We start from the raw sequence: 230,686 nt of genomic DNA on the forward strand, positions 1-230,686 counted from the left end.
GGCATACCAAACGATATCAATAGTAGGAAACATATCCGTTACCTCTTGTACACTTAATAATTCTCTAAAAGATACAAATGCTTCTACAACAGATTCTTGCGGAAGACCCTTTAATACCTGCGCTTCTTCGCTACTATTATAGGACGCATTATAATTATTAGGATGAGACAATACTTCGTTATCTATATACGGGATTTCTGGAATTTTCTCATCTGTTGTATATTCATGGCTTACTTTCGTTGCTCTACTAAATACATAATCTGTTTTCTCTTCTCCTATTCGAATATCTTTCTTTCCTACTCTTTTATACAAATCAAAATGCAATTGCAAACTAAGCGGTAACAACGTTTGCTCCATGTCCCTATCTTTCAAAAATACATTTGGTTCTGTTACACTTAACGTTTGATTTACTACATTCCGTATCTCCATCGCGTTTGTAGGTGCCAATGTATAATATAAGAGTGTAGATATATATAAAGTAGGTTGAATGAGTAATAAAAAAGTAAATACAATCAAAATATTCGTAATACGTGCTCTTTTTTTACCTATTTTCAACACTTGCTCCTGTTTTCCATCTGGAAGTGAATCCGGTCTTTCATGAAGAGCTTCTTGTAACAATTCTTTATAATCATCTTGTTCAGGATGCGGTTTATCATTTGTCATTTTGACTCTTTTCCTCCTTTAACAATTCTTTTAATCTCTTTCTCCCGCGAAATATGTGACTTTTATACGTATTTACCTTTAACTCTAGTACAGAAGCACCCTCTTCGTACGTTAATTGATGTACGTCACATAATAAAATAGCTTGTGCCTCTATCACTGGTAAAGTATGAATACTCTGAATTAACTTTTCATAACTATTTTTTGCGACTACATACTCTTCTGTAGATTCACCTGCTTGTATTGTCTCTAATTCCTCCGTTCCTACAAAGGTTACTTTTTTCTCTTTCCTAACGAAATCAATAAACGTATGATATGCCACTTTAAATAGCCATGATTTTACCTTTTGGTTTTCATAGTCTTCTAAATAAAGATACGCCCGATAAAAAGTCTCCTGCATCAAGTCCTCCGCTACGTGATGGCTACGAGAAAGGGAAAATAAATACCGGTACACATCGTTTATATAAACCTTATATATTTCTTCAATCTCCATCCCCCTCCTCCTTTCATATATAACACGAATAAGCAAATTAAAAAGTTGCATTATTTTTCCTTTATTTCTTTTTTTTAATAAAAAACATTTATACATTTCAATAACTATTTACAATTATAAACAAATATGTGATGTTCTAGCTGTAAATATCTTTCAAAAACAGTCAAAAAACGATTCAGATGTTCTCCTACTCTTGTAACTTGATAGTCTTAGGACAATCTGCCTGTACAAAATAACCACAGATAGGACTTCGTTTTTACATCTCGACCAGGTTCGCGTAAATAAATACTTATGTATCCTTTCATACGGAGCCACTAACCATCATTTGTCATGATAAAATAATTCTCATTCTTTCTTTAATCGGTATCTTCGCATCAAAAAAACTCCACTTGTAGTATGTAAGGAGATTATCTCATCGGTTATTTACAAATTGTAGGTAAGGACTATTTGACGCTTATATATACACAATTTCATCCCCCTCAGTTGTTTCCCCTATTTGCCGGAAATAAGACTCACACCTCAAAATTCGGCACATGCGAGAAAGTTAGGTGGGAGCCGCGTTGATCGTAACTGCCCGATTGGCGAGGGCTAATAATCAGTTGGATATCCCTCTACTAATCTCTATAAGTTATATACAGTTCCATATGGAATAGTAAGAAAAGAACTTCCATACGGTGTGATTTGATGTACTGGGTAAAAATACTCCATAGATGAATAATACGGCTGGATACCTTGTTGCTGCATTTGCATTTGTTGTTGCATTTGTAACGCTTGTTGAACAGCTTGAACTGTACTTTGTGCTCCGCTAAACGTTATTGATGTACCATACGCTGGTCGCATACCTGCTTGGGTAGTAAAATATGAATAAAACATTATTTTCATCTCACTTCCGTATAAGTAATTACAATTTATGTTATGATTTTTTATTTCAGTGGGTGTGGAGAATTAATCTATTAGCTTTGATTAAGTTTAAAGAATTTTTATTATCTGTTACACTTGCATATTTCATTTACAAGGTTCAGCTACTAATACTAATTTAATTTTTGGTGTGGCATTTCATTACCAAGTTTCTGATAACTATTTTTTAAATTCGACCACTTTCAAAATTTTAGAAATGAATGTTTAAGATTACTAAAAACAGATTACTTATCTATACAACCTTCACAAAATAAAAACACCCTAAACGAATGCTTTATTTTTCACTACTATAATTTCTTAGCAATAATTCAATTGTCCACGAATTTCACCATTAGAATATTGTACTGTATGAACATTAATATAAATGTTTCCAGATATGATTTCATTTACAAGAGTACCTAATGTTTGACCCGCTAACGGCCCAACCAAATCTTCTTGAGTAATCATTCCCGTAAGCGTTGCACACTCTATTGAAACCGGATTTGTTATTGGTCCAAATAAAAAAGCTATTACAGGACCGTTCGTTCCTTTTGCTCCAAGATGCAGATGGGCAGCTGTTACATCCTCTATATTGAATAGATCCAACTTGAATTTTAGGCTAAGTTCATCCCGACTTAATTTAAAGAAAGCCTCTCCTCGAGCGTCTGTTTCTACTGGTGGAACTTCATTTCTACCACGTAACTTTGCAAAAAACATATCTATCACTCCTATGCTTTTATATACATATCCTTTTTATAAGTTGACAAAAAGGCAGCTGTTAGACTATTGAAATTAAATTTATAAATTAATCTATAACGTTTTTTAATTTCATTCATATACTGTAGTAGATTACTAGAAAGGAGGTGTAAGCATGGAAAGTTGTGTTTTGTTCATTAATGGACAACCTCTTTTAGTGGTATCAGTTGCTGGAATCGAAATTGCGAGATTAGAACTTTCACTTCAAGTAGCATTGACTTTAATAGCATTAGGGATTCCAATCTGTGCATAAAAGTTAGGCATTTATTAAAAAGAGGGCTTAAGCTCTCTTTTTTATTTTTATCTTTCCTTCACAACAAAAAAAGACGCCACTAAAATCACGGCATCACGTACAATAACTGCTATTTGTTTAATCATTACTTCACTAGCAACCCTAATTCATGTAGAATTTCTGAGAACGAATAGCCATATGCAAAACCTACAATACGAATCCCTGGAATCCATCTATGTTCTAAATTTTCATTGTATGTTTTCTTATAATACTTTAATTTAGAATCTATACTATATTTGTCGTCAATAATTACTTCATCGCTATGAAATCCATCCATTTCAATCTGAACAGCTACGTACTCTGCCCCCTCAATAAAGGCTTTATTATAACACTTTTCTAATTCTTCTAATGTCATCCCCATTATTAACCTCCTATCCAAATGGGTGTTTTGTTCAATAAAAAAGAGCATCTAGATCAGTAGATGCGAAGATATATAAAAGGTAAGCTCTTTGAGTATTTAATAGATTATAAGCTGGTTGCTTGTCCTACAATATATTATATGATTTTCATATAATAATGGTTCATCAAAAAACAAGGTAAAAATTACTCATTGTCATTTTGGAGAATAGTTACATTTTAATTTTTTAAGCTAGTCTATTGATCGCTCCCTTCCAACTCCTCACTTTCTTCACGTGTTTGTCCAATTAATGAAATTACAGAACCTACGTTTTGTATCCAACTTCCTGCTATTTCTATCAGCTGTCTTCCTTTATTTTTTCATTCGGTTCGCTATTTACTTGAGTGTTTAAATTTTTTCCATTTATATTACTTTTCCTATAAAACAAAGTAGTTTTTGCAAATAGATGATTTCTTCACTAGAACACTTAATAAATTACTCTTTTATGTTTTAAGTTAATAAAAATATATTTCCATTTTGTTTTCTAGCCTTACTTACACTTCCTGTTAATAACCAAGTATTGATTATACGTCCCATAAGAACGTCTCGATTTTCTAAACATATACTTAGAAAAAAATATTCCTGAACATCACACAAATACTTACAAATCCTTTAAATGCAGAAGAAAATACAAACTCTTAAAGCATACTTAACGATGATAAAATTTTAAAAAGGAGGTAATTATGAAAAATAATCAAAACTCAAACGATCCGTGCAAAAAATTCCAATTTCCCTGTTTTATTTCTATATCCTCTTGTGATCAAAGTAATTGTTGTACACCTGTTTTTTTCTCATTTTCTCAGCAACAAGAATTATTGTCCCTCATTAACCAATTAAATCAAGCTATCCTTTCTTTCTTTACCACGCCAAATCCGACAACTATACAAATACTCCAATCATCATTACAAGCGTTAAATGATTTAATCATTGCCGTACAACCAAATACTCCAAATAAAAATTTAGTTATACGAACTATCACTCAATTAATCAATTCTTTGCCTACTGCATCTCTTACTCAAATCTCTGCGTTATTCCAATTTCTATTCCAAAATTTATCTTCACTCATTAGTTGTTCCAATATATCGGACCCATTGTTACAACAAACATTCAACTTAATTTTGCAAGGAATATTGAATAGTTCTCTATTAAATATTATCGGAATACCCGGTCCTACTGGAGCGACAGGACCTAGAGGATTTCCAGGACCTAAAGGAACAACTGGTCCTCAAGGTGTGCAAGGTATTCAAGGGCCAGAAGGACCAGAAGGAGCTACTGGACCTCAAGGTGTGCAAGGTATTCAAGGACCGGAAGGACTTGCAGGAGCTACTGGACCTCAAGGCGTAGAAGGTATTCAAGGCGTGGAAGGACCAGAAGGACCTACGGGACTTCAAGGGGTGCAAGGCATTCAAGGACCGCCTGGACCACCAGGACCCACTGGTTCTGGGACTGGAATGGGAGTTCCTGGACCACCAGGACCTACGGGACCTCAGGGAGTACAAGGCATTCAAGGGCCGGAAGGACCAGAAGGATCTACTGGACCTCAAGGTGTGCAAGGCATTCAAGGGCCGGAAGGACTCGAAGGGCCGACTGGACCTCAAGGTGTGCAAGGTATGCAAGGACCGGAAGGACCACCAGGGCCGACTGGACCTCAAGGTGTGCAAGGTATGCAAGGACCGGAAGGACCACCAGGGCCGACTGGAGATTGTGAGTGTCCAACAGGACCTACGGGACCGACTGGGCCAACCGGCCCCACTGGACCTGCATGTAATTTCCTTGTTTATGTTACAAACGCAGGAGCCATAGACGATCCCACAGATGATACAGTATCTGTAATCAACACCGGAACAAATACAGTTGTTGCTACAATTACTGTAGATAATGCACCACTCGAAGTAACAGTCTCACCAAATGGAACTCGCGCTTATGTTACTAATATTTTTTCTAATACCGTTTCTGTTATTAATACTGCCACTAATATAGTTGTCGCTACCATCCCTGTTGGATCTAATCCAATCGGTGTAGCTGTTACTCCAAATAACACAACTGTTTATGTTGGAAATCACGGTAATAATACGGTTTCTGTTATAAATGCTGCTACTAACACAGTTGTTGCTACCATTCCCGTTGGCAACGCTCCGCAAGGAATCACTGTTTCTCCAAATGGAACCTTTGCATATGTTGCAAACGAATTAAGCAACAATATTTCTGTTATTAATACTGTTACTAATACAGTTAGTGCTACCATTTCTGTTGGCATTCGTCCTAGAATAATCGTCTTTACACTAGATGGTACTCGTGCGTATGTCACAAATCAAAACAGCAATACTGTTTCTGTTATTGACACCGCTACTAATTCCGTAATTAATACAATTAACGTAGGTACTGAACCGGTTGGTATAGATATTACACCAGATGGCACACGTATTTACGTTGTAAATAAAGTTAGTAATAATGTATCCGTAATAAGCGTGGCGACAAATACTGTAATTAATACAATTCCTGTTGCCTTATCCCCGGATCAAGTAACCATCATACCAGATGGCACTCTCGCCTACGTTACAAACCAAGGTAGCAATACTGTTTCTGTTATCAATACTGCTACAAATACGGTAATAGATACGGTTCCAGTAGGTGTTGCTCCAACTGGTATAGCAACTGGAACTATTTGTGAATAAAAAAAACAGAGAGCCAAAAATATATGTCTCTCTGTTTTTTTGCGTTCCTTAAAAACTTCATATTCATAGCCCCCCTTGTATGAAATGAAGTAACTGATTAACTTTACAAACTTGAAAAACAGTCACAAATTATCGATATCACTCTCTAATCATATTTTCTAATCTTCTAAAATTCTTTTACAAAATAAAAAAGCAGCTGTTAAGCTACTTTACATTCGTTTTATCCCCAAGTGAAATGATATATATATTCTCCTGTTACCCTTTGATTAATCCCATTAATTCTAGCAAACCTCATTAAGTCCGCCCCTTGAAGAAAATACATCGCAAGCATTACTGGCACTTGTGACCACATAAACTGATAAAGCTCCTCGAATCTCAAGTTTGTCGAAACAATTAAATCATTTACAGGTCCTTGATTCCATACAGAAGTTCTAACTGAAATAAACGGAAGATCCTTCCCATTAACCACTATTCTTGCCATGCTTTGAGTTATGTCCACATCAATTCCCTCCATCATTACAAAAATCGGACCTGTGTATTTACTCCTATGGTTATAAATATTCTTGACTTTCATAAATGACTAAGGCAAACCTCTATTTTTCGCTTCTATTCAAATGAATTTATTTATTACAGTAAAAAACAAATGAAATTTTAGTATTACTCTCCCTCAACTTCCGTATTATTTAAATATTCCATACCCTTGTTCGCTTTAAAAATCTGGTATGCAAAATTACATATCTTATTATCTCAATATCACTTTATTAACTACAGTTTGATAGAAATTCATTTGAATCACCTGACAAATCAACATTTGTAATTTAATTCCTTATTTAAAATTCCACCTTATTATTCTTAAACACTATATTCAAATAATTATATTGGAATTTCTTGTTGTATACACATCTATCTTTTTCATGTATTATATACGAGAAGAGTAAGGTAAGAGTTACTCTTTGCCATTTTAGGAAAGGTCCTGTTGGAAACAACAGGACCTTTTTTCGTATAATTGCATTTTCGTTTATTTCCGACTTATAACCATTTTATTATTTATCAAAAACACTATGCTCACGTAACACACATCTGTAAATCAATAAATATGCAGGCGCTTTATAAAGAAAATAAAAAAGTACGTTATTCGTCATTTTAACGATAGCGCGCTTCACTCATCTTCTTTATTTGCTTTCTTTAATTTTTCATTCTCTTCTTTCTGGGCTTTCTGCACTGTTTTTAAAAACCCTTCCAATGCTTCTTTCGTATTATTATCATTTAGTCGGTGTAGATCCATTCCAGTTTCCTCCTCTTAGAAAGTATTCCATGCATACCAAGCTCAATAAGAAATACAAAAGCCACAGCACTCACGCACCGTGGCTGAATATATAAAATGAATTGGTATTTTCGTCTTTTTTGCGAATCAGCTTTACAATTGCCATTGTGTATGAACATCGGTTTTTCTAACATCTAGTTCACCGCCTTAAAAATGCAGGATTTCCCTTTCCAATATCGAATTAGTAATGTTTGGAAAGGGGGTGTAACATGGCGGAAATTAAAGTGGGACTTACACAATTTTTAGACTTCACACTGAAAAGTAGTGCAGCAAAAACAAATTTTGTAAAGAATCTAAAATCTCAACCTGAATATCACCCGATTTTTGATTACTGGAAACAATTACGAGAAACTGTTATTAAATTTCATAAAAACGAACTACCTTTTGAATGTTTTGAAACATTAGTACAAACTGTTGACCAGAAGAAAAAGCAAAACTACATTGATGTTATAAAGCAGTACAAAAAATTTATTAAAAACAAAGATGTCTCTTGGTTCGATCCAGGTAAATCACATTGGTTATCAGATAATTTAATCGTCCGCTCATCGCCTGAACTCGGTTTGCTCATTAATGATGAGCCGCATCTTCTTAAACTATTTTTCAAAGGAAAAAAAGAGCGAATTGATAAATATAATATCAACTCAACACTGACATTATTAAACAAATCAACATTTTCAAATGAATATAACGATGTAAATTATACGGTCCTTAACATCCAAAAGAACAGAATGTATACGAATAACTCTATTAATAATGATCATTTAATAGCTCTTGAATCAGAAGCCCACCAGCTTTCTTATTTATGGAATAAGATGTAAAGAGTATAGGTATCCCTTTCAATACCTTGTTCATGCGTAATTTGGGCACAATTTTCACAAACTAAATCCATTTCGTTTCCTTGAAGCTCACCTTCTTGTTTCTCACAAACAATGCAGGGTGGGCGTTTTTGTTTCTTCACCCATTTCAACACCCTAATTCCCCCTGACTTCTTAACTGCTAAATAATCCCTAAGATGTTCTTATGATCCCTTTCACGTTCCACATCATGTTTTTTCTTTCACTCTATACATCCCCTCTTGTTAGTCACGCTTCTTTCACCTACATTTTTTTATTTGGTTGTGATTATTGTTGGAACTCAGCTAACGCCGCCCTAATCTCTTCTTTCACAACTTCACGAATAAGTACTTTTAACGATTCCTCTAAACTTATACATGCATCCCCTACATCATTTTTTAAAATTTCCTGCTTGTTGTTCAATTCAATCATAAAATTTATGAGTAATGATCACCTACCGTTTACCTTCTCTAAGTACCGGAAAGAGATTGCTTGTTTTATCCGACATTACATTACTGGCGCTTCATAAACATCACATACAAATATCTGAGGAAAAAAACGTTATAGCAATGGCTACCATGAATACAATTTGAATTACCCTACTTATAATAGTAACCTTACAATTCAGAAGTTTGACACAACCCTAGAAAAAGCTTATAAAGAAAAGTGAGGTTCCTAATATTCGTTTCTAGTTTCTAAGGTATACATCCGAAGATCATTAGCGAACGTTTAGGACTTAACAGAGTAGGTATCACATTGGACAATTGCTTCCATGTTGTACCAGGACTTCAAGAAACTGCGGTGGATCAATTTGCAAACGAATTATTCAGAAAGAAAACTCTCGTTAGAATTTCGTTAGAAGTTTTCATTTCACAGCAAATACACCAACTAAATAACCCAAAATATTGATAGTGAAAAAGGAGAAAAAACATGAAAGAAATCAAATCTGAACAGGAATTCAAAGACATCATCGCAAGCGAGGAGCCAGTAGTTGTTAAGTTCTTTACTACATGGTGCCCAGATTGTGTGCGTATGGACAACTTTATCGGAGATGTAATGGAAGAGTTCAATAAGTTTGAATGGTATTCTATTAATAAAGATGAGTTCCCTAGTATCGCTGAAGAGTATCAAGTAATGGGTATTCCAAGTTTACTTGTATATCAAAATGGTGAGAAGCTAGGCCACTTACATAGTGCTAACGCAAAAACTGAAGAGCAAGTTACTGAGTTTTTAGAAGCATACTAAGATGAAGACCCTCTGAAAAATAATTTTTAGAGGGTTTTAATCTTTTTTCACAATTATCTTTCGAAGTTGTTTCGTCATTTCTTCAGAAGTGTAATAAACAGTGTCTTCATGGCCAATGTACATAATTACACTCCTTTCCCCTTCATCTCCGAGGTATAAATGTATACCTTTCGTATCACTATTTTCATATGTAATTAGTAAATCGTATTGTGGTATTTCACCTCTTCTCTTTTGTTTTTTCATGCCATTAACCATATTATTAATTCCATTGATTATTTGTTTGTCTTCTATGTTTAGAAAATAATTTTCATTTAATCCACCGTAGCCATTAAAAGTAGATATGGATACTTTAGAAATATTATATTCCTTCATATTTTCGATATTTGATGAATTACACCCAGTCATTATAAGAACAATACATAGTAAGAAAAATATTAGTTTTTTCATCCTCTTACCCTCCCACCTTTTAATTGTAAATAAATTCTAATTGATTTCACACCCTAACTTTGCACTTTACAACATATTTTTCCTTCACGAAACTTTGTTATCCCCTTCTTAAAAACCTAAAAAACGTCAACAATGTTTGTATAGACCCACACGAGTTTCGTTTGGTACTCTATTTATAGAAAGAAATTCCTTGTAGAAAGGTGAGTGATTAAAATGGATACTCTTTCTCATAAAGAAGCTGATAAAGGTGCTATTGTCAGCATTATGGCCTACATATTCTTATCCTCTATGAAAATCATCATCAGTTATATTACCCTCTCTAGCGCATTACGTGCTGACGGTTTAAATAACTTAACGGATATCGGTGCTTCTTTAGCGATATTAATTGGTCTAAAAATCTCTCGTAAACCTCGTGACCCAGATCATCCTTATGGGCATTCGCGCGCAGAACAAATCGCATCACTCGTTGCTTCTTTTATTATGGCAACGGTCGGATTAGAGGTTGTTATTAGTGCCATTCAATCTTTTTTCAATCCGAAACAAGCAGCGCCTAATGTACTTGCTGCGTGGGTAGCCTTATTTTCTGCTGTCGTTATGTACTTTGTGTATTTGTATACGAAAAAGATTGCTGCGCGCACAAAAAGTAAATCATTAGAAGCCGCTGCGAAGGATAATTTATCAGATGCTCTCGTAAGTATCGGTACAGTAGTAGGTATTGTCGGTTCGCAGTTCCAAATGCCTATTTTAGATCCTATTGCCGCTTTAATTGTCGGTCTTATTATTTGTAAAACTGCATGGGAGATTTTCGTAGAAGCTTCTCATATGTTAACGGATGGAATCGATCCAGATAAGATGGAAGAGTACGCTGGTGCTATTGAACATATTGGCGGCGTGGAGAACATCGTAGACATTCGCGCGCGTATGTACGGGAATCAAACGTACGTTGATATTACAATTGAGGTTGATGCTCATATGGATGTTGGTGAAAGTCATTGTATTACTGACAACATCGAGGCTATGCTTCGGAAAAAGTTTGGCATTTACCATGCACACATTCATGTTGAACCAATGAAAAAAGAACCTATTATGACATAGGTTCTTTTTTCATGAACGTTTTATGAAATATAACACATAAAACGAGCCAGCTCCCCCCAGCCGCCCATCCTGCTAATATGTCAGATGGATAGTGCACGCCAAGATAAATTCGGCTAACTGAAATAGATAATACAACAAAGCTCGCTATAAAAATAATCAACAATTTTTTATGCAATGTAATTCCTTCTTCAGTAATGGTGACGTAGGCAATAAATCCTAAAAAAGCAGTAGCATTCATCGTATGACCGCTCGGAAAACTATATCCAGTTGCCGTAACAAGCTGCGTTACATCAGGTCTTGCTCGTTCGTACCATAGTTTAAGCATACTGTTTAAATAACGAGATCCATAATAATTAATTGTTAGAAGTAATGCACTAAGCAATTTTTTTCTAACGAGAAAATACATTACAAGAATAATGAGCAACGGAAAATATATTCTTTTGGAACCGATAAAAGACACCCACGTAAAATAGGCTGTCAAATAATCGTTTCGAAAACTTTGAATAAAATGCGCGACTATATTGTCAAATTTCTCAATACAAGCGGTATGATACGAAAGTGATAATACGACAAAACAAATGAGTAGCGTAAAACTTAACAAGTATAAATGTCGATATCGTTTCACATACATAACCTCACTATGCAAAAAAATGGAGCGGTTGTTTTAGTTTTCCTCTCCATTTCTTTTTTATGCATAGTTTATTAAAAAATATAATTGTTAATTTTTTCTTGCATTGTTGGAATATCTTCGTTTGTTACTGTAAAGCGAACCACTTTCTCGTCAAGATCAAGTGCTTCCGCAAATAAACCTGCTAATCCGCGAGATTTTCTGTCTACTTCCATAATAATTTCTAAGCGATCGTAAGCGCTTGGTAAGATTAATAATTCTAGTTCATCTAATTTCCCATAATACTCTCCAGAAACAGGAACAAACTCAAATTCTTGTGCAAACGGAACTTGCTTACGTAATCGATACGGTAATTCTTCACATTCTATATGACGCGCTTTAAAACCTAATTGATTTACACTCTCTAACACACTATTTAATAGTGCATTAGGCAACACTTGAATGTAATCACGATCACTTGGATCTATACTGCGTTTAATATCAAGACCTGTATGTACCCAAACGGTTTTCATTCCAAGTGTAAGCGGCGTTTCAACTGGCATTATAAATGAAAATGGAATTTCTTTTTTTTCATTCGGCTCAACAGAAAAAGGTTCTGTTAAACGAACTCGCTCTAAATCATATGTTGCTGTTACTTTTTTATCATCCACTTCTCGTACATACGACGTCGATAACGTTAAGTAAATGCTTTCAATTTGTTGGCTAACTGAACCACCAGTTATATGAACCTTCCCTAGTATTTCTTCTCCAACAATATACTCATCTTTTTCAAGAACTGTATCTACTTTTGCATTACCAATACCAACACTTGCTAAAAACTTTTGAAACACGGAACCTCCATCCTTTCTAAAGCAAAAGCTATATCTTTTTTTAAATCTTGTACATTCTCATAGTACGGCGTTTTTATTTGTAACATTCGCATAAGCATCTCACGGTTATAATTTTCCAAAGTTAATTCGTCATACCATGGTTTTTCATGTTTTTCATTAGATTCATACCCTGCATATAATAAAAATAACGAGAAATGACCAAGCGCATAAAAATCGCTACGAAACTGAACTTCTCGCATCAAAGCTTGTTCACCTTCATAAGTTGTAGCTCGTTCATCACCCTCACCCTTCAATTTAGCTAATCCAAAATCAATAATACTAATTTGGTTTTCTTTCATTAATATGTTTGGAATGCGTAAATCTCGGTGAATTATACCTTTATTATGAAACACCGATACAATTTCTAATATTTCATATAAAATTTTTAAAACTTCACGTTCTGTATATGCATGCCCATCTAAGAAAATATAATCTTCGAAATTTTTACCAGGCATATATTCCATCACGAAAAAGCTTTTTTTCTCCCATACGAAATGATCATATAAACTAGGAATTGCATGATGATTTAATGTTTGTAAAATCATTTTCTCTTGTTCAAATGATTTTCTACCAGACTCATACCTTTGTTTACTCTGTCTTAATTGTTTTAAGACTTTATATCTATTTATTTGTAAGTCATTAACGACATATGTAACCCCATAACTGCCCATTCCAATTACTGATTCAATTTTATAACGTTCTGCAACGATTGTATTTTTTCGCAGTGGTCTATCAAATAAAGCTAGTATACGACGCCATTTCATCAACTACTTGAAAAGAAGCTATGACTTTTACGTTTTCTTTTATAATGCTGATGCCCATAACCAGATGAACGTCGTTTATAATCGCTACTTGAATAAGAGCGACCTCTATGGCGATAATCACTACTAGAATACGAACGATTTTTTTTCCTACCTAATAAAGAATCAATAATTTTTTTGAACATCCCTTCACCTCTTGAGTAAAATTTTCTTTTAATTATACCAATAATTTTCGACTATATTTGTGACAAGTTTGTAAAGAGTAAAAAACGACGAGTTAAGCCCGCCGTTACTTTCACTCATCCTCTTCATCAAAAACTTCATCAATCATACATTTCTCTAATAAATACTCAAATGTAATATCTGCGAGATCTTCAATTTCTTCTCGTTTTGGGACGTACCCTCTTTCAATTAGTTGCTCATAAAAAAACTCCGCAATCTCTTCCGTATCAATTACGACCTCAATTTCCTTCATGAGCATCACTCCTTTATTTCTGTTTTATGAAAAAATCTCAAAATTATGTATATGAGATTAGAAAAATAGTTTTTCTTTTTTTATAGGTCATATCCTTTGGACGAGATGCATACGATGGTAGTACAAGCTATCAAAAAGGGGGATTTAATTATGGAATACCAATATGAGGTAGAACAAGAAGTAGGGCAAACAAAAGAAGAGTTCATGCATGAAGATCAATGGGCAGACTCTCTTATTAAATGGCTTTTTATTTTTTTAATAATTGTAGGCATACCTTATACTGCATATGTTGTTGTTCAATTCATTCTCTCTTTCTAGTTAACTATTTTTTCTCTGTCAATTTAACTAAATAATTATGAACAACATCCATAACAATTTTGTATTCTTCATCTTTAAATGTATCGAATAACAATTGATAATCGTTATAAATATCAAGTAATCCATCAATGATCTCTTGACGATTTGTCTTAACACTCACTTTTTTTGAGTTGTTAATTGACTTTAATTTTCCTAAATCTAATTTATTCATACCAGCTTTATCTTGTTTCATTTTCTTCAAAATTGCATTTGCGGTTTGAGCATTAGCAAGTAACGTTAAATCTGATTCATCCGCTTCTAACCATTCACCATCCGTAATTCGTGACAATTCGTATATAGTATCTTCCCATGCGTCATTTTTATATCTCCATACTTCTGTACGAAAACCAACAATTCGAAACACATCTTTATCGTATCCTGTTACTTGCACGAGATCACCAAATGTGAAATTATAATTTAATTCAATCCACTCAGTTTCACCTTTTTTCATATCTTGCTCTGAAACGTGCTGCAACGTTTGCTCTACGTAAAACCCATCGTGATTATTGACTTCGTAAACGTAAACTCCATCTAAAACCTTCATATTTGTGATTTTACCAACGGTTCCATATAGCGTAATCACGACTATGTCCCCTACGTTATATTTAGGTTGCTTTTTTCTCGCCATCTATATCTCTCCTTTTTTTGACGTCGTGATTTTGATAACAGTATATGCAACCTACATAAAAACGCTTATCACAGAAGCGTATATTCATAAATTTTTTCAATAAAAAATATCACCGTATAAAAAAATTATTTACAACGTAAAAAAAGCTAGCAAATAGACTAGCTTCACGTCAAAAATTTCATATAGTTCTTATCTCTCTTGTATGTATAAATCCCAAGCTTCATCAAATATAGACATACTTTCTAGCAATCCACTTAACTCTAAGTATGAACTAATTTCATCATAATCTTCAGATTGCTTTGGAAAGCTTAAATCATCATACATTGCTTCTGCTAAATTCGATACTTCATTACTAAATAAAGCTGCACGATACTTCATCATATAGTGGTAAAATGGCTTTTTCAAAAATATTCCCTACCTTTCTAACTTGGATACATTATACAAGGCAAAAAAGAAAAAAACCAGCATAAAAGCTGGTTAAAAGTCGAAATAATTTCTTTTTAATAGACGTGGTCTTCCCATTAATTCTTCATATGTTAGTTGTTTTGGTAAATCTTTCGTATAAATTAGAAACAATTGATCTTCTATTTCTTTCACTGTTTGATCTGCTTGATAGTCCATACCACATGAGGAACAAGAAATGCATGGTGTCTCTTGGATTTCAATGGCTTTCGTACCATCTGGTAATTCCCAATATACAGTATTCAAGCTTTCTTTCGCTTCTGTACTGTCACACCACATACAATTCATACTGCATCACCCTCATTTTTTTTGTCGTTTTCTTCTAATTTAGCCATTTGAGATTGATACTTTTTATCTTTAAGTTGATCACGCTTATCACGTTTATCTTTTAGTGATGCATGAGTGTCATTACCTTCATAGTCTTTACGACGGCTCATACGCTGTAAGTCGTCTGGAACAAGGTTAAATTTCTTATCACTCATAAGACCTGCGATACCAACATCTGAACGTTTTTCTTCGTAGTTTGGATAGATTTCTTTAAAGTACCCTTCTGCTCTTCCTGGGATATAGCTCTCTGGCTCTGGATACGTTGTAATAACACCTTCAAAGTTACGAAGCACAACTTTATCTGCACTTTGCGAAATTAAATAGTTTGGTTGAAGCGCAATTTTTCCGCCACCTCCTGGTGCATCTACAACGAATGTTGGAACCGCATAACCAGATGTATGACCGCGTAAACCTTCAATAATTTCAAGACCTTTAGATACTGGTGCACGGAAATGACCAATACCTTCAGATAAGTCACATTGATAAATGTAGTATGGGCGTACACGAATTTTTACTAAGTCATGCATAAGTTTTTTCATAATTGGAACGCTGTCGTTAATACCAGCTAAAATTACTGCTTGGTTTCCGATTGGAACACCAGCATTCGCTAGCATTTCACATGCTTTTTTCGATTCCTCTGTAATTTCAATAGAAGTATTGAAATGTGTATTTAACCATACTGGATGGTATTTTTTAATAATGTTACATAAGTTTTCTGTAATACGCTGCGGGAATACTACCGGCGCTCTCGTTCCGATACGAATAATCTCGACATGCGGAATCTCTCGTAAATTTTTTAATACATATTCTAAAATTTTATCGTTAATAAGAAGTCCGTCACCACCAGAAATTAATACATCTCGTACTTGTGGTGTATCACGAATGTAACCAATTGCATCATCTAATTGTTTCTTCGGCACACCCATTCCAATTTGTCCACTAAAACGACGGCGTGTACAGTAACGACAATACATAGAACATTGATTCGTCACTAAGAACAATACGCGGTCTGGATAACGATGTGTTAGCCCTGGAACTGGTGAATCTTCATCTTCATGAAGCGGATCTTCTAAATCATATTTTGTTTTATATAACTCTTCCGAGATCGGTACAGATTGCATCCGAATCGGACAGCGTGGGTCATCAGGATTCATTAGCCAAGCATAGTACGGTGTAATATTTAACGGGATCGTTTTTGTTGAAATTTTAACGCCTTCTTCTTCTTCAGGTATTAAATTAATCACTTTCTTTAAGTCATCCAAAGTTTTGATCGTATTCGTTAATTGCCAAACCCAGTCATTCCATTGCTCTTCAGTAACATCCTTCCACAACTCGATATCCTTCCAGTGACGATTTGGTTTGTATACATCATGTAACATTGCTATTCCCCCTTTTTATACGCTCATCCTTTATATAAGCAATAGTTATGCCAACTTTACATTATTGATAAGTAAATGTATGGAGAACGCTATTACATAAACAAAAAAATATTTGTAAGCACTGTATGAAATCCATACATACTATCATATTCATTACTTTTTATATATGTAAACACGCTTTTATTGGTGCAAACACACAAAAACCGCCAATTATTCGGCGGTTTTGTCGTACTTACTCAATTTATATTGAAGCGTTTGGCGAGGGATACCTAACATTTTTGCAGCTTGTAATATATTCCCTTCCGTTTCAATTAACGCTTGATCTATTAATTCCTTTTCCGTTTGATGAAGTGCTTCTCTAAGTGGCAATATGCTCTTCTTCTTTGGCAGATTCTCTTTCCGAAATGTACGCGGTAAACAATTGGCTGTTAGTGTATCCCCTTCTGCAATAATGACAGCATGTTCAATCGTATGTTTTAGCTCACGAACATTGCCAGGCCATTGATAAGCTTGTAGTCTTTCTTTCGCTTCCTTATCCATTTGAAGTACACCTTTTTTATAACTTTTATTATATTCGTTCAAAAAATACGACGCTAATAATAATACATCCTCAGTTCTTTCACGTAGCGGCGGAATATATAATGAAAAGACATTTAATCGATAATATAAATCAGTACGAATTTTATTCTCTCTTAAACATACTTCTGGTGGCTGATTCATTGCGGTAATAACGCGAACATCTACTTTTCTCGTCTTATTATCACCAATTCGACGAATTACACCATCTTCTAATACACGTAGCATTTTCGCTTGTAAATCGAGAGGCATTGAATTCAGTTCGTCTAAAAACAATGTCCCACCATCTACAAGTTCAAATAACCCCGCTCGTTCAATTGCCCCAGTATAGCTACCTTTCGTCGTTCCGAACAATAAACTTTCTAATAACGACTCTGGCAAAGCTGCGCAGTTTTGTGCAATAAATGGCTTGTTCTTCCGTTTAGAAGCTTCATGAATCGCTTGTACAAATAACTCTTTCCCTGTTCCTGTTTCCCCATATATTAAAACATTTGCATCAGTTGGCGCTACTTTTTGTGCTAATTCTTTCGTCTGTTTAAATCGAGCATCATCCGTCACGATCGTCTCAAATGCAACATGCTTTTTAATTGCTTTTTTTCTAGATGACCGCTTTATTTTTGACTGCAAATCTACAATTGTATCCGTCAGTTTTTGAACTGTAGAATAGTCCTTTGCAATTTCAACAGCTCCAGCAATATTTCCATCTATAAAAATAGGTAACGTCGTATTTACTGTACAAATGTCTTCCCCATTTAAATTTTGATAATGCTGAACTTGATGAACGATTGGTTTTTTTGTATCTAACACTTTCATTAACGTACTTGTTTCCCTAGATAAAGAGGGAAACGCTTCTAACAAATGTTTACCTAACACTTTTTCAATTTTTGATCCATCGTGTTTTGCAGCTACAGTATTATAGAAAATTGTAATACCATTTTCATCTACTGCGTGTATAGCCTCATCAATACTGCCCAAAATCGCTTCAATGACTTCTTGTGTCGAAACTGCTAGCAATGTCATCCCCCCTTTTGCCGAAAATCCAGCAATAACATGCCGAATTTCCGGCATACCTATATGCGATTATAAGCATGACGATTCCGTTCTATTTTTTATACCGTACTATTTAGACAAATCTTTCACCCATATATTCATATCTTCCAGCTTATCGAAAATGTAGCAATTGTTCGCCAGTCTTCCTGTATACGTATAACCTAACTGATGAAAGGCCGCATTCATTCCGAAAGAAAGCGATCGAGCAATTGTATAGGAGCAGAAAATCGATTTCTCTTGCAGTTCTTCTTCTAACTTAATTAGTAAACTTTTCATAAACCCATGTTTACGATATTCGGGTAAAGTAGCACAATTCGTTAATTCTGCATTTCCTTCTTTTATATTCATTTCTGCAGATGCTGTACTAATTATTTTCCCCTCGAATTCATACACATAGTATATTGTATCGTCTTCTTTCATCGTTTGTTTTACATAACTCGCTTCGTTTAAAGGCGTCGGATAAACTTCAAATACTTCTCCAAAGACAGCTGCTAATTCTTCCGCATCCTCTTCTGTCGCTTTTCTTAATAAAAATTTCTCTGGGACTATTTTTTCCTTTACTTCTTTTGCTTTAACACCCCTTAAAATGGTATCTTCCTCAGCCCAATGAATACTATTTCGCCTTTCATCATTAATAAATTTCACGAAGAAGTATGCATCGTGACCTTGAAAATAATGCGGTATTGTTGCTTCCAATAAAAAACCGAAAGAGAGCCATGTAGAAACATGCTCTCCCTTTCCTTTAATAATACATTTAGTGAAAGAATGCTTCTCTGCTAATTCGTCAATTGTTTGGATAATCCTCTCAATATTTCCTGTGTAGTGGTCTACTCGAATACGTTTATTAAAATAGTCTAAAACGCCTTCTACTGTATAGCCATTCGTCTGTTCTCTAAAAGATTCATAGTATTTCATTTTTTCACCTCACACCAATCTAGTAATGTACATGCAATAATTTTTGCGGCAGCTATCATTTTATCAACTTCTATATATTCGTTTGGATAATGTGCTACTTTCGTCTCTCCTGGACCAAATACTATCGTTGGTACGTTAGCGATTTGTGTAAATAAACCTCCATCAGTCCCCCATGGAGATGCTTCAATAACCGGTTCATTCCCTTCGATTTCAACAAAATTATGCTCGAGTGTCGTAATTAACTCATGATTTTCTTCTAGTTCGCCAGGAACCCATCTTGCTCCAAACCATTCTACTTCTACAGGATTTTCAACAAACCAATTGTCCACATTATTTAATTCAGCAATCCAATTCTCGAACTCTTCTTTTGCTGCCTCTATAGTCTCATTCGGCGCAATACCACATCTTCCTTCTAAATTTAATGAATCAGGAACAGAACTTGGCCAGCTCCCACCTTCAATTTTCCCAATATTAATTGGAATTGGAATCGGGATTCCTTTAAATAACGGGTCTGTAATTCGGTCATTTCTCTTCACTTCCAATTTTCTCAAATGATCTACAACAAACATACTTTTTTCAATTGCACTTACTCCTTCATAACGCGTTCCACCGTGCGCTGCTTTGCCTTTCACATGTAGACGAAACCACATGGACCCTTGTTGTTTCGGGAAAAACTTCATATTTGTTGGTTCTGGAATAATGACACCATCTGCTTTATATCCTCGTAATATAGTCGCTAATGTTCCTGCCCCGCCGCTTTCTTCTTCAATTACACTTTGAAAATAAATATCTCCTTTTAAGTCAATACCAGATTCAATAATGGCTTCCATCGCAAGCATCAGTGCGACATTACCGCCTTTCATATCCGTTGTTCCACGACCATATATACGATTCCCTATTTGCTCACCACTATAAGGGTGATGGTCCCACTGATTCACATCTCCTTCTGGTACGACATCAATATGTCCATTTAATATCATAGATTTCCCGTCGCCACTTCCTTTTAAAGTTGCCACTATGTTCGGGCTATCTGAAAAACTTGTACGCGGTGATACAAAATAAGGATGATCTTTCATTTTAGAAAATGAAGGTTCCCAAATATCAAGATCTAAACCTAGCTCACGTAATTTTTCAATCACAATTGCTTGCGCACCACTTTCATCACCAGATACGCTTTTTTCTTGAATTAATCGTTTTAAAAATTTTACGCTTTCCTCTTCATGACTCTCGATATAATCACAAATTTTCTTTTTTAATTGCTCCATATATTACATCTCCCCTCATTCGATTACTAGTAAGTTAGAGCCAATTTTAAAATCAGCTTCTGTATGTTGTTTTATATCTTCCACTGTGTATGGGCTCATTAATTCTTGTAAAACGAGTCCACCCTGTGTCACTTCCATAACTGCCATATCCGTAATAATTAAATCTACACATTTCTTTGAAGTTAATGGTAATGTACACTCCGAAACAATTTTTGCATTTCCGTATTTATCAACATGATTCATCACAACAACGACCCGCTTCGCTTTTTGTGCCAAATCCATCGCTCCCCCAATACCTGGAACGCGTTTTCCTGGTACAATCCAGTTCGCTAAATCACCATTCTCACTTACTTGTAATGAACCAAGAATTGTTATGTCTAGTAAACCTTTTCGAATCATCCCAAAAGCTGTACAACTATCAAAATAACTTGCTCCTGTAATAAGAGAAGTCGGTAAACCTGCTGCATTACATAAATTTTCGTCTTCATTCCCTTTGCTTGGCGTAGGTCCCATACCTACAATTCCATTTTCCGCATGAAACATAACGTTTATATCGTCAGGAAGATGATTCGGTACAAGCGATGGTATACCAATACCTAAATTTACAATCATACCATTTTGTATTTCTTTCGCCGCGCGTCTAGCAATCTTATCTCTCACTTCTACGCCCATACCCATTTCCAATTCACTCCTTCCGACGGTACGATATAATTTACAAATGCTCCTGGGACAACAATTTCTTCTGGATCTAAACTTCCAAGTGGAACGATTTCTTCTGCTTCTACAATCGTTATATCACCTGCCATAGCTACGTGAGGATTCATATTACGCGCGCTTTTATCAAACACAAGATTACCAAACGGATCCGCTTTTTTCGCATATACAATTGCAACCTCAGCAGTTAATGCTGTTTCAACTAAATATGTCTTGCCATTCATTTCAACTGTACGTTTTCCCTCTTCTACAATCGTATCAACACCTACATCAACTAATACGCCTCCAAGTCCTACACCACCAGCGCGAATACGCTCTGCTAATGTTCCTTGAGGAGAAAACTCGATTTGTAACCGCCCTTCATTTAGCTGTCTTCCTGCATTTGGATTTGAACCAATATGTGAAGTAATTAATGATTTCACTCTTTCATTCGTAACAAGACGACCAATTCCTACATCAGGAAATCCCGTGTCATTTCCTATTAAATTTAAATTTGTAACTCCTTTTTCTAAAATCGCCTGTATTAAAGATGGAGGGGATCCAATCCCCCCAAACCCCCCAAACATTAATGTCATATCATCGTGGAACAAAGAAAGTACTTCCTCTATCTCTTTTAATTTATCGAATGTATTCGTAATAGTTGTCATGCGATACTATGCCCTCCTTTTTGCATCATTTCTTCTACACTTTTTGCAAAAATTGAAAGTAATTCATCTAACTCGGAATATGTAGTTGTCATCGGCGGTGCTACAAGCAGTGCACTATCTTCTTTTCCTGCTTGCCCTGAAACAGCTTGGTATAAAAGAAGACCATTTTTAGCTGCAACCGAAATAAGTTCCGACGCTTTTGTAAACGGTTGCAATTCTACTCCGATCAGCAACCCTTTTCCGCGCACATCAGCAATGATTGTCGATTGTTGCTGAACTTTCTGTAGTCCTTTTATTAAATACTCTCCCTTTTCTGCTGTTTTTTCAGGTAGATTATGTTTCTCCATATATTCAATAACAGCTAGAGCTGTTGCTGCAGATAATGGATTTGCACTTAACGTATGCCCACTCATTACAGAACGCGACCCACGTAAAATTGGCTCCATAACACGGTCACTTACAATCGTCGCTGCCATCGGTGTATATCCAGCTCCTAAACCTTTACCAAGAGTCATAATATCCGGTTCTACACCCCAATGCTCCATCGCAAACCATGCGCCAGTACGACCAAGCCCTGTCATTACTTCATCAGCAATAAATAAAATATCGTAATGATTACAAATATCTTTAATGACTTTATAATATTCTTTCGGCGGAACGACTGCGCCTCCAGCTGCTCCGATAATCGGTTCAGCGATAAAAGCTGCGATATGTTCTGCACCAATTCTTTCAATGGATCTTTCTAGTTCAGTCGCACAAGCAAGCTGACAAGTTGGATATACCTTTTGCACCGGACATCTAAAACAATATGGAGCTGGAATAGTTGGATAATCTTCTAAAATTGACACGAAACGTTGTCTGCGCAGTGGATGCCCAGACATTGATAAGGCTCCCATCGTAATACCGTGATAACTCATCCATCGTGACAAAATTTTATGCTTCCCTTGAATACCTCGCTCTTGAAAATGCTGGATTGCAATTTTCATAGCTGTTTCATTTGCTTCCGTACCACTATTCACAAAAAAGCTCCAGTTCAAATCTCCTACACTTAAATCGCTTAATTTCTTCGCTAATTTTTCAGCTGGTTCACTCGTAAACTGTGATCTATAAACGAAAGCAATCTCCTCTGCTTGCTTTTTTATAACATCTGCAATCTCCTTTACGCCATGCCCAATACCTGCCGTAATTGCCCCTGACGAGCCATCAAAATATTTATTTCCGTTTTGATCATACAAATACACACCTTTTCCATGTGAAATCATTGGATACGGCTGACCAACAAGTGGTTTAATTAAGTAATCGCGCATAGCGCTCCCCCATTTCTCCAATTTGTATATATATATGAAGAAAATTGACGTTTCTTTCATAAAAAAGAATCCTCTGCGAAAGCAGTGATTTTATCAAAAAACTATTATAAAATATACAAATGAGTGCTAAATATTAATTTCAAAAACAGAAAATTCAGAACTTAAAATGAAGACCAACCCTTATCTATACGCGCGAATAACCCTCCTTTATATAAAATAAACGCTTCACTACATACTTTCTCAACATAATATCAGCTTCCCTCAATTGCCGACATTGTGTAAACTTCGACGAAACTCCCTTTAAACTCCTTCCTATTCTCCTACTTTATATTGCATATTTTCAAACAAATATCGACAATTAATCCCACTAAATGCATAGCAATTATTTTTATATAAACCAATGTTTCACATACATTATCCTCCGTTTTATACAATAAAAAAAGAACCGATTAACCACATTAATCAGTTCGGCACGACGCTCTTTTATCGGTTAATACTGCCACTTGCTAACGTAAATAGAAAAAATAATGTTACAAATTCAAAATTCATCCTACATCCTAAAGTACAAAATCGTCCATAACTCCACTCACAATTCCTTTTGGGATATCCCCATCCCAATATTTCATTCCTTTCCTTATATTTAAACTACCTTTCCTTTATAATTTATGTAGGACAATTATCACTTTGTATGTGTATTTGCCCATTATTAAAAAAATCCCTAGTTTCCTAAGGATTTTTGGACATGTTTTCGATATGTTACTTCATACGCTCTTAAGGTTTTTTATTTCGAAATATACATTGTAATTGGTACATCATCATCCAACATAGATGATATATTGCTGTATACTCTAGAAAATTATAAGGCTCTTTCGCCTAAAAAACACTTATCCATAAGCAATACTCTTTATTAATTTTCAACTTTTCTCCTTCAAAAAACAATTTTTTCGCATAACCTCTTTCTTGTTAAGCATATAGTTTTAATGATGACAAAGGAGGAATATTCATGTCTCAATCTGAAATCGAAAAATATGGACAAGAAGCTGCACGTTACGAACAGCTCGCTCGTTACTATCAATTTAAAAATCCGAAAAAATATGTAGAACTATATATGGAATATTACGATGCGATTACGAAACTTGTACAGGCGTATGAAAAAAGAGATTCACAAGAAGCTGCTTTACCGTCACACATACGTTTTTTTCACTCTGCTTCAAATACACCTGCGGTTGACATTTTAGTAAACGGGCAAAAGGTTATTAAAAATATTTCATTTAAACAATTTAGTCCCTATTTAACATTAGTGCAAGGTAAATACCGTATAGATATCGTCCCTGTTGGAAATGAAAATCCCATCTTTTCAGCTTTAGTACCAATAATGGGGAATCACACTTATACTTTTGCCGCAATAAATAGTGACAATCATCTACAATTACAACCTATGCTTGATAATACACATTTACCAGCTGGTCAAGCAAAAATACGCTTTGCACATTTTTCTCCAGATACCCCTGTTGTAAATGTAGATTTAAAAGGTGGAGATCATTTATTTGAAAATGTACTCTTTAAACAAATAACAGATTTTTTGGAAGTTAGTCCTGGTACAGCAGATATTGAAGTTTCACTCGCCGATAATCCCAGCGTCTTACTAACTATACCGAATTTCAAAGTCGAACCGAACATCGTATATACAATTTCACTTTTAGGTTATTCAACTAAAGATCCTAAATTAGAAGCCGTTATACTTACGAATTAAAACAGTCTACACCATTCATTTGGTGTAGACTGTTTATTTTTGAAATATAATTTGAAATTCTGTCCATTCGTTATCTGAACGGCACATGATGGACCCATTATGTTTTTCTACAATTTGTTTACATACAAATAATCCAATACCAGTTCCTAACTTTTTAGTAGTTACAAATGGTTCGAAAATCGTTTCTACACTTTCATCTGGAATCATTGGCCCATTATTTTTTATCACAATTCGAATCGATTGATCTTCTTCAAATACATCAATGATAATTTTCCGCTCTTCTTTCATTGATTCTAGAGCGTCAATTGAGTTCATTAATATATTTAAAAATACTTGTCTCACTTCACTCCGATAGCCAACAAGTGGAATTGGATACGGTAAATTCTTTTCAATCGAAACATTTGCATTGACCAAACTCGGATATAAGAACTGTATAATATCTTGAAACAAATCATTAAGCCAAAATTGTTCTGATTCATTCCACATTTCTTTTTTCGATACGAGTAAAAATTGCGAAATACGAAAATTTAATTGGTCTAATTCATGCGAAATAATATCTAAATAAGATAAACTTGGATGATCTGCCTTTAATAATTTAACAAATCCCATAATTGAAGTGAGTGGGTTACGGAATTCATGTACAAAACTTGCTGACATTTGCCCTAAAATCGTCAGCCTTTCTTTATGTGTTTCGTTAATATATTGCTGTTTTTCCTCTAAATTTTTTGATATAATTTCCGAATATTTTAAAACAGTATAATAAATTAATTTATCAAAACAAGTATGTATTTGGGCCATAATCGGTTTCAATTCACGTGCGCTAACATCTAATTCACACATCGCTTCGAAAAGTTCATTTCTTCCCACATTTGCATTATAAACAAAGTCTCCAATATTCGCATCTGCCCCTGCACGTTCAATAGCAATTTTCTCACATAATGGCTGAAGATAATCTATATCTTTTTCTTCCATAGTAAGTTCGATAATTAACTCTAATAAATCCTCTCCATTTTGAACTACTTCTAGTTTAAATGGATCTTTATCGGAAATTATCATTTTGTTTTTCCAGTTCTCAACGAATTGGTGCCTGTTGTTTTTCAAGTGCGAACAAAATACTTCTTTAATATCCTTATCGATTGGAAAAACCCCCATTCCCTCCATTTCCATGCGACGAATACCCTTTATATTTTGAATATTAACACAAAAAATGCGATTCGTTAATAGATTATTGTCACATTTTGTTAATATGTGTTGATAAAATTTTTAATGTCTTTATTAATTGTTTGGATTGATACATTCCATTTTCCTTCCTTTCATTCAAAGTTTTTTACATTCAATGCGACTTTTTTTTGCATCCTGCTTCATTCTTTCGTACAATAGAAAATGAAAGGTGTGAAAAATATGGTAAATAAAAATGTGGAAGATTATCTCCAAGAAGGCATTTACGGCCAAAAGCAGAACAAACCAGAAGAACGTAATATGTATTTAACTACATTACGTGAGCGTGTAGAAATCGCTTTAACTATCGGTCAAGTAATGCAAAGTAATGTATATTCTGAAGTAGCTAGTAGCATGCGCTCTTCTCAATCATTACAAATATTCCTAAATGGTGGCATTGCTTACCCACATTTATCAAAATACATTAAATTAGCAAATGAAAAAAATGTTCCTTTTACAATTGTTCAAAATAAAGGCATAGAAACACCAATCGGTTTAGTATTATCTCATAGCACTGCTATTGACAAAGAACAAATTTATGTAGAAGATGCTATTTTCAAACAAGAAATGAAGTAAAAGGTACACTTGGTTAAATTAAATCGTTCCGAGGAACGTAAAACAAACAATAAAAAAACGAGTATGGAATCGTAAACATTTCCTGCTCGTTTTTTATTAGGATGCTTAAGCTCGATCTACTTTATTTTTTAATACACACTAATTTCATTTCTGTCATTTCTTCTATTGCATATTTAATTCCTTCACGCCCCGTACCACTTTCCTTAACACCACCGTAAGGCATATGATCTACCCTAAACGTTGGAATATCATTAATCATGACACCACCAACCTCTAGCTCATCAATTGCACGCATTGCTTTAAACAAATTATTTGTAAACACACCTGCTTGTAGACCGTAACGTGAATGATTTACTTGCTCAATTGCCTCATCAAATTCTTTAAATGTATTTACTGTCATAAGTGGACCAAATACTTCTTGGCACTGAACAGATACATACTCTGGAACATTTGTTAATACAGTTGGTTCAAAAATCCTTGCATCACGTTTCTTACCACCGTATAAAACAGTAGCACCTTCTTTAATAGCTTCTTGCACCCATATTTCAATTCGCTCTACATCTTTTTTCGAAATTAAAGCCGATACGTCCGTGTCTTCCAGCAATGGATCCCCAACAACAACTGTTTCCATCGCTTTCTTTAGCTTTGAAAGAAATTCATCCATTCTCTTTTCATGTACAAAAACACGTTGTACCGAAATACAAACTTGTCCATTGTTGACAAATGCTCCCCATTTTACACGTTCAATTAATTCATCTGTTAATTCTACATCTTCATCAATAATAACAGCAGCATTTGATCCCAGTTCCAACGTAACTCGCTTTAATCCAGCCTTTGCCTTAATTCCAATTCCAACTTTCGGACTTCCCGTAAAAGTAATGGAAGCAACATCATCATTTGTAACTATCGCCTCACCTACAGTTGAACCGGGACCAGAAATAATATTTAAAGCTCCTTTTGGCAATCCTGCCTCTTCAAATAATTCAACTAATGCGTAAGACGATAATGGCGTTTGATCAGCTGGTTTTAACACAACTGTATTTCCGGCAGCAATTGCAGGGCCGACTTTATGTGCCACTAAATTTAATGGGAAATTAAATGGTGTAATAGCTCCTATAACCCCTATCGGTTTTCGTATTGTGTATGCAATACGCCCATCTGCACCAGGTGCTGCATCAAGTGGCAGTGTCTCGCCGTATATACGCTTCGCTTCTTCCGCTGCAAATTTGTATGTCTGAACGGTACGATCTACTTCTCTCCTCGCAGCACGAATTGGTTTTGCAGCCTCTTTTGCAATAATCTCTGCAAATTCTTCTCTTCTTTCATCCATTTTTTGTGCAACCTTCTCTAAAATAGTCGCACGATCATATGCAGATAATGTATTCATTTTTTTCATTGCATTTTTTGCAGCAGTAACAGCCTCTTGTACATCTTCTTCCGTTCCTTGTGCAATTTCCGCTAACGTTTCTTCAGAATATGGTGCGTATAATGGTTTGTACGTGTTTACAGACTTCCAATCTCCATTTATATATAAATGCTTTTTCATAATTCTTCCCCTTCCAAATATATGTATACAACAATATTTCACCTAGTGAAAGGTCTGACTTATGCCATTGTATCATAGCCCTTATTCTGCCAAAAACATTATGCTCAAAAAAACCCTGCCATATAGCAGAGTCTACGAACTAATTTGTTCTTGAAATGGAATTTGTTTTTCATCTTCTAAAATAACAATTGATTCTACAGTTTTTGTAACTTCTAGTCTCTTTATATAGTGCCCATCTAATTCTTTCACGCAAAACTTATAATTTTCAATTTCAATGAAATCCTCTTCAGCAATTTCTATATTCTTCGTTAAAATCCAACCACCGATTGTATCAACATCATTATCGTCAATCGTTAAACCTAATAACGTATTTACTTCACTAACAAGCACTTTTCCCTCTAGTATTGTTTTCGTTTCACTAACTTGTTGAATTTCTGGCTGTTCATCCGTATCAAACTCATCTTGAATATCTCCCACTATTTCTTCTAAAATGTCTTCAACTGTAACAAGTCCAGACGTACCACCATATTCATCTATCAATATAGCAATATGCGTTCTTTCTTTTTGCATTTTTAAAAATAAGTCGTGTATTGGGATAGAGTCGATAACTAAAATGATTGGCCTCATATATTGCTCTACTTTCTTATTACTTACTGCATTATGCTGCACAAAATCTGTGAAAATATCTTTAAAGTTTACAAAGCCTATTACGTGATCTTTGTCCCCATCTACAACTGGATATCTCGTATATTTTTCCCGAGACATTTTTTGCAAAGCTTCTTCAGCAGGCATTTCTTTACTTATAATATGCATCTCAGTTCGAGGTACCATTATTTCTTTCGCTATACGATCATCAAATTCAAAAATTTTATTTACATATTTATATTCAGACTGATTAATCTCTCCATTTTTGTAACTTTCTGAAACTAACAACCGTAATTCTTCTTCTGAATGAACCTCATCGTGCCCTTTCGGTGGTTTCAGCCCTAAAAACTTCGTAATAATTCGGGCTGATCCATTTAGGATCCAAATAAATGGGAACGCCATACGGTAAAAGAAAATTAACGGTTTAGCAACAAACAAACTCACTTGTTCAGCTTTTTGAATCGCGAATGTTTTTGGGGCCAATTCCCCTATTACAACATGTAAAAATGTAATAAACAAAAACACTAAAATTACAGCAAACATGTCTGCTAGTTGAGTAGAAATGTTCAAATTTACAAAAAGCGTGTCAAACATTTGCTTTAACGCCGGTTTACCAAACCACCCAATCCCCAGAGCTGTAACTGTTATTCCTAACTGACAAGCAGATAAATATTCGTCTAAGTTTGTAATGACTGTTTTGACAGATATTGCGCGATTATTTCCTTCTGCAATTAAATAGTCAATTCGTGAACTTCGCACTTTAACAATTGCAAATTCTGCTGCAACGAAAAATGCCGTTAAGGCAATTAAAACAATCACTATACTTATACTATATATGTCCAAATACTTTTCCTTACTTACGTTGTAAGCAAGGAAGCCACCTCCTACTTAATTTTATTCAAGTGAAGTAAGCATTCTAATACTCTAACAAAATTCTACATTAGCAACCACCTTTTTATATATTATATGCATACATAAAAAAGATATTTATCATTATGATAATCTAATTCATTTCCATCAGTCAAATAGTTCTAAATCTTAAGATAAAACGTTTTTATATACACGATATATTCTTCACAGCTTCATTTCGTGAAAAAACACTTTCTTTGCCGATTCCACACTTCTTTTGTCACACTAGAAGGGAACTTACTTCATAGATCGAAATCATTCAACAGGATATATATAGGAGGGATTATTTTGGAATATAAAACACCATTTATCGCAAAGAAATTAGGTGTTAGCCCAAAGGCTGTTGCCCGGATTGCACAACAATTAAATCTTACGATAGAAAAAAATAAAAATGGTCACTTTATTTTTACACAAGAGGATTTAGATCAAATGTTAGAATTCCATCTTTCACAAATAGAGCAATCTCAAAACTCTCAACCTACTCAAAAAACATCATCAAATGATGTTGAAGAATTAAAAACTCAAGTAAATACAATTGTTCAAGACAAATCATCACATGAATTTGAGCAATTAGCCGCTCAATTAAATACCATTACAAGAAGGCTAGATCGAATGGAAGAACAAATGCAAGATAAAGCAAATGATGTTGTTACGTACCAACTTTTACAACATCGCCGTGAAATGGAGGAAATGTTAGAGCGAATCCAAAAGCTAGAAGCTTCCCTCAAGAAAGAAGAACCAATATATATTACTCCCGATTTAAAACCAACATATGAACTGGAAAAGAAGCCGAAGCGCCGCAAAATGATTTTTAGTATATTTGGATTATAATTTTTAGACCCTTATTAAAATAATAAGGGTCTTTTTTCATGAAGAATGACTTCATATTAAAATAGCATTCTCTTTATTATATATATTCATTTCGCTTTATTTTGTTAACATAATATTCTTACTGTATTCTGCGATTAATGCCTGTGCATGAGCATTCCCTTGAATCACATCGCGAAATTCTTTTAAAGAATACAAATGCGTAGCCCCTTTTCGGGCATGAATTCGCACTGGTACACCTTGTAAAGTATCATGAAACTGAAATGGCTTATCTACCGGTTCAATTGGGAAACCGAGTGTTAATAAATACATATACATTCTTTTTGTCACTGCTGCAATATACCATTCTGCTTTCGTTTCTAATGCATGCATAAATAAAATAGCTGTTAGTCTTTTGAAGTGTCCTCTCCCACGAGACGTTTTCGCAATACTTAACTTGCCTATTTCATACACATTTTTCAAATCTTTCACTAAATCATTTTTAGAAAACGGATAGAAAAACTCAGAATTCGATTGCTCTGGTTCCGTATACTTAATACATTCTACTGTACCAATATGATGTTCATCTTCTATTAATAAAAATCGTGATGGATTTAAATTACGTTCTACGAACATTAAGTTTCTTTCTTCACAAAAATCTCCCCATAGTTGCTCGAACCAAAAATGTTCTTCCTTTGTTTGAACACGCTGGAACATATTTACCCGCCTTTCCCATCGCTGCTCTGTTTTTTGATAACGCTTTCACTATCTATCATATAAGAACAAATCTTCGTATGCAACTAAAAATATTTATGACTTATTATATTCTGCAAAACGAATTAAATTCCATCTTAATCGTCTTTTATCCCTCATGTACCGTTCTTCTAACAACATATTTATATTACTTTCAAATTCAAATCGTATAAAGCGGTCTTCCATACAGCATATATTTCTTCTTAATTTAAAAAAATCCTTTATAAAAAAGGATTTTTTATTTCTTCATGCTTTTTAACCACCTCTCAAAAATTTTTACCATTCCGTGTTTTCCGGCTAATTTCTCTTCCCCTTGTTTCGTTTTATATGGATATAATTGCAAGAACACACCACATCCAGACTCAATTTTTTTACTATGCATATGACTTCCTGGATATACACAAATAACTTCATAAATGGCCCTTCGATAATAGACTCTCTTTCCATCCTGTTCTTCTACATATTTTATGGACCAGTACTTATACATTTGCTCAGTTGCTTTCGTATTTCCAACGTGCTGAAAAATGTTGTACATGGGGCTATACTTCACTTCAATAATAATAGAAGATTGATATACGTATTTCCCTTCTTCCTTTACATAACAGTCTAAGCGAATGTCTGGCTTCTTCGTATCTTCTCCATTATAAAAATTACTCCCTTTACTTAATGCAATAAGAGGATGAGTTTCAATTAAATCATTAAATGCAACATGTACTCTAATATCATCTTGGTGTAAAACTACTGTCGTTCCATCCTGTAATCCATCTACATAAAAATGTTCTTGAATTTGTTCACGAATGGAATTTCTGGCCTCAAAACCAATTTGCTCTAACATGGAAATAACGATAAAAAAAGCGTAATATTCATACACTAAAAATGTTGGCTTATAAACAAATAATAATGATGGAGATTGATCTGTATATTGTGGAAGTACATCTAAATGCTGTAGTAGTTGTTGATGTGGTATCGGTAAATTATGTGAGTACATGTTACCTGTTTCGGAAACTTCTCTCCAAAATGGAGAATGCATTAAAGTTTGAAAGTATTGTACACTTTCATGTACAAAGTGCGCTAATATTTTATATTCTTGTATCTTCATAGAGCTTTTTCGCAAATCCGCCTCTTTTAGTAAATGTATATTTTTATATTTTTGTTTCTCTCTATCCGTCACTGATCCATTACGCTCAATTGTTTGTATAATCGTTTTTACAGCTTGAAACTCTTCTGATTTCTTCTTTTTTGCTCTTTCTAATATTTCAATTGTTTGACGTAAAAAACTTTCAGCTTCAAGTAAATAGAAATAAAATTGCATCGCTTTAAATTTAAGAAATGCATTTTCCTTACTATTTTTTTGTTCTATAAACTTACGATTATAATATTTTGCATACGGTTTTCTTTCCGCCACTATGGCTCCTTTTCTCGTTGCTTTCCGCTCTTTTTCTTCCCATTTATATTCATGTATAAATTTTGAACTCGATTCTATTTTCTTAAAAATTTGCTTTATCTTTTTCATTTTTTGCGGCAGCTTTCTAAGTAACACTAAATAAGAAGAATCTTCAATATCACTAAGTGCAGAGAAAGTCTTTTTATAATAACCTCTATCTAATATCAACTCATTCAAAATTGACTTTACATAGTTTTGAATCATTTCAAATTGATCATCAAAAAAATTTTTGGGAACGATTTGAAATGCGCCATAATACGTTCTATCTTCTATATTCACTTCAAAATGATATAATCCACAACGCCATGGATAAAAGAATTCCGTTTTTCCATGTTCATATATTAATACCTTTTGTTTTTTTTCATTTATTTCATATTTTGACTCTTTTATATTTTTCTGTCCCTCATATACTTTATTCCATATAAAAGTAATATTCATTGGACTTTCATAATGGTAATGCAATCTAATTGGTTTTAATTCTTGTACTTTATAAATACATTGAACTAATGCTGTAGTAGATGTACAAAGACGATTTAATAAAATATATTCCCCTTTTGCCTCAGTTCCAATAATTAACTTTAATACAAAAGGGAGTGTTTCTTTCGTATCAACAATTTCTGTTTCATATCGCCCTTCATTTTGCATAGCCATACAGCTCCAGTTCTCTACGCTTTTCTCTTATATATGCTAAAGAGTGTTCAAATGTAGATACTCTGTTTGCAAGTGGCGATTGCAAAAGAGGTAGTAATGTCGCCCCCCTTTTTACGTCTTCAGAAAGTAAAGACCCAACCATCATTTCAGTCCCTCTTATTTTCGTCAATACACGTTGCTTGATTTGTAAATCAAATCCCTCTTCTCTACTGATCATATAGGAATGATTATTTTGGAACGGTATATTTTGCAAGTAAGTAGCGATTGCGTTTGCACATCGAAATGAAATTCCCTTTGACATATCATGTGAGGACAATACAACATGTAACTTATCTAATAGTTCTAACTCTTCTTCAGAAAACACCTCAATCATCGCTTTATTCCTGACCCAGCTTATACGAAATTCTCCTGCAGTTACTTTCAGAGGTGGTTGTAATACAATTTTCTCTTGTTCCATACACATCTCACAAAACGGAATCTTTTGTAACGTTATTAAATTCGTCCGATCTAATAATCGATCTGAGAGTTCTTTCGTTGTTTCATCAAAATTTACTGTACCTACAAATATAATATTTTCACCAATTTCAATTGTTGATGGAATTGGATTTTCTTTTTCTTGTACACCTTCATACAAATTTAGAATACGGTTTTGCTTTTCAAGTTGAAGAACAGATAGAAATGGAGTAAACCAATGCTCAATATGTGACATATTCATTTCATCAAAAACGATTATATATAGTTGATTTTGATTTTCTTTTGCCTTCATTAACGCCCTAACTAATTTTGTTTCACTTTCAATAAAAGTACCATTTGGGTGAAGATAACCAAGTAAATCATGTGGTTCTTGATACGATGGTGAAATCGGAATCCAAACCAATTCTTCCCCATACTGTAATCCAAGTGCTTCTGCATAAGCTTGCACAAATCGGGATTTCCCAGCGCCTGGTATACCACCTAGAATCGTCAACATATTTGTTTTCGCACTTATATGGAAATTATAAATGTCCGTTTCATCCAAATATAGCCCTTTATTACGTACAAAACTTTTTACATACTGTAAAAAGACGGATTCACGCTCATCCCATTCCCATTCATCCTTGTGCACTTTTATTTCCTCTACCTCTACATGCTTACCTTCTTCAGTCATTCGTTTTTTTAATTGCTCATACATATGATTGCTTACAAAATACAATTGATCTTCTACCGCTATTTCCACATACTTCATCCAGTCATTTAAGTCTATAAACTTACATTCCCGCTGCTGTTCAAAATATGCGATTGAACTAATTGATGATGACTTTAAAGATATATTTCCATATAACCTTCCATCGTGCCACAATAATTCGGGAGGCTCAAAGTCTTTCGGATATTTTGGCATTAGAAATGACAAATAGCCATTTCCAAGTTTTCTTTCTAAAGACTCTCCTTTTTTGTATTCGGAAACTTTAGGTACTGGAATCATTTTATAGCCATTGGCCATTTCTCGTGGTTCTTCTGCACAAATTAACTCCACGTATATATGTCCTCTTTCATAATAGAGACGAAACATAACCAGTTGCTTTTCTAATTTTCTTTTCTTTAATTCCGAAAAGACTTTTTCATTCTTTTTATTGCTACATAAACCTTCAAATACGTATGGTTCATTTTTTAATTGCTCTTGTAACGTGAATGGTATTGGCGATAGGCATTGTACAAAGAAGTTCTCTCCATTCTTCTCTCTCTCTGCTTTTGTAAACTTTCCGATAAACCTCATATAGTACATTCTTTTTATAAAACTTGGCTGAAGAGCTTTATGTAATCTCACCTTCGTCACCTTCTTTTTTTCATACTATTCTTATTGTATGAAAGAAACGAAAAACTAGAAACAAAAAACCTGACGTTATCCGCCAGGTTCAAAATGAAAACGTATATTAATGAGATGGAAATGCTTTTTTCTCTTGTAAAATGGCATTATGAGCAATTTTCATTTTAGCAAGTACATAACGTAATCGATCTTCAGCGTTTTCATCTGTATTTTTCTGTAATTCCGCCAAATTCTCTACAGCACTCGCTAAATTTTCAATCACTCCTCGTAGTTCAGGATGATGATTAAAAAAGGATTCTTGCACTAATACTTTCCTTACTTCACTCGCTAAATCAACAATTCTGTTCAACTGTTCTTTTTCTTCCATTTTCATCCCTCCTGAATATCTTATGTAGTAAATATTCTCTAGACAAAGAAAAAAGCCCTTTATTTAAAAGGACTTTTACATTTTTATATTTCCAGTTAATAACATACAAAGTGATGTGATAGCTGCGATAACAATTGCCCACATTACATATCTCTCAATACCTTTAAAACAACGATTTCCTTTTTCTTTTCTTGCATACATGTAAACAATAATCCCGATTCCATACACGATTGAAACAAGCAATAAATTTTTCAAACCTGCTGCATATAGAAGCCATATAGAATAAATAGAAGCAATTAAAGCTAACGAGCCGTTTTTTACTTTTGCATCTTTTAGTTCGTTTGTGATAACTAATTTAAATTGGAATAACGCTGATAATAAATATGGTACTAAAATTGATGTTGAAGCTATGAAATACATAATTTGATATGTTGATTCTGAAAATAGAACGATTATAAATATAATTTGGGCAACGCAATTTGAAATCCATAATGCCATATGTGGCGTTTGTTTTTTATTTGTTTTCGTAAAGACTTTCGGAAACACGCCATCTTTTCCTGCTACGTGGGAAATTTCAGAAACAAGTAAAAACCAGCCTATTAATGTACCTACAAGTGATGCAACTAACCCAATGTTAATCGCAACTGCGCCCCATGTCCCAACAACATGTTCTAATACATGTCCCATTGATGGGGTTTCTAACACGGAAAGCTCGCCTCTTGTCATCGCTCCCATAGACAAGACAGAAATTAAAATATAAATAGACATTACTAAAATAAGTCCAAGTACTGTCGCTTTACCAACATCTCGGCTATTTTTCGCTCTACCAGATAATACAACCGCTCCTTCAACCCCAATGAAAACCCAAAGAGTTACAAGCATTGTATTTTTCACTTGACCAAGTATAGAGGAAACTGATATAGTTCCTTCTCCCCAAAAATCATGTGTAAACGTATCCCAGCGAAACGCTGTTACCATTACAACAATAAATAATACGATTGGAACTAATTTCCCTATCGTTGCGATAACATTCATAATAGATGCTTCACGAATTCCAAATAAAATTAGAAAATGAAGTGTCCATAATAAAAGTGATGCTCCAACAATAGACGCAACATTATTTCCACCTTTAAAAATGGGGAAGAAATAACCTAATGTACTAAACAGTAACATGATTGTTGCAACGTTTCCTAAAATTCCTGCTAGCCAATATCCCCAAGCACTGTTAAATCCGATATATTCTCCGAAACCAGCACGTGCATAACTATAAATTCCGCCCTCAAGCTCCGGTTTTTGTCTTGCTAACGTTTGATATACGAGCGCGAGTGGAATCATTCCCATCGCTGTAATACACCAACCAATTATTATAGAGCCGCTATTTGCTCCTACTGCTAAATCATGCGGTAAACTAAAAACACCGCCACCAACCATCGTTCCGACTACTAATGCAATTAATGGAAAAAACCCTAACTTCTTTTCTATTTGTACCACCCCATCTGTCATTCTAGGTGTTATGTTCGTTCAACTATTAAAGTCACCTTTTTCTCTAATAGACGTTTCTCTTATATTTTTTCAGGAAAACATTACTTATTCTAAAAGAAAATGAAGAAAAATGGAATACTTTTTTGAAAAAATGTATAAGTATGCACAAAAAAACCGTTCATTTTGTAATGAACGGTCATTTCATACAAATAAATTTGTATATTTCTTGTAAAATTAACGAAGTAAATTCTCTTTTTGTAAAAATTGTTTCGCAACTTCTTCACTACTTTTTCCATTTACATTTACTTCATAATTCATTTTTCGCATTTCTTCATCTGTAATCTTCCCAGATAATGTATTTAATACTTTTTCAAGTTCAGGATATTTCTGTAACGTTTCTTTTCTTAATAATGGTGCACCTTGGTACGGTGGGAATAACCCTTTATCATCTTGTAGCACTTTAAGTCCATACTGCTCAAGTTCACTATCAGTTGAATATGCATCGATTACGTTAACATCCCCTGATTGAATTGCACTATAACGTAGTTTCGGTTCCATCGTTTTCACATTTAAAAACTTATAGTTATATAATTTTTGCATTCCTTTATAACCGTCTTCACGATCAGCAAATTCTAATGTGAATCCTACTTTAGCCTCCTGTGCAATTTTTCCTAAATCAGAAATTTTATTTATATTATTTTGATCTGCTATTTTTTTAGGCATAGCTAGTGCATATGTATTGTTATACTCCATCGGCTTCAACATAACCATATTATATTTCTTTTCCATTCCAATGCGAGCCTGCTCATATACTTCATCCCGATTTGTACTTTTTGGTTCTTCTTTCACGAAAGTAGATAAAGCTGTTCCTGAAAATTCAGGGTATATATCTACTTCTCCTGATTTCAATGCTTCAAATACAAATGCTGTTTTTCCAAGACCTGGTTTTAATTCTACGTGTAAATCGGTATCTTGTTCAATAAGTTGCTTATACATTTGAATTAAAATTTCAGGTTCTGATCCAAGTTTGCCAGCAATAACAATATCTTTCTTTTGTGTGTTCCAAAGAAAGGGAGAAGCAATCATTATACAAGTAATACATATCGTCAATATAACACGCTTAGAAGAGCGTTTCGGACTCTCAAGCACCCGAAGTACTACATCAAAGAATAAAGCTAGTAACGCGGCTGGTACGGCCCCTAAAATGATAAGCGCATGATCATTTCGATCGATACCAAGTAATATGAGTTTTCCGAGCCCACCAGCACCTATAAGAGCTGCTAATGTAGCCGTTCCAACAATTAATACCATCGCCGTACGAATACCGGCCATAATAATTGGTAATGCAAGAGGAAGCTCTACCTTCCACAGTCTTCTCCAGCTATTCATCCCCATAGCTCTCGCTGCTTCGATTAAAGATTCATCTAACTCCCTTATTCCTGTATATGTGTTTCGTAAAATAGGTAATAGTGCATACACAACTAATGCAATAATAGCCGGAAGTTTTCCAATTCCTACTAACGGAATTAAAAGTCCGAGTAATGCAAGTGATGGCACTGTCTGCATAACCGCAGAAGTTCCTATTATAAATTCAGCCATTCGTTGTTTTCTCGTTAATAAAATGCCAAGTGGCACCGCAATAATTACTGCAAAAAATAGTGAAATAAGCGATATTTGTAAATGCTCACTTAATGCAGCTAGTAATTCTATTTTTCGCTCTTGGAACGTTTGTATAAAATCAGTCACTGTTTAGCCTCTTTCCTTCATTTGTTCAACAATGTAATTAACAATATGACGACTTGTTAAAGCTCCAACATATTGACCATTTTCTTCAACTGGAACGACTTCGTCAGCTCGTACACGAACTAAAGCTTCTTGTAAAGAAGAATGCAATGATAGTGTATCCCCTTCTATCCGCATACTTTTATCAAGTGGTAATACATCTTCTATACTTTTCCCCTCATACCAAGGTCGCCCACGATTTCCAATGAACTCCTCTACAAACTCATTTTTCGGATTATGTATAATACCTTCTGGTGTATCTAATTGAACAACTTTTCCTTCTTTCATAATACAAATACGATCTCCAAGCGATAACGCTTCTTGCATATCATGCGTTACGAACACAATTGTTTTTTGAATCTTTTTTTGCAATTGTACGATATCCTTCTGAAGCTGTTCCCTACTTAATGGATCTAACGCACTAAACGGTTCATCCATAAGAACGATTTTCGGGTTTGCGGCTAATGCCCTTACGACACCAACGCGCTGCTTTTGCCCTCCTGACAATTCATCAGGCATACGATCGCGATATACGTCTGGATCTAGCCCGACCATCTGTAGCAACTCATCGACACGAGCTTTTATTTTTTCTTTGCTCCATTTTCTCATTTCAGGAACAACTGCAATATTTTCTGCAATTGTCATATGCGGAAACAAAGCGATTTGCTGCAATACGTATCCTATATTCCAACGCAATTCATTAATATTATATTGTTGAATATCTTTTCCATCGATTAAAATAGATCCTTCAGTCGTTTCAATTAAACGGTTAATCATTTTCATTGTCGTTGTTTTCCCGCAACCACTCGGACCAATGAGAACAAAAAATTCTCCCTTTTTAATTTCTAAATGCAATGAATCCACTGCTTTCGTGCCATCTTCATACGCTTTTGACACATGATTAAATTGAATCACAAATACAACTCCTTTAATGTTGTTTCCTTTATTTTGATGGAATACGGCATTCATTTCAAATGATACGCTTTATAATTAAAAAAGAGCTCAAATTTGAGCTCTAACGGTCGAACAATATTGTTTTCATTATTGCAGCATATTCACGTACATACATTTTTTTCTTAGAGCGCATTGGTGTTTCAGCAGCTAGTGCCTCCATCTTCATGCCTAAACGCTTTGCGATTATTTTCGTTCTATATAAATGATACGTATTACTTACAACTACCGCATGTTTCACATCATATAAATCCATACTAAACTTTACATTCTCATACGTATTTGTAGATTGATCTTCTATTAAAATACGATTCTCATCTATACCATGTACCATTAAATAGTTTCTCATACTGTGAGCTTCTGGTATATCTTCATCTTCTCCTTGACCACCTGAAACAATTACTTTCGCTTCAGGATGGGAAAATAAATATTCCAACGCTACATCCAAACGGTTTTTCAGAGATAATGACGGTCTATCTCCAAATAACTTTGCACCTAATATAAGAACGTACGGAGAGTGATTACTCAATTTTTCACGAGCAACTTTCTTCATTCGAAACGTCATATAAAGAATGTATAGTGACGGTAGTAATAAGATTATAAGTAATATCCATTTGTTCATAAATAAGTTAACACTCCCTTTCTTTTTATTATATAGAAAAAGAAAGGGAGGCAGAAGTATTTTTTAAACGAGTGATTTATTCGGAACATCCGCTCCGAGTTTACGTTGTGATATCACATAATAAAGAGCGATTCCTAATGATAGGATCAATATACAGCTTAATAGGTAAAATGGGAGCATTACCCCAACTTTAGAAACACCAGCTGTAAACAGCATTAATAATACAATTCGTATTCCTGTACCAATTAATCGAAATAAGCTGTCTACACGTCCCATTACTTCATTTGGAATTTCCTCCATCATCAATACATTTCTTGCTACTCTTGTACCCGCATTTCCAATTGCATGAAAAATTGCAAGTCCATATAACAACATTACGGAAGGTTCAATAATCATTACGGTAATTGAAATTACATATATGAGCATCGTCATGACGATTGAAACTTCTGTCTTTACATATTTCATCATAATTGGAATACTTATTCCCGCAAGAACCGCTCCGACACCGTACATCATACCTTCTATTGCGTATACAGAGGCACTGGCTTTTAATAGATCTGAAATATATACCGGGATTAAATAATTTGCCATCATGACACCGATAAACGGCATATAAGTCGCCAGTAAAAACCAAAAGAACTTCGGACGCTTTTGCATAAAGTGAATCCCTTCGAACAATTGCTTCTTAAATGTTACTTTCCTTTTTACTTCCTTTTTCTTTACGTACGGTATACATAAGAAAAGGAAAAATGCTCCTGCAAAAGTTAACATATCTACTAACAAAATCCATTTTAAAGAAATGATTTCAATAAGGAAGCTAGCAGCCGCTCCTGAAATAACTTGAGTTAACTGTCCTTGTATTTCCATTGTTCCACTTAAATTTTTATAATGTTCTGCTTGAAATATCTCTTGGTTAAACGCAAATATTGTAGGATAAAATAATAAATAGTAAAATGACCCTGCTATATATATAAGAATATAGTGAATAGAATGATAAGGTTGCCCAGTAAATCCCCATATAGCCATCATCCCTATAATGACTATCCCAATACCTTCATTACATAATAATAAAGATTTTCTTGAAAAACGATCAATACTCTGCCCGATAAACGGTGTTAATAAAAACATAATAAGAGTTGCGATGATGGAGACATAACCAAACGTTGTCTCTCCTCCATTCTCTTTAATTAACAACCACGGAATCGTTATCATAACAATACCGGAACCAATAGCTGATAGACTATTGGCCCCTAGAATGAAATACAAGCGTGAATCTTTATACAGAGATGACATATCACTCAACTCCTAGTTGTTTTTTCACCTCTTTATATACGCTCATATATGCTTTTAATTCTTTAACTAAATCATGAATTAATGGTTTTGCATCTTCTCCCAGTTCACCGTCTTGTACATGAAGTCCATCAAGCACAACTTGTTTTGGGATTGCATTTGCGTACACCCCTCTAGCAACAATACGCATATTGTTTAATGCGTTAATGCCACCTTTACCGCCTCCAGCAACTGCAAGTAATGCGACAGGTTTATGAACAAATTCACTACTGCTTAAGTAATCTAACGAATTTTTCAACGCCCCACTCATTGCATTATGATATTCAGGTGTACATAGTACTACACCGTCTGCAGTTTTCACTAATGCCTTTAATTTTTTTACCGCTTCTAATTCACGTTGTGATTCTTCCCCGTTATATAAAGGCAGTTCCTCTACTGATAAATCGTATAACTCCCCTTCAAATTGATCAGCAATATATTTTGCCACCACACGAGTTCTACCGAATTTTCTTGGCGTACCGTTAATAACGACTAGTTTCATAATTATTTCTCTCCTTTGTTTTTCAGTTATACTTATATATTATCAGAAATTTCTATACAAAACACAATATAAAGAGGGAACTAGCTTGATAAAATAGTATGATAGACGAAAAAAAGAACTCATACGAAAGTATGAGTTCTTCACAATTACTTTTCCTCCTCTTTATGACACAGTATGCCTATGTTTCCTTTTGCTTCAAAATGGTTATACGCTTTTTCTGCTAATTTAATACGCTCTTCTGGTAAGGCTACATATTTCATAATATTTTCTATTATTTTTTCGTACGGAGTAAACACAATTCCTGGCCACTCTATCTCGTCCTCTCGATTACTATTTTCCGAAATAATAAATTTCTTATTTGCCACTGCATAAGAAACTCGAGGTGTTTCAAGAATTCCTGATAAGTAAAAATGAATATTTAATATAATTTTAGACCTAGCGATTAACTCATTTCTAACAATTCCCCACGCATTATTTTTAAAAACAATATTTAAATTCGGGGCAACTGCTTTTAATTGATCCAAAATAGCTTGCCGCCTCGGATTAAGAGCACCTATAAACAGTATATCGATGTCTTCAGTAATCTCATCTTCAAATGCATCTTTTTTTATTTGCAAAGTTGGGGCATAGTTCATTCCTATATGCCTTATTTCTTTTCCTACACCTTTTTGTTTTAACCATGCTATATTTTGTTTACTATAATCCCAAATTTCCTTATCTTTTAATAACATTAAATAAAGGGGGTGCGCATAAGGGCTTCCTTCATATAGCTGTTCTAGATTATAAATAATTGCATTTTTCGGAAGTAGATTCGGGTTATGCGCATATGTATGCGCTCCAAAAACAATTGTATTTTTCACATTTTCTAGTATTGTTTCTGAAATAATTGCTGTATTTCCCTCCTGCTCTAATCGCCATTTCAAAGCTCGTGCGACATCTATGAAACTACCATACGTCTTTGGGCATATAAAAAGACAATAATCATATTCTTTATTTAAATAAGCTTCCATTAGCCTTAAATTATTTTTATACAAATCCACATCCGGATATTTAAGTAAAAGCTCATTTGCATGTTTTTTTGCTACTTTATATAATCCAGCATAATAAGCAGCAATGCACCTTCTTAATTCAATTCTTTGCCGATGCTCATCTGCTACGTCCATGTCTAAAAGAAGATTTGCGATACAATACGCTTTTAAATGATCACGATCATAATAATAATCTAGTAGTGGCATCAATTCTTCATACGTATTTCCATGCACAGATTCCCCTAGTTCTAGCGCCCATCGTATTAATTCCATTATTACTCCACTACTCCTTTAACCGAAATTGTATTTAATAAAATTTCGCATTACTTTCTACCATATTTGCTATATGCAACGGTAACTCTTCTTTTTTCGATTCCAAAAATTTTTGTGACACTGCACCTAAATGTTTTTTATGCGGTATATAAAAAGCACTTATAGAAATCTCATAGTCAAATAAGTAATCATACACATGATAATCTACAAATAGAAGATCATTATTCGGAAAAGGAACTTCCTTACCTTGCAACGCATACATCAAAGCAATATTATTTTGAGATTTTAATCGATACATTCTTGCAAGTTGGTATAATGGTTCAGCCCTAGTTGGTCGATATTCCCACGCTTTTTGAAAATAAAGAATTGCTAATGCTGTATATTGTTCTTCTTGCTTCTTCATAGTTTCTTTTTCATCCGCTTCTGTTACTTCATGTTGCTGATTTGCCGAACGGTTTGCTAATTGTTCATAACAAAATCCTATTCGCAATAACGAATAGAACACCTCTTCAACCCATCCCCCTGCTTCCACTCTTTTTTTGTACCATTTAATCGAATCTTCAAATTGACTTAAATGAAAATAAGTTTGGGCTAAATAAAATAAATATCTTATATGCAAATCTGGCGTTGTTTCTGGATCACTAATCCCTTCTAACAACAACCTCTCATCTCTCTCGAATTTATCAGCTTTACTCCCACCATCCCCAGGGTCGTTAACGACAAGCGTCTCTAACCTTGCTACTCTCGTATTGTAATTCGCACCAACTTTGGAACGATCTATATCCCAATACTCATGAGTAACACCGACAGATTTCCATGGTAAAGAAGCTTTCAAAAGGCGTGTAAGCCAATACTTAATATGAATATCATATTGCAATGTAAGATAATGGTCTTCCGTTAAACTAGTCTTATCAAACTCAGGATCAACTTCTAATATCATATCTGCATCTAATATTAATAAATAATCTGCTTCTGGATATGTTTTTTGTGCCAATGAAACAGCTAAACTTCTGTTATAACCAAAGTTTTTAAATGGTTCATGATGAACTGTTCCTGGGATTTCATTTTCTTTACACCAATTTTCAATAATTTCAGGTGTATGATCAGTTGATCCCGTATCACAAATAGAAACAAAGTCTACAATTGATTTTGTAGCATTTAAACATCTTTCCATAATTCTAGACTCGTTCTTAACAATCATACAAAGACATAACTTTTTTTCTTCCCCTGCATTCTTCACTTGCTCATTTCCCATTTAACCACCTCATATTTTATTAACACGCTCTTTTCATATGTAACACCACTTCATAGCTACACTGATGACATAATCATCCTTTTACTATTTATGAAAATTTCATTTTATTTATTCTTATTTTTATGTTGGGACATCTTTCATGCTTCCCTTTATATTTGATACAATTAGTACAAATACACAATGATTGAATGGTATTTTTAAATTAGAAATTTCTTACACTATAAAAAAAGAAACTTGTGCCTATGCACAAGTTTCTTTTCAAAATCATTTCCTATTTTTTCACAACTTCATGTCCACCGAACTGATTACGAAGAGCTGAAACTACTTTTCCGTGGAATGTATCATCTTCTTGAGAACGGTAGCGCATAAATAATGACATCGCGATTACCGGTGCTGCCGCTTGAAGTTCAAGTGCCGTTTCCACAGTCCATTTCCCTTCTCCTGAAGAATTCATCACACCTTTAATGCCATCTAGTTTTGGATCATCTGCAAATGCCTTTTCAGTTAAGTCCATTAACCAACCGCGGATAACCGATCCGTTTGCCCATACTTTTGCAACATCTTCATAATTGAAATCAAAATCACTTTTATCTAATACTTCAAATCCTTCAGCAATTGCTTGCATCATACCGTATTCAATACCGTTATGAACCATTTTTAAGAAATGACCACTTCCGACGCGGCCTGCATAAGAATACCCATTTTCTACTGCTAAATCTTTAAATAAAGGTTCTAATTGATCGTAAATTTCTTTTTCTCCACCAACCATTAAGCAAGCACCGTATCTAGCTCCTTCTACACCGCCTGATGTTCCAATATCTACGTAATGTAAACCAAATCTTTTCGCTTCTTCCGCACGGCGTAACGTATCTTTATAGAATGAATTTCCGCCTTCAATAACGATATCGCCTTCCTCTAATAATGGATATACATCTTTTAATACTGACTCTACAACTTCTCCCGCAGGTACCATTACCCAAATTGTACGAGGAGCTTCTAGTTCAGCAATCATTTCTTTTAATGTATAACGAGCAGTAATCCCTAAAGCCCCTGCTTTTTCAACAAGTTCCTTATTAACGTCATATACAACTATTTCATGCTTGTCTTCATATAAATGTTCTGCTAATGGGAATCCCATTTTTCCTAATCCAATTAAACCTAGTTTCATATTCATCAATCTCCCATTCTATACAAATATATTTAATAACGAAATTAGTCCAAGTGCTACAACAGATAATATCGTCTCCATTGCAGTCCATGTTAATAATGTTTCTTTCACAGTCATTCCAAAATACTCTTTAATCATCCAAAATCCAGAATCATTTACATGTGATAAAATTAATGACCCTGCACCTGTTGCAAGTGCTAGTAGTTCAACATTTACACCTGGTGTACTTGCTGCAATCGGTGCTACAATTCCAGCTGCTGTCATCATAGAAACGGTAGCAGATCCAGTCGCAATTCGGATAAGTGCCGCAATTCCCCAACCTAATAATATCGGTGAAATATGAGATTCTTTCGCCATTTCTGCGATTGTCGTTCCAATTCCAGAATCTAATAATACTTTATTAAACGCACCGCCTGCACCGATAACTAACAGTATGTTCGCAATTGGTCCTAAACAATCATTTGTAAATTGTAATACTTTATCTTTTGAGAAACCTTTTGCATAACCAAGACTAAAGAAAGAATATATCGTTGCAATTAATAACGCGACTATTGGATCTCCAATGAAGTGCAATACTTGTGCAAGTTGACTTGTTTTGCTTAGCCCTACTTCCGCAATCGATGCACCTAGCATAAGAAATACTGGAAGTAAAATAGTAAACAATGTATTTCCGAAACTAGGAAGTTCCTTCTTCTTATCTCTTTCAATAAATTGCTCCGCTATATCTAATGGTACTTCTTTATGTATACGAGCACCGATCCATTTCCCGTAAAGCGGACCTGAAATGATTGCAGTTGGAAGTCCGACAATTAATGCATATAAAATTGTTTTCCCTACATCTGCTTTAAAAATACCTACCGCTGCCATCGCTGCTGGATGCGGTGGAACGAGTCCGTGTACAACAGATAGTCCTGCTACTAGCGGAATACCGATTGTAATAAGTGATACCCCTGTTTCTAACGCAATTGTAAATACTAATGGAATTAATAGTACAAATCCAACTTGGAAAAACACAGGAATTCCTACTAAAAATGCAACGAACATCATCGCCCAGTGAACACGTTTCTTCCCAAAACGATCTATTAATGTGGTAGCAATTCGTTCAGCACCGCCAGATTCGGCCATCATTTTTCCAAGCATCGTTCCTAATGCTAAAACTATCGCTAAAAACCCTAACGTATTACCAAGCCCTAGTTTAATAGAATCGATAATCCCTGGATCTTTTGGTGAAGTTCCAATCAATGGCATTCCCATTGCTAGCCCTACACCAATTGCTGTTAATATTAACGCGACAAACGGATGCCATTTTACTACCGTAATAAGTAAAAGTAGTATGACAACTGCCGCTAGTACGATTCCAACTACCATTTCTCCCAATCCCCCTATTGTTTACGTTGGAAAGCAGCTATACAATCAAATTCTTCTTTCAAGCGATTGTAAAGTCGTTCATACATATAAAACATTTCTAAATATATAGCCGTATTTTCTTTGTTCGGTACATGATGATGAACAATATCAATCCAATCCTTTACCTCTTCAAGAGAATCAATTTTTCCTACAGCATATAAAGCAACTGCCGCTGCCCCAAGCGCAGATGCTTCATGACTTTCAGGAACAAGCAATTCTTTTCCCATCATATCGGATAACATTTGTCTCCAAAATGCAGATTTCGCAAAACCTCCTGAAACACGTATTTCAGTAAGTGGCCCTGTACAATCCCTGATTGCGAGTGCAACAGAATATACGCTCATACAGACACCTTCCATGACTGCACGTATAAAATGTTCTCGTTTATGCTGAAGGTTTATTCCAAAGAATGTACCACGAGCATTTGCATTCCAGTAAGGTGCACGTTCTCCAGATAGAAACGGTAAAAATAGCAATCCACCCGCTCCAGCTGGTACACTTTCCGCATATTTAATTAATAAATCATACGGATCAATGCCAAGCTTCCTTGCAACTTCTTGTTCTGGGCTACCAAATTCATCACGTAACCATCTCAGTAATATTCCGCCGTTATTCGTTGGTCCGCCGATCACCCAGTGCTCGTCTGTTAATGCATAACAAAACGTTCTTCCTTTTTCATCTGTATGAACACTTGATGAAATTGTTCGAACCGCACCACTTGTACCAATTGTAATTGCAGCTGAGCCAGGCGATATTGCCCCAACGCCTACATTCGCAAGAACACCATCACTTGCACCAATAACAATTGGCGTATCTTCACGAATGCCCATCTTTTGTGCTAATTCAGGTTTCATACCCGATAAAATATATGTAGTTGGCACAGGTTTTGATAATTGTTCTGGTGACATATGTAACATCGTTAAAACTTCTTTATCCCAGTTTAATGTTTCTAAATTAAATAACCCAGTAGCAGATGCTATTGAATAATCCACTAAGTAACGTGAAAACAATTGATAAATAACATACTCTTTAATGGAAATAAATTTATAAGCGCTCGCATATAATTCTGGCTCTTCCTCTTTCATCCACAATAATTTAGAAAGCGGCGACATCGGATGAATTGGTGTGCCTGTTCGTCTATAAATGTCATGCCCATTCATATGTTGTAATAATTTTTCCGATTGTTTCGTACTTCTATTATCTGCCCAAATGATAGAACGCGTTAATGGTGCACCTTTTTCATCTACTGCAATTAATGCGTGCATTGCTGTACTAATACCGATTGAAGAAATATCCTCTGGTAACACCTTACCCTTTTCGATGGCAACGCTTACAGTTTTATATACAGCAGCACATATTACATCAGGATCTTGCTCAGCCCATCCGACGTTCGGTTGAATAATTGGATAATCAACTGCATGTGACGCAACGACTTTTCCTTTTTCTGTAAACACAACCGTTTTTGTACTTGTGGTACCGATATCAATCCCGATTACTCTCCCCCTTGTTTCCATGCGAATCTTCCCTTCATTTCTAGCAAAATACGATCTAGTAAACCGTTTACATGAATTAGTATATAAAATATTTTTTCATTAATCAAGTTTTAAAAAGAAAATTTTTTTCATAACAAAAAATAAATCCCCCTCATTCCATTTCACTTACATACTAAATTTAGATTTTCCGTGCGGTAAAGTTGCATTATATTCGTTTCGCAACACATTCTTTTTCTTTCATTAACAACACATATATAGTCCTTCCGTACGTTCTACTCATTTGCCTGAAAAAGGAGTTGTACAGCAACTACCTACGCAATGGAAATTTTGTGCACTTTGCTCGTTTTTATTGTATTAAGTTCACTCGTCCTTTTATCTTAATAGTCTTAGAGTGCGGATCCTACTATCACTTTATTAACTTGTAAATATATGTTACATACTATAAAATCTAATAGCATTTATATTTTTCAGAAAAATAAAACAATATTTCAGACTTTATTGTATAATGTTGTAAAAAGATGTCGGAGGGATTTAATGTTACATAAAATATCTCAATTCACAATTAAGCTTTCATCCATTCTTTTATCACTGTTACTATTATTAAATTTACCTTATTTATTTATCACTCAACAAGGATTCACCTTTCAACCAATTTATTTTTTTAACCAGATCGTTACTATGTTAAAACAGGTTTTCTCACCTGAATCATTGTTGGTTATAGGATCAGACCCAAAGTTTGGTCATTTAAAAACAACACCATTATTTCCAACTGTTTTAGAACCTTATCTATATTCGTTTATTGTATTATTTGTGGCCTTTTTGCTTGCGCTCTTTATCTCATCTAGCATGGCATTTTTTTATTTTTTAGCAAAAGATTATATAAAAAAATGGATAAACCGAATTGTGTTCATATTAGAAGCTGTCCCTGATATGATGATGATGATTTGTTTGCAAATATTTTTCATTTGGGTACTTAAGAAATTTGGGGAAGCTCCTTTCACCATTATTTCTTTTAATGAAAATCGCGCTTATTTACTTCCTATTTTATCTTTAGCGGTCTTACCTACATTACAAATGTTTCGGATGATGGTTTTATACATAAAAGAAGAACATGGAAAACATTACGTAGAGGTTGCATATGGAAAAGGTCTTTCATCAAGTTATATACTATGCATTCATTTATTCAAAAATACATCTATCCACTTCTTCTACCATTTAAAAACGATTTTTGTTTTCTTACTTTCTAACTTATTCATTTTAGAATTTGTTTTTAATATGCAAGGTATTATTCAATTTTTATTTAAGAAGGCGTTTATTTCACCTCCCGCTGCATTTATTATACTTGTCATGATTATTTTACCGTTTTATGCCATTTTTCAAATAATTTCTCTCATGATGAATAGATGGCAAAAACAATTGAAAGGAGCAGCTTTATGAAATCTATTTGGAAATCAAAACGCTTTTTAATCGGCTTTACTTATTTATTCATACTTGTTTCAGCTAGTTTTATTTATAGTTGGTTCTTTAAAGATAACATCCCAAAACCTCCTCAGTTACTTTACAATGACAATAACGAATTGCTTGGAAAGGCTCCCTTTCCACCATCATTAATACCGCCTTTTGGATCGGATCGTTTTGGAGAGCCTGTTTTCTTACAAATTATAGAAGGAGCAAAATTCACTATCTTATTAGCTGTGGCAATTAGCTTCTTTCGAATTTTATTCGGAACATGTATAGGAATCCTCTTAAGTTTATATGCTCCAAAATTCAAGAGATTTTTCCAGGCATGCTCAGAAGTTTTTTACTATATTCCTACTTTATTTATCGCATTTATACTCATCACGCCCGTTAATATTGTAATAGTATCAAATGCTGATAGATTAGATCCAAATATTTCATTTGCGTTTTATCAAGTACTCGTACTTATTTTCGTCGCTCTGCCTACACTTTCTTTATATATATCCTCAGAGGTTGATGAATTTATGAAACAAGATTACATTTTAAGTTCACAATTACTGGGTGCTAGCCGTTTTCATATTTTCAAAAAACACTTACGAGTCTTATTACTTGACCGCTTATTTGTGTTATTTATGGAACATATCGTTCAAGCTCTCATACTCGTTATCCATTTAGCGTTGCTTGATATTGTAATTGGTGGGATACAAATGCGTGAACTCTATGACGGAGTACTCAAACCTGTTTCTCTATCGAATGATTGGGCAGGCCTTATTGGATTAAATCGTTATGAAATGAATATTTCATGGTGGATTATTTTGTATACTCTCGTTTCATTCTTTATTACGATTCTATTTATAAAGCTTATGACAATCGGGATTCAAGATGCACTGAAAGCAAGGGATTCGCAAGTTGTAGCAATTCAAACCGTTCCAAATCATAAAAAATTTGTTAAAAGTAAAGATTCTTTTTCGTTTGTAGATAAAGTGAACCTTTAATCCTTTCTCGTTAGTCGACATTGATAGTAGTGGAATGCAAAGAAGATGATTCCTGTTGAATGCAGGGATCATCTTCTTTCTGCCGTCTAACTTTTTTACATGTCTTTAGCTAGACTCATGCTTTTTATATTTAAAATGAATTATTTGCAATCACAATTATGCTGTTTAAAATCGATTACCATACGTCCTTGAATTCTACCTTGTTCCATTTCTTCGAATACATTTTGTACTTTATCTAGAGAACATGTTTGAACAACCGGCACTACCTTGCCTTCTGCACCGAACATAAATGCCTCCTCTAAGTCTTTACGAGTACCGACTAGAGAACCAACTACTTCAATTCCATCTAGTACAAGTCGCGGAATGTTTAAATCCATAGTTTCTACTGGTAAACCTACTGCAACGACTTTACCACAAGCACGTACTGCATCAACTGCTGAGTTGAATGCTACTTTAGAAACGGCTGTTACTACAGCAGCATAAGCACCACCAAACTCATCTTGAACTATCTTATCAGCAGGACCTTGAGAAATTGGATTGATAGTCATATGAGCGCCAACCTCTTTTGCTAACGCTAATTTATCGTCATTAATATCTACTGCAATTACCTTTGCACCAAATACGTTTTTAGCATATTGGATAGCTAGGTTACCTAATCCACCACAACCATAGATGACGATAGGTTGACCAGGTTTAATGTCTGATACTTTTATTGCTTTATATGTAGTTACGCCCGCACATGTGATAGATGATGCTTGAGCAGGATCTAATCCTTCTGGTACTTTCACCGCATAGTCAGCTGTAACAATACATTGTTCTGCCATACCACCATCTACTGAATAACCAGCATTTTTAACTTCACGGCAAAATGTTTCTCTACCAGTTACGCAATATTCACAACGTCCACAAGATTGGAACATCCATGCAATACTTACACGATCACCTATCTTTAGTGAAGTAACATCATCAGCAATTTTCGTCACAATACCTACACCCTCATGACCAAGAATACGGCCATCTGTGTTTCCAAAATCATGATTTGCAACGTGTAAATCAGTATGACAAACCCCACAATACTCTACATCTACTAACGCTTCACCTGAGTGTAACGGACGTAATTCCTTTTCAATAACTTCAATGTTTGCTTTACTATTTTTATTAACTACTACTGCTTTCATATGTGATCTCCCCTTTAGTGTTTTAGAATTTTAATGAGTACATCTCAAAACTTCTGTCTTCACTGATTTGGCTAATCATTATGCCAACTTTAAATGTTCAATCATCATTACACGTTCATCATAACATGTAATTTTAAAAGCTTATTGTTAAATATTGAACAATATTTGAATTATTAACCAAATGTTTTCTTACTATATTTGAAGGGAAAACTGAGATTTCATCTATGTATCGTTTATTAGAATTCAAGATGTGGAGTAATAAATAAAGATTTTTTAATATAGGAAAGTATTATCATCATATTTCCAAAAAAATTATACCGAGTAAACCTAGATTATATATCATCAAACTATTGACCAATATAAAAAGCCCTTCAATTGAAGGACTTTTTATATTCGTTTCATTGAAATTGTTTCACGTATACTTTGTAAATTTTGCAACGTCTCTTCTTGGCGTTGTAACGATAACCCAACGTATAAAGTATCTAACAAACTTAACTGTGCTAATCTTGATGAACTTGCTTCTGTACGGAATTCCGTCTCACGTGTTGAAGTATACAAAGTAATATCAGCAAGTTGACTTAATGCTGATTTCTGATAGCTCGTAATTGCAATAATGTGAGCTCCCCTTGCTTTTGCTACTTCTAACGCTTCCAGTAACCCTTTATTGCTACCAGAATGTGAAATTGCAATTACCACCGCTTCTTTAGTAAGTAAACCCGCACCCATAATTTGAAAATGTGAATCTGTATGAGCAATACAAGAAATACCCGTTCTCATAAATTTATGATATGCATCCATCGCAATAATACCAGAACCACCATTTCCATAAAACTCAATACGACTTGCATCTTGCAATACCTTTACGGCTTGCTCTAGCGCTGTATCATTTAACAAATGCAATGTATCTTGCAGTCCTGTAATATGCGAATGAAAAACTTTTTTAGCAACAGTTACCATACTATCGTCTGCCGATACTTCTTCATGAATATTTTGCATAGGAGTATGTACAATTTCACGAGCTAGTGTAATCTTTAAATCTTGAAACCCTTGAAAACCGAGGTGCTTACATAAGCGGAATATCGTAGCTTCAGAACTATTCGTAACTTCAGCTAATTCTGTAATAGATTTATGTACAACATCTTGTGGATGTTTCAATATATGTTCGGCAATACTTCGCAATTTTGGTGATAAACCGTTTAACGAAGCTTGAATTTTTCCAATCCCACTTCTTGTACCTGGCATAGCATATCTTCCCCTTCCATCGTAGTTTTATTGTACCTAATTATAGAAAGAAGAAAAACCTTTATTTAGCACTACTATAAATTAAAACTTTAATCAGTGAGAGTATTGTACATCTACCACTAATTATAGCCTGCAAATAGCGGGATAAATTTTAAATACTCCTATGTATTCTGTCGTAACATGATACATAATTATTCATACTTATTATTTCCCCCGTGTTTCACCGCATATAACGCAGCTTGCGTGCGATCATCTACTTCCAATTTAGCTAAAACATTTGAAACATGTGTTTTTACAGTTTGTTCCGTAATATGAAGCTCTGCTGCAATTTCCTTATTACTTCGCCCTTTCGCAATTTCACGAAGTACTTCTTGCTCTCTTTTCGTTAACATGGAAAAAGGGTTCTCTTTTTCTTTCTTGACTGCTGACCGTCCGAATAGTGCTGGTGTTACTTTCGGATGAAAATTTGCATTTCCTTCATGTACTGCAATGATAGAAGCAACAAGTTGCTCAGGTTGTACTTCTTTTAATTGATAACCATCTGCTCCAGCTTCCAGTGCTGGTAAAACATAATCTTGCTCTGAAAAACTGCTTAATATAAGTATCTTTATTGTTTCATCATATTGTTTTATCCGTTTTGTTGCTTCTATACCATCCATCTTCGGCATTGATAGATCCATTAATACTACATCTGGTCTTTCCGTTTGAATGAATGTTAATGCCTCTTCACCATTTTCTGCTTCCCCAACTATTTCAAATTCTTCTCTCGTTTTTAAAAAGAATACAAGTCCTCTTCGAACGATATGATGATCCTCAACTAGTAGTAATTTAATCTTCAATCTTCTTCTCCCCTTTAAACCGGCAATTGAATTTCAATTTTTGTTCCCTTTTTCAGCTCAGTTTTTATTTGAAATGATCCCCTCATTAACTGAATACGTTCCTTCATACTTTTTAAACCGAGCGCTGACTCTCTTACGTGATCTTGTATAAATCCTATTCCGTTATCCTCTATGTAAAAATACAACTGGTTATTTTCTATTTTTAAAAGAACATTTACCTTTTCACATGAAGCATGTTTTTTACAATTATGTATTGCTTCTTGACTAATACGCCATAAAACTTCTTCTATTTCATCTCCAATTGAAACCATACCATCAATTCGAACTTCCACGTGGACCCCTAACAACTTTCCGTAATTTTTAATTGCTTCTGCTAAACCTTTCTCTAATCCTTCCGGTCTTAATTGCCAAATTAAAAGTGTCATTTCTTGTAATGCTTCCTGTGATAATTCTCCAATATAGCTCAACATCTCTTGCAAGTCTCTATCTTGCGTCATATTTAAAGTACCTTTTGCTGTTAGCATAATAGAAAATAACAATTGTTTTACTGAATCATGTAAATCACGTGCAAGTCGATTTCTTTCAGCTACCACTACATATTTACGTTCTTTCTCTACTAACTGAATACGTTGTATTGTCGTTCCTATTTGAAATGCAATTGATTCTAGTAATGCTAATTCTTCCTCTGAAAAATGTGTTTTTTGAGGTGAGGCCACATTTAATAGACCAAACTTCTCCGATCCAGACCTAAGGGGAATTGTCGCATGATGCGTAACATCTTCGGTCTCTCCCCAATTACATTCAATCGCACCCTCTATCCGCTTACATTCAATAATATTTGTCGCTTTTTCTAATCTCCCATTCACAAAACGCTCTACACACCAGCAGTCTCCTTCACACATCGGCTTCTTCTCTTGCCACGTAAGAGCCGGTGGTAAGTTTTCATCTACAAGCATACGGTGCTTTCCACTTTCATCGATAAAAAATATCCACCCTGTTTGTAAATTCATAACTTGTAACAATGTATGTAACACTTTTTCTAACATGTCCTGTAAGTCTGTTGCTTCATTTAATAATTCAGCAATTGCTTTTAATGCTTCTAAACGATGCATCTCTTTTTCTTCAAAGTTCATTCTCATCACCAACTACCATTATAACATTAAGAAATTTCTAAATTCTACAAATAAAGAAAGAACCGAATTCCTTCAGTTCTTTCTTTAAATTAATCATTTTAATATTGTTTTTCTATCCAATATTAAAAACAGAATTTTGTTAACAAACTGTTCTTGTTCTTCTTTAGCTGTCCGATAAAGATTGTCCAGCACGGTCATGCTGTAAACTTTCAGCAGTAACGACCATATTTGCTGCTGGCATTTGTACTTGATTCTTATGGAACATAGACATTAGTTCAAACCTTACTTGTCTAGAAGTTTCAAAATAATCTTCTGGCTTTATTAAACCTGTAATACAAAATTCATATCCAACATATTTAAGATTCGGGTTTAAATCTGTGACACCAACATATTTAAACGGCTCAACAGCTTCATCCTCTACTTTATAAAGACTCGGAGCCAATTTTTCATTACAATTTACACAAACTTCTTCTAACAATTCCTTAACTCTTGTAGGATCTTCCTGATAACTTACCGTAATCCGTTCAATTACGCGCATCCATCCTTTATTAAAATTTTGTATCGTTCTAATCTCTCCATGTGGTATAGTTAGAAGTTTTCCTGACCATTCACGAATTTGCATAAAACGAATACTAATTTCCTCAATCGTTCCTGAATTTGTTCCGTTAAAAGTAACAAAATCGCCAACACGAAACTCTTTGTCCGCTAATCTCGCAAAGCCTAATATAACATCTTTTAACATCTGTTGTGCAGCAAAACCGATAACAACACCCGCTATCCCTGCACCTGCAATGATACTTTTTATATCTACAAATTGGCTAATTAAATAAATGATTAGACTGATGATGATGATATATCTAAAAATTGATCGAATCACACTTTGAATTGTTTGCTCTACCTCTTCATCAAAAAAGCTTGATTTCCTAAAAAACCAATCAATAATGCGGTTAATTACAAAAGAGATAATGATTAGAACTAAAGCAAATAGTAAAAATCTTAAAAGTAAAAACTCTCTTACATAATTAAAAAATTCTTCAGTATACGTTAATAAACTCATCCATCCACACCCTTAACTAATGAAAATTTCATGAAAAACTAATTTATTGTCATACCTTTTGATTTCCTTAAAAACTTGTTACACTATCTTCTATAAATATACCCTTTTTTATTATCTAAAGGGAGATAACAATAGAATTTTTTATAAATGACTTTATGTTAAGACCTCAATACTTACCTAAACAAAAATGGGAATATTAACACAACGCCGAATAGTTCATTTGAAAATATTTTGGACTCGCTGAGGTTACTTACAATGGGCTATAACGTAAAAAGAGACCTTTTTAAAGGCCTCTTTTTTTCACTTCACTTCTGCATGTAAGCATGACTTAAAATGTCCAAGTGCAAATTCATGTCCTTGCGCATTAAAAGATGCAACTGCCTTTTCATAAACTACAATTTTAAATCCTTTATTATAAGCATCTACCGCTGTGTGAAGAACACAAATATCCGTACAAACACCTACAAGATGAACTTCTTCTATTCCTCTTTCTCTTAACTTCATCTCTAAGTTTGTTCCTGTAAATGCACTATATCGTGTTTTATCCATATAATATACATTCTCTGCATTTTTATATATTTCGTACACATCTTGTAATTCACCAAACAAATCTCTTCCATTTGTACCAGCTATATTATGAGGCGGGAATAACTTTGATTCTGGATGATATACATCGTTTTCTTCGTGTTTATCGATCGCAAAGACAACATAATCTCCATTTTCAATATATTGCTTCGTTATATGGACAATTTCCTTCTCAATTTCTTGTCCTGGTTTCCCGCATGTTAAAGCTCCTTTTTCAGCTACAAAATCATATGTATAATCAATATTAATAAGCGCTCGTTTCATAACTACTATCTCCCCTTCTTCTGTTTCACAGTAAACAATAGAAAATTTGTTATTACGACATCGTATGTACTATTCGACATTTCAAATGAAATACCTACATTTTTCATGTGAAACTTACCTTAATCTGAGTTTATCATATGATAGATAAACAATGGTAAAACAAATAGCTCCTATTAACAAATCATGAATTTGTTAATTGAGCGTAATTTGAATTACTTCTTGTATCGTAAACCAAATTAATGACTTCGTTATACGAATAAAGACGATACGAATACACCGATTCACATCTTCAGCCTCTTTCTCTGTCATAGTAGAAACAAGTGATTTACTATGACATCCTCTAGTATAAACAAAAAAGTACACTACTTTTTGAGTAATGTACTTTTTATTCTTCTTATGACGCTGGTTTTGTTTCAAATGTTGCTTGATTAAAACTAATAACCTTTCCTTTCGGGTCATTGTTTTCATACTGAACTGCAGTAACCGTATGATTACCTGTCTCAAGCGTCTTTTCTTTTAATTGTACTGTTGTCTGTGTTGTACTAGTGACTTGATGTTTATCTGCATATACTTGATCTACAAATATAAATGTTTCTTTATCGTTTTGAAAATTAGAAAGCTCTAATTCAACTTGCTGAATTAAAGTATCCTTTTTGATGAACACAGCCGGTATATTGCCATTTTCAGAGGTGCCATCTGGAGTAATAACTTTCACTTTGCCTTCTCCAACTGGCACCGCTCCTTCAGGAAATACAACTATATTCTCATTACTTGCGTTTACAACTTTTTCTTCCTGCTTTGATTGCGCATCCTCTTTTTCTTGTGGAGCACCGCAACCGGCTAGTAACAATACAGACAATCCAGTGATTATGAATTTTTTCAAAATTCATCCCCCCTGTCATTTCATTATAATTTATTATACAAAAATAACTTTTAAATTTTAAAACTACTTTCAACACTTTCATGAACAAATAGAATATTGCTCACGATTAATGTATCATATTTTCCTTAATAGAACATTAATTTTTTTTATGAAATAAATAGTAATTCCCTCTTATCTATCATTTTAGCCCAACAAATTAATTACATACCTGTCCAAAATAAAAAGACATTGTTCATTCAATGTCTTTTTATTTTGGACTTTAAAAAACAAATGTTGTAATCTCATCTACTTCTTTTCTTGGAAGTTTCTTCGGCTTATCTTTCGGAAAACCGAGTGAAATAACCATATTTATTTGTTTTTCAGGCTCAACTTGTAAATATTGTCGTAGTTCATCTTGAGCTAACAATACCGGTCCTGTCATCGGGCAAGTACCAAGCCCCTTCGCATGTGCAGCCAGCATTAAATTTTGTGCCGCTAAACAGCTACTCTTAATTCCTTCTTCTTCCCAAACTGAATCTGGAACAAAAGCAATTGGATCAAATATCTTTTCACGAAACTTTGATTCATATGGTGTTGCCAAACATACGATTAATACTGGCGCCTCCGAGAAAGCTGTTGCATATGGTCCGAAAGAACGTGTAAGTAATTTCCCTGCTTTCTCTTCTCCGTCTTCTGCCGCTTTTGCCGCAAGTTTATGTAATGCATCCCATGTCATTTGTTCAATTTCTTTAATTTTCTCTCGGTTCATAATGACCAAGAACTCCCAAGTTTGTGAGTTTGTATCACTCGGTGCATAACGAGCACAATCAATAATTTCTTTTATATCACTAGTGGATACTTCTTGTTCTGTGAACTTCCTAACACTTCGTCTACCGTGAATTACTTCTTTAAAATCTTCATAATTCATACATTAAATCCCCTTTTTACAGCGTTTTCAAATCTTGTCCTATGCTTGAATTATATCATGAAAAAAAGCTGGAGGAATACCAGCTTTTTTCTTCAATATTAGTTCGTAACTTTAAATAAACGAATACTTTCTTCATATGCAACTTGGAGTTTCTTTGTAATTGGTCCTCTTTCGCCGGTTCCAAACTGTTCATCACCTATTTGAACGACTGGGAATATTTCAAGTGGTGTTGCTGTAAAGAAGCACTCATCAGCCTCATATACTTCTTGTAGTGAAAATTCTCGTTCTTCTACTTCAATATATAACTCTTTCGCTAATGTAATAACGAAGTGACGTGTAATGCCGTGTAGAATGAAATTGTCAGCCCGATGTGTAATCAATTTATTATTCTTTACCATAAAGAAATTTGAATGGCACCCTTCAGTTACAATTCCATCTCGTACTAATATCGCTTCTTGATAGCCTTGTTCGTTAATTTTATTTTTAATCATAATATTAGGTAGCAGATTTAAAGATTTTATATGACAGAACTTCCACCGTATATCCTCTTCTACCGTAACTTTTATTCCTCGTTCCATAGCAGCAATTGGTCTTGGAAACGAAACAATATTTGCAAAATATGTTGGTTGCATATTTGACTCATATACATGATTACGTGCTTGAGCACCTCTTGATATTTGCAAATATACATTCCCATCCTCTTGAAATTGATTTTTTTCAATCATTTGATGCAACTCTTCCACTAACTCCTCCTTAGTAAAAGGTGGAATTAGTTTTATTTCTTCCATAGAATTAAAGAATCGTTCCAAATGTAAATCTAATAAATGTGGCTTCCCATCATATAATCTGAATACCTCGTATATACCATCACCAAATTGAAAGCCTCTCTCCTCTAATGGAATCATCGGCTGTTCTTCCTTCGTATTTACAATTCTTCCGTTAAACAAAATCCAATCTTTATGAGTAGCTTTCATTCATTCCCACTCCTTTATTCCATGATTGGTTTAATTGTACAACTTATCCACACTTAAAAGAAGGAATTTTCTGTATTTTATAAACAAAAAAGCACATCACCCATTTACAGTGATGTACTCGACCATTCATTTACTTTAAAAAATATTTTTCGATATCATCTAACATAAGGTTTGCAGCTACAATACCACCTGCTGTATTCCAAATCACTTCATCTACTTCGAATACTTTATTATCTTTAGAAGCCTGTAACTGCTTAAAGAGCGGATCTTCTGTCCATTCTTTCGCTAACGTGTTTCCTTCATTATTCTTATCCGCATCTTTATCAGATGTGAAATAGAATAAGTAGTCCCCGTCCATATTTGGAATTTGTTCTTTTGTAATTCCTTTTATCGCAAATTCATCTTTATCTTGTAGTGGTGGTCGTTTAAATCCAATATCATTTAATACAACGCCTGAGAATGAATTTTTTTGATAAATACGAACATCACCTGGGACGAAGCGAATAATTGAAACTTTAGAGTTAATTTTATCACCTAATTGTTCTTTTATTCCTGCAATACGCTTTTTATAATCATTAAGAGCATTTTGCCCTTCTTTTTCTTTATTTACAGCTTTTGTATAAAGCGTAAAGTTTTCTTTCCAATCACCGCGCAATGTTTCAGCATATACTGTTGGCGCAATTTCTTTTAACTGCTCGTATATTTTTTCGTGACGCATTTTATTTCCAATAATTAAATCCGGCTGAAGCTTCATTACTGCCTCTAAATTAATGTCACGCTCAGTTCCTACTACTTTCGTATCTTTTAACTCTTTCGCTAAATGAGGATACCATTCATCCCCAGCTCGTGGTTTTGTCATTCCAACTGGCGTTACTCCGACAGTTAAAAGTGCCTCAGCACCCTCATTCGTTAAAACAACAACTCTTTTTGGTGTACCATTTACTGTCGTTTCGCCCATTGCATGCTTTATACTATATGAATCTTTTGCCTTTACTGATGTATCTTTATCTTTCTTCTCTTCTTCTTTACCGCACCCTGCGATTATGACCATTAATAACATAATGCAAAGTATAAGAATATTTTTAGTGCGTGTCATAAATCCTCCTAGTTGAAAACGATTTTCATTTACAGATTAATGTATATCTCATACATTGTCAATAGATATATCAGAAAACTTTTTCAATATATATAATTTATATCTTATTTTTATTCGAAATATTTTTGTACTTATTTGCTATTCACTTTTTAACCGTAGCATGTGAAACATAAACGGACATAAGAAAGTAATTGTAATTCCAGTCAATGCATAACGTACATAATACATATCAGGTATTACTTTTTTTAGTATGAGCTGCATCATTAACATGAAACTAAGACCTAAAACTGTTTTTACTGCTTGTATTTTAAAATTATTATTTTCATTCATTTTAATAAAATGATTCTCTAACATGATACCAATCGTTGAACCTGTCAAAACTCCAAGTAATTTTAAATTATCTATTTGGTCAGTCATAACATACATAATGAGTGAAACTGCCAATACAATTCGTTGTAACAATATAAATTTCCTATCACTTAATTCCCCTGTTACTTTCGTATATAAATAAACAACTATGACACTAATTAAAAAGGCACCTATTATATCACTGAGCCAATGTACACGTAAATATAGACGAGAAGTAGCAACCAATATTATAAAAATAATTCCAATAATCCAAATGATTCTCTTTTTACATAACATCATAAAAGAGCCCCAAAATGTTGTCGCTAACTGGACGTGTGTACTTGGAAAAGAATAACCAGCGGCTGACTTTTCATATAAAGCCTGAATTCCGTCATATGTATACGGTCGTGGAATTTTCATGAATTCTTTTATCACTATCCCTATGTAACCCGAGAGACAAAGCATAACAATCATATGAAATGCTTTTCTTTTAGAAACACACCAATATAAAATCGAAATAATAATTAAATACAACGTTTCATTTGCAATACTGGATATAAGTTTAAAAAGTATTGTAAGCACACCTCGCTCCAGACTGGTCATCCATTCAAGAAATAAAATATCAAAATTAAACATACAAAAACGATACCTCCAAAAAAATTTCTTTCTGCTATTTGTCAGTACTTAAGATAAACTAGTTGATTTACATGTCAAATTAATACACCTACTTACGTTATAGATTAAGAATATATAGTACCACATACTAATAATAGATAATATGTTAAATCATCTAATCATTTTTATGAATTTTAATGAAATTTTGGGCTTTATATACAAAAACATCTGTATCTTGTTATCCACTTATTTATATTTCATGTCAAATTGCACCTCATTGTTTTTTGATCTATGGAACTACTATTAAATAAAGTAGTATACATATAACTTTCAAAGCCATTACAATTACAAATAAAGAAACCGCCTTATGTAAGGCGGTTTCTATCATTTTGCTTTAACCAATTTAAAATAAATATATACGATTGATAGTGAATATAACGTATGCAAAATAAAAGAAATAGAAGGGCTATTCCAGTGCTACTATACAGCAAACCGAACTTTAAAAAAATATTTAAAAGCGGTGGAAAGTTCGTTATGTTTTGTAATGTAATAAGCATACAAAATAAAAGGAAAAACACAGGGGCATATTGCAATTCATACGGCTTTCTCTTCTTATTCATTCTTTTTCGAATGAACATATGGCTTAGCTCTGCTACTATAAAACACCCTCCAATTAATACAAGACCAGAAGTCATCGTCATACATCCACCTGCCTTATATTTATCCCGCACGACTACTCATCGTTATATTTTCTTCACATATATTCCATCTTCCTCATTAAAACCAAAGCTCTCTATGAACGATTTTGCTTGTTCTGTTAATTCCGTTTGTAATATCTTTATCTCTTTCACATTTCTTTCTTTCATCATCGCTTCAAATGTAAAATACGTATTTGTCCCATAACCGTAACTTTGATAATCAAAATGAATAATTAACTGAGATAAAACCGCACTCTCCTCTTGAACACGATAATCTATCACACCAATATATGTATCATCAACTTTCACACAATACTGTACCTGATTCTCACTTAAACTATGTGAGCGAAACATTTCTTTAACAACGTTTTCATTTTCTACATTTACTTTTTCAAACGTAATCATATGTTGTCCATCCTTTTACTATTATTGTATCAATAATTCGTTCCATTTATGAAAAAAACCTTAAGATCATATGCGATCTTAAGGTTTTTCTAATTAAACTAAGCTATACGCACGTTTCGTTTCTTCGTGGAACTTATTCGTATCGTATTTATGCTCAACATAAATTTGATGCCATACCATAAACGCAAGTACAGTCCAAATTTTACGGCTATAATCGCCTTTATCTGCACAATGTGCTTCCAGTAAGTTTAATACATACTGTTTGTCGATTAAATGCTCTGTTTTACTCTCGTTTATAATATTGATAGCCCAATCATGCATTTCGTCTTTTAACCAGTGACGAATTGGTACTGGGAATCCAAGTTTTTTACGATCTAATACGTGATCTGGAACGATTCCGCGTGCCGCTTCACGTAAAATAGCTTTCGTAGTTCCGTTAGCAATCTTAAATTCAGTTGGAATTTTAGATGCAACATCGAATACTTCTTTATCTAAGAATGGTACACGAAGTTCTAATGAGTTTGCCATTGTCATTTTATCAGCTTTTAATAAAATGTCACCGCGTAACCATGTGAACATGTCAATGTACTGCATTTTGCTTACATCATCATAATCTTTAATTTCGTTATACAATGGTTTCGTGATATCCATATAGTTAACACTTTCATCGTAATACTTCATTAATTCAGCTTTCTCTTCTTCACGGAAGATTTTCGCGTTTCCATAGTAACGCTCTTCAATTGGTGTACATCCGCGCTCTAGGAAGCTCTTTCCTTTAAAGCCTTCTTTAAGAGCACCACTTAATGCTTTTAGAACGCTCTTACCTGGGCTAGGAATGTAAGAGAACATTTTTAGTGAGTTTGGCTCACGATAAATGTTATAACCACCAAATAGCTCGTCTGCACCTTCACCTGAAAGAACAACTGTTACATGCTTACGTGCTTCTTTTGCAACGAAGTACAATGGTACTGCTGCTGGATCTGCTAAAGGATCATCCATATGCCAAATGATTTTTGGGAACTCATCCATAAACTCTTTCGCTGAAATGAATACGTTATGGTTTTTAACGCCTAATTTCTCAGCAGTTTCTTTGGCAACATCAACTTCACTGAAACCACGTTGTTCAAAACCAATAGAGAATGTTAAAAGATTTGGATTCATTTCTCTTGCGATAGAAGCGATAATAGATGAATCGATACCACCAGATAAGAATGAACCTACTGGTACATCACTGCGCATATGCACTTTTACTGAATCATATAACACATCACGAATTGCTTGGATATGCTCCTCTTTCGTTGCGCTTGAAGCATTGAAATAAGGTTTCCAATAGCGATGGATTTCCATCTCTTTACCGATTTCTTTTACGAAATAATGACCAGGCTCGATTTTATTAACATCAATTGTTAATGTTTCTGGCTCTGGACCATATTGGTACGTAAAGTAATGTTGTAGTGACGTTGGATTAACGCCTTTATCTTCCATCACATGCATAATACTTTTCTTCTCAGATGCGAAGAATGTAGTATCACCTTGTTGTGCGACGTATAAAGGTTTAATACCGAAGTGGTCACGTGCACCGAAAAGTTTCTTCTCTTCACGATCCCAAATCATAAATGCGAACATACCACGAAGATAGTCTACACATTTTTCTTTCATATGTGCATACAATGCAATGATAACTTCTGTATCAGATTGTGTTGCAAATGTTGCACCTTTTTCAAGTAACATTTCACGTAATTCTACATAGTTGTAAATTTCACCATTAAAAATAATTACATATCGATCATTTTCATAAGTTAGCGGCTGATGTCCTGCCTCTAAGTCAATGATGCTTAAACGGCGGAAGCCAAATTGTACATGTTCATCACGAAAATATCCTTCGTCATCTGGACCGCGGTGGAAAATCATCGTGTTCATATTTTCAAATTGATGTTTTTCTGTTTCTGAAAACTCTCTAGGGTTTTCACATAAACATCCTACAAAACCACACATACTTCTTACCCTCTTTCAGTTTTCATTCTGTCTATATACTACTATATCAACCCTATTTATACTAGCATAATCAATTGAATATGGCGACCAAAAACTATAAAAAAATCACTCCATTTCACATTTTTAACAATTTTTTATGAAAACATGAAAACTAGGCAATCACCTTTCTCCGCTTTTGTCATATGATATTGCAAATTGATTTCTAGGAGGGAATACCATGAGTGAAGAAAAAAAAGACTCTTCTCGCCCACCGGTTCGCAATTATTTAAAACAAATTGATGATTTCTTCGAGCAAACACCTCTTCGCAATGTAATCGCTGATTTAAATCATTTTTTCCAAAAAGGAAATCGTTTATTAACATTCCCCGTAGATTTATATGAAGTTGGTGAAGAACTCGTTGTTACAGCTGAACTACCAGGTATACAAAAAGAACAAATTCAAATTGAAATACAAAGTGAATACTTAAAAGTCTCTGTAAAAGAAGAGATACTTGAAGAGGTCGAGGAAGAAACATCTCATAACTATTATCGCCGAGAACGTTCCATTTCAGAAGCATCAAGATTGATTAAATTACCGTACTCAATTAATAAAAAAGCAGCGAAAGCTTCGTATCAAAACGGCGTGTTAGAAATTCGGGCACCAAAACTTCCACAACAGCATGACATTTTATCCATAGACTAATGTAAAAAAAGAAGGGTGCTGTGCACCCTTCTTTTTAATCCACTAATCTCTTCATATCACGTATAATGTCTTCGTACGGTGTATTACTAATACCACTATACTTTTTCATTACTTTTCCGTTTTGATCAATTAAATAAAATGATGTACCATGTATAACTTGACCATCCTCAGGTTTATCTACAAGTGATTGGAAATTATCTTTTGAAAACTTTGTAATATCCTCTAATGAATAACCCGTTAATAAATTCCAGTTACTAGTATCCTCTGTAAACTTTTGAATGAAAACCTTCAAATTTTCCGGCTTATCAAGGTCTGGATCTACACTAAACGAAACAAACTGAACGTCTAATTTCTCTTCTTTTGCCATCTTTTGCAGTTTTGCCATATTAGCAGTCATTGGCGGACAAACTGTTTGGCAATTTGTGAACATAAAATCAGCAACCCAAACTTTCCCTTTTAAATCTTTTGTACCAAATGACTTTCCATCTTGATTTGTAAATTGGAAAGTTTCTAAATCCCAATTCAATGGTTTACGAAGCTTTGAACCCGATCCACTACATCCAGCAAGTACAAAGAGACAAAATACAACCATAAGACCAATTATTTTTTGATAACGCTTCATTTATAAACCTCTTTTCTCTATCCTAAATTTAAATAGGTTATGTTTATCATAACAAAAGTTAACACTACGAGAAAATTGTTTACTACATTTGTTCACGAAATCGTACGAATTTACGTATGTTACTTCTTTATTTCAAGCCAATTACTAGACAAAATTTATTTTTTTACTATTATTTCTCTAAATAGAAGTTGCAAAACTAATTTTATTGTTACTTTTGTAAACGCATCCCCCTATTTTTTAACAATTCCTTAAACATTCATCCATGTTATACACTGTATTCCTTAACAACATTTCGGTACAATACAATTACAACGATTTTAAATGAGGTGATGTTCATGACAAAACGTTATGAAAACATGGATAATGTGAGTACAAAAAAATCAATTCGTTCCTTTATACGTTGGCGAAAAGAACGAAAACAAAATAAAAAGGATTTTTCTTTTTTAGTAGAACAATCACCTGTTAAACAAAGTAAATTCCTACAAAACAACTTTGAAAAGACGTCTGTAACTTGGATTGGTCATTCCACATTCCTTATCCAAACGAATGGGCTGAATATATTAACAGATCCAGTATGGGCTACTAAATTAAAATTAGTTCCAAGACTTACTGAACCTGGTCTTTCTATACAAGAACTACCTAAAATTGATATTGTCCTCATTTCACACGGTCATTATGATCATTTAGATTTTTCAACGCTTCGCCAGCTAAATGATGATGTTTTATACCTTGTACCTATTGGACTGAAAAAACTATTTACTCGCAAAAAATTTACTCGTGTAGAAGAGTATAATTGGTGGGAAAATACGATCATTAATGATGTTTCCTTTCACTTCGTACCGGCCCAGCACTGGACGAGAAGATCCTTATTTGATATGAATACATCTCACTGGGGGGGATGGATTATAAATAATGAAACAACGAAAGAAACCATTTATTTTTGTGGTGACAGTGGATATTTCCAGGGTTTCAAAGAAATTGGCAATCGCTTTTCAATTGATATTGCCCTTATGCCAATTGGCGCTTATGAACCAGAATGGTTTATGAAAGTATCTCATGTTTCACCTGAAGAGGCAGTGCAAGCTTATTTAGATTTAAACGCTACACACTTTATACCGATGCATTACGGAGCTTTTGCCCTCGCCGATGAAACACCCCGCGAGGCAGTAACAAGGCTTCGAAATAATTGGAATTTACGTATGTTACCGTGGGAACAACTGCATGTACTCTTTTTAGGCCAAACTTTTACTTATAATAGCGCAACAAACGATAAGCAAGTAAATGAAAAAATTAAAACATTACACGTATAACGTAACTACTTATTTTCTATATCCAACATATACTATAGAAAATCATAAAGTAAAACTTTAATCAGTGGGTGTTTTCTATGAATAAATATTTACAGACTCGCTATATCATTAGCGGGAGTGCCTGTATAACCCTTCTTATTTCTTACTTTCTATTCACATAAAAAAGCTACTTGAAAATTCATTTCAAGTAGCTTTTTTATTACTCTGCTAAATACATAAATCCGATTGCACCCGGACCTGTATGAGTACTAATAATAGGCGTTGTAAAGAAAATTTCTGATTGAGCAAATCCACTCACTTTTTCAACAGCCGCTTTTACATTTTCAGCTAAAGGAATTGCTTTCGCATGCGGAATTGCAACAGCTTTTACAACTTTTCCAGCTGTATCTTCCTCAAATAACTTAGCTAACGTTTTTACAATTTGACCTTGGCTACGCACTTTCGTAACAGGGTTATAAACACCATCTTCAAGGCTAGCAATTGGCTTTATATTAAGTAGCGAACCGATAAACGCTTTTCCTTTACCGATACGCCCACCCTTCACTAAATTTTCTAATGTATCTACTACTACATATAAACGAGTATTTTTTCTCACTTCATCTACACGTTTTAAAATTTCTTCTAGTGAGCGTCCTTCATTTGCCATTTTTGCAGCTTCTATTACTTGATATGCTAAAGCATGTGTAATAAATTGAGAATCAACAACTGTTACTTTTGTGTCGGTCATTGATGCAGCACTATTGGCAGTTGCCACAGTACCACTCATTCCACTTGTCATATGAATGGAAAGTACTTCACTTCCATCTTCACCTAACTTGTCATACATTTCTACAAATGTACCCATTGCCGGTTGTGATGTTTTTGGTAATTCCTCTGATTTGATCATTTCTTCAATAAATTCATCAGGTTGTAAATCAACGCGATCTAAATATGTTTGTCCATTTACAGAGATTGATAATGGTAGCACATGAATGCCATACTTTTCGATTACATCCTGCGCTAAATCTGCAGTTGAATCTGTTACAATTTTAATTTTTTGCATATTATATTCTTCCCTTTCCAATACGCTCTCCTTGTTATTATACTAGCATTCCCTGTGCTTTCAACAATTTCGAACAAATTTCACCAAATTAATTATATTTTTATACCTAAAATGAAAAAGACAGAGTTTACTAACCCTGTCCATACTCTGTATCATGCATTTTTTTCAAGGGTATTTGTTTTATATACATTTAAATAATCATTCCACTTCAAACAATTTTGCAAATATTCACGGAAAGAATACGAAAATCTTGGGTGCTTTTGTTTTTGAATTTTTGCAATAAATAATTGAAGACGAGACTGAATTAGAAACGATAATGGATGCTGTGCCTGTAGGACAGGGATTTCGAATATTTTAATACAATCCCCTGTTGAATGAGTGAAATAAAAACTTTTCGTAATCACAATATCAATCCTCTTTTTCATTGGATTTTTGAACTTCCTCTACTTTACGCTGTAACACGTTGTTTAAAGTGGAGACTTCTATGAATACAAAAGTATCCTTAGTCAATCCCTGTAGTCCTTTTGGTTAGAAGATTTATACTCTATTCATCCTCCGTCCTAAATATCCGATAAGACAGGAATCCCGTTATCCGTATATTGCTTAATAATTTTAGTATAAACTTAGCAAAGCGCAAAGTTTGTCTAAATTTTGGAGATTCTATAATTTTTTTCTTCTATATATTGTATACGTTTATGTCTAAAGTATAACAAATAAATAAAAAAAGTGCCTTTATAACGAGGCACTTTTCGACTGTATTTCTTCTTCTCTTTTCTTTTTTCGCTTATTAACAATCTTTGATAAAGCGATACTAATTTCATAAATACAAATAAGCGGTACTGCTACTAAACTATGAGATAAAAAATCAGGCGGTGATATACACGATGCAATGATAATCAATGCTACGTAAGCATACCTTCTTATTTTTATTAGAAATTCCGCCGTTAACAGTCCAATACTCGTTAAAAACATGACAACTACAGGTAATTCAAAAATTACAGCAAATGGAACTGTTAAATTAAGAACAAAATGAAAATACTTTTCTGTCGTAAACATCGTATTAAACATTTCATTACCTATCGTAGTTAAAAAATGAAATAAAAACGGCATTACAACGAAATATCCAAAACATAAACCAGCAATAAATAATATAGACAATACCGGTATATACATTACTGTCATTTTTTGTTCATTTGGATGTAAACCCGGTTTTACAAATAACCAAATTTGTATAGCAGCAAAAGGAATTGTACAAACGATAGCAAATACTGTAGCAATCGAGAAAAAAATCCATAATACATCACTTGGACCGAGAACAGTTAATTTCATTGGTAAATCTTTTACAAGCCAAAAATAAATATCCTTCGTAAAAGTAAATCCGATAATTAAAAATAGGACAAAGGATAGCACTGTATATATTACTCGTTTGCGAAGCTCAACAATATGTTCTACTACGCTCATTTCCCGATCTTCCATCTCGTTCACCACACTTTATTTATCCATTTCGAGGAAAATTCATTACATTTTTTCTTTCTTTTCCTTCTCTTGAAATGCATCATCAGTCAATTCTTTCGTTGATTTTTTGAATTCTTTTAACGTTTCCCCTAAAGCCTTTCCGATTTCCGGCAATTTTTTCGGCCCAAACAAAATGAGTACAGCTACTAAAATTAAAATTAATCCTGGAAAGCCAATATTTGAAAACATTTCTCCATCCCCTTTATTAGTAGATTCCTTGTCCTACTATTGCATAATTTTATTTTGTCAAAAAAGTTTGAAAACGTCAACAAATCCATTGCCTTTTGTCAAAAAAATTCAAAAATATAATCAATTATACAAATTTCATTTTCTATTGCCCTTGTGTATGATATGGTAAGGGAAACGACATATTATTTTATGATAGTAGAAAGGATTTGCATTATGACTGAAAAAATGACAAGAATGACACATTTTGTGAAAGAAGAAATTGCAAATGCAATTACACATGGTATCGGTGCCATTTTAAGCATCCCTGCCTTAATTATATTAATTATTCATGCCTCTAAGCATGGTACCGCATCTGCTGTATTTGCATTTACGGTTTATGGTGTAAGCATGTTTTTACTGTACTTGTTTTCGACCTTGTTACATAGCATTCATCATCCAAAAGTAGAAAAATTATTTACTATACTAGATCACTCAGCCATTTATTTATTAATCGCTGGCACATATACTCCTTTTTTACTTATTACGCTTCGTGGACCATTAGGCTGGACGTTACTCGCTATTATATGGACACTAGCACTCGGAGGTATCATCTTTAAAATTTTCTTTGTACGTCGCTTTATTAAGGCATCAACATTATGCTATATCATAATGGGATGGCTCATAATCGTTGCTATTAAACCACTTTATGAAAATCTAACTGGACATGGTTTTTCACTACTTTTAGCAGGCGGAATTTTATATTCTGTAGGGGCTATATTCTTCCTTTGGGAAAAGTTACCTTTCAATCATGCCATTTGGCATCTTTTCGTTTTAGGTGGTAGTGCGATGATGTTCTTCTGCGTACTCTTTTATGTCTTACCTACAGCATAAAAAAAGGTTTCAGCTTATATTAAGCTGAAACCTTTTTTATTACTTATGTAATTGTTTTGCGATAACATCCTGTGTATGCTTCGTTAATTCTTTAATATCCATATTCGCATACTCTTCAGGTGTAATCGGCTTAGAAATTGTTACTGTTGCATGAGCCGGTTTCATACGGTTTCCATTCGCTTCAAACATTTTATATGTCCCATCTAATGTTACAGGTAAGATTGCTACACCAGATTTTACTGCAAGGTGAAAACTCCCAGCCTTAAACTCTCCAATTTCGCCACCCTTACTTCTCGTCCCTTCTGGGAAGATTACGATAGAATGCCCGTTCTTTAACAGCTCAATTCCATCTTTAATCGCTTGAAGAGATTGACGACGATCGTTACGAACCATAAATACACAATTCATAAGTTCCATCCAAGTTGGTACAACTGGAAACTTCTTAATCTCTGCTTTTGAAACAAATCCAATTGGTTTATTTAAGTAACCTAGTAAAACAGGAATATCCATATTACTCTGATGATTACTTACAACTAGTACCGGCTTATCTTTTGGAACATTTTCCAGTCCCTTTACTTCAACTGTCCCACCAGCTACACGTACCATTTTCTTACCAAACCAATTTGTCGTTTTATACACAACATTATCTTTTTCTTTTGGCGACATCGTATTTACTTGTCTTTTCAGACGCCACATTCTCGGTGTAATCGCAATTACGATTAAAATTAAATAAAAGATTTTAAAAAACGTTTGAATCATACAGAACCCCCACCTATTATCATTCCGACCTTCATTATACTAGACAAACGAAGGAAAAAGAAGAAAAAATGTCCAAACAGCAAGTGCTTGGACATTTTTAAGTATTCTATATTAGAAACGTTTTGCTAATTCACGAGCATTAGCAATCGCTGCTTCTTTAATTTCTGGTGCTTTTTCAGGGTTTGCATTCATACCTTCAACTGCAATGTATTCAGTTTCATTTACACCAATGAATCCTAATACTGTTTTTAAGTGATTGCGGCCGAAGTCTACAGCTGCGTATGCTCCTTCAGAATAAACGCCACCTGTTGCTTGAATGTGAAGTGCTTTTTTGCCTTCTAATAAGCCAACTGGACCATTTTCAGTATACTTGAATGTTTTACCTGCGATTGCTAAGTTATCTAAGTATGCTTTTACTACTGGTGGATAGCTAAAGTTCCACATTGGAGTTACGAATACATAACGATCCGCATGCATAAATGTTTCTAAGTTTGTGTTCATTGCTGCAACTTTTTGTTGTTGAACTTCAGTTAAAGTTTCAAAGCCTTCACCTGCTGCAAATTTACCCCAAGCAGCGAATACATCTGCATCGATTGCTGGTACTGTAGTGTTGAATAAATCAATTGTTACAACTTCGTCTTGTGGATGTTCGTTTTTATAAGCCTCGATGAACGCTTCCCCTACTGCAACTCCGAAAGAACCTTCTGCTGAATTTGGATTTGCTGTAATAAATAGTACTTTTGTCATTGTATTCTCTCCCTTTTACACATTTTATCTTTAATTTGAGATTTATATTTCGAAAGTAAATAACTTACCTTATGTAAGCATAATACAAAAAGTTATGTTCAATGTCAATAAAAAATAGCTACTTTTTTTTCGTAAGTTAATAAACACTATCTTTTCAATACGTTTTGGTGAAACAAAAAACTACCTCCACATTCCGTGGAGATAGTCTTCATCATTTTCTATTTTTGAAACACATGTTTCACTTTTTCAGCCGGAATATTACTTCCGCCTCTACCTTTTACATCTTCAATCATCATTGTAATGACCATATCTGGTGAATTTAAATCAAATGCAGCGAACCAGCCTAGTTCTTTTCCTTCGGCCTCTTTTGATACTTTCAATTCCGCTGTACCTGTTTTTCCAGCAAGCGTCTTACCATCAATTTTAGCAATTTTCCCAGTACCATCTGGATCATTAATTACTCTCGTCATAGCAGTCTTTAATATATCCTGATTGCCTTTTGAAATGACATTCTCTTTCCAAACTTTTGGTTGCTTATCTGTTTTAATAATATATGGAGAAGGTATGTTTCCATCATTAACAATTGGTGCGTACGTTAATGCTAGATGGAGTGGCGTCATTAATACTTGCCCTTGTCCATAACCTGTGTCTGCCATTTGAATATCATTTTTAATCCCATCATTTGCGATTTTAGAAGCTGGGAATGCATATTCAATTGGTAATTTCTCATCGAATCCGAATTTTTTCGCTTCACTCATAAATTTATCTTTTCCGATTTTCAAAGCTTCTTGTGCGAAATAAATATTATCCGAGTATTTCATCGCCTTATCAAAATCAATCGGATTTGCATCTTTTACACGCGTTACATAATAATTACCCCAAGAAGAATCTTTTGTCCATTTCAATCCTTCAATTTTCAACTCTTCTTTTGGATCGATTGTTTTCGTTTCAAGACCGATTGCAGCTGTAATAGGCTTAAATACAGAACCTGGTACCGATAATTGTGTAAATCGATTCGTCATTGGTTTTTTCGGATCATTATTTACCGCATCGCGTTGCGCTTTTGACGCCCCTCTTGTAAGGGTATTTGGGTTATAAGCTGGCGTGCTCACAAGTGCAATTGTTTCTCCAGTCTTTGGATTAATTGCTGCACTTGACCCTGCCTCATTTTTCATTTCATTATAAATTTCGAATTGAACAGCACTATCAATCGTTAAAGTTACATTTTCTCCATCAACAGCTTCTGTTTTTGCTAAATTTTTAATTTCTTTCCCTTGTGCATCTTCTACAAAGACACGGCCGCCTTTTTTCCCGCGCAGCTGTTCTTCCAATACTTGCTCTAAACCAGCTTTACCTACTGGATCATCAGCTTGATAGCCTTTCTTTTGTAACGTTTTTAAATCTTCAGCATTTACCTTTCCGATATAACCAGTAAGATGTGCTGCTGCTTCTCCTAATGGATATGAACGAACATTTACTGGCTTTGTTGCAACACCCGGTAAATCTATGTACGTATTTTGTGTTGCTCCTTCAGGCAATATTCCCATTGGTACAAGGTAATTTGGTTTTACCCATTTAGCTGCTAGTTTTTGATCAATTTCTTCTACAGACATATTTAGCAACTTCGCTACCGTTTCTTTCGTTTGCGGAGCAGCATCCCCTAACTGTCCAGGAATCATTCCGATTTCAGAGGCTTTACCATTTACCGCAAGATATTTACCGTTACGGTCATATATTTCTCCACGTTTTGGTTGCGTCGTTTGCATGCGTACTTTACTATCTTTTGTCATACCTGGGAATATAAAATCAGGAGTCCAATCTATTTTCCAAGATTCTTTATCTCCATCTTTTTCTTTCACCATTTTTGCTTCATGGCCAAAAGTGATTTTACCACCGACTGTATCCATACTTACTTTAAAAGGAACAGGACCTTCATCTTTTTTATCTTCTTTTACTTCTCCTGCTTCTACTTTTAAGTTTTTCACTTCAATGCCAGAATAAATTTTTTCATATTTCTCAGTGAACTCTTTCTTTGAAATATCTTTTTTTGCCTTTTCTGATAATTGATCATACATTTCTGCAAATTTTTGTTTATTCCATGCTTTTGTATATGTATCAAACGCTTCTTGTGGTTTTTCTTCTTTACCGCATCCAACTAACATGAACGTTAAGCAAAGAAAAAGAATCCCCCATATCTTTTTCAATCGATTTTCCTCCTCTTTCTATATGAATACTTTTGAAAATTTTAGCATTTTTACATGCTAGATTTCATTATAGCACTATTGAATATCATCTATAAACTTATATTAATGAATACAAATAAAAAGATTGATGTGAATTTCACATCAATCCTTCTTATTATTGTTGCTTCTCATATACATGATAATAGTACGTATACGGATTCTTTTCATCCGTTAAACCTTTTTCAACAAAAACTTCTTTCCAATTTGTCATATCCATTTCTGGGAAGAATGTATCTCCTTCAAATGCATGATGGATTTTTGTTATATATAACTTGTCTACGTAAGGTAAAAAGAGATCATAAATTTGTGCTCCGCCGAAAATAAAGATTTCCTCTTCATTTTTGCATAGTTCAAACACTTCTTCTACAGAATGTGCTACTTCACAACCTTCAACATGATACCCTTCATTACGTGTTACAATAATATTACGTCTTCCAGGCAGTGGTCTACCAATTGCTTCGTAGTTCTTTCTGCCCATAATAAGTGAATGGCCCATCGTTGTTTTCTTTACATACTGCAATTCACTTGGTAAACGCCAAGGTAAATTATTATCTTTGCCAATTACTCTATTCTCGTCCATTGCGACCATAAATGAAACAATCATTTTTTCATCTCCTCTACAATTATACTGCAACCGGTGCTTTAATTGCTGGGTGTGGATCATATCCTTCAATCGTTAAATCTTCCATTTCAAAATCAAACACAGATTTCACATCTGGATTTAATGTAAGTTTCGGGAATGGACGTGGTTCACGTGCCAATTGCTTTTCTACTTGTTCAAAATGATTCGTATAAATGTGTGCATCTCCAATTGTATGAACAAATTCTCCCACTTCAAGACCACATTCATGTGCGATTAAATGTGTTAGTAATGAGTAACTTGCAATGTTAAATGGAATTCCAAGGAATATGTCACCACTTCTTTGATATAACTGACAAGAAAGTTTGCCATCCGCTACATAAAACTGGAATAGCGTATGACAAGGTGGTAATGCCATACTTGGTACATCTTCAGGATTCCAGGCAGAAACAATTAGGCGACGGGAGTCTGGCGTTTTTTTAATCATTTCAATTACATCTTTTAATTGATCAAGCGTCTCACCAGCTGTCGTTTTCCAGGCACGCCACTGCTTTCCGTATACATCTCCTAAATAACCATATTTATTTGAGAAATCATCATCTTCTAAAACGTTCTTTTTAAACAATTCCATTTGTTCATCGTACTGCACTTTAAATTCCTCATCTTGTTGTGAGCGAAGACCGAAATCAGTCATATCAGGACCAGTATACTCATCGCTTTCTACCCAGCTCTTAAATGCCCATTCATTCCAAATATTATTATTATGCTGCAATAAATAACGAATATTTGTATCACCTTTCATAAACCAAAGCAGTTCACTTGCTACAAGGCGAAACGGCACTCTCTTTGTCGTTAATAAAGGAAAACCTGTACTTAGATCAAAACGCATTTGATATCCAAATACAGATACAGTGCCTGTCCCTGTACGATCTTCTTTCTTCGTACCATGCTCCATTACATGGCGGCATAAATTTAAGTATTCATATTCAGCATGTTTCATATGTAGTAAAACCTTCTTTCAATCGTGTATGAAATTTATCATAACATGAAAAATAGTAAATTTAATCACCCTAATCAATAAAAAATATTTCTATATTAACAGAATTCTACCCCTTTATATTTTTACAAAAGGTAAATTTATAATCGCCTGATCCTAAATCCTTTTCAATGTTATGTTCTGCTTTCCAATTCGTTTCGTCTATCCTTAATATAGCGCTTGTATTTGGTGGTACAGAAATCTTTAGAAAGGCTTGTTCATTTTCTACACGCCACTCAATTTTAATTTCTCCATAAGCTGACTCACGTTTTACTCTAATCCATTCTAAATTCGAATCAAAATGTGGTTGTACATAAAAATGTTTATATGCAGGTTTTGTTTCATCCACTTCTAATCCAACAATATATCGGTATATCCATTCAACGATAGAGCCATATGCGTAATGATTATAAGAATTCATACTATCATTCCAAAGTGTTCCATCCTCTTTCACGCCATCCCAGTGTTCCCAAATCGTTGTGGCACCTTTTTGAACTTGGTATAACCATGATGGATAATCTTCATGAAATAGAAGCTTACAAGCAAGGTCATGACGGTTAAACTTGCTTAATATTAAATTTAAATACGGTGTTCCTATAAAACCAGTTGTTAAATGATTTTTACTTTCTTTTAAAAGCTCAATTAACCGATTAAATACTTTCTCCTTCACATCATCTTTCACTAGTTCAAAAAGAAGTACTAATATGTGGGCTGTTTGGGTATTCGAAATTAACCTACCATTTAGTGTAACGAATTCATTTTGAAACGTTTGAACAATATTTGCATGTAATTCTTTATAAAAGGTAGCATCATTTTTTTCACCTAAAATCTCGGCAATTTTTTGTAGAAGCGATGTTGAATATGCATAAAAAGCCGTCGCAATAAAATGCTTGTCTGTTCCGCCTTCATATACATCAGGTTTCGTATCTAATGCAAGCCAATCCCCTAAATGATAGCCTGTATCCCATAAATACTCGTTCTCACCTTGTGAACGTATGTAATCTATATATTTTTTCATGCTTTCATATTGTTCTTTTAAAATCGATACATCTCCGTAATGCAGATAGTGAACCCATGGACAAATAATAGCTGCATCACCCCAACCTCCAGAAGTATCTAAATCAAAGTCCGCTCTTTTCCCAAACGCATCTGGTATAACTAAAGGCACGGCTCCGTTTATATTTTGGTCTAGTGATAAATCTTGGAGCCACTTTTTAAAAAACAATTGGACATTCATAATTTGCGTAGCTGTCCCAATGAACATTTGTGCATCTCCTGTCCAACCGAGTCGATCATCTCGCTGCGGACAATCTGTAGGCACATCAAAGAAATTCCCTCTTTGAGACCATTCCACATTATGGTGAAGTTGATTAATTAATGGATTAGATGTTTCAAATTCAGTTACTTTTTCCATATCCGTATGTAATACAATCCCTTCAAAATCTGCTAGTTGAGGCGGCTGAGTTAATCCACTTATTTTCACATACCTAAAGCCTTGATATGTAAAATGAGGCTCAAACTTTTCTTCTTCTGCTCCTTTTGCTATATACACTATTTTTTGTTTTGCCTTTCGGAGATTGCCAGTGTAAAAACTACCGTCTTTATTCAATATTTCAGCATGATGCAATTCGAGCTTTTGTCCAATATAAACATGACGGGCTATAAATCGCACCCACCCTACCATATTTTGTCCCATATCAATAAGCCATTCGTGATCCGGTAGTTTTGAAATAGAAATTGGTTTTATAATTTTCATTTTACGAATTGATTCATTTTCTTGTGCAACAATTATTTGTTTAGAGCGCTCAATTACTTCAACATCTTCTAACTCTTGACCACTTTCTTCTAGCCTAGCGTCATAAACTTCTCCTTCATAAATTTCCGAATACAAAATAGGACTTGGATTTGCCTCCCATGTTTCGTCTGTTACAATTTTTTCTTTCGTTCCATTCTCATATGTTATATGTATTTGAGCAATTATTGCTCGTCTTCTCCCGTAATAATTACGTACATGGTGGACGGTAATCGGCCCCTTATACCAGCCGTTACCTACCAGAGTAGAAATATCATTTTGCCCAATCTTTAATAAATATGTTATATCATACGTTTGGTACAATACCCTCTTATCATAACTTGTCCATCCCGGAGTAAAATAACAATCTCCAATACGCTCTCCATTTATAGAAGCCTCGTATAATCCTAAACTTGTGATATATAAACGCGCTTTTTTAACTACTTTTTTAATAGTAAAATTTTTATGAAAAGACATAACTTGCGCTCGTTCTTTTTTCACAGCGATCCAGTTTCCGCTCCAATTATCTTGTCCTTGTAACCCAGTCTCCCAAAATGATACTTCTGACCAAGACGACTCTTCTTCATGATTATCCCATGCCTTCACTCGGTAAAAATACCGTGTTTCCGTACTATATGAAAATGAATTGATTGGTATATGTAAACTTTGATCTGTTTCTACTTTTTGCGAATCAAACATTATAATCTCAAAATTTCTATCCTTCGCAACCTGCAATTGATATGCAAGTTGTTTTACATTTCGGTTACTCGACTCAAGTTGCCAACTAATTTTAACAACTTTTGAATCTATACCAATCGGATTATTTTTATTATCACAAAGTAATTTCTTTATTGTTAGCACACTTCTCCACCATCTTTTCTAAATCTTAATTTAAATTAATTATAATAAAAATAAAATTCTAAATAAATAATAATTTTATTCATCCTTACAAAATTATTAACTTTCCATAATTAAAAAGGTTTTCATTTTCTATTACCGAAAGTATAGTGCGGTAGAACAAAATTTATATTTGGAGGTTAGAAGTATGTCTAAAATTGAAACTCCTGTTATGACTTCTTTACAAACAACGGTTGAAAAAATGATGAAGGATTTAAATGTTCCTGGAGCTGCTGTAGCTGTTATAAAAGACGGTGAAGTTATTATTTCAGAAGGATTTGGCTATCGAAATATAGAGACAAAAGAGGCTGTTACACCGAGTACTCGGTTCGCAATCGGTTCCTCAACGAAAGCTTTTGGCACACTTTCATTAAGCTTGTTGGCACAGCAAAAAAATTTTAATTGGGATACTCCTGTCCAGTCTTATATACCTAACTTCTCTTTATCTGAACTACTTGCTAGCTCACAAGTTACAGGACGAGATTTGGCTTCCCATCGCACTGGGGTTAGTCGTCATGAGGCTCTTTGGTACAGCTCTTCCTTATCTCGAAAAGATCTCGTTGAAAAAATAAAACATTTACAACTTGATGCACCGTTCCGCACAGCATTTCTTTATAACAACTTAATGTATGCGACAATTAGTTATATTGTAGAAAACATTACGAATCAAACATGGGAACAATATGTTGCAGAACATATTTTAGAGCCTTTAAATATGGATCAAACAAACTTCTCTGTTACAGACTCACAAAATACAGATGATTACGCATTACCTTACGTTGAAAATAACGGTGAAATAAAAGAAGTTCCATTCCGTAACATTGATACAGTTGGCGCTGCTGGATGTATTAATTCTACAATTGAAGATATGGCAAATTGGGTACTTCTTCACTTAAACGAAGGGAAATTTGGTGATCATGAACTAATCTCCTCTGAATTATTACAACAACTGTGTACACCACACAATTCAATTCCAGATCAACCAGCTTTATCACTTCCTGAATCTCCATTAAATAGTTATGGGCTTGGTTGGTTTATTAGCGCTTACCGTGGTTATAAAATGATTCATCACGGCGGTAATATCGATGGATTTTCAGCATTTGTTTCCTTTATGCCAAATGAAAATGTAGGTCTCGTTATATTAACGAATGCTGGAGGTACATTACTGCCTATATATCTTGCTAACCAAATTTATGACGAGCTACTCGGATTAGAATCTATCGACTGGCATAAACGTGCTGTAGAAGATAGTGAAAAAATGAAGGAAATGATGAAAGAAACAACTGAATCCATTCCTGAACAAATTAAAGGTACTATACCTTCTCACAAGTTAGAGGATTATACTGGTACTTTTGAACATCCTGCATATGGAACATTACAAGTATATAAACGAGATGATTCGTTATATGTACAATTTATGGAGATGGAAATTCAATTAGGGCATCATCACTACGACATTTTCTCTGCAGAAGTTGATTTATTCCAAATGAAAATGAGTTTATTATTGGCTTATGAAATGAATGTAAGTGGTGAATTCCCATCGCTGCAGTTACATGTACCTGCAATGCTAAGTACCCAACCTCTTACATTTACTAAAATTGAATAGTTAATTTTACAGAGGGAAGCTTTCGCTTCCCTCTATTTTTTCACAAGTAGAAATTCCATCTACAACTATTAGATACATAGTAAAATAGCAAAGCTAACAATTAATATCACTTTTCTATTTTTCATCATTCTCCCTACTTTCCACTATGCTTTAATATAAAATTCCCCATTTCAATTGCTAAATCTTCACTTTGAGGATAAACACCTACGTTATCTCCATAAGCGTGCCCTAAACCTCGATAAAGGACTGTTTCGGTATCAACTCCTCTGTTAGTTAATTTAGCTGCATAAGCTAAACATTCTATCATTAGGAAATCATGCTCTCCTACTGTTATAAATGTACTTGGATAATCTGGAGATACATCAACATATGGACTTAAATACTTAGAATTAATTTCTTTCGTACCAAGTACTTCTGACATACCCCCAACCATTGAATGCATAATAGTAAGCATTTTTTCTAATCCTTTTTTATACTTTGGAGCAATTTCATATTTATCTATACTCCAAGAATAAAACTCATCTTCAAAGTCACACATATTAAGTGTTGGATATAAAAGTAGCTGTCCTTTAACGAGATTTCTCCCCTCTTCCATATCTTTAGTCGTACAATATTGCGTTAAGTTACCTCCAGCACTATCACCCGCAACAAAGATATTATTCTTATCGCCACCTAATTTGTCGGCATTTTCATAAATCCACTTTAAAGTTGTATAACAGTCTGTATGTCCAGTTGGAAAAGGATTTTCTGGAGCTAATCGATAATCTACAGAAACGGCTAGTATATTTGTTTTCTCAACTATCAATTTCACAAGCTCTTCAACCACATCTGGTGATCCTGCCATAAATCCGCCACCATGCATAAAGTATAGAATTGGTGCATTTTCTCGTTTTGAACTACTATTATAAATTCTTATCGGAATATCAAATCCATCTCCAGCTTTCACAGTTTGATGCATAATAGTAATGTCTTTAGTGACAATGGGAACACTTTTAATCGCATTAAATTGTTTCCGCATATTCATTACTGATTTTTCAGAAGCATCCATTTTCATCATATTTTTAGGCATAAATCTCATTACATTCATTTGAACCTTCATATCCTTATAAAAACGTGGATCCATAGCTCCTTTTTCATCACAATCTGGTATGTTTTTTACTAAGATTTTTGCTCCCTGTACGCTAATAATTTCTTGTTTTTCTTGCATTTTTTCTAAAAGGGTTAAGTCATACTTTCTAGTCATCCAGTATTCATCCTCTCTTCTTTTAAGCGTTCTCATTTTTAAGGATTATATAAATCCCCTTTAAACCTTACTTTATCTGTTATTATTAAATTAAAAACGTTCCATGTACAAAATGTAACATGGAACGTTTTTTTATTGTTGTTCATATTTGATTAAATTATTGTCATTTTTTGATATAAATTTCTTCCTATACTGTAATGGTGTATATCCATATTTATCTTTAAACTGTGAAATAAAAGATTTTATATTTGGAAATCCGTGTTTTACTGCTATATCTTGTACAGAACTTGTACTTCTAATAATATCTTCATAAGCCTTATAAAGCCTATACCTCGTTAAAAAAGAGTTGAAATTTGATCCAAACAATTTTTTGAACATGCGTGAAAAATGTTCTTCACTTACATAAAAATGTTTAGCCACGTCTTTCAGTTTCAGTTCCTCATTATAATGTTTGTAAATATATGTAATCATTTCCTTCTGTCTATTTCCAAGTTGAAAATTATTGTCTATATTCTCTCTAACTTTACAATATCGCAATAAAATATAAACAATTTCATAAATTAAACTATTAATTTTTATGTAACTTAAATCATCAGAATGTATGACTAACTCTTTTAAGTCATAAAATATTTGCCTAAGATTCGTTTTCTGAACGACTGATTCCACTATATTGAATCTATATTTATCAAAATCTTCATTTACCTCTTTAAGAAATTCATAAGAAATAATTAACATCATTACTGCACAACTTGTATTCTCTACTTTTTCAAATTCATGAACATCTCCACTATTTACAAAAATAAATTCGCCAGCAGATATTTTCTTTTTTTGCCCATTCACATACAAAAACACTTCTCCATTTACTACTAAGCTAATTTCAATACTTCTATGCCAGTGAGGAGGAATATAATAGTGAAAATCAGTAGGTAACATTGTGTCCTCTATATATTCAACCATTCCTGGAATTTTATCACGTAATTTTATTTCTTCATATTTACCTTGCCTGACTTTCAATAATCCACCCCCTTTTTTTATTATAATGGTAACGTCAAGTTTCTCCTTCTATTTCCACATTCGGGTTATAAAAATCAATCGAGTAGCCCTCATCCGAATCATATTTCATTTCAATAGGACCACGGATAAATTTCACATTATTAACAGTAAGAAGCTCTGCTATCTCATCAGCGCCTTTCCTATAAATAGTTTGGTAATAAACATTCTTTGTTCCTAATGTTTGTAATAAAACCCCTAACCAAATAAAGGATAATACATTCATAACATAGAATTCTCTTATTCAACTAATTAAATCATAAGGGGAAAAACTGTGTACACAGAAATTTTTAAAGAAGTTGTTTCGATTACTCATCACGATTATTCAGGCTGTTTAGATAAAGAAGGATGGGACGATCCTGCTCCTTATTTACAAACAGTTGAGAAACTAGAGAAACAAGGCGAACTAACACCAGTACAATTTACTGAAATTGTACGTGATTACTTACTAGACTTTAAAGATAATCATATGTTTTTCAAAATGTACTCTAACAATCAACCTCTTAACAGTGTTGGCTTCCAAGTGAAAAGATACGAAGACCGCCTATATATTACATCCACTTCACATGAAATAAGAGTGAAAAAAGGGCAGTCTATTCTAGCATTAGATAATCTGAAAATTCCTGAGTTATTAATAAAATATAAGAAGTATTTAAATGAGAATACATATGAACGTGAAAAATGGGATTATGTTTTATTACAATCATCAAATTGTACACTTATAGATAAAGATGGAATAACCGAAACCATTACTTTACAAAAGTATAAACAAAATGAATACACGCCTATTTATTCATTTAAACAGCAGAATAAAGACACACTTTTAATTACTTTGACGGATTTCGCAAATACTGAAGCTATTAATAAATTATTAAATTCACACAAAAATGAGCTTAATTCTTTTCCGAACTTAATTATAGATGTGCGTTTGAATCGTGGCGGGAGTGATGATGCATTTTTTAAATTACTTCCTTACTTATTTGAAGACAAAGAGATCTCCCTTTTAGATTCTTCAGATACAATGCAATTGAATCATACAGAACGAAACTTTCATTTACGTATGAAAGACATCGAAATGGAAGATTACGATTCTTTAGACGAACTTTCCAAATTATTCACTGATATATTTATTCAAGATTTAAAAAAGAATTATAAAAAAGGATTCGTTACATTTGATACTTCTGAGTTACCAAAAGAACTTCAATCATTAAAAATACACGGAAGAAAATCACCTTATAGAGTAGTTATATTAACAGATATTACATGTGGAAGTTCTGGTGATTCTTTTGTAGAAGTTGCAAAAAAATCATTGAAAGTAAAAGTAATAGGTCGTCCTACTGCTGGTTTAAATGATTATTCTAATTTAGCGGTAATGGAATGGGCTGATACATTCGCACTTTACTACCCTACTTCACGGCTCTCTATTATAGATAAAGGCGAAGGAATGTCCGGAATTGGTATACAGCCACATATACATATCCCCTGGACTCCGGAACATATACAAGAAGATGTTGATTTAAAGTTAGCATTACAACTGCTTCAAAATGAAGAATGGTAAAAAATAAAGGTAGATGTGAATCACACCTACCTTTTCTATCTCATATTAATCTTTTCTGGTTGAAACCAAATTGGCTTTAATAACTCAAAGTCTTGATGATCCTCTAAAACGATAGTAATACGTTCTAACGTATCATCTAGCATATGTGGCGCTGCTCGTAATGACCAGACAACTGATGAGAAAACTGTCATGCCGACGTACACCGCATATAATTTCCAGAACTCCTCTGGTATTCTCCCATTAAAGTATCCTTCTATTTGTCCGATTGAATATGGAATACTAATGTCCCTTGCAAATAGTGCAATTTTTACGAAATCATGAAGTGGATCGCCCCAGTCATAGCCATTAAAATCAACAACACCTACATATTTCCCATCTCGCACAATTATATTTTCTAAATGAAAATCATCGTGTTGAAATCGATTTGGGCGGTTCTTTAAATATTTTTCATTTTCATCTATAAACTTTATGATTTTATCATCATTTTTTATTTTTATTCCACATGTTTTATATGCCTCTACATATTTTTGGTGTTTTTTCATTGCTCTTTCATACCATGGAAGAATATCCTCAGGAGCTTCATATGTATGCATTTTTGCTAAATCTTTTCCTGCCTCGATACCAATCTCATATTGTTCTTTTGGTGAATATGTAGGCAATAGCTTCTTCGCATCTTCTCCTTCTAAATATGAAAAAATCCCATAACATAAACCTTCTTCTGCCAACAAACCCATTTCAATTGGCTTTTGCGCTTGCACACTACGGTTTTGCATTTCATTTAAAATTTGAAACTCTATTTTCTTTCTTTCATATTCTTTTATATCGCCTGTCCGCAATAAATATTTTTCTTTATTCGCATTCGTAATTACATATTTCTTATCAGGAGAGAAACCTTTAGAAATTTCTTCAATATTTGCTGCATCTTTTATTATTTGTATATTGTTTTGCCATGTTGTAATTGTTTTCATTTTTATTCCCCTTACATTTCTACATTTGGTGTATACGCTACTTCTACAATAAACCCATTCGGATCGTAAAAAGAAATGGATTCCTCTAAATTTGCTACCCAAAATTCAATATGATGAATACCTGCTCGAAGTATATTCATATTAAGAATACGCCCCTTGTACTACTTGTACAATTTCCATCGGTGTATGGACCATATAATCTGGTGCATCTTTTTTCACTGTTTCAATAACATCATACCCCCAAGATACCCAAATTACGTTCACCCCGGCCTTTTTACATGCTGCTACATCTCGCTGTTCGTCACCAACATATAACATATCTTTCTCTGTTAACTTTTTGGATTTTAAAAACCTTTTTATCATTTTATCTTTCCCGAACAAATTTTTTGAACAATACACTTCTTGAATATTTTCTATATCATTATTGTGTAAAAATGCTCGAATATGCTCTTCTGAGTTAGAAGATATAACAGCAATTCCGTAGCCTTTTTTATGTAGTTCATCTAATACATCCTTCATCCCATGGAACAAAACGAGATCTTTTATAGCAGGTTGATACAATTTATAAAATTCTAGTGCTAATATCGGTAGTTTATACAGTGGTACATCGAGTTGTTTACATCGCTCTGACATCGTTAATTTACGTAAATACTCAATTTCTTCTTCTCTTACGGTTTTATATCCATGCTTTTCAGCAAGCTGATTATAAATTGGTACAAATATATTTTGTGAATCTACTAATGTGCCATCAAAGTCAAAAACAATATACTTTTTCATTCCCATACTCCCTTTGCTTCTTTTTTCTAAACCTATTTTATTCAACAACATAGTTGCCTTACCCTTCTATAAGCATAAAAAAGAACAAGATTTTCTCTTGTTCTTTTTAAGAAAGCCATTTTGGCGGGACATTCGTATTCCAATAAATATTTCCTAGCTCATGGTGTCCAGAGTACCCATCATCAAAACGGTGATAGTGGAAATTAAAATAGTAACCATCTTGCGGTGGATGATCTCTTCTTACATGAAATCGTAATAAGTCATTTCCTGATTTCGTGTCATACACATGAAAAATCTTTTCATTATTTCCGCCAGCTGGTCTTTGAGAAATCGCTAATGATTGCAATGACTCCTCTGGTACATCACTTGCAAGCTCAGCAATTGCCTCTTCAATTTTCGGTAATATTACATCTTTAAACTCATCTTCAATTACTGGACCAATTTTAGTGCCAAACTTTTGCATTGACTGCTTCTCTGCTTCTAGCATTGCATACGTAATAAAAGTATCGGTGGTTAACCTGTCATTCGTTTCTTCATATGTATAGGACGTACTCTCCAAATTTTGTTGCCCAGCTGTACTCGTAGGCTTGTCCGCAGCTTTGGCATTATCAAGCAATATGGAAGGAGGCGTCACTAAACCAAATGTAAATACGGTAATTAATGCGACTAAGGTTTTTCTAAACCAATTTGGCATTTATGTTCCCTCCCTTTCACTCATTATATTTTATATAACGGTTGTTTCTTCTATTATACAAAATGATTGTAATTTTTGCACTTTACAATTTTGTTAACGTTCACATATTTTTCACTTGAATATGAAATTGTAAGATTTCATACAATATGAGTACAACAACAATGAGGAGGCAATCAGATGACTTTAGATGTCATGTATTCCGCCGCAAGCATACTCGTTTTAGTATATTTTCTTTATCAATGTGTAACAGATTAAAAAAAGAGCCATTTTTCGGCTCTTTTTCTATGGTAAAAATACAATCCAACCAATCCATACTATAAAAATAATCCCAGCAATTCCAGCTGGTAATAAATAAAAATGAGAAAGTATAACTATTCCATACAAAAGCAGTACTGGAAGTAATAAATAGCGATCTGCCTTCAATCTTAACAATAGTAATTTTCCTTCATCACAATATAAATGAAGAAACATCCTTTTCGTAAATTCATTCCAATAGTCACGCGCATAACGAGAAATTGCAACTAAAGCAAATACAAGAATAATAGCTGCAATCCACCTCGGACTCATGATAATGCTTACAGTACTTATACATACAATTTGAATATAAAATATTCGTGCACTACTTGTACGGAAAAATTCTTTTAAAAAGGATTCAACAATACGAGATTCCTTTTTCTTCCCTAAAAACTTTTTAGAACGAGGAAACATCCACGGCTTTTTATTCGAACTACTCGGTTTAGCTGTATGACCACCAACTTGCATAATCCCACTCGTCCAGCGCATACTTTCTTCTTTCTCTTTCTCAACTTCTTTAAAAAAGCAATTTTTATAATTTAGTTTTTCTTTTATCAATGCGATAATTAGAAAAACTGCTAGACCGATACTTAGTATAGAATAAAATGGATTTTTATAAATAAGAAACAGACTCACTCCAAAAAAGGTTAAACTTATAGAAAACATTACATTTTTTATAATCCATAATAGCCATCGTTTCCCCACACGTATATCAATAAATCTCGTTAACAACGACAACATAAATCGAAATGCAGTAAAGAATAGCCAAAATAATACGATTTGTACCTTCGTCACTCCAATACTTTTCATCAACACTGGTAACATAGCAACTACTACTATTACATTCGTTATCGCTATTCGAATTAACGTATATGTCATGCCATACTGGATTAACTTTTGCATGTGAGCGGGATACGAAATCAAAAATAAACTATCCCCTTGTTCAAAAAATGAACGAACTCCTCTTGAATATGTAATCACATAAAATGCGAATAGACCTAATCCGAAATAAACCGTCTCTTCCATCGATAATTCTTCTATCCATAGTGAACGATAATAAATCCCCATAAATATAAGTACAGGAATAATAATATATAGCGCAACTGTCCAATCAGTTATAGAACGTATGGACTTCCATTTACGCCCCAGTTCATGGCGCAATCTTTTATAAAATTGTTGTTTAATCATGCTGTTCACGCCTTACGATTACATCAAAACAATCTAATAATGAACTTCCTGGCAAATCTGCTAATGCTTGGATAGATTCTAGATGTCCATCTGCGACTAATGTACCTTGTGAAATGAGTAAAAATCTCTCACAAATTCTTTCAGCTGTGTCTAATACGTGCGTACAAAGTAAAATACCTGCGCCACGTTCTTTTTCTTTATATAAATAACTTAAAAACTCTTTCGTAGCTACTGGATCTAAACCGATAAAAGGTTCATCAATGATATAAAAATCTGGTTCAGTTAAAAATGCCAAAATGAGCATCGATTTTTGTTTCATACCTTTTGAAAACTTTGATAAATACTCATGTTTATGTTTATCCATTCGAAACATATGTAATAACTCTTCTGCTTTTTTTTCCCAGCTTCCTACTTCGTTCTCGCGAGCAGCCATTAATAGTTCGATATGTTCCCAAAGCGTCAAATAATCATAATATGTCGGGTGTTCCGGCACGTATGCATAAGGATTTTTCTTTTCACCAAATGATATTTCACCATTCATATTTACAAGTAAACCGAGTATCGTTTTAATCGTCGTACTCTTCCCAGCACCATTCGCACCAATAAGTGCAACTAATTCACCTTTTTCAATTGAAAAGGCAATATCATGAATTGTCTTTTCCTCTATATCATATCCGGCAGAGCGAATATTCACTTCTAACATACATTCCCCTTCTTTCCATTTCCAATACAATCAAGGAAAAGAATAACATATAACTATCTATATATCATTATAAAATATTTATTTTCATAGCAGGAATACATATTTTTTTACAGAAATACTTACTGTTAATTACATTTTATTGGAGTGGATAATATGTCCTTTCATATTCGTGAAGCTACGATAGACGATATAGATGCACTTTGTTCTTTAACGAAAGAATTAAAAGGTTCCTCTATTTCCTATGAAGATATGAACAGCCGATTACAATTCGTACAAATGAGTCCCTTTGATTTTTTATATGTTTATGAGGAAGAAGAAACTATATTTGGATTACTTGGGTTTCGTATACGTGAAAATTTAGAAGATATAACTCGTTATGGGGAAATTTCAATTATTAGCGTTGATTCTACAATACGGCGAAAAGGCATTGGACAAGTATTAATGGATTATGCAGAACAATTAGCAAAAAAACATAATTGCATTGGTACATGGCTAGTTAGTGGAACAAATAGAGTAGAAGCACATCCTTTTTACAAAAAATTAGGATATGAAGTGAATGGATATCGATTTGTAAAACATTTTTAAACTACTTATAAATGGAAAGGATTAAAACTATGACAAACATCGAAGCTATTTTTATTGATCGTGACGGTACAATTGGTGGTGACACTACAATACATTATCCAGGTTCTTTTACATTATTTCCTTTTACAAAAGCAGCTCTGCAAAAACTAAAAGCTCAAGATATAAAAATTTTCTCTTTCACAAACCAGCCAGGTATCGCAGACGGGATAGCGACTGTTGCTGATTTTGCACAAGAATTAAAAGGGTTCGGCTTTGATGATATTTACGTATGTCCTCACAAACACGATGATGGTTGTGAATGTCGTAAACCCAATACAGGTATGCTGCTACAAGCAGCCGAAAAACATGGACTTAATTTAACAAAATGCGCTGTAATTGGTGATCGCTGGACTGATATCGTTGCAGGAGCAACTGTACATGCGACCACGATATTAGTTCGAACAGGCGCTGGATATGATGCTTTACATACGTACCGAGACAAATGGGCACATATTGAGCCAAACTACATTGCAGAAAACTTTGAAGATGCTACAAATTGGGTTTTAAATCAACTATAATACAAATTCAAAGAGACGTTTTCACAATGAAAACGTCTCTTTGAATTTTATATTTTTTTAAAATGTTAATTCATAATGGAAATAACGATTATCTCTCAAATAGCCATTTTCAGCATATAATCGCTGTGCTGATAAATTATCAATCTCTGTTTGTAATTTTACACCTTTTGCACCATTTTCTAAGGCAAATTCTTTAGCAGCTTCTAGTAATTTTTTACCTGTTCCTGCCCCGCGCTTAGTTGCTTGTACAAACAGATCATTTAATATCCATAATTCTTTCATCGAAATGGAAGAAAATGATGGATATAATTGTGTGAATCCAATATATTCACCGTCTTCAACTGCTACGAAAATAACAGATTCTTTTCTCTCGATTCGATTTCGCAAAAATACTTTTGCTCCTTCTATATCGGAATCTTGTCTATAAAACATACGATAATTATTAAAAACTGATGCTAGTCCATCTAAATCTGCAATTGTTGCCTCATATATTCTCATTTTACTCCATTCCCCTTCCAATACTGTCTCATTATATCCGTTGCCCATTTAGGCTGTACAATTTCTTCTTTCGGCATAAACTCTTTCATTATCGGCTTTATATCCAATATAGGGGTGCCATCAATGGCATCTAACCCCTCAACAATAATTGATTTACCTTCTCTTTTGATCACCTTTACAATTGTGGTTCCTATGCGATTCGGACGATTTTTCCCGCGCTGTGCAAAAATGCCTACTTTAGGATAATCATTATTATTTCTAGGATGTCTAGCAACATATTGAATTTGTTCATCAGTTACTTTATGAAAATAAAAAACAACTTCAATATGAGAAAAATCTTCAATCCCTTGTATACTTTCCTCTGTATATATTTCAGTTAAAGTAATATAAGATCTTACTTCTCCCCACTCATCATCTTTTATTTCCTTTCTTTCATTATGTACAAATGCGATTGGTTGAACTGAAAACATACGCATTCCCCCTCAATTGTAACCACTTACATTATAAAATATTTTCTGAATGTTTTCCACAAACTTGAACTAGGTGACATAATATAATTATAATCTATTTTGTAAAGCGAAATTAACTGCTTCAACTGCATGTATATAAGTTGTGTCGAATATCGGAATGGATATGTCTTCCTGTTTTATTAATAACCCTATTTCTGTACAACCTAATATGATTCCTTGTGCCCCTTCTTGTACTAGCTCTTCTATAACTCTTTTATAATACTCTCTAGATTGGGATGTTATCTTTCCTAAACACAATTCTTTATATATTACTTCATTTATCTTATCTCTATTCTTTTCTGATGGAACCATTACTTTTATATGATTCTCTTCTATGCGTAACTTATAAAAATCTTGCTCCATTGTATATTTAGTTCCAAGCAAACCAACCCTATGAATATCTTTCCTTTTAATTTCTTTCGCAGTTGCATCAGCGATATGTAAGACTGGAATATGAATATTCTCCTTTATTTTCTCAACTACTTTATGCATTGTATTTGTACAAATAATTATAAAATCTGCTCCTCCCCTCTGTAACGAATATGCTGCATTCCCTAATATTTCTCCCGCTCCATTCCAATTCCCGTTAGACTGGAATCGCTCAATCTCTTCAAAGTCCACACTATTAATCATACATTTTGCTGAATGTAACCCTCCCAATCTCTCTTTTATTTCTTCATTTATGATTCGATAATATTCAGAAGTTGATTCCCAACTCATACCACCAATTAAACCTATTGTTTTCATTACACACCAACCACCTTATACTGTTTTTTAAAACTAATCATAACATTTTATTATGTATATTATACACAATAAAACAAGACTTTACGTTTATAATATAAAGTCTTGTTTTAACTATTTCCAAGGAAATTTTATAAGAATATTCTGAAATTAATTATCGAATGTTTTTATAGAATCTTCATATTGATAATGAAAACATTCTCGATACAACTGTTTAATTTCATCATATGATGGCACACGTGGATTATTTGCTGGACTTCCACTTTCAATTGCATCTGATGCCATTTTAGAAATAGCTTTTTCAAATTCAACCTCACCAATTCCATATTTTTTTAAATTTGGAATACGAAGATCAAAACAAAGTTTTTTAATTTCCCTCAGCGTGTAGTCGGCTACTTCTTCATCACGATAGGAATACAAATCTTTATTTAAACAACGTCCAATTTCCGCTAGTCTTTTTACTGCACTAATTTTTGTATATTCTAAAACTGTAGGTAATAGTATCGCATTTGATATTCCATGTGGTACATGAAACATTGCCCCTACTGGCCGAGACATTCCATGAACTAACGTAACAGATGCATTTGAAAATGCAATTCCAGCTTGTAAGGAAGCAATCATCATCGCTTCTCTTGCCTCCATATTCTCTCCATCTTCATATGCAATACGTAAATATTTCATAATACTTTCAATTGCGGAAAGTGCAAGCACATCGGTAAGTGATTGTGAAACTTTAGAAATATATGCTTCGACTGCATGACATAATGCATCTATCCCTGTTGCTGCTGTAATATGAGGTGGTACGGAACGCGTTAAAATTGGGTCAATAATCGCTACTTGCGGTGTGAAATTTGGATGCTTCATCATCATTTTTACATCTGTTCGTTTATTCGTAATTACTGCTACACTTGTTACTTCCGATCCAGTACCAGAAGTTGTTGGGATTGCAATTAATGGTAGCGGATCTTTGTCTATTTCCATATCTTTTTGGACATAATCTTCCACTTCTCCACCATTTGTATATAACACCGCAACTGCTTTCGCTGCATCAATACAACTTCCACCACCAATACCAATAATAAAATCACACTTTCCTTCTTTACAAATAGTTAACGCTTCTAACACGTGTATATTTGTAGGCTCAGCATTTACTTTATTATATGTAATAACAGTAATACCTTTCGTATTTAATTGTTGTATACACCTCTCAACATATCCTAAATTCTCCATAATTGTATCCGTAACTATAAACGCTCTTTTCCCCAACTTCTTAGATTGTTCCCCCAGCTTTTCTAGCGAATTTCTTCCATATAATACGGACTTCGGCATACGAAACTCAGCAACTTCTTGCAAGTACCCCACCCCTTCTTACCCTAATTAATGTTTTCGTTTATAAAATATCGACTTAATAAATTCCTGTTGCAGTATAGAATGCAATTACTAAAAATACAGCAACCGTTTTCAAAATTGTAATAGCAAATATATCTTTATATGACTGTTTATGTGTTAAACCTGTTACTGTAAGAATAGTAATAATAGCTCCGTTATGTGGTAATGTATCCATTCCTCCCGATGCCATTGACACGATACGGTGCATTACTTCTAATGGAATATCAAATTGATTGGCCGCTGCAATAAACTTATCTCCCATCGCACTTAAAACAATTCCCATTCCTCCTGATGCAGAGCCTGTAATACCGGCTAAAATATTTGTCGTTACTGCTCCATTCACTAGAGGATTTGTGAATGTGGCAGAAATACCATCTCTCATAATCGCGAATCCTGGAAGTGCTGCAATGACACCACCGAATCCAAACTCAGCTCCTGTATTCATCGTTGCAAGTAACGCTCCACCAATACTTGTATTCAATCCAGCTTGAAATCCTGTTACTACTCGTTTCCAATATAATAATAACGTTGTTACAATACCTATAATAAGTGCTAATTCTACTGACCAAATTCCAACTACTGCACTTAATTCTACTTTTCCAAATGCTTTCATGCCAATTTCAGAAAAATCAAAACCATTCGGATACCACTTCGGTATCATAATAGTAAAAACTTTATTCATTACACCTACTAAAATAAGTGGTATAAAAGCAATCACTTGCTGAACTCTTGTAATTTCAATGTTTTTCAGTAATGGCATATCTTTTTGTTCTACTTGCACTTGCAAAGAAGCTGCCATTTCAGTATCCCCATCGTTAAAACCAAAATACCCTTCTCCTGCCGCCTTTGCCTTCTTACGTCTACTCTCTAAATATAGTAATCCTAACGTCAGTACAAAAATTGCCCCTACAATACCAAGTATTGGTGCAGCATAAATGTCCGTTTTAAAAAATGTTGTAGGTATTACGTTTTGAATTTGTGGTGATCCAGGTAGCGCATCCATTGTAAATGTGACCGCTCCAAGTACAATCGTTCCAGGGATTAAACGCTTCGGAATATTCGCTTGTCGAAACAGCTTAGCTGCGAACGGATATACAGCAAACACTACTACGTACACACTAACGCCACTATACGTTAAGATAGCACCCATTAATACAATCGCTAAAATCGTACGTTTTTCACCAACTAACTCTATAATTGTCTTTGCAATCGAGTCTGCAATTCCTGACATTTCTACTACTTTTCCAAATATTGCCCCAAGTAAAAATACAGGAAAATATAGTTTAATAAAACCTACCATTTTCTCCATAAAGATATTCGAAAAGAAAGGTAATACAAAACTAGGTTCTGTCAAAAATACCGCAAATAATGCAAAAATCGGTGCAAATAAAATAACAGAAAACCCTCTATATGCTACAAACATTAGTAAACTAAGTGCTAATAATATAATAACTAGCTCCAATTATACCCCTCCTTTAAACAGAAAATTCAAACTTTTATAAATAAACTTCTACTAATCTTTTGATTCTGACATCCCTCCTCTTATTCATACAAATTTTTCATGCTAAAAATGTCTAATTATACATATTCGATTACATATGAAAAATCCCTTTAAACATAAATGATTTCATCATCATACGTTATAAAGGGATTGTTAGTCTCTATATTTACTTCTTAATCAAACTATTGTCTACACAAAAATGATGTAGTTCTTTTACATCATTTACTATATGAGTCGCACCAACTTCAGTCAATTCTGTTTTACTACCATAACCGTATAAAACACCAATTGAAGCAATCTCATTATGATTCGCACCGATTATATCGTGCTTTCTATCTCCAATCATAACAATGTCTTCTTTACTAAATTCTTCATTTGTTTGTAAAATATGAGCAATGATTTCTTCCTTCGTTATTCTTGTACCATCTAAATTACTTCCAATGATACTTTCGAAATAATTCGTTAGTTGAAAATGATCTAGTACTTGTTTTGCAAATACAGTAGGTTTTGAAGTTGCTATAAACAAACGATTTCCGGTATCTTTTAATTGTTTTAAAAGACTTGGAATACCCTCGTATACATTATTTTCTAACAATCCACGTTGTTTTAAGTACTCTCTGAAATAAAAAACAGCTCGTTCAACTTCTCCTTCACTCATATTATATCTTTCTATAAATGATTGCTGAATGGGAGGACCGATAAATGAATCTAACTCGCTTATATGTAATTCTTCAATGCCAACCTTTTTTAATGCATACAATACTGAATGTACAATTCCTTCTTTCGGATCCGTCAATGTTCCATCTAAGTCAAATAGAAATATTGTGTACAAATTTAATCCCCCACTCCTATTTACTTTACATATTATATAGAAGACTTTTTCATGCCTACCTTTTACTATATTACCATTATTTATCTTTTCAAAAAATTATTCCTTCTATGTCACATACGTTCAGTTACAAAATGGAATACATATGATAAAGTAAAAAAGTTACAATTATTTTAATAGAAACTGGTGAATCTAATGTCAATTACCTTAATTGTTATAATGATTTTCACAATTGTTATTCACGCGGTTGAAACAAGCTCTTATAGTATTCGATTAGCTGGAGTACGTTTAAAGAGAATTGCTGTTGCTTTGTCTGTCGTAGGCATGGTGTTACTTATATCAAGAACATCTAACATGCTACAAGCCTTTTTAATCGGTGGGATTGTCGATGAGGCAAAACGAGACGCTTCCATTAATTTAGAACATACTATACGGCTCGTTCTATTATCCGCCTCTGTCGGTACTTTACTTGCGATTATACTGTATCCAACTTTGACCAAATTATTTGGATACGTCATTCAAAACTTTGAAACAGACGGTTCTTTCATTCGAATGATGAAAACGAATAACATCCAAAAATTAAAGTACACCAAAAAATATGTACGCTTTCCAAAGCTAGAAATGATTCATAGACTGCGTATCGGTGGTATTCCAAAACGTATTATGCTTATTAATATGTTTGCTACTGCAATTTATACAGCTGGTGTTCTTTCAGCCCTATATGCTTCTTTTTTACTTCCAGCTTACGCAACAAAAGCTACTACAGCTTCTGGCCTTATTAATGGTTTTGCTACTATTTTATTAACAGTGCTGCTCGATCCACGTATCGCTCTTTTAACAGAGCGAGCTCTTCAATCAGAAGAAGGTGCAGAAGCAATGAGTAAAATGTATGGTTGGCTAATGATTTCTAGACTTTTTGGTACGTTATTAGCACAACTGTTATTCATACCAGGTGCTTACTGGATCACTTGGATTATTAAACTGATGAATTAGTCCTCTATAAAAATAGTAGGTGGGATAACAAATGACTATACAAACAGAGCAAGATGTAATTCACTTAATAGAAAACGACGAATGGATGATGGATATATTACAAATGGCAAAATCACTAGAGCTACCAGATTGGTGGATTTGCGCCGGATTTGTTCGCTCTAAAGTTTGGGATACTTTACATGACTACGAAATACGAACGGCTACACCAGATATTGATGTCATTTATTTTGATCAATTACATACAGATGAGGTTTATGAGCAATCACTAGAGAAAGCACTGGTAAATATGGATGCTTCTATACCTTGGTCGGTAAAAAATCAAGCTCGTATGCATGTAGTGAATAATATGCCACCGTACTCTTCTTCCGTTGATGCTATTTCTAGGTTTCCTGAAACAGCGACCGCTTTAGGAGTTACGCTTGACGAACTAAACAACGTCATATTAACAGCCCCATGTGGTATTGAAGATGTTCTTTCCTTACAAGTGAGGCCAACAGCTCATTTTCTTGAAACAAAAGAACGTATATATATGTACAAAAACAGAGTTATTAAAAAGAATTGGCAAAGTAAATGGCCAAACATAACAATCACATATCCAGAAATTTAGAAAGGGTGCTTCTCATTTATAGAAGCACCCTTTTCTTCATTTCAAAAAATGAATGACTTTTTCTGCAAATCTATCTGCTTCCTCATAATGCGGTGTATGACCACTCTCTTCGAATACAATACAATCTCCATTTTGAGCATCTTTATTAAATATTTCAATTTGTTTTTCACACGTTACTGCATCGTGTTTTCCTACAATTAATAACATTGGATTTTGTATATCTTTTATTTTTTGTAATAATGGAGTATGAACTGCTCCTTCTACTTTTAATCTATCAAAATGAATTTTGGAGCGATTTGAAAATACTTCCCACTCTTCATCATTATACAAACTCTCGTCTGTCACATCTTCCTTATAATTGTAAATCTCCATTCTATTTTCTTCTAATTCATTGCTTAGTCTTATATAAGCTTCTAGCAACTCTTCTGAAGTAGCATTGCTAGATGAATAAGCGATGGACTCTTCTGCTACTTCTTCTTTTCCATACTTTTTTAATAAATGCCCTGTCTTTTGTAACAAAGCTCTACTTGTTAATGCAAAATCGAAAGTTGGCGCTTCAAATATGATTTTCTCTATTGAACTTGGATATATCGACGCATATAACAATGCTACATATCCACCGAAAGAATGTCCAATGACAGACCATTTCTCAATTTGTAATACTTTTTTTAGTTCCTCACAGTCTTCAATCAAATCATTTAATCCAAAAGCTTCGTCCTCAGTAATTGCTTCTGAGCGACAAACACCTCTTTGATCTATCATTATTACATATAAAGAATCTTTTAAACGTTCCGCTTGATGAAATGAAAAATCATAGCAACTTTCTCCTGGTCCACCATGCAAGTATAGGACTGGTTTATTTTTAAGATTTCCATACGTTTCAACGTATAGCTTTTTCCCTCTAATGTTCATGTATTTCCCTGTTCCCATCAAATTCGCCTTTATAATCATCACCTTCTTTTTTTACTGAATATTATAACACCTTAGATTAAATAATCCCTATTACATTTAAAAAGACGATAATTATTGCAAGTGGCGCTACAAATCGAAGTAAAAACGCCCAACAAGTAAATACTTTCTTCCCATAATTTCCACCTACAAAAAACTCTGCTTCTAGCACCTTCTTTTCCATTTTGAATGAAACGAAAATACTAATAAATAGTGCTCCAAGTGGCATTAATATATTACTAGATAAGAAGTCTACTGCATCAAAAATATTCTTTCCAAAAATCGTAATATCACTCCATATTCCAAATGATAACGCGGATGGTATACCTACTAAGAAAATGCCGAAACCGATTATCCATGATAATTTCGTTCTCTTTTCTTGGTCACCATTTGCTAATGCTGAAACAACTGTCTCTAGTAGAGAAAATGCCGATGTTAATGTTGCAAATGTAAATAGTGCAAGAAATACTGTTAAGAACAACCCACCGAATGGAATTTGACTAAATACAGATGGTAATACGATAAATAGTAATCCAGGCCCTTCTGTCGGCTCCATTCCTAATGAAAATACGGCCGGAAAGATAGCAAGACCTGCAAATAATGAAACAAATAAATTCAATCCAACAATTGTAACTGCTGATTTTGGTAAACTTTCTTTTTTATTTAAATACGAGCTATAGGTAACCATAATCGAAATCCCGATACTAATCGCAAAAAATGATTGTCCCATCGCGAATAAAATACTTTCTGAAGTAATCTTTGAGAAGTCTGGTTGTAAGAAAAACTTCACACCTTGTATTGCATTATCAAGTGTTAATGAACGAATAATAAGAGCAACAAATAAAACGAACAATGCTGGCAACATATATTTACTTGCTTTTTCAATTCCATTTTGTACACCCTTTGATACAACCCAAATCGTAATGAACATAAAAGCGAAATGTCCCATAATCGCCCAAGCGGGATTTCCAATTGTTTCAGTAAATAATGCTCCATAATTTTGTCCCGGAGTAATAAGTTGTCCCGTTACTCCTCTGAATAAATAAATTAACACCCATCCACCTACAACACTATAAAACGAAAGTAGTATAAAACAAGTTCCAACGCCAAGGCGTCCAATCCAGTGCCATCCTGTATTAGGTGCGATACTTTTAAATGCTCCAACTGCTTGTTTCTGCGTACTGCGTCCAATCATAAATTCAGCTATAAGTAGTGGTAGTCCAATTAATACAGTAAATAATATAAAGATTAAAAAGAATGCTCCTCCCCCACTCTTCCCAGCGATATAAGGAAACTTCCATATTGCGCCAAGTCCAATTGCTGATCCTGCTGCAGCCATTATAAAACCTAATTTCGAAGTCCATTGCTCCGTCTGTTTCATCTTATTTTCCTCCTAGTTAAATTAATTTATATAAATAATTAAATTTTATAAACCAATCCGAATAAACCCTCCATTTCTATTTCCATAAAATAAAAAAATGGCTCAACGTCTCTATATAAAGAGACGCTAAGCCATTTACTTAACGCGGTACCACCCTTATTGATTCCATTATGAATCCACCTTAGTATAATCGTTTGATTACAAACCTAATATCGAAGGTTAACCGTTAAGATTTACTAAGAATGTGATTCCGTTCCACCTTACTGCTCCTAGGCGAGTTCAGGATGTCATTTGACTATGTCACACCAACCCATAGCTCTCTGTACAAATATACGACCTTACTACTCCTATTCAACACATTTTAATATTTAGAATATATTTTCTTTTGAAATTAATATGAAGTATATCGGTTATATTTATAACTGTCAAGGGCTATATGAAAATTTAATGAGAAACCTCTTTTATTTTTCATTATCCTTCGTCATCATCACCGTGATCATCAGTACCTTCTTCTTGATCATCGTCATCTTGTTGTTGAGATGACTCCTTTTGCTGAATAGCATTATTTACCGCTGTAGTAGACATGACTTCACCTGTTATTGTATGTACTCTTACATCAACCGTTTCTGTTTGTTTTTTTATTATAATTTGGTAGGTAGACGTACCATTTATATTTACTACACTTACCTTCTCGATAAAACCGCCTGGTACTTTTTGTAATGCAACTTCTTTCGCCTGCTCTTCTGTAACGACTTTTTGTATTTGTGAAGTACCAATAAAAGCACCCGTCGCTTCTTCAATTTCTACCATTACATTCTCATTTGCACTTTTCTCTATCTCTATTACATATACATTTTTTTCGTTCTTTTTCTCTAGTCTTATCCCTTTCACATTCCCTTGTACTTGCTGCACTGCAATCTCTTTTGCTTGCTGCTCTGTAACAGTTGTCGTTTGTTTCTGTAACAATTGAATTTTCCCTGTGTTTTTTTCGATCTCAACTATTGTACTTTGAGTAGCATTTGTTTCTACCGTTATTACAAATACTTCTATCCCATTTCTTTTTTCTAATATAGTTTGTTTAATGATCCCCTGTACTTTCTGAAGTGCCATTTCTTCCGCTTTTTCTTTCGTTATTGTATTACTTTTTAATGATATTTCTTTTGCACGTTTTATGTTACCACTTTGAGCATCTACTATTATTTCATATGAGCCTTTTTCATTTAAAAGGTTTACCTTATATACATCTTGTTCCCCTTTGTTTACTAATTTCATATTTTTTATTTTTCCAGGATACTGTTCAAACACAATATTCTGAATTTGTTTTTCGGATAATATTTTTTCTCCTTGCTTAGAAACAATACGTTGTGATACAAAAGCTACACTTACAAGCACAAAACAAAGTAACAATGCAACCTTCCATTTCTTTTTCATTTTCAAACTCCTATCTCTTTATAAAAAACGAGGCAAATATACGGTAACTTTCGTCCATTCTCCCTCTTCACTTTCCAGTTGTATATTTCCTTCATGAGCATCAATAATTTGTTTCGCAATCGACAATCCTAGACCTGTTCCTCCTGTTTCCCTACTCCTCGCTTTATCAACTCGAAAAAAGCGATCAAACACTTTCTGTATATCCTCCTTAGGAATTCCCATACCGTAATCTTGAATAGAAAAAAAGACTCTTTCCTTTTGTATTCCTACTATCAAATCGATTGAATCTTTACTGTATTTCATTGCGTTATCCAATAATACTACTAATACTTGTTTTATTTTTTGTTCATCAATATTTACAACAATCTTTTCTTCCTCTGTAATAACACGAAAATCCCGATTATATGTTTTTTCTAATTGTTCCGCAGTCAACTTGCATAATCGAACTACATCTGATTCTTTCGTTTCCAACTTCCACTCTGCACTACTGTTGGCAAGTAATAACATTTGATTTGTCATGCCTTTCATTCTTACTGCCTCGGAGTATATCGCTTCTACAGATTCCTCTAAAACATCTTGTTTTTTCATTCCCCATCTTTTTAATAATTTTGCATAACTTTCAATAACTGTTAACGGTGTTCTCAATTCATGTGAAGCATCTGAAACGAACTGCTGTTGTTTTTCAAAGTTTTGATGTAATAAATCTATCATTTTATTAAATGTCGTTCCCATTTTATGCAATTCATCTTTTGATTTTTTTTCAAGCGGTATTTTCTTGAATATCCCTCTATCTTGTATATGCTCCATTGTTTGTATTAAAGAGTTTACAGGTTTTAAAATGAGTTTACTTAACATTCTCCCCGCAAAAAAAGACGGAATTAAAACGAAAAGTGATGCAATAACTAATACATTTTTTAACATATTTAAATTCTCTTGCAAACTATCTAAACGTTCTGTCATTTCTAATGAAACGATTTTCCCATCATTCCAAATAATTGGTATTTTTATATAAGCGAATTTCCCACCATTCTTCTCATAAATTCCCGCCGATTCTTTTCTTTCAAATTTCGTATTTACTGCTGGGATTGGTTTTGTACTATCCACTTCTTGTCTAATCATTACCTTTGAATTTTCATTAATAACTCTAATCATACCGTTTGAAGGTAAGTACGGTTGTAGTAGATTTACTGCGTCTATTTCTTTTGCTGATTCCGCATTCATTCCTTCTATAATATGTACTGCCTCACGTTTTAATCGTTCTAACTCTCCGTTCGTTGTAACTTTATAAAACAAGAAGTATATAGAACTATTAATAAGTAACAAAATAAGTAGTAACCATACGGTAGAGAATAAATATATTTTATTTTTAATTTTCATATACTACACCTTTAAGACATACCCAACACCTCTAACAGTGTGAATAAGTGGTACGTCCACATTACAATCTACTTTTTTACGTAAATATCGAATATACACATCGACAACATTTGTATCACCATAATAATCAAATCCCCAAACATTCGTTACGATCTGTTCTCGATTTAACACTTGATTTTCATGCTTCATTAAAAATAGTAATAAATCAAACTCACGTGGTGTTAATTCCACTAAATGATTCCCTCTTTTCACTTCTCGTGTTTTCTCGTCTAAATATAAATCTGCAATTTGATAACTACTATTTCCCTCTTCTTTTCTTACGTTTGAAATTCTTAAACATGCACGAATTCTCGCTAAAAGTTCTTCTATTTGAAATGGCTTTGTAATATAATCACTTGCTCCTTGATCTAAGCCACTTACTTTATCAACAACTGAGTCACGAGCAGTTAATAAAATAATAGGTATTACAGCATTTTTCAAACGTATCCTTCGAAGTACTTCTAACCCACTTATATTTGGAAGCATTACATCAAGTAAAATTAAATCCCATTTACCAGCTTGAAACTTTTCCATTGCCTCTGTTCCTGTTTTAGCAATCTCACTTTCATATCCTTCAAACTCTAATTCTAACTGCACGACACGCGCAATTTTTTCTTCATCCTCAACAATTAAAATCCTTTCTCCCATAAAAGCCTCCCACATTATATAATCTTTTCATACCATTTCAGTATAACAAGTAATACTTTCCTCCAAAAGAAATAATACCCAATATTCTTTTCGACTTAATGAAAAAATCAGGAATGAATTATATTCCTGATTTTTAGAGAGACAATCCAACCCACTGCCAATATGCATAGTAAAATACAACCATTACAAACATATACATAACACTTAAATAGCTACTTAACTTTAATAAATCTTGTGGCTGAAAAGTTTCTCTATCACTTTCTTGAAATAAAAGTAATGCTTTAGAACTGACTGGAAAGGTTAAACAATAATTCATGCCAACAATGCCTAAAAATAGTACAGCTACTTCATTAAGCTGTAGACTACTTGCAAAATATAGTAATGGCGGAATAAAAATTACCGCTCTCGTTGTGTGAGATGTAATATATAAATGTGATGTGACTGAAAGAATAACAATAACGAGTAACACGATGAAAATGGATTGCTTATTAATTAGTTCTGTTACTAAAAATAACTTCTGCATAATCCATTGCGCCGCACCACTCTCCATTAATGATTTCCCTAATGCAATTGCTGCCCCAACAAATAAAATTAAGTTCCACGAGACACCTTTTAAACTTTCTTTCCACTGCATCACACCCAGTTTTGGTAAAGTTAATAAAAACACTCCGATTATCGTTACAGTTGCAATTTCCAAACCGTGAAACGACTCTGTTAACCAAAAAGCTACCATCGCTATTAAAATACTGATTGTATACTTTTCATTTCGCGATAATTCAAACTTAACTTTTTTCTGTTTCAGTTTTGTTTTTACTTCCTCTTTGTCTAAAAATAAAAATAATATTACACGACAACTTATAAAACTCATTATGAATCCAAATGGAAATCCCCATATTAACCACTCTACAAATGTAATATCCTTATTATTAAATTCCTTTAACATATCTAGGGCAATTAAATGGGAACCTGCACCAATAATTGTAGAACTTGTTGAAACTAAAATAACAGTAGGCATTAAAATTGCTAATGCTTTCGTAATTCTTCTACTCCCAATTTCTTTTGATATAGCTTGAAAAACAGGTAATACAACCGCTGCGCGTCCAGATGTTGATGGAATAAAAAAAGCGAGTATTTGAATAATCATTGTCAAAATCCCGCACAAACCGGCTATATTCCGAGCACGATTTACAACAAAGTACGTCATTTTCTCAGCTAAACCGGTAACTTGAAGTGCCCTTCCTAAAATAAAAGAACCGATCATAAGCCAAATAACATCTGAAGCTAACGAATCGAATAAAAGATCTTGCTTTGCTGTGCCTGAAATAATTAGAAATAAGACAGAGCCAAGTGCGATATAGGCCGAATTTATCGTTGTTGTTGTCCATAATATAATTGCACAGCAAAATCCAAACAAACTCCATTTTGCTTCCATCGTTAATGAAGATGGAAGCAAAAGAACTATTTCTACTATTAATATAAGTGCTATGGGCAGAATCCAAGATGGCTTAGTTTTCAGATGATCAGTACTGTTCACATATAATCCCACTACATTTTTTTCAATCATGATACGTACCCACTGTTATTCAACCGAGAAGCGATTTGATAACCGACTAAAACTGTACGCATCGTACTCTCTGTACAATCACGAAGCCATTTCTCCGCATTAGAAAATGCATTTTCTAATGAAGATGGCATTGGTAATATACTTGTATATGCATCAATTCCATAATCGTAATTAATACGTGCACCTTTACCGACTGTCCCAACTAATGCGATTACTGGTAATCCATATTTTTTTGCACATTTAGCCACCTCAGCTGGAATTTTTCCACGTGGTGTTTGAAAATCTATACTTCCTTCCGCAGTAAATACAAGATCACACGCTAGCAATAGTTTATTTAAATCCATATACTTCATAATAATATCGTATCTCGGATGAAGCGTTGCACCAATTAAAGCTTGCAGTCCAGCACCAAGTCCGCCAGATGCACCACTACCTGGCGTATGATGTACATCTATACCTATATCTTTTTTTATAACAGAAGCATAGCGCTCCAGTGCTTTTTCTAGTTCTATTACTTGTGCTTCGTTAGCACCTTTTTGCGGACCGAACACTCGCGCTACCCCCTGTTCGCCGCATAATTGATTAAACCAATTACAGGCAACATCGATTTGAACATGCCTTAATCTAGGATCTACTTGTGATGTATCTATGTTTGAAACTTGTAATAAAGAGGTTCCACCTTGAATTTGTATTTCCTTTCCATCTTCATTTAAAAACTTTACACCCAACGCTTCAGCCATACCAGCTCCGCCATCAGATGTTCCTGAATCACCACACCCTATTAATATACGATCTACCCCTTTATTTAAAGCTAATTCTATTAACTGCCCAACACCATGAGTAGTCGTTTTTCTAGGATCACGTAAATTTCTCGGTACAAGGCGTAACCCTGCTGCAGCAGCCATTTCAATAACAGCTGTACGCTCACCATTTCTCGTTTCAAAAACACCAAAATAAGATTGTATCTTTTCTTCTACAGGTCCCGTTACTTCTACTTCATACATTTTTCCACCAGTAATATTTATAATTGCCTCTGTAAAACCTTCCCCACCATCCACCATTGGTAAAGTCTCTACAGTAGCTAACGGCATGACTTTTAAAATCCCTTCTTTCATTATATCAGCAGCTTCCTTCGCCCCTAAACTTTCTTTAAATCCTGATGGTACAACTAAAATACGCATGTATTATTTCTCCCTTCACCTTGTATATCTCTTTCGCTTCTAAGGCTCATATTAAAGGTGAAAAAAGAGAGCACAATTAAGCTTACATTAAAAATTGATGAGAAAGTGCTGAATTTTACGAACCAAAAAATCCGTTGCACTATTGAATAGCGCAACGGATACATTCCTTTACTCTTTATTCAATTTTATTTCTCTATTACGGGACAATACTTGTACGATTTCGCGTTTCTTGCACTCAGCAAGCGATTGCTTTAAATTTATATTTTGTAAGTTTTGTAGTAACAGTAAGAAAACTTTTTTATATCATGATAACTACTACGTTAAAATTTACGAGTTTGTACGAGTTCGTTAGTTTAATATACATTCCATGTGTTTATATTTATCGCCCGGTAAAATGTCATCTCGCCTAAGCTCGTACTTTATTTTCTATTCTATCATTGCACATAACACTCTATGATGGTACAACCATCATGAAGTATGTACTTTTTAACAGCCTATTTTAAATTGCAACGTCTTGATAACCTACTTCAGTTACTTTTTCATTTAGCAAACGAATCCCTAGCCCATTTTCTGTATCCCATGTACAATTAAATGTAATTCCAATATCCCGACCGTCAAAAATACCTGCATAGGGAACAACAATCCCATCTAAACTTATCATTTCTAATATTTCATTAGTTGTTTCAACTAATGGATATTTTTCATTTACTTCAATATCATAACCTAGTTCCTGACGCTCTTGTTTGTAATAGTCTAATATTGATTGCAAAAAGCTTTGTTGTAATTGTTCCCAATTTTGCATGAGTGAAGTATATGCTACATATTGTTCTTCATCAAACTTACCATCCTCATCACCTTTTACTATTAGTGCTATCTCGACTTCATTTCCCAAAAAGTTAATGCTAGTATCCTTAGACCACACAAAATCATATTCAAGCTCACCAAAAACCGCATCATTTATTTTCATCTTACTTCTCCTTTTTATTTTTTAGCAAATCCTCCTGGCTCAAACGCCCCTGCGTTTATCTCACCTACTCCACCAAGATGCCCAAATCTTTTATTTATCTCTGTCGGTACAAGTTGCATTATTTTCACATCATTTACTTCATGCCATGTTAATTGATTTTTTGTTCGATATTTGTCTATGTCTTTCGCGGTAATCCCACCAGGTTCCATTCCAAATTGGCGAGCTAGTTCAACTGAGTCATTTAGCTTATCTGCTAACTTTTGGTCTGCTTGAGCAAAATTGTATGTCCTAGCCTTTGTACCATAATTTCCTTTTCCTCCAAGCATATAGTCAATTTCAATTTGAGCCTTTGATACTGGTGAAAAATCAGGAACTCCGTTTTTATATTGAATACCTTTAATGCCAGCTTCATCTAATATACGTTTCAATTTAGGGTCTGGTGGTGGTTTAAGCGTACTTAAAGATTCTCCTCTGATTCCTTCAAATTCAACCTTCGAATTAATTGGTGAAGGTGTCTGATTATACCTTGCTTCATAAGAACTAGCAAAATCAGTTTGTCTAAAAGCAGGTGGAACTTCAGCCTCTCTATTACCCGTACCCTTAACAACCTTACTCTCCATATACTGATAAGCCTCTTTCAGAGAATGCTGTCCTCCCCCTGAGACATTTCCTACTCCAGCCATGGCGAAGCCTTTTCCCTCACCTGGGATCCATTTGTACTCCAGTAATGTTTTTACTGCGTGCTGGATCTTTTCATTCCCCTGTAAGAAGGTTGTTTTTACGGTTGTGGCACCTTTGTTCCATAGACTTCCGATTTTATCGGCAAATCCTTTTGCTGTGGAGGCTACAAAGTTTACACCCTCTTTTACTTTGTGGCTGGCTGTTTTTATGCCATCGACAGCTGCTTTTCCAGCTTTTCCAGCTACCATTGTTACGCCTTCGCCTAGTTTTTTTCCTGCTTTTACAATCGTCTTCCCAAAGCTAGAAGCGACATACTTTATTCCTTTTCCAGCAAGACTTGCCACTTTTCCAACAGGAACAAAGTTTAGGAGCGTCCATCCTGCGGCGATGAGTCTTTCTTTTGATGATAATTCTTTTCCTGTAATAGGGTCTTTACCGGTAACTGCACGAATTGCATCATTTACTCCGATGAATTCAGCTGCTCCTTCTATTCCCTTTTCCCACCATGATTTTTCATTTTTCTTTTCTTTTTTATGGGCTTCTTTCAATTTTTCATTTTGTTTCTTTTGATATTCTTCATCAGCTTGACGAAACTTTTGAGCGATACGCCGTAATTCTTTTTCTGTAACTTGTAAGTTACGTATGTAAGATTCCATGAGTCTCATTGATCTCATATATTCCCCATAAAAATGCTGACTCGTTGCTCCTTGCCATTGCATTTGAATACTAAACATAGATTGATTGAGATTTTGTTGTATGGTCTGGCTGTGTGTTTGCATCTCTGATATGTTTTTGGCAATTTGTTCGAGTTGTTCAGGTTTGACCTTAATCTCCAAACCTTCTCCCACCTTCCTCTATTTTATACCAAAAAGAAATAGAACTGCATCAATTTTTACTTATTCCCTTTAGAAAAAACATCAAAAATACTGTTATCACAAATCGCTTCAATTTCTTCCTTTACAAATAATTTTTGAAATTTTGTTCCTGGGTTTAATATTACATTTGCCTCTAAATCTATCGTCTTTAATAATTCAACTGCATTCATAGAGACATACGGACATTCTTCTGGAATAACCATTTCTAAATGTTTCAAATCAGAATACAGTGGTAACATTAATCCTTCTTCCATTTCAAAATAATGAATTTGCAATTGTGTATTTTCAGTTGAAATCAAATTTCCTTCTTCATCTACAGTTGTATCGCCCTCTACCGAAGCAACAACGTACAAATTTGATTTCTGTAATATCTCATAAAAACGAACTCTTTTTTCTTCATTCTGTAAAGCCTCCACTAACGCCTCATCTAATGGACAAATTTCTAGTAAACTCATTGAACTTCACTCCTTATGCGAAATTTAAATTCGTTATTTTTGAATATTGATTACTGGTACTTCTTTTGAATCATTAGTTCTATTCACTAGATTTAAGTAGAAATGTGATACTGTAGTAGTGTAATATGGCGAAATCCAAAGGTATGGGAGATTTAGTGTAAACATTCCCACCAATGAACCTAAAATAAACCAACCAATGAAACTTAACCAAGTGATAAATAAATCTAACTTATGTCCTTTCATCATCATTTTACTTTTTTTAATGGCTTCACTTGCTGTACATTCTGGATCCTCTAACATAATGTAGTAAGCCATAGAATAAGAGAAAAATTTAATAATACCTGGAACAATGAACAAAAGACTCCATAAGCTAATAAATATTGTTTGTAAGATACCTAGTTTCATAGCTCTAAATATATTATTTGAATTGAAACCAGCAAATAAATCACCTATTGTAGTAGATTCATTTTTCGCTAAACGTAATGTGATTGTATTATAGCCGTAACTCATAACACTTTGTACAACAATATAAAGAATAAAAATAATAGCCCATACAATAATTTGAGATAAAATAAATCCAAAATTAATTTGAGGTTCGCCGTATGCATAATATACAAAGTTCTCGGGTCCTATAACGTCTATAAACAAACCAAAAATTAGAAATACTACTATTCCAATGATATACATACTGGCTACGGGAATGAGGTAATTAAGAAACGTTGAACCTACTCCTAATCCCCACTGGCCTTTCAATGAGGACAATGCTTCCCTTTTTAAATTGCTAATCATCTTTTTTCCACCTTTCAAATTCACCATTGCAAATAGCGTGACTATGATGAATAATTAATGAGTTTAGTATAATTCAAATTTCTACTAAACTCATTAATATTTACTCCTTATGCGGAATAATTTCGCCATCTTACGCAAAGTAAGATGGCGAATGTTAAATCCAATTATTTTTTAACGTTCATAGCTTTAATTTTTTCTACATTCTCTTTTGCTTGTTTCGTTATTTCTCCATTAATAGCATTTGCATATTTATCACGACTTAAAAATTCAAAACATTTATATGCATTATTCGTATCAGTTGCGGACATATATCCTGCACCTTTATTAAACATTTTTAGAGCTACCGTATTCATCCATTCTTTTGCATCTGCTTCTGGATATCCTAGTTCCATAGAGTGGTAAGTTAATTCAATTGCTGAAGCTAAATCTTCAATCGTATCTTTATTCCCGCTTACCTTTGCAGCTTCAAATGTACTCAAATACTCAATTGCCGCTTTTACCCCATCTTTAATTCCTAGCTCTTCAATACCTGGCGTTTTATATAAAATTTGATAATTGTTTAAAGCTGATTTATATTGCGTTTTTTCTAACTGTTTTGCTTCTTTAATTACAAGACCAGCAACATTAGAAAATCCTGTTTTGTCAACAACACCGCGTGAAGCTGCTTGACCATAATAATGTAAAGCATTATAAAGGCTCGTTTGTCCTTCTTTATTTGCTTCATCACCTGCTAATTGCACAAGTTGAATTCCCTCCATTTTTTTTGATGCATTATCAATCATATTCATACCACTAATTTGGCCAATCGTTTTATCAATATCTTTTAACTGTGCAAGTAATGTATATGATGGTAATAATGTTTTACCTACTTCACTTTGCCATCCTGTCGTTCCATTCATTTTATTCCATTCATTTTCTGTATCTGTCCATAATTTATTCGCATAATTAACCATTTCTTCTCTTGACCGCTCCAATGGGTGCTTTGTACGAATTGCATTTGCAATATTTAATACCGCTGTATAATATTCTCCATTATTTGCAGCATCGTTTGCTTTTCTTTCAAACATTAGCGGCATTAATAACTGATGAGATTCATCTTGAATAGATTTTTCTACTCTTTCTGTATTTGCTAATAAATTCGCTTTATTTATAGCATCTTCCACTTTGAAATTAGAATCTTTAATTTGTCCACGAAGTCCCTCTACAGCCGCACTAAATTGCTTTTCTAATTTTTCTTTTTGTTCTCCTGTTGCACCGTCAATATACTGATTTGCTAATAGTAAAGCATTTTCATATTGAGGATTCGCTGGATTTAAATATGTTTCTATTTGCTCGATTTCTTGACTAAATGGTTCAGATTTTACTTGTGCTTTTTGAGTACTTGAATCGATATTACTTGTTTTCTCGTTATTTTTGGCACCTTCAGTCTTTTCATCTTTTTGGTTTTTCTCAGTTGTTGTACTTGTTGCCTCATTTTCACTTACCTTTTCTTTTGTAACTGCATTTGCTTCATTACTTTCAGTATCTTCTTTTACTTGGCTTGCATTTTTTTTCGTTTCAGTTGCAGACAGCACTACTGATGTTTGGATATTAAGGTTCTTTAATTCTTCTTGTAATAGCTTGTTGAAAATATCTTCTACATCTTGATTCGCTTTTTCTACTAATGTAGGATCCACACTTTCAAATACTGATGTAACTAAATAAAATTTACTTAACGCTTGTTCTAAAGATGCTACATCCCCTGTATTTGACCACTCTCTTTTTTCTTCTGTTGCTGTTTGATAAACTTTTTCTGCTACAGATTTAATATAATCCTTCTTATTTTCACTTAAATATCTTTGTAGCTCTTCTTGAGTGGTAACCGATTCATTTAGTACATTCATTTGATTACGTAAATAGAATAGTGCTCTCTCATTTGAATATTCACCACTTGTAAGAATTTGTTCTACATTATCTAATGCTAGCTTATGTTCAGCTATTGATTTTGATTTTGATGGTGTATTCAATTGGCTAACGAGCGTCCAGTCTTCTTTTTTGCTATAGTAGTTTGTTAAATTATTTAATGCATTTTCATCCAGTTCTTTTTGACTCGTATAAAAATCATTAAAGAAGACAGATGAGTAGTATTTTCCATTTCCAGCGTACCACTCAACTAAAATATCTCCCGTTTTTGGTGATACTGTAATTGTTGGGTGTGTTGGTTCTGGATCTGGCTTTGGATCTGGTTTTGGATCTGGTTTTGGATCTGGTTTTGGACCCGGATTTGGTTCTGGATTTGGACCCGGATTTGGTTCTGGATTTGGACCCGGATTTGGTTCTGGTTTTGGACCCGGATTTGGTTCTGGTTTTGGATTTGGGTTTGGCTCTGGATTTGGATCTGGCTTTTTCCCATCTCCTTCTTGTCCATTAAGTTGTTGTTTATTATCATTCTCTTTTCCCGGTTCAGGCAAATTTCCCGTCGGTTCCGCCACAGGTCCAACCATATTAGTTGGTAAATCTAGTTTTTGTGGAGTTGGTGCATCCGATAATTTGATTTGTGGATCTTTCTTTTCCACCGATACTTCATCTGGTTTATACGTTACTGGCGTAATTGGAGATTTATTATTTCCAATTAAGTCTGCTAAATTAATAGTTGGTTTTTCACCTGGTTTTTCATCTTTTTTTGTAGGATCAGCAACTAAATTTGGGAACATAGACTGTAAATTCCCTCCTGTAATACGATCATCTTTTTTCTCTTCTGTATTACTTGCTAGTTTTACTGGTTCTTTTCCTGCTGTCCTAAAGCCTTTGTCATACACAAGATATCCTGACGTTCCTAGTAAAGCTACTGACATTACTGATATAGCGACTTTTTTCCCTAAGTTATTATTGTTTTCCTCCATGTCCTTTTCCCCTTTTCCTATCTTTATTGAATCCAACCGTTTGTTTTCATTTCTGTTAGTTTTTCTTGCGCGGCTCTTACTTCAGATTCATTTTCATTTGCCTGCACTGTTTTTCTTAAGAAGCGACTTGCTTCCTCGTATTTTTTCTGTTTAATTTTAAACATCCCGAATGCAAAATTCACATGCGGATTTTCATCGTTTTGTGAGTATGCTTCTGTGAAAAGCTTCTCTGCTTCATTTCCTTGTCCCACTTTATCGTATAAAATCCCTATATTTACAAGCGTATTTATGTCGCGTGTTCCACTGCTGACAACTCTATTGTAAGCTTCTAACGCTTGCTGATATGCAGCAGTACTCTTTGCACCATCTCGCGTTTCATAAAATTGACCCGCTTCGTAATACACAATTCCTAGTTGATTTAACAACTCAATATTTTTCATATCTTTTTGAATCGCTACTTGTAAAATGTGCGATGCTTGTTGATAATTCATTTCTTTCTTCGCACTATCAATTAGATTTGTTTTATTCCAAATCACATATAAATTCGAAAGTTCAATTGTATATATGGCATTCTTTGAATCTTGCATAATAGCTTCTTTAAAAAAAGATTCTGCTTTGTCTAACTGTACAGTTGCGGTTGATAATTGACCTTTTAAATACGAAACAATTGCCTTATCCTCATTTGTTTTCGTACTCATTTTGACAATAACATCTTCCGCCTTTTCAAATTCCTTCATCTTCATATGACATACAGCTAAATCTCGCATCGCATCTTTCTTGTATGGTTCAATTCCTTTTGCATCATTCGCTAACGCTTGTTCAAAATTTTGCACTGCTTCTTGATATTTTCCAATGCGGAAATTTGCTGAAGCTAATAAATAAGCAGCTTCATTATTTTCTTTATCTATTTCTCTATCTTTTATTAGCTTTGTAATATAATCGATTGCAATTTTATTTTTCCCTTCAGCAACGTAAATCGTTGCTAATTGGAGATATGCCTCGTCTTTACCCTTCACAGCAATTGCCTGCCCAACAGCTTCTTCTGCTTTTGTATATTTTTTATCATCATAAGCTTGTCGTGCTTGTTCCATAAATTTTTGATATTTAGCGTTTGTTGTGTAGAAATAAAATAACGTTGAACCACCTATAACAACAACTACAGTTGAGCCAATAATCAAAATCCGTTTTTTATTCTTTTTCCACCATGTAGAAAAAGCTGATGGTTCACTTTGTTCATGCGCTATTGTAAGTGGTTGATTTGATGCTTTTGCATTTAAAATCTCATCATCTATATCATATTCCACTTGTTTTTTCGTTTGTTTCCGGCTCTGTAGAATACTAGTTGGAACTGTAATTGTAGCTGCTACTTCTTGCTGCGACTCTGTTCCTTGTCCTTCTTTTATCTCTTCAATAATGCTTTCAATTTCCTGTTTTAACGCCTGATCAATGTTTGGAAATTGTACGATTCGTGAATAGACGAAACAAGCAAATGCTGCATTGTTTTCTCGTTCCAATTCAGTAGCTAATTCCAAATAATGTTGTAGGACCATTTTTTTATTTATTTCAGGCTCTTGACTCTCCATAGTTTGAATGATATATGCGAGTTCTTTTTGCAGAGCTGTTGATGGATTGAGTGAATTGAAAATTATTTTATATTCATATAATGCCGCTTGTTTAAATCCTCTCTCTTCTAATAATCTTGCAATTTCCAAACATTTTGATACAAAAAGAGAGTGTTCTTCTGCTGACTGCCTTTCCGCATCAATTTTTATTCTTTCTCTCGCGCTATTAAATACATCGTACCACTGCGCAAAGCTTGGGCATTCTGCGAAAGAGTTACTACTCCATGCCTGCTTAAATAATTTTGCAATTTCTCCATTCCATTGATTATGTAATACTTGCTGAAGTAACGTATATCTTTCACATTCTGTCTGCATTTCTTCCGTTTTAAAGTAACTTGCATCCGTCCATTTTTTATTTCGAACTTCTTCACTACACCAACTTAATATTTCTCCTAATAAAATGGCGCCTGCAAATCGATCGGCTTCTTTTTGCCATACTCCACTTTTTAAATACATTGGTGCGTAGCCCGCTGAACCTGCTGGCAATAACAAAGGTCTTTTCGTTTTTGGGCCGTACATTTGTTCAACGTCAACAAGTTCGATATAGTGTTGGCCTTCAATTGGACTTTCACTTAAGAAAGGTATGAGTACGTTGCTAGACGATAAATCATTATGAGCAACTTCATTTTCCTCCATCATTTTAAGTGTTGTAAGAAATGCTTCTGCAATAAAGAAACATTGTTCTTTTGATAACATTCGTTGTTCTTGTAAAATATCCGCCCAAGTTGGACCTTCAATCCAAGGCATTACAATACTATTAGCAAGATCTTCTGATTTTTCGATAGCAGATGTATGTTCTTCTTTAGTAACAATATAGCGTGAACATACTTTAAGACCCGCTAAGGAAGAAAGTGGTTTCAGAAATGCTAATTGATGTTGTTCCTCACGATAGCGTTCCTTAAAAACTTTTAATGCAATTCGTTCCACACCATTTTCCTGTTGTAATTGATAAACTGTCCCTTGCCTTCCCTCTTGACCATAGGGCATTTCAATACCAATTACAGCTGGGTGTTTCTCAAAACGATAAACATCTTTATTAAGACTAATTTTTTCTCCTACTTCTGGTCGGAATCCCATTTTATCCCCTTACTCTCGTATAACAATTTTTCAAAAAAAGACCAGGAACAATAGCTCCTGGTCTTTTGCAATTGTTCTATTCTTAGTATGCGTTATCTGTGTTACGGAATTTATCAGCAATACGTTTTAAATCTGTTGAAATACCCTCTAAAATTGGAATATATTGCTGCATTGCTTGTTTAGATTGGATAAATTCTCCACGGAACTTCGCTTGTGTTGCCCCAGCCCATTGTCCTTCTAAACTATTAATATCGCCTTCAAGTCTATTAATTTGACTTTGAGCTTCTCCTGCTGCGTTTTTAAAGTTTCCTGAGATTCTTTCAAGTTCTTCTGGTGTGATTTTAATTTCTGCCATCGTAATAATTTCCCCTTTCAAATCATAAATGATACAACAATTAGATTATAAACTATATTCATACAATTTTAAAAGGGTTAAATTACAAAAAAATTCTATTTTCTTGTAATTTAACCCTATTTTAATATTATTTAACTCTATATTCAGACCATTTCACAATAATTTTATCTGTCATCGTGCGAAGTAAATGTAATGGTGTATATGCACATTTTATTTTTATTGGCTTTCTACGTACGCAATATCCATCCCCACTTAATAATTCTTGATCCATTTCAGTATGCGGCAGTTTCATATTAAAGAAATAAACATCGTTATTTTGTGTCGTTCCCAATAAATAACCAATACTTCTCTTTCTAATTTCTGCAAACCATTTTTCATGAGAATAGCTATTTAAGCTAGACGTAGTAGCCGCAGTCATAAAGTGAATCCCTTTATTTTTACAGTTTTGGACTATTAGTTCCATTTTGTTTTTCGCCTCATAATCAGTAGATAATACAGTTAACATTTGATCAATATCATCAATTGCAATGATTATTCTCTTATATGGAAACTCCACTGTTACGTTTGGATCTATAGAAGGCATTACTGCTTCTCTATCATTTATTAGCTCTAACAATTCATCTAACATTTCTTTTAATTGCACAGCATCTGTAACTTTCTTCTTCACATGAGGTAAATCTCCAAGAGCTAATATGCCTGTAGGTCTTTCACCAAGGTCTACTAAGTATAGCTCAACCTTTTCAGGAGTGTATTGGTATGTAGTAGTGAACAGAAGCGTTTGTAATAGCGATGTTTTTCCACCTTCTATTCTTCCTCCAATAAATATATGACTCATTTCATCTAAAGAAAAGCTTTGTAAACGAATATCCTCTGTTTCTATACCTGCTGAAATTTGGGCTGTTTCTAATTTTTCAACCATATGCTCTACAAATATTTCTTTAGGCACCATTGGAATAGCTTTTGCTTTTTCACCATTCCATTCTCCATTCATTTTTTGAATAATTGTTTTTAATTGTTGCGAGTACTCAAGTTCACTTTCACCAATAAACGGCAATGCTGCTTGGAATAATTCCGGCGGTTGCCCTTTCATTAATCCACGGCCAACAGGAACTTCAATTAACGGGAATTTAGGTCTGCCAACTAAGTTATGATATTCTGTTCCATCTTGCAATTCAAATGTAAGTGCCATCGGTATATTATTACGAACACGATCAAACATATCTATTGTTTGATTCAGAGAAAAATAGAAATATACTCCGTATGTACTTGATTCACGCAATAATAATTCTAATACTTCATTTTCTTTCTCGAATTCATTTTTGAATCTTATATAACCATCTACCATTACTACTATTGCTGGTAGTTTCTTTTCTACCATTCGGTTATACATAGAGAATGACTTTGCACCAATATTAGAAAAACTCTCTTTTCTATGCGTGATTTCCTTCTTTAAAAATCCGAATAGACGCTTCATTTTCTCATTTTCGCCTTCTTGTACAATCCCACCTATATGAGGTAAATCTCTAAAATCTAAGAACATTCGACCAAAATCAATAACATAGAAATTCACTTCTTCTGGTGTGTGAGACACAGCTAAGGACATAACAATGGTTTGCAACATCGTCGTTTTTCCTGTACCTGGCATACCATAAATATTTAAATGCCCTTCTTGTAAATCTAATTTCAGAGGAAATTGTGCTTGATTTGCAACATCATCAATTAATCCTACCGTTACTTGTAAATATTCTTTCGGTTTATTCCACTCAGCAATTGTCCAATTTTCCATAGCATAAAATTCTTTTAACAATAATTTTTCCGGTAATGGATCCAGCCAAGGTCCTGGTAATGCTTTAATATTTTCTTTTTCTGATACGCTCTGTACATATTGAATAAAAGCTTGTAATTGCTTTGGACTATTTGTCATTGGTTTTGGACGCTTTTTCACTTTTATTCTTTCACCGGAAAGCTTCACTTCTGTAAAGTCAACAATATCAAGAACTTTCTCTTCATCTGGATTATAAGGTGCTCCGCTCCATGCAGATTGGAATAATTCCAATACTTCATTGCTACCAACTTGGAGATACCCTCGTCCTGGTACATTGATTTTTGATGCATCTGGAATCTTTAACATCTCACGACTATCCGCATCATCTTGAACACGTAAACAAATTCGAAAACGCGAGTTACTCCAAATCTTGTCATTTACAACCCCCGAAGGTTTTTGAGTTGCTAATAATAAGTGAACTCCTAATGTCCTTCCTATGGCAGCGACACTAATTAGCTCGTCCATAAATTCAGGTTGTTCCTTTTTCATTTGAGCAAACTCATCAATAACAATAAATAAATGTGGTAAAGGTTCTTTTTCACGCCAGCTTGTTTCATAATATTCATCTAGATGCTGCACATTTCCAGCCTGAATGAATAATTTTTGTCTCCGCTCTAATTCTGCCTTTAATGAAATTCTGGCACGCTCAATTAAGTTTGGATCCTCTAAGTTCGTAATAGATGCAATAATGTGCGGTAATCCCGCAAATGTATTTGACATTCCACCACCTTTATAATCGATAAGCATAAATGCCATCTCATGAGGGTGATAGGTCGCTGCTAACGCTGCTATTATAGACTGAATCACTTCACTTTTTCCTGATCCTGTTGTACCAGCCATTAGACCGTGCGGACCATGCCCTTTTTTCTCTATTTTATCGTGAATATTTAGAAAAACAGGTTTACTTCCTTCTCTTACACCAATTGGAACCGGTAATGAAGTCGGATATCGATTTTCTTTCCATCTCTCTAGCACTTGTAACTCTTCCATGTTTTTAGCTTGAAACAAGTCTAAAAATGTTAATACTTTCGGAATGTTGGCTGCTGTAGAACTTTTCATTCGAATTGGTGCAATGCTTCGCGCTCCTAGTTCACATCGTTCAAATGAAAGTCGATCTACTTTAAAACTAGCACGCGTTGTCCCACTATTTTCAGCTGAACTTGAAAACGTTTCTACTAATTCACCATTTTCTCCATTTAAACTTATAACAAGATCACATTCCATCGGTAACCGTTCCTTTTGTTCCGCAAAAATAAATGTAGAAGCTCCTACACTTTCACCTTCTCTAAGTAACATTGGCGTTAAAGGATCATCCTCTATAAATTCTCTTGCTGATAAGAAAAAGACATACATTGGAATTAAAGGAACTTTTGCATCCGCTTGCGCAGAAGAATTATAGATTCTACGCATATTAAGTGGGGTAAATAGTACTTCAGCTAGTTTCTGTGCATCTTGTTGATTTTCAGATAAAAAGCGCATACTTCTCTGTTCATCCCATACGTGAGGAAGCCACCTCATCCAATCCCATTCTTTTTTCTCTTTCTCATGATAAAAGGCTGCTATTTTCACTTCATTTGGTGCATGATGCGTCATAATTTGCGTCGTTACAATTCGAATAAAGTTTAGTCTATCTTCTTTATTTCCGACTACACCAATTACATCGTTTTTTTTCAAAGAAATGGAAATGTGTCCATTTGGTATCGTATTGAAATCCCTTTTCACATTTTGCGCTTCTGTAACTAATGGATTTTCTTCATAACCTTTCTGCTCAGGCACCTTCAATTCTACAAGGAATGGTCTTTCTCCTGTACCAATACGAATATCTAAAAAGTCTGGACTTTCAGGTGTACGCTCCCATAAATTACTTTCCCGATTTTCAATTCTTTGTACACTTTTTAATGGGCTTGGGTTTTGTGTAATTAAATATTTTGCTTGTTCAACCTTTAACGTATCTAATTCCACTCGATGCTTTTGAATTTGCTCTAAGTACCTTGTTTGTAATTGTTCAACCATTTGACGATGTTCTTTCTTTTTACGGAAATGTCCCATCGTTGTAATTATATATGATCCCAACATCGGAATACTTGAAACCATCATTAATGGCATATAACTTGAATTCATCTTCATAAATTTCATCATTACAAAATATAATACCAATGTTAAAACCGTCATCATTGCAGGCAGTAACATTGTTTCAATTGAAAACTTCGGCTCCTCCGGTATATTCGGTGGATCATGAATAATAACATCCCCTGTCGGTATATCTACTTTCACACGCGGAGAGCGTTGAAAATACGGTGATTTTTGCACAAAACATTTCTCCTTCCCCATTCAAAAACTATTACTCAATGATTTTCCATACATAATCTTCTTCACTAGTAGATATATCTTGTTTAACAGGTTCATTATAAACTTCTTCTGCCGGTAGCATTTCAAAAGAAGGGATAATCGATCCTTTTTTATATAGCATTACATATTGTCCATCCCACACATCATTATCGCGCAACGTTTCATCATTTCGAATAGAATGCCATTCTTCTTTATCTTTTGCCACTCTAATTTCATAGATACCGCTCAATGCTTCATCTATTTTTTCATGATGTAAAATTGCTTCAATAATTTGCACTGCTTTCACATCATTAGGAATTGCAATATCTATCTCTTCATTTGACTGTTTTATGTATGTCACAATAATCTCTTCCACGTTTATTCACCTTTTTTCCATCGTGTTTGTTACCAAGAAACATCTAAAAATGAAATATCATCGCTTGTCGGGGAGTTCTGCGCCCTCTCAATTTCTTTTAACACTTCCTCAAAGTTATACTGTTTAAGCGACACAAGTCCGTCTGAATGAATAACTATCCGATTAGCTTCGTGTCTAGATAATGTCTTTGAAAAAACGGCCAATTCCCCACCGATAATGCCACGCTGTGTAGACCATCTTTTCTCTATATTACTCTCAAACTTCATTACATTCGAACAATTCTCATTATCTTGAAACAATTTTACAAATGAATCACCATGTGAAACTAACGTTATTTGTGCCTTATCTTGTTTTGAAATGCGTTCTATTTTCCCGCCAATAAACATCGCTTCGCTACCTTGTTTTCGCTTTTCTTCCAAAACATCGCGTAGTAACCACGGTGTTTCTTCTGGCAATCGAAATGCACTCACTTCCTCTGAAGCTTCTTCTATCCAATTTTTTAACTGTTCATTTAATAATGTAGTAATATCCAGTTCACTTTCTTGACATGTTTCAAACAAGTTTAATAACTTCATACCAAGAAACTCCGCAGCAATTTCACCATGAAAAGACAGCCCTACACCGTCACATAACGCAAATATGAAACTAGTTCCATTATCTTGAAATACTAGGAAGTCCTGTCCACTCTCATTTAAATCCTGTGTTTCTTTTGCTCTTACATAACTATATCGATAAGTAAAATGTTTGCTTTTCTTTTCTTGCAATACCGTTTCTTTCTCTTGCGACAGGATATATTTCACCATATTTCTCCCTCCTACCGAACCGGCGTCGCAGCAGACATTTGAAATCCAAGTGACACTAAATCCGCATTTGTACCAGGAAACATCATCACCGCACCATCTGCAATATGGAAACCATATTCAGTCATCATCTCACGATAGCTTTGAGGAATAGGCGATGAAAGTTTTTGCAACTTTGCACCATACTCATCCGTAATTTCTGTATTTGGCATAATCCCTTTCCACTTCTTTATACTAGTAATTTGGTCTTGCATAATTTCATCTGAAATAAAAATATTTTCAACTAGCACATTTCCATCAGGTACAGACATATCCATAATTCTTCGCACAATTAATTCTGGATCTTCACCAGTTGAAGCACCGTCTGTCATATGACAAACCACAGGAGCTGGTCCATCTTGTAAATTTGGTAATTCCTTTTGCAATAATTTCTCCACTACAGAAAAAGCTTTTGCTGTATCAGTTAAACGATGCGTTTGAATTTTTTCTAATGGGCGCAGTCTTGCTACCTCGTCTATTGTTTTCACACCGCCCAATAAATCAAAAACATGATCGCTATAGGCTAAAATAGATAACTTATACCTTGGAAGCAAGCGACTACCTTTTGTTGAACGAAATACCATTTGGCGAATCGCTAAAGAAAGAGCATCCGTTACAATATCAATTCTTCTTTTTTCTTCTCCGCCTGCATCCATCATTTGGTTCATTGATGCGCTTACATCAAGAAGATAAATTATATAAGCTGGTGTTTGTTGTGTTGCTTGAGTTTGATATAACATGTTTCATACCCTTCCATACATTATTATATGAACTTTTTTTATATTCATATTTCATTATAACTTATGAATTTTCTTTTTCTCAATTCATTATAAAATTTTCTTGATATAATTTACATATTTTCACACAAAAAACCATTATTATTCCCTTTAACTTATGTTGAAATGCATAAAACCCTTCTATATTATAGAAGAGTTTTAATGTTATGGTATAAGACGTGTACAATCTCTCGGAAAAGCACTCGCCTCTCGTACATTTGTTAATTCTAATAGTTTGTATACAACTCTCTCTAATCCAATTCCAAAACCACCATGCGGGGGACAACCGTATCGGAATGTATTTAAATAAGATTGAAATGTATCTGGATGTAATCCCTTTTCTTTAAAAGAAGCAAGTAACATTTCATAATCATGAATTCGCTGCGCCCCTGATGTTATTTCTAATCCTTTATATAGTAAGTCGAATGAATCAGTAATAGACGGATTCTCATTATTCGGCATCGTATACATCGGCCTAGCTTCTTTCGGATAATGTATAATGAAAACTAACTCACTCTTATATGTTTCCTTCACATATTTGCCTAGTAGCTTTTCACCTTCTGTATCTAAATCCCCAATTGGCGACTCTTTCCGGTATTTATTTTTCAAAATTTCTTGCGCTTCTAACAATGTAATTTTCGGTATTTCTGTAATAACAGGTACTTCTATTTGTAATAGTTGTAGTTCTTTTTCACAGTTTTTTGCTACTTGTTGAAACATATATCGTAAAACATCCGTTTCTAATTGCATCACTTCATAAAAATCATGAATAAATCCAAGTTCTACGTCTAACGATATATATTCATTCAAATGACGGGAAGAATTATGATGTTCCGCTCTGTAAACAGGTGCAACTTCAAAAACACGTTCTAACCCTCCAGCTACCATCATCTGTTTATAAAACTGTGGTGATTGTGCTAAATAGGCTTCTTTTTGAAAGTATGGAAGTTTAAAAACATTCGCTCCTCCTTCTGCCCCTTGTGAAACAATTTTCGGAGTAAATATACGTGTGAAATCGTTCTCTACAAGAAATTCACTAAAGCTCTGAACGAGTGTAGATTTCACTTTAAATATCGCCGTGATTCTCTCATGTCTTAATGATAATACCCGCTCATTCAGTAGTTGATCTAAGCCAACTTGTAATTTCTTTTTATTTATTTCAAATGGAAGTGGTTCTGCGCCATTTAATATTTTCACTTCATGAGCAAGCACTTCAACCCCTAATTCTGTTTTCGAAGTCTCTACTATTTGACCAACTACTTGAATGACACTTTCCACATCTACTTTAAATCCAGCTAACTCATTTTCTAATACACATTGCATAACTCCTGATCGATCCCTTATTAATAAAAAACTAACATTACCTAGATGACGAATCTTTTTTACCCATCCTTGAAGTAATACAACCTTTCCGCTTTGCTTTGTACATTCTTTTGTGAGTGAACGCTTCATTATTGACTCCATTATTTTTCCCTCCAGTAATTTTATATTTATTTACGTTATTGTTATTGTTGTCATCGTCATCATCCACGGTCACTCACCTCCTTTCAAAGAATACAAAAATCCGTCCCTATAAATAGGGACGGATTTTTCCGCGGTACCACCCAAATTGTCATAATGACTATCTTAGCCCTGATAACGGTAGGTACCGTTTGCTTTTACTAATTATCACGTTCAAAGCAACACTCACAGGTGTCTTTCCATCATGCGGTATCGCAATCTTCTCAGCAACCGATTGCTCTCTGTAGACCTTTGCATCATGTACTTTTCCTGATCCTCACTTTTTATATTTACAGAGTATTCTATCTCTTTGTTTTATAAAACGCAAGCTTTTTTAAATATATTTTGATTTTTCATATCCAATTTTGTACAATCTCCTCTAAAGCCATTCCACGTGCGCCTTTCAGTAATACAACATCCTTTTTCGTTATAACTTTTAATACTTCCTCTGCTATCTTGGCTTTATTATTAAATGACTGTACTTTTCCTATATCATATTTCTTTCTCGCTTCTTCCGCTACAATTTCAGCTAACTCTCCATAAGTGAATACATATTGAATGCTCTCTTGATTTAACATTTTACCAATTTCTCTATGATATGTTTCAGCATTCTTCCCTAACTCCAACATATCCCCAATTACTATCATTTTTTTCTTATAGGTATTTAATGTCTGTAACGTTTCAATTGCAGCCTTCATTGAAGAGGGACTGGCATTCCACGCATCGTTAATAATTGTAAAACCTGTTTTGGCAGTTAAAAATTGAAAGCGCATATGAGTAATATTTACTTGTCGCAATGCTTTCTGTATTTTTTCTGTAGGGACATTATAAAATTGACCTACGGCGATTCCGACAATTGTATTTAAAATATTATGTTTTCCATGTAAGGGAACATCGTACTGTATTTTTGAATCATTTAATTTAAAATGAACACCATATTCATCTAATTGGACGTTTGTTGGAAACAAATCATTTGTATACTTTTCACCAAATGACTTACATTCTATATCTAGCATATTATTATTTTGAGAAAGTAATGCCTCATCACCATTATATAAGAACAGTCCATCGTCTTTTAATCCATCTACAATTTCGAATTTAGCCTTCGCAATCTCTTCTCTTGATCCAAGCGTTTCTAAGTGTGACTGTCCAATCATTGTAATGATCGCTACATCCGGCTGCGCTATTCGTGATAGATTTCGAATTTGTCCTTTTTCACTCATTCCCATTTCAAGTATTAAAAACTCTGTATCTCGTTTCATTTCTAAAATTGTTAACGGCAAACCGATTTGACTATTTAAATTCCCCTTCGCTTTATGCACTCTATAAGTTGAACTTAAAATGCCTCCTATTATATCTTTAACTGTTGTCTTTCCGTTACTACCTGTAATACCAATTACTTTTACACCTAATTCATTCCGATAAAATTTTGCCAATTGTTGCAAAGCAAACAAAGTGTCATCTACAAATATAATTGGCATCCCTTTTGGCGGAGTACCATAAGACTTTTTCCATAAGGAAGCGACAGCTCCATTATTAATTGCCTCTTTCACATAATCATGTCCATCTTTCACCCTAATGATTGGAACAAATACATTTCCTTCTTTAATGCTTTTGGAATCTATGCAGACACCATGTATCTCTATATGATGAAATGATTCTTCTAACCCTTCACCACCTACTACCTCTTCAAGTTTTTTCAAATTCATTTGAATCAAATTATCACATTTTTCCATTTTATTACATAATTTCCGTTTCATTTACGCATATTAATAAAGTGAAACTTTAATCAGTGGGGATTTTGTTCCTCCTCACTGATTATTAGTAGAACCAATTGGGCTTTTACGGGCAGTTGATCCCCCACCTAACTTCTTTGCTTTCCCTGAATTTTGAGGTGGGGGGTCTTATTGCCCGTTAATGCGGGATAAAAATTTCATAGCGAGGTGTTTATATGAAAAAAGCGATTAGTTTCTTTCTTCTTTTGTTATGTCTAATTGTAGTGAATGAAACGTACGCCTACTCACCAAAAGCTTTACCAATCTCCCAAAACTCTGATCAATGGAAAGTGAATATTGATGAACCGAAGAACATAGATAAAAATATGCTTCAAGCTAAAAAAGATGAATTTAAAACATATCAATTTTCAGTAAAAAATGTTGGTAACAGTGAAGTATATAACGTACAAGTCGAAGTATTCCGCAACGAGCCAAAAACAAAAACGAAATATGAACTTTTCTCACGAAAGGAAAGTCGCTTAGCAAGTGGAAAAACTGGATTTGAACATACTAATTTTCCAGTTGCCACAAAAGCAGATGAAGTTGATGTAATCATTACTTGGCAAGAACACCCTTTCAGCTCCATGAGAAACGGTCAAAAAGTTGAGTCTAGAAAATTTAAAGAGCATTTTGTTTTTAAAGACGAAAAAAACAACTAAAATGCGGATAAATTCACACTACCATTCCTATAGCTTACTTTACTAGTACCAGTGCTTAAGCAAATTAAAAAGTCGTGGCTTATAAACGCCACGACTTTTTATATTAATTCGTACTAATTCCTCTCGCTGCCCAAATGCGATCGATATCAGCAGCATGTTGTCCGCCATATAAAAGAGCATCCGCTTGCTTAATCGCTTTTGCTCCATCACTGAATTTAGAGTTTGGTGTTAATGACCAGTGTGATTGTAAAATAATTTTCGTTGCTACATCACGTCCAAAAGCTTGTGCCATCTCATATTGACCTTGTGCCCAAATTTCCCCATCATCATGTACCTCATTTGTAACATCTTTCGGATACACTTTATTCGTATCTAATCGGCGCAAGCACGTCGGATCTGAACTAGAATAAGCAGTCGCATCCCATTCTCCAATACATGCTTTTCCATAGCCTGTTGTCGATACTGCATCTTCATACGTAGCACCTAAGAAGTCACCAAATCCTTCTCCCATCGCTCCGCCTTCTGCTGAACTACCAAAGCCAGGAACTTGGTTATCTTGAATTGAATGTCCATATTCATGTGCGATAATACCAGCATCTTCTGCATCATCTACTCCGCCAGTACCAAAAGTTAAAGCTTTCGTTGTCGGAGAATAAAATGAGTTATCATCTGTCGTTCCATTCACATTCACTTTAATAGAGCGATTATTAATATTTTTAAAACCCAACCCTTGAATATAACGCTGTATTGTATCGATATGATAATACGACATAACATCTTCAAAGCTATCATTTGCACGTGTATAGTTAAATTGTAAATTTGTAGATTTTGTTTTTGCTTTTGAAGAAATCGTTACATACTCTCCAATTAAAAATCCTGTCCCATCTAAACCTTTTAACGTAACAGTCTTCAATTGATTCGTTAACGCTGTTGAATCTGCATCGTTATTATCTTTCAAGCCTACTTTACTACCGCTAGATACGACTGGGTTAGGTAAAAATACTTTTCCTGTCCCTTCAGCTTTTCGGTTTATATCAACCTTTTTAATTAACTTCCCATTTTCTGCATCAATAAATGTTTCCCATGCACCAAATGGATTATTAGAATGGACTATCACTTTATATACTGGACGAGCAATTCCCTCTTCAACAATATATCCGAATTCTTTCTCTGTAGGAGCCCATAAGTTTTGCTCACTTACTTCTCCAACATACGCCATTGATTTTTGTATTGCATCTTTTTCACTAATTTTTGTCGTTACTTCCTTCACACCTTTAACGGATTGATAATCAGAAACAGCAAGTACGCCCTTTCCCTCTCCGTTAAGTGTAACTGTAATTTGTTTTGAAAATACAGGCGCACCATTAACAACTTGTTGGAATCTAACATATGAAGCTACTGACGTTTCTGTTGTAGAAATATATTGCAAGTCTGAAAGGTCTGTTTTCAATCCATACTGTGCAGCATTTTCTTTTAAATATTCAGTTGCTTTTTTCTGCGGCGAATAAGCTTCTAGCTTTACTTGCTGCTGTTTTTCCAACGCCGAAACCGTAGAAATCGTCCCCATTACTAACGGCACAGTCATTGCCATTGCCACCATTTTTTTATTAAACATAGAACCACTCCCCCTAATAAAGTAGCTCAACCTTATCCCATTACCACTAGGCAATCATTCCCCACAAAATGGGAGGATAAAAATTGAATCTACGAGTAATTCTCTATAAACAATTCTATTACCTTTCCATTTAGGGTGAGTGAAATTTTCTCAATATTTATTTGTAAAGTGAAAACAATACTTTAGAAAGAAATTTCTAAATTCATTCCTTATCCCTGAAACTTTTCATATTACTGTTTAAAAAAATAGTCTATTTTTACCTAACGGTAGGTTGAAAAAATTATTAATGAATGATACGATTTAAATAACCTTTTTTAGGAGGATCTATTATGAGTAAAAGTGAAGAAACACTCTCTTCAATAATGGAAGCAAGTTATCGCCTTTTTGCTACGTACGGTATTGCTAAAACAACTTATACGATGATTGGTGAGAATGTTGGTATCGCAAAACCATCTATATATTACTACTTTAAGTCTAAAGATGCCTTAATTGAATGTATTTTTACTGAATTATGTAAAGCTATGCAGTTCTCTTCGTATTTTCATACAGAAGAATTTACGAAAACAAATTTTATTGAAAAATGTATTGCAATTGGCCTTAAAATAATTGATGAACAGCGAAACGACCCTTATTTTAATCTTGTGTTACAAGAATATGTTTTACTATCTTCAAGAAACAATATGTACAAAGATCGATTACTAACTGTGCAAACAGAATATTTACATGGATTTGAAGTACTCCTTACAAAAGCAAATGAACTTCAATTAATTGAAAATAAAAACCTAGTTTCAAAAGCTCATATGTTAGCATTAGTGCTTGATAATATCGGGAATTTTATGATGATTGATGCAAAGATAGATTATAAACAAATTTGGATTGAAGCTGTAAATAGCATTTTTGAAAGAAGGGATTGAAGTGAATACAAAAAAGCGCATTATCGGCCTAGATTTCGCTAGAGCTTTGGCGATGTTTGGTATGCTACTTGTTAATTTCATGGTGATAACAGGTGCAGAAGGAAATGGTCCCCCTTTTTTAATAACCTTCATGTCACTATTTGAAGGTAGAGCTTCTGCTTTGTTTGTTATACTTGCAGGCATCGGTATAACTTTAATGACTAGGTCAGCCGTTGCTAGCAATGAAAAAATAAAAATTTCTAATAGCCGAAAGACCATATGGAAACGATCACTATTCTTATTTATTTTAGGATTACTACTATATGGACTAGAGTGGACTGGGGATATAATACACTACTACGGTGTTTACCTTTTCGTCGCTGCATTACTCATTACAGTACGCAAAAAACTATTACTTTTTCTTTCTATCATTATTTTATTAATCGCACAAGCTCTTCAGCTTATTTTCAATACTTTCGAAGGTTGGGGAGGACCTACTCCATTCATAAACTATGTAGACTTCTGGACAATAAAAGGTTTTCTTCGCAATTTATTCTTTAATGGCTATCACCCTATTTTCCCTTGGTTCTCGTTCTTCTTAATCGGTATGATAATTGGCAGGTTAGATCTTCATAATAAGAAAATTAGAGAAAGATTACTCTTACTCGGTATTACAATTACAATATTGACAGAACTTTTATCAAAAGGACTTACGCACTTTTTTATTCCATACATCGGCAAAGAGGCCGCCACATTTTTATTTAATACAGGACCCATCTTACCAAATGAATTATATATTTTATCTGCTACAGGATCCGCTATTGCTATATTAATCATTTGCCTCAATATCGCTGAAAAATATAGAAATAATTGGTTTGTCACTTCCATTGTACAAACAGGACAATTAACATTAACTCATTATGTCAGTCATGTATTTATCGGTATTGGGGCATTAATTCTATTAAATAGAATGGAACATCAATCATTACTATTCGTTTTATTATTTGCTAGTGGATTTTTCATTTTCAGCATTTTAATTAGTGTGTTATGGAGAAAGAAATTTTCTAGAGGTCCTATCGAATGGATTATGAGAAAATTAGCCGGATAAATTTCCATCATACAAAAAGGAAGTTGGAATGATTCCAACTTCCTTTTTACTTTAATGAGCCGCGCTTAATTTAATTCGAACTTTCGCTTCACCTAAAGAAATTTCATCGTCTTCGTTCGTTAAGTGACCAAATGTAAATTGTTTAACGAGTAAGTTTTCTTCCAATAAATCTTTATGGTTCGTTAACGTTCGCTGTAGTTCTTCTTCTGTATCAAGAATAACATCGACTCGTAAATTAACTGGTAAATTCAACTGTTTACGATATTCTTGAACCGCTCGAATAAATTCACGCGCTACTCCTTCTTGTAACAACTCTTCCGTTACATTCGTATCTAACATAACTGTATATTGTCCGTTAGTTGTATTAGAAAATCCTGATTTTGCGACTTTCTCTACTACTACATCTTCAGCTGTTACAACTACTTCTTCTCCTGATACTGCTTCGTAAACTGCTCTTTCTGTAGATACAAAGTGTTGTACTTCTTCTTTTGATAATTGTTTTAACCATCCATTTAATGCATTCACATTTTTACCAAATTTCGGCCCAGCCGCTTTAAAATTCAGCTTTAATTGATAGGACATGTATTTCGTTTCATCGAGTTCAACATGAAACGCTTTGACATTTAGCTCATCCATGACGATATCACGATAAGATTCCCAATCCATATCATTTTCATTATGCGCTAGTAATACAAGTTCTGCTAACGGCTGTTTTATTTTTAAAGAATGTTGATTACGGTTACTTCTTCCAAGTTCAACAACTTGTAAAACAGCATCCATTTCCGCTTCTAATTCCGGCTGAAGTAGTGATTCATTTACAACTGGATAATCCTCTAAATGAACGCTACTTGCAGTTAAATTCAAATGAATATCTTCAGCGACAAACGGTGTAAATGGTGCGATTAATTTACTAATTGTCACAAGTACTTCATGTAGTGTCTCATATGCAGCTGCTTTTTCAGCATTCATACCAGATTCCCAGAAACGATTACGTGATCGTCTTACATACCAGTTACTTACTTCATCTACAAGCGCCGCGATTTCACGAGCTGCATTCGTAAATTGATAATCATCAAGTGCTGTTCTCACTTTTTTCGTTGTGCTATGCAATCTTGATAATACCCATTCATCCAATTTCGTTCGCTTTACATTATACGTTTCATTCGGGTTATACTCATCTAAATTTGCATATAAGACGTAGAAGCTATACACATTGACTAATGTATCTACAAATTTAGATTTTGCTTCCAGTACTGTTCTTTCCGAGAAACGTTTCGCATTCCACGGAGCACTGTCAACGAGTAGCGCCCATCTTAATGCATCTGCACCAAACTGATTTACTAAATCAACTGGATCTAGTGCATTCCCTTTACTTTTAGACATTTTCTGTCCTTCTTCGTCTAATACATGCCCTAGTGATAACACTCGTTTATAAGGCACTTTTCCTGTATATAGTGCTGATACTGCTAATAAACTATAAAACCAGCCACGTGTTTGATCAATGCCTTCTGCAATAACATCCGCTGGAAACTGTTCTTCAAATAACTCTTTATTTTCAAATGGATAATGATATTGCGCAAATGGCATGGAACCACTATCAAACCAAACATCAATCACTTCTGGTGTACGATTCATTGTACTTCCGCATTTTTCACAGCAAACTTGCACTTCATCTACATATGGCTTATGCAATTCCAAATCTTCAGGTGTTTCTTTCGTACTATGCTCTCTTAAGTCAGCAATGCTTTTCGGCGCGAATTGATGATCGCAACTTTCACATTCCCATACGTTTAATGGTGTTCCCCAATATCTATTTCGGCTAATATTCCAGTCCACCATATTTTCTAAAAACTTACCAAATCGTCCATGTTTCATATGGTCTGGATACCAAGTAACAGAATCGTTATTTTGCAAAAATGTATCTTTAATTGCAGTTGTTCGGATTAACCAACTCTCTCCTGCATAATAAAGAAGTGGTGAATCACAACGCCAGCAATGTGGGTAGCTATGTTCATACTTTTCTTTATGATATAGTAAGCCTTCCTTCGCTAAATAACGAACGATATCCACGTCACAATCTTTAACAAATTTCCCTTTCAAAAATGGTACTGCTTCTGTATATTCACCTTTCTCATCTACAACATGCAAGAATGACAATCCTTCACTTTGAACGACTCTATAATCTTCCTCCCCATATGCTGGAGCAATATGAACGAGTCCTGTACCACTATCTGCCGTGACAAAATCGGCTGCGATAACGTGATAGCCATTTGTAACTTCTTTCATTGAAAATGGCGGCATATAAGATGTGTTTACTAATTCTTCACCTTTATGAACAGATAATACTTCATAGTCTTCTTTTAATACATCTTGTACACGTTCTTTCGCAACAATGTATACATGACCTTCTTGTTTCGCTTTCACGTATTCCATATTTGGATGTACAGCGAGCGCAACATTTGCTGGAAGTGTCCAAGGTGTTGTTGTCCAACCTAGGAAGTATTCATTTTCACTATCTTTCACTTGAAACTTAACTGTTGCACTTAAGTCTTTTACTGTTTTATACCCTTGTGCAACCTCATGTGAACTTAGTGAAGTTTGACAGCTTGGGCAGTATGGTGAGACTCTATGCCCTTTGTACAATAATCCTTTTTCATGAATCGTCCCTAAAATATGCCATACACTTTCGATATATGGATTCTTTAGTGTAACGTATGGATCATCCATATCTACCCAATAACCGATGCTTTCAGTGAATTCGCGCCACTGCTTCTCATATGTGAATACACTCTCTTTACACTTCTGAATAAATGGCTCAATTCCATACTCTTCGATTTCATGTTTACCAGAAATACCGAGTTGCTTCTCAACACCTAATTCTACAGGTAAACCGTGTGTATCCCATCCCGCTTTTCGTAGCACTTTATAACCAGCCATCGTTTTATATCTTGCTACTACATCTTTAATTGTCCGTCCAAGTGCATGCCCGACGTGTGGTAAACCGTTCGCCGTTGGTGGTCCTTCATAAAATACAAAAGACTGTGCGCCTTCTCGATTCTGAATTGATTGCTCGAAAATACTTTGCTCGTTCCACTGCTTACGAATACGTGTTTCTCTCCCTACAGCTGACTCTTTTACATCTACTTTCTTCATCTACAATCACTCCTTTGAATGTTTTAAAGCACACAAAAAACCCGTCCCTATGAAGTAGGGACGGGTTTAACCGCGTTACCACCCTAATTCTATTAGCTCTTCGCTAATAGCACTTAGCAACGTACTATCATACGTGTTCTTTGTAACGGTAGACATCCGTCCGGGCTTACTTATTTTCAGCCTCGGCTCCTCGGAGATGATTTTCAAATAATGTCTGCACACCGGCTTTCAGCTATACACCGGCTCTCTGGGGAACAATTCATTATTTTACTCGTTCTCGTCTTCAGATTTGTATACTTTATTAAAAGCTATTTTATGCCATTGGGCAATAAATTGTCAACTAATTCGAAATATATATTTAATTATACCCCTTTTTCACAATTCCTATACAATTATTTCTTAAATTTTTGTATTCCAGCTAAATCTTCATCTTCTTCAATAAGCTCAGCAAAGAATCCTGATTCATCCTCACGAAGAACAATTTCAAGCTCTTGCTTCGCCTCTTCAATTCTATTTAACTGTGCTAAATAACAAGCGCGATCGTATCTTGCTAATAAATCACTCGCATCAATTTTTAATAATACTTCATTTGCTATTTTTTCTGCCTTTAGTGTTTGGCCGGTATCATGATATGAAGATGCTAAAGAAAGAAGAATGGCTGCTTCATTTGGATGATGTATAGAAGCATTTTCTAATATATGAATTGCCTCTTCAAACCTTTCTTGACTTTGATACATTTCTCCTAAAGCAAGAAACGCTCTACTTACAAACGGTGTTTGCTCCATTAATTGTAAGGTAATCTTTTCTGCTTTTCTTTCTTCTCCTATTTTAAAGAATACTTGTGCTTGTAAAAGAAGCGTATCATAATCATCTGGTAACTCTCGAACCATTTGCTTCGTTAATTCTGAAGCATCCCGTAACATATCTTCTTCCTCACACGCCATGAAAAGATTTACAAGTTGCTTCGCTACATCGTAATCCCATTTATTTTCTAACGATGTTTGCAATACATCTATCGCCTCTTTATACATCGCCACATTCTCGTAAAATAGTGAAAATCGCTGCGCTGCCATACTATTTTTTTGATTTAACTTTAACGAAATTTCATACAAATCAATGATTGTAGTAATAATCGAAATTTCTTTCGCACGGTTTTTCATACGATAAAAAGCTCTCGTAATTATAGATTTTTTCGGCTGTTCATTTTGTTGACGTTCAATCCATCTTTCCGTCACCGCAGATGCAGCATACATAAATGCCATACTTCTTTCTGCCTTCTTCACCTTTAATGTATGAAGAAAATCTCGTATGTTAGACAATTTCTTATGTTGTTCTATCGCTTTTACATACACATCAAATATTCGTTCATTATTTGCATCTATTTGTATAACTTTCATTGCAATTTCAATTGCTTTTTCACTTCTTTTTTTCACTAACACTTTGGCATAATGATATAGAACTTCTATATGCTCACTATCTAATTGAAGTGCCTCTTCAATCTGTGCCTGTTCTTTATCTATTTCATCCATCGCTCCATACACATATGCAATCGCATCTAATCGCCATATTTCAGGTGCTTCGTCCGCTAATTGCTCTAGTTCTGTCAGTAACTCTTCCTGAAGACTCATTTCTACTGAAAGCTGTGCCAAATATTCCATATTAATATGCATCGGCTCTTCTTTCATAGCCTGAACCATATGACTTTGTTCTTTAGAACGATTTTCTTCTTTTTCGTATATTTCTGCAAGCTGTAAATGTACACCTTCGAAATTCTCATCAAGCTCTAAACATGTTTCATACGCTTGTTTTGCTTCTGTCAATTGCCCTAATGCCATAAGTGTTTCACCAATTCGATAATGCGGTAATGCCGTTTCCTTTTGTTCTATCGCCTTATTATACCTTTTCATCGCTTGGCCGTACTGCCCAATAGATTCATATAAAATACCTGTATAACAACCGTATTCGCTTATTCCATTTCTTTCTTTGTGTAACGTTCTTAAGAATGCTATACCTCTTTGTACAAATACCGTTCCTTTAATTCGATTCACATATTCATCTAACGCACTTGCCACATTATATTCGCTCTGCTTTATACCACTCTCTAACTTAGACAAAGCTACTTTAAACCCTTCTTCATTTCCACCAAGTTCAACCTCAGCATCCCATAGAACCATTCCCGCATTCATAAGAAAATCTTGGCTCTTTTCAATTTGTTTTTCAATACCGAGAATATATTCTTTCGCTTCCTTGTATTGTTCTTTCGCCATATAAACTTGCGTAAGTCCAAAGTGAGAATAAACATCATCATGATTTTCTTCTAATGCACGATTATACAATGTTTCTGCTTCTTCCAGACTATCATTTTGAAAATGATAGTCACCGAGTTTTACGTATAGAGGTGCCTTATCGTCACAATTCTCAATACCTTTTAATAAAATTTCTTTCGTACTTTCCTCATCCTTCAAATCAGACTCGTATATTTCCGAAAGTTTCGTATAGATGTAAGGTGCATTACTATCCAAATAAATCGCTACTTTAAGCCCTTTTATCGCTAAATGTAATTTCCCTAAATGATGCGCACATCTCGCGCGCTCATACCATACATGTGCCTCATTTTTATTCTCTCTTAATAGGTCATTAAAAATTTCATACGCTTCTTCATATCTTTCTAAATCTATTAATATTAATCCGTGATTCGTTAAAGTGAATCTTTCTGGACTACGTTCTAAAGCAACTTGAGAAAACTGCAACGCCTTTTCAGATTGATCGATATACATGTATGATAAAGCGAGAAAACTCCAAGCAATCGGCTGATCTGCGTCTAATTGTAATGATGAACGAAAACTTGAAATCGCTTCTATATAACTTTCCTGTTCAAAAGCATATCTTCCGTTTATTAAATGATATAAAGCACGATTATTTTTCTTCTCAACACTTGTCAGCATTTGCCCGGCTTTTTCTAATTCTTGAAGGCGAATAAAGCACTGCGCACCATGCAATTTAACAAAATCTGAGTTTGGAAACTTCTCCATTAACTTTTCAATACAACATATAATAAACTCATTATCTACTTCAACATCTAAATGCTTAACCGTATATAACCACGTATTCGGATTATCACTCGTCTCTTTTAAAAATTGTACTAAGTTATGAATCCCCTCTTTATCATGTTCATCTAAATGATCCGTAAGAGAAAAAACAGATTTAAAATAATGATTTTCTTCTTCATTTAAAAATGCTAATTGCTCCTTCTTTTCTTTCGGAACAAACGTAATCGCTAAACAACCTGTGTAACGATATTTTTCTTGTAACTTACTATATTCCACAATAACTGGTTCTATAAAGTTCGGATCTTGAACATAAAAAGCTTGTAACGTATCATCATATCCAGATAGCACTTGTACATGTGAAGCATGCTCAATATCTATACTTAATAAAACAGGAATCCCTTCATCCAGCAGTCTCTTATAATTTTCCTCATTACCTTTAAAATAACGATATTCATAACCTAATTCTTCTAAATAAGAAACAGTATCTGAAAACTTTGAGCCTGTCATATCAAAAATATACTCTGCTATTTCATCTTGTGTACGTTTTTCTCCCCATAATTGCAACATCATTTCTAAACTTGTCGGAACACAATAATTATCCTTTTGTACAATAGGAACTATAGGTAAGTGCACCTTTTTTCCATCTGGATTTTTTTCTAAATTATGATATAAAGACTCTTTTAAACTTTTTTCTTCTTTTAATAACTGTTGTAAATCTGCAAGTTTATTCATTTTGTAAAGCGCTTCTGCACGTAAATGTACAAAGTAAGCTTTATACGCATGATAAGGAAGCTGATTATTTATATTATCTATTACCCCTAACATTTCTTCATACTTCCTTAAATCTAATAAATATTTTACCTTTTCAAAATGAAAATATGGTACTTGCGGGAACTTTACAATCGCATCATCAATTAGCTGTAAAGCACGCTTTTGTTCTCCTTGATTCGCATATAACTGTGATAATAAATAGGTAGATAACTCTTCACAATCTTTATGCTGCATACCAGCTATAAATTGTTCTTCTGCTTTTTCCCATTCACCTGTATGCATATAGACGTAGCCCCACTTATCAAATACGGCACGTGAACTGTACTCCTCTGCCTTTTGCATATAGATTAGGGCTTCTTCATTTCGTTTCATTTCCAACAAACATCGTACTAACGTAAAATATGTTTTCGCTAAAAGATCAGCTTCTATTTCTTCTTTATTCACCTCTTCTAATGAGTCTTTTAACAACTGTTCTACTTCAAGTATTTTCCGCTCATCAATTAACTCATCACAATATAAAGAGAGCGTTCTCATATTCGGGAATTTTTTGTAGGCGTAGCGAATGAGGAATGAACTGTATTGGTGCATAAGCCCTTCATCAGTAAGACGTATTAATATGTCAAACTCCTTATGTGAAGGAACACTAGCAAGCCAATTCTTCAAATAAGATAAAGTATTCTTTTCTTTTATATATGAAATTTCATTATTTATTTCCTGTAATCCATCTATAAATCTCTTGTCTTTCAAACAAGCATCTAACTGCTTAAAATCTAGCATGTATTCACCTCGAATATTTATTTGTACTGCTACTTGCTTAGATTTTACACATCATATTGTAGGTATTCAACTAAAATCTCCTATAATGGATAGTATTATTTAATATTATTCGAATTTATAACAAAATATAGTAAAAATGATTGTTTTTCTCTGTATTTTGTTTGATTATATGGAATAACGTAACATGAGAATCTTATCTTTTGGAAGCTGAAATCCGTACATGAAAATATATCGGCGATAATTCAAATATATCAGCGATTATACGGTGGATATCGACTTACCGATAAAAAATGACATTTTTCTCATCCATTAAATTTCAAATCTACAAAAACACCGTAATGATCGCTAGGAAATACGCCAGATGAAGTTAGTGCCGAATCCCCAAATATAGATACGTTTTCAATTATAGGAAATCTCAATAAGTCATATTCTTGCATCATAATCCAGTCATATCTTTTATCTTTCTTTACCTCTCTTCTTAAATTCGGATTCTTTCTATAATCTAAAGTTGGTTGAACCTCTTTAAGCTGCGCTACATCTATCCAGTGCTTTCTAATTAAATATTCATGAACCCTTGAATGTTAATCATCATTAAAATCACCACATAATAATTCGTAATCACTTACTCTATTTGTAATCCAATTATTCACGGCATTCATTTGTTCTTGTCTTATCCTATTAGATTTCCAATTTAAATGAACATTCGTTACTCCAAGCTTACAATCTTTATATGTAAACATGATTCGAATGGCACAATAATTAGATTCCTCTATATCAGTTTCCCAAATTGCTTCTTCAGCTAAAATAGGTATTTTACTTAAAAAGGCTAGGCCTTCATCTGGAGAATCAGGGTACGCCTTAAAAATACAAAAAGGATAACCTGTTTGATTTGCTATATACTGCGCAACATTTTTCTTTGAATTCAAATTAACACAACTTCTAACTTCCTGTAGAGCAAGAATATGCGGAGAAATAGTTCGAGTCTCCTCACAAATAGCTTCTAATCTCTCAAACCAAAGACTATCATTGTTCCATATATTGAAGGTAGCAATCCTTAATAAATCGCTATCTTTCAACATTCTATTTCACCAAATGTAATTTTCATATTCGGAGCATATACTAAAGAAGAATGTAGATGAAATGCCTTAAAAAATCGGAGTTCAGCTTCATATTGAGCTAGCGCATCATCATATGTTAATCCTCTAGTCATTAAACGATCTATAAATTGTTGCTTATCACCTGGATTCCCTGCAATCCCCTCTTCTTTTAATGAGTGATACAACCTTCGTTTATCATTATGATGCATATTAGAATCTAAAAAGTTCACTTTATCACTTACTCTACATTCAATATTTTTTACGCCTAGTTCACTTAAAAACATCGGTATTTTCATACCAATATTTCCATCTTTTCCGCTTCTCTGCATGTCACTTTCAAATAACTGCTGCAAAGCACCTAGTCTAATAATTTCTGATTGATTCTCTCCATTTAAAAAGTATGAAGACATATTTGATATCCAGTGTGGTTCAAAACAGATTATTTTTCCGCCCTTTTTAATTGAATGTATCATTTTTTGTAGCATCGTTTTTGGCGAACTCATATGTAATAAGAACGCATGACAAATTGCTATATCGTATGTATCGTTTAATTCTATTTCTGTAGCATCTCCCTCAAGAAATTCTGATTCATACGGAAGTAATCGAAACAACTCTCTCGCTTCAGTTAGTAATGTTTCTCCACTATCAATGCCTGTATACTTTGATCCTTTTGGAAGTAATGGCATTAATACTAAGCCTAAATAACCATATCCACAACCGTAATCAACGATATGTACGGGCTTAGTAATCTTCCAAACTATATTTACTAAAAAGCTTACATAATCGTCATTGTAATATAAATTTCTTGTATTTTTTAAATATGTTAGCTTACTGTTCCAATCGTACGTTTCCAAGATTAACGCCTCCTTTTATATACACCTATTACAATTCTCCATTTAACAAAAACATTCCTACGCTTTAAACAATCCCCCAAAAATATAGTTTTGATAATATGAAAATACTGCTTACACCGTTCCTATACAAAATAAAAAAGGTATACATATCTGTAATGATACATACACCTTTTTATGTTACATCTCCTCAGGAGCTTCCACCCCAAGTAAACGTAACCCCTCTTTTAATACCACCGTCACAGCATAAACTAATGCCAGTCTACTGTCTTTCTCTTCGCTCTCTTCCAATATACGAACATTGCCGTAGTATTTATTAAATGATTGTGCTACATCTAATACGTATTTCGAAATGATTGATGGCTCATTTTTGTTGAAGGCTGCTTCAATTACTTGTGGGAACTTATTCAGTAATTTTACGACGCTCCAGCTATGATTATCTTTTAATGCAAACGTACACGTTTCAAATTCTATACTTTCTTTTCTTAAAATAGAGCAAGCACGTGCATGTGTGTACTGTACGTACGGTCCTGTTTCTCCTTCAAATTTCAGCATATTTTCTAATGAGAATTCAATATTATGCATACGCTCATTTTTTAAATCATGGAAAATAACTGCCCCTACACCGACTTGCTTTGCTACTTCTTCTTTTTGTTTTAAGTTTGGATTTTTTTCTTCAATATTTTGTATTGCAAGGTCTATTGCTTCTTCAAGTACTTCTTCAAGTAAAATAACTCTTCCTTTACGTGTCGACATTTTCTTACCGTCTTTTAAAATGAACCCAAACGGTACATGTTCCATACCCTCAACCCAATTGTAACCAAGCTTTTTTAATACAGTGAAAAATTGATTAAAATGTAAACTTTGTTCTGGGCCAACTACGTATAACGCTTTATCAAATGCATATGTGTTTTGACGATATACAGCTGCAGTTAAGTCACGCGTTGCGTAAATCGTCGCACCATCTGATTTTCTAATTAAACAAGGCGGCATTCCCTCTTCTTCTAAATTAACGACTAACGCGCCTTCTGATTCTTCAAGCAACTCATGTTCTTCTAAAATCCCAATAAAATCTTCCATTAAATTATTATAAAAAGCTTCTCCTTGAAAATTAGTAAATTCTACACCGAGAAGTTCATAAATGCGAGAAAATTCTTTTAAAGACTCATGACGGAACCAATTCCAAAGCTCAACCGCTTCTTCATCACCTTCTTCTAATTTCTTAAACCAAGCGCGTCCATCTTCTTCTAGTTCTTCGTCGTCTTTTACCTCTTCATGGAATTGAACATATAACTTAAATAGTTCACGTATTGGATCTTCTTTAACCACTACTTCATTTCCCCATTTTTTATAAGCCGTAATTAACTTTCCAAACTGTGTTCCCCAATCCCCAATATAATTAATTCCTACAACTTCATAACCACATTTTTCAGCGATATGTTTCAATGAATTACCTATCATCGTAGAACGTAAATGCCCCATTGAAAAAGGTTTCGCAATATTAGGAGAGGAATAATCAATAACTACCGTTTTTTCACAACCAAAGTGATTTTGACCGTACTCTTCTTTCTCCGCTAAAATCGTTTTTAATACATCATCACTTACAATTTCACGATTAAAAAATACATTTACGTAAGGACCAACGGCCTCTACTTTCGTAAAAAATGGATCACTTAATTTCTCAGCAACTTCCTTTGCGATAATAGCTGGTGATTTTTTATATTGTTTCGCAAGTGAAAAACATGGAAATGCCGCATCTCCGAATTCATCTTGTTTCGGCGTTTCGATTAAATCTAAAATTTGGTTTTGCGTTAATTCATTCGTGAAAATATTAGATAAACTTTCCGCAAACTGCGTTTTATAATCCATACTACAACCTCCTTAATTTTTAAAACACAAAAAACTCGTCTCTAAAAAAGAGACGAGTTTTAACCCGTGGTACCACCCTTGTTGTTCATTACGAACCACTTTCCCGTTTATAACGAGGACAGGGGGCCTCGGCTTACTCTACTATTCGTTCAAGAAGCATCTCCGAAGTGCGCTTCATCTTTTTCTTCCGCACTAGGCTCACACCATCCCTAGCTCGCTTTCCTTCGAAAAAAGACTACTCTCTTCATCACCGACAGTATATTTAATTAATTATTGCTTATTATACATCTTTTCAAACAATTAGCAAGGGTCAATTACACCAAAGTGAAACTTAGCACTTTTTCTTTTGTATACGTGAAAATTGTGTTTTTCAAATCTAGAACTACGGAAATGATCTTTCAAAACGACACGCTTTCTCGCCACACGCTTCGCTTCCGCAATTGTTTCGTCAGTAATATCATGATACAAAGCGAAGTGTTTTAATCCTTTTATTCCATCTGATTCTATAACAGTTTCTTCAAACATTGGATCAAGGTAAACGACATCATAACTATTATCTTCACATTGTTTTAAAAATGCGTAATGCTCCGTTTGCTTCACATCGATTCGTTGCATTGCCTCATCAATTTCAGAAATAGTTGAAGACCATGTTTTTAAACCATTTCCCATAATATAAGCCATATACTCATTACCTTCAAGTCCCGTTACTTTTCCGCTTTCACCAACAATATAACTAGCTACAATACTATCTGATGCCATACCGAGCGTACAATCTAATACTGTCATTCCGCTCTCTAATTGCGCGGCTTGTACAAACGGATCATGTTCTCCGCGCATTAACCTTTTCACACGAAACATCGCTGAGTTTGGATGAAAGAAAAACGACTCTTCCGTTCCTCTCGGATAAATAGCTAATCGGTTTTTCCCTACAACAAGTACATCTTGTTCATACTGCTCATGCAGTTTATGTACTGGTATGTCATTACGTTTAACGAAAGAACGATTTAATTCTGCTGCTACCTTGTTTGCATAATCTGTCATTTCTTTGTTCGTTCTTCCTGCTGTTGTTACGATCATTGTTTCACCTCTATATAAAGAAAAGAGGGAGATTTACTCTCCCCCTTCTTTAGCAATTCTTTTCAAATGCTTGTTCTAAGTTCGTAATAATTTCGTCCATAGTTGCACCTTCAATTTCATGACGGTGAATGAAGTGAACAACTTCTTTTCCTTTTAATAATGCCATAGATGGTGAAGATGGAGGAATTTCTCCGAAGTATTCACGCATTTTTGCAGTAGCATCTTTATCTTGGCCTGCGAATACAGTTACAAGATGATCAGGTTGTTTTTCAGCACGAACAACTGCTTGACCTGCTGATGGACGTGCTAAACCAGCTGCACAACCACAAACTGAGTTTACAACTACTAAAGTTGTACCTGCCGTATTTTCCATAAATTCTGTTACAGCTTCTTCTGTAGTTAACTCTTCAAACCCCGAACGCACTAATTCTTGACGCATTGGGATTACCATTTGACGCATGTATTCTTCATAAGCATTTGACATCTTGTAATCTCTCCTTCAACTTTCATTCCAAATTCATCATATCACGCTCGATTACTAGGTGCAAAAGAAAGATTACGATGATTTCATTTTTTTGTAGGGATTTCACAAACCCCTTCACGGCAATGTCCAACTGGGACAAGTTTTCTATTGTTAGCGATATAATCGTATACTTTACTTCCAAATCCAAGTACAATAGATAATTTTATAAAAGGCACGGCAAACCAGTAAGATGGAACGGTCTTTGCTAATACATGTATGCTATGAATCCCGTCATACCACTTATTATTTTTTAAAATATACAATCTTTGTTCCATCTTGCTTTGTAGTTCTTGAGAGAGTTCATACTTCTCAACTACATCTTCATCTCGAAATGAAACAAATTTCATCTTACCCTTTTTATCTAATTTTTTCGTACGTTCTGCAACCGCCGTACACATCGGGCACCAACTATCATAGAAAACAATCATACATTATTCTCCTTTACGAGACTCCGTCATTTGTTTCCATACAGAACCTTTTGCTTCTTCCCCACCTTCAATACGCTCTAATGCTAGACGCGCTTGCATCGCTACTTCAAACTCTGGATCATCCTGCGCTGCTTTTAATGCCGGAATCGCACTTTCATCTCCAAGTTCAAATAAGAACATCGCGGCACGCCAGCGTACTAATTTACTTGAATCTTTCAGAGATTTAATCATAACGAACATCGCTGCTGGATCACCTACATCTGATAAGCAATCGCCTGCTGTACGGCGAACACTTACTGAACGATCTAATAACGCTTTATATAATAACGGCAATACTCCATCACCTTTTACCATACCTAAATACGCTGTTGCTAAACGGCGGATCGAAACTTTTTCATCATCTAACGCCATCTTCAACACTGGCATATCTTCTTCAGTAGGATCCATTTGTTCTAATGCTGCGAAACGGTTTTTCCAGTCAGCATCTTTCATCATCTCTTCTGTTACTTTATATGGCTCACGCTTTTGAATCGTTACTTCAACAGCACCTGCCTGGTTTAATAATTCTTTAACCGTTTCATTTACACGTTCTTCTGAATAAGCAGCAACAATCTCTTCTACTACTTCTTTCCCGATTTCTTCAAAATTACCGTAACGTGTACTTTGTTCCACCCATTTACGTTCTTTTACAACGTTTGGTGCAGACATTTGTACTTTCATAATTGATTCTTTAAAACGATCTGGTAAGCCAACACGTTCTTCCGATGTTCCATCTGTTAACTTTACTTGCATTGGAATTGTAAAGAACATTTGAACAAACACTTTCACTTCTCCAAAATGAGCAAGTTGTTGTTCTTCACTTTCTTCTACTACCTCTTCGCCGAAAACAGAACGAACTTGTTGTAATAAAACTTTCCAGTCATACTTTGCATTTCGCTCCACTGCTAAAAAGTCAGCTACATGATATACACCTTTAATGCCTTCAATTTTCAAAATTTCTTGCACTTGCATTGGTGCTTGTTCTTTATTTTCATTTGTATAATTATTACGCGCTCCTGATGGTAATACTTCATTCAAAATAACTTTCATTGTATTTGGACTTGGCGTCGGTTCAATTGCTTTAATCTTCACGTAAAAAACTCTCCTTTATTGCGTGTTCTTACGTGTATTGTAACATGTTCCACCTCTCTAAACCTACTCGGATGCTTTATCTTGCTGATTTCTTTCCATCATCATACTTTTTCATTCTTTCTCTTTCCACCTAATTCCCCCAAACCATTGTTTAAAGCCCTCTCTTATTGTGATGCGCCCTCCCGCCTTCTCTCCAAAAATGTAATGCTCTCAATCAAAACTTCAGTTCTATATATTCTCTTCCCCTGATCATCCTCGTAATTACTCGTATGAATACGTCCGGTAATTCCAACAAGTGACCCCTTCGTACAATATTCAGTTACATTCTCAGCCGATTTTCTCCATACGAGACAATTAATAAAATCTACTTGTTGCTCACCTAAACTATTTCGAAACCCTCTATTTACCGCAACACATACTCGTGCATAAGCGACGCCTTGCTTCGTGTAGTATAATTCTGGCTCCTTCGTCAATCTACCGATTAATACAACTCGATTCATCATAAGTTATACCACCTCACATATTTTTCTTCATTGTAAAGAAAAATGTTTGAAGGGTAAAAAGCGTAAAATAATATAATTTAAAGTAAAAAAATATTATTTTATATGTTATAAAAACAAAAAAGAAACCTTACATATTTAAAACATGTAAGGTTTCAAAATTTATACTTCACTACATGATATGTAATATCCACCGCGAGCCATCTTTATTTCAACGCGGTACATTACATTTTCTAAGTAAAAAGTAATCGGTTTAACTTTACTCTCAAAATTCAATTGTTCCTGACATTCATCCGCATACCTTTCGATAGCGGAAATAATAACTTCTGATGATGGATACGTTAAAGCATCATCTAGTTCTATGAAAAAACTTTTAGAAAATAGTTTTTTCATAATCCCTTTCTTCTCTTTCATCATATTCCATCCCCTTCATTTCAAATTAACAGCATCCAATGATACTACATTCTCAATTTATCTTTGACAATAAAAAAATCCTGCATTTTTCATGCAGGATTTTTTTATTAGTCATTTTTCGTAAAGTAAGAAACGAAACGAAGAATTTCTAAGTATAACCAAACTAATGTAAGCATTAGTCCCATTGCAGTGTACCACTCCATATATTTCGGAGCTTGACTACGTACACCATTTTCGATTAAATCGAAATCTAGTAATAAATTTAATGCAGCAACTACGATAACAACTGCACTAATAATAATACCGATCGTACCGCCTTGGTGAATGTAAGGAACAGTTACACCAAACATGTTTAGTAGAAATACGACTAAATACATAACCATAATTCCAAGTGTTGCTGCCATCACGCCTGTACGGAATTTATCCGTTACCTTTACTACACGTGTTGCATATAACACTAACATTGCAAATAGAATTGAGATTGTTAGTAATACAGCATTTAAAACGATAGAATCGCCAAATTTCATTGTATAAACCGCTGAAATACTACCTAATACAACCCCTTCTACCGCCGCATAGATTGGTGCACCAAAAGGTGAAATACGCGGGAAGAACATTGACGCAAATGCGATGATTGCCGCAACGATTAAAGCACCAATTAACACTGGCATCTTCATCGTCCCCTGCATCATCTGTATGTATGAATAGACAGACGTTGCAAGTAGCAAGATAAGCATAATAAACGTTTTGCCTACTGTTCCGCCAATCGTCATCGCAGAAGCGCTTGCTCCCTCTTTACGGAATGCCTCTTTTTTCAACATTGGATTAGATGTTCTCATTTTTTCCCTCCTAAAATAGGTTCTACCAATAGTGTAAAGTTTTTCTCTTTACTTTTCAATATATGCAGCTTGTTTTTATTTTAATCCTTCAACGATGTCTGATAGTTCACTCCATCTTTCCATCGTTTTTTCTAGCTCTTCTTCTGTTTTCTGCTGTGCTTCAGATAATTCTTGTGCCTTTGTGAAGTCAGATCCAACTTTCGCAAGTTCTTCTCCAATTGACTCAATTTTCTCTTCTAGTTCGGCAATTGTATCTTCAATTGTTTCCCATTCACGCTGCTCATTGTATGAAAGTTTACGTTTACGTTGTTGTTTCGGCGCTTCTTCTACCACTTTTTTCTCTTTTTGAACTTCCGCCTTTTCAATAAGTTCTTTTGTCTTTTCCATTTCTAAAAAGTCCGTATAACTACCTAGGAATTCACGCACTTCGCCTCCGCCACTAAAGATGAACAATTCATCTACTACTTTATCTAAGAAGTAACGGTCATGCGATACAGTTAAAACGACACCTGGGAAATCTTCTAAATAATCTTCCAGTACTGTTAATGTTTGTGTATCTAGATCATTCGTAGGTTCATCCAGTAATAGTACGTTTGGTTCTCCCATTAAAATACGTAATAAATATAAACGTCTTCTCTCGCCACCAGATAGTTTACCAAGCGGTGTACCATGTGAATGCGTCGGGAATAAGAAACGTTCTAGCATTTGAGATGCACCAATTACTTTTCCATCTGTCGTATGAATAACTTCTGCAATCTCTTTAATGTATTCAATCATACGTTGATTTAAATTCATCTCTTCGTTTTCTTGCGTATAATAAGCAACTTTTACAGTTTGCCCTACTTCAACTTCACCACTATCAGGAGATAGCTTACCTGCAAACATATTTAAAAGAGAAGATTTCCCACTTCCATTCGCTCCAATGATTCCGATACGATCTCCTGGTTTCACAATATGATTAAAGTTGTGTAATACCGTTTTATCACCGAATTTTTTCGTTACATCTTTTAACTCCAGTACTTTTTTCCCAAGGCGGCTACCGCTAAGCGCAATATCAACTGACTGTTTTGCAGCTGGTCCTTCTTGACCCTTTAGCTCATCAAATCGTTGAATACGTGCTTTTTGCTTTGTCGAACGAGCTTTTGCACCGCGGCGGATCCATGCTAGTTCGCGGCGATATAAGTTTTGACGTTTTGATTCTTGCGCAATTTCTTGTTCTTCACGAAGTGCTTTCGCTTCTAAAAATGTACTATAGTTTCCTTCGTAACTATATAGTTTACCATTGTCTAATTCAAAAATACGGTTTGTCACACGATCTAAGAAATAACGATCATGGGTTACAAGTAATACGGCACCATTATATCGTGCTAAATATTCCTCTAACCATTCCACTGTCTCATGGTCAAGATGGTTCGTAGGCTCATCCAAAATTAATAAATCAGGTGTTTCAATAAAACATTGCGCCATTGCAATACGCTTTTTTTGTCCACCAGATAGGTTTCCAACAGTTGCTGTAAAATCAGTAATTCCTAATTTCGTTAATAACGATTTTGCATTCGCATTTGCTTCCCATGCACTCATCGCATCCATACGTTGCTGCACTGCAAATAATTGTTCCTGTACTTTTTCATTACTTGGATCTTTTTCGATATTTAATAACGATTGTTCATAATCACGAAGAAGACGAATTAAAGGTGTATCACCATGGAACACTTGCTCTAATACTGTTAGTTTTTCATCAAACTCTGGTTGCTGTGATAAATAACTAATTGTATAACCACGTGAATGCGTCATATCACCTGTATCAGGAGTTTCTAACCCTGCAATAATTTTTAATAATGTCGATTTACCAGTACCGTTTACACCAATAATCCCGACACGTTGTCCTTCTGTAATACTACATGATAATCCATCAAATAACGGTTTTTCTCCGTATGATTTCGATAAGTTTTCCACAGTTAACATTTTCATATTTGTGCATTCCACTCTTTCATAAATTGTTCAATAAACTGTTCCATATAACGATGACGAACTTCAGCCTCTTGTTTTGCTGCGTTCGTGTTCATTAAGTCTTTTAGTTTCAAAAGTTTTTCATAAAAATGATTTAAAGATGGATCGTTATTTTTTCTATATTCATCTTTCGTCATCACTTCACGCGGAGGAATAGTTGGATCATACATTAATCTCCCTTTCGCTCCACCATACGCAAATGTGCGAGCTATTCCAATTGCTCCAAGTGCGTCTAAGCGATCCGCATCTTGAACAAGCTTCCCTTCAAGTGACTCCACTTTACCGCCATGACCACCTTTATAAGACATATTGGCAATGATATGAAGAACATGTTTACTTTCCTCTTCTTCCACATGTAATTCTTCTAACCAATCAGAAACTTTTTTCATTCCTGCTTCTTCACTTTCATTTAACTTCTCATCTGCCACATCGTGAAGTAATGCAGCCATTTCAATTATAAAACGATTTCCCCCTTCTTGCTCGGATAAAGAAATCGCCAGTTTATGTACGCGTTCAATATGATACCAATCATGCCCACTCGCATCTTTTTCTAAAATATGTTTTACAAAAGTAATTGTTTTTTGAATCTTTTCTTGTTTTGTCATTTTATCTTCACCCAGTTACTTATTGTAACACGCCCGCATTTTTTCATCACATATTTTCTTGTCCGCCCATACACTGAGTGGTAAGCATCATCATGGAGGAGGAATAAATATGTTCTATAATAATCAACCGCCTTATCCTAGGCAACCATTTTACCCTCAGCAACAGGACCAAAGATACACAGAACAATATGAAGAACAAGAGCAACAATATGAACAAAATCCATACGAAACACCGCAAAACCAAGAAGCTAATTATCAACAAAACGCATACGACACACGTCCTAATTATGAATATCCTCAAAACCCATATGCAGCACCACAAAATCAAGAACAACAATTTCAGCAAAATCCATACGCAACAACGCAAAATCAAGAAACTGAATATCAACAAAATCCATACGACACACGTCCTAATTATGAATACCCTCAAAATCCATATGTAGCACCACAAAATCAAGAACAACAATTTCAACAAAATCCATACGCAACTCAGCCGCAAATGTATCAACCAAACTATGACGCGCGTGTTTCACCACCGGCACCTCAAACGATCGATCCGACACAACCACAAATCTTACCACCAGGACCAACATTTGATATTACACAACCGCAAATCTTACCGCCTGGACCAATTACAGAACCAACACAACAACAAATTCAACAAGTTGTCGGTACACAGTTTTTACCTTTAAAGAAACCTGTACTAGATTTCGTAAAACCTTGGGTAGATTACGGTTTAAATGAAGCAAAACATACATCACACAAACATGCTTTAACAGAAGTTGCTGCGATTATGTTTTTAGTTGGGAAAGGATTCAATCCTACGATTGCACATTATATTGTGGAATCTTGGGAGAAGAATGAGCAGTTTTAGGGGTTTTTATTCTCACAAAACTATAAAAGTGTCACAAATGCCTATTTCATAAGCATTTGTGACACTTTTTGTTTGTTATGTTAAATGTCATTTCAATACTGAATTACTGCAGTTATCTTTTCCTTCTAGGACCTACAATTAATTTAATCGCCGTTCTTTCTTGATCATTAATAGTAACCTCTTGAAATGCTGGAACAAAGGCCAAATCAATACCACTTGGAGCAACAAATCCTCTTGCGATTGCAATTGCTTTAATCGCTTGATTTATAGAACCCGCCCCAATCGCTTGAATTTCCACATTGCCACTTGTTCTTAGTACACCAGCTATTGCACCTGCTACTGAATTTGGTTTTGATTTTGAAGATACCTTTAATATATTTTCCATGTAAGTTGCTCCCTCTATTATTTAATCGCTCTTTTGTTACGGTTTAAAATATTTCAACGTATCTTTTATTACTATTCACACCAAAAGCAAACAATGCTACATATGTACATTCATTCGATACTTTTCGTCTTCTTCCTGCCCCACTATGTAAATAAAAGATAATAACCATAAACTCTAATATACAAACACTTCAAAATAGACATTCACTTAAACGATCACATCATTGCAACTGAGGATAATGGTTTTACTTTCACATGTAAAATATGAGTGCCCGCTTTACTTCAATCTTTCAAGATATTCCACTGATATTTCCACCAAAACATCAACCTTTTCTTCTTCAAAATCGTTACAGCTACTATTCTATTACTACATTTCATCATATTCGCACTTTATACTCCAAATCTATCACCTTTTATATAAGACAAGCATAAAATACTATGAGTATACACTTCATTCATAATAGGAGGTAATATATTGGGTTCATACTACCATTCTTCAAATTCAAATAAAAAATGTTCATGTAACTCTTCTTCCAGTTCATATAAAAAATGTTCATGCAACTCCTCTTCTAGTTCCTATAAAAAATGTTCATGCGACCATTCACATAAAAAAAACTGTCCAGCATACGGCACTTTTTGGCAAACTGAGTTTATAACTGTTCCTTTTGGAGATCCTTTTCCATTTAATCACGTTGGCCCTATAGCAGGAGGAGTTTCCTTACTAAATCCTACTACTATACAATTTAGTCAAGCTGGTGATTATAGAGTTTCTTTCATTTCAACGATTAACACTACTTCAAATCCTGTATTTCCACATATTCCAGTCATGACTATATTTTTAAATAATAATCCACTTGCTAATAGTCAAGGTGATTTCGCTTTCCAAATGAATACTTCATCAAATAACGAATGTCTTCAACTAGCAGGCGAAACGATTGTTACAGTGACAGCTAATTCCACTCTTCAACTGAAAAATAATAGTGGTTTTAATCGTCAAAGTATTGCGACTTGTGATAATGGTATTAATTCAGTTGAATTAACAGTTATAAAACTAAGTTAATAATCCTCTTCACATTCAGATGCTATTTCAGCATCTTTTTTTATTGAATAATGCTCTTTTGCTTCCTATAATCAAACATAAATTCCATTGTACGTTTCTGTTAATCTAATAAACATGAAAAAAGTACCGAACTCTTCTACTACAAAAGTTCGGTACTTTTTATATTAAAAACCCCTCATTCTTTCTTACTTCTCCACATAAACCGACTTAACAATTGTACGATTATACGGTTGTCCTTCTTTATTCATCCCTTTTATATCCATCGTAACGTTGTATACTCCTGGTTGCTTTATGTCCTTCAAAGCACCAGTAAATGTAGTATTATTAACATTTTGTAATTCATTATATTCAGAGACTAGTTTCCCTTCTTTATTAACTACTCTTACTGTTATAGAAAGATCCCCTTTCATTTCAGGTGCCACAGGTGATTTTTTCAGTTTATACTCAGATTTTTTCACTTTAACTTTTGTAGGCATTTGTAGAACAAATGGCGCACCACTATTGTAATCGCTTACAACTAAATATGCATCTTTCGACTGCTTCGCCATCATTTTAACTTTCCATTCTCCTACATCCATTTTATCAAATTTAAATGTTCTAATTGTCGCACCACCAAAGAAAGATTCACCTTCACCAGTAGTGATAACGCTATCCTTATTTGTATACATTTTTCCTTTTGGAGACATCATTTGTACTTCTACATCTGAAGACGCTGTTAAGATAGAAACGATTCCTTCAGCTTTTTTATCAACCGTAACAGTTTGCTCTATCCACTGATTTTGTGGCAATTCTCCTCCTAAAATGTTTTGATTTGAAGTTGTATTTAATTGTTCTATATTTTCATTTGAACTAGTGCTGGATGCTACTAACGCTGGTACAGCTACATTTGATGTACGTAAATATGGTTCAATTCGAGAGAAAACAGCAGATCCTTTTCGTATATTATCATGATCAAATCTGGAATCTGTAAATAAATGCGTTCCATATGGCAGCTTAGCACTCCACTCATTTACTAGTCCATCATTTGAACCGTATGATGACAAATAGAACCCGCCCATAGATAGCGCAGAAAATACTGGTCCCCAGCTAGTCCCAGTAGCCGTATAGTAACGGTTTAATTTAGCTGCTGGATTATTATCAATCGTTGAACGAAATTTTGCCATTTCGCCCATTTGTAATGAGTACGTACCATCATCTTTTTGACCTAAAATAGAAGCCAGCCATCCTGCCCACCAACTATATGATAAATCCGCTAAATTTGAACCATGATGTGGCGTCGCAAGCGTAATAACATTTCCGACAAACCGATTTGCACCATATCCTACTAACGCAGCTTGTGTATCGATACCGCCTTTACTATGTGCAACAATATTAACTTTTTTACCGAAATGATTATATATTTCTTCTAATTTTTGTGCTAACAATTTTCCGTTATCCCACTGACTAGCTGACCCTTTCCCAGCAGCATCATATAATTGTATAAATACTGTTTGATAGCCTTCTTTCAAAGCATAGTCATACATATCATTTATATCGTGATACACTGTCTTTCCATACCAACTATCAGCATTCCCATTCCTTCCTTGTATAAAAAGAATTGGAGGCTTATTCTCATCGTAATTAGCAGGTTTTTGACCTAAAAACCATTCTCCAGGTGTAAATACTTCTTTATCTGGAAATCCCGTTTTAATTTCTTTTACTTCCTCCGCCTCTACCTTCGTACTAACAGCCATCGGAGTTATAATAAAAAATGCGAGAAATAATAACATACACCTTTTCAAAATCCTCATTAACATTCCCCCTTTTTTGAAAGGAAGCACTATTTTTACTCTAGTTATTTTTGCAGGTGAAATAACTAGTAACTGTCCTTTCTTATGAAACGTTATTCTCTCAACATGTATTCATTCCTTTTCCTATTCAGCTCATTAAAAATTTCTCAACATATTTCTAGCTAAAAAAGCTGCGTATAAAAGGTCTATTTCATAACCTTTTATACGCAGCTTCTTTCTTATAAATCAATGATATACTCATCATCATATTTATCGTATTGGAGCCCTGATCCTATTTTTGATTCCGTAACTTGATCTCTTAAAAACGGTGCAGCTTCCATTTTGCTAGTTGCAATTTCAATTCCATATTTTTTCGTTAAATGGGCTAATTCTATTAAAAACCACTCTCTTCGCAATGTAACTGGAATATCAAATGTTCTTCTTTTCATATATAATAGCACCTCTTTAATTTCATAACTTAATGAACATCATTACATGCACGTGTGAAAACTACCTTTCATCACTAACATCCAATGAAACATTATAGTATATGCATGTCCATTTTAAACGTGCTATTACAAAACAACATTTCAGTTTACATAATCATATTATGTAAGAGTAGAAGAGAAAGGTATATCCCTTCTCTTCTACTCTAGAAATTTAAATTAAGAACATCTTGGTACACCTAAAGCTAAGAATAAACCTGCTACTCCCGCAGTAATCGGTACTTTTAACGTAATAACATCGTCTACTTTCGTTACTAAAAAGAAAGCATTACCTTCTTGTAATATACAAGTTACCAATAATTGAAATTCCATTTAAACCCCCTCCTTTCAATCTATATATTATACTTTATGAATTTTCTTTAAAAATGTAATAGGAAATACATCTATTTTTCCTTATATATAAAATAAATGTTTATAAGTCTATTAAAAATACTAATTTTCTAAATTTATATAAATCGTGTAATATCCAATAAGTTCCTATATAATCAATAGTGAAAATCTTACAAATGGAGGTATAAAAATGGCGATTTTGAGTAATATTGGTGCAGCTTTATTTTTTATTGCTTTTATTCTTTTAATACTATGTATCATTTCATTCTTTAAGAAAAATGGAAAAGCAAAACAATATGGTCGTCCTACTGTTATTCTTTTTATGATTTCAATTCTCTTAATAGGAATGGGCACTACAAAATCTGAACACCCATTCATCGATTTTTTTGCCACTTTAAGTTTAATTTTATTTATTTTTTTCCTTGTTCTAGCAATCTTATCCGTAATTAAAAAGACAGGTGTAGCAAAAAAACAATTTATTATCACTGCTATTTTATTTGTCATTTTTGTTGCATTATCAAGTATTTCAGCTCCTTCTTCTGAAAAGACGACAGCAACAAATAAACAAGTCGCTTCTAATAATGCAGAGAAAAAAGATGATAAAAAGAAAGAAGCGGACGAGAAAACCCAAAAGCAAGAAGATGAGAAGCGTCTTGCCGATGAACAAGCTCGTAAGCAAGAGGATGAAAAACTCCACGCCGAAGAGCAAGCTCGTAAGCAAGAGGATGAAAAACTCCACGCCGATGAACAAGCTCGCAAACAACAAGAAGAGCAAAAACGTCTTGCTGATGAACAAGCTCGTAAACAACAAGAAGAGCAAAAACGTCTAGCTGATGAACAAGCTCGTAAGCAACAAGAAGAGCAAAAACGCCAAGCTGATGAACAAGCTCGTAAACAACAAGAGGAACAGAAAAAAGCACAGCAAGCTCAAACTCAACCTGCTGCAAGTAACAATAGTAACGTAACTTACGCAAATTGTGCCGCAGTTAGAAGTGCTGGGAAAGCTCCTTTATATAGAGATCAACCAGGTTATAGTTCTAAACTTGATCGTGATGGTGATGGAGTTGCATGTGAAAAATAGTATAAAAAAGAAGCTTCTAGTAAGCTTCTTTTTTTATTATCAGAAACTATTGCGACGAATTGCCCTTCTCTTCCTTTTATAAAACTCATTTTATTATTCTCAAAACTGACACATTATAAGTGATTTCAATCACCACATTGTTTTTCATTTATCGCTATTCTTAATTTACATATTACATTTAAACTTTATGGAGGCATTCATATGAAACATACATTTACTGAAACGTCAATTGTTGGTGAGATTGTTACACAATTTCCGAAAGCTAGTGATCTTTTTAAATCGTATAGAATAGATTTTTGTTGTGGTGGTAATAAGCCACTTATTGATGCAATTCATGAAAGAAATTTATCAGCTTCTGAAGTAATTACAAAGTTAAATACGCTTTATCATAATACGAAACTATTAAATGAATCTGAAATTGATTGGAAAAATGCTTCTTATCGCGAATTGATTGATTATGTAATTAATAAGCATCATCGTTATTTAAATGAAGAGTTACCGCAGTTAAGTCCATATGTGACGAAAGTATTACGCGTTCATGGAGCAAATCAGCCTCATTTAGCTCAAATTCATAAGCTGTTTCATGAACTTAAAATGGAATTAGAACAGCATTTAATTAAAGAAGAAACAGAAGATTTTCCATTAATTTTAGAATTTGAACAAAATCCAACTGATGAAAACTATGCAAAGTTACGTAAAGTAGTAGATGAACTAGAAAATGAGCACAATCATGCCGGAAATATTATAAAAGAACTTCGTAAAGTGACAAATGACTTTACTCCTCCAGAAGGAGCTTGCGGCACTTATCGACTTGTTTATCAACGTCTTGAAGCGCTAGAGTCTGATTTATTTGAGCATATTCATTTAGAAAATAATATTTTATTTCCACGTGCAATTACAAGAGCATAAATCAAGTGCAGGACATGAGTATACATACTTATGTCCTGCTTTTTCATTTTGCGAAAAATATCCATGCCCCCTCACACAAATCCGAATTTTAACAATTTGTGAATCATTATAGAAGTGTGATAAATATCACATCTCCCCCTTTTTTGATTTTCTATAATAGAAATATAATCCTTTGTTCAACATTTCACATAAAAAGGGGAAACGAAAATGAAAAAACGTTTAGTGATGATCGGAAATGGTATGGCTGGCATACGCTGTATGGAAGAAATATTAAAACATGATAGTGATTCATATGAGATTACTATTTTTGGAGATGAACCGCATCCAAACTACAACCGTATTATGCTCTCTCATGTTTTACAAGGCAAAACAAATATGCAAGATATCATTATGAATGAATATAGTTGGTACGATGAAAACGAAATAACTTTGTATACAAACGAAAGAGTTCAAAGTATTAACCGAGAAGAAAAAATTATTACTACAGAAAAAAATCGTACTCTTACATATGACAAGCTCATTATAGCAACAGGTTCTAGTGCTTTTATTTTACCTGTTGAAGGTTCCACACTTCCTGGTGTAACAGGATTTCGAACTATTGAAGATACACAATTTATGATAGATACCGCTAAAGAAAAGAAAAAAGCCGTTGTCATTGGTGGCGGGTTACTCGGTTTAGAAGCCGCAAGAGGTCTAATTGACTTAGGAATGGACGTACATGTTGTTCATTTAATGCCTAGCTTAATGGAGCAACAACTAGATACGAAAGCAGCTGCTCTTCTGTGTGAAGATTTAGAAGCACAAGGCATGAAGTTTTTAATGGAAAAGAAAACTGTAAAAATTCTTGGTACAGACTATGTTGAGGGCATTCAATTTGAAGATGGTGAAGTTGTAGATTGTGATTTAATCATAATGGCTGTCGGAATACGACCAAATACGAAAATAGCAAGAGATGCTGGTCTCATTGTCAATCGAGGCATTGTAGTCAATGACTATATGCTTACAAATGATGAATCCATTTATGCAGTTGGCGAATGTGCAGAACATGATGGTATCGCATATGGACTTGTTGCCCCTCTTTATGAACAAGGCGCAATATTAGCGAAACATATAACGAATTTACAAACTGATGGATATACGGGCAGTATCGTCGGTACGCAATTAAAAGTTGCTGGTTGTAATTTATTCTCTGCTGGCCAAATTTATGAAGATGATCAGACGAAAGCAATTTCAATATTTGATGAATGTAAACGTTCCTATAAAAAAGTATTAATTCGTAATAATAAAGTCGTCGGTATCGTTTTATATGGTGACACAGCTGATGGCACACGCCTCTTTAGCATGTTAAAGAAAGAAGAAGATATACAAGAATATACAGCCGCTTCCCTTCTTCACAAAGCTGGTGAAGAAAGTGAACTTGACGTTGCTACAATGAGTGCAGATGACACGATTTGTGGATGTAATGGTGTTACGAAAGGTACAATCGTTCATGCCATTTTAGAGCAAGAGTTAACTACTTTTGAAGAAGTAAAAGGCTGCACGAAAGCCGCAGGATCTTGTGGTAAATGTCGTCCGCTTGTGGAACAAGTTTTATCTCATACACTCGGAGATGCTTTTGATGCTTCTGCGCAGTCTGCTGGTATGTGCGGATGTACAACTTTATCACGTGATGAAGTCGTAGCAGCCATTCACGAGAAAGGCTTAAAATCTCCAAAAGAAGTACGCAATGTTCTTGGTTTTGCACATGAAGACGGCTGTTCAAAATGTCGCCCTGCTTTAAATTACTACTTACGGATGGCGATTCCAGAAGAATATGAAGATGATAAATCATCTCGTTTCGTTAATGAAAGAATGAATGGTAACATTCAGCACGATGGTACATTTTCTGTTATTCCACGTATGTACGGAGGCGTTACAACAGCTGATGATTTAATGAAAATTGCTGAAGTTGCGAAAAGGTATGATGTTCCTCTTGTGAAAATTACAGGTGCGAGCCGCATTGGCTTATATGGTGTTAAAAAACAAGATTTACCTAACGTATGGGCTGACTTACATATGACTTCAGGATATGCGTATTCAAAATCTCTTCGTAATGTAAAATCATGTGTTGGTTCTCGCTTCTGCCGTTTCGGTACGAAAGATTCATTAGGACTTGGTATGTTACTTGAACAATCATTAGAAATGGTAGATACACCTCATAAAATGAAGATGGGTGTAACGGGCTGTCCTCGTAACTGTGCAGAAGTACTAACGAAAGATTTTGGCGTTGTTTGTGTCGAAAATGGATACCAACTTTATATTGGCGGAAATGGTGGTACAGAAGTACGCGAAGCTGATTTTGTAATGATTGTCCCAACTGAAGATGATGTCCTTCGCATCGCTACAGCTTACATGCAATATTATCGTGAAACTGGTATTTACGGAGAGCGTACTGCCTACTGGACAGAACGTTTAGGCTTCGATCACATAAAAGAAATACTACAAGATGCAAGTATGGTGACTACGCTAAATGAACGCTTCCAAACAGCTCGTAGCACATATACGGAAGCGTGGGGACAAGCACTAGAAACGAAGTCATTAAAAGCGATGTATGAAGTAGAAACTGTGAAATAAGGAGCTGTGATCTATATGATACAAACGAAAGAAAAAATAAAAGTTATGCGTGCGGAAGACCTTCCTATTCAAATCGGTAAAGAAGTGCAAATGAAAGGTATGTCTATCGCCCTATTCCGCCTTTCAAATGGAGATATTCGAGCTGTAGAAAATCGTTGTCCTCATAAAAACGGACCGTTAGCAGAAGGAATTGTATCTGGAGAATTCGTCTTTTGTCCACTACATGATTGGAAAATTTCACTAATAACAGGTGAAGTTCAAAAACCTGATGACGGCTGTATCCAAACATACGAAGTAGAAGTTATTGATGGGGATATTTACATATACATGTAATTTAAAAAGGAAGCCTTCCCCTGGCTTCCTTTCACATAAAAATAGACGAGGTGCGAATATGAACGGATATGTATATTTAGTTGGTGCAGGACCAGGTGATGAAGGGCTTATTACAAAAAAAGCGATAGATTGTTTAAAGCGTGCAGATATCGTTTTATATGACCGTTTATTAAACCCTTTCTTTCTTAGTTATACAAAAGAAACATGTGAACTTATTTATTGCGGAAAAATGCCAAAGAATCATACTATGCGACAAGAAATGATTAACGCACACCTCCTTCAATTTGCGAAAGAAGGAAAAACTGTTGTCCGCTTAAAAGGCGGAGATCCATCTATTTTTGGCCGTGTTGGTGAAGAAGCCGAAACTTTAGTAGCAGCGAAAGTTCCATATGAAATTGTACCAGGCATTACATCTAGCATCGCCGCTAGTAGCTATGCAGGTATCCCCCTCACCCACCGCAACTACAGTAATAGCGTCACATTACTAACTGGACATGCAAAAGGCCCTTTAACCGATCATGGAAAATATAATTCATCCCACAATAGCGACACAATCGCCTACTACATGAGTATAAAAAACTTACCTACAATTTGTGAAAACTTACTACAAGCAGGAAAGAAAACAGATACGCCGGTAGCCGTCATTGAATGGGGTACAACTGGTAAACAACGCGTCGTCACAGGTACACTTTCAAGCATTGTTTCTATCGTCAAAAACGAAAATATTTCAAATCCATCCATGACAATTGTTGGTGATGTCGTTTCCTTACGTAATCAAATCGCTTGGAAAGAACGTAAACCATTACATGGTAAAAAAGTTTTATTTGCATCCGCAACAAATAAAACAAGTTCAATGGTGCAAAAGTTACAAGAAGCCGGTGCAGAAATATATCAAATTCCAACTTTCAAAAAGGAAGAATACACATTAACATTTGAACAAATCAATGAAATTTTTAACGTTGATCGCCTTGTTTTTTGTTCAGCTGAAAGTGTAGAAATATTGATGCGATCATGTAGTAAATATCATAAAGATATTCGTTCCTTACAGGCGCAACTGCAATATTTAAACGTTGCCACTCAAGAAAAACTGATGCAATATGGGCTACTAAGTAAACAAGCAGAGTTCTCTTCCGATAATACTGTTTATTTAGGCAGAAATATTAATCGGATTGCTTTTATTCAAGAGAAAATTGGTGCCGGGTCATATATGATGACTCATGCGTATACAATTGATCATCGTTTCGATGAAGTCCATTCTCGTATGCTTTCTGAATTCTCATGGGATAGTATTGTATTTGAAGGGCGTGCCTCAATTGATACATTTCTATCAGAAATAAAACGCCTTGGCTTTATCGATATTCTTACTCTTCCCTTCTCATATACCGATATTCCAACTTTACACTATGCGAAGAAAGTCGGGTTTCATAACGTAGATCAACAATTACAAGACATGATTATGAAGAAAGACATGGTGGGACAATGAAAGGAATTGTATATGTTGGACACGGTAGTCGCCTGCAAGAAGGTAATGAACAATTCATTCACTTTATTCAATCTGTTATGAAAGAACGTAACGAACAGATTCAAAAAATAGCCTTCCTAGAACTAACGACACCTACCATTCAAGATGCAGTTACAGAAACGATACTAGAGGGCGCAACTGAAATAATGATTGTACCTGTTTTATTATTTGCAGCAGCTCACTATAAACGTGATATTCCTTTTGAAATAGAGCAACTACAAAAGAAATATCCACAAATAACATTTTCAGTTGTACCACCCTTTAGTACGCATCCACATATGGTGGAACTTGTAGTAAAAAGAATACGTGAAACTATGCCAATGCAAGATAGTAGTATTTTACTCGTAGGGAGAGGTAGCAGTGATCCACAGCCGATACATGAGTTACAACAAATCGGAGCAGCGGTCGAACGAAAACTCGGTATGCCAGTATCGTGCTCCTTTTTAACGAAAGGAGCGCCCTCTTTTACTGCTGAGCTCAAGGCTATAACATCGACTGCCTCCCATGTTTATGTCATGCCGTACCTTCTCTTTACCGGATTGTTGCTTCAAAAAATTAATTTGCATACAAAAAAATATGATCACATCACGACTTGCAATTGCCTTCAGTTTGATACATATATGAAATTAACATTACTAGAACGAATGGAGGAATGTGTGTATGTATAACATGTACCCTCTTATGTTTAATCTACATAATAAAGTGGTCGTTATCATTGGTGGAGGTAAAATCGCATATCGAAAAGCGTCTGGATTAAAAGATACAGGCGCTTTTGTCACCGTTGTCAGCCCAGAAATTTGCAAGGAAATGAAAGAACTTCCTTATATTAATTGGAAGCAAAAATTTTTTTCTAATGATGATATTAAAGATGCTCATCTTATTTATGCAGCTACAAATCAACATGCTATAAATATGATGGTCAAACAGGCCGCCCACGATTTCCAGTGGGTTAACGTTGTAAGTGATGGTACAGAATCATCGTTTCACACACCTGGCGTTATAAGAAATGATGAATATGTTGTCACTATTTCAACTTCTGGTAAAGATCCATCGTTTACGAAGCGTTTGAAACTAGAGTTAACCTCTGTCATTCCTAATCTTATAAAAAGACTTTCTCGTTCACACAAATTGTAATCTATTTCTTAGCTAAAATAGTAATTACCTTTGGACAAACGTTTTTTAGAAGCGTTTGTTCTTTTTGTTTTGGTTTCTTTTTTGAAACTGCACAGGCAATCTGCGAAGAAATTGAATGGTGTTGGCAACTTGTAAACCAGTAAATGTTATGATAACTGCAACATTACGAACAACTCGTTCCATTCAGTTTTTTATATTGGGTATTCATCCAACCAAATTAGCGCTTCTTCATAATCATCAAAAAATTTCACAGATTCTTTCGTATTGGATTGTTGCAAATAATTCAGTATCTCCCCTTCTTCAAGAAGAAATGCAATTGCCTTACTATGATTCAAAATGGTTTCATTGAAGAACTTATCTTTCCATACTTTTTGAACAGAAAAATGAGTTGGCTTGTATCCTTTTCTATCTACCAATAATTTGTATTTCCGCCCCTCAGAAATAAATTGCTGACAAACCTGTTCAAAACCATTAAACCATTCATACACATCCTCTGTTTTAATCTGGCCAATTAGATGGGTAACAATCAAATCTCCTGAAACTGTCGTTCTAATATTCCGTTTATTCAACTTAGAATCATCCCCCTTAGCGTAAAAATCTCATAACACTCTTACTTGATACTCCCATCCCTACAAAAGCAAGCTGACCAAAGGAAGCCTCTTTCTAGTACGCTAAACGTGTAAGAAGCGGAATGCCTTTATCTACTCGTTTCTTTAAAGTTCCTGATTGTAGAATTAGGTTTAAGGTCATACATTTATCCCTTAATTTCTTTATCCGTAGGCAAAACAATTGCAGCAATTATATAAAGTAACACTGTAAATCCACTAGTAAAAAAAGCTGATAATGCAGTTACTATGCGAAGAATACTTACATCAATTCCATACTTGTCGCTTAAGCCACCTAATACACCTGATACTTGTTTATCTTTAGTGGACTTATATAGTTTTTTCATCTAAACACCCCCGCTCCAATTAAATCTTTGTATGCTAAAAATTAGTTCGATCTTTGGAAGAGATTTAAAATTTCTTTAACTGACCCTTTAATTGAATAACTTCTGATATCTATATTTTAACATAAAATTCCATAAAACTTCTGTTTTTCATTTTCAAACCACATTATTTTAGAATACAAGTGTTTGTTAAGCTAGCAATAAAAAACATATCGAAGCCTATTACTAAAAGAACCCTCCTAGATTACTTTAGGAGGGTTCTTTTTCTTTATTAGTGATTCTTTAACATCACTAACAGCTTTTCTTGACTATACATCCATACTGTAATGATTAAACAAGCAAGTGCGACTTCTGATAATGCCATAAATCCAATTGCATAATGACCTGTTAGTTGGAATAGTAAAGTTAAAATTAGGGGCGGGAAGAACCCTCCTAGTCCGCCTAAAGCTGAAACGAGTCCATTTACAATACCAGCTTGTTCTGAGAAATACATTGGAACGAGTTTGAAGATTGTACCATTACCAATCCCTGCACAAAATGCGACTAGTAGGCAACCAAATGTATATACGTTCATACTAGGCATAAATGATAAAATAATACCTGAAAGTGTTAAACCGATAAATACGAAGATTAATATTTTAAACGGGTTAAACTTATCACCAAGCCAACCACCAATCGGACGCATAATTGTTGCGAGAACGATGAATCCGGCTGTCCGCATACCTGCATCTACTTTTTCTAATCCGAAGTGAGATACTAAAAAGTTTGGTAAGTATACTGTAAATGCGACAAATGATCCGAATGTTAAAAAGTAAAAGATACATAAAAACCAAAGTTTTTCATTTTTATATACACCTTTTATTTGTTCCGTTAATGGTGTATTCACCTTTTTCTCCTTACGATCTCCTAATAAAAAGTTCATAAGTGCAAACGCTGCAAGTAAAACTAAATAACACTGTACCGTCGTTCTCCAGCCAACTGAAGTTGCAATGACAGGTGCTAAAAACGAAGTAATTGCTGTTCCGGCGTTACCGACACCGTAAATACCATTTACAAAACCGTGACTCTCTTTCGGGAAGTATTTCGGTAAAGAAGTTACCCCTACGGAGAATACGGCCCCACCGATTCCGACGAATAAGCCACCAATAATTAAATCCATCATTGAATTGGCAACACTAATATAAAAGACAGGAAATAATAATAGAATAAAACTAATAAAGAATAATTTTCTTGCTCCGAAACGATTTGTCCAATAACCAATTGGAATGCGAAGAACAGAACCTAAAATAACCGGTACTGCTGTTACCATAGAAATTTGTCCCGCAGTTAATGGAATATCCACTTTAATATAAGGCATTAATGATGATAAAATGACCCACACCATAAAACCGATTACTAGATTAGAAGTTTGTAAAATTAATTGAAAATTATGACTTTTCATCCTGTTCCCTCCTATGTATGCATAGTTATATTCATTCTCTCCAGCTTAATCACGTCCTAACATGATTAGGCTGAAAAGAATCAACCACCACTTACTGGCGGAATCATTGCTATGACATCGCCAGTTTGAATGATATCATCCTCATTTGCATACTCTTCATTTATAGCGACCATTATCTCACTTGAAATTGCTACGTTGTATTTCGTGATAAGGACTTCCTTTAGTTCAGCAACCGTAATATTTTCACAATCTATGTGTAATGCTGACTTACTTACTTCTTCTTGTAAATGTGCAAATAATAGTACTTCAATCATATTCTCATCTCCTTTTCAGGCTCACCATTTGCATACGCCACCTTCTCTAACTGATCACCTATCCATGACTCACCATCTTCCCAAAACTCTTTCTTCCAAATTGGAACAATTTGTTTTATACGCTCCATAATATATTCGTTCGCCTCATAGGCTGCTTTCCGATGCGGTGTAGAAACCGCGACGACAACAGCAAGATCAGAAATTTGTAATGTACCAATGCGATGTGTAATGGCGACATATGTCCCAGACCACTTCTCTCCTACTTCGGTACCAATTTTCTCAAGCTGTTTTTCTGCCATTGTTTTATATGCTACATACTCTAAATATAGTGTACGACGTCCTTTCGTAAATTTTCTTACAGTACCAATGAAATTAGTAACAGCACCACACTCACGACAAATTACTTTGTTTGTAACTTCTTCAATTGAAATAGGTGTATCAATTACTTCATAATACATATGTGTCATCTTGCACCTCTTATCTTCGTATAGGTTAGCAATCTATTTTTCTATTATTTGTATGATCGAAGTGGTTCTTCCCACGGCCACTCACTTCCGACATTTGATTCTAATAACAGTACCGAAACAGTTATTCCTGCTTCAAATTCTCTCGTTCCTCCCGGCAGTACGATACATGCATTCGCCTCTGCAAGTGAAGAAATTGTACTAGATTTGTCTAAACCAACTGGTGTAGCTTGCAATGTTCCATCTACAATTTCCACTTTCCCTCGTACAAAACGAGTAAATGGGTTTGCTTTCGGAAAGTCTTTCTGTAATATTGCCTCTGCACGATATATGTGCGAATCTTTTCTATGCAAATATGTTCCAATGACTGGCCGAACATATAATTCACAACCGACATAACAAGCTGAAGGATTACCAGATAGACCAAATAATAGTTTTCCTTCTAGCTCAGCTACAGTTGTCACACTTCCTGGTCGCATCGCTATTTTGTTGAAAAGTACATTAGCTCGTAATCTCTCATAAATAGCGGGTAAATAGTCATAGTCTCCTACTGAAACACCACCAGTTGTAATTAAAATATCGACTTCTTTTATCACTTTTTTTACAGTGTTATAACACGTCTCAAAATCGTCAGCGAATTGTCCATAATACTGTACAACTCCGCCCGCTCGTTCAATTTGTGCAGCTATCATATAGGAGCTACTATTTCGAATCTTCCCTGGCTTTAATTGTTCATGTACTTCAAGCAGTTCGCTTCCTGTCGTTACAATTCCAATAACCGGCTGTTTTACAACGTGTACAGTACTATAACCAAACGTAGAAAGAAGCGCCACTACTCCAGGGTTAATAACAGTCCCTTTTTTCACAAGGATGGTATTTTGTTTTACATCTTCACCTTTAAAAGAAATGTTATCACCGGCGGCGAAGGAGCGTTTTAATTTCATATACGTCTTTTCTTTTTCTTCAAATCCTTCCGTTAGCTCTAACATAACAACCGCATTACACCCTTTCGGAATTGCGGCTCCTGTCATAATACGGACAGCTTGAAATGCTTTCACTTCTTCTGTAAAAACAAAACCGGCTCCAATTTCACCAATTACTTCAAACAGAATGTGATTACTGCTACTTGCTTCTTTTGTATCTTCTGCTCGAATCGCAAACCCGTCGTATGGAGAGCGATCAAAATGAGGGACGTCATGATCTGCAATAACATCTTCTCCAAGAATTCTTCCGTAACTTTCTATAAGAGAAACCTCTTCTATTTCACCTTGATGAGCGTATTTCATTACTCGTGCAACTGCTTCTGCCACTGAAATTGGTATACGTGTTTGTAACATTCCTTTTTCACCTCGTTTTAATAAGGGGACTCTTTCTCTATATTCATCCTATATATTTTGCGTATAATCGTTTTGCTATTTTCACATCATTTGTTCCATGAATAAATGCCCTACCGTCTGTAAATAAAACGAAACGATATTCATCAATTAGAAATGATAGTAAGTAAGGCGTTTTTTGGACATGTACACTTTTTTGTAATCGTTTTTGAATTTCGTTTAAATTAAGATCTCTCTTTATTCCTGAACGGATTTGAACTGTATTCCGTCCGCATAACACTTCAGTTTTCATCTGCGCTTCAAATGCTAGACTTGGATACGTTCGTGATTTCCCACAAGATAGACATGTACTTTTTTTCTGTCTATTTACTTTTAATGAGAGATATTGATTGTTCCAAATATCAAATGATAACATCGTTCCTCTTAGCGACTCATAATCATCCACCAATATTTTCATCGCCTCTGTTACTTGGTGAGCAACAACCATCTGTACCGCTGGCTGAATAATTCCGGCTGTATCACATGTTGCACCCCCCATTGGATGATCCATTAAGCAGCGAAAACATGGTGTTTTCCCTGGAAGAATTGTATACGTTACACCGTAACTTCCAATGCAGCCACCGTATATCCAAGGTATATTTTCTTTTTGTGAGATGTCATTTATAAGTAGGCGCGTATCAAAATTGTCAGTCGCATCTAATATAAGATCCACTTCTTTTGTTAACTCTTCTATTTCTTGCATTGTGACATCCGTTACAACTGGTACAATTTCCACTTCAGAATTAATCTTTCTTAAATGTTCTGCCGCTGCAATTGCTTTCGGTTTAGACTGCTTTGCATCTTCTTCTGTATATAACTGTTGCCGCTGTAAATTACTCCATTCGACGTAGTCACGATCGGCAATTGTCAACTTTCCAATTCCCATCCTAACGAGCGCTTCCGCATTTGCAGCTCCTAGTGCACCCGCACCGATTAGGAGCACTTGCTTTTCTCTTATTTTCCTTTGTCCCATTTCACCAATTTCAGAAAACAACACTTGCCTTGAATAACGCTCCTTCATAAGGAATCCTCCTTTCACTATCCACCAATGTAAGACATTTCAACTTTCAATCGTTTATTTGTACTTTCAGCAGTTCTTTCATCTGAATATCGATCTGTTCTAAACTCCCATGTATGTTGGAGAATTTTTAGTAGTGAGGTATCCGAAATATTTTCTCGAAGAAGCGTTCGCAAATCCGTTCCTTTTTCTCCAAATAAGCACGTATAAAACTTGCCGTCTGCCGAAATACGAGCTCTCGTACAAGAAGAACAAAATGACTCAGATACTGAAGTAATAAATCCAACTTCGGCATCGCTCCCTACATATCGATACAATTTTGCAACTTCTCCAAAGTAACGAGGTTGAACAGGCTCAATCGGATATACATGATTAATTTTCTCTATTAATTGTTCCTTCGTAATGACTTGTTCAAAATTCCATCCGTTCGTACTGCCAACATCCATAAACTCAATGAAACGTAACTGTATTTCTTGTGCTTTAAAATACTGAGCCATAGGAAGAATTTGACTATCATTCATTCCTTTTTTTACGACCATATTTACTTTCACTTCTAATCCAGCTGCCTTCGCTGCTTCAATTCCTTTTAATACAGGTTTTGTGCTTACATTTCGGCCATTTATTTTTTTGAAGACATGATCCTCTATTGCATCTAAACTAATATTTACGCGTTTTAATCCCGCAACTTTTAGCGCCTTAGCTTGTTTTGCTAAATGAATTCCGTTTGTTGTGAGCCCAATATCCTTTAAGCCTTCTAACTTTGTAAGCCTTGCGATTAACTTCGGTAAGTCTTTACGCAATAACGGTTCGCCGCCAGTAAGCCTAATTTTATTGACTCCCATACTTATAAACAATCGTGCTAATCTTTCTATTTCATCGAACGTTAATAAAAACTCTTCCTGTAAAAAAACGTAATCAGGTCCGAACACTTCAGCAGGCATACAATATGTGCACCTAAAATTACAACGATCAATAACTGAAATACGTAAATCTTGAAGTGGCCGTTCTAAAGAATCTTTCATTTTCTCGTGCATCTATATCCCTTCTTTTCTGCTCAAATCCTTAGTAAGCTTTCGTTTTTTTATTTGCCTTCATTATAAAAAAGAAGCGACATATTCAATGTGACTTTTCTCACATTACTTTCCCCATTCAAAAATTCTTCACAAATCTGTTCGCATTTTGTTCACATCTTCGATCCCTACTCCTTACGGTCATTGAAATTTTACAACAATTTTGAAATAGCTCTTGCATTTTCAGCATACTTACACTCAAAATAGGAAAGGTATTGCTTATAAGAAGAAAGGTGATTGCTGTGACAAACAGTATGAAATTATCTCAAGATTTAAAGGAATTACTTGCATCTGTTGAATATAAAATGCAAATTAAAAAAGGAAGTTTTATTTTTCAAGAAGGTATGGAGGCAACCGAACTCTATATCATCCACTCCGGAAAAGTACAAATTAGTAAACTAAGTGCTGACGGGCAAGAGTTGACACTCCGTATTTGTTCGGCATATGACATTATTGGAGAATTAACATTGTTCACGGACGATGCGAAGTATTTATTAAATTCAAAATGCCTTGAAGATGTTGAAGTAGGCGTTATAAAGCGTGAAGCGTTAGAAAGAGAATTACTCCAAAAGCCCGCACTTGTATTTGAATTTATGAAATGGATTAGTGAACATTTAAGAAGAATGCAAACAAAGTTCCGAGATTTAGTATTGCATGGCAAAAAAGGTGCCTTGTATTCTACTCTCATTCGAATGACAAATAGTTATGGTGTGTTAAAAGAAAATGGTATTCTCATCGATTTACCTTTAACGAATCAAGAACTTGCTAATTTCTGTGCAACTTCACGTGAAAGTGTAAATCGAATGTTAAATGAATTAAAAAAGCAAGGCACAATTTCTATTCATAAAGGAAAGATTACAATCCACGATTTACAATTTTTAAAATGTGAAATTGCATGTGAAGATTGCTCTGCCTCTGTTTGTAGTATTGATTAGCATCTTATTTAGATACTTATACCTATAAGGAAAGCCGAGGTCTCCAATTAGATCTCGGCTTTCCTTATAAATTACTAAACATATAAAACTAAATCATTTTTTCAATTCATTAGGAATACGTCTTCTGTAAATCACATAACTACGGCTTAAATATTTAATTGGGGCACTAAATACATGTACCAGTCTAGTAAATGGCCATACTGCGAAAAGCCCCATTCCTGCAAGAATATGAATTTTAAACCATACAGGTACTTCCATCATATATTCAACTTTCGGTTGGAAAATGAAGAGACTTCGGAACCACGGACCGATCGTTGTACGATAATCAAACCCTTTTGAGTCGATGTTTAAAAACGTTGAGGAAAGTCCTGCTAGCATTACGATAAGTAATAAAATAAGCGCAATATAATCTCCCTTTGTACTCGTTGCAATGATACGTTTTACTGTTACGCGGCGGTACGTTAATATAATTAAACCGATGATAGAAGCAATACCTGCCGGAAGTCCGAAACTAATTGCTATTATGTGATACATATGCTCAGAAATACCTATTGAACGATATACAGCCTCTGGAATTAATATCCCCATAACATGACCGCCAATTACGAACATGATACCAAAGTGGAATAATAGACTTCCGATTCGAAGTATTTTCTTTTCTAATAGTTCACTAGATTTTGATGTCCATCCAAATTGATCATAGTTGTATCTAAAAATATGTCCACCGATAAAGATTGCAAAAATGATATAGGGAAACAATACCCATAGAAATTGATCCATCATTTTGACAACTCTCCTTTCTAATTTGTCTGTACACTCCATATATCGATAGCGAGTAGAACAGCCGTAAGAATTGGTTCATACATACTATCAGCTTCTTTTAACTGAACGTGTAATGCTTGTATGTTCTCCTTGTATTTACTCATAATTGGTTCACTGTCTTGCTCATTTGCATTTGCAAAGAACTCAAGCAATAGCGGTAAATAATCAGGTAATTCTTTATCTGTTACTTCAAAACCAGATTTTTTATAATGCTGTTTTAACTCTAATAACTCAATACCTCTTTCTCTTTGTTCACCGGTGTTCATATAAGTAAGATACATATTTGTCTTCTTACCAAAATCGAATGTATATACGTAACAGTCAATTAATTGATCATCCATTTTATCCAGCGCTTGCTTTATAAATGCTGTAAGTGCTACTTTAACGTCTTCCTGTTCAATTGCTTCAATCTCTTCTTGCAATTCAGTTAAAGCTTCTCTCCAACCTAGTTCCGGGTAGGAGAGAAGGAATGAAGAACATGAAAAAGCAGTTTTTAAACTTTGTTTCATATTTTTCCGCCCCCATTATTTAAGAAATTGTCATACAAGATCCTGGGCCACCTGTGAAGGATAAACCACAGCTTCCTTGTTCGTTATATAAATCTGCAACTTGCTCGCGATGAGATGTCGGGATGACGAAGCGATCTTTATATTTCGCGATAGCAAGAAGACGATACATATCTTCTACATCCTGTTTCGTTAAGCCAAGTTCTTTTAATACCGATTCATTTGGTTCTTTATTAATTTGCAACGCTCTCATATGTGTTCGCATAACAGCCATTTTTTTCAATGTTAGACGAATATGGGATTCATCTCCTGCAGTAAGTAAATTTGCTAAATATTGAATTGGAATACGCATATTATCAATAGCAGGGAAAATCTCTTCTGCTTGCCAGTTACTACCTTTCCCCTCCACCATGTTCATAATGGGGCTAAGCGGCGGGATATACCAAACCATTGGCATTGTACGATACTCTGGATGAAGAGGTAGAGCGATTTTCCAATCGATAATCATTTTATAGATTGGTGACTGTTGTGCCGCTTTAATCCATTCTTCAGGAATCCCTTGTTTTTTCGCTTCAGCTGCTACTTCTGGATCATTTGGATCTAGGAAAACAGTAAGCTGAGATTCATATAAATCTTTTTCATCTTCAACAGACGCCGCTTCTTTTACTTTGTCAGCGTCATATAGCATTACCCCAATATATCGAATACGTCCTACACATGTTTCCGAACAAATCGTTGGCATACCCGCTTCAATACGTGGGAAACACATTGTGCATTTTTCAGCTTTATTTGTTTGCCAGTTAAAATACACTTTTTTATACGGACAAGAAGATACGCAGAATCTCCAAGCACGACATGCATTTTGATCCACAAGGACAATCCCATCTTCTTCACGTTTATACATCGCACCAGATGGACAAGAAGATACACAAGATGGATTCATACAGTGCTCGCATATGCGCGGTAAATACATCATAAAGACATTTTCAAAATCCGTTTTAATTTCTTCTTCCATTTTCTTTACGTTCGGGTCTTGCAATCCTGTTATATGTCCGCCTGCTAAATCATCTTCCCAGTTTGGACCCCATTCAATTTTGTCGATAAATTCGCCTGTAATTGCTGATTTCGGACGAGCAACTGGTTGATGCTTACGCTGTGGGCTATTTGTTAACGTTTCATAATCATAGTTCCAAGGTTCAAAGTAATCATCAATTGTTGGTTGATCTGGATTGTGGAAAATATTCATAAGACGCTTCATTTTCGAACCGGATTTCAGCTGAATTTCACCATTTTTCAATTCCCAGCCGCCTTTATATTTCTCTTGATCTTCCCATTGCTTCGGATAACCAATACCAGGTTTCGTTTCTACGTTATTGAAGTACATATATTCAGCACCTGGACGATTTGTCCAGGTGTTTTTGCATGTTACGCTACAAGTATGGCAGCCGATGCATTTATCTAAGTTCATTACCATTCCGACTTGTGCTTTAATCTTCAAGCCAATCTACCTCCTTCAGTTTACGGATTACGACATTTAAGTCACGCTGGTTCCCAGTCGGACCATAGTAGTTAAATCCATAGCTTAATTGGCCATATCCACCAATCATATGTGTTGGTTTAACATGAATACGGGTTGGACTATTATGTGTTCCCCCGCGGGTGCTTGTTAATTTCGTACCAGGCACGTTAATGTGACGATCTTGTGCATGGTGCATAAATGCCATTCCCCTTGGTATACGGTGCGTTACAACAGCACGCGCTACAACAACTCCGTTACGGTTAAAGCACTCAATCCAATCATTATCTGCAACGCCAGCTTCTGCAGCGTCCTCTTTATTCATCCAAACAGTTGGACCACCTCTAAACAGCGTTAACATCGGTAATGAATCGAAATACATGCTATGAATTGACCACTTATTATGTGGTGTTAAATAGTTTAATGTAATTTCTTTCCCTTCTACTTCAGGCCGTGATTTACGGAACGGTTTATGTTGCAAAATTGGTTTAAATGTTGCCATCGTTTCACCAAATTCTTTCATCATGTCATGATCTAAATAGAAAGATTGTCGACCAGTTATCGTTCTCCAAGGAATGAGACGTTCTACATTTGTAGTAAATGGTGAATAACGGCGTCCACCTTTTTCTGAACCTGTAAAGGCTGGAGAAGTAATTACTGTTTTCGGCTGCGCTGTAATTTGTTCGAATGTGAAACATTCTTCTTCACGTTCTTCTGCTAAATCACGTAGTTTTAAATCCGTTTGTTTTTCAAGTGCTTCCCATGCTTTTACAGCCATATGACCGTTTGTTGTAGAAGAAAGTGTTAATACCGCTTCAGCAGCATTAATTGCTTCTTTTATGTCTGGGCAACCTTTCGCAATAGAATCCGTTCGAACGACTCCTAATCGGCTCTTTAATTGCTCATATTCTTTTTCTGCGGACCAAGAAATCCCTTTCGTACCAATCGGCTGTTTTCCGGTATTTGGTCCTAGCGCAGTCATTTTGTCATAAATCGTTTTATAATCCCTTTCGACAACATGAATTTGTGGCATCGTTTTACCTGGGATCGGTTCACACTCGCCTTTACTCCAATCTTTAATCTTGCCAAGTGGTTGCGCTAGTTCTTGCGGTGTATCGTGAAGAAGTGGTGTTGCAACGACTTCTTTCATTGGTTCAAGATCGATTTTCTTCGCTAAATCTGACACAGCTTTAGAAAGAGCGGTGAAAATATCCCAATCAGAGCGTGCTTCCCATGGTGAACCGATTGCCGGATTAAACGGATGTACAAATGGATGCATATCTGTACTACTTAAATCGTGCTTCTCATACCAAGTTGAAGCTGGTAAAACGATATCAGAATAAAGCGCTGTTCCAGCCATACGGAAATCTAAATTAATGAGTAAATCTAACTTCCCTTCTGGTGCTTCTTCATGCCACTTAATTTCTTCTGGTCGTAACGAATCACTATCGTCATTCATTAATCCGTTCGTTGTACCTAATAAATGTTTTAAGAAATATTCGTGCCCTTTACCAGAACTTGAAATTAAGTTTGCACGCCATACGAATAAGTTGCGCGGGAAGTTATTTTTGTTATCTGGATCTTCAATCGCAAATTTCAGTTCTTTATCTTTTAATTTTTGAGCAACGTATTTTCCGATTTCTTCTTGTGTTGTTGCACCAGAAGCAACAGCTTCTTTATATAATTCAATCCCATTTTTCTCGAATGTCGGATAAGAAGGTAACCAGCCGAGTCGTGCTGCTAATACGTTATAATCACCGTGATGTTGATAACGTGAGTTACCTTCAATTGGTGATGCTAAATGTCCAACTGGTGTATCTTCATAACGCCATTGGTCTGTTACGAAATAGAAGAAAGATGTACCATTTTGTAATTTTGGTGGCCCTTGCCAATCTTTTGCCATCGCGATCGTTTGCCATCCTTCTGCTGGTCGTAATTTTTCTTGACCAACATAATGCGCCCAACCACCGCCGTTTACACCTTGTGCCCCAACGAGAAGAACAAGATTTAAAACGGCGCGATAAATCGTATCAGAGTTAAACCAATGGTTAATACCCGCTCCGACAATAATCATTGAGCGACCATTCGTATCAACAGCATTTTGTGCGAACTCACGAGCAATTTGAATAATAAGCTCTCGTTTCACCCCTGTCATTTTCTCTTGCCATGCAGGCGTAAACGGTACATCATCATTGAAATCTTTCGGCTCTTGCCCGCCGAGTCCTCGGTTTACGCCGTAATTTGCTAATGTTAAATCGTATACAGTTGTAACGAACACTTCTCCTTCTTCTGTCATAACTTTTTTCACTGGAATTGTACGTTCTAATACTTTGTTTCCATCATCAGAGAAGTACGGAATTTGTACAGTTTCAACATTATCTTCCATTCCAAGTAAAGAAAGACGTGGATCAATCTTTTCCCCTGTTTCTTCATCTTCTAAACGTAAGTTCCATTTCTTTTCGTTATCCCAACGTGACCCCATTGTGCCGTGAGGAGTTGCAAAATCGTTCGTATTCTCGTTCCATAGTACAGGTTTCCATTCTCCTAACTTTGTTTCGCGTCCAATATCAGAAGCATTTAAGAAACGATCAGCAACGTATTGATCTCCTTTTTGTTTCAATGTGACGAAGAAAGGAAAATCAGTATATTGCTTCGCATACTTTGTGAAGTATTCCACTTGATTATCTACGTAAAATTCTTGTAAGATTACGTGCCCCATTGCCATCGCAAGTGCACCATCTGTACCTTGTTTCACACTAATCCAATCATCCGCAAACTTTGTAGATTCAGCAAAGTCAGGACTTACAGAAACGACTTTCGTTCCTTTATATCGAACCTCTGCTAAAAAGTGTGCATCTGGTGTTCTCGTCATCGGTACATTTGAACCCCATGTCATAATGTAACCAGAGTTATACCAATCACTACTTTCTGGTACATCTGTTTGATCGCCCCAAATTTGCGGAGAAGCTGGTGGTAAATCTGCATACCAATCATAAAAACTAAGCATCGGTCCACCCATAAGTTGCATAAAGCGGCTACCAGCTGCATGACTTAACATCGACATAGCTGGAATTGGTGAAAAACCAATATTTCGGTCTGGACCGTATTTTATTACTGTGTAAAGTAAAGAAGCTGAAACGAGTTGTAACACTTCATCCCAATTCGCACGAATGAATCCCCCTTTACCACGCGCCTGCTTATACGTACGTGCCTTTTCAGGGTTTTCCACAATGCTTTTCCAAGCGTCTAATGGTGACTCGTTATTTTGTAACTCCTCTTGCCACATACTCCAAAGAACACCACGTACATACGGATATTTCACACGAAGTGGACTGTAAATATACCAAGAAAAACTTGCTCCACGCGGACATCCTCGCGGTTCAAAATCAGGCATATCAGGACCTGTTGTTGGATAGTTAAGCTCCTGCCCTTCCCAAGTTACAATTCCATCTTTCACATAAATATTCCAACTACATGAACCAGTACAGTTCACTCCATGTGTAGAACGAATTACTTTATCATGCTGCCAACGCTTTCTGTACACATTTTCCCATTCGCGATCTTCATATGTTTCTTGCGTATGGTTATCGTTATAACGATCTATTGGTGAAAAATATTTTAAACGTCTCATTAGTGCTGAAGGTTTCTTCTTCATACTGTTCACTCCTTTAATACGTCTCTCTTACATACCCTTACTATAAAAGAGGTTGTAAAATACAGATGTGACATTTCGCACAGTTCAAGAGATTGTCAAAAATTCAGTAGAAAATAAGTTTGCGAGAAGACCTTTTGTTTCGTTGTGAAGATTTATGGTTAATCTTAATTATTAGGAGAATAGTATTTTGAGAGTTTGACTATTTTGCAAAAGAAAAAACGTAGGAGAAACCCCTACATTTTTCTTTATAAATATATGAAACAGAGTTTTGAATTTTTTCTTCACGATATTATTTTATATCCAGACATATTTCACATAAAACTAGAAATCGTTATTTACCATATTGCCCTTAGTTACAGAAACAATTATACTAGATATAATTAGATAAATAATCTGAATATTCTTAGAATTAAAGATAAGAGTTTCACTACTCGCAAATAGAGAGATAAATTCTATTTTCCACTAAATAGATTAGAAAATGATAATAAAATTAGGGGGCTTACGATGCACCATCTTGATTCGTTACATCCCATTGTAGAAAAAATAATTAACAATATTGAAAAATTAATGGTCGGAAAGCGAAAAGAAACAATCTTAGCTTTAACAGCACTCTTAGCTGAAGGTCATGTACTATTAGAAGATGTTCCTGGCGTTGGGAAAACAATGTTAGTACGTGCTCTTTCTAAATCCATTGATGCTGATTACAAGCGAATTCAATTCACACCTGATTTACTGCCGTCAGATGTAACAGGTGTTTCTATTTATAATCCGAAAGAGCTCCAATTTGAGTTCAAACCTGGACCAATCATGGGGAATTTTATACTTGCTGATGAAATTAATCGTACATCTCCAAAAACACAATCTGCCTTACTTGAAAGTATGGAAGAAGGCAATATTACAATAGATGGCATGACAAGACCGTTACCAAAACCGTTCTTTGTAATGGCTACACAAAATCCGGTCGAATATGAAGGAACATATCCTTTACCAGAAGCACAGCTCGATCGTTTCTTATTGAAACTAAAAATGGGATATCCTACACCAGAAGAAGAATTTGAAATTTTAAACAGGATGGAAAAAACAAATCCCCTCTCCCATTTACAAGCTATTACAACAATAGAAGAATTACTTTATTTACAACAGAGCGTACGGGAAATAAGCATGGACAAAGTAATCAAGCATTACATTGTAAAGCTTGTTAGTCAGACTCGTTCTTATAGTTCTATACAGCTTGGCGCAAGTCCACGTGGCTCGATTGCTTTAATGAAAGCTTCACAAGCTTATGCATTCATCCATGGCAGAAATTATATTATTCCTGACGATGTTAAATTTTTAGCTCCCTACGTGTTAGCTCACAGACTCATTCTAAAAATGGAGGCAAAATTTGAAGGAATAACAGGAGAACAAGTTATCGCAAAAATCGTTGCGCGAACTACCGTACCTACTCAAAGGAAGATGAACCTTTAATGAAACGGATACTACGAGCACTCTATCATTTTACTAAGTTATCACTCATTCCGTTATGCCTAGTCTTAACATTTGTATACGCTATGCTTCAAGGAGGATTTGTAAGTTGGTTTTTGTTTTACAGTGCGATTCCTATTGGCCTTTATTCACTATTGCTTCCCTTCTTTGCTTTACGGAACGCCGAGGTAACACGAATAACAAATCAAAACGAATATGTAGCAGGAGAACCATTTTTAAGTACGATTACAATAAAAAGAAGTTTTCCATTTCCCTTACTTTATTTAATTATAGAAGATGAACTGCCATTACAATTCAAAAATTGTAAACAAACGAAAGTAAATAAGGGAATACTCTTTCCAGGATTGAAACGAAATATTTCGTTTCAATATGCAATTGACACAATACCTAGAGGAGAGCACTTTTTTTCAAGCGTACGTGTCAAAACTGGTGATCTATTCGGTATGATGGAGAAAGAAGTAACTTTTTCAGTTCCAGATACATTTTTAGTCTACCCTCAGTATGTAGATATAACATATCGACAAATGGAAAATCATTTCGAACAAGGAGCACTTTCAGCAAATATAAATTTAGTAAAAGACTCTACCATTTCTGTCGGTGTGAGAGACTATAAACCTGGTGACCGCTTTTCATGGATTGATTGGAAAGCAACTGCACGAACAAACAACATTATGACGAAAGAGTTTGAACAACAGCGCAGCCATAATATTATGATATTCATGGACAGAACCCCATCCCCTCTATTCGAATCAGTCGTCACATTTACTGCCTCTATTGTCAGGTCTGTCTTGAAGCAAAATTCACCGGCGTCATTCGTATCTGTCGGAAAAGAACGAAATTTTTTCCCTTTAGACAATGGAGATAGTCAGTTACATCAAATCTTTTGTCATTTAGCGAAAGTACAAGCAGATAGTGTATTCCCGCTCTCCCGGAGTGTAGAAATGGAATTAAGAAAAATTTATGAGCCCGTCACGATTATACTCGTGACAAGCGATCTTTCTCCCGATATTCAAAAGGCGGCTGACTTTGCTGCTATAAAAAATAGAAAATTAATGGTGTTTGTCGTAAAAGAAAAAGCAAATCAACTCTCACACCGAGAACTCAGTATTCTAGAAACTCTACAAAAACGAAAAATATTTGTAAATGTGGTTTATGGAAACCAGTATACAAACGTGTTTTTTGAGGTGAGCAAATGATAACATTACAGGTAAAAAAACAATGGGATATGACTAGATGTTTCATGCATGCATGCGCATTTCTACTTTTACTAGAATGGCTAAGGCCCCTTATAGGTATTACAAACGTAGGTAGATTAGATATTTTCGTAATATTTATAGGGATTTGCTTCACGCTCTCTTTTTTTCAAACAAGGTGGCAGATTCCAATAAAGACCGTCACAATTTTATTCATCATTCATTTCCTATATTATAAAAACGCTTTTATAAATCCATCTTGGCTAATGAAATTTTTTACTGATATTTCTCGAAATGCCTCCTTGTTATTTCAGGGGAATTTGCTAGATGTTTCTCCAGTTTTTCCAACACTTTTATTTTTTTTATCCTTTTGGTTTTTGAGTGCTTTCATCTCTTTTTGGATGATTCATAAAAAACGTGGGCTGTTATTTCTTATATTGACTATTATTTATATCACCGTTTTTCATAACTTACATTTATATCATGCAAACTACGCTATTATTCGTACTGTTGTCATCGGCTTTTTTATGCTTAGTCTTCTCCGCATAGAACGAATAAAAGAGATGGAACACTTACAAAATTATGCTAGAGAAATCTCAAAATTACTTAAACCTCTTACAATATTTATTGTATTGTCAGCAACTATCGCATACTTTGCTCCAAAATTTGGCCCTCAATGGCCAAACCCAATGGATTTTTTAAAATTCAACACATCCGAAGCAAGTAAAAAACAAGAAGTTTCTAAAATTGGGTATGGTTTAGATGACTCGCGATTAGGCGGTCCTTTTAAGGCAGATCCTACAATTGTTTTCACAGCACAAACGCAAAACAAACAATATTGGAGAGTCGAAACGAAAGATTTTTATACAGGAAAAGGCTGGGAAGTTTCTGAAAATCAAAAAAAGGTTTCTTTTAAAAATAAAAACGACGTCGTGAGCTGGTACGAACAACATACAAAAACGGAGACAACTAAGGCAACAATCAACATGCAAAAAAGATATCCTCACCTTACCTATCCAGCAGGGTTAATATCAGTTGAGGCTTCTTCAGATGTATCATACAGCGTTGACCCATTTTCTGAAAAAATCTATACGATGGACGGAGATTCTTCTACTACTTTACATTCATATAAAGTAACATATGGGGTCCCGGAGTTTTCCATAGAAAACTTGAAAGCTGTAAAAACGAATGAAGGTCAAGAAACAAATCCTTATTTCATGACAAAGTACACGCAACTTCCCGAATCATTACCGCAGCGAGTGAGAGACTTAGCTGTTAATCTAACAAATGATAAAGACAACCGATATGATAAAGTATTAGCTATTGAAAATTACTTCACCGACCATTCTTTCGTATATGAAACAATGAATGTGTTGTTCCCTGCCAAAAACCAAGATTATGTAGATCAATTTCTTTTTGATACAAAAAGCGGCTACTGTAATAATTTTTCGACATCTATGATCGTGTTACTTCGTTCTGCCGGAATCCCTGCTCGCTGGGTAAAAGGGTATACAGAAGGAACTCTTGATAATACGCTTGTTGGTGCTGAAGGTGAGGATGTTTATAAAATCGCGAACGATAACGCACACTCTTGGGTCGAAGTATATTTCCCTGGATACGGATGGATTCCATTCGAACCAACAAAAGGATTTACCAATCCCTATAATTTTACGAATAATACTCCTGCTCCTACTATACAAAATAGCGAAGATACTAATTCTCAAAATGCGCAAATGCACAAAAGAAACAATGAAGCAAAGCTCAAAAGTTTAATTGAAGATACAGAAGACGCTCCTACTAAAAAGCTTACAAATGCTAAAAATAGATTTTCTTGGTGGTACGTATTCCTCTCTTCGATACTAATTAGTATTATAGGATACACTCTCTTCACTACTAGAATGAAATGGAGTACATTTTTTATCATTCTTTTCTATAAATACCGAAAAGATGATGCTGTTTATAGCAAAGCTTACGGTGCACTTTTGAAACAATTCACGAGAATTGGTATACCACGAGGGGAAAGTCAAACATTCCGAGAATATGCTCTCCACATCGATACACTTTACAATTCGGCCGATATGCAACAACTTACTTTCAGTTATGAGAACGCTATGTATCAAAAGGGACAATCCGCAGCAGAATGGGAAAAATCCGTAAACTTATGGGAAATTCTTATGAAAAAAGCAGCCTCTCCGCCTAAATCAAATGACTTCCATTCAGCAATTTAATCTTGATAATGTGAGTTAAAAGAAAAAGCCTCAAAGAACTACATTGTTCTTTGAGGCTTTTTCAATAAAGTGAAACTTCTAGTTATTCTCCAAGTACCTTCTCAATCTCAACCTCTAAATCTACCGGCTTCGTCTGCGGCGCAAAACGCCCTACTACTTTCCCGTCTTTTCCGATTAAAAACTTAGTAAAGTTCCATTTCACTGCTTTCATACCGAGTAACCCTGGTGCTTGTTCTGTCATGTATGTATAAAGCGGATGTGCCTTATCACCTTTCACATCAACCTTTGCAAACATCGGGAAATTCACACCGTAGTTTAACTCACAAAAACTAGTAATATCTGCTTCTGTACCTGGTTCTTGTCCTCCGAATTGGTTACAAGGGAAACCGAGTATTTCTAGTCCTTGGTCTTTATATTTATCATATACTTCTTGTAATCCTTTATATTGCGGTGTAAAACCACATTTGCTAGCTACATTTACAATAAGAAGTGCTTTTCCTTCGTAATCTTTTAACGATTTATCTTCTCCTGTTATCGTTTTAGCTGAAAAATCATAAATTGTCATTGTCCTTGCTCCTCTCTTCACTATCATTCTATGTTTATACTATACTACATTCGTGAATATACAGCTCTTATTACGTATTTACCCCATGCCTATCAACTTAAAAATGAAAACAAAGTGTACTTTCATTTTGTGGTGGTAAAGCATTCCTAAAATAGAAGCATACTCTTAATAATATGCATACCAAATAAACCCTAACGGGTTTCCTTTTTTTAATTATGCAACTTTCTTTTGTTTTTTCAACCCATTATACTCATAAACAACACCCATAATATCAAAAACAGTCTTCTTCTCATATCGATGAGATTTTCTTCCGTTCTTCTGTAGGAGGTGGAACAGGCTGATTAGGATCTTTGTTATTTCTTGGATGTTTTGTTGTATGGCTTGATACAAACTCGATAAGTGATCTTGAATCATTCCAATTGCTTTATATTCACTTAATTCTTGTTTCTTCTTTTGTAAAATTAATTGTCGCATCTTAAACATAGTAGAAGAACATAGAAAAATGGCAATGAGTTTTCCATAAACATGGCATTCTAATCGCTCTTGTTTAATATGTTGCCAATGATGAATTTGAAATAAGGATTTCCAAGTTTTAAAAATGATTTCAATTTGCCAGCGGAGAGAGTAAAAATTATGGATTTGTTCCATCGGAGCAATCTCCCAAGGTGTATTGGTAACATATGGGTTCATGCCAGCTAATCGTTTGCTTTTTTCCGAATATGTAATCCCTTTTTTTACTTTCTGTGTACACTTGTTTTTTCATACGCTCACGAAGTTGTTTTTCTGTTAATCGATACATAATCACCCGAGTGAATAGTTTTTTATCCTTTCCAATATAAGCTTCTTTTATTTCATAGGACTGTCCTGGTTTTAAGGTATCCATGATGTGCTCTAAATCAACTTTGATGTACTGAGATTGTTTTTTTATTGTTCCGTTTCGAAAGTATTCAGGAAATTCATTTTTGACATATACCCTATTGTTTAATTTGAGTCGCGATATATAGTACACACCACGTTGATCCATTTGATCTAAATCATCCAGTGAATAATAGCCTAAATCCCGAATACATAGGTCACCAGGGCGTAATGTTGATAAACACTCTGTTTCAAAGGTTTTATCATTATTTTCCCCTGGTTCCACTTGGAAATTTAAAAACTGACCACTATGTAAATCATATTCTAACTGGATTTTTATACCCGCTGTTTGTGCACAACCACCTGATCCAGGATATACATTGGCCAAGTGTTTTCGTACGTGAAAAATGGTTGCATCTAAAATACGAATTCGCTGAAAATAGGTAAGTGAAGCACTTGGAATTGCTGACTTTCCACAAACTTTATTTTTTAATAATGTGGAGAAAATATGTTTCAAAAAGAACACTGTCTTTTTATTAAAGCGCTTATTTAGTCCTTCAGGACTCATAAGAGTTCCTGTTGATGCATGTAGCTGACTACACAATCGGACTAATGAATCACTCGCTACTCGTTGACTAATCCAGACACATATAGTAGCTAAATCATACCCTAAAAATTTACGTTTTCGTTTTACAAAACCTAGCTCTCTAGCGAGATTTTCCAAAAATGAAGGGGTAAGATGTTCATATAATTCTTCAGCAAATAATTGTAATTCATCAGAAATTGATAGATACATACAAAAACGCCATCCTTTCCTATGATTCTACAGAAAGAATAGCGTATTTTTTGGTTCTGGTGCAAAGGTAGTGGAAAAGAAAATATAACATATATATTTCTAGCATAATGGTAGGATAATCCTGGTTCCTCATCATTTCTACTAAATCACGAAAAATTAAGTTGTACCGTACCAACGTACAGTTAACAAAATAATACCTTGCTGATAATGCTTCCATTTGAACAAATTTTCCTTTTCCATACCGATCACACATCTTTTGTAGAATAATAGTATCAGCATATCCCAGTTTAAGAGGTTACTTACAAAATTTTTAGAATTTTTTCGCGAGAATCCTCCGAAATGTAATACGGACTTTAAATACTTTCATTTATAATTCTCTATTTGTCTATACTTTTCATATCGCTGTTGTATAAGCTCTTCCGAGGATAATAGTATCAATTTTTTTAGAGATGATTCGATTACAGATTCAATCATTTTTGCCTGTGATTTTATATCATTTTGTGCTCCACCTTTAATTTCAGGAATGATTTCATCAATAATTCCTAAATGTTTTAAATCTTTTGCTGAAATTTTCATATGTTCAGCAGCTTCTGGAGCATACTTAGCGTCCTTCCATAGGATAGATGCCGCTCCTTCTGGCGAAATTACCGAGTACCATGAATACTCTAACATATGGATATGGTTACCGACACTAATGCCAAGAGCTCCACCACTTGATGCCTCTCCAATTACAATACAAACAATTGGCACTTTAAGTGTAGCCATTTCAAATAGATTTCGAGCTATCGCTTCAGAAATTCCACGTTCTTCAGACCCTTTCCCTGGATAGGCGCCTATTGTATCAATAAATGTAATAATAGGGCGATTAAATTTATCAGCTTGTTTCATAAGTCTTAGCGCTTTTCTATAACCTTCTGGATGTGCCATTCCAAAATTTCTTTCTATACTTTCCTTTGTATTTCTACCTCTTTGATGACCAATAACCGTAACGGGCATCCCTTTAAATTTTGCAATACCACCTATCATTGCTTTATCATCACCATATAATCGATCACCATGAAGTTCGAGAAAGTTTGTAAACAATAAAGGTATATAGTCCAATGTCGTGGGCCGGTTACGTATCCTTGCAATTTGAACTCGTTGAAAAGGTGTAATATTAGAATAAATTTTATCTTGCATTTTATTTAAACGTTTTTCTAATACATGAATTTCTGACGATAAATCTACATTATTTTCTTTCATAATTTTCTTTAATTCATCAAATTTCTCTTTTAATTCAATAATAGGACGTTCAAAATCCAAACTCATTTTATCCTCCAAATGTTATGATTTACCTCACTCTAATCAAAAGGCTTAGAAATAGAATCAATAAATAATTCAAAACCATCCACAACTATTTTTTGTTCTAATTCTGATAAATTATTGAGAATACTTTGATAAAATGTAATGGATTGCTCTCTTAAGTAATTAACAGTTATGTGACCTTTTTCTGTGAGGTGCAGAAAAAGTTCTCTTCTATTTTTTTCATTTACTTCACGATAAATAAGCCCCTTTTTTACTAACTTATCTACCAATCTACTTACAGTTGAAGTCTCTAATCTAAGTTTATTGGATAGTTGCCAAACAGTTAATTTTTCCACCTCTAGTTCCTCTAATGCCATCATTTGAGAAGTTGGTAAAGGTTTTTCAAATGGTCCATTGGGCAAATTTTGAGATTCAAAAACCCCAGTTATTATAATCATTTTCTTAATATCTGTTCTTAGTTTTAAGGCATCTTCTCTTTTCAAAAAGGTCACCCTCCTACAACTAATGTATCATACATCAATTGTATTATACATGAATATGTTTTTTTCACAAGCTTAACGTAAGCCAATATTACAACATGGACGAGATATTTCTTCTTGTTAAAATGGTATAAGCGGATTGTTTTCTACAAATGACAGAACATCAATTATGTATCAGGGGCCTTTATGGGGTACCGCTCATCCCAATCATGCTAAGAAAATAAAACTACCCCAAAAATGATAACGCTTTATTTCCGTTCGGAAATTCGACACAAACTACTAGACTTTTATGTTGGAAAGTTTTACAATTGAATTGTGAACAAAATGTGACAGTTTATATTCCATTATAAAAGAAAAGGATGGTGTTCATTATGAAAACTGCACAACATGAAACGATTTCAAATCGCGAGTTTTATTTCGTACTATATATGATGTTATTGTATGTGATTGGCTGGGTAATCGATGTTAATGGTTTATTTTTAAGCTCCTACTTTAATTTAGCAGGAGAGATTATGCTTCCAATCGTTGGTGGCATTGTTGGACTGTTTGTTATGTCTCTCAATGAAGAACAAGCAAAATAACAACACTTTAAAAAGGCAGAAAACGAGACTTTCGTTTTCTGCCTTTTTTCTATTTTAGCGTATAATAGAAACATACAGTATATAAGGAGTGGTAAATATGAAAAAAGTAGAGCAATTATCTTCTCACCTATATCTGATTGATGATTTCGATTTACAACATAATGAACGAACTGGTACGTACGTTTCATTATGTGATGATATTACTTTAATTGAAACTTGTGCAGCGCCTTCCCTTCCGTATATTTTAGACGGCTTACAACAATTACATATTGATTTAAACGATGTAAAAAACATTGTCGTTACACATGTTCATTTAGATCACGCAGGTGCAGCAGGGTTAATGATGCAAAAGTGCCCAAATGCTACTTTATATGTACATTCTCGCGGTGCTCGTCATATGATTGATCCAACAAAACTCATTTTAGGCGCAAAAGCTGTATACAAAGAAGATTTCGATAAACTATTTGATCCAATTCTTCCTATAGAAGAAGAACGTGTTCGTATTGTACAAAATGGTGATACGTTAAAAATTGCCGAAGACCGTACACTTACATTTTACGATACACCGGGACATGCTAAGCACCATATTAGCATTCACGATTCATTAACAAACGGCATTTTTACTGGCGATACAATTGGAATTTATTATAGAGAACTAGCAGACCTTGGTGTAGAACTATATTTACCATCAACGTCTCCTTCACAATTCCAACCAGATGCGATGATTGCTTCTAAAAATCATATTCAAAGTATGAATGTAGATACTATTTATTTCGGCCATTACGGCGCATCATCCAATGTTATAGAAGTATATAACCAACTGGAACATTGGTTACCTATTTTCGTTCATACTGGAAAAGAGGTCTTTGAACAATATAATGATTTTGATGAAGCGACTAAAGTCTTACAAACTGTATTAATGGATAAACTCTCTTCTCACCTTACAAAATTAAACGTCCCATCAGATCATTCCGTTTATAACATTTTACATCTAGATATAGAAATTAGCGCGATGGGCATTATAGATTATTTCACGAAGCAAGAAAAAGCAAACTCCACTATTAACTAACCGTAAAAGAAGAGATATACAACAGTAGTTATTGTATATCTCTTCTTTTTTTGAATATATTTTGAGTAAAGGATGGTGGAATGCAATGCAAAAAGTGATGCTATACCTCTGCTTTACATTATTTATCGTCTTATTATTATTTGTCGGAGTGAAAATTCAATTTTATTTAGATACAGACGCGCAGGTGAACTTTAACGTTTATCCAAGATTATTCTACTTTACACTCTTCCCTCTTATAGTTGGCATTTTATTACGATTCCTTCAATCCATTAATCGCGAAACGAGTAAACAAAACTGGCGCTTTCAACCGGATAAATTTATCGCGATTACGTTGCCGACGCTATTCATTTCCTTTTCTCCAGCTCTACTCTTTTCACCCGTTGGTGCATACCTACCTTATTTAGCTAATATTATTCTTATAAATACAACTTTTGTTACGATAATAAGTTTAATAGCTGGCTATTCTCTTTTAGATTGTTTTATACAAAAAGACAAAGAGAATAGTAAGGAATATAACTAAGTGATTTCCCACTTTCACTTTATTATGCAAATCAAGATAATTATGCCCTGACATGTATGCAAAAGAACTTAATGTTCAATTTTTAAGTTTCGTTGGTTATGATAGTTTATTTATAAGTGTCATACTCCTTGTAAGAGTTGCTATACATGCGATAAGGAAATTTATGTAATAACAAAACGAGTATGAAATCGCATAGATTTTATACTCGTTTTTTATTGTTCATATATTTAATTGACAATAGGAAATTTATGTTAAACTTAAGAAAGTCGTGCACTAAGTCAAAATACATTTCAAACAAGGGAGACTTATTATGAAATTAGGGACTTTCTCGTTTCTAACGTTTCTCACAAGCATATGTTCTTTCTTTATTCTAAGAGGACCTAATGCAAATTTAACTTTAGTTATTTCGATACTAGGTATTCTCTCATTACTCGGTATTATTTTTGCAATCGCATCAAAAAATTGGTTATTCGGAATAGTTGGTACAGCATTAAATGCAGTAATATTAGTATTTGTATATTTCTTATTGCTAGCAAAAGGAATAGGAGGTTAAGAAATTTACGTTTCAATAAAAAAGCTCAGAGCTTAGGCTTTGAGCTTTTTACTTATCTCATCTTTTCATCTACATACTCCATAAACTGCTCCGCATTAATAAATCTTTCTTTGTACGCCTCAGGTACTTCTTCTACTTTCATCCCACCAGTTGATTTTGTCTTCACTCGTACGATTTCATATGTCATTAAAGCTTCCACATAACGGTCAAACTCTTCTTGTGTTAATACTTCTTTACTAGATTTATGACCATTTAATTTATCAAAGTATGGTTGAAGGCTCATACTTACCTTTTTCATTTCTTCTCTTTTTCCTAGTGATAATTGATCATAATCAATATTACCGTTTGAATCTCCGTACGCAAGCTTTGCATTTGTTAATTTTTTTAGTTCTTTTGTAAACTCTTCATATTCCTTCGCACCCATCTCATCTTTCGCTTCTGATAATTTTGCACTAAAACGCATGTACGCCTCTAACGTCATCGTTCCGGCATGTTTTTTTAAATTCTCGAAAGACCCGTATATACCATCCGCCATAATAGATTGATACGCAAAACCAGTCGTCGGGATTAAAAAAGCCGCTGCAAGCACTCCTGCGAAAAGACGTTTCTTTCTCTTACGCCCCCCTTGATTCATTTTTATTTGAACGATTACTTTTTCTTTTAACTCGGGCGGGGCAACAATCCCATTCGCTTCTTCTTGTATAGATTCTCTAACTCTACAATCTAAACTCATTTCACATTCCCTACCTCTCCTAAAAAGATTTCTTCTATTTGCTCTTTTTGACGTAGTTTTTTTAGTGCTGCGTGAATTCTAGATTTCACAGTACCAATTGGAATATGTAATATTTCTGTTACTTCTTCTTGTGAATAATCGTGTAAGTATCTTAAGATAATAACTTGTTTCAATTTATACGGTAATTTATGAATGAGTTCGATTAGTTTTTGGTTTGATATTTTACTTACAACATCGTTAGAAAAATCAATCTGTACTGGTTTTCTTTGCTCTTCTGCTTTTTTTATAATTCGTAGTCGCATCCACCTCTTTCTTCTATAAGAGTGAATTTGTTTAATCGTAAGTCCAATTAGCCAAGGGCGAAATGGCTTCTCGCTATCATACTTACGAAGCGATTCATATAGCTGTATGTATATTTCTTGAACGACATCATCTATATCCGTTTTATCTTCTATTAAAAAATGTGCTGTTTTATATACTTCTTGAATCGTTTTATCATACAATTCGCTATACGCTTCTTTATTGCCTGATAAAGTTAATTGGATTAAATCTATATACACCGTTTCATCCTTCATATTCCATCCCTCCTTTGTCTTACACTTTATATTGGCAAGTAATTGATATTTCGTTCGATTTTTTCAAAAGTTTTTTTATATAAATTAATATAATGATTCAATCAGTTCATAAGCTTCACTTATAATCACACATAACTATTATATAATTTTCCAATTTCTAATGACGATTTAAAATGATTTATATAATCAAATTTAGGAGGATATATAATGAAAGCTATCATTGTAACGTCGTTCGGTGGTCCTGAAGTGATGAATTATACAGATGTAGATATGCCGACTATTTCAGAAAATCAAGTTTTGATTCGCGTTGTTGCTACAAGTGTAAATTTCGCCGATATTAAATCCCGTTATGGTAAAAAAGGAAATAAAGCACTACCTTTTATACCAGGGATAGATGCCGCTGGTATTGTAGAACGTGTCGGTTCTCATGTGAAAAATATTTATCCTGGACAACGTGTCATTGCTTTTCCTCAAAATGGATCTTACGCAGAATACGTTGTCGCAAACGAAAACCTTACTTTCGTTTTACCTGATAAAGTCGATTTTCAAACCGCCGCTGCTTGTCCGATTGTATCTTTTACAAGCTATAATTTACTCGCAAATGTTGCAAGGCTTCAACAAGGTGAGTCTGTACTCATTCATACAGCGGCTGGTGGAATTGGTACGACAGCAATTCAACTTGCAAAACGATTAGGGGCTGGAACCGTTATTGGTACTGTCGGGAGTGAAGTAAAAAGAAAAATAGCTTTAGATGCTGGAGCTGATTATGTTATTTGTCATCAAGATGAGGATTTTGTAGAGAAAGTCACTGAGCTGACAAATGGCGAAGGGGTCGATGTAATTTTAGATTCTATTTCTGGAACGGTTTCGGAAAGAAGTTTAAAATGTCTTGCTTATTACGGTCGCCTCGTTCATTTCGGTAATGCAAGCGGTGAAATTGGTAACTTTCAAACGAAAGATTTACATGCAAGTTGCCGCTCTATACTCGGTTTTAGCTTCGGCACTACACGAAAAAAACGTCCTGAACTCCTCCAAAAAACTGCAAATGAAGTTTTCCGCTATTTGCGTGACGGAAGTTTACAAATTAAAGCCACGAAATCTTTTCTACTTCAAGATGCAGGGAAAGCACATGAATGGGTCGAAAGTAGAAAAAGTACAGGGAAAGTCATACTAACTGTTCAGTCCTCTTCCTGAAATGAATACTTGAAATCGAGGTGTCATTCATGGGATCACGAATTATGCATGCTATTATCGCTAACAAGATTGCCGAAAAACTATATATCCAAGATAAAACTTCTTTCATACTTGGAGGTGTAGCCCCCGATGCAGTTCATTCAGCAGAAGAAAAAGGAACTTCACACTTTTACGCTGGCACAACGAAAAACTATACGAGAAGGATAGATTTCAATTCTTTTTTTCAAAAATATAAAGCTCATATGGATTCCCCTTTTCTCCTTGGCTATTACACCCATCTCATTGCCGATGACAATTGGCTAAGTGGATTTTTTCTACCATGGTTAAAAAATAGAATAGAAAATGACGAAACTATCGCACCTATGTACTATAACGATTTTAAATTGTTGAATGCAAAGTTGCTTCATCATTACGATAAAGAACAGCAGCTCTTCTCTCTTCTCAATCAAGAGGCTCACATTATAGATATTGAAGAGGTTTCTAAAGAAAACGTTTTAGCTTTTCGAAAGTATCTTTTTGAAGATATGTTATATCCAAAGCAACATTTGCATGAAGACTTACAAGTATTTACGTTTAACCAAATCGTTGGTTATATTGAAACGGCTATTGAAAAAGGGACATTTTTTATTAAACAACTCTCTCATGAAAAATTCATTTCAAAGATTTAATCCCCCTCAATATGTTTGAGGGGGATTTTCACATAACAATATTATTATTAATTCTTTTCCATAACCGCAAAATAATTGCCTTCACTATCAGCAAAGTTAAATACTTTACCAGAAGGCATTGTTACCATTTCACCAACAGTAACATTTTTATTTTTTAAATCTGTATATAATTGATCAAGATTTTCTGAGAAGAACATTAAGGACGGTGTACCAAGATTTAATTCTGGGCTCATCTTAGAAATAACTTCTTTATTATGTAATATAATGCTCGTTTCTGCACCGCTAGTCGGCGCAATTTCAATCCATCTCATTCCTTGCTTGTTATCTTCCTCTGCTACTACATGAAACCCTACCTTTTCTGTCCAAAAATGTACTGCCTCATCTTGATTATTTACATATAACATAATTTGTCCGACTTTATGGATCATTTCATTTCCCCCTAATGGTTTTTTATTCTATGTAGCTTTCTACAGGTACTATTATTATTCCTTTTTCATTCAATTACAATCAAAAAGACGTAACTACAAATAGTTACGCCTTCCCCTTCACTTATCTAGGCTTTTTCTTCCCAGTAAATGCTGGTTTCTTTTTCTTTGGTGCTTTCGGTTTCGTTTCTACAAATGATCCGTTGAACATTTCTTGCTTCGTAAATACGATGCCTAGTTTTTTTGCAAATTGAAGTAATTTACGCTCTTCTTGTTGTGTTACAAGAGAAACGACAGTTCCTTCTTTACCCATACGTCCTGTACGTCCTGAGCGGTGAATGTATTGGTCTACTGTGTCTGGTAACTCCAAGTGGATTACATGTGTTAAATCATCGATATCTATTCCACGTGCTGCAATATCAGTAGCAAGTAGAATTTCTAATTTCCCGCTGCGGAAAGCACGCATCGTTGCTTCACGCTCTTGCTTACTTGCCTCTGAATGAAGAGCTGCTGCTTTCATTTTACGGAATTGCAATTTCTGAGTAATTTCATCTAAACGGAATGGGTCATTTAAGAAAGCAACTGCTTTTACATCGCCCATATGCATAATTCTTCTTACGTAATCATTTTTTTCGCGTCGCTCACAAATGATATACGTATGCTCAACTAAGCTTTTTGACTCTGCACGTGTTATACGTACTAATTGTGGTTCAACTGCTAAATCACGTGCAGCATCTTCTGCCGCTTTTGTAATTGTCGCCGAGAAGAATACTAATTGACGATCTCGCATTGTAGATTTAATTACATCTTGTACTGCGCCCATCATCTTTTGTTTTACAATTTGATCAAACTCATCAAATACAATCGTTTTCACTTCATGCATCTTTAGCTTTTTCATTCGAATTAATTCTAAAATACGTCCTGGTGAACCGACAATTACTCTCGGATGTTTCTTTAATTTTTCAACTTGGCGCTTAATATCTGCACCACCAATTAAAGATGCCCCTGAAATTTCAGTCCCTGCTGTAAACTTTTGAACCTCTTCGTGAATTTGCATGACAAGCTCACGTGTTGGCGCTAAAACAACAACTTGTGGTTGTTTTACTTCAGGATTAATTTTATGTAAAAGGGGTAATAAGTACGCTAATGTTTTTCCTGTTCCAGTTGGAGATTCAGCTATAACGTCTTGTCCTTCTAAAATAGTTGGAATCGCTTGTTTTTGAATTTCAGTTAATTCTTTAAAACCAGCCTTCTCCCAAGCTTGTTGTAAAAATGGTTGCATATCTTTTATCATTTGTTTTTCTCCTTTATCTCTATTTTTGAAGAAAATGTTGTATTGTTCGCACCGTTTCTATCATGTGTGAAATAACAGCTATTAAATCATCAACATGGTCTTCTGTAATCGCTTTTTGAAATAGAACCTCTACCTTATTATGATATGAAATCGCTTGCTTATTATATTCGTATGAAATTTTCTGCGTAATCATTCTTTCTTTTCCCCATATAGAATGCATGAAAGTTTCAATTTCTTCACACACTACCTCTGGCTTTTCTATCGGGAATGAAAATGCTAACTTCATTTCACAACCTGGTGTAAATTGTGGTACTTCCAATATTTCACCAGACAAGTTCTTTGCATCGACAGATAGTGAAAATGTTGCTTTTACTACCGGTTCGAACGGTTCTGTTAATTGAAATGAAATATGGTATATACGACTTAATGATGCAAGGTCCATCATATCTTTTCGATCTGTTACAAGAATATCTCCATGTAAATCAAAATCATAAACAGCACCTTCTACGATTACTTTTAAATTATCAAAAGCAGTTGGATCAAACATAATTTCCTCCAAAAAACAGGCGCCTTTCGATGGAAAGGCGCCACTTGATGTATATATAGTTTACAGATAAACGAGATGAATTACAACCTTTTAGAATAAACCTACTGCTTTTCCATCTTCATTTACATCCATTTGTAGTGCTGCTGGCTGTTTTGGAAGGCCTGGCATTGTTAACATTGTTCCTGTTAACGCAACGATAAACCCTGCACCGATAGATGGTTTTAGCTCACGAATTGTAACGATAAAGTCAGATGGACGGCCTAATTTTGTTGCATCGTCAGAAAGAGAGTATTGTGTTTTCGCCATACAAATTGGTAGGTTACTCCAACCTTCTCCTTCATATTGAGCTAATTGCTTACGTGCTTTCGGAGCGAATTCAATATCTTTTGCGCCGTACACTTTTTGAGCAATTGTACGAATTTTTTCTTCTAATGGTAATTCTAATTCATAAAGTGGTGCGTAGTTATTTTCACCTTTTTCAATTTCTTTTAATACTTTTTCAGCAAGATCAACTCCGCCTTGGCCACCTTTCTCCCAAACTTCTGTTAAGGATACTGCATAGCCACGCTCATTGCACCACTCTTGTAAGTAAGTAACTTCTGCATCTGTATCTGTAATGAATTTATTAATTGCAATTACGAAAGGTACACCGAAGCTTTGAATTGTTTCAACATGCTTCTGTAAGTTTTCCATACCTTTTGCTAATGCATCTACATTTTCTTCTTTTAATTGATCTTTTGCTACGCCGCCATGCATTTTAAGCGCACGGATCGTCGCAACAATAACAACTGCTTCTGGTTTAATGCCAGCTGCACGAGCTTTAATATCTAAAAACTTCTCTGCACCTAAATCAGCACCAAATCCAGCTTCTGTAATAACATAATCACCTAATTTTGCGGCCATTGTTGTAGCGATAACACTGTTACAACCGTGAGCGATATTCGCAAATGGTCCACCGTGAATGATAGCTGGTGTATTTTCTAACGTTTGCACTAAGTTAGGTTTTAATGCGTCTTTTAATAATAATGTTAACGCACCTTCTACACCTAAATCTTTAACCGTTACAGGTTGATTTGCAAAGTTATAAGCAACTACGATGCGAGATAGACGTGCTTTTAAATCTTGAATATCTGTTGCAAGACAGAATACGGCCATAATTTCAGATGCTACTGTAATATCGAAACCGTCTTCACGTGGTACACCTTGAACTGGTCCACCAAGACCAATTACTACGTTACGTAGGGCACGATCATTTAAGTCAACACAGCGTTTCCAAACGATTTTACGCGTATCAATTCCAAGTGTGTTTCCTTGTTGGATATGATTATCAATAAACGCCGCTAACGCGTTATTAGCAGTTGTGATCGCATGAATATCTCCAGTAAAGTGAAGGTTAATGTCTTCCATAGGTACAACCTGTGAAAAACCGCCACCTGCCGCTCCACCTTTTAGTCCCATCGTTGGTCCAAGAGATGGTTCGCGAAGTGCAATTACTGTTTTCTTACCAATTTTATTAAAAGCTTGACCTAAACCAACTGTTACTGTTGATTTACCTTCTCCAGCTGGAGTTGGGTTAATCGCTGTTACTAAAACAACTTTACCGTCTTTCTCATCCTGTAAGCGCTTAAAAATGTCAAGAGATAACTTACCTTTATAATGTCCGTATGGCTCTAATTCATCTTCTAAAATATTTAATTCAGCTGCAATTTCTTGAATCTTCTTCATACTCGCTTCTTGTGCGATTTCAATGTCGGATTTAACTGTTGTAGTAGTTGTCATATACCCTAGTCCCCCTTTAATTGGTTCTGATGATATTGTATCAGTTTTTTGTATTTTCTGCACTTATTTACCTCCTAAAAATTCTTTCATTTCTTTATACGTTTTTTAACATAAATACCCATAAGAATGTTAACGATTGTTGTAACTCGATAGGTAGTTGACCTAGCATCTTCTCATTTACTCCGCGCTTATATACACCGATGCCATCTACGACTTCAAAACCTTGTTCTTTCGCTAACTGTTCAAATTCCCAAGGCATCATCGTATTACAAACAACGTCTTTGCCGTATAAACGAAGATAGCTGTTCTCTCGAGGTTTTGCTGTCGGTCCTAAAATTGCAATACATGCATACCCATCTCTTTTTAAAACGCGCTTTATCTCATTTAATGCCCGTAATGGCTCCTCGGTCCATTCTAAAGAATTAATTGCCATAATTGATTCAAATTGCTCATTTTCAAATGGTAAGGAAGAAAGATCCCCTTTTATAAAAGATAAATTCGGTCCTTCTCCACGCTCCTTCCCTTTTTGAATCATCACTTCTGATAAATCTACTCCAACTGCTTTATAGCCCGCGCGACTTAATTTATATGTACCGTATCCATCCCCACAACCAACATCGAGCACCTGAGCTTCTTTCTTCACATACTGTTCAAAAAATGGAATAATTGTACTCCTACTCCCGCTATCCCACATCTCCTGACTATTTTGAGTCCAAAATTCTGCACTACTATCCCATTTTTTCTCTGCTGATTCATGCCAATTAAATTTCGTCATACATTCCCCTGCCTTCACGTTTTATCACTCATTTCATTCTACATCATTTTCCAAAATTCCTGTTTATCTTCACTAGGAGATGTACAAGCTAATAATGGAATCTTTATTCTCCAATTTTTGCTTTACTTGGGTTTAACTCATACTCATGTTCTTCTCTTTATGTAAGATACTATAGGTACACCCAATTGAAAGAGAGGGATGTACATGCGAAGAAAGAGAAATCATCATTTTAAAAGTGGTGAAAAAAACGAAGAGTATGCAGCTGAAATATCACCAGCTGGCATACCAATTAGACATAAGCGTAAAGAAATTGCAAATGAAATAGAAGGTACGAATACCGGTGCAATGGTAGGCTATGTCGCTTTATTTCTTTCGCTTTTCTCAATTGCATTTTATCCGGTTACACTCGGCTCTCTTGCGATTTTAGTCGGCTTATTAGCTGTCAATTTCGGCGCAAGAACACTTGGATATACAGCAATTGGTTTTGGTAGTTTTTCTGTTTTATTTACTTTACTCTATCCGCTTGCTTTGTCAGCGTTTTAAAAAAAACACACCAAGTTATACTTGGTGTGTTCATTCGTGGTACAACATAATATGACCGCATCCACAACAATGTTTCGCTGTAATTTCTTGAAACACTGGATAATTCTCTTCATCCCGATGCTCAATAAACACCTTTTCAAATCGATACATATTTGGTGCATATGCCCAATCTTGTTTCGTCCGTGCATACAAAGTTGAGGAAAAAAACTCCTCACCACCGCAAACGATACATGTATTCTTCATCACTACCCCTCCTATGCTTGTCTTACTTCATCTATATGAACATAAGCATAAGAAAAAGACCTTCTATTACTAGAAAGTCTTCTCTGAAACAAAAAGAAATGTACCAAACATTCCTACTCCGCTATATTCTTTCGTAACACCAGCTTCTGTTTTAAATGTTTGCTTTGCAGTCATAAAGAATACACCATTTCGTGCATCTGTACTTTCAAATTGTAATTTTTCTTTTTTACCATCTACATTTTGTGTGCATTCAAAACTACTCTCATCACATTTCAATGCATACTTATCCTCTACATATACTTTAAAATCCGATTCTTTCGGACAAGTAATAAGTAAAATCGCTACGAGAATAATACTTACAATACCCACAATTGTATAATATTTCTTCATTTGTACTCCTTTCAAATGACAAGAAAACTTGACTGCATGCGCCAAGTTTTCTTAGTCCACAACCCATTGCCATTCTTGTTCTTTCTTATCAAAAATGAGCCAACCTGTCTCTGTTGCTTCTGCTTTCAATTCATCAATATTATCTAGTACCTCATCCGTGCTTTCATACGAACCAACTACATATACCGGAATTTCAAGACCTCTTCTTGACTCAATTTTCCCTGCTAGATCAATATAAAGACCATCCTCCATTAATGGAAGAAGCCCCATGATCACTTCTTTCGAAATTGCTGGGAAAATTTTTGATTTTTGGAACAAAGAAAAACGTTTCTTACCGAAAGCACCGAGTTTATAAGGAATGACTTTACTTAACATCCCTACAAAGTCAGCAATTCTACGATAATACACTTTGTTGTACCATCCGTCATCATGTGAAAAATAAACAAATCTATTTTTCAATAGCGGAAAGAATGTTCTTGCAAGTGGTTCTTTTTTGTGAGCCAAATATAAAAGCTCTGCAATTTCTTTTGGCTCTAATTCATCTAAATCGCTTGCATCATCAAAATCTACCCAACAAAATTCATCAAATTCATCAATCTCTGCTTGAATTAGCTTATGTATATTTTCTTCCTCAACATATTCAAATAAAGTATGATAATGAAAATCTGTCCATTCAAAGTTATGCTTCAAAAGCAACACTTGATGAAGCGGTGAAGGGATGTTACTTGCAAACTCTTTAAACGTAATTCCTGATGTAATAAAACAATGACCCCGACGATTACCATTAATATATATCATATTCTTTACTTGGTCAGATCCTCCAGACAAAGCACCTAGCCACCTTCGTTTTATATGTTTCAATTCTATAGCATATTTTAACATGAAAAATTTTAGAAACATAGAAAAAAATTCAAAAACTATTTACAATTTCATGTGTTTTATTACATAGTGATTACAAGAAAAAACACCTGCTCGTGAGCAGGCGTTTTTAAAGGATTTCATCTGGGTTTTGAGGGTGATGATTTCCCTCTTTCTTTTCATCTTTTTGGAACATCGATTGAATTTTATCAATTGTTTGTGGAGCTAATTCAATCATTTTTTCTGCTAAATGTGTCGCATTTTGTAGATGCAGAATATTTACTCCATCTTTATTCACTACAAGAAATGCTACTGGTGTAATAGAAACACCACCCGCGCTACCGCCACCAAATGCAGGGTTACCGTTCGCTCTTTGTCCATCATTCGTTTGGAAATCAGAACCTCCTGCTCCAAACCCGAACGCTACTTTAGAAACCGTTAACACCACACCACCGTCAGCCGTTTGAACAGGCTCTCCAACAATCGTATTTACATCAACCATTTCTTTTAAATTTTCCATTGCCGCTTTCATTAACCCTTGAATTGGATGATCCACCGTTCATAACCTCCTTTGTCATATCTTTCCTAGTTTTTCCGAAAGTTGGTGAACTAAACATAAAATTTTATATTGATTTCAAAAATATTTTTATAATCTCAGCAAAAACAAAAAATTGCCCTCGAATTGTATGGATGTCTCTAACAATTCAAGGGCACTTCACATTAAATGACCTTTTTTATTTTTTCTCCTACTTAATGTTCTCACTTCAAAGTCATAATTACCTGTCTTTCAACAAACCCAAATTCTTCGTACATCTCTTTCGCAAAATTTCCAGTAAATACATTCAAACGAATTTCTGAATAATGCTTTTGTAATTCCTTAATACCAGCCTCCATTAACTTTCTTGACAACCCTTTCCCGCGGTACTCTGGAAAAACATACAATTCGTATATAAACCCTAGTTTTTTATGAGAAAAATAGTCCGTATTTTCCCCGATTAATATCCATCCCATTACATTGTTTTCTTCTTTAACGACTAAAAAATATGCCCCCTTTTCTACAATCGGCCTTGTAATTTCAATTGCTTTCTCTGTACTTAACTGACAATTTCCCCTCGTGCCTTCAAAAAGCGATTGAGCTGCATATTGTATTATTTCGTCCGTTTCTTCCCGATTTGCCTTTTCTATCATTTTTCATAACTCTCCTCTTTAATAGGCATTAATATTGCTCGTTCAAGTTCCTCCGACTCAATTACAATTGCCATCAATCCCTTTTCCGTACTCGTTTCATGAAATTCGCCCTTCTCCCAAAACACAGATTGTTCCGCTTCCACCTTCACTTTTTCTTTATCTGCTCCGCATACATATCCTTCTCCGTCCACAATAAGAAGCAGCTGTGATACAACTGCTTCATGATATCCAATTATTCCATTTTCTCGTAAATGCATAGCACCGATATGTACATTTCCTTGATGGTTTAATATTTTTGACATTATGAAATTAGATTGAAATGCTGAGATTTTCTTTCCCACTTTTTCACTAAAATCAAAAATTTTCATTATTAGGCCTCCCTATACGTATAAAACCATCCTTACTGTCTGCATCATATGTCCTTCAAAATCTTCTTCAAATTCCTCTAATTGTGCAAAACCTTTCGCTTCATAAAAACGTTTTCCTTTTTCATTCGCTGCTTCTACATGAATGTATAGTTTCCGAATTCCTTTTAATTCCGTTAACCCTTTTTGTAATAAAGCACTTCCTACCCCTTTTCCTTGCTGATCTGGTAACAAATAAATCGCACCTAATTCTGCTTCGTTTTGCAGTCTAACAGGCGAGAAATTCGCAAAGCCAATTACTTCTCCCTCTTCTTCCGCAACGAATAAATGTGTATTTTCAAGACGATATTTCATTTTTTCATCAGAATAGGCCTCGTCTAAAAATCTGTCTTGAATCTCTCTTGGAATAATGCTTTCGTATGTATCATGCCAAGCAACTTTCGCTACTGATTGTACCGCATGGATATCTTCTTGCTTCATTTCTCTAATTACATATGTCATCTCGTTGTCTCCATTCTCTTAAAATTATATTCTGCTAAAATACTAGAAGAAATGGCAGAACCATTTTCATAATTTACTTTAATTAATTTTAATTTCTCAATTGAAGCTGTTGCATAATCAAATTTTTCATATATATATTCCATTACACTTAAAAACTGATTTGCATGTAACCTATTTGCAATCGTGCAATGCGGAACCCATTTTCCAGGCACATAATATGAATTTAAATTATTATGAAAAGTTTTAAAATAATCATGATAAGAATGATGAAACCTTATCAATTCACCAGTAATGGTCGGTGCTAGAAAGATTGTTCCGTTAGTAGGAAAAATTCCAACAGAAGGAAAAGTTACCTCAGCTATATTCTCTTGAACAGCTACAAACTCCTCTAGTTTCTTAATATATAAGTTAACATCTAACTCATTGTAATCAGCTAATGTAATATGAGGTTCTACTCCGGCTAATTGATTTGTGCCAATGATATTTGTTATTTCATTTTGCAATTCTATAATTTTATTAGTAAACACACGATCAAATGTAGCAATAATAGCGTACATACTTCCTCACCCCTTCATTACATATAGCGCTTCCCATTCTTCACGAATTATTCCCATTCGGATAGAATCATAGTACGTTCCGTTATAATAACGGCATTTTCGCATTCTACCTTCTAAAGTCATTCCTATTTTCTCCGCTACTTTCATCATCCGTTCATTACCAGACCAAGTCGTGATTCCTACTCTGCCAATTTCCATCTTTTCAAATAGTAAATCTCGATATAACGTTAACGCTTCTGTACCGTAGCCACCATTCCAGTAATTTGGATTATAAATAACAAGACCCATTTCCAACCAACGCGTCGGTTTATATTCCCAATAAAACCCGACCGTCCCTATAATTTGACCGTTATGTTCTATAATTAAATTGGATAGAGGTTCTTCCTTTAAACGCGTTTGCATCTTCTCTTTATAAGATGGGTATTCTTGCATTGAGAAAGGGAAATATGGCGCATCCCATTTCTTCCATTCTGGATTTTCTTCTTTAAATACGAGATTCCATAATGTTTTTATATCTGATTCTTCAATTGTACGAATTATAACTTTATTCCCTTTTACTATTACGTTTTGCATAATTTCCTCCTACAACCCTCTTTATTTCATATATAATTATAATGTTTTTTCAGAAAAATCAAAACAAATATCAATTATTATATTGTATAATTTTGTTATAAGATACCAATTATTCATGTAGAAAGCTGGTGATTCAATGAATAATCGATGTAGTATTGCCTTATTTCTCACTATTATTACGACAAATATTATTCTCTATTTCTTCTTACCTTCAAGTATTGTTACGAAATGGGACTTCAATGGAACGCCTACATCAACAATGGATAAAAGCACTTTTGTTATCGTAAATATAATTATATGTTCCTTCTTATTCTTTTTATTTTTAGCTTTATCTAAAGCAGCGAGTAACCAGAAATCTCCCCTTTGGATCGGCAACACAATTTTACTATTTTTATTTTTTGTCGATATTGTCATCGCTCTCATTGCTCTTGGCTTCACACTCCCTCTTGATCATTTAATATTTTTAGCATTAGGGGTTTTATTTATATTAATAGGTTATTTCAGTTCCAAAATTGATACGACTAAATCAACAATTTCATTGGAATGGAATGATAAGCACCTTAAAAAAAGAGCTTCAAATATTTGTAGTATTTCAATGATGATAGCAGGTATTTTCCTAGCCGGGCTTCCATTTATCATTCCTGCTCCGTATAGGGGTTATGCTATACTCACAATTTTTTTAGGAATGACGCTTGTCATTTTACCGAGTACGATTTACTTACTTATGAAAGACAGTAAGCAATCTACTCATTTAAAAAGATAATAAAAAAATAGGAGGCTCCATACCTCCTATTTCATCTTTTCTATCTCAACTAAAATACCTTTCTCTATCCAGCCTTCTACTCCATCTCTTTTAATTAAATCATATCCTGAGCAGCTATTATCAACGAGAGACACAATGTCCCCTTTTCTTACACTTATTTGTGCACAAGAAATATCGGTTTTCACTGTGTATTCACCTGAATCAAGTTGTCTAATATATTCATTTTTCACAGAGAGTAATTTATTCGTTTCTCTTTGCTTACATACCGTATAATCTTTCATCTTCTCCATAGGCTCTATGTAATAATACGGATATGTCACCCCGCCCTGCATTGATGTGTTCGCATTAAAATCCGCTATCACTTCAAACTCTGGAAAATAGTCTACATATGTATAAGAAAACGTATCACCTGCTCTTGTCCTTTGAATGATAAATGCGTTTAATTGTCCTGCTTCTTTAATCGCATTTCCACCGTCAATTGCAATAATCTTTTTCTCCTCATCAATAACTGGATTGTTAGACGGTGCCTTGTCTGAATAATTTACAACAGGCCAATGACCGACAACTACATACTTATTTGCTCTATGTGATTTATTGAAAAACTCTGGCATTGCTATCGCATTTTTGCGCTCTGTTTCTTTCCAATCTTCTTTATCATCAAGGCCAGCATGTACAAAAATATAATCTTCTGTTTCAATCGCTGTTGGTAATTCTGTTAGCCACTTTATTTCTTTTGAAAAATGACCCATCAATATGTTTTTCACTTCACAAATATCACTTTCTTCATTAACGGTAACACTCAATTCCGCTAACCATTCATTAAAAATTGTATTCTTTCGCGTACATAAATAATTTATTAGCGCGGGATTTTCATTTACAAGTGCTTCAACTACAACTTCACAATTCCCTTCAATTACATAAACGTTTGGCTTGCTAACTACAAGATCTATCACATAGTTTACGACGCCAATGCTATTTCTTCCTTTCTCACAAAGATCACCATTAATAATTAAATAATCCTCATCTTTAAAATTAACTTTATGTAGTAGTTCCTTAAAAAGATCTAATTCTCCATGAATATCAGAAATAATGATGACTCTTCCATCATTTGGTATAGATAATTTCTTTATTTTTTCCAAGTATAAACGCTCCTAACATTCTCTAAATTTAATACCCCCTTGTTATTTTCTAATATTCAACAAATTATATTACTGGACCTGTTACTAGCTCAAATCCAGAAAAGAAAATAGGTTCCATATATTTCTAAACACGGAACCTACTTAGTATTATAGCTCTTTATAAAAAGAATAGCTTACCTTATCATAGCCCTCTCTTTCATAAAAACGATGTGCATCCATTCTTGGAAACGCAGATGTAAGAACGATAGAGCTGCACCCTTTTTCTTTCCCCCATTTTTCTACATATGACAGTAGAACTTTACCATATCCTTTTGATCTGTGTGCTTCCGCAGTTACAAGATCATATACGAAAACATGTTTCTCATTATAAAAGTTCGTACAAATCGCTACACCGGCTAGACTCACAACTTCTTCATCTTCATCCCGTAACGAGAGTAGTTTATAATTTTCTTCTTTCATTTTTTGAAATAAAGAACTCGCTTCTTCTCTTGAAAGCTTCGTTCGTAATTGCTGTAATACGGGAAATACATCATGTAAATCCGCTTCTGTTACTACTGCTTTAATATTCATTATAATTCTCCCCTTACTATTTATATAATTTTCTAAATGTTATATCATCATTATAGATAGCAACTGCCCTTAACTTAAGTGACAGTTCTATTCTTTTTTATAAGGCCAGTATAAAGAGGAGTGTCTACGAATGGATCTTACTATCCCATTACAATTACAAAGTAAAACACCCATTTACATACAGATTTACGAATATGTGAAACGAGAAATCTCTCATGGATCACTATGTGCCGGTACACGCCTTCCTTCTCACAGAAATTTAGCGGTACAACTTAATGTGAGCCGTATTACAGTTGAATCTGCTTATCAACAATTACTAGCTGAAGGGTATGTAGAAAGCGAACCGAAGCGCGGGATTTTTGTTGCAGAAGTTGATATTGATGTCATTCAAAAGAAACAGCAAATTGCGTCAAACAGTGCTAACGATAAAGAAAAAGAACAATATGACTATGATTGTAGTCAAGGACTTATTGATCAAAAATCTTTTCCGATAACAAACTGGAAAAGAGCAATACACGAAACTTTATTTCAGTATGAAAATGAATTATTTGCTAAAGAAGATCCACAAGGTGAGCTCGTTCTACGAGAACATATTTCAAAGTATTTATATCATGCTCGCGGGGTACATTCTTCACCTGATCAAATTATTATCGGAGCAGGTACGCAACCTCTTCTTTGGCTACTACTTCAACTACTTGGTTCAAAAAAAGAATACGGAATCGAAAATCCTGGATTTCACCGTATCCCTGCTATGATTCAAAGTTCTGGCCTTCCCGTTCACCCTATCCCTTTAGATGATAAAGGGATTTATATTTCCGCTTTACGTAAATCGGCTTCCAATGTAGCGTATGTCACTCCATCTCACCAATTTCCACTTGGAATCATTATGCCGTTATCTAGAAGACTCGAGTTATTAAAATGGGCGAATGATTGTAAGGGCTATATTATTGAAGATGATTACGACGGGGAATTTCGCTATATAGGAAAACCTATTCCTTCTTTACAAGGGCTAGATTCAAATGAACGTGTTATTTATATGGGAACTTTCTCAAAATCTTTTTTACCTTCTTTACGAATGGGATATATCGTTTTACCACCTCATCTATTAGGAGCTTATCAAGAACTTGGTGGTATGTTTAAACAAACAGTTTCTACGCTGCAACAACTTACCTTTGCTACCTTTATTCAAAATGGTGATTGGGAGCGTCATATTAACCGAAGCCGCACGTTATATAAAAGAAAACATATTTCTTTAATTAAATCTATTACAAACGAAATGGGGAATAACGTTCATGTACTTGGTGAACAATCAGGACTTCATATCGTGCTTCACGTTCATAACGGGATGAATGAACAAGAACTTATTCATGCGGCCGCAAAAGAACGTATTAAGTTATACCCTCTCTCCACATACAATTCTGTTCATAATGTAAGGGAGGAGTCGTATGTATTGCTCGGTTTTGGCAGTATTCCAGAGGATCGCATCGAAACGGTTGTCCAATTACTGAAAAAGGCCTGGTTCCTTACATAAGAATAGCTCCACGCAAGTTATACTTACGTGGAGCTATTTTCATTCACTATTTTTCTGATTTTGCTGTTCTTCCCGGTCGTTTGACACCAGTTGTTTCTGTTGAATAAGAAGCTTCAATGATAGCAGTTGGATCTACAGAGAGAACGAGATCTTTCATTTTCGGATAAATGAAACGGTTCGTAATACAATAAATGATTCTCTTTTCTTCTCCTAAAAAACCACCTTCTCCATGTAGATACGTAACGGATAATTGCAATTCTTTCATAAGTAGATCGCCTACTTCTTTATTTTTACCAGAAATAATCATAACGCTCTTTCCTTGATTTATACCATCTAATATGAAATCAATCATCTTCGTAACAATATAGAAAATTGCTAATGAGAACATCGCTTGTTCGATTGAAAATAAAATCGCTACAAATATGAAAATAACTGCATTTACCGCAAGTAAAAATGTACTAATCGGTACTTTAAAGTGTTTGTTCATCCAAACTGCTAACATTTCTGATCCGTCTATTGCTCCGCCCATTTTAACAACAATCCCAACGCCAATTCCAAACAGTACTCCGCCATAAAGTACAATTAATAGTTCAGAAGTTGTAATCGCCGGAAATGGTTTTAAATAAATTAATCCGAGTGTTGTAACTACATTTGCATAAGATGTACGGATGAAGAATTTCTTCCCCATTACTCTTGCTGTAAATAGCAGGATAGGAATATTAAGTCCTAAAAACACTCCGTAAAGCGGTAATCCAGCAACTTTATTTGCCATAATAGCAATGGCCGTTACCCCACCATCTACTAATCCATTAGGTGCTAAAATAAGCTCTAATGAACCCGCTACAATAATCGATCCAATTGTTAATAATACGTATTCAAATACTCTTTTCATTCATTACCCCCAAAACTTATGTATTTTCTTAGTATTATTTTAACGTAATTTTACTACTAATTCAAAGATATGAGTTTATATACACAAAAGTTTCACCTTTACATTGATTTTTTATGTAATTTATTTATAGAAACACACTTACATATTACAGTAAGTGTGCTCCAAACATTTATTTAAGTTTTGAGTATGAATTCATTTTCATTTTTAATATTTCATCAACTGCCCTATTATACCCACCAGCATTTCGAAGTGACTCTCCAACTTTACGACTATTTTCCTTAAACGTTACATCATACGTTACTTTCTCTACAGCTTCACGTAACGATTCAGAAGTTAATTCTTTACGATTAAGCCTTATTCCAGCTCCTACTTCACTCACTCGTTTCGCAACTAAAGGCTGATCTCCTGTTACTGGAATTACAACTAACGGGACACCGTAATATAGTGCTTCGCTTGAACTATTCATACCACCGTGTGTCACGAATACATCAGCATGCTGTAATATTTCTAATTGCGGCACGTAATTATACAACTTAAAGTTATTCGGAATGTTTTCAAATTGATTTATATTTATCTTCTTACCAACAACTAATACGACTGTCGCTTCTACATCTTTAAACGCTTCAAAACATTTTTCATATAGTTCAGGTTGTTCATTAAAAACTGTTCCCATAGAAATGAAAATCAATTTTTTATCTTTTAAATCTACCATAGGAAAGCTGCCTACTTCTTTACGCGTAGCAATTGATGGGCCGACGAACTTATACGATTCATCGAATACATCTGAACGGGGCTGGTATTCTTTTGAAGTATATACGATAGTAATATCACCAGGATGATTCATAATATCATACATACTATTACATTTCATTCCATACTGCCTATTCCATTTTTCCATTCCCGCTAAACAAGATTGATATAATGGATTCGTTTCGTCTACTTGTCTTGATTCTTGTTCATCATTAAAAGTAATGTACTGATTAAAAGCAAATGTTGTACAAGAAGAAACGCTAGGTAATTTTAAAACATTGGCTATAATACGTCCTACGGGAAAATGATTATCGTATAGCAAGTAATCGTACTTTTCCCCTTTTGTTTCTTCTACAATTTGAGTCACAATACGCTCTGATGCTTCAATCATATGAGATAGCATCGTCAAAGGACTCCCACCTTCATTTACTCGTTCCATAATATTAATTTGAGAGAGGAAATTCTCAAACACTCGGAGTTCTGCACCTGTTGCTTCAATCTTCTTTCTATAATCTTCAATACAATACGAAACAACTGTCTCCCCTCGCCGAATTAACTCACTTACAATAGCTAAAGTCGGATTTATATGACCTTCTCCAGGGAAATTTATTACGAGTACATTTGCCATCATATTCTCTCCTATCTAATATTATTAATAATTAATTATATTAATTAATTTAAAACTATTATAAAGGAATCTATTCTACTTCTTTATATTCTTCTCTTCATTTTATTATTGAGAAATATTTTTCATAACCAACTTTATAATACTTATAAAAGAACGCTTAACTCTTCATTTACTGAAAATAAGAGTTTACATTCGGGTGTTTTTACAGATTTATCATCAGAAATATTATTTTGATAATTCATACAAAAGTAGAAAAATATAATTTTCACACTGATTTCTCACTATAAATTTATTTAAGTTCTATGTTGTCCTCATCATTATCCACTTGGAACATATTCTGTTATATAATGAATTTATAGAATTTACAGAAAAAGGAGCAACTCCATGCTACAACAACTATTCACTTCACCTATTTTATCTATTCAAGCTTTACACCCAGGTTATGAAGACCATGCAAGCGATGTGTTTCTCGTCCGAACAGAAGATGCAGAAGTCATCGTTCGTTCTTCTAAAATGAATGAAGAACCAAATAATGATTTTTGGTGGGGATGTAAAAACCTATTTGGAATTGATCCAAGGAACGTACATCATTTAAAAGCTGTACATACATTGCTGCAAGAACATACTAATCTTCCTATCCCAACAATATTAGAAAAACATATTTTAAGTGGTCGTGAATTCGTTGTAGCCGAAAAGTTAGTAGGTAACACAGTCCAATCTTTTATCAGGCAACCAGATTCTATTTTATTCAGTCTAGGAAAAGGGCTTGCAGAAATACATACATTTAAAGCCGATTACATAGGAAATGTGTCAGGTTCCTTCCAAATTACACTAGATGAATTCCAATCACACATTTTAAATGTGAGTAAAGAGCTTGTAAATATGTTTTATTCCGATAATGAAAGCATACAAAATGCATTTCCTACTTTTGAATCACAACTTTCTTCCTTACCAGCACCAAAGGAATCAACTCTCGTTTTAATTGATATGGACCCTACTCAGTTTTTATCAGATGGTACATCTATTACAGGCTTAGTAGATACAGAAGCCTATGCAGTTGCTCCAAGGGAGTTTGATTTTATCGGCTTAGAATATATATTTACTGAAAAAGAGGCTCATGCTTTTAAACAAGGTTACGAAACCATTATGCCCATTCCCCGTCTTGAAGAATGTAGACATCCCTATCGATATTTGTACCGATTATTATCTGTTCAGGGTAGCGTGGATTTAGAAAAGTGGTTGCGTCACCCATCCTATTTTTAAATACGAATGAGAGGGATTATGAAATGAATATTGAACAAAAGAAATCTTTAACAGCAAATGAAATTCAGCAAATGAAAGATTTAGCTCATATTTGCGGACAACACGATGAAATTGATTATTCGTCAGATTTACATATAAACTTTTTAACTGCTCGTACTAATGAAGAGATAAATGATTTTCTACTTTATGACGATACTCAATTAATCGGTGCATTAAGTATGTATGACTTTGAAAGACCGACAAAACTGGAGTTAATAGGGTTTGTTCATCCGAACTATAGGAAGCAACATATAGGTACTACTCTTTTACAAACCGCAATGAAAGAAATACGAATAAGAGTGGCAGATGAAGCTCTTATTATTATGAATGGGGATTCTATTTCCGGGAAAGAATTTGCAAAACATTTGAAGTTACCTTATTTATATAGTGAATATAGTATGGAGTTCAAAACAAAAGAAGTGCAAAAAACAACAAAGCATACTATACAGCTTACTCTTGCATCTTCAGAATTACTTCTTGATCTTATTGAAATTTCCAGTAAAGCCTTTGGAGATTCAGCAGAAAATACCGCTACATGGTTACAAAAGATGATGAATTCACCTTCCCATCAAGTTTACTGTGCTCTTATCGATGAAAAAATAGTAGGAACGATCACAATTTCTAAGCAAGAGCAATCTACTACACTATCAGGATTCGCCGTTCATCCTTCTTATCAAGGTAAAGGATATGGAAAAGATATTCTTAGTTATATGGTACATACCCTTATTACAAAAGGAATTTCAACAATTGAATTGGACGTCGAAACGAAAAATAACCACGCTTTAAAGCTATATACACAATGTGGTTTTGAAATAAAAACGAAGCATGACTATTATAATATAATGAATTTTGAGGAGAATACATATGTGTAAAAAACCAATTTATTCTAATTATAATATTTTTGCAGACATCTATAATAAACATTGGGGACATTTTGCTGAACACTCCTATCCAGCCTATCATAAATTCGTTTTACAAGACGCTCCTCCCCACTCCCGTATATTAGATCTTTGCTGTGGGACTGGTCATCTTACTAGGAAACTACTTGATCATAATTTTATAGTAACTGGTATAGACGGTTCTGCAAAAATGATTGAACACGCACTTCACAATGCGCCAGATGCATCCTTTATCGTCGGCGATGCACGCTTTTTTAAAGTAGATGAGCCTTTCCACTACGTCATCTCAGCAGGTGATAGTTTAAATCATATACTGACATTAGATGAGCTCAAAGATACTTTTCATCATGTTTATTTAGCATTATATGATGGAGGTACTTTTGCATTTGATATGAATATGGAGAAAGGTTTTCTTGAAAAATGGATTGCTTCATTTCATATTTCAGCGGAAGAATATGTATGTACGATTGATTCTACATATGATAACGAAAATAAAAAAGCAGAAATGAACTTTATACTATTTCAACATGACATAGATAATAATTGGAAAAGAAGGGACTTTACTTTTGAAGAAGCTTGTTATTCCAATGAAGAAATAATATCTTTGTTGAAATCCGTTGGTTTTAAGAATATTCAGCTACACGGTACAAATAGAGCATTTTTCATTTGTCAAAAATAAAAAAACTGAATCATATCGATTCAGTTTTTTCTTAGTATATTTACGACAGCAGTCGTTTCATTATTTTCTTTATAAACTCGCGGGATTCTTCTGTCTAACATACATGTAACTTCATAGTTAATTGTACCTAACATATCCGCTACTTCTTCTACCGCAATTTCTTCTTCGCCTTGTTTACCGTAGAATACTACTTCGTCCCCAACTTGTACTGGCATTGCTTTTGAAACGTCTAACATGAGCTGATCCATACAAACACGGCCAATAACAGGTACTCGAACTCCATTTATTAATGCATGCCCTTTATTAGATAACTGACGATTATAGCCATCAGCATAACCAATCGGTACAGTTGCAATCCATTCTTCACCAGTCGTTACATACGTATTCCCATAACTTACACCGCGATTCTTCTTCGCATGTTTAATATGGGCTACTTTTGATTTTAGCGACAACGCAGGCTGTAAAGAAACGACTGCATGATCTACCTCTTTTGAAGGATACATTCCATATATTCCAATACCTACACGGACCATATTTTGAAATGTATTGCTAAGCTCCATTGAACCTGCACTATTTGAACTATGAATATATGGAATATGAATTCCTAATTCTTTTGCTGCATTGACAACTTTCTCAAATAAACTTGTTTGCATATTCGTATATGATTTATCAATTTCATCTGCCGTAGAGTAATGTGTAAACATTCCTACTACCTCTACATACTCCATACGGTTCAATTCTTCTAAAAATGGTTTAACCTCTTCTTCTTGTAAACCGATACGACTCATTCCTGTATCAATTTTCACCTGAATTTGCGCTTTCTTTTGAAGACGGTTTGCGATTTCATTTATACCTTGTAAATCTTCACTTCTATAAACAGTCATCATAACGTCATATTGAATTGCCTCTTCCGCAGCTGCTACTGATGTATAACCTAAAATTAAAATCGGCACGTTAATTCCTGCTTCTCTTAACTCTATCGCTTCATCTACAAATGCAACTGCAAGCTGATTTATTCCTACTTCAATAGCAGCTTTCGCAACTTCAACTGCCCCATGGCCATACCCATTTGCTTTTACAGCAGCCATCATTGCAATATTTTCATCATTCACGCGCTTTTTAAATTCTTTTACATTATGTTTTACTGCATTTAAGTCAATTTCAATAATTGTATCTCTTCCATATTTCAAACTCATTGGTCTAACTCCTAACTCAATAATTGCATTCCATTCTATTTCACGTTTCATATGACCTTTTACAATATAATACTTTTCAATATGCTAGTCAAACTACTAGAATTTTCGGAATTTTGAGTATGATAAAATACCCTTAAGAAACTATTATATACGGAGATGAGGAGAATTACAATGTTTGTTCAACCTGCCTTGCATCAACTTAAAATTGCTGTTGACACTTCTATTCAAATGCTTAACCAATATAATGAAGCCGATTTAAAAATACAGCCCATTCACGCAAAGCGATCTGTATTTGAAATGTGTGCACATCTTTCTCTTATTTGCCATGCGGATTTACTCATTTTAAATGGTAGTACGGAAAAAGAGTTACGGACTTTTTATTTAGAACATACACCGGAAACAATTGTCCATATGCAACAAATAATGATTGAAGGATACAACCTTCTCTCTAAAATATTTCTTTCCTATTCCCAAGAAGAATTAGCAGAAGTTATGACTGCCTATTGGGGTGTTTCTTATTCTCGGTTTGAATGGTTGCTTGAAATTGTTGCACACTTTTATCATCATCGTGGACAAATTCATATTTTACTGTGCGAGCATATGAAAGATCCTCGCATTCCTTTATTTGAGTGATTTTCCACTCATTCATTATCCAATCTACATATCATCAAATACACGTTCATTACTAATAAATAGAGAAGCAATAAATCCAATAAAAAGTAACATTCCTAATAAAATAAATGTTTGAGTATAACTTCCTATTTTCATAAGATAAATAGAAACGAAGGGGCCTATACTAGTACCTAAAAATAAAACAAAGGTATAGATAGAAACTGCTATTCCCCTTGCTTTCCCTCCCAATTGGCCGACAAGAGCAACTAAAGACGGAACGGATATAGCAATACCTATTACAAAACAAATACTCATTATGACAAGAAGAGGCAGATACGAAACAAAGCCCATTGCACTTAGACTAAAAATAGCGACCAACAATCCACCTTGAAGAACTTTCCTTACTTCGAACCTCTTTGTTAAACGACCCGCAATCGGTGACATCATCATACCAAATAGCCCCGCTAAGCGAAAATAAAGGATTTGTTCTGCAGTTAAATTGTAAGTAGAAGAGCTCAAATAATTCCCTAAAACAGTATACATATTAACAAAAGCCATCAATAAAACAAACGCAATCATATAGCTCAATACTAAGCTTTTATGTGTAAATACTTTACCCATCTGTTTAATCGGTCCCAAAATATCAGTATAGGATTGAGATATTCCCCCTTTCGGAAGAGAAAAATGAACCCATACAGCAGTAATCATATAGACAACGCTAAGAAGAAAGAACACCATATGCCATCCAAAATGTTGACTAACAACCGTACTTATTACCTGACCTACAATTCCAGCTACTAAAAAACCGGTACTAACAAATCCTATTGTTGTAACCTTTTTTTCTACTGGAAATATTTCTACAACGTAAGCTAACGCTACCGGAGAAAATGTAGCTGCTGCAATACCCTGTAAGCCCCTAAAAATAACAAGCCACATTATACTATCCACAAACCCTAAGGAAAACGAAATAATCGACAGAGCAAGTAATCCAATGAAGATCACTTTTTTTCGCCCATATTTATCAGAGATTGCCCCAAATAACAAGCAACCTATAGCAAAGCCAACAGAAAATATACTGCCTGTAGCTGCAGATTGTGCTAGTGAAACATTAAAAAGGTCTGAAAATAGTGCAATTAAAGGGATTGTTACATATAAGCTAGACATAACTACCATACCCGACCAACATAATACAACGGTCATTATTGTATAATTCTTTTCACTATTTATTTTCTTTCCTATTTCCATCATAATATCTCTCCCTTATTACGATTTTTTTCTATTTAAAACATCTAAAGTACGCTTACTTATTTTAATTACATCGTAAAAAGTATGACTCCCTCTAAAGTTAGCTAAACATATAATAAGGTAGACTAATTATATTTCCAAATAAATAAGTTGACCCTTATAATCAACTTATTTACCTACCCTCTCCTAATTTCACCTGCATATTTACTTGCATTTTATTTAACAGCTTCTCTAAAACTTGACGCTCTTCTTGATTAAAGTCGTCAACTAACGAAGCGCAAGATAACCAAAAAGTTGGTAAAGAGTGTGTAACTAATTCTTTTCCTTTCGAAGTAATTTTCACTTTTAACCTTCTTCGATCTTCAGAATGATGGAATCTTACGATTAACTCTCGTTTCTCCATCCAATCTAACAAGCCAGTGACAGAAGCACGTGTTATCCCTAATCGACTCGCAATATCAGAAGGACTCATATTCACTTCTTCCCCATTTGATTCCATTTCACGTAAAATAAACAACAGTAAAAAATCTAATTTACTTTCCGATATACCAAGCGGAGCTAAATCTAGGTCAACAGCATCAAGAACATTATCAGACGTCCATAACATTAACAAACCAAGTTTTGCTGCGATTGGATCCGTATCCGCTGATGCTGTCTTTTTTATTAACTCTGTATACGGCCCAATCCCTAAAGGAAGAGAATCATTTTTTGAACCCATTTATCTTCACTCTCCTTTCTCTTAAATTAATTAGCTTACCTAACTACTTTTTCATTATACTCACATTTTTACTTTTATTGCAAGAATATTGTTAAACAAAACATCCTGTCATGAAAACAGGATGTTTCAAACTGACTAGCTATTATCTTTAAATAATACGAAACTCCTTTAAGGCAAAGGAAATACCACCTTCACTCGCCTTCTTTGTAACGAAATCAGCTTTTGTTTTTAGTACTTCTCCGCCATTCCCCATCGCCAAAAGCAATTGCTTCTGATTTACTAATGTTTAAATGCTCCAATACTTTTTGAATTGCAGTTAGCTTCGATACTTTATTATCTTCCAATACATTTATGACATAACCATGAAAACGGTCAAATGTAAGCATTGGGTATTTTTCAATAAACTTCTGAGATTCTATTTCATCCGCATACAGACATAAACAATAGACCTCTTCTGACAAATCCCTACTTTTTTCAGGATACTTCTCTAAATTCAACGTCTCGCTAAGCGCTTGCATTACACGCTCATTATCCGAGGCTATTCCGTTCATTGCAAAATCCTCGGTAAAATAAGAAATACCGTGACCATGTAATTCAGCAAACCCCGAGATATCATGAACAATTTCACTGGAAAGTACTGATTTATGTATAACTGATTCCTCACACTTAATATGTGCACCATTTGCAGAAATAAACGTATTTATGCCTAGTTCCTTAAATTGCGAACATAAGCTATATGGTCTCCCTGTTGTAACAACTACGTGAATTCCTTTATCTATTAATCTTTGTATCGCTTCTTTTGTACTTTCGTGCATACTTCTATCAATCTCACTTAAAAGCGTACCGTCAGCATCAAAAAACACTACTTTGTACACGGGTCTTTATATCCCGTCCAAATGATTCGTATCATTAATGAAATGCACCGTTTTTTGTTCCCCATCAATTTCAATTAAGCTTATTCCCGTATCGCCCATTTTAAAATAATAATCCATTGAAATTGGCATTTTGAAAAACGCACGTAATAGACTATTTATTACACCACCGTGTGCAACGATTGCAATTCGGTCATATGTATTCTCTGTCACGATTTTAGAAAAGATTCCTTCTATTCTCATTCTAAATTCAATAAATGATTCCCCATTTTCAAAACGGTCATGAAGAAACTTTGGCTCTGGATATTTCTTTGCTTCTTCAAAAGATAAGCCTGCTTGCACTCCGTTATTAAACTCCATTAATTCCTCTTCTAGTTGAATTGGGCATCCAATTCCTTCAGCTAACGTTTCACCAGTTTCACGAGCACGCTTTAATGTACTTGCCCAAATGAAATCTGGCGGAAAATCTGCTTTCACTTTCTGTACAAGCCTTTGCACTTGCCGTCTTCCTTTTTCTGTCAATTCAAAGTCAGCTCGTCCTTCATGTACATGTAAAATGTCCGCTTCGGATTCACCATGACGTATTAGTAGTATTTGCATGTTTGTTCCCCACTCCCTTATTTAATATCCATAAAATCCCATTATATCATATTTAAAATTTTCTTTAACAAAAATATATTACTTTGACAGTTTTTTAACCCGTCTAGTAAACGTGTTACTCCAATTAGCAATTCCAAGCACCCTAAACTTATTATTCTTTCAAAAGTGACAAACAAAAAGTCCTATTCATAATGGCAAAGGACTAATATTTTTTATCCTACTCAAAAATAAAAAGAGAAATGGCACCCATTTCTCTTTCACACCCTTATTGTTCTTTGTTTGTATCAATCGAAGGCAATTTCTTCGCTTGTTTTTCTTTAAAGATTTCTCCAATTGCTCCGAGAGTACCAAGTGTTTCAATTGCATTAGACGGAATAAAGACTTTATTTGCTGGACCTTTTGCAACCTCAATCAATGATTCAAATGATTTATAAGCAAGTACGCGTTCATCTAAATCTGCTGCACGAAGTAATTCAATTCGATTTTGTTCTGCTTTTGCAATTTCCTCAATCGCTCTTGCTTCCCCTTGCGCTTCTAGTTCTTTTGCTTCCTTTATACCTTCAGCTTCTCGAATGCGTGCTTCTTTATCACCTTCAGCCATTAAGATTTTACTTTGCTTTTCACCTTCAGCACGAAGGACTTTATCTTGTTTTGCAGCTTCAGCTTCTAAAATGATCGCACGTTTATTACGTTCTGCTTTCATTTGTTTTTCCATCGATGCTTGCACATCTTTTGGCGGATTAATATCGACAACTTCAACACGCTCAATGCGAACGCCCCATTTTTCTGTTGCTTCATCAAGTGCTAAGCGAATTTCTGTTGAAATTTTTTCCCGACCAGATAACGTTTCATCCAGTTCCATTTTACCGATAATTTGGCGCATCGTTGCAGAAGTAATGTTACGAACACCATATTCATAGTTCGAAATACCATATGTCGCAAGTTCTGGTTCCACAATTTGATAGAAAATAATTGTATCAATTTCTACTTGTACATTATCTTTCGTAATTACCTTCTGTGGTGGTACATTCGTTTGCTGAATACGTAAGTCATGATATACGCGAACGCGGTCTACAATTGGTATTAATAAATTTAATCCCGGCTCCATAATACGCTGAAACTTACCAAACCTTTCAACGACTCCAACTTTTTGCTGTGGAATAATTTTAATTGTTAATGCGATAAATGTAACAACAATTAGTGCGAAAATAATCGTTAATGTTAATGCTACTGCCATATTTATTCACTCTCCTTTTTTACTTGTAATATAGTACTATTCCTCTTTATAACAATAACTTTTTCTCCAACATCAATTGGATCATCTGCAATAGCTGTCCAAATATCTCCATCCACCTTCACAATACCATTCACTTCAATTGTAATCGCTTGCATAATGATCCCTTTTTTACCGACTAGCAAATCTACTGTATCAGTAAAACCTTTTGCTTCTCGAAAGTTTTTTGAAATTCTTTTCGTAAAGAAAGTCAATGTTAAACTTACAATCGCACCAGCAACAACTTGTAACAGTAGTGCTTCAGGAACAAATAAAGCAATTAGACCTCCGACAACAGCTCCAATTCCAAGCCAAAGCATGTAAAACGTAATCGACAACATTTCCGCAATAAATAAAATACCAGCTATTATAAACCAAATTACCCAAGCAGCCATATGCAACCCTCACTTTCTTTCTCATTTTCTATATGTATATGAAGAAAAGAATGGTTTATCCGCCCTTTCTTATACCAGGGCATTTACTACAAGCTATTGTACATATTCACTGTTATAAAAAGTATTAATAAAATATTATATTAATATATTCTTCATTATACATGAAAATCCCTTTCAAAAAGCGACAAAAAAATGAAATTCTTTCGAAAATTTAATTTTCAATTTATAATTATTTTAACTACTAAAATATTATTTTTTAGGAAGGTGGTGTGCTTGTTGCAAAATCGTTCACTAATTTACTATTTAGGCTCTAAAATATGCATTACTCTCGCTGACATCGTATACATCATGATTATTACAACTCATACGTATATCACAACGAAATCAGCTACATTAACCGCTCTTTTTCCATTAGTACAAGTCATAACTAATCTTATAGCAAATACATCTGCACCACTTATAATGAATCGTTTTTCATCTTATTCATTACTTTTCACACTACAATGGACAAAAACTGCTCTATTATTTTTATTAGTGATATTATTCCCATCCCTGTCCACAAACATTGTAGCACTATTCATTTTCATTTTTTTCATTTCATTATGTAGCGGTTGGAGTGCGCCATTATTATACGGTATCCTTCCTCGCCTTACACGAAAAGAACAATTAGTAAAAGTAAATAGTATTTTTTCCTTTTCCACACAAATTGCGCAAGCCGCTGCTTATTCATTTACAAGTGTCATCGTTCTTCATATCGGTGCTACTTCTACACTCATGATGAATAACATTTTGATGATTTTTGGATGTGTTGCACTACACCTTTCATTACGTTCCCTACATACTGAACGAGTAATAGAGCCTTCTTCTTCAAAAAGCGCTGCTTTATTGGAAGGTTGGAAACTCTTATTTCAGAACCCTTCTCTCCGTATCGTTACATGTATGGACTTAATTGAAACTTTCGCAGGGACAATATGGATCGGTGCTATTACAATGGCTTATGTAACGACTGTTCTTCATAAAGGAGAAGAATGGTGGGGGTATATTAATACAAGTTATTATGTTGGGACGTTAATTGGCGGGATATTAGCATGGAAAATGAGTACATACATTCAAAACAATTTAATACGCTCCATGGCGATAGGCTCTCTTATGTTTAGTATTCTTACATTTTTATATGGTATGACAAGTAGCGGGTTTATTGCGCTTTTTCTATGCGTTCTAATGGGTCCATGTTATCAAATTAGAGATATTTCTCAAACGACAGTGCTACAATCAAGTGTCGCCCCTACTTTACTATCAAAAATGTATACAGCTCATGGTGCACTCCTCTCGACAGCTTCTGGTCTCTCTATGCTTAGCGTTGGAATTATTACCGATTTGTTTGGTGTTCGTACGATTTATATTCTCGCTTCTATCCTTATATTGTGCTCTGCTTGTTTATCATTTAACTTATTAAAATATGATAAAACAGAGCAAAAAGATATTTCACTTTAATTAACAAAATAAATAGGACAGGAATTCCTGTCCTATTTGTTTATTCTTTTTATGACAAATTAGGAATTTTCCGATGCTTTGTCGCTTGTTCAAAAGCGTATGCTAGTTTAATCAAGGTCCCCTCAGAAAAAGCAGTGCTTGCAAGAGTAATTCCAAACGGTCTCCCGTTATCCATATATCCCGCTGGTATCGCTATAGATGGATAACCTGCTTTTGCACATATAGTAGAACCTATATAAGAAGGGAACAGAATCGCATCAAGATTATATTTTTCCAGTGCAAAATCAATACCTTGTTCTTGCGAAAAATATATATCTTCTAATCTTGCATTTAAATATTCTGGATTTCTTAACGTATTAGGAAAATCTTTTCTTCCTTCTAACTTAGTTTGCCCATATTTCAAAGTTCTTTCTGCTATATTTTCATTAAACTCCATTAACTCCGAAATAGAATGTACTGGAATAGTAGAAGGTAATTTCGAAAGATAGTTATCTAAGCTATGCTTCAATTCATAAAGCGGAACTCCCCAGCTCCATTCTCTATGCAAAGACGGAATATCAATATTTTCTACTACTGTCGCTCCCTCACTACGCAATACTTCAATCGTTTCCTTAAACAATTTTTCATCATACTCACCAGTTTCATAATAATCTTTTGGTGCATTGCTAAATACACCAATCTTCGCTCCATGTAAGCCATTAACATCAAGATATTTTGTATAATCATGTTCTGCTATACCTTCACTTTTATGAGTAGCTACATCCTTCTCGTCTACCCCAGTTAAACTCCCTAGCAAAATAGCAGCGTCTGTAACCGTTCTAGCAAATGGACCAGCTGTATCTTGCGAATACGTGAACGGAATAATGCCTCTACGACTAATTAGACCAACAGTCGGTTTAATACCGACTACAGAGTTTTGAACAGCCGGACTTAAAATAGAAGCATCCGTTTCCTTTCCAACAGATACTACTGTAAAGTTAGCGGCAACTGCTATCGCAGATCCTGTACTTGAGCCACCAACAAACATATCATCCTCACCTGTACCGTAAGGGTTTATTGTTTGTCCACCTCTTGCACTATATCCAGCCCACATGTCAAAAGACATTGCATTTGCTAATTCTGTCATATTAGTCTTTCCTATTATTACTGCTCCTGCTTCTCTCAGTTTCGTAACGAGAAATGCATCTTCACTACTAATATTTTGTTCTAGAGCAATCGTACCTGCACTTGTATGCATAGAGTCATTCGTTTCAATATTGTCCTTAAGTAACACAGGTATACCATGTAATGGTCCCCGTCCATCTTTTATCTTTCTTTCATAATCTAACGCTTCTGCAATAAAGATAGCGTCTGGATTGATTTCTAAAATAGAATTGATTTTTGGTCCTTCTTGATCATATTTCGCGATTCTATGAAGATAATACATAACTAATTCTTTTGAAGTTAATTGCCCAGCTTCCATAGCTACTTGTATATCATGAATTGTTAATTCTCTTTGTAATCGTGCATTGAACTGAATCTCCATCTTCATTCTCCTTCTTTAAAAGCTTTTATTGATAACGTGTATCTATTACTTTTTCATTTTCTCCGCTCCTCGCATATACAACTACAATGCCTTTCAAAGAATTCAACTTATCAATGTAAAAACCTTTTATTTCCTGAAAAATAAAAAAAGTCTGAAACGAATAAATTTCCGCTTCAGACTCTTTTATTACTTTACATATACCTCATCTAACAAATGTAAAAACTCACCTTGTTTCCCAGCTAATGCAGGGCATTTTGCAATATCAATCCATTCGTAGCAAAATACTAATCCTTGATCTCCCTCACCGGCACTTACAATATGTTCCCAATCATCTTTTACATCTGTTAGTAACGTTACGTGGAAAAAATGACGCTTTTGATATTCCTTTTTCTCTTTCACAAGTATGATGTAATCGGCTAGGAATCTTTCTATGCATAAATGACGTAATCCAGACTCTTCCTGTACTTCACGTAAAATTGCTGCTTCTAATGTTTCCCCTTCGTCAACTGTTCCCCCTGGTACTTGTATACCAGCTTCAGGTATATTACGATGTTTAAAAACAAGCAGTTGCATAACTCCTTCTTTTTCTCTTGTCACATATGCGTGTACTTTTTTCTTATATAACCCCGTCATAATCCTTCTCTCCCCTCAATTGCTCACTGCGTTACTTCTTCAAGCGTCAGTTGATTTTCATATAAATATGTAGCTTGTGGGTTACCCACATACCTTACGTGCCATGGTTCATATCGATAGCCCGTAAGCGATTCTTTCTCTTTTGTATATCGAATGACAAACCCAAATTTATGGGCATTTTCAGACAGCCACTGCCCTTCTTTCGTTTCACCAAAAATTGTCTCTAGCTGAAACTTCGCAGATTGAGATGTAATATCCATAGCAAGCCCTGTTTGATGTTCACTCGTTCCAGGAACTGCACTCGACATCGCTGTTTTTGCTTCTCCATCTTGTTTTTTATACATCGTATTTAATGCTTTTTGTCGATCGAAAGATCTAAATCCAGAGACCGCAAAAAGAAAAACACGCTCCTTATCAGCTTGCTGAAACATTTCCTCAAGCGCCCCTGCTGCCTCTTTTCTCATTTTTTTCTTTTCTTGATCACCTTCACTAGAGTAACGTACTTTCGGAATAACTAAATCTGGCGGTCTATACCCATCTGGTAAACGCCTATTTTTATTCACAAGCACAAGCATCGAATTCGGATTACTAATTACGGCAATATCACCATCCATATTCACAATCGTTTCTTTCGCTTTCGGAAATATGTTATTTACATTTACCTCGCGCGCCTGCTTATCCTTATACATTTTATAATTGATTCCTGCTACTCCAACAATGAGTATCATCGCTACGATACCAAGTAGTGTCCATCTTTTTTTCATATAACGACCTCTTATTTTAATAATTTGGCCATTTCATACTCATCGATGTTCTCTCCATCGATAATAAGAGCAGCTCTTTTGACACCTTCTTTCTCAAATCCAGCTTTTGTATATAGTGCCTGAGCTCTCGTATTGTGGGCCATTACCGTTAATTCTAAACGCCATACATCATGTAATCTTGCCCACTTCTCAGCCTCTTTAAACAATCTCGTCCCAATACCTCGCCCGCTATACTCTTGCAAAATACCAATTACAATACCTGCTACATGTCTTTTTCTTTGAATATGATTTCCATTCACTAAAATAAACCCTACTATTCTCTCATCTTCAACTGCTACCAATATCGTTGCATATTCATTTTCTATAAAGCGATGAATCATTTGTTCTTGTTGCTCCGCTGTAAATTTTCTTTCTCCTGGTTCATATAGCATAAATTTCGTTTCTTCATCTAATTGCTTACTTAATTGCAAAAATGGTGCTGCATCTTCTATTTTGATTTCCCTAATCATTTCTATCACCCTACCAGTTTTATAATAAAAAGTTTTCCTTGTAAAAAGATTTTCTCTAATTTTCCGAAAATCCCTTTGTAAATTTCCCAGTATAATTTGACAAATTTCGATATTACCATAACAACAGCAAATTATGTCTATTCTGTGACACCTCATCATTACAAAGAAAAAACGCAAGCTTTACACTCACGTTTTTTCAGAATCTGCCACTAATTTATGTTTCATTTTATCCATTCACCTTTTCCGCCTGCCAGAAATATTCACCAAACGCTTTAGCAAGGGCATCAATTGATCGATTTAGTTCTTCCTCTGTATTATCTACGCCACCAACTTCAATTAATATCGCTTGCCCAGATAAGTCTTGATTGTAGACACCATTTCCTGTCTGGAATCCTTTTTGAATGACACCACGACTCACCCCTGGATATTTCTTATTAATTTCCTCATGAAGAGCTGTTGCTAATTGTAAGTTCTTTTCATAATTTTTATTGCCTTTCCCTATTACGAAAGCAAGTTTTGCATATGATTTATCTCCAATTGCTTTTGTCGTGACATTTTTCCGAGCACTATCACGATGCAAGTCAAAGAAGTACTGCAGTTCTTTATTGCCTGTCATTGCTTCTTGTACAATTTCCCGTGACACTTTGTAAGAACTATTACTATTTAAACCTTTACTAATCAACTTTTGGCCGACATCAGTCTTGTCGTTAGTAGCTCCTATCCCTTCACTTGCTAATTGTTCACGAAATCGATCGCCCACTATTGAAATATTAGTGACGGAACTTGTTGCTTTATTCGGATTTGGATCGTTTGCTAAATTTAGTAACGGCAAATAAGATTCCCAACTATGCGAATGATAAATAAGCGCAACTTGTCTTTTTCCTGTCGTTTGAGCCGGTTGCTTTTTCTCTTTGTTCGTATCCGGCTTTTGAGCCTGTCCACCTTCACCAGTCCGTTCTTTTACTACTTCTTCAAGCGGAACGCTCGACTCTATCGGTAAGTTAGAATAATTTGTCCCTTCACCCGCAATAACAATTTCTGTATCGTACTTTCCAAAACCAGGTAGCTCTTTTCCGACAAAACTGCGTACATCATTAAAACGAATATTCGTAGCCATAGAAAAGAGAAACGAAGAAATTGAAAAATCTTGATTTAAATTTCGATACTCCTGTGTAAAATAATGATTCTCTTTCCCAAGAACGTACATGTAACCATTCATCGATAACTCATTTAACCAATTATATAAATACGTTGACTTTGTCTCTTTCATAGAGGTTACCATCATACTAATAAGAAAAAAAGTCGCTAGTACTGTAGTAATAATAAATAAAACTAACTTACGTACACTTGTGAACTTCACATAAAAAAAGCCTCGATTCATACTATCACCCTCTCTATTTCAAGTTATGTACAAGCTCTAGAGAATAGACCGTCTAAGTTCCGGCTATATTGTTAATGAGGTGAAATGAATTGAAGCTACTAATAGGAACATTACCCATTGTACTATCATTTATTTTTTATTGGCTTACTAAGCATCCTACAATCCGTGTTGCGTTACATATTTCAGCGTACTTAGCACTTTATGTACTCGGTACAATTATTTCTATTAATATATATGACGTTTTAATACAAGATTTAGTTTTTATGACAAGCATTCATGGAATTTTACTAAATCCATTTTTTCTTATATCAGGAGCGTATATAGGAATATACACCTTGTACCTAATCTTGTCTTACATTATTACGAAAATAAAAAATGGAGCGTAATGAAATGCAACCACCATTCATTTGCCATACATGCAAAAAAAGAATTGCGCGAAAGAAAGATCTTATTACTGCCACATCGTACTTCCGCTTATACTTATTTCACGGGGATTGTTTTAAACGACAGCAAGTGTTTATCTCACGGTTTATCCCTGTGAATACGCTTTTTAATTTCTTTCTTATTATATATGGACTTATTTTTGGCAGCATGCTTATGATTACAGAACCATCTATTATTTGGGTGATTTTCTTATTCCCCATTTTATACCGGCTTCTTTCCTATTATTATGTTGAACGTTTTTTCTCTACATAACGTGCAGACTGTCCTCTAGGAATACTTAAACATTCCCACTCGTTTTCTTTTAACATTTTACCAATGTAAGTAATCTGTCCAATATGCAAAGCATAATGAGAAATTTGTCTTTCTATTGCTTGCATAACAGTATGCGCTTCACCGCGAATATATACCGTCTGTAATAAATGTTCAGGCGTTAGCACATGCATCGCATTAAAAACATATTCCCATCCTTCATTCCATGATTTGAGTACCTCTTCCTTAGAATGATAACCAGCTTCAAATTCAGCATCTCGGTTACGATCTATTTTTTCACCATCAGACGTTAAAAAGTCCGTCCATCTAGAACGCATATTACCATGCAGATGCTTTATAATAACCGCTATACTATTTGTTGCTTCATGAGAAGACCATTCGATTTGTTCATATGATAATTGTGAAAGCACCCGTTCACCTTGCTTCTTTGTTGCTTCAAAATTCGATATGGCACATTGTAAATATTCTCGTCCAATATCCATATTCCCCCGCCTTTACACTAACTAATTTTCGTTCCATTTGGTAATTCCATATTAGGCTGTAGTAATACGACATCACCATCTTCAGGTACTCCGCCTAAAACAAGCACTTCTGATTTAAATCCAGCTACACGTTTTGGCGGAAAATTTACAACAGCAACGATTTGCTGACCGATTAAATCTTCTGGAGTATATCTCTTCGTAATTTGAGCACTCGACTGCTTAATTCCAAGCTCTCCAAAATCAATTTCTAGTTTAATTGCTGGAACTCTAGCTTTTTTAAATTCCTCTGCATGTGTTACAGTTCCAATTCTTACATCCAAAGTTAAAAAATCTTCAAGATTAGCCATTTTATCATTCCTCCCAATTATTACTTAGACAAAATGCAAAAATCACCTTTTAAAAAAAGAAAGGCGCCTAAGCACCTTTCTTTTGTAATTCACTTGATTCATTTGATTTATAGAAGAAGAAACCGAGAATCCCGCCAATACATGATGGGATTAACCATCCTATTCCTTCTTTATATAATGGTAGCATTTGTAATATGTTAGAAATCGCGTCAATTTGAATGTTCGCACTTTCTAAACCGTTAAAGAAACTAATTAACAATGCACCTAAAATAGCTCCAATATAAATGGTATTACGCTTCCCTATCCATTTATGGAAGTAAGAAAGTACGATTAATACGATTGCAACTGGATAAATGATCATTAACACTGGTAAAGTGACTGCAATTAATTGTGTTAAACCTAGGTTAGATACAATTAAACTAAACACACATACCATCGTTACAATCGTTTTATGCGAAAGTTTTGGGAATATATTTGTAAAGAAGCCAGCACAAGCTGATGTTAATCCAACAGAAGTTGTTAAACAAGCAAGTATAATAACAAGCCCTAATAAAATTTTACCACTTGTTCCATATAACTCATTTACAACATTCGTTAAAATAAGTCCACCATTCTCTGATACACCAAGTGATGTACTTGTTGAACCAAGATAAGCAAGTGATAAATAGATTAACGTTAAACCAAGTACAGCAATAATACCTGATACTACTGTTATTTTTGCAACTTCACTACTCTCTTTTATCCCTTTAGAGCGGATAACTTGTACAACGACAATTCCAAATACAAGCGCACTAATTGCATCCATCGTTAAATACCCTTGAATAAATCCACCAAAGAAAGCATTTTCTTTGTATGCCGCTAGCGGTGCAGCTGGTTCTCCAATCGGATCAATAATTGCCTTTCCGACAATAACAGCAACAATCAACACTAACAATGGTGTAAGAAATTTCCCGAACCAATCCACTAATTTAGATGGATTTAATGATAAATACCACGTTATTCCGAAGAAAACTATTGTGAATAGAAATAGCATATACCATTCTGAAACCATTGCCTCTGATAAAAACGGCTTCATACCCATTTCAAATGAAACGGCTCCCGTACGCGGAATCGCGAAAAATGGTCCAATCGCTAAATAACTAATCAATGGGAAAATAAACGCAAATACAGGGTGAACTCTAGAAGATAGCGCTTTCAAGTCCCCCTCTACAAACGCGACAGCTGTTACAGCTAATAGGGGTAATCCGACTCCCGTTACTAGGAATCCAATTGTAGCAATCCAAACATTCTCTCCAGCTTGTTGCCCTAAAACTGGTGGGAAAATTAAATTTCCTGCTCCTAAAAATAGTGCAAATAACATTAAACCAATTGCTACCGTATCACCTGGCCCTAAACGTCCCTTCATACTTTTCATTTGCATAGCACTTTTTCATTGTTTTTCTCTATTTTCACAATATGCTATGCATCCTCCTCTCTGCTCAAGATGATAAAATATGCCCCTTACAAAGCAGTGTCTTTCTCCATAATTTCTCCATTCCCCTTATTCTTACTCTAACTATTAATTTTTGATTTTTTTGAATTTTTAACTCATTAGAGTGGTATTGCGTGGAGTATAGTTGTCAGACCTCTTTGTTTTTATCACACATATAGTAACATATTTAGTTGAAAAATAAAAACATATTTTCAAATTGATTTTTTTGAAAATCAAAATTATCTACATTTTTTATTCTTTCACACAAATATTGTTACAATCTCAACTTTTATCCTATCGTTATTTTCAAATAATTTTATACTCGTAACATAACAAAAGCCATCCAACATAATTAGATGGCTTTTGTATGTTATTCTATTGTTTCAACTTCACGTGGATTTTTCATCTCTTCCACATACACCACTCTAAATCCATGATCTTCTAAATCTTTCAATAACGTCTCTAATTCACCGTCGTTAAACTCTTCTCCTAATGTAAACATAATTCTACGAACTAATAAGGCATCATTATCAAAAGTCATTAAACTTTGGATACCTGTATATTTTTTTAATACTGTCGATAATTTTTGAATTGCCCCATTATAATCTTGCGTCCCAATCATGACAGAATATTTACTAGAATGAACGCCCCAAGCATCTTCTAATAACTCAAAAACTTTTTTATGCGTTAAAATTCCAAGAAAGACTCCTTTTTCATCAACTACTGATAAATAAGGTAATTTTTTTATTGTAAAAAACACTTTAAAGAACGAAGAATCTTCTCTGACATATCCTTCTTTATCGTTTAATAATTGTAATACACTCTCTTCCAGCGAACCTTTATATTCTAAAATATCTACTTTATATATATTACCTAAATATTTCTCTTTTTTTTCATCTAAAACTGGTACACAACGATAGCCAGTTTTATTTAAATGCTCTAGCGCTTCCCCTATCGTAATTGAACTTGAGCAAAATAAAACTTCCCTTTTCGGCACATAATTCCCTTTAATCCTCATAAACAGCCTCCTTATGTTAAAATACTTTCTGTGCCATAACTATATTATATTTTCAGAAAAAAATAAATGATTTATTTTATTTTTCTGAAAATTGTTCATTTTATTGTCATAATTTATTCACGTTTCATTCACCTGTGTCCCGCTACTATATCAAACATTCTCTCTAAACTTCTTTAAGAAAATATATTGTAACTTACGCCGAAAAAAGCTAAAATAAGAATAATAATTTTCTGAATATTCTAAGAGTAGGTGATTACATGTCTTTATTGCGCTCACATATATATAAATTTATAGTTGGTGTTCTCATTATATTTATCATTAGTCCTATTCCTGCATTATTCATTACACATAAATACTCATACTTAACTGGCTTTATAAGCATTTTTCATAACTTCGCACAGCTTTCTTCTATGACAATTCCAAAGATTGATTGGATGCACGAATCTATCTTTTTCTCGGCAAATCAAATGGTTCATACTTCTAATCATTCAACACCGTTATTCCCTTACATATGGGAAATATATTTTTTATCGATTGTTCGTTTTACTTTTACTCTCGCGATCGGATTCTTTATCAGTTTAGGGATCGGCCATTTATTTTTTAAAGCACCTCAATCTGTTAAGAAGTTCACTTCTTTATTAAAATGGATACCGTACTCTTTTTGTACTGTATTATTACAATGTTCAGTCTTATTACTACTCCTATACATCGCAAAATTGATAAAGCTTCCTTACTACTCATCTTTTATCATCGTTTGTAGTACTTCCATGATTATCGTTATGCAAGCAATAAAAAAGTGGGTTCCTTTCTTAAGTAACACAAATGAATATGAAATAAAACAATCTTCTTTCCTTGTAGATACATTGTTTTTAGCACTTACTTCGAATCATAAATCTATTTTAGGTTCCATTATTCTTTCATTCCTTATTATGGAATGCGTTTTTCATGCAAGCGGACTATTGCAATTTATCGTTCAGTTCGGCGGAAATGCACCTGTTATTGTTACAATTAGCTTATTACTTTTGTATATCCCGTATTGCATACTCTCTTTCCTTCAAACACTATGGACGACAAATCATGTTAAACAACAATCATACGCTTTAACGAGAAGTATTCCAAAACCTTAATTTTAAATAACCCTCTATAATCTGAAAGTAGGGGGTTATTCCTTTTGTATAGCGGACAAAATAACAGCAAATTCAAAAACTATTGCAGAAACGTACCAATATTTACCCTTTTTCTTTGACTATTCTTTTCGTTTGGATTTATTATAAAAGTATAACATAATTGCAGGAGGTGACATCTTTATTCCAAACTACGGAATAGAGAACACACTTGGACATATTAAATATTTTTCTCATCTTTGTACTCATCCTTATTTCCGGCTTTTTCGTTGCATCAGAATTCGCTGTTGTAAAAGTACGAAAAAGTCGAATTGACCAACTTGCAAACGAAGGCGATAAACAAGCTTTAGCTGCAAGAAGTGTCCTATCTAATTTAGATGTTTATTTATCAGCTTGTCAGCTCGGGATTACGATTACTTCTTTAGGGCTTGGTTGGCTCGGTGAACCTACTGTGGAACATTTACTACGACCGCTCTTTGAAAAGATTAATATTACTGGAACAATGGCGAATACTTTATCCTTTATTATTGCTTTTAGTTTTATTACATTTTTCCACGTTGTATTAGGTGAGTTGGTTCCAAAGTCTTTCGCCATTCAAAAAGCAGAAGCAATCACACTTAAGTTTGCACGGCCACTTATTTTATTTGATAAAATTATGTATCCATTCATTTGGCTACTTAATAGTACGGCAATCTTTTTCACAAAACTACTCGGTTTAGAGCCTGCGAAAGAAAATGAACTTGCCCATTCTGAAGAGGAACTACGACTCATTTTAGGTGAAAGTTTCAAAAGCGGCGAAATAAACCAAACCGAATATAAATATGTAAATAATATTTTTGAATTTGACGACCGGGTCGCGAAAGAAATTATGGTCCCTCGTACAGAAATGATTTGCTTATCTACTGAAAATACGTTAGAAGAAAATATGGATATCGTCGCAACTGAAAAGTATACACGCTATCCGATCATCGAAAAAGATAAAGATGATATTATCGGTATGATCAATACGAAAGAAATATTTCACGATCAAACGAAAAACATTCATAAACCACTTGAATCTTACATACATCCAGTACTAACTGTATTTGAAACTGTTCCAATTCGTAAAACATTAGTACATCTACAAAAGAATCGCGTTCAGATGGCAATCGTTATGGATGAATATGGTGGTACTGCTGGACTTTTAACAATGGAAGATATTCTTGAAGAAATCATTGGAGAAATTCAAGATGAGTTTGATGCGGATGAATCGCCTATGATTGAAAAACGTACGCCGAAGCTTACTGTTTTAGATGGGAAGGTGCTCATTTCTGAAGTAAATGATATGTTTGGCCTACATATTGATGATAGCGATTTAGATACAATTGGAGGCTGGCTCCTTTCTCAAGCAGTTGATTTAAATATTGAAGCTGGTTATTCCATTGAATTTGCCGGTTTTCAATTTAAAGCACTAGAACTTGATGGACATCAAGTGAAAAAAATTGCGGTACATAAATTAGACACGAAGAAGGAGTTATAAAGTGACAGTATTATTAACAATCTGTATCATTGCCTGTTTCATTGTTTCATTTCTCGCCTTTATTTATCCTATCATTCCGGGCATCCTTGCTGTCTGGGCTGGATATTTAATTTACCATTTTGGTATAAATGGCGGAGAACTAACAACTTCCTTTTGGATTATTCAAGTCATTTTCACACTATTTATTTTCGTTGCTGATTTTATTGCAAATGGATATTTCTTAAAGAAATACGGGAGTTCTAAATGGGGAGAACGTGTCGGTATGATTTCTATCATTGTCGGTTCTTTCTTCTTCCCACCATTCGGTTTAATTATCATACCGTTCTTATCGGTATTTATTACAGAACTCATGCATAAAAAAGCGCCAAAAGACGCCTTTCTAGTAGGAGTTGCTACTGTAGTTGGTTTTTTAAGCAGTACAGTAGCGAAAGCCATTCTCCAAATCATTATGATTCTCATATTTGTATGTTATATCATCTTTTAACCATCCCAATTTCGGGATGGTTTTTTTAATATGAAATACCTACTCGACTATTCTCATATTTGTTTTCACTACACAGATTCCACGTAAATTGCGCTGTATCACCAACTGTTATTTTCGCTCCCCCTTCTGGTAATACATCTTTTTCAGTTCGATACACTCCTGTCACATCACCGTCTATTAAATGCGTCGGACA

The 230,686-nt window shown here is 34.6% G+C and carries 224 protein-coding genes, 8 pseudogenes and 4 other annotated features (2 of these 236 only partly in view); of the genes and pseudogenes, 55 read left to right on the forward strand and 177 right to left on the reverse strand.

Going from position 1 to position 230,686, the window contains the following annotated elements; all coding sequences use genetic code 11:
* The 4 genes from MKO96_RS03430 to MKO96_RS03445 form a co-directional block, all read right to left on the reverse strand.
* Nucleotides 1-663, reverse strand: the 5' portion of a protein-coding gene (locus tag MKO96_RS03430; protein WP_240586673.1) for an anti-sigma factor. It extends 360 nt beyond the left edge of the window; only the first 663 of its 1,023 coding nucleotides appear in the window; it begins with the start codon at nt 661-663; the stop codon falls past the left edge of the window.
* Entirely contained in the window at nt 653-1,153 is a 501-nt protein-coding gene (locus MKO96_RS03435) for a sigma-70 family RNA polymerase sigma factor (protein WP_240586674.1), read from the reverse strand. Before MKO96_RS03435 ends, MKO96_RS03430 begins: the two co-directional genes overlap by 11 nt.
* A 621-nt stretch (nt 1,154-1,774) precedes the next feature.
* Nucleotides 1,775-2,026, reverse strand: coding sequence for a DUF3947 family protein (locus MKO96_RS03440; RefSeq protein WP_098639914.1), 252 nt, complete (start codon nt 2,024-2,026; stop codon nt 1,775-1,777).
* Nucleotides 2,027-2,368: 342 nt separating this feature from the next.
* Nucleotides 2,369-2,767, reverse strand: coding sequence for a CHRD domain-containing protein (locus MKO96_RS03445; RefSeq protein ID WP_240586675.1), 399 nt, complete (start codon nt 2,765-2,767; stop codon nt 2,369-2,371).
* A 154-nt stretch (nt 2,768-2,921) separates the two neighbouring features.
* On the opposite strand from MKO96_RS03445, the gene MKO96_RS03450 reads away from it, so the two are divergent.
* A complete protein-coding gene (locus MKO96_RS03450; protein ID WP_086408676.1) occupies nt 2,922-3,059 on the forward strand; it encodes a DUF3956 family protein in 138 nt (45 codons plus the stop codon).
* 124 nt (nt 3,060-3,183) lie between these two features.
* Here MKO96_RS03450 and MKO96_RS03455 read toward each other — a convergent pair whose 3' ends face one another.
* Nucleotides 3,184-3,459: a hypothetical protein gene (locus tag MKO96_RS03455; RefSeq protein WP_240586676.1), complete on the reverse strand. Its 276-nt coding sequence runs from the start codon at nt 3,457-3,459 to the stop codon at nt 3,184-3,186.
* Between the two features lie 233 nt (nt 3,460-3,692).
* Nucleotides 3,693-3,865, reverse strand: a pseudogene (locus tag MKO96_RS29565) (DUF6944 family repetitive protein); the annotation flags it as partial.
* Between the two features lie 313 nt (nt 3,866-4,178).
* On the opposite strand from MKO96_RS29565, the gene MKO96_RS03460 reads away from it, so the two are divergent.
* Nucleotides 4,179-6,170 carry a collagen-like repeat preface domain-containing protein gene (locus tag MKO96_RS03460; protein ID WP_240586677.1) on the forward strand — a complete coding sequence of 664 codons (1,992 nt, stop codon included), beginning with the start codon at nt 4,179-4,181 and terminating at the stop codon, nt 6,168-6,170.
* A 220-nt stretch (nt 6,171-6,390) separates the two neighbouring features.
* Here the strand turns inward: MKO96_RS03460 and MKO96_RS03465 are convergent, their stop codons facing one another.
* Together MKO96_RS03465 and MKO96_RS29350 are read right to left on the reverse strand one after the other, a co-directional pair.
* Nucleotides 6,391-6,744, reverse strand: a complete 354-nt coding sequence (locus tag MKO96_RS03465; RefSeq protein ID WP_240586678.1) for a hypothetical protein — start codon at nt 6,742-6,744, stop codon at nt 6,391-6,393.
* Between the two features lie 585 nt (nt 6,745-7,329).
* Complete coding sequence (locus MKO96_RS29350; protein ID WP_276314062.1) at nt 7,330-7,455, reverse strand: hypothetical protein; 126 nt, start codon at nt 7,453-7,455, stop codon at nt 7,330-7,332.
* Between the two features lie 248 nt (nt 7,456-7,703).
* On the opposite strand from MKO96_RS29350, the gene MKO96_RS03470 reads away from it, so the two are divergent.
* Nucleotides 7,704-8,312, forward strand: a complete 609-nt coding sequence (locus MKO96_RS03470; RefSeq protein WP_240586679.1) for a hypothetical protein — start codon at nt 7,704-7,706, stop codon at nt 8,310-8,312.
* 306 nt (nt 8,313-8,618) lie between these two features.
* Here the strand turns inward: MKO96_RS03470 and MKO96_RS29455 are convergent.
* Nucleotides 8,619-8,702: pseudogene (locus MKO96_RS29455) on the reverse strand (helix-turn-helix domain-containing protein); the annotation flags it as partial.
* Nucleotides 8,703-9,257: 555 nt separating this feature from the next.
* On the opposite strand from MKO96_RS29455, the gene MKO96_RS03480 reads away from it, so the two are divergent.
* Entirely contained in the window at nt 9,258-9,572 is a 315-nt protein-coding gene (locus tag MKO96_RS03480; protein ID WP_000658777.1) for a thioredoxin family protein, read from the forward strand.
* Nucleotides 9,573-9,608: 36 nt separating this feature from the next.
* Here the strand turns inward: MKO96_RS03480 and MKO96_RS03485 are convergent, their stop codons facing one another.
* The gene (locus tag MKO96_RS03485) at nt 9,609-10,019 is read right to left on the reverse strand and encodes a YhfM domain-containing protein (RefSeq protein WP_240586680.1); all 411 of its coding nucleotides are present in this window, start codon (nt 10,017-10,019) and stop codon (nt 9,609-9,611) included.
* Nucleotides 10,020-10,232: 213 nt separating this feature from the next.
* Here MKO96_RS03485 and MKO96_RS03490 point away from each other — a divergent pair, with 213 nt between their 5' ends.
* Nucleotides 10,233-11,114 carry a cation diffusion facilitator family transporter gene (locus MKO96_RS03490; RefSeq protein WP_240586681.1) on the forward strand — a complete coding sequence of 294 codons (882 nt, stop codon included), beginning with the start codon at nt 10,233-10,235 and terminating at the stop codon, nt 11,112-11,114.
* Here MKO96_RS03490 and MKO96_RS03495 read toward each other — a convergent pair.
* The 5 genes from MKO96_RS03495 to MKO96_RS03515 form a co-directional block, all read right to left on the reverse strand.
* Nucleotides 11,104-11,739, reverse strand: coding sequence for a phosphatase PAP2 family protein (locus MKO96_RS03495; RefSeq protein WP_240586682.1), 636 nt, complete (start codon nt 11,737-11,739; stop codon nt 11,104-11,106). The two genes, MKO96_RS03490 and MKO96_RS03495, sit on opposite strands and share 11 nt — an antisense overlap.
* Before the next feature lie 77 nt (nt 11,740-11,816).
* Nucleotides 11,817-12,572 (reverse strand): sporulation protein, encoded by a 756-nt coding sequence (locus MKO96_RS03500; protein ID WP_048563103.1) that lies wholly within the window; start codon nt 12,570-12,572, stop codon nt 11,817-11,819.
* Nucleotides 12,554-13,375: a serine/threonine protein kinase gene (locus MKO96_RS03505; RefSeq protein ID WP_240586683.1), complete on the reverse strand. Its 822-nt coding sequence runs from the start codon at nt 13,373-13,375 to the stop codon at nt 12,554-12,556. The genes MKO96_RS03500 and MKO96_RS03505 overlap by 19 nt, the downstream gene beginning before the upstream one ends.
* Complete coding sequence (locus MKO96_RS03510; protein ID WP_240586684.1) at nt 13,375-13,557, reverse strand: hypothetical protein; 183 nt, start codon at nt 13,555-13,557, stop codon at nt 13,375-13,377. The genes MKO96_RS03505 and MKO96_RS03510 overlap by 1 nt, the downstream gene beginning before the upstream one ends.
* 110 nt (nt 13,558-13,667) lie before the next feature.
* Nucleotides 13,668-13,847 carry a YozD family protein gene (locus tag MKO96_RS03515; protein WP_000658451.1) on the reverse strand — a complete coding sequence of 60 codons (180 nt, stop codon included), beginning with the start codon at nt 13,845-13,847 and terminating at the stop codon, nt 13,668-13,670.
* Between the two features lie 150 nt (nt 13,848-13,997).
* On the opposite strand from MKO96_RS03515, the gene MKO96_RS03520 reads away from it, so the two are divergent.
* Entirely contained in the window at nt 13,998-14,165 is a 168-nt protein-coding gene (locus MKO96_RS03520) for a DUF3930 family protein (RefSeq protein WP_000456535.1), read from the forward strand.
* Between the two features lie 4 nt (nt 14,166-14,169).
* On the opposite strand, the gene MKO96_RS03525 is transcribed toward MKO96_RS03520, so the two are convergent.
* From MKO96_RS03525 to MKO96_RS03570, 10 genes are all read right to left on the reverse strand, one after another.
* A complete protein-coding gene (locus MKO96_RS03525) occupies nt 14,170-14,832 on the reverse strand; it encodes a hypothetical protein (protein WP_000101496.1) in 663 nt (220 codons plus the stop codon).
* A gap of 189 nt (nt 14,833-15,021) precedes the next feature.
* Complete coding sequence (locus MKO96_RS03530) at nt 15,022-15,237, reverse strand: YozE family protein (RefSeq protein ID WP_087980323.1); 216 nt, start codon at nt 15,235-15,237, stop codon at nt 15,022-15,024.
* Nucleotides 15,238-15,309: 72 nt separating this feature from the next.
* The gene (locus MKO96_RS03535; RefSeq protein WP_000995761.1) at nt 15,310-15,582 is read right to left on the reverse strand and encodes a YokU family protein; all 273 of its coding nucleotides are present in this window, start codon (nt 15,580-15,582) and stop codon (nt 15,310-15,312) included.
* On the reverse strand, nt 15,579-17,000 hold the full coding sequence (kamA, locus tag MKO96_RS03540; RefSeq protein WP_076537487.1) for a lysine 2,3-aminomutase: 1,422 nt from the start codon (nt 16,998-17,000) through the stop codon (nt 15,579-15,581). Before kamA ends, MKO96_RS03535 begins: the two co-directional genes overlap by 4 nt.
* 210 nt (nt 17,001-17,210) lie before the next feature.
* Nucleotides 17,211-18,596: an arginine utilization transcriptional regulator RocR gene (rocR, locus tag MKO96_RS03545; RefSeq protein ID WP_240586685.1), complete on the reverse strand. Its 1,386-nt coding sequence runs from the start codon at nt 18,594-18,596 to the stop codon at nt 17,211-17,213.
* Nucleotides 18,597-18,695: 99 nt separating this feature from the next.
* Entirely contained in the window at nt 18,696-19,541 is an 846-nt protein-coding gene (ablB, locus tag MKO96_RS03550) for a putative beta-lysine N-acetyltransferase (protein ID WP_240586686.1), read from the reverse strand.
* The gene (locus tag MKO96_RS03555; RefSeq protein WP_240586687.1) at nt 19,538-20,806 is read right to left on the reverse strand and encodes a peptidase; all 1,269 of its coding nucleotides are present in this window, start codon (nt 20,804-20,806) and stop codon (nt 19,538-19,540) included. Before MKO96_RS03555 ends, ablB begins: the two co-directional genes overlap by 4 nt.
* Before the next feature lie 15 nt (nt 20,807-20,821).
* Nucleotides 20,822-21,484, reverse strand: coding sequence for a CoA transferase subunit B (locus MKO96_RS03560; protein WP_087980320.1), 663 nt, complete (start codon nt 21,482-21,484; stop codon nt 20,822-20,824).
* Nucleotides 21,469-22,167 carry an acetate CoA-transferase subunit alpha gene (gene atoD / locus MKO96_RS03565; RefSeq protein WP_087980319.1) on the reverse strand — a complete coding sequence of 233 codons (699 nt, stop codon included), beginning with the start codon at nt 22,165-22,167 and terminating at the stop codon, nt 21,469-21,471. Before atoD ends, MKO96_RS03560 begins: the two co-directional genes overlap by 16 nt.
* The gene (locus MKO96_RS03570) at nt 22,164-23,474 is read right to left on the reverse strand and encodes an aspartate aminotransferase family protein (protein ID WP_240586688.1); all 1,311 of its coding nucleotides are present in this window, start codon (nt 23,472-23,474) and stop codon (nt 22,164-22,166) included. The genes atoD and MKO96_RS03570 overlap by 4 nt, the downstream gene beginning before the upstream one ends.
* Nucleotides 23,475-24,477: 1,003 nt before the next feature.
* Here MKO96_RS03570 and MKO96_RS03575 point away from each other — a divergent pair.
* On the forward strand, nt 24,478-25,227 hold the full coding sequence (locus MKO96_RS03575; RefSeq protein WP_240586689.1) for a DUF4397 domain-containing protein: 750 nt from the start codon (nt 24,478-24,480) through the stop codon (nt 25,225-25,227).
* Between the two features lie 33 nt (nt 25,228-25,260).
* Here the strand turns inward: MKO96_RS03575 and MKO96_RS03580 are convergent, their stop codons facing one another.
* Nucleotides 25,261-26,394, reverse strand: a complete 1,134-nt coding sequence (locus tag MKO96_RS03580) for a BA2291 family sporulation histidine kinase (RefSeq protein WP_369294512.1) — start codon at nt 26,392-26,394, stop codon at nt 25,261-25,263.
* A gap of 234 nt (nt 26,395-26,628) precedes the next feature.
* Here MKO96_RS03580 and MKO96_RS03585 point away from each other — a divergent pair, with 234 nt between their 5' ends.
* Complete coding sequence (locus MKO96_RS03585) at nt 26,629-27,021, forward strand: YueI family protein (protein WP_064477333.1); 393 nt, start codon at nt 26,629-26,631, stop codon at nt 27,019-27,021.
* Nucleotides 27,022-27,142: 121 nt separating this feature from the next.
* Here the strand turns inward: MKO96_RS03585 and MKO96_RS03590 are convergent, their stop codons facing one another.
* Nucleotides 27,143-28,567, reverse strand: a complete 1,425-nt coding sequence (locus MKO96_RS03590; protein ID WP_240586690.1) for an aldehyde dehydrogenase family protein — start codon at nt 28,565-28,567, stop codon at nt 27,143-27,145.
* Nucleotides 28,568-28,699: 132 nt separating this feature from the next.
* Nucleotides 28,700-30,055 (reverse strand): hemolysin family protein, encoded by a 1,356-nt coding sequence (locus tag MKO96_RS03595; protein WP_240586691.1) that lies wholly within the window; start codon nt 30,053-30,055, stop codon nt 28,700-28,702.
* A 354-nt stretch (nt 30,056-30,409) separates the two neighbouring features.
* Here MKO96_RS03595 and racA point away from each other — a divergent pair, with 354 nt between their 5' ends.
* A complete protein-coding gene (gene racA, locus MKO96_RS03600; RefSeq protein WP_240586692.1) occupies nt 30,410-30,952 on the forward strand; it encodes a chromosome-anchoring protein RacA in 543 nt (180 codons plus the stop codon).
* 96 nt (nt 30,953-31,048) lie between these two features.
* Here the strand turns inward: racA and MKO96_RS03605 are convergent, their stop codons facing one another.
* From MKO96_RS03605 to gntK, 15 genes are all read right to left on the reverse strand, one after another.
* On the reverse strand, nt 31,049-31,645 hold the full coding sequence (locus tag MKO96_RS03605; RefSeq protein WP_000487799.1) for a hypothetical protein: 597 nt from the start codon (nt 31,643-31,645) through the stop codon (nt 31,049-31,051).
* A 274-nt stretch (nt 31,646-31,919) separates the two neighbouring features.
* Complete coding sequence (locus MKO96_RS03610; RefSeq protein ID WP_240586693.1) at nt 31,920-33,770, reverse strand: hypothetical protein; 1,851 nt, start codon at nt 33,768-33,770, stop codon at nt 31,920-31,922.
* The gene (locus MKO96_RS03615) at nt 33,760-35,580 is read right to left on the reverse strand and encodes an AAA family ATPase (RefSeq protein ID WP_240586694.1); all 1,821 of its coding nucleotides are present in this window, start codon (nt 35,578-35,580) and stop codon (nt 33,760-33,762) included. The genes MKO96_RS03610 and MKO96_RS03615 overlap by 11 nt, the downstream gene beginning before the upstream one ends.
* A gap of 106 nt (nt 35,581-35,686) precedes the next feature.
* Nucleotides 35,687-35,947 carry a LemA domain protein gene (locus MKO96_RS03620; RefSeq protein WP_240586695.1) on the reverse strand — a complete coding sequence of 87 codons (261 nt, stop codon included), beginning with the start codon at nt 35,945-35,947 and terminating at the stop codon, nt 35,687-35,689.
* Between the two features lie 75 nt (nt 35,948-36,022).
* Complete coding sequence (locus MKO96_RS03625) at nt 36,023-37,450, reverse strand: basic amino acid/polyamine antiporter (RefSeq protein WP_240586696.1); 1,428 nt, start codon at nt 37,448-37,450, stop codon at nt 36,023-36,025.
* Between the two features lie 213 nt (nt 37,451-37,663).
* Nucleotides 37,664-39,175, reverse strand: coding sequence for an ABC transporter permease/substrate-binding protein (locus MKO96_RS03630; protein WP_240586697.1), 1,512 nt, complete (start codon nt 39,173-39,175; stop codon nt 37,664-37,666).
* A gap of 3 nt (nt 39,176-39,178) precedes the next feature.
* Nucleotides 39,179-40,126, reverse strand: a complete 948-nt coding sequence (locus MKO96_RS03635; protein WP_087980311.1) for an ABC transporter ATP-binding protein — start codon at nt 40,124-40,126, stop codon at nt 39,179-39,181.
* Between the two features lie 100 nt (nt 40,127-40,226).
* A complete protein-coding gene (locus tag MKO96_RS03640) occupies nt 40,227-40,784 on the reverse strand; it encodes a YdcF family protein (RefSeq protein WP_240586698.1) in 558 nt (185 codons plus the stop codon).
* 63 nt (nt 40,785-40,847) lie between these two features.
* A complete protein-coding gene (locus MKO96_RS03645) occupies nt 40,848-42,077 on the reverse strand; it encodes an MFS transporter (RefSeq protein ID WP_240586699.1) in 1,230 nt (409 codons plus the stop codon).
* Nucleotide 42,078: 1 nt separating this feature from the next.
* Nucleotides 42,079-42,615 carry an NADPH-dependent FMN reductase gene (locus MKO96_RS03650; protein WP_046955699.1) on the reverse strand — a complete coding sequence of 179 codons (537 nt, stop codon included), beginning with the start codon at nt 42,613-42,615 and terminating at the stop codon, nt 42,079-42,081.
* Between the two features lie 146 nt (nt 42,616-42,761).
* Nucleotides 42,762-43,916, reverse strand: coding sequence for a CgeB family protein (locus MKO96_RS03655; RefSeq protein WP_240586700.1), 1,155 nt, complete (start codon nt 43,914-43,916; stop codon nt 42,762-42,764).
* Nucleotides 43,917-43,950: 34 nt separating this feature from the next.
* A complete protein-coding gene (locus MKO96_RS03660; protein WP_240586701.1) occupies nt 43,951-45,171 on the reverse strand; it encodes a tetratricopeptide repeat-containing glycosyltransferase in 1,221 nt (406 codons plus the stop codon).
* A 271-nt stretch (nt 45,172-45,442) separates the two neighbouring features.
* The gene (gene gnd / locus MKO96_RS03665; RefSeq protein ID WP_087980306.1) at nt 45,443-46,339 is read right to left on the reverse strand and encodes a phosphogluconate dehydrogenase (NAD(+)-dependent, decarboxylating); all 897 of its coding nucleotides are present in this window, start codon (nt 46,337-46,339) and stop codon (nt 45,443-45,445) included.
* An 18-nt stretch (nt 46,340-46,357) separates the two neighbouring features.
* Nucleotides 46,358-47,707 carry a GntP family permease gene (locus MKO96_RS03670; RefSeq protein ID WP_064477346.1) on the reverse strand — a complete coding sequence of 450 codons (1,350 nt, stop codon included), beginning with the start codon at nt 47,705-47,707 and terminating at the stop codon, nt 46,358-46,360.
* A 14-nt stretch (nt 47,708-47,721) separates the two neighbouring features.
* Nucleotides 47,722-49,260 carry a gluconokinase gene (gntK, locus tag MKO96_RS03675; RefSeq protein WP_240586702.1) on the reverse strand — a complete coding sequence of 513 codons (1,539 nt, stop codon included), beginning with the start codon at nt 49,258-49,260 and terminating at the stop codon, nt 47,722-47,724.
* 513 nt (nt 49,261-49,773) lie between these two features.
* Here gntK and MKO96_RS03680 point away from each other — a divergent pair.
* Complete coding sequence (locus tag MKO96_RS03680) at nt 49,774-50,676, forward strand: ABC transporter permease subunit (RefSeq protein ID WP_240586703.1); 903 nt, start codon at nt 49,774-49,776, stop codon at nt 50,674-50,676.
* Nucleotides 50,673-51,692 carry an ABC transporter permease gene (locus MKO96_RS03685; RefSeq protein WP_240586704.1) on the forward strand — a complete coding sequence of 340 codons (1,020 nt, stop codon included), beginning with the start codon at nt 50,673-50,675 and terminating at the stop codon, nt 51,690-51,692. Before MKO96_RS03680 ends, MKO96_RS03685 begins: the two co-directional genes overlap by 4 nt.
* A gap of 140 nt (nt 51,693-51,832) precedes the next feature.
* Here MKO96_RS03685 and adhP read toward each other — a convergent pair whose 3' ends face one another.
* The 15 genes and pseudogenes from adhP to asnB form a co-directional block, all read right to left on the reverse strand.
* Nucleotides 51,833-52,870, reverse strand: a complete 1,038-nt coding sequence (gene adhP / locus MKO96_RS03690; RefSeq protein ID WP_240586705.1) for an alcohol dehydrogenase AdhP — start codon at nt 52,868-52,870, stop codon at nt 51,833-51,835.
* Between the two features lie 387 nt (nt 52,871-53,257).
* Nucleotides 53,258-54,112 (reverse strand): MurR/RpiR family transcriptional regulator, encoded by an 855-nt coding sequence (locus MKO96_RS03695; RefSeq protein ID WP_240586706.1) that lies wholly within the window; start codon nt 54,110-54,112, stop codon nt 53,258-53,260.
* A gap of 191 nt (nt 54,113-54,303) precedes the next feature.
* Entirely contained in the window at nt 54,304-54,951 is a 648-nt protein-coding gene (gene casR, locus MKO96_RS03700; protein ID WP_000694651.1) for a two-component system response regulator CasR, read from the reverse strand.
* A gap of 14 nt (nt 54,952-54,965) precedes the next feature.
* Nucleotides 54,966-56,084 carry a two-component system sensor histidine kinase CasK gene (gene casK, locus MKO96_RS03705; RefSeq protein ID WP_483298314.1) on the reverse strand — a complete coding sequence of 373 codons (1,119 nt, stop codon included), beginning with the start codon at nt 56,082-56,084 and terminating at the stop codon, nt 54,966-54,968.
* Between the two features lie 163 nt (nt 56,085-56,247).
* Nucleotides 56,248-57,141, reverse strand: coding sequence for a mechanosensitive ion channel family protein (locus MKO96_RS03710; RefSeq protein ID WP_240586707.1), 894 nt, complete (start codon nt 57,139-57,141; stop codon nt 56,248-56,250).
* 300 nt (nt 57,142-57,441) lie between these two features.
* The gene (locus MKO96_RS03715) at nt 57,442-57,990 is read right to left on the reverse strand and encodes a cysteine hydrolase family protein (RefSeq protein WP_240586708.1); all 549 of its coding nucleotides are present in this window, start codon (nt 57,988-57,990) and stop codon (nt 57,442-57,444) included.
* A gap of 114 nt (nt 57,991-58,104) precedes the next feature.
* Nucleotides 58,105-58,299, reverse strand: a pseudogene (locus MKO96_RS03720) (hypothetical protein).
* An 85-nt stretch (nt 58,300-58,384) separates the two neighbouring features.
* Nucleotides 58,385-58,873: a putative periplasmic lipoprotein gene (locus tag MKO96_RS03725; protein WP_000713484.1), complete on the reverse strand. Its 489-nt coding sequence runs from the start codon at nt 58,871-58,873 to the stop codon at nt 58,385-58,387.
* Nucleotides 58,874-59,132: 259 nt separating this feature from the next.
* On the reverse strand, nt 59,133-59,780 hold the full coding sequence (locus MKO96_RS03730) for a nitroreductase family protein (protein WP_240586709.1): 648 nt from the start codon (nt 59,778-59,780) through the stop codon (nt 59,133-59,135).
* 98 nt (nt 59,781-59,878) lie between these two features.
* Nucleotides 59,879-60,754 (reverse strand): D-amino-acid transaminase, encoded by an 876-nt coding sequence (gene dat / locus MKO96_RS03735; protein ID WP_240586710.1) that lies wholly within the window; start codon nt 60,752-60,754, stop codon nt 59,879-59,881.
* 130 nt (nt 60,755-60,884) lie between these two features.
* The gene (locus MKO96_RS03740) at nt 60,885-61,850 is read right to left on the reverse strand and encodes an ABC transporter substrate-binding protein (protein ID WP_240586711.1); all 966 of its coding nucleotides are present in this window, start codon (nt 61,848-61,850) and stop codon (nt 60,885-60,887) included.
* Between the two features lie 138 nt (nt 61,851-61,988).
* Nucleotides 61,989-62,834, reverse strand: a complete 846-nt coding sequence (locus MKO96_RS03745) for a phosphatase PAP2 family protein (protein ID WP_240586712.1) — start codon at nt 62,832-62,834, stop codon at nt 61,989-61,991.
* A 344-nt stretch (nt 62,835-63,178) separates the two neighbouring features.
* A complete protein-coding gene (locus MKO96_RS03750) occupies nt 63,179-63,508 on the reverse strand; it encodes a hypothetical protein (RefSeq protein WP_000200467.1) in 330 nt (109 codons plus the stop codon).
* A 48-nt stretch (nt 63,509-63,556) separates the two neighbouring features.
* A complete protein-coding gene (locus MKO96_RS03755; protein ID WP_240586713.1) occupies nt 63,557-63,916 on the reverse strand; it encodes a GNAT family N-acetyltransferase in 360 nt (119 codons plus the stop codon).
* 93 nt (nt 63,917-64,009) lie between these two features.
* Nucleotides 64,010-65,911 (reverse strand): asparagine synthase (glutamine-hydrolyzing), encoded by a 1,902-nt coding sequence (gene asnB, locus MKO96_RS03760; RefSeq protein ID WP_000333825.1) that lies wholly within the window; start codon nt 65,909-65,911, stop codon nt 64,010-64,012.
* Between the two features lie 217 nt (nt 65,912-66,128).
* Here asnB and MKO96_RS03765 point away from each other — a divergent pair, with 217 nt between their 5' ends.
* Nucleotides 66,129-66,593: an Hsp20/alpha crystallin family protein gene (locus MKO96_RS03765; protein WP_001288088.1), complete on the forward strand. Its 465-nt coding sequence runs from the start codon at nt 66,129-66,131 to the stop codon at nt 66,591-66,593.
* A gap of 34 nt (nt 66,594-66,627) precedes the next feature.
* Here the strand turns inward: MKO96_RS03765 and MKO96_RS03770 are convergent, their stop codons facing one another.
* Nucleotides 66,628-67,215 carry an SCO family protein gene (locus MKO96_RS03770; RefSeq protein WP_240586714.1) on the reverse strand — a complete coding sequence of 196 codons (588 nt, stop codon included), beginning with the start codon at nt 67,213-67,215 and terminating at the stop codon, nt 66,628-66,630.
* A gap of 335 nt (nt 67,216-67,550) precedes the next feature.
* Between MKO96_RS03770 and MKO96_RS03775 the strand changes: the two genes are divergently transcribed.
* Nucleotides 67,551-68,525, forward strand: a complete 975-nt coding sequence (locus MKO96_RS03775) for an MBL fold metallo-hydrolase (protein ID WP_240586715.1) — start codon at nt 67,551-67,553, stop codon at nt 68,523-68,525.
* A 199-nt stretch (nt 68,526-68,724) separates the two neighbouring features.
* Here MKO96_RS03775 and MKO96_RS03780 read toward each other — a convergent pair whose 3' ends face one another.
* The 4 genes from MKO96_RS03780 to MKO96_RS03795 form a co-directional block, all read right to left on the reverse strand.
* Complete coding sequence (locus tag MKO96_RS03780) at nt 68,725-69,567, reverse strand: DegV family protein (RefSeq protein ID WP_076539187.1); 843 nt, start codon at nt 69,565-69,567, stop codon at nt 68,725-68,727.
* Nucleotides 69,568-69,719: 152 nt separating this feature from the next.
* Nucleotides 69,720-69,971, reverse strand: coding sequence for a DUF2535 family protein (locus tag MKO96_RS03785; RefSeq protein ID WP_000629012.1), 252 nt, complete (start codon nt 69,969-69,971; stop codon nt 69,720-69,722).
* 328 nt (nt 69,972-70,299) lie between these two features.
* The gene (gene tatC / locus MKO96_RS03790; RefSeq protein WP_000390124.1) at nt 70,300-71,043 is read right to left on the reverse strand and encodes a twin-arginine translocase subunit TatC; all 744 of its coding nucleotides are present in this window, start codon (nt 71,041-71,043) and stop codon (nt 70,300-70,302) included.
* A gap of 42 nt (nt 71,044-71,085) precedes the next feature.
* Nucleotides 71,086-71,271, reverse strand: coding sequence for a twin-arginine translocase TatA/TatE family subunit (locus MKO96_RS03795; protein ID WP_000492443.1), 186 nt, complete (start codon nt 71,269-71,271; stop codon nt 71,086-71,088).
* Nucleotides 71,272-71,484: 213 nt separating this feature from the next.
* Between MKO96_RS03795 and trhA the strand changes: the two genes are divergently transcribed.
* Nucleotides 71,485-72,141 carry a PAQR family membrane homeostasis protein TrhA gene (trhA, locus tag MKO96_RS03800; RefSeq protein WP_240586716.1) on the forward strand — a complete coding sequence of 219 codons (657 nt, stop codon included), beginning with the start codon at nt 71,485-71,487 and terminating at the stop codon, nt 72,139-72,141.
* A gap of 39 nt (nt 72,142-72,180) precedes the next feature.
* Here the strand turns inward: trhA and MKO96_RS03805 are convergent, their stop codons facing one another.
* From MKO96_RS03805 to MKO96_RS03830, 6 genes are all read right to left on the reverse strand, one after another.
* Entirely contained in the window at nt 72,181-72,900 is a 720-nt protein-coding gene (locus MKO96_RS03805; RefSeq protein WP_240586717.1) for a lysophospholipid acyltransferase family protein, read from the reverse strand.
* A 111-nt stretch (nt 72,901-73,011) separates the two neighbouring features.
* Nucleotides 73,012-73,647, reverse strand: a complete 636-nt coding sequence (locus tag MKO96_RS03810) for an FMN-dependent NADH-azoreductase (protein ID WP_000170043.1) — start codon at nt 73,645-73,647, stop codon at nt 73,012-73,014.
* Between the two features lie 218 nt (nt 73,648-73,865).
* Nucleotides 73,866-75,851 (reverse strand): penicillin-binding protein 3, encoded by a 1,986-nt coding sequence (gene pbpC / locus MKO96_RS03815; protein ID WP_240586718.1) that lies wholly within the window; start codon nt 75,849-75,851, stop codon nt 73,866-73,868.
* Nucleotides 75,852-76,005: 154 nt separating this feature from the next.
* Nucleotides 76,006-76,494 (reverse strand): dihydrofolate reductase, encoded by a 489-nt coding sequence (locus tag MKO96_RS03820; RefSeq protein ID WP_000637214.1) that lies wholly within the window; start codon nt 76,492-76,494, stop codon nt 76,006-76,008.
* Between the two features lie 19 nt (nt 76,495-76,513).
* Entirely contained in the window at nt 76,514-77,470 is a 957-nt protein-coding gene (locus MKO96_RS03825) for a thymidylate synthase (protein WP_240586719.1), read from the reverse strand.
* 106 nt (nt 77,471-77,576) lie between these two features.
* A complete protein-coding gene (locus tag MKO96_RS03830; protein ID WP_240586720.1) occupies nt 77,577-80,159 on the reverse strand; it encodes a family 78 glycoside hydrolase catalytic domain in 2,583 nt (860 codons plus the stop codon).
* Between the two features lie 184 nt (nt 80,160-80,343).
* On the opposite strand from MKO96_RS03830, the gene MKO96_RS03835 reads away from it, so the two are divergent.
* The gene (locus MKO96_RS03835; protein WP_240586721.1) at nt 80,344-81,801 is read left to right on the forward strand and encodes a serine hydrolase; all 1,458 of its coding nucleotides are present in this window, start codon (nt 80,344-80,346) and stop codon (nt 81,799-81,801) included.
* 133 nt (nt 81,802-81,934) lie between these two features.
* Here MKO96_RS03835 and MKO96_RS03840 read toward each other — a convergent pair whose 3' ends face one another.
* The 3 genes from MKO96_RS03840 to MKO96_RS03850 form a co-directional block, all read right to left on the reverse strand.
* Complete coding sequence (locus MKO96_RS03840; RefSeq protein ID WP_240586722.1) at nt 81,935-83,044, reverse strand: alpha/beta hydrolase; 1,110 nt, start codon at nt 83,042-83,044, stop codon at nt 81,935-81,937.
* 132 nt (nt 83,045-83,176) lie between these two features.
* Nucleotides 83,177-84,058: an AraC family transcriptional regulator gene (locus tag MKO96_RS03845; protein ID WP_240586723.1), complete on the reverse strand. Its 882-nt coding sequence runs from the start codon at nt 84,056-84,058 to the stop codon at nt 83,177-83,179.
* Between the two features lie 34 nt (nt 84,059-84,092).
* Nucleotides 84,093-84,320 (reverse strand): VOC family protein, encoded by a 228-nt coding sequence (locus MKO96_RS03850; protein ID WP_240586724.1) that lies wholly within the window; start codon nt 84,318-84,320, stop codon nt 84,093-84,095.
* Nucleotides 84,321-84,368: 48 nt separating this feature from the next.
* Here MKO96_RS03850 and MKO96_RS03855 point away from each other — a divergent pair, with 48 nt between their 5' ends.
* On the forward strand, nt 84,369-85,652 hold the full coding sequence (locus MKO96_RS03855; protein ID WP_240586725.1) for a S41 family peptidase: 1,284 nt from the start codon (nt 84,369-84,371) through the stop codon (nt 85,650-85,652).
* Between the two features lie 35 nt (nt 85,653-85,687).
* Here the strand turns inward: MKO96_RS03855 and MKO96_RS03860 are convergent, their stop codons facing one another.
* The 6 genes and pseudogenes from MKO96_RS03860 to MKO96_RS03885 form a co-directional block, all read right to left on the reverse strand.
* A complete protein-coding gene (locus MKO96_RS03860) occupies nt 85,688-86,620 on the reverse strand; it encodes an aminoglycoside phosphotransferase family protein (protein ID WP_240586726.1) in 933 nt (310 codons plus the stop codon).
* Between the two features lie 29 nt (nt 86,621-86,649).
* Nucleotides 86,650-86,760, reverse strand: a pseudogene (locus MKO96_RS03865) (aminoglycoside phosphotransferase); the annotation flags it as partial.
* Between the two features lies 1 nt (nt 86,761).
* Nucleotides 86,762-87,397, reverse strand: a complete 636-nt coding sequence (locus MKO96_RS03870; RefSeq protein ID WP_240586728.1) for an HAD family hydrolase — start codon at nt 87,395-87,397, stop codon at nt 86,762-86,764.
* 106 nt (nt 87,398-87,503) lie between these two features.
* A complete protein-coding gene (locus tag MKO96_RS03875; protein ID WP_098095935.1) occupies nt 87,504-88,091 on the reverse strand; it encodes a YpjP family protein in 588 nt (195 codons plus the stop codon).
* A 282-nt stretch (nt 88,092-88,373) separates the two neighbouring features.
* On the reverse strand, nt 88,374-89,573 hold the full coding sequence (locus MKO96_RS03880; protein WP_240586729.1) for an ABC transporter permease: 1,200 nt from the start codon (nt 89,571-89,573) through the stop codon (nt 88,374-88,376).
* On the reverse strand, nt 89,566-90,276 hold the full coding sequence (locus tag MKO96_RS03885; protein ID WP_240586730.1) for an ABC transporter ATP-binding protein: 711 nt from the start codon (nt 90,274-90,276) through the stop codon (nt 89,566-89,568). The genes MKO96_RS03880 and MKO96_RS03885 overlap by 8 nt, the downstream gene beginning before the upstream one ends.
* A 153-nt stretch (nt 90,277-90,429) precedes the next feature.
* Here MKO96_RS03885 and MKO96_RS03890 point away from each other — a divergent pair, with 153 nt between their 5' ends.
* Nucleotides 90,430-90,861, forward strand: coding sequence for a GNAT family N-acetyltransferase (locus tag MKO96_RS03890; protein ID WP_240586731.1), 432 nt, complete (start codon nt 90,430-90,432; stop codon nt 90,859-90,861).
* A 29-nt stretch (nt 90,862-90,890) separates the two neighbouring features.
* The gene (locus tag MKO96_RS03895; protein ID WP_240586732.1) at nt 90,891-91,418 is read left to right on the forward strand and encodes an HAD-IIIA family hydrolase; all 528 of its coding nucleotides are present in this window, start codon (nt 90,891-90,893) and stop codon (nt 91,416-91,418) included.
* A 57-nt stretch (nt 91,419-91,475) separates the two neighbouring features.
* Here the strand turns inward: MKO96_RS03895 and MKO96_RS03900 are convergent, their stop codons facing one another.
* The 6 genes from MKO96_RS03900 to MKO96_RS03925 form a co-directional block, all read right to left on the reverse strand.
* A complete protein-coding gene (locus tag MKO96_RS03900; protein WP_073518498.1) occupies nt 91,476-91,916 on the reverse strand; it encodes a GNAT family N-acetyltransferase in 441 nt (146 codons plus the stop codon).
* Nucleotides 91,913-92,386 carry an SAM-dependent methyltransferase gene (locus tag MKO96_RS03905; protein WP_240586733.1) on the reverse strand — a complete coding sequence of 158 codons (474 nt, stop codon included), beginning with the start codon at nt 92,384-92,386 and terminating at the stop codon, nt 91,913-91,915. The genes MKO96_RS03900 and MKO96_RS03905 overlap by 4 nt, the downstream gene beginning before the upstream one ends.
* Nucleotides 92,387-92,473: 87 nt before the next feature.
* Nucleotides 92,474-93,172 (reverse strand): aspartate/glutamate racemase family protein, encoded by a 699-nt coding sequence (locus MKO96_RS03910; RefSeq protein ID WP_240586734.1) that lies wholly within the window; start codon nt 93,170-93,172, stop codon nt 92,474-92,476.
* 147 nt (nt 93,173-93,319) lie between these two features.
* Nucleotides 93,320-94,522: an alcohol dehydrogenase EutG gene (gene eutG / locus MKO96_RS03915; protein ID WP_240586735.1), complete on the reverse strand. Its 1,203-nt coding sequence runs from the start codon at nt 94,520-94,522 to the stop codon at nt 93,320-93,322.
* A gap of 52 nt (nt 94,523-94,574) precedes the next feature.
* Nucleotides 94,575-96,020 (reverse strand): GntP family permease, encoded by a 1,446-nt coding sequence (locus MKO96_RS03920; protein ID WP_240586736.1) that lies wholly within the window; start codon nt 96,018-96,020, stop codon nt 94,575-94,577.
* Nucleotides 96,021-96,225: 205 nt separating this feature from the next.
* Entirely contained in the window at nt 96,226-96,891 is a 666-nt protein-coding gene (locus MKO96_RS03925) for an HAD family hydrolase (RefSeq protein WP_240586737.1), read from the reverse strand.
* A gap of 192 nt (nt 96,892-97,083) precedes the next feature.
* Here MKO96_RS03925 and MKO96_RS03930 point away from each other — a divergent pair, with 192 nt between their 5' ends.
* Both MKO96_RS03930 and MKO96_RS03935 read left to right on the forward strand, forming a co-directional pair.
* Nucleotides 97,084-97,881: a lipid II flippase Amj family protein gene (locus MKO96_RS03930; protein WP_087980964.1), complete on the forward strand. Its 798-nt coding sequence runs from the start codon at nt 97,084-97,086 to the stop codon at nt 97,879-97,881.
* 31 nt (nt 97,882-97,912) lie between these two features.
* Nucleotides 97,913-98,488, forward strand: a complete 576-nt coding sequence (locus MKO96_RS03935) for a nucleotidyltransferase family protein (RefSeq protein WP_240586738.1) — start codon at nt 97,913-97,915, stop codon at nt 98,486-98,488.
* Between the two features lie 36 nt (nt 98,489-98,524).
* Here the strand turns inward: MKO96_RS03935 and MKO96_RS03940 are convergent, their stop codons facing one another.
* From MKO96_RS03940 to MKO96_RS04035, 20 genes are all read right to left on the reverse strand, one after another.
* Complete coding sequence (locus MKO96_RS03940; RefSeq protein ID WP_240586739.1) at nt 98,525-99,439, reverse strand: alpha/beta fold hydrolase; 915 nt, start codon at nt 99,437-99,439, stop codon at nt 98,525-98,527.
* A gap of 37 nt (nt 99,440-99,476) precedes the next feature.
* Entirely contained in the window at nt 99,477-100,817 is a 1,341-nt protein-coding gene (locus tag MKO96_RS03945) for a sodium-dependent transporter (RefSeq protein ID WP_076537359.1), read from the reverse strand.
* A 116-nt stretch (nt 100,818-100,933) separates the two neighbouring features.
* Nucleotides 100,934-101,181, reverse strand: a binding site (T-box leader).
* A gap of 107 nt (nt 101,182-101,288) precedes the next feature.
* A complete protein-coding gene (locus MKO96_RS03950) occupies nt 101,289-102,248 on the reverse strand; it encodes a PepSY domain-containing protein (protein ID WP_240586740.1) in 960 nt (319 codons plus the stop codon).
* A gap of 18 nt (nt 102,249-102,266) precedes the next feature.
* Entirely contained in the window at nt 102,267-103,625 is a 1,359-nt protein-coding gene (locus tag MKO96_RS03955; protein ID WP_240586741.1) for a HAMP domain-containing sensor histidine kinase, read from the reverse strand.
* A gap of 3 nt (nt 103,626-103,628) precedes the next feature.
* On the reverse strand, nt 103,629-104,312 hold the full coding sequence (locus MKO96_RS03960; RefSeq protein WP_076537349.1) for a response regulator transcription factor: 684 nt from the start codon (nt 104,310-104,312) through the stop codon (nt 103,629-103,631).
* Nucleotides 104,313-104,445: 133 nt separating this feature from the next.
* Complete coding sequence (locus MKO96_RS03965) at nt 104,446-105,876, reverse strand: SLC13 family permease (RefSeq protein WP_240586742.1); 1,431 nt, start codon at nt 105,874-105,876, stop codon at nt 104,446-104,448.
* Nucleotides 105,873-107,057 (reverse strand): glycerate kinase family protein, encoded by a 1,185-nt coding sequence (locus MKO96_RS03970; protein ID WP_240586743.1) that lies wholly within the window; start codon nt 107,055-107,057, stop codon nt 105,873-105,875. The genes MKO96_RS03965 and MKO96_RS03970 overlap by 4 nt, the downstream gene beginning before the upstream one ends.
* Before the next feature lie 499 nt (nt 107,058-107,556).
* Nucleotides 107,557-108,024 (reverse strand): DUF2004 domain-containing protein, encoded by a 468-nt coding sequence (locus tag MKO96_RS03975; protein WP_048552315.1) that lies wholly within the window; start codon nt 108,022-108,024, stop codon nt 107,557-107,559.
* 14 nt (nt 108,025-108,038) lie between these two features.
* Nucleotides 108,039-109,541, reverse strand: coding sequence for a WXG100 family type VII secretion target (locus MKO96_RS03980; protein ID WP_240586744.1), 1,503 nt, complete (start codon nt 109,539-109,541; stop codon nt 108,039-108,041).
* A gap of 56 nt (nt 109,542-109,597) precedes the next feature.
* A complete protein-coding gene (locus tag MKO96_RS03985) occupies nt 109,598-110,035 on the reverse strand; it encodes an SseB family protein (RefSeq protein ID WP_071708777.1) in 438 nt (145 codons plus the stop codon).
* Nucleotides 110,036-110,068: 33 nt separating this feature from the next.
* Complete coding sequence (locus MKO96_RS03990; protein WP_240586745.1) at nt 110,069-110,824, reverse strand: DUF975 family protein; 756 nt, start codon at nt 110,822-110,824, stop codon at nt 110,069-110,071.
* 164 nt (nt 110,825-110,988) lie between these two features.
* The gene (locus MKO96_RS03995; protein WP_240586746.1) at nt 110,989-113,706 is read right to left on the reverse strand and encodes a hypothetical protein; all 2,718 of its coding nucleotides are present in this window, start codon (nt 113,704-113,706) and stop codon (nt 110,989-110,991) included.
* 23 nt (nt 113,707-113,729) lie between these two features.
* Entirely contained in the window at nt 113,730-116,405 is a 2,676-nt protein-coding gene (locus MKO96_RS04000; protein WP_240586747.1) for a tetratricopeptide repeat protein, read from the reverse strand.
* A gap of 82 nt (nt 116,406-116,487) precedes the next feature.
* Nucleotides 116,488-116,760: a WXG100 family type VII secretion target gene (locus tag MKO96_RS04005; protein WP_002141592.1), complete on the reverse strand. Its 273-nt coding sequence runs from the start codon at nt 116,758-116,760 to the stop codon at nt 116,488-116,490.
* Between the two features lie 127 nt (nt 116,761-116,887).
* On the reverse strand, nt 116,888-120,895 hold the full coding sequence (gene essC / locus MKO96_RS04010) for a type VII secretion protein EssC (protein WP_240586748.1): 4,008 nt from the start codon (nt 120,893-120,895) through the stop codon (nt 116,888-116,890).
* Between the two features lie 31 nt (nt 120,896-120,926).
* The gene (locus MKO96_RS04015; RefSeq protein WP_060630646.1) at nt 120,927-121,289 is read right to left on the reverse strand and encodes a ubiquitin family protein; all 363 of its coding nucleotides are present in this window, start codon (nt 121,287-121,289) and stop codon (nt 120,927-120,929) included.
* 29 nt (nt 121,290-121,318) lie between these two features.
* Nucleotides 121,319-122,092 carry a hypothetical protein gene (locus MKO96_RS04020; protein ID WP_240586749.1) on the reverse strand — a complete coding sequence of 258 codons (774 nt, stop codon included), beginning with the start codon at nt 122,090-122,092 and terminating at the stop codon, nt 121,319-121,321.
* An 11-nt stretch (nt 122,093-122,103) separates the two neighbouring features.
* Nucleotides 122,104-122,868: a vWA domain-containing protein gene (locus tag MKO96_RS04025; RefSeq protein ID WP_240586750.1), complete on the reverse strand. Its 765-nt coding sequence runs from the start codon at nt 122,866-122,868 to the stop codon at nt 122,104-122,106.
* Between the two features lie 201 nt (nt 122,869-123,069).
* Nucleotides 123,070-124,368: an aspartate--tRNA(Asn) ligase gene (gene aspS, locus MKO96_RS04030; protein ID WP_240586751.1), complete on the reverse strand. Its 1,299-nt coding sequence runs from the start codon at nt 124,366-124,368 to the stop codon at nt 123,070-123,072.
* A 111-nt stretch (nt 124,369-124,479) separates the two neighbouring features.
* Nucleotides 124,480-124,691: a binding site (T-box leader), on the reverse strand.
* A 66-nt stretch (nt 124,692-124,757) separates the two neighbouring features.
* Nucleotides 124,758-126,140, reverse strand: a complete 1,383-nt coding sequence (locus tag MKO96_RS04035; RefSeq protein WP_240586752.1) for a UDP-N-acetylmuramoyl-tripeptide--D-alanyl-D-alanine ligase — start codon at nt 126,138-126,140, stop codon at nt 124,758-124,760.
* A 215-nt stretch (nt 126,141-126,355) separates the two neighbouring features.
* On the opposite strand from MKO96_RS04035, the gene MKO96_RS04040 reads away from it, so the two are divergent.
* Nucleotides 126,356-126,838, forward strand: a complete 483-nt coding sequence (locus MKO96_RS04040) for a hypothetical protein (RefSeq protein ID WP_240586753.1) — start codon at nt 126,356-126,358, stop codon at nt 126,836-126,838.
* 103 nt (nt 126,839-126,941) lie between these two features.
* Here the strand turns inward: MKO96_RS04040 and MKO96_RS04045 are convergent, their stop codons facing one another.
* Nucleotides 126,942-128,453: a M36 family metallopeptidase gene (locus MKO96_RS04045; protein WP_240586754.1), complete on the reverse strand. Its 1,512-nt coding sequence runs from the start codon at nt 128,451-128,453 to the stop codon at nt 126,942-126,944.
* A 329-nt stretch (nt 128,454-128,782) separates the two neighbouring features.
* On the opposite strand from MKO96_RS04045, the gene MKO96_RS04050 reads away from it, so the two are divergent.
* On the forward strand, nt 128,783-129,367 hold the full coding sequence (locus tag MKO96_RS04050) for a TetR/AcrR family transcriptional regulator (RefSeq protein ID WP_240586755.1): 585 nt from the start codon (nt 128,783-128,785) through the stop codon (nt 129,365-129,367).
* Between the two features lies 1 nt (nt 129,368).
* On the forward strand, nt 129,369-130,454 hold the full coding sequence (locus MKO96_RS04055; RefSeq protein WP_240586756.1) for a DUF418 domain-containing protein: 1,086 nt from the start codon (nt 129,369-129,371) through the stop codon (nt 130,452-130,454).
* Nucleotides 130,455-130,505: 51 nt separating this feature from the next.
* On the opposite strand, the gene ileS is transcribed toward MKO96_RS04055, so the two are convergent.
* The 14 genes and pseudogenes from ileS to MKO96_RS04125 form a co-directional block, all read right to left on the reverse strand.
* Entirely contained in the window at nt 130,506-133,607 is a 3,102-nt protein-coding gene (gene ileS / locus MKO96_RS04060) for an isoleucine--tRNA ligase (RefSeq protein ID WP_240586757.1), read from the reverse strand.
* Between the two features lie 53 nt (nt 133,608-133,660).
* Nucleotides 133,661-133,900: a binding site (T-box leader), on the reverse strand.
* A 99-nt stretch (nt 133,901-133,999) separates the two neighbouring features.
* Nucleotides 134,000-138,205, reverse strand: coding sequence for a tetratricopeptide repeat protein (locus MKO96_RS04065; RefSeq protein ID WP_240586758.1), 4,206 nt, complete (start codon nt 138,203-138,205; stop codon nt 134,000-134,002).
* Between the two features lie 302 nt (nt 138,206-138,507).
* A pseudogene (locus MKO96_RS29460) lies at nt 138,508-139,284 on the reverse strand (endonuclease/exonuclease/phosphatase family protein).
* Entirely contained in the window at nt 139,278-140,156 is an 879-nt protein-coding gene (locus MKO96_RS04075) for a class I SAM-dependent methyltransferase (RefSeq protein ID WP_240586760.1), read from the reverse strand. Before MKO96_RS04075 ends, MKO96_RS29460 begins: the two are co-directional and overlap by 7 nt.
* A 177-nt stretch (nt 140,157-140,333) precedes the next feature.
* Complete coding sequence (argS, locus tag MKO96_RS04080; RefSeq protein WP_240586761.1) at nt 140,334-142,022, reverse strand: arginine--tRNA ligase; 1,689 nt, start codon at nt 142,020-142,022, stop codon at nt 140,334-140,336.
* Between the two features lie 45 nt (nt 142,023-142,067).
* Nucleotides 142,068-142,282: a binding site (T-box leader), on the reverse strand.
* Between the two features lie 40 nt (nt 142,283-142,322).
* Nucleotides 142,323-143,099 carry a class I SAM-dependent methyltransferase gene (locus MKO96_RS04085; RefSeq protein ID WP_240586762.1) on the reverse strand — a complete coding sequence of 259 codons (777 nt, stop codon included), beginning with the start codon at nt 143,097-143,099 and terminating at the stop codon, nt 142,323-142,325.
* Nucleotides 143,100-143,148: 49 nt separating this feature from the next.
* Nucleotides 143,149-143,583 carry a BrxA/BrxB family bacilliredoxin gene (locus MKO96_RS04090; protein ID WP_000063705.1) on the reverse strand — a complete coding sequence of 145 codons (435 nt, stop codon included), beginning with the start codon at nt 143,581-143,583 and terminating at the stop codon, nt 143,149-143,151.
* Between the two features lie 83 nt (nt 143,584-143,666).
* Complete coding sequence (locus MKO96_RS04095; RefSeq protein ID WP_098342609.1) at nt 143,667-144,050, reverse strand: thiol-disulfide oxidoreductase DCC family protein; 384 nt, start codon at nt 144,048-144,050, stop codon at nt 143,667-143,669.
* A gap of 3 nt (nt 144,051-144,053) precedes the next feature.
* Nucleotides 144,054-145,181 carry a conserved virulence factor C family protein gene (locus MKO96_RS04100; protein ID WP_240586763.1) on the reverse strand — a complete coding sequence of 376 codons (1,128 nt, stop codon included), beginning with the start codon at nt 145,179-145,181 and terminating at the stop codon, nt 144,054-144,056.
* A 164-nt stretch (nt 145,182-145,345) separates the two neighbouring features.
* On the reverse strand, nt 145,346-145,684 hold the full coding sequence (locus MKO96_RS04105; RefSeq protein WP_088080138.1) for a single-stranded DNA-binding protein: 339 nt from the start codon (nt 145,682-145,684) through the stop codon (nt 145,346-145,348).
* Between the two features lie 159 nt (nt 145,685-145,843).
* Nucleotides 145,844-146,098 carry a DUF4318 domain-containing protein gene (locus MKO96_RS04110; RefSeq protein ID WP_240586764.1) on the reverse strand — a complete coding sequence of 85 codons (255 nt, stop codon included), beginning with the start codon at nt 146,096-146,098 and terminating at the stop codon, nt 145,844-145,846.
* Between the two features lie 104 nt (nt 146,099-146,202).
* On the reverse strand, nt 146,203-146,934 hold the full coding sequence (locus MKO96_RS04115) for a Bax inhibitor-1/YccA family protein (RefSeq protein WP_001260655.1): 732 nt from the start codon (nt 146,932-146,934) through the stop codon (nt 146,203-146,205).
* Between the two features lie 75 nt (nt 146,935-147,009).
* Nucleotides 147,010-148,905, reverse strand: a complete 1,896-nt coding sequence (locus tag MKO96_RS04120) for an ABC-F family ATP-binding cassette domain-containing protein (protein ID WP_240586765.1) — start codon at nt 148,903-148,905, stop codon at nt 147,010-147,012.
* Nucleotides 148,902-149,549 carry an HD domain-containing protein gene (locus tag MKO96_RS04125; protein ID WP_087980942.1) on the reverse strand — a complete coding sequence of 216 codons (648 nt, stop codon included), beginning with the start codon at nt 149,547-149,549 and terminating at the stop codon, nt 148,902-148,904. The genes MKO96_RS04120 and MKO96_RS04125 overlap by 4 nt, the downstream gene beginning before the upstream one ends.
* A gap of 109 nt (nt 149,550-149,658) precedes the next feature.
* On the opposite strand from MKO96_RS04125, the gene MKO96_RS04130 reads away from it, so the two are divergent.
* The gene (locus tag MKO96_RS04130) at nt 149,659-150,423 is read left to right on the forward strand and encodes a hypothetical protein (RefSeq protein WP_240586766.1); all 765 of its coding nucleotides are present in this window, start codon (nt 149,659-149,661) and stop codon (nt 150,421-150,423) included.
* 112 nt (nt 150,424-150,535) lie between these two features.
* Here MKO96_RS04130 and spoVS read toward each other — a convergent pair whose 3' ends face one another.
* Nucleotides 150,536-150,808: a stage V sporulation protein SpoVS gene (gene spoVS, locus MKO96_RS04135; RefSeq protein WP_000427790.1), complete on the reverse strand. Its 273-nt coding sequence runs from the start codon at nt 150,806-150,808 to the stop codon at nt 150,536-150,538.
* A gap of 474 nt (nt 150,809-151,282) precedes the next feature.
* Here spoVS and MKO96_RS04140 point away from each other — a divergent pair, with 474 nt between their 5' ends.
* Nucleotides 151,283-151,867 carry a preprotein translocase gene (locus MKO96_RS04140; protein ID WP_240586767.1) on the forward strand — a complete coding sequence of 195 codons (585 nt, stop codon included), beginning with the start codon at nt 151,283-151,285 and terminating at the stop codon, nt 151,865-151,867.
* 185 nt (nt 151,868-152,052) lie between these two features.
* Here MKO96_RS04140 and MKO96_RS04145 read toward each other — a convergent pair whose 3' ends face one another.
* From MKO96_RS04145 to exsG, 3 genes are all read right to left on the reverse strand, one after another.
* Complete coding sequence (locus tag MKO96_RS04145) at nt 152,053-153,636, reverse strand: esterase/lipase family protein (RefSeq protein ID WP_483298319.1); 1,584 nt, start codon at nt 153,634-153,636, stop codon at nt 152,053-152,055.
* 239 nt (nt 153,637-153,875) lie between these two features.
* The gene (locus MKO96_RS04150; RefSeq protein ID WP_046959276.1) at nt 153,876-154,085 is read right to left on the reverse strand and encodes a hypothetical protein; all 210 of its coding nucleotides are present in this window, start codon (nt 154,083-154,085) and stop codon (nt 153,876-153,878) included.
* A gap of 216 nt (nt 154,086-154,301) precedes the next feature.
* Entirely contained in the window at nt 154,302-154,454 is a 153-nt protein-coding gene (gene exsG / locus MKO96_RS04155) for an exosporium protein ExsG (protein ID WP_000395678.1), read from the reverse strand.
* Between the two features lie 208 nt (nt 154,455-154,662).
* Between exsG and MKO96_RS04160 the strand changes: the two genes are divergently transcribed.
* The 7 genes from MKO96_RS04160 (at nt 154,663) to MKO96_RS04190 (ending at nt 162,064) form a co-directional block, all read left to right on the forward strand.
* Nucleotides 154,663-155,553, forward strand: a complete 891-nt coding sequence (locus tag MKO96_RS04160) for an excalibur calcium-binding domain-containing protein (RefSeq protein ID WP_240586769.1) — start codon at nt 154,663-154,665, stop codon at nt 155,551-155,553.
* A gap of 201 nt (nt 155,554-155,754) precedes the next feature.
* Nucleotides 155,755-156,462: an iron-sulfur cluster repair di-iron protein gene (gene ric / locus MKO96_RS04165; protein WP_240586770.1), complete on the forward strand. Its 708-nt coding sequence runs from the start codon at nt 155,755-155,757 to the stop codon at nt 156,460-156,462.
* Nucleotides 156,463-156,669: 207 nt separating this feature from the next.
* Nucleotides 156,670-159,075, forward strand: a complete 2,406-nt coding sequence (gene nirB, locus MKO96_RS04170) for an NADPH-nitrite reductase large subunit (RefSeq protein ID WP_240586771.1) — start codon at nt 156,670-156,672, stop codon at nt 159,073-159,075.
* A gap of 15 nt (nt 159,076-159,090) precedes the next feature.
* Nucleotides 159,091-159,408: a nitrite reductase small subunit NirD gene (nirD, locus tag MKO96_RS04175; RefSeq protein WP_098346536.1), complete on the forward strand. Its 318-nt coding sequence runs from the start codon at nt 159,091-159,093 to the stop codon at nt 159,406-159,408.
* A gap of 58 nt (nt 159,409-159,466) precedes the next feature.
* Entirely contained in the window at nt 159,467-160,891 is a 1,425-nt protein-coding gene (locus MKO96_RS04180) for a uroporphyrin-III C-methyltransferase (RefSeq protein WP_240586772.1), read from the forward strand.
* The gene (locus MKO96_RS04185) at nt 160,888-161,598 is read left to right on the forward strand and encodes a sirohydrochlorin chelatase (RefSeq protein WP_240586773.1); all 711 of its coding nucleotides are present in this window, start codon (nt 160,888-160,890) and stop codon (nt 161,596-161,598) included. Before MKO96_RS04180 ends, MKO96_RS04185 begins: the two co-directional genes overlap by 4 nt.
* Complete coding sequence (locus tag MKO96_RS04190; RefSeq protein WP_240586774.1) at nt 161,591-162,064, forward strand: precorrin-2 dehydrogenase; 474 nt, start codon at nt 161,591-161,593, stop codon at nt 162,062-162,064. The genes MKO96_RS04185 and MKO96_RS04190 overlap by 8 nt, the downstream gene beginning before the upstream one ends.
* Before the next feature lie 191 nt (nt 162,065-162,255).
* Here the strand turns inward: MKO96_RS04190 and MKO96_RS04195 are convergent, their stop codons facing one another.
* From MKO96_RS04195 to moaA, 8 genes are all read right to left on the reverse strand, one after another.
* The gene (locus MKO96_RS04195; protein ID WP_240586775.1) at nt 162,256-162,633 is read right to left on the reverse strand and encodes a SpoIIAA family protein; all 378 of its coding nucleotides are present in this window, start codon (nt 162,631-162,633) and stop codon (nt 162,256-162,258) included.
* A gap of 185 nt (nt 162,634-162,818) precedes the next feature.
* Entirely contained in the window at nt 162,819-163,016 is a 198-nt protein-coding gene (locus MKO96_RS04200; RefSeq protein ID WP_088093176.1) for a PspC domain-containing protein, read from the reverse strand.
* 268 nt (nt 163,017-163,284) lie between these two features.
* A complete protein-coding gene (gene narK, locus MKO96_RS04205; RefSeq protein ID WP_240586776.1) occupies nt 163,285-164,454 on the reverse strand; it encodes a nitrate transporter NarK in 1,170 nt (389 codons plus the stop codon).
* Between the two features lie 80 nt (nt 164,455-164,534).
* Entirely contained in the window at nt 164,535-164,768 is a 234-nt protein-coding gene (moaD, locus tag MKO96_RS04210; protein ID WP_000573685.1) for a molybdopterin converting factor subunit 1, read from the reverse strand.
* Nucleotides 164,765-165,235 (reverse strand): molybdenum cofactor biosynthesis protein MoaE, encoded by a 471-nt coding sequence (locus tag MKO96_RS04215; protein WP_240586777.1) that lies wholly within the window; start codon nt 165,233-165,235, stop codon nt 164,765-164,767. Before MKO96_RS04215 ends, moaD begins: the two co-directional genes overlap by 4 nt.
* Before the next feature lie 44 nt (nt 165,236-165,279).
* On the reverse strand, nt 165,280-166,569 hold the full coding sequence (locus MKO96_RS04220) for a molybdopterin molybdotransferase MoeA (RefSeq protein WP_240586778.1): 1,290 nt from the start codon (nt 166,567-166,569) through the stop codon (nt 165,280-165,282).
* 43 nt (nt 166,570-166,612) lie between these two features.
* Entirely contained in the window at nt 166,613-167,626 is a 1,014-nt protein-coding gene (locus MKO96_RS04225; RefSeq protein WP_240586779.1) for a molybdopterin-synthase adenylyltransferase MoeB, read from the reverse strand.
* Between the two features lie 17 nt (nt 167,627-167,643).
* Nucleotides 167,644-168,657, reverse strand: a complete 1,014-nt coding sequence (gene moaA, locus MKO96_RS04230) for a GTP 3',8-cyclase MoaA (RefSeq protein WP_240586780.1) — start codon at nt 168,655-168,657, stop codon at nt 167,644-167,646.
* Nucleotides 168,658-168,935: 278 nt separating this feature from the next.
* Here moaA and MKO96_RS04235 point away from each other — a divergent pair, with 278 nt between their 5' ends.
* Complete coding sequence (locus MKO96_RS04235; RefSeq protein ID WP_046953630.1) at nt 168,936-169,628, forward strand: Crp/Fnr family transcriptional regulator; 693 nt, start codon at nt 168,936-168,938, stop codon at nt 169,626-169,628.
* A gap of 93 nt (nt 169,629-169,721) precedes the next feature.
* Here the strand turns inward: MKO96_RS04235 and narI are convergent, their stop codons facing one another.
* The 4 genes from narI to MKO96_RS04255 are packed head-to-tail and all read right to left on the reverse strand — an operon-like array spanning nt 169,722 to nt 176,127.
* Nucleotides 169,722-170,411: a respiratory nitrate reductase subunit gamma gene (narI, locus tag MKO96_RS04240; protein WP_240586781.1), complete on the reverse strand. Its 690-nt coding sequence runs from the start codon at nt 170,409-170,411 to the stop codon at nt 169,722-169,724.
* 17 nt (nt 170,412-170,428) lie between these two features.
* Nucleotides 170,429-170,959 (reverse strand): nitrate reductase molybdenum cofactor assembly chaperone, encoded by a 531-nt coding sequence (gene narJ / locus MKO96_RS04245; RefSeq protein WP_240586782.1) that lies wholly within the window; start codon nt 170,957-170,959, stop codon nt 170,429-170,431.
* A gap of 19 nt (nt 170,960-170,978) precedes the next feature.
* Complete coding sequence (gene narH / locus MKO96_RS04250; RefSeq protein ID WP_240586783.1) at nt 170,979-172,454, reverse strand: nitrate reductase subunit beta; 1,476 nt, start codon at nt 172,452-172,454, stop codon at nt 170,979-170,981.
* Nucleotides 172,444-176,127 carry a nitrate reductase subunit alpha gene (locus MKO96_RS04255; protein ID WP_240586784.1) on the reverse strand — a complete coding sequence of 1,228 codons (3,684 nt, stop codon included), beginning with the start codon at nt 176,125-176,127 and terminating at the stop codon, nt 172,444-172,446. Before MKO96_RS04255 ends, narH begins: the two co-directional genes overlap by 11 nt.
* A gap of 504 nt (nt 176,128-176,631) precedes the next feature.
* Here MKO96_RS04255 and MKO96_RS04260 point away from each other — a divergent pair.
* The 3 genes from MKO96_RS04260 to MKO96_RS04270 are packed head-to-tail and all read left to right on the forward strand — an operon-like array spanning nt 176,632 to nt 181,033.
* Nucleotides 176,632-177,594: an AAA family ATPase gene (locus tag MKO96_RS04260; protein ID WP_240586785.1), complete on the forward strand. Its 963-nt coding sequence runs from the start codon at nt 176,632-176,634 to the stop codon at nt 177,592-177,594.
* A complete protein-coding gene (locus tag MKO96_RS04265; RefSeq protein WP_240586786.1) occupies nt 177,594-178,808 on the forward strand; it encodes a DUF58 domain-containing protein in 1,215 nt (404 codons plus the stop codon). Before MKO96_RS04260 ends, MKO96_RS04265 begins: the two co-directional genes overlap by 1 nt.
* Nucleotides 178,805-181,033 carry a transglutaminase TgpA family protein gene (locus MKO96_RS04270; protein ID WP_240586787.1) on the forward strand — a complete coding sequence of 743 codons (2,229 nt, stop codon included), beginning with the start codon at nt 178,805-178,807 and terminating at the stop codon, nt 181,031-181,033. Before MKO96_RS04265 ends, MKO96_RS04270 begins: the two co-directional genes overlap by 4 nt.
* A gap of 82 nt (nt 181,034-181,115) precedes the next feature.
* Here MKO96_RS04270 and bsaA read toward each other — a convergent pair whose 3' ends face one another.
* The 5 genes and pseudogenes from bsaA to MKO96_RS04295 form a co-directional block, all read right to left on the reverse strand.
* Complete coding sequence (gene bsaA / locus MKO96_RS04275) at nt 181,116-181,598, reverse strand: glutathione peroxidase (protein WP_064473982.1); 483 nt, start codon at nt 181,596-181,598, stop codon at nt 181,116-181,118.
* A 213-nt stretch (nt 181,599-181,811) separates the two neighbouring features.
* Nucleotides 181,812-183,249, reverse strand: a pseudogene (locus MKO96_RS04280) (IS4 family transposase).
* Nucleotides 183,250-183,370: 121 nt separating this feature from the next.
* Nucleotides 183,371-183,489 (reverse strand): annotated as a pseudogene (locus MKO96_RS04285) (IS6 family transposase); the annotation flags it as partial.
* A gap of 123 nt (nt 183,490-183,612) precedes the next feature.
* Nucleotides 183,613-184,557 (reverse strand): acetyl-CoA carboxylase carboxyltransferase subunit alpha, encoded by a 945-nt coding sequence (locus MKO96_RS04290; protein ID WP_240586788.1) that lies wholly within the window; start codon nt 184,555-184,557, stop codon nt 183,613-183,615.
* A 32-nt stretch (nt 184,558-184,589) separates the two neighbouring features.
* A complete protein-coding gene (locus tag MKO96_RS04295; RefSeq protein ID WP_240586789.1) occupies nt 184,590-185,036 on the reverse strand; it encodes a MarR family winged helix-turn-helix transcriptional regulator in 447 nt (148 codons plus the stop codon).
* Nucleotides 185,037-185,404: 368 nt separating this feature from the next.
* Between MKO96_RS04295 and MKO96_RS04300 the strand changes: the two genes are divergently transcribed.
* The 4 genes from MKO96_RS04300 to MKO96_RS04315 all read left to right on the forward strand — a co-directional run bounded on the left by MKO96_RS04300 (nt 185,405) and on the right by MKO96_RS04315 (nt 187,756).
* Complete coding sequence (locus MKO96_RS04300) at nt 185,405-185,614, forward strand: DUF3925 family protein (protein ID WP_240586790.1); 210 nt, start codon at nt 185,405-185,407, stop codon at nt 185,612-185,614.
* 88 nt (nt 185,615-185,702) lie between these two features.
* The gene (locus MKO96_RS04305; protein WP_240586791.1) at nt 185,703-186,683 is read left to right on the forward strand and encodes an MBL fold metallo-hydrolase; all 981 of its coding nucleotides are present in this window, start codon (nt 185,703-185,705) and stop codon (nt 186,681-186,683) included.
* A gap of 85 nt (nt 186,684-186,768) precedes the next feature.
* A complete protein-coding gene (locus MKO96_RS04310) occupies nt 186,769-187,203 on the forward strand; it encodes a hypothetical protein (protein ID WP_078181557.1) in 435 nt (144 codons plus the stop codon).
* Between the two features lie 310 nt (nt 187,204-187,513).
* A complete protein-coding gene (locus tag MKO96_RS04315) occupies nt 187,514-187,756 on the forward strand; it encodes a hypothetical protein (RefSeq protein WP_240586792.1) in 243 nt (80 codons plus the stop codon).
* A gap of 52 nt (nt 187,757-187,808) precedes the next feature.
* On the opposite strand, the gene MKO96_RS04320 is transcribed toward MKO96_RS04315, so the two are convergent.
* On the reverse strand, nt 187,809-188,489 hold the full coding sequence (locus MKO96_RS04320; RefSeq protein ID WP_240586793.1) for a DUF3600 domain-containing protein: 681 nt from the start codon (nt 188,487-188,489) through the stop codon (nt 187,809-187,811).
* Nucleotides 188,486-189,064, reverse strand: a complete 579-nt coding sequence (locus tag MKO96_RS04325; RefSeq protein WP_240586794.1) for a sigma-70 family RNA polymerase sigma factor — start codon at nt 189,062-189,064, stop codon at nt 188,486-188,488. The genes MKO96_RS04320 and MKO96_RS04325 overlap by 4 nt, the downstream gene beginning before the upstream one ends.
* A 207-nt stretch (nt 189,065-189,271) precedes the next feature.
* Between MKO96_RS04325 and MKO96_RS04330 the strand changes: the two genes are divergently transcribed.
* A complete protein-coding gene (locus tag MKO96_RS04330) occupies nt 189,272-190,258 on the forward strand; it encodes a quinone oxidoreductase family protein (RefSeq protein ID WP_240586795.1) in 987 nt (328 codons plus the stop codon).
* A 29-nt stretch (nt 190,259-190,287) separates the two neighbouring features.
* Nucleotides 190,288-190,926, forward strand: a complete 639-nt coding sequence (locus MKO96_RS04335) for a zinc dependent phospholipase C family protein (RefSeq protein WP_240586796.1) — start codon at nt 190,288-190,290, stop codon at nt 190,924-190,926.
* Nucleotides 190,927-190,973: 47 nt separating this feature from the next.
* Here the strand turns inward: MKO96_RS04335 and MKO96_RS04340 are convergent, their stop codons facing one another.
* The 5 genes from MKO96_RS04340 to MKO96_RS04360 all read right to left on the reverse strand — a co-directional run bounded on the left by MKO96_RS04340 (nt 190,974) and on the right by MKO96_RS04360 (nt 195,746).
* Nucleotides 190,974-191,354 (reverse strand): VOC family protein, encoded by a 381-nt coding sequence (locus tag MKO96_RS04340; protein ID WP_240586797.1) that lies wholly within the window; start codon nt 191,352-191,354, stop codon nt 190,974-190,976.
* Nucleotides 191,355-191,475: 121 nt separating this feature from the next.
* Nucleotides 191,476-192,645 (reverse strand): DEAD/DEAH box helicase, encoded by a 1,170-nt coding sequence (locus MKO96_RS04345; protein ID WP_000588609.1) that lies wholly within the window; start codon nt 192,643-192,645, stop codon nt 191,476-191,478.
* Nucleotides 192,646-192,664: 19 nt separating this feature from the next.
* Nucleotides 192,665-193,192, reverse strand: a complete 528-nt coding sequence (locus MKO96_RS04350; protein WP_000460226.1) for a hypothetical protein — start codon at nt 193,190-193,192, stop codon at nt 192,665-192,667.
* 90 nt (nt 193,193-193,282) lie between these two features.
* The gene (locus MKO96_RS04355) at nt 193,283-194,971 is read right to left on the reverse strand and encodes a formate--tetrahydrofolate ligase (RefSeq protein ID WP_276314129.1); all 1,689 of its coding nucleotides are present in this window, start codon (nt 194,969-194,971) and stop codon (nt 193,283-193,285) included.
* A 94-nt stretch (nt 194,972-195,065) separates the two neighbouring features.
* On the reverse strand, nt 195,066-195,746 hold the full coding sequence (locus MKO96_RS04360; RefSeq protein ID WP_240586799.1) for a class I SAM-dependent methyltransferase: 681 nt from the start codon (nt 195,744-195,746) through the stop codon (nt 195,066-195,068).
* A 204-nt stretch (nt 195,747-195,950) separates the two neighbouring features.
* Here MKO96_RS04360 and MKO96_RS04365 point away from each other — a divergent pair, with 204 nt between their 5' ends.
* Complete coding sequence (locus MKO96_RS04365) at nt 195,951-196,289, forward strand: hypothetical protein (RefSeq protein WP_001253201.1); 339 nt, start codon at nt 195,951-195,953, stop codon at nt 196,287-196,289.
* Between the two features lie 30 nt (nt 196,290-196,319).
* Here MKO96_RS04365 and MKO96_RS04370 read toward each other — a convergent pair whose 3' ends face one another.
* The 9 genes from MKO96_RS04370 to MKO96_RS04410 all read right to left on the reverse strand — a co-directional run bounded on the left by MKO96_RS04370 (nt 196,320) and on the right by MKO96_RS04410 (nt 200,964).
* Entirely contained in the window at nt 196,320-196,532 is a 213-nt protein-coding gene (locus tag MKO96_RS04370; protein ID WP_000798747.1) for a hypothetical protein, read from the reverse strand.
* A gap of 69 nt (nt 196,533-196,601) precedes the next feature.
* Complete coding sequence (locus MKO96_RS04375) at nt 196,602-196,922, reverse strand: hypothetical protein (protein WP_048540982.1); 321 nt, start codon at nt 196,920-196,922, stop codon at nt 196,602-196,604.
* Nucleotides 196,923-196,973: 51 nt separating this feature from the next.
* A complete protein-coding gene (locus MKO96_RS04380; RefSeq protein ID WP_064473989.1) occupies nt 196,974-197,750 on the reverse strand; it encodes a hypothetical protein in 777 nt (258 codons plus the stop codon).
* Between the two features lie 160 nt (nt 197,751-197,910).
* Complete coding sequence (ytfJ, locus tag MKO96_RS04385; RefSeq protein WP_000349987.1) at nt 197,911-198,336, reverse strand: GerW family sporulation protein; 426 nt, start codon at nt 198,334-198,336, stop codon at nt 197,911-197,913.
* Nucleotides 198,337-198,539: 203 nt separating this feature from the next.
* Entirely contained in the window at nt 198,540-198,968 is a 429-nt protein-coding gene (locus MKO96_RS04390; RefSeq protein ID WP_240586800.1) for a GNAT family N-acetyltransferase, read from the reverse strand.
* On the reverse strand, nt 198,965-199,336 hold the full coding sequence (locus MKO96_RS04395; RefSeq protein ID WP_240586801.1) for a cupin: 372 nt from the start codon (nt 199,334-199,336) through the stop codon (nt 198,965-198,967). Before MKO96_RS04395 ends, MKO96_RS04390 begins: the two co-directional genes overlap by 4 nt.
* A 12-nt stretch (nt 199,337-199,348) precedes the next feature.
* Complete coding sequence (locus MKO96_RS04400; protein ID WP_000222830.1) at nt 199,349-199,834, reverse strand: GNAT family N-acetyltransferase; 486 nt, start codon at nt 199,832-199,834, stop codon at nt 199,349-199,351.
* The gene (locus MKO96_RS04405) at nt 199,831-200,391 is read right to left on the reverse strand and encodes a 2'-5' RNA ligase family protein (protein ID WP_240586802.1); all 561 of its coding nucleotides are present in this window, start codon (nt 200,389-200,391) and stop codon (nt 199,831-199,833) included. The genes MKO96_RS04400 and MKO96_RS04405 overlap by 4 nt, the downstream gene beginning before the upstream one ends.
* Nucleotides 200,392-200,397: 6 nt before the next feature.
* Nucleotides 200,398-200,964, reverse strand: a complete 567-nt coding sequence (locus MKO96_RS04410; RefSeq protein WP_240586803.1) for a GNAT family N-acetyltransferase — start codon at nt 200,962-200,964, stop codon at nt 200,398-200,400.
* A 136-nt stretch (nt 200,965-201,100) separates the two neighbouring features.
* Here MKO96_RS04410 and MKO96_RS04415 point away from each other — a divergent pair, with 136 nt between their 5' ends.
* Nucleotides 201,101-201,727 (forward strand): DUF1648 domain-containing protein, encoded by a 627-nt coding sequence (locus tag MKO96_RS04415; RefSeq protein WP_240586804.1) that lies wholly within the window; start codon nt 201,101-201,103, stop codon nt 201,725-201,727.
* A 26-nt stretch (nt 201,728-201,753) separates the two neighbouring features.
* On the opposite strand, the gene MKO96_RS04420 is transcribed toward MKO96_RS04415, so the two are convergent.
* Together MKO96_RS04420 and MKO96_RS04425 are read right to left on the reverse strand one after the other, a co-directional pair.
* Nucleotides 201,754-202,866, reverse strand: a complete 1,113-nt coding sequence (locus MKO96_RS04420) for a metallophosphoesterase (protein WP_240586805.1) — start codon at nt 202,864-202,866, stop codon at nt 201,754-201,756.
* A gap of 147 nt (nt 202,867-203,013) precedes the next feature.
* Nucleotides 203,014-203,436 carry a GNAT family N-acetyltransferase gene (locus tag MKO96_RS04425; protein WP_240586806.1) on the reverse strand — a complete coding sequence of 141 codons (423 nt, stop codon included), beginning with the start codon at nt 203,434-203,436 and terminating at the stop codon, nt 203,014-203,016.
* 130 nt (nt 203,437-203,566) lie between these two features.
* Between MKO96_RS04425 and pdxR the strand changes: the two genes are divergently transcribed.
* Nucleotides 203,567-204,967, forward strand: a complete 1,401-nt coding sequence (gene pdxR / locus MKO96_RS04430) for a MocR-like pyridoxine biosynthesis transcription factor PdxR (RefSeq protein WP_240586807.1) — start codon at nt 203,567-203,569, stop codon at nt 204,965-204,967.
* A gap of 46 nt (nt 204,968-205,013) precedes the next feature.
* On the opposite strand, the gene MKO96_RS04435 is transcribed toward pdxR, so the two are convergent.
* A complete protein-coding gene (locus MKO96_RS04435) occupies nt 205,014-205,859 on the reverse strand; it encodes a YitT family protein (protein WP_240586808.1) in 846 nt (281 codons plus the stop codon).
* A 169-nt stretch (nt 205,860-206,028) separates the two neighbouring features.
* A complete protein-coding gene (locus tag MKO96_RS04440) occupies nt 206,029-207,237 on the reverse strand; it encodes a macrolide family glycosyltransferase (RefSeq protein ID WP_240586809.1) in 1,209 nt (402 codons plus the stop codon).
* Between the two features lie 384 nt (nt 207,238-207,621).
* Between MKO96_RS04440 and MKO96_RS04445 the strand changes: the two genes are divergently transcribed.
* Genes MKO96_RS04445 through MKO96_RS04455 form a run of 3 tightly spaced genes read left to right on the forward strand, consistent with a single transcriptional unit; the run spans nt 207,622 to nt 210,117 of the window.
* The gene (locus MKO96_RS04445) at nt 207,622-208,500 is read left to right on the forward strand and encodes an aminoglycoside phosphotransferase family protein (RefSeq protein ID WP_240586810.1); all 879 of its coding nucleotides are present in this window, start codon (nt 207,622-207,624) and stop codon (nt 208,498-208,500) included.
* 23 nt (nt 208,501-208,523) lie between these two features.
* Nucleotides 208,524-209,411, forward strand: coding sequence for a GNAT family N-acetyltransferase (locus tag MKO96_RS04450; protein WP_240586811.1), 888 nt, complete (start codon nt 208,524-208,526; stop codon nt 209,409-209,411).
* Nucleotides 209,404-210,117, forward strand: a complete 714-nt coding sequence (locus tag MKO96_RS04455; RefSeq protein WP_240586812.1) for a class I SAM-dependent methyltransferase — start codon at nt 209,404-209,406, stop codon at nt 210,115-210,117. The genes MKO96_RS04450 and MKO96_RS04455 overlap by 8 nt, the downstream gene beginning before the upstream one ends.
* Before the next feature lie 20 nt (nt 210,118-210,137).
* On the opposite strand, the gene alr is transcribed toward MKO96_RS04455, so the two are convergent.
* On the reverse strand, nt 210,138-211,313 hold the full coding sequence (gene alr, locus MKO96_RS04460; RefSeq protein ID WP_240587382.1) for an alanine racemase: 1,176 nt from the start codon (nt 211,311-211,313) through the stop codon (nt 210,138-210,140).
* A gap of 171 nt (nt 211,314-211,484) precedes the next feature.
* Here alr and MKO96_RS04465 point away from each other — a divergent pair, with 171 nt between their 5' ends.
* Nucleotides 211,485-211,946 (forward strand): DinB family protein, encoded by a 462-nt coding sequence (locus tag MKO96_RS04465; RefSeq protein ID WP_074651011.1) that lies wholly within the window; start codon nt 211,485-211,487, stop codon nt 211,944-211,946.
* Nucleotides 211,947-211,970: 24 nt separating this feature from the next.
* Here the strand turns inward: MKO96_RS04465 and MKO96_RS04470 are convergent, their stop codons facing one another.
* From MKO96_RS04470 to MKO96_RS04495, 6 genes and pseudogenes are all read right to left on the reverse strand, one after another.
* A complete protein-coding gene (locus MKO96_RS04470; protein WP_240587383.1) occupies nt 211,971-213,170 on the reverse strand; it encodes an MFS transporter in 1,200 nt (399 codons plus the stop codon).
* Nucleotides 213,171-213,342: 172 nt separating this feature from the next.
* Nucleotides 213,343-213,888 carry a MarR family winged helix-turn-helix transcriptional regulator gene (locus tag MKO96_RS04475; RefSeq protein WP_000534966.1) on the reverse strand — a complete coding sequence of 182 codons (546 nt, stop codon included), beginning with the start codon at nt 213,886-213,888 and terminating at the stop codon, nt 213,343-213,345.
* A 148-nt stretch (nt 213,889-214,036) separates the two neighbouring features.
* Nucleotides 214,037-214,763 (reverse strand): annotated as a pseudogene (locus MKO96_RS04480) (HAD-IIB family hydrolase).
* Nucleotides 214,764-214,769: 6 nt separating this feature from the next.
* Entirely contained in the window at nt 214,770-215,360 is a 591-nt protein-coding gene (locus MKO96_RS04485; RefSeq protein ID WP_151035409.1) for a histidine phosphatase family protein, read from the reverse strand.
* 265 nt (nt 215,361-215,625) lie between these two features.
* Nucleotides 215,626-216,597, reverse strand: a complete 972-nt coding sequence (locus MKO96_RS04490) for an SPFH domain-containing protein (RefSeq protein WP_240586813.1) — start codon at nt 216,595-216,597, stop codon at nt 215,626-215,628.
* Between the two features lie 2 nt (nt 216,598-216,599).
* Complete coding sequence (locus MKO96_RS04495; RefSeq protein ID WP_240586814.1) at nt 216,600-217,028, reverse strand: NfeD family protein; 429 nt, start codon at nt 217,026-217,028, stop codon at nt 216,600-216,602.
* Between the two features lie 276 nt (nt 217,029-217,304).
* Here MKO96_RS04495 and MKO96_RS04500 point away from each other — a divergent pair, with 276 nt between their 5' ends.
* A complete protein-coding gene (locus MKO96_RS04500; RefSeq protein ID WP_240586815.1) occupies nt 217,305-218,522 on the forward strand; it encodes an MFS transporter in 1,218 nt (405 codons plus the stop codon).
* 49 nt (nt 218,523-218,571) lie between these two features.
* On the opposite strand, the gene MKO96_RS04505 is transcribed toward MKO96_RS04500, so the two are convergent.
* The 5 genes from MKO96_RS04505 to spoIIP all read right to left on the reverse strand — a co-directional run bounded on the left by MKO96_RS04505 (nt 218,572) and on the right by spoIIP (nt 223,334).
* A complete protein-coding gene (locus MKO96_RS04505) occupies nt 218,572-220,047 on the reverse strand; it encodes an amidase family protein (protein WP_240586816.1) in 1,476 nt (491 codons plus the stop codon).
* A gap of 186 nt (nt 220,048-220,233) precedes the next feature.
* Nucleotides 220,234-220,680 carry an NUDIX hydrolase gene (locus MKO96_RS04510; protein ID WP_240586817.1) on the reverse strand — a complete coding sequence of 149 codons (447 nt, stop codon included), beginning with the start codon at nt 220,678-220,680 and terminating at the stop codon, nt 220,234-220,236.
* Between the two features lie 23 nt (nt 220,681-220,703).
* Nucleotides 220,704-221,444 (reverse strand): M15 family metallopeptidase, encoded by a 741-nt coding sequence (locus tag MKO96_RS04515; protein ID WP_240586818.1) that lies wholly within the window; start codon nt 221,442-221,444, stop codon nt 220,704-220,706.
* Nucleotides 221,445-221,455: 11 nt separating this feature from the next.
* On the reverse strand, nt 221,456-221,953 hold the full coding sequence (locus tag MKO96_RS04520) for a GNAT family N-acetyltransferase (RefSeq protein WP_240586819.1): 498 nt from the start codon (nt 221,951-221,953) through the stop codon (nt 221,456-221,458).
* Nucleotides 221,954-222,179: 226 nt separating this feature from the next.
* Complete coding sequence (spoIIP, locus tag MKO96_RS04525) at nt 222,180-223,334, reverse strand: stage II sporulation protein SpoIIP (protein ID WP_240586820.1); 1,155 nt, start codon at nt 223,332-223,334, stop codon at nt 222,180-222,182.
* Between the two features lie 89 nt (nt 223,335-223,423).
* Between spoIIP and MKO96_RS04530 the strand changes: the two genes are divergently transcribed.
* Both MKO96_RS04530 and MKO96_RS04535 read left to right on the forward strand, forming a co-directional pair.
* Nucleotides 223,424-223,720, forward strand: coding sequence for a hypothetical protein (locus MKO96_RS04530; protein ID WP_240586821.1), 297 nt, complete (start codon nt 223,424-223,426; stop codon nt 223,718-223,720).
* Nucleotides 223,721-223,724: 4 nt separating this feature from the next.
* Nucleotides 223,725-224,030: a permease gene (locus tag MKO96_RS04535; protein ID WP_141525376.1), complete on the forward strand. Its 306-nt coding sequence runs from the start codon at nt 223,725-223,727 to the stop codon at nt 224,028-224,030.
* On the opposite strand, the gene MKO96_RS04540 is transcribed toward MKO96_RS04535, so the two are convergent.
* From MKO96_RS04540 to cbpA, 4 genes are all read right to left on the reverse strand, one after another.
* A complete protein-coding gene (locus MKO96_RS04540; RefSeq protein ID WP_240586822.1) occupies nt 224,003-224,530 on the reverse strand; it encodes a DUF1572 domain-containing protein in 528 nt (175 codons plus the stop codon). The two genes, MKO96_RS04535 and MKO96_RS04540, sit on opposite strands and share 28 nt — an antisense overlap.
* A gap of 17 nt (nt 224,531-224,547) precedes the next feature.
* Nucleotides 224,548-224,877 carry a chaperone CsaA gene (gene csaA, locus MKO96_RS04545; RefSeq protein WP_240586823.1) on the reverse strand — a complete coding sequence of 110 codons (330 nt, stop codon included), beginning with the start codon at nt 224,875-224,877 and terminating at the stop codon, nt 224,548-224,550.
* 67 nt (nt 224,878-224,944) lie between these two features.
* Complete coding sequence (brnQ4, locus tag MKO96_RS04550) at nt 224,945-226,282, reverse strand: branched-chain amino acid transport system II carrier protein BrnQ4 (protein WP_483298320.1); 1,338 nt, start codon at nt 226,280-226,282, stop codon at nt 224,945-224,947.
* A 436-nt stretch (nt 226,283-226,718) separates the two neighbouring features.
* On the reverse strand, nt 226,719-227,366 hold the full coding sequence (cbpA, locus tag MKO96_RS04555; RefSeq protein WP_087964277.1) for a cyclic di-AMP binding protein CbpA: 648 nt from the start codon (nt 227,364-227,366) through the stop codon (nt 226,719-226,721).
* A 257-nt stretch (nt 227,367-227,623) separates the two neighbouring features.
* On the opposite strand from cbpA, the gene MKO96_RS04560 reads away from it, so the two are divergent.
* The 3 genes from MKO96_RS04560 (at nt 227,624) to MKO96_RS04570 (ending at nt 230,493) form a co-directional block, all read left to right on the forward strand.
* Nucleotides 227,624-228,493: a hypothetical protein gene (locus MKO96_RS04560; protein WP_087980893.1), complete on the forward strand. Its 870-nt coding sequence runs from the start codon at nt 227,624-227,626 to the stop codon at nt 228,491-228,493.
* A gap of 208 nt (nt 228,494-228,701) precedes the next feature.
* Entirely contained in the window at nt 228,702-230,009 is a 1,308-nt protein-coding gene (locus tag MKO96_RS04565; RefSeq protein ID WP_087980892.1) for a hemolysin family protein, read from the forward strand.
* A gap of 1 nt (nt 230,010) precedes the next feature.
* Complete coding sequence (locus MKO96_RS04570) at nt 230,011-230,493, forward strand: DUF456 domain-containing protein (protein WP_076537057.1); 483 nt, start codon at nt 230,011-230,013, stop codon at nt 230,491-230,493.
* A 25-nt stretch (nt 230,494-230,518) separates the two neighbouring features.
* On the opposite strand, the gene MKO96_RS04575 is transcribed toward MKO96_RS04570, so the two are convergent.
* A protein-coding gene (locus MKO96_RS04575; protein WP_098274994.1) for an NAD(P)-dependent oxidoreductase crosses the window boundary here: on the reverse strand, nt 230,519-230,686 show its 3' end. Its footprint extends 453 nt past the window's final position; only the last 168 of its 621 coding nucleotides appear in the window; the start codon falls outside the window, past its right edge; it ends in the stop codon at nt 230,519-230,521.

This window comes from Bacillus sp. ES1-5 (assembly GCF_022487605.1).
Taxonomy (GTDB): domain Bacteria; phylum Bacillota; class Bacilli; order Bacillales; family Bacillaceae_G; genus Bacillus_A; species Bacillus_A wiedmannii.

Bases quoted from the DNA above. Each gene is read 5' to 3' on its own strand.
- MKO96_RS03515 (WP_000658451.1), bottom strand. From the start codon at position 13,847: ATGAAGGAAATTGAGGTCGTAATTGATACGGAAGAGATTGCGGAGTTT.
- MKO96_RS03805 (WP_240586717.1), bottom strand. From the start codon at position 72,900: ATGATTCAAACGTTTTTTAAAATCTTTTATTTAATTTTAATCGTAATT.
- MKO96_RS03605 (WP_000487799.1), bottom strand. From the start codon at position 31,645: ATGTTCCAGCGTGTTCAAACAAAGGAAGAACATTTTTGGTTCGAGCAA.
- MKO96_RS04045 (WP_240586754.1), bottom strand. From the start codon at position 128,453: ATGTTTAATAAAAAAATGGTGGCAATGGCAATGACTGTGCCGTTAGTA.
- MKO96_RS04485 (WP_151035409.1), bottom strand. From the start codon at position 215,360: ATGCAAATACTACTAATACGTCATGGTGAATCCGAAGCGGACATTTTA.
- MKO96_RS03740 (WP_240586711.1), bottom strand. From the start codon at position 61,850: ATGACACGCACTAAAAATATTCTTATACTTTGCATTATGTTATTAATG.
- MKO96_RS03860 (WP_240586726.1), bottom strand. From the start codon at position 86,620: ATGAAAACAATTACAACATGGCAAAACAATATACAAATAATAAAAGAT.
- MKO96_RS03995 (WP_240586746.1), bottom strand. From the start codon at position 113,706: ATGGAGGAAAACAATAATAACTTAGGGAAAAAAGTCGCTATATCAGTA.
- MKO96_RS03460 (WP_240586677.1), top strand. From the start codon at position 4,179: ATGAAAAATAATCAAAACTCAAACGATCCGTGCAAAAAATTCCAATTT.
- MKO96_RS04090 (WP_000063705.1), bottom strand. From the start codon at position 143,583: ATGTCAAATGCTTATGAAGAATACATGCGTCAAATGGTAATCCCAATG.
- MKO96_RS04495 (WP_240586814.1), bottom strand. From the start codon at position 217,028: ATGGCTGCTTGGGTAATTTGGTTTATAATAGCTGGTATTTTATTTATT.
- MKO96_RS04330 (WP_240586795.1), top strand. From the start codon at position 189,272: ATGAAAGCTATCATTGTAACGTCGTTCGGTGGTCCTGAAGTGATGAAT.
- ric (WP_240586770.1), top strand. From the start codon at position 155,755: ATGAAACATACATTTACTGAAACGTCAATTGTTGGTGAGATTGTTACA.
- casK (WP_483298314.1), bottom strand. From the start codon at position 56,084: ATGAACTTTGAAGAAAAAGAGATGCATCGTTTAGAAGCATTAAAAGCA.
- MKO96_RS03710 (WP_240586707.1), bottom strand. From the start codon at position 57,141: ATGAGTTTATTAACGTATACTGAAGAATTTTTTAATTATGTAAGAGAG.
- narI (WP_240586781.1), bottom strand. From the start codon at position 170,411: ATGATGGATCAATTTCTATGGGTATTGTTTCCCTATATCATTTTTGCA.
- MKO96_RS03580 (WP_369294512.1), bottom strand. From the start codon at position 26,394: ATGGAAATGGAGGGAATGGGGGTTTTTCCAATCGATAAGGATATTAAA.
- MKO96_RS03490 (WP_240586681.1), top strand. From the start codon at position 10,233: ATGGATACTCTTTCTCATAAAGAAGCTGATAAAGGTGCTATTGTCAGC.
- MKO96_RS03610 (WP_240586693.1), bottom strand. From the start codon at position 33,770: ATGCAAAATGAAGGGCGATATGAAACAGAAATTGTTGATACGAAAGAA.
- MKO96_RS04450 (WP_240586811.1), top strand. From the start codon at position 208,524: ATGAATATTGAACAAAAGAAATCTTTAACAGCAAATGAAATTCAGCAA.
- MKO96_RS03910 (WP_240586734.1), bottom strand. From the start codon at position 93,172: ATGAAAACAATAGGTTTAATTGGTGGTATGAGTTGGGAATCAACTTCT.
- MKO96_RS03455 (WP_240586676.1), bottom strand. From the start codon at position 3,459: ATGGGGATGACATTAGAAGAATTAGAAAAGTGTTATAATAAAGCCTTT.
- narK (WP_240586776.1), bottom strand. From the start codon at position 164,454: ATGAAAAGTCATAATTTTCAATTAATTTTACAAACTTCTAATCTAGTA.
- MKO96_RS04300 (WP_240586790.1), top strand. From the start codon at position 185,405: ATGAAAACTGCACAACATGAAACGATTTCAAATCGCGAGTTTTATTTC.
- MKO96_RS04520 (WP_240586819.1), bottom strand. From the start codon at position 221,953: ATGATTAGGGAAATCAAAATAGAAGATGCAGCACCATTTTTGCAATTA.
- MKO96_RS04560 (WP_087980893.1), top strand. From the start codon at position 227,624: ATGTCTTTATTGCGCTCACATATATATAAATTTATAGTTGGTGTTCTC.
- moaD (WP_000573685.1), bottom strand. From the start codon at position 164,768: ATGATTGAAGTACTATTATTTGCACATTTACAAGAAGAAGTAAGTAAG.
- MKO96_RS04125 (WP_087980942.1), bottom strand. From the start codon at position 149,549: ATGACAAAACAAGAAAAGATTCAAAAAACAATTACTTTTGTAAAACAT.
- MKO96_RS03960 (WP_076537349.1), bottom strand. From the start codon at position 104,312: ATGGGAGAAAGGATTTTAATTGTTGAGGATGAAGAAAAAATTGCGCGT.
- MKO96_RS03680 (WP_240586703.1), top strand. From the start codon at position 49,774: ATGTTACATAAAATATCTCAATTCACAATTAAGCTTTCATCCATTCTT.
- MKO96_RS04415 (WP_240586804.1), top strand. From the start codon at position 201,101: ATGAATAATCGATGTAGTATTGCCTTATTTCTCACTATTATTACGACA.
- MKO96_RS04225 (WP_240586779.1), bottom strand. From the start codon at position 167,626: ATGAAGGAGCGTTATTCAAGGCAAGTGTTGTTTTCTGAAATTGGTGAA.
- MKO96_RS04400 (WP_000222830.1), bottom strand. From the start codon at position 199,834: ATGACATATGTAATTAGAGAAATGAAGCAAGAAGATATCCATGCGGTA.
- MKO96_RS03870 (WP_240586728.1), bottom strand. From the start codon at position 87,397: ATGAAAAAGTATATTGTTTTTGACTTTGATGGCACATTAGTAGATTCA.
- MKO96_RS04440 (WP_240586809.1), bottom strand. From the start codon at position 207,237: ATGGCAAATGTACTCGTAATAAATTTCCCTGGAGAAGGTCATATAAAT.
- MKO96_RS03660 (WP_240586701.1), bottom strand. From the start codon at position 45,171: ATGGGAAATGAGCAAGTGAAGAATGCAGGGGAAGAAAAAAAGTTATGT.
- MKO96_RS03975 (WP_048552315.1), bottom strand. From the start codon at position 108,024: ATGAAAATAAATGATGCGGTTTTTGGTGAGCTTGAATATGATTTTGTG.
- MKO96_RS04455 (WP_240586812.1), top strand. From the start codon at position 209,404: ATGTGTAAAAAACCAATTTATTCTAATTATAATATTTTTGCAGACATC.
- MKO96_RS03435 (WP_240586674.1), bottom strand. From the start codon at position 1,153: ATGGAGATTGAAGAAATATATAAGGTTTATATAAACGATGTGTACCGG.
- MKO96_RS03625 (WP_240586696.1), bottom strand. From the start codon at position 37,450: ATGACAGATGGGGTGGTACAAATAGAAAAGAAGTTAGGGTTTTTTCCA.
- MKO96_RS03885 (WP_240586730.1), bottom strand. From the start codon at position 90,276: ATGTTAGAAGTGAATATTCGCTCTGCCGGATATGATATAGAGGAAAAG.
- MKO96_RS03650 (WP_046955699.1), bottom strand. From the start codon at position 42,615: ATGAAACTAGTCGTTATTAACGGTACGCCAAGAAAATTCGGTAGAACT.
- pdxR (WP_240586807.1), top strand. From the start codon at position 203,567: ATGGATCTTACTATCCCATTACAATTACAAAGTAAAACACCCATTTAC.
- MKO96_RS04315 (WP_240586792.1), top strand. From the start codon at position 187,514: ATGAAATTAGGGACTTTCTCGTTTCTAACGTTTCTCACAAGCATATGT.
- MKO96_RS04475 (WP_000534966.1), bottom strand. From the start codon at position 213,888: ATGGGTTCAAAAAATGATTCTCTTCCTTTAGGGATTGGGCCGTATACA.
- MKO96_RS03795 (WP_000492443.1), bottom strand. From the start codon at position 71,271: ATGTTTTCAAATATTGGCTTTCCAGGATTAATTTTAATTTTAGTAGCT.
- MKO96_RS04490 (WP_240586813.1), bottom strand. From the start codon at position 216,597: ATGGCAGTAGCATTAACATTAACGATTATTTTCGCACTAATTGTTGTT.
- MKO96_RS04000 (WP_240586747.1), bottom strand. From the start codon at position 116,405: ATGGGATTCCGACCAGAAGTAGGAGAAAAAATTAGTCTTAATAAAGAT.
- MKO96_RS04445 (WP_240586810.1), top strand. From the start codon at position 207,622: ATGCTACAACAACTATTCACTTCACCTATTTTATCTATTCAAGCTTTA.
- exsG (WP_000395678.1), bottom strand. From the start codon at position 154,454: ATGGAATTTCAATTATTGGTAACTTGTATATTACAAGAAGGTAATGCT.
- MKO96_RS04085 (WP_240586762.1), bottom strand. From the start codon at position 143,099: ATGATCGTAACAACAGCAGGAAGAACGAACAAAGAAATGACAGATTAT.
- MKO96_RS04095 (WP_098342609.1), bottom strand. From the start codon at position 144,050: ATGATTGTTTTCTATGATAGTTGGTGCCCGATGTGTACGGCGGTTGCA.
- tatC (WP_000390124.1), bottom strand. From the start codon at position 71,043: ATGGAAGATCGGGAAATGAGCGTAGTAGAACATATTGTTGAGCTTCGC.
- argS (WP_240586761.1), bottom strand. From the start codon at position 142,022: ATGGATTATAAAACGCAGTTTGCGGAAAGTTTATCTAATATTTTCACG.
- MKO96_RS03905 (WP_240586733.1), bottom strand. From the start codon at position 92,386: ATGTTTTCAGTTCAACCAATCGCATTTGTACATAATGAAAGAAAGGAA.
- MKO96_RS04390 (WP_240586800.1), bottom strand. From the start codon at position 198,968: ATGATAGAAAAGGCAAATCGGGAAGAAACGGACGAAATAATACAATAT.
- MKO96_RS03970 (WP_240586743.1), bottom strand. From the start codon at position 107,057: ATGCGTATTTTAGTTGTACCATCAGGATTTAAAGAAAGTTTAGGGGCG.
- MKO96_RS03685 (WP_240586704.1), top strand. From the start codon at position 50,673: ATGAAATCTATTTGGAAATCAAAACGCTTTTTAATCGGCTTTACTTAT.
- MKO96_RS04335 (WP_240586796.1), top strand. From the start codon at position 190,288: ATGGGATCACGAATTATGCATGCTATTATCGCTAACAAGATTGCCGAA.
- MKO96_RS04120 (WP_240586765.1), bottom strand. From the start codon at position 148,905: ATGAAAATGTTAACTGTGGAAAACTTATCGAAATCATACGGAGAAAAA.
- MKO96_RS04265 (WP_240586786.1), top strand. From the start codon at position 177,594: ATGAAACGGATACTACGAGCACTCTATCATTTTACTAAGTTATCACTC.
- MKO96_RS03990 (WP_240586745.1), bottom strand. From the start codon at position 110,824: ATGATTAGCAATTTAAAAAGGGAAGCATTGTCCTCATTGAAAGGCCAG.
- MKO96_RS04350 (WP_000460226.1), bottom strand. From the start codon at position 193,192: ATGTTTGATCCAACTGCTTTTGATAATTTAAAAGTAATCGTAGAAGGT.
- MKO96_RS03880 (WP_240586729.1), bottom strand. From the start codon at position 89,573: ATGATTAAACAACAATTTTATAAAAGATTGCGCCATGAACTGGGGCGT.
- MKO96_RS03780 (WP_076539187.1), bottom strand. From the start codon at position 69,567: ATGCAAAAAATTAAAATTGTAACAGATTCAACTGCAGATTTAGCGCAG.
- MKO96_RS04145 (WP_483298319.1), bottom strand. From the start codon at position 153,636: ATGTTATTATTTCTCGCATTTTTTATTATAACTCCGATGGCTGTTAGT.
- MKO96_RS03465 (WP_240586678.1), bottom strand. From the start codon at position 6,744: ATGAAAGTCAAGAATATTTATAACCATAGGAGTAAATACACAGGTCCG.
- MKO96_RS04020 (WP_240586749.1), bottom strand. From the start codon at position 122,092: ATGGTGAAATATATCCTGTCGCAAGAGAAAGAAACGGTATTGCAAGAA.
- MKO96_RS03750 (WP_000200467.1), bottom strand. From the start codon at position 63,508: ATGACTTCTGGTCTTGTATTAATTGGAGGGTGTTTTATAGTAGCAGAG.
- MKO96_RS04115 (WP_001260655.1), bottom strand. From the start codon at position 146,934: ATGAGAACATCTAATCCAATGTTGAAAAAAGAGGCATTCCGTAAAGAG.
- MKO96_RS03810 (WP_000170043.1), bottom strand. From the start codon at position 73,647: ATGACAAAAGTACTATTTATTACAGCAAATCCAAATTCAGCAGAAGGT.
- MKO96_RS03940 (WP_240586739.1), bottom strand. From the start codon at position 99,439: ATGATTATAAAGGCGAATTTGATGGGAACAGGGAAATACATGAACATT.
- MKO96_RS04505 (WP_240586816.1), bottom strand. From the start codon at position 220,047: ATGGAGATTCAGTTCAATGCACGATTACAAAGAGAATTAACAATTCAT.
- cbpA (WP_087964277.1), bottom strand. From the start codon at position 227,366: ATGAGGATTAAAGGGAATTATGTGCCGAAAAGGGAAGTTTTATTTTGC.
- MKO96_RS04035 (WP_240586752.1), bottom strand. From the start codon at position 126,140: ATGGAAAAATGTGATAATTTGATTCAAATGAATTTGAAAAAACTTGAA.
- aspS (WP_240586751.1), bottom strand. From the start codon at position 124,368: ATGGAGTCAATAATGAAGCGTTCACTCACAAAAGAATGTACAAAGCAA.
- MKO96_RS03930 (WP_087980964.1), top strand. From the start codon at position 97,084: ATGTCAATTACCTTAATTGTTATAATGATTTTCACAATTGTTATTCAC.
- MKO96_RS04470 (WP_240587383.1), bottom strand. From the start codon at position 213,170: ATGGAAATAGGAAAGAAAATAAATAGTGAAAAGAATTATACAATAATG.
- MKO96_RS03820 (WP_000637214.1), bottom strand. From the start codon at position 76,494: ATGATTGTTTCATTTATGGTCGCAATGGACGAGAATAGAGTAATTGGC.
- MKO96_RS04190 (WP_240586774.1), top strand. From the start codon at position 161,591: ATGTATAACATGTACCCTCTTATGTTTAATCTACATAATAAAGTGGTC.
- MKO96_RS04310 (WP_078181557.1), top strand. From the start codon at position 186,769: ATGCAAAAAGTGATGCTATACCTCTGCTTTACATTATTTATCGTCTTA.
- MKO96_RS04325 (WP_240586794.1), bottom strand. From the start codon at position 189,064: ATGAAGGATGAAACGGTGTATATAGATTTAATCCAATTAACTTTATCA.
- MKO96_RS03900 (WP_073518498.1), bottom strand. From the start codon at position 91,916: ATGAGAATATATGAGGCAACAATTGCAGATTTAGATGGACTAGCATCA.
- MKO96_RS04425 (WP_240586806.1), bottom strand. From the start codon at position 203,436: ATGAATATTAAAGCAGTAGTAACAGAAGCGGATTTACATGATGTATTT.
- moaA (WP_240586780.1), bottom strand. From the start codon at position 168,657: ATGCACGAGAAAATGAAAGATTCTTTAGAACGGCCACTTCAAGATTTA.
- brnQ4 (WP_483298320.1), bottom strand. From the start codon at position 226,282: ATGAAGGGACGTTTAGGGCCAGGTGATACGGTAGCAATTGGTTTAATG.
- MKO96_RS03745 (WP_240586712.1), bottom strand. From the start codon at position 62,834: ATGTTTAATTTTGATATTTTATTTCTTGAATGGATGACCAGTCTGGAG.
- MKO96_RS04395 (WP_240586801.1), bottom strand. From the start codon at position 199,336: ATGAAAATTTTTGATTTTAGTGAAAAAGTGGGAAAGAAAATCTCAGCA.
- spoVS (WP_000427790.1), bottom strand. From the start codon at position 150,808: ATGGAAAATATATTAAAGGTATCTTCAAAATCAAAACCAAATTCAGTA.
- MKO96_RS04355 (WP_276314129.1), bottom strand. From the start codon at position 194,971: ATGACAACTACTACAACAGTTAAATCCGACATTGAAATCGCACAAGAA.
- MKO96_RS04465 (WP_074651011.1), top strand. From the start codon at position 211,485: ATGTTTGTTCAACCTGCCTTGCATCAACTTAAAATTGCTGTTGACACT.
- MKO96_RS03575 (WP_240586689.1), top strand. From the start codon at position 24,478: ATGTCTCAATCTGAAATCGAAAAATATGGACAAGAAGCTGCACGTTAC.
- gntK (WP_240586702.1), bottom strand. From the start codon at position 49,260: ATGGAAACAAGGGGGAGAGTAATCGGGATTGATATCGGTACCACAAGT.
- kamA (WP_076537487.1), bottom strand. From the start codon at position 17,000: ATGTTACATGATGTATACAAACCAAATCGTCACTGGAAGGATATCGAG.
- MKO96_RS04510 (WP_240586817.1), bottom strand. From the start codon at position 220,680: ATGACGGGGTTATATAAGAAAAAAGTACACGCATATGTGACAAGAGAA.
- csaA (WP_240586823.1), bottom strand. From the start codon at position 224,877: ATGGCTAATCTTGAAGATTTTTTAACTTTGGATGTAAGAATTGGAACT.
- MKO96_RS04180 (WP_240586772.1), top strand. From the start codon at position 159,467: ATGAACGGATATGTATATTTAGTTGGTGCAGGACCAGGTGATGAAGGG.
- gnd (WP_087980306.1), bottom strand. From the start codon at position 46,339: ATGAAACTAGGTTTAATTGGATTAGGAAAAATGGGATTCCCATTAGCA.
- trhA (WP_240586716.1), top strand. From the start codon at position 71,485: ATGACTGAAAAAATGACAAGAATGACACATTTTGTGAAAGAAGAAATT.
- MKO96_RS03645 (WP_240586699.1), bottom strand. From the start codon at position 42,077: ATGTCATCTCTGTATAAAGATTCACGCTTGTATTTCATTCTAGGGGCC.
- MKO96_RS03875 (WP_098095935.1), bottom strand. From the start codon at position 88,091: ATGCCAAATTGGTTTAGAAAAACCTTAGTCGCATTAATTACCGTATTT.
- MKO96_RS04410 (WP_240586803.1), bottom strand. From the start codon at position 200,964: ATGCAAAACGTAATAGTAAAAGGGAATAAAGTTATAATTCGTACAATT.
- MKO96_RS04270 (WP_240586787.1), top strand. From the start codon at position 178,805: ATGATAACATTACAGGTAAAAAAACAATGGGATATGACTAGATGTTTC.
- bsaA (WP_064473982.1), bottom strand. From the start codon at position 181,598: ATGACAATTTATGATTTTTCAGCTAAAACGATAACAGGAGAAGATAAA.
- MKO96_RS04540 (WP_240586822.1), bottom strand. From the start codon at position 224,530: ATGGATATTGGACGAGAATATTTACAATGTGCCATATCGAATTTTGAA.
- MKO96_RS03890 (WP_240586731.1), top strand. From the start codon at position 90,430: ATGTCCTTTCATATTCGTGAAGCTACGATAGACGATATAGATGCACTT.
- MKO96_RS04340 (WP_240586797.1), bottom strand. From the start codon at position 191,354: ATGATCCATAAAGTCGGACAAATTATGTTATATGTAAATAATCAAGAT.
- ablB (WP_240586686.1), bottom strand. From the start codon at position 19,541: ATGAAATACTATGAATCTTTTAGAGAACAGACGAATGGCTATACAGTA.
- MKO96_RS03445 (WP_240586675.1), bottom strand. From the start codon at position 2,767: ATGTTTTTTGCAAAGTTACGTGGTAGAAATGAAGTTCCACCAGTAGAA.
- MKO96_RS03695 (WP_240586706.1), bottom strand. From the start codon at position 54,112: ATGCCAGGTACAAGAAGTGGGATTGGAAAAATTCAAGCTTCGTTAAAC.
- MKO96_RS04065 (WP_240586758.1), bottom strand. From the start codon at position 138,205: ATGCTAGATTTTAAGCAGTTAGATGCTTGTTTGAAAGACAAGAGATTT.
- MKO96_RS04040 (WP_240586753.1), top strand. From the start codon at position 126,356: ATGAAAAAAGCGATTAGTTTCTTTCTTCTTTTGTTATGTCTAATTGTA.
- MKO96_RS04005 (WP_002141592.1), bottom strand. From the start codon at position 116,760: ATGGCAGAAATTAAAATCACACCAGAAGAACTTGAAAGAATCTCAGGA.
- MKO96_RS04360 (WP_240586799.1), bottom strand. From the start codon at position 195,746: ATGACGAAATTTAATTGGCATGAATCAGCAGAGAAAAAATGGGATAGT.
- MKO96_RS03505 (WP_240586683.1), bottom strand. From the start codon at position 13,375: ATGAAATGGCGTCGTATACTAGCTTTATTTGATAGACCACTGCGAAAA.
- MKO96_RS03510 (WP_240586684.1), bottom strand. From the start codon at position 13,557: ATGTTCAAAAAAATTATTGATTCTTTATTAGGTAGGAAAAAAAATCGT.
- MKO96_RS03955 (WP_240586741.1), bottom strand. From the start codon at position 103,625: ATGAAAATTAAAAATAAAATATATTTATTCTCTACCGTATGGTTACTA.
- MKO96_RS04255 (WP_240586784.1), bottom strand. From the start codon at position 176,127: ATGAAGAAGAAACCTTCAGCACTAATGAGACGTTTAAAATATTTTTCA.
- MKO96_RS03470 (WP_240586679.1), top strand. From the start codon at position 7,704: ATGGCGGAAATTAAAGTGGGACTTACACAATTTTTAGACTTCACACTG.
- MKO96_RS03825 (WP_240586719.1), bottom strand. From the start codon at position 77,470: ATGAAACATGCTGAATATGAATACTTAAATTTATGCCGCCATGTAATG.
- MKO96_RS29350 (WP_276314062.1), bottom strand. From the start codon at position 7,455: ATGGATCTACACCGACTAAATGATAATAATACGAAAGAAGCATTGGAA.
- MKO96_RS03840 (WP_240586722.1), bottom strand. From the start codon at position 83,044: ATGACTAGAAAGTATGACTTAACCCTTTTAGAAAAAATGCAAGAAAAA.
- MKO96_RS03620 (WP_240586695.1), bottom strand. From the start codon at position 35,947: ATGGAAGAAAAAGAACAGTTGAACAGAATTGTTGATTTAGCGAGTGAA.
- rocR (WP_240586685.1), bottom strand. From the start codon at position 18,596: ATGACATTGCTAGCAGTTTCGACACAAGAAGTCATTGAAGCGATTTTG.
- MKO96_RS03570 (WP_240586688.1), bottom strand. From the start codon at position 23,474: ATGCGCGATTACTTAATTAAACCACTTGTTGGTCAGCCGTATCCAATG.
- spoIIP (WP_240586820.1), bottom strand. From the start codon at position 223,334: ATGAATCGAGGCTTTTTTTATGTGAAGTTCACAAGTGTACGTAAGTTA.
- asnB (WP_000333825.1), bottom strand. From the start codon at position 65,911: ATGTGTGGTTTTGTAGGATGTTTATGTGAAAACCCTAGAGAGTTTTCA.
- MKO96_RS04435 (WP_240586808.1), bottom strand. From the start codon at position 205,859: ATGAAAAGAGTATTTGAATACGTATTATTAACAATTGGATCGATTATT.
- MKO96_RS03835 (WP_240586721.1), top strand. From the start codon at position 80,344: ATGTCTAAAATTGAAACTCCTGTTATGACTTCTTTACAAACAACGGTT.
- MKO96_RS03525 (WP_000101496.1), bottom strand. From the start codon at position 14,832: ATGGCGAGAAAAAAGCAACCTAAATATAACGTAGGGGACATAGTCGTG.
- MKO96_RS04320 (WP_240586793.1), bottom strand. From the start codon at position 188,489: ATGAGTTTAGATTGTAGAGTTAGAGAATCTATACAAGAAGAAGCGAAT.
- MKO96_RS03535 (WP_000995761.1), bottom strand. From the start codon at position 15,582: ATGAATTGTATGTGGTGTGACAGTACAGAAGCGAAAGAAAGCTTGAAT.
- MKO96_RS04345 (WP_000588609.1), bottom strand. From the start codon at position 192,645: ATGATAAAAGATATGCAACCATTTTTACAACAAGCTTGGGAGAAGGCT.
- MKO96_RS03480 (WP_000658777.1), top strand. From the start codon at position 9,258: ATGAAAGAAATCAAATCTGAACAGGAATTCAAAGACATCATCGCAAGC.
- MKO96_RS04025 (WP_240586750.1), bottom strand. From the start codon at position 122,868: ATGTTATATCAAACTCAAGCAACACAACAAACACCAGCTTATATAATT.
- MKO96_RS03590 (WP_240586690.1), bottom strand. From the start codon at position 28,567: ATGAAAAAGCATTTATATATAAATGGAGATTGGAAGTCTGTAAACACG.
- atoD (WP_087980319.1), bottom strand. From the start codon at position 22,167: ATGACAACTATTACGAATACATTCGATAAATTAAAAGAGATAGAGGAA.
- MKO96_RS04375 (WP_048540982.1), bottom strand. From the start codon at position 196,922: ATGAAGAAATATTATACAATTGTGGGTATTGTAAGTATTATTCTCGTA.
- MKO96_RS04535 (WP_141525376.1), top strand. From the start codon at position 223,725: ATGCAACCACCATTCATTTGCCATACATGCAAAAAAAGAATTGCGCGA.
- MKO96_RS04290 (WP_240586788.1), bottom strand. From the start codon at position 184,557: ATGAGTTTGGATTTTGAACGTCCTATTATTGAATTAAAAGAGAAATTT.
- MKO96_RS04150 (WP_046959276.1), bottom strand. From the start codon at position 154,085: ATGAAAAGAAGAACATTTGATATTCCAGTTACATTGCGAAGAGAGTGG.
- MKO96_RS03895 (WP_240586732.1), top strand. From the start codon at position 90,891: ATGACAAACATCGAAGCTATTTTTATTGATCGTGACGGTACAATTGGT.
- MKO96_RS04110 (WP_240586764.1), bottom strand. From the start codon at position 146,098: ATGATGAAAGAGAAGAAAGGGATTATGAAAAAACTATTTTCTAAAAGT.
- MKO96_RS03715 (WP_240586708.1), bottom strand. From the start codon at position 57,990: ATGAAACGAGCGCTTATTAATATTGATTATACATATGATTTTGTAGCT.
- MKO96_RS04220 (WP_240586778.1), bottom strand. From the start codon at position 166,569: ATGTTACAAACACGTATACCAATTTCAGTGGCAGAAGCAGTTGCACGA.
- MKO96_RS03485 (WP_240586680.1), bottom strand. From the start codon at position 10,019: ATGAAAAAACTAATATTTTTCTTACTATGTATTGTTCTTATAATGACT.
- MKO96_RS03555 (WP_240586687.1), bottom strand. From the start codon at position 20,806: ATGGAGCAATTAAAAAAGAAAATTTGTGATTATATCGAGAGTCATGAA.
- MKO96_RS04405 (WP_240586802.1), bottom strand. From the start codon at position 200,391: ATGTACGCTATTATTGCTACATTTGATCGTGTGTTTACTAATAAAATT.
- MKO96_RS04215 (WP_240586777.1), bottom strand. From the start codon at position 165,235: ATGACACATATGTATTATGAAGTAATTGATACACCTATTTCAATTGAA.
- MKO96_RS04130 (WP_240586766.1), top strand. From the start codon at position 149,659: ATGTTCTATAATAATCAACCGCCTTATCCTAGGCAACCATTTTACCCT.
- MKO96_RS03450 (WP_086408676.1), top strand. From the start codon at position 2,922: ATGGAAAGTTGTGTTTTGTTCATTAATGGACAACCTCTTTTAGTGGTA.
- MKO96_RS03585 (WP_064477333.1), top strand. From the start codon at position 26,629: ATGGTAAATAAAAATGTGGAAGATTATCTCCAAGAAGGCATTTACGGC.
- MKO96_RS03765 (WP_001288088.1), top strand. From the start codon at position 66,129: ATGAGTGAAGAAAAAAAAGACTCTTCTCGCCCACCGGTTCGCAATTAT.
- MKO96_RS04185 (WP_240586773.1), top strand. From the start codon at position 160,888: ATGAAAGGAATTGTATATGTTGGACACGGTAGTCGCCTGCAAGAAGGT.
- MKO96_RS03670 (WP_064477346.1), bottom strand. From the start codon at position 47,707: ATGGTAGTTGGAATCGTACTAGCGGCAGTTGTCATACTACTTTTACTT.
- nirB (WP_240586771.1), top strand. From the start codon at position 156,670: ATGAAAAAACGTTTAGTGATGATCGGAAATGGTATGGCTGGCATACGC.
- MKO96_RS03985 (WP_071708777.1), bottom strand. From the start codon at position 110,035: ATGAGTTTACTAGAAATTTGTCCATTAGATGAGGCGTTAGTGGAGGCT.
- MKO96_RS03775 (WP_240586715.1), top strand. From the start codon at position 67,551: ATGACAAAACGTTATGAAAACATGGATAATGTGAGTACAAAAAAATCA.
- MKO96_RS03755 (WP_240586713.1), bottom strand. From the start codon at position 63,916: ATGATTACGTTTGAAAAAGTAAATGTAGAAAATGAAAACGTTGTTAAA.
- MKO96_RS03945 (WP_076537359.1), bottom strand. From the start codon at position 100,817: ATGAAACAGACGGAGCAATGGACTTCGAAATTAGGTTTTATAATGGCT.
- MKO96_RS04370 (WP_000798747.1), bottom strand. From the start codon at position 196,532: ATGAAGAATACATGTATCGTTTGCGGTGGTGAGGAGTTTTTTTCCTCA.
- MKO96_RS03965 (WP_240586742.1), bottom strand. From the start codon at position 105,876: ATGATTGAAAAAAATGTAGTGGGATTATATGTGAACAGTACTGATCAT.
- MKO96_RS03440 (WP_098639914.1), bottom strand. From the start codon at position 2,026: ATGTTTTATTCATATTTTACTACCCAAGCAGGTATGCGACCAGCGTAT.
- MKO96_RS04200 (WP_088093176.1), bottom strand. From the start codon at position 163,016: ATGAAAAAACTATATAAGTCCACTAAAGATAAACAAGTATCAGGTGTA.
- MKO96_RS03560 (WP_087980320.1), bottom strand. From the start codon at position 21,484: ATGGGTATGGGCGTAGAAGTGAGAGATAAGATTGCTAGACGCGCGGCG.
- MKO96_RS03640 (WP_240586698.1), bottom strand. From the start codon at position 40,784: ATGAACAAATGGATATTACTTATAATCTTATTACTACCGTCACTATAC.
- MKO96_RS03850 (WP_240586724.1), bottom strand. From the start codon at position 84,320: ATGAATGTATTATCCTTTATTTGGTTAGGGGTTTTATTACAAACATTA.
- MKO96_RS04260 (WP_240586785.1), top strand. From the start codon at position 176,632: ATGCACCATCTTGATTCGTTACATCCCATTGTAGAAAAAATAATTAAC.
- narJ (WP_240586782.1), bottom strand. From the start codon at position 170,959: ATGAAACAAAGTTTAAAAACTGCTTTTTCATGTTCTTCATTCCTTCTC.
- MKO96_RS03770 (WP_240586714.1), bottom strand. From the start codon at position 67,215: ATGAAGCGTTATCAAAAAATAATTGGTCTTATGGTTGTATTTTGTCTC.
- ileS (WP_240586757.1), bottom strand. From the start codon at position 133,607: ATGAAGAAAGTAGATGTAAAAGAGTCAGCTGTAGGGAGAGAAACACGT.
- MKO96_RS04105 (WP_088080138.1), bottom strand. From the start codon at position 145,684: ATGATGAATCGAGTTGTATTAATCGGTAGATTGACGAAGGAGCCAGAA.
- alr (WP_240587382.1), bottom strand. From the start codon at position 211,313: ATGAGTTTGAAATATGGAAGAGATACAATTATTGAAATTGACTTAAAT.
- MKO96_RS03950 (WP_240586740.1), bottom strand. From the start codon at position 102,248: ATGAAAAAGAAATGGAAGGTTGCATTGTTACTTTGTTTTGTGCTTGTA.
- dat (WP_240586710.1), bottom strand. From the start codon at position 60,754: ATGAAAGCTACTCATAAAGATTGGATTTTGTTTAACGGAAGAATTGTA.
- MKO96_RS04515 (WP_240586818.1), bottom strand. From the start codon at position 221,444: ATGAAAAAAAGATGGACACTACTTGGTATCGTAGCGATGATACTCATT.
- nirD (WP_098346536.1), top strand. From the start codon at position 159,091: ATGATACAAACGAAAGAAAAAATAAAAGTTATGCGTGCGGAAGACCTT.
- MKO96_RS04050 (WP_240586755.1), top strand. From the start codon at position 128,783: ATGAGTAAAAGTGAAGAAACACTCTCTTCAATAATGGAAGCAAGTTAT.
- MKO96_RS04160 (WP_240586769.1), top strand. From the start codon at position 154,663: ATGGCGATTTTGAGTAATATTGGTGCAGCTTTATTTTTTATTGCTTTT.
- MKO96_RS03520 (WP_000456535.1), top strand. From the start codon at position 13,998: ATGGAATACCAATATGAGGTAGAACAAGAAGTAGGGCAAACAAAAGAA.
- MKO96_RS03730 (WP_240586709.1), bottom strand. From the start codon at position 59,780: ATGAATTATGAAGATTTTAAAGAAGTAATTCACGGTAGACGAAGTGTT.
- adhP (WP_240586705.1), bottom strand. From the start codon at position 52,870: ATGAAAGCAGTAGTAGTTAATAAAAATAGTAAAGCAAACATTGAAGTT.
- MKO96_RS03935 (WP_240586738.1), top strand. From the start codon at position 97,913: ATGACTATACAAACAGAGCAAGATGTAATTCACTTAATAGAAAACGAC.
- MKO96_RS03655 (WP_240586700.1), bottom strand. From the start codon at position 43,916: ATGGAATTAATACGATGGGCGCTAGAACTAGGGGAATCTGTGCATGGA.
- MKO96_RS04365 (WP_001253201.1), top strand. From the start codon at position 195,951: ATGCGAAGAAAGAGAAATCATCATTTTAAAAGTGGTGAAAAAAACGAA.